The 230686-nt window shown below is 60.2% G+C and carries 209 protein-coding genes, 4 tRNA genes and 3 pseudogenes (1 of these 216 cut by a window edge); 77 read left to right on the top strand and 139 right to left on the bottom strand.

Annotated elements, in window-relative coordinates:
* Positions 1 to 293: 293 nt before the first annotated feature.
* The 3 genes from QRN36_RS00005 to QRN36_RS00015 all read right to left on the bottom strand — a co-directional run bounded on the left by QRN36_RS00005 (position 294) and on the right by QRN36_RS00015 (position 2249).
* Complete coding sequence (locus QRN36_RS00005; protein ID WP_285422305.1) at positions 294 to 818, bottom strand: DUF2937 family protein; 525 nt, start codon at positions 816 to 818, stop codon at positions 294 to 296.
* Positions 819 to 831: 13 nt separating this feature from the next.
* Positions 832 to 1605 carry a class II glutamine amidotransferase gene (locus QRN36_RS00010; RefSeq protein ID WP_285422306.1) on the bottom strand — a complete coding sequence of 258 codons (774 nt, stop codon included), beginning with the start codon at positions 1603 to 1605 and terminating at the stop codon, positions 832 to 834.
* A gap of 131 nt (positions 1606 to 1736) precedes the next feature.
* Positions 1737 to 2249 carry an MFS transporter gene (locus QRN36_RS00015; RefSeq protein WP_285422307.1) on the bottom strand — a complete coding sequence of 171 codons (513 nt, stop codon included), beginning with the start codon at positions 2247 to 2249 and terminating at the stop codon, positions 1737 to 1739.
* A gap of 139 nt (positions 2250 to 2388) precedes the next feature.
* On the opposite strand from QRN36_RS00015, the gene QRN36_RS00020 reads away from it, so the two are divergent.
* Positions 2389 to 4446: a S9 family peptidase gene (locus QRN36_RS00020; RefSeq protein WP_285422308.1), complete on the top strand. Its 2058-nt coding sequence runs from the start codon at positions 2389 to 2391 to the stop codon at positions 4444 to 4446.
* A 116-nt stretch (positions 4447 to 4562) separates the two neighbouring features.
* Positions 4563 to 5036, top strand: coding sequence for a Crp/Fnr family transcriptional regulator (locus QRN36_RS00025; protein ID WP_285422309.1), 474 nt, complete (start codon positions 4563 to 4565; stop codon positions 5034 to 5036).
* Between the two features lie 405 nt (positions 5037 to 5441).
* Here QRN36_RS00025 and QRN36_RS00030 read toward each other — a convergent pair whose 3' ends face one another.
* Entirely contained in the window at positions 5442 to 5729 is a 288-nt protein-coding gene (locus QRN36_RS00030) for a hypothetical protein (RefSeq protein WP_285422310.1), read from the bottom strand.
* Positions 5730 to 5836: 107 nt separating this feature from the next.
* Between QRN36_RS00030 and QRN36_RS00035 the strand changes: the two genes are divergently transcribed.
* The 4 genes from QRN36_RS00035 (at position 5837) to QRN36_RS00050 (ending at position 8051) form a co-directional block, all read left to right on the top strand.
* A complete protein-coding gene (locus QRN36_RS00035; RefSeq protein WP_285422311.1) occupies positions 5837 to 6523 on the top strand; it encodes a spermidine synthase in 687 nt (228 codons plus the stop codon).
* Positions 6524 to 6581: 58 nt separating this feature from the next.
* Entirely contained in the window at positions 6582 to 6953 is a 372-nt protein-coding gene (locus QRN36_RS00040; protein ID WP_285422312.1) for a YajD family HNH nuclease, read from the top strand.
* Positions 6954 to 7107: 154 nt separating this feature from the next.
* Positions 7108 to 7596 (top strand): RNA methyltransferase, encoded by a 489-nt coding sequence (locus QRN36_RS00045; protein ID WP_093463580.1) that lies wholly within the window; start codon positions 7108 to 7110, stop codon positions 7594 to 7596.
* A gap of 83 nt (positions 7597 to 7679) precedes the next feature.
* On the top strand, positions 7680 to 8051 hold the full coding sequence (locus QRN36_RS00050) for a DUF2892 domain-containing protein (protein WP_285422313.1): 372 nt from the start codon (positions 7680 to 7682) through the stop codon (positions 8049 to 8051).
* A gap of 132 nt (positions 8052 to 8183) precedes the next feature.
* On the opposite strand, the gene QRN36_RS00055 is transcribed toward QRN36_RS00050, so the two are convergent.
* The gene (locus tag QRN36_RS00055; RefSeq protein ID WP_285422314.1) at positions 8184 to 8633 is read right to left on the bottom strand and encodes a YcgN family cysteine cluster protein; all 450 of its coding nucleotides are present in this window, start codon (positions 8631 to 8633) and stop codon (positions 8184 to 8186) included.
* A gap of 294 nt (positions 8634 to 8927) precedes the next feature.
* Between QRN36_RS00055 and QRN36_RS00060 the strand changes: the two genes are divergently transcribed.
* The gene (locus QRN36_RS00060; RefSeq protein ID WP_285422315.1) at positions 8928 to 9521 is read left to right on the top strand and encodes a nitroreductase family protein; all 594 of its coding nucleotides are present in this window, start codon (positions 8928 to 8930) and stop codon (positions 9519 to 9521) included.
* Between the two features lie 70 nt (positions 9522 to 9591).
* Here QRN36_RS00060 and QRN36_RS00065 read toward each other — a convergent pair whose 3' ends face one another.
* The 8 genes from QRN36_RS00065 to QRN36_RS00100 all read right to left on the bottom strand — a co-directional run bounded on the left by QRN36_RS00065 (position 9592) and on the right by QRN36_RS00100 (position 18873).
* A complete protein-coding gene (locus QRN36_RS00065) occupies positions 9592 to 10524 on the bottom strand; it encodes a D-2-hydroxyacid dehydrogenase (protein WP_285422316.1) in 933 nt (310 codons plus the stop codon).
* Positions 10525 to 10656: 132 nt separating this feature from the next.
* Positions 10657 to 10950: a YcgL domain-containing protein gene (locus tag QRN36_RS00070; RefSeq protein ID WP_093463565.1), complete on the bottom strand. Its 294-nt coding sequence runs from the start codon at positions 10948 to 10950 to the stop codon at positions 10657 to 10659.
* The gene (gene rnd / locus QRN36_RS00075; protein ID WP_285422317.1) at positions 10947 to 12080 is read right to left on the bottom strand and encodes a ribonuclease D; all 1134 of its coding nucleotides are present in this window, start codon (positions 12078 to 12080) and stop codon (positions 10947 to 10949) included. Before rnd ends, QRN36_RS00070 begins: the two co-directional genes overlap by 4 nt.
* Before the next feature lie 133 nt (positions 12081 to 12213).
* Positions 12214 to 12873: a class I SAM-dependent methyltransferase gene (locus QRN36_RS00080; RefSeq protein WP_285422318.1), complete on the bottom strand. Its 660-nt coding sequence runs from the start codon at positions 12871 to 12873 to the stop codon at positions 12214 to 12216.
* Positions 12866 to 14515, bottom strand: a complete 1650-nt coding sequence (locus QRN36_RS00085) for a phosphoethanolamine transferase (RefSeq protein ID WP_285422574.1) — start codon at positions 14513 to 14515, stop codon at positions 12866 to 12868. Before QRN36_RS00085 ends, QRN36_RS00080 begins: the two co-directional genes overlap by 8 nt.
* A gap of 259 nt (positions 14516 to 14774) precedes the next feature.
* A complete protein-coding gene (locus QRN36_RS00090; RefSeq protein ID WP_285422319.1) occupies positions 14775 to 16445 on the bottom strand; it encodes a GMC family oxidoreductase in 1671 nt (556 codons plus the stop codon).
* 155 nt (positions 16446 to 16600) lie between these two features.
* A complete protein-coding gene (locus QRN36_RS00095; protein WP_285422320.1) occupies positions 16601 to 18289 on the bottom strand; it encodes an NAD-dependent malic enzyme in 1689 nt (562 codons plus the stop codon).
* 284 nt (positions 18290 to 18573) lie between these two features.
* A complete protein-coding gene (locus QRN36_RS00100; RefSeq protein ID WP_285422321.1) occupies positions 18574 to 18873 on the bottom strand; it encodes a hypothetical protein in 300 nt (99 codons plus the stop codon).
* 220 nt (positions 18874 to 19093) lie between these two features.
* Here QRN36_RS00100 and QRN36_RS00105 point away from each other — a divergent pair, with 220 nt between their 5' ends.
* Complete coding sequence (locus QRN36_RS00105) at positions 19094 to 19336, top strand: DUF6555 family protein (RefSeq protein ID WP_285422322.1); 243 nt, start codon at positions 19094 to 19096, stop codon at positions 19334 to 19336.
* Here QRN36_RS00105 and QRN36_RS00110 read toward each other — a convergent pair.
* Positions 19320 to 19445 (bottom strand): annotated as a pseudogene (locus tag QRN36_RS00110) (HepT-like ribonuclease domain-containing protein); the annotation flags it as partial. The gene QRN36_RS00105 and the pseudogene QRN36_RS00110 overlap by 17 nt on opposite strands.
* Between QRN36_RS00110 and QRN36_RS00115 the strand changes: the two are divergent.
* Positions 19444 to 19586: pseudogene (locus QRN36_RS00115) on the top strand (transposase domain-containing protein); the annotation flags it as partial. The pseudogenes QRN36_RS00110 and QRN36_RS00115 sit on opposite strands and share 2 nt — an antisense overlap.
* Before the next feature lie 27 nt (positions 19587 to 19613).
* Here the strand turns inward: QRN36_RS00115 and QRN36_RS00120 are convergent.
* Complete coding sequence (locus tag QRN36_RS00120) at positions 19614 to 20570, bottom strand: AraC family transcriptional regulator (RefSeq protein ID WP_285422323.1); 957 nt, start codon at positions 20568 to 20570, stop codon at positions 19614 to 19616.
* 113 nt (positions 20571 to 20683) lie between these two features.
* Here QRN36_RS00120 and QRN36_RS00125 point away from each other — a divergent pair, with 113 nt between their 5' ends.
* The gene (locus tag QRN36_RS00125; RefSeq protein ID WP_285422324.1) at positions 20684 to 21607 is read left to right on the top strand and encodes an alpha/beta fold hydrolase; all 924 of its coding nucleotides are present in this window, start codon (positions 20684 to 20686) and stop codon (positions 21605 to 21607) included.
* Positions 21608 to 22256: 649 nt separating this feature from the next.
* Here QRN36_RS00125 and QRN36_RS00130 read toward each other — a convergent pair.
* From QRN36_RS00130 to dapA, 5 genes are all read right to left on the bottom strand, one after another.
* A tRNA-Ser gene (locus QRN36_RS00130) sits at positions 22257 to 22346 on the bottom strand.
* Between the two features lie 92 nt (positions 22347 to 22438).
* Positions 22439 to 23152, bottom strand: a complete 714-nt coding sequence (gene purC, locus QRN36_RS00135) for a phosphoribosylaminoimidazolesuccinocarboxamide synthase (RefSeq protein ID WP_120125462.1) — start codon at positions 23150 to 23152, stop codon at positions 22439 to 22441.
* 49 nt (positions 23153 to 23201) lie between these two features.
* A complete protein-coding gene (locus QRN36_RS00140) occupies positions 23202 to 23960 on the bottom strand; it encodes an MBL fold metallo-hydrolase (RefSeq protein ID WP_093463536.1) in 759 nt (252 codons plus the stop codon).
* Positions 23961 to 25067 carry an outer membrane protein assembly factor BamC gene (gene bamC / locus QRN36_RS00145; protein WP_285422325.1) on the bottom strand — a complete coding sequence of 369 codons (1107 nt, stop codon included), beginning with the start codon at positions 25065 to 25067 and terminating at the stop codon, positions 23961 to 23963.
* Between the two features lie 17 nt (positions 25068 to 25084).
* Entirely contained in the window at positions 25085 to 25963 is an 879-nt protein-coding gene (gene dapA, locus QRN36_RS00150; protein WP_285422326.1) for a 4-hydroxy-tetrahydrodipicolinate synthase, read from the bottom strand.
* Positions 25964 to 26275: 312 nt separating this feature from the next.
* Here dapA and QRN36_RS00155 point away from each other — a divergent pair, with 312 nt between their 5' ends.
* Complete coding sequence (locus QRN36_RS00155; protein WP_093463530.1) at positions 26276 to 26839, top strand: glycine cleavage system protein R; 564 nt, start codon at positions 26276 to 26278, stop codon at positions 26837 to 26839.
* A 9-nt stretch (positions 26840 to 26848) separates the two neighbouring features.
* Positions 26849 to 27322 (top strand): peroxiredoxin, encoded by a 474-nt coding sequence (locus QRN36_RS00160; RefSeq protein ID WP_285422327.1) that lies wholly within the window; start codon positions 26849 to 26851, stop codon positions 27320 to 27322.
* A gap of 141 nt (positions 27323 to 27463) precedes the next feature.
* Here QRN36_RS00160 and QRN36_RS00165 read toward each other — a convergent pair whose 3' ends face one another.
* Both QRN36_RS00165 and QRN36_RS00170 read right to left on the bottom strand, forming a co-directional pair.
* Positions 27464 to 28534 carry an AI-2E family transporter gene (locus QRN36_RS00165; protein ID WP_093463526.1) on the bottom strand — a complete coding sequence of 357 codons (1071 nt, stop codon included), beginning with the start codon at positions 28532 to 28534 and terminating at the stop codon, positions 27464 to 27466.
* Between the two features lie 34 nt (positions 28535 to 28568).
* Positions 28569 to 28820, bottom strand: a complete 252-nt coding sequence (locus tag QRN36_RS00170; RefSeq protein ID WP_093463524.1) for a sulfurtransferase TusA family protein — start codon at positions 28818 to 28820, stop codon at positions 28569 to 28571.
* A gap of 150 nt (positions 28821 to 28970) precedes the next feature.
* Here QRN36_RS00170 and QRN36_RS00175 point away from each other — a divergent pair, with 150 nt between their 5' ends.
* Entirely contained in the window at positions 28971 to 30407 is a 1437-nt protein-coding gene (locus QRN36_RS00175) for a M48 family metalloprotease (protein ID WP_285422328.1), read from the top strand.
* Between the two features lie 73 nt (positions 30408 to 30480).
* Here the strand turns inward: QRN36_RS00175 and nadA are convergent, their stop codons facing one another.
* The 18 genes from nadA to QRN36_RS00265 all read right to left on the bottom strand — a co-directional run bounded on the left by nadA (position 30481) and on the right by QRN36_RS00265 (position 45702).
* Positions 30481 to 31539: a quinolinate synthase NadA gene (gene nadA, locus QRN36_RS00180; RefSeq protein ID WP_285422329.1), complete on the bottom strand. Its 1059-nt coding sequence runs from the start codon at positions 31537 to 31539 to the stop codon at positions 30481 to 30483.
* Positions 31540 to 31956: 417 nt separating this feature from the next.
* A tRNA-Lys gene (locus QRN36_RS00185) sits at positions 31957 to 32032 on the bottom strand.
* A gap of 63 nt (positions 32033 to 32095) precedes the next feature.
* Positions 32096 to 32770: a 7-cyano-7-deazaguanine synthase QueC gene (gene queC, locus QRN36_RS00190; RefSeq protein ID WP_285422330.1), complete on the bottom strand. Its 675-nt coding sequence runs from the start codon at positions 32768 to 32770 to the stop codon at positions 32096 to 32098.
* 16 nt (positions 32771 to 32786) lie between these two features.
* The gene (queE, locus tag QRN36_RS00195) at positions 32787 to 33434 is read right to left on the bottom strand and encodes a 7-carboxy-7-deazaguanine synthase QueE (protein ID WP_285422331.1); all 648 of its coding nucleotides are present in this window, start codon (positions 33432 to 33434) and stop codon (positions 32787 to 32789) included.
* A gap of 178 nt (positions 33435 to 33612) precedes the next feature.
* Positions 33613 to 34440: a tol-pal system protein YbgF gene (ybgF, locus tag QRN36_RS00200; RefSeq protein ID WP_285422332.1), complete on the bottom strand. Its 828-nt coding sequence runs from the start codon at positions 34438 to 34440 to the stop codon at positions 33613 to 33615.
* Positions 34441 to 34446: 6 nt separating this feature from the next.
* The gene (gene pal, locus QRN36_RS00205; protein ID WP_093463507.1) at positions 34447 to 34947 is read right to left on the bottom strand and encodes a peptidoglycan-associated lipoprotein Pal; all 501 of its coding nucleotides are present in this window, start codon (positions 34945 to 34947) and stop codon (positions 34447 to 34449) included.
* Positions 34948 to 34999: 52 nt separating this feature from the next.
* On the bottom strand, positions 35000 to 36301 hold the full coding sequence (gene tolB, locus QRN36_RS00210; RefSeq protein ID WP_093463504.1) for a Tol-Pal system beta propeller repeat protein TolB: 1302 nt from the start codon (positions 36299 to 36301) through the stop codon (positions 35000 to 35002).
* A complete protein-coding gene (tolA, locus tag QRN36_RS00215) occupies positions 36298 to 37368 on the bottom strand; it encodes a cell envelope integrity protein TolA (RefSeq protein WP_093463501.1) in 1071 nt (356 codons plus the stop codon). Before tolA ends, tolB begins: the two co-directional genes overlap by 4 nt.
* Positions 37368 to 37823 carry a protein TolR gene (tolR, locus tag QRN36_RS00220; RefSeq protein ID WP_177182142.1) on the bottom strand — a complete coding sequence of 152 codons (456 nt, stop codon included), beginning with the start codon at positions 37821 to 37823 and terminating at the stop codon, positions 37368 to 37370. The genes tolA and tolR overlap by 1 nt, the downstream gene beginning before the upstream one ends.
* A gap of 23 nt (positions 37824 to 37846) precedes the next feature.
* Positions 37847 to 38542: a protein TolQ gene (gene tolQ / locus QRN36_RS00225; RefSeq protein WP_074752669.1), complete on the bottom strand. Its 696-nt coding sequence runs from the start codon at positions 38540 to 38542 to the stop codon at positions 37847 to 37849.
* On the bottom strand, positions 38532 to 39002 hold the full coding sequence (ybgC, locus tag QRN36_RS00230; protein ID WP_093463495.1) for a tol-pal system-associated acyl-CoA thioesterase: 471 nt from the start codon (positions 39000 to 39002) through the stop codon (positions 38532 to 38534). The genes tolQ and ybgC overlap by 11 nt, the downstream gene beginning before the upstream one ends.
* A 138-nt stretch (positions 39003 to 39140) precedes the next feature.
* Positions 39141 to 40193, bottom strand: a complete 1053-nt coding sequence (gene ruvB / locus QRN36_RS00235; RefSeq protein ID WP_093463492.1) for a Holliday junction branch migration DNA helicase RuvB — start codon at positions 40191 to 40193, stop codon at positions 39141 to 39143.
* Positions 40194 to 40802 (bottom strand): Holliday junction branch migration protein RuvA, encoded by a 609-nt coding sequence (gene ruvA / locus QRN36_RS00240; RefSeq protein WP_093463489.1) that lies wholly within the window; start codon positions 40800 to 40802, stop codon positions 40194 to 40196.
* 114 nt (positions 40803 to 40916) lie between these two features.
* Positions 40917 to 41441 carry a crossover junction endodeoxyribonuclease RuvC gene (gene ruvC / locus QRN36_RS00245; protein WP_285422333.1) on the bottom strand — a complete coding sequence of 175 codons (525 nt, stop codon included), beginning with the start codon at positions 41439 to 41441 and terminating at the stop codon, positions 40917 to 40919.
* 126 nt (positions 41442 to 41567) lie between these two features.
* Complete coding sequence (locus QRN36_RS00250; protein ID WP_093463483.1) at positions 41568 to 42314, bottom strand: YebC/PmpR family DNA-binding transcriptional regulator; 747 nt, start codon at positions 42312 to 42314, stop codon at positions 41568 to 41570.
* 128 nt (positions 42315 to 42442) lie between these two features.
* Positions 42443 to 44218, bottom strand: a complete 1776-nt coding sequence (aspS, locus tag QRN36_RS00255) for an aspartate--tRNA ligase (protein WP_093463480.1) — start codon at positions 44216 to 44218, stop codon at positions 42443 to 42445.
* A 277-nt stretch (positions 44219 to 44495) separates the two neighbouring features.
* A complete protein-coding gene (locus QRN36_RS00260; RefSeq protein WP_093463478.1) occupies positions 44496 to 44837 on the bottom strand; it encodes a ribbon-helix-helix domain-containing protein in 342 nt (113 codons plus the stop codon).
* Positions 44838 to 45228: 391 nt separating this feature from the next.
* Positions 45229 to 45702 carry a Dps family protein gene (locus tag QRN36_RS00265; protein WP_093463475.1) on the bottom strand — a complete coding sequence of 158 codons (474 nt, stop codon included), beginning with the start codon at positions 45700 to 45702 and terminating at the stop codon, positions 45229 to 45231.
* A gap of 438 nt (positions 45703 to 46140) precedes the next feature.
* On the opposite strand from QRN36_RS00265, the pseudogene QRN36_RS27475 reads away from it, so the two are divergent.
* Positions 46141 to 46416: pseudogene (locus QRN36_RS27475) on the top strand (cold shock domain-containing protein membrane protein); the annotation flags it as partial.
* Between the two features lie 108 nt (positions 46417 to 46524).
* Positions 46525 to 46746: a cold shock domain-containing protein gene (locus tag QRN36_RS27480; RefSeq protein ID WP_004667445.1), complete on the top strand. Its 222-nt coding sequence runs from the start codon at positions 46525 to 46527 to the stop codon at positions 46744 to 46746.
* A gap of 60 nt (positions 46747 to 46806) precedes the next feature.
* Here QRN36_RS27480 and QRN36_RS00275 read toward each other — a convergent pair whose 3' ends face one another.
* On the bottom strand, positions 46807 to 47013 hold the full coding sequence (locus QRN36_RS00275; protein WP_093463471.1) for a SlyX family protein: 207 nt from the start codon (positions 47011 to 47013) through the stop codon (positions 46807 to 46809).
* On the bottom strand, positions 47010 to 47441 hold the full coding sequence (locus tag QRN36_RS00280) for an HIT domain-containing protein (protein ID WP_285422335.1): 432 nt from the start codon (positions 47439 to 47441) through the stop codon (positions 47010 to 47012). Before QRN36_RS00280 ends, QRN36_RS00275 begins: the two co-directional genes overlap by 4 nt.
* A gap of 997 nt (positions 47442 to 48438) precedes the next feature.
* Between QRN36_RS00280 and QRN36_RS00285 the strand changes: the two genes are divergently transcribed.
* The 3 genes from QRN36_RS00285 to QRN36_RS00295 all read left to right on the top strand — a co-directional run bounded on the left by QRN36_RS00285 (position 48439) and on the right by QRN36_RS00295 (position 52706).
* Positions 48439 to 49773, top strand: coding sequence for an OprD family porin (locus QRN36_RS00285; protein ID WP_285422336.1), 1335 nt, complete (start codon positions 48439 to 48441; stop codon positions 49771 to 49773).
* A gap of 173 nt (positions 49774 to 49946) precedes the next feature.
* On the top strand, positions 49947 to 51662 hold the full coding sequence (locus tag QRN36_RS00290) for a proline--tRNA ligase (protein ID WP_285422337.1): 1716 nt from the start codon (positions 49947 to 49949) through the stop codon (positions 51660 to 51662).
* A gap of 87 nt (positions 51663 to 51749) precedes the next feature.
* Complete coding sequence (locus QRN36_RS00295; RefSeq protein WP_285422338.1) at positions 51750 to 52706, top strand: hypothetical protein; 957 nt, start codon at positions 51750 to 51752, stop codon at positions 52704 to 52706.
* 4 nt (positions 52707 to 52710) lie between these two features.
* Here QRN36_RS00295 and dinB read toward each other — a convergent pair whose 3' ends face one another.
* Positions 52711 to 53769 carry a DNA polymerase IV gene (dinB, locus tag QRN36_RS00300; protein ID WP_285422339.1) on the bottom strand — a complete coding sequence of 353 codons (1059 nt, stop codon included), beginning with the start codon at positions 53767 to 53769 and terminating at the stop codon, positions 52711 to 52713.
* A 258-nt stretch (positions 53770 to 54027) separates the two neighbouring features.
* Between dinB and QRN36_RS00305 the strand changes: the two genes are divergently transcribed.
* The 4 genes from QRN36_RS00305 to QRN36_RS00320 all read left to right on the top strand — a co-directional run bounded on the left by QRN36_RS00305 (position 54028) and on the right by QRN36_RS00320 (position 58707).
* Positions 54028 to 54104 (top strand) — tRNA-Met (locus QRN36_RS00305).
* A gap of 256 nt (positions 54105 to 54360) precedes the next feature.
* Positions 54361 to 54437: transfer RNA gene (locus QRN36_RS00310), tRNA-Met, on the top strand.
* A 332-nt stretch (positions 54438 to 54769) separates the two neighbouring features.
* Positions 54770 to 57415, top strand: coding sequence for a bifunctional lysylphosphatidylglycerol flippase/synthetase MprF (gene mprF, locus QRN36_RS00315; RefSeq protein WP_285422340.1), 2646 nt, complete (start codon positions 54770 to 54772; stop codon positions 57413 to 57415).
* Positions 57415 to 58707 carry an AcvB/VirJ family lysyl-phosphatidylglycerol hydrolase gene (locus tag QRN36_RS00320; protein ID WP_285422341.1) on the top strand — a complete coding sequence of 431 codons (1293 nt, stop codon included), beginning with the start codon at positions 57415 to 57417 and terminating at the stop codon, positions 58705 to 58707. The genes mprF and QRN36_RS00320 overlap by 1 nt, the downstream gene beginning before the upstream one ends.
* A gap of 104 nt (positions 58708 to 58811) precedes the next feature.
* Here QRN36_RS00320 and QRN36_RS00325 read toward each other — a convergent pair whose 3' ends face one another.
* Entirely contained in the window at positions 58812 to 60710 is a 1899-nt protein-coding gene (locus tag QRN36_RS00325; RefSeq protein ID WP_285422342.1) for a potassium transporter Kup, read from the bottom strand.
* Positions 60711 to 60981: 271 nt separating this feature from the next.
* On the opposite strand from QRN36_RS00325, the gene rimO reads away from it, so the two are divergent.
* Both rimO and QRN36_RS00335 read left to right on the top strand, forming a co-directional pair.
* Entirely contained in the window at positions 60982 to 62319 is a 1338-nt protein-coding gene (gene rimO, locus QRN36_RS00330) for a 30S ribosomal protein S12 methylthiotransferase RimO (RefSeq protein WP_306470135.1), read from the top strand.
* Between the two features lie 115 nt (positions 62320 to 62434).
* Positions 62435 to 62890, top strand: coding sequence for a GNAT family N-acetyltransferase (locus QRN36_RS00335; protein ID WP_285422343.1), 456 nt, complete (start codon positions 62435 to 62437; stop codon positions 62888 to 62890).
* Positions 62891 to 63154: 264 nt separating this feature from the next.
* Here the strand turns inward: QRN36_RS00335 and QRN36_RS00340 are convergent, their stop codons facing one another.
* A complete protein-coding gene (locus QRN36_RS00340; protein WP_285422344.1) occupies positions 63155 to 64150 on the bottom strand; it encodes an alpha/beta fold hydrolase in 996 nt (331 codons plus the stop codon).
* A gap of 163 nt (positions 64151 to 64313) precedes the next feature.
* Between QRN36_RS00340 and QRN36_RS00345 the strand changes: the two genes are divergently transcribed.
* From QRN36_RS00345 to tsaA, 3 genes are all read left to right on the top strand, one after another.
* A complete protein-coding gene (locus tag QRN36_RS00345) occupies positions 64314 to 65024 on the top strand; it encodes an rRNA pseudouridine synthase (protein ID WP_285422345.1) in 711 nt (236 codons plus the stop codon).
* 67 nt (positions 65025 to 65091) lie between these two features.
* Positions 65092 to 65553, top strand: coding sequence for a DUF1456 family protein (locus QRN36_RS00350; RefSeq protein WP_093463434.1), 462 nt, complete (start codon positions 65092 to 65094; stop codon positions 65551 to 65553).
* Between the two features lie 31 nt (positions 65554 to 65584).
* A complete protein-coding gene (gene tsaA / locus QRN36_RS00355; protein WP_285422346.1) occupies positions 65585 to 66289 on the top strand; it encodes a tRNA (N6-threonylcarbamoyladenosine(37)-N6)-methyltransferase TrmO in 705 nt (234 codons plus the stop codon).
* Positions 66290 to 66586: 297 nt separating this feature from the next.
* On the opposite strand, the gene fpr is transcribed toward tsaA, so the two are convergent.
* Positions 66587 to 67366 carry a ferredoxin-NADP reductase gene (gene fpr, locus QRN36_RS00360; RefSeq protein ID WP_002554680.1) on the bottom strand — a complete coding sequence of 260 codons (780 nt, stop codon included), beginning with the start codon at positions 67364 to 67366 and terminating at the stop codon, positions 66587 to 66589.
* 122 nt (positions 67367 to 67488) lie between these two features.
* Here fpr and QRN36_RS00365 point away from each other — a divergent pair, with 122 nt between their 5' ends.
* Complete coding sequence (locus QRN36_RS00365; RefSeq protein WP_285422347.1) at positions 67489 to 68415, top strand: LysR family transcriptional regulator; 927 nt, start codon at positions 67489 to 67491, stop codon at positions 68413 to 68415.
* Positions 68416 to 68470: 55 nt separating this feature from the next.
* Here QRN36_RS00365 and QRN36_RS00370 read toward each other — a convergent pair whose 3' ends face one another.
* Entirely contained in the window at positions 68471 to 68839 is a 369-nt protein-coding gene (locus QRN36_RS00370; protein WP_285422348.1) for a diacylglycerol kinase, read from the bottom strand.
* A 101-nt stretch (positions 68840 to 68940) separates the two neighbouring features.
* A complete protein-coding gene (gene erdR, locus QRN36_RS00375) occupies positions 68941 to 69588 on the bottom strand; it encodes a response regulator transcription factor ErdR (RefSeq protein ID WP_285422349.1) in 648 nt (215 codons plus the stop codon).
* Between the two features lie 226 nt (positions 69589 to 69814).
* On the opposite strand from erdR, the gene QRN36_RS00380 reads away from it, so the two are divergent.
* Complete coding sequence (locus tag QRN36_RS00380) at positions 69815 to 70699, top strand: DMT family transporter (protein ID WP_285422350.1); 885 nt, start codon at positions 69815 to 69817, stop codon at positions 70697 to 70699.
* Positions 70700 to 70710: 11 nt separating this feature from the next.
* Here the strand turns inward: QRN36_RS00380 and QRN36_RS00385 are convergent, their stop codons facing one another.
* A complete protein-coding gene (locus tag QRN36_RS00385) occupies positions 70711 to 71421 on the bottom strand; it encodes a tRNA-uridine aminocarboxypropyltransferase (RefSeq protein WP_285422351.1) in 711 nt (236 codons plus the stop codon).
* A gap of 237 nt (positions 71422 to 71658) precedes the next feature.
* Here QRN36_RS00385 and QRN36_RS00390 point away from each other — a divergent pair, with 237 nt between their 5' ends.
* On the top strand, positions 71659 to 72084 hold the full coding sequence (locus QRN36_RS00390) for a quorum-sensing-regulated virulence factor family protein (protein ID WP_285422352.1): 426 nt from the start codon (positions 71659 to 71661) through the stop codon (positions 72082 to 72084).
* A gap of 9 nt (positions 72085 to 72093) precedes the next feature.
* Here the strand turns inward: QRN36_RS00390 and QRN36_RS00395 are convergent, their stop codons facing one another.
* Positions 72094 to 72285 carry a hypothetical protein gene (locus QRN36_RS00395; protein WP_285422353.1) on the bottom strand — a complete coding sequence of 64 codons (192 nt, stop codon included), beginning with the start codon at positions 72283 to 72285 and terminating at the stop codon, positions 72094 to 72096.
* A gap of 467 nt (positions 72286 to 72752) precedes the next feature.
* On the opposite strand from QRN36_RS00395, the gene QRN36_RS00400 reads away from it, so the two are divergent.
* Complete coding sequence (locus QRN36_RS00400) at positions 72753 to 73865, top strand: LOG family protein (protein ID WP_285422354.1); 1113 nt, start codon at positions 72753 to 72755, stop codon at positions 73863 to 73865.
* A gap of 33 nt (positions 73866 to 73898) precedes the next feature.
* On the opposite strand, the gene recX is transcribed toward QRN36_RS00400, so the two are convergent.
* From recX to QRN36_RS00420, 4 genes are all read right to left on the bottom strand, one after another.
* The gene (gene recX, locus QRN36_RS00405; protein ID WP_285422355.1) at positions 73899 to 74369 is read right to left on the bottom strand and encodes a recombination regulator RecX; all 471 of its coding nucleotides are present in this window, start codon (positions 74367 to 74369) and stop codon (positions 73899 to 73901) included.
* An 8-nt stretch (positions 74370 to 74377) separates the two neighbouring features.
* Positions 74378 to 75442 carry a recombinase RecA gene (gene recA, locus QRN36_RS00410; RefSeq protein ID WP_093463404.1) on the bottom strand — a complete coding sequence of 355 codons (1065 nt, stop codon included), beginning with the start codon at positions 75440 to 75442 and terminating at the stop codon, positions 74378 to 74380.
* 85 nt (positions 75443 to 75527) lie between these two features.
* Positions 75528 to 76028, bottom strand: coding sequence for a CinA family protein (locus QRN36_RS00415; protein WP_285422356.1), 501 nt, complete (start codon positions 76026 to 76028; stop codon positions 75528 to 75530).
* 100 nt (positions 76029 to 76128) lie between these two features.
* Positions 76129 to 76260, bottom strand: coding sequence for a hypothetical protein (locus QRN36_RS00420; protein WP_256214505.1), 132 nt, complete (start codon positions 76258 to 76260; stop codon positions 76129 to 76131).
* Positions 76261 to 76520: 260 nt separating this feature from the next.
* Between QRN36_RS00420 and mutS the strand changes: the two genes are divergently transcribed.
* Together mutS and fdxA are read left to right on the top strand one after the other, a co-directional pair.
* Positions 76521 to 79088 carry a DNA mismatch repair protein MutS gene (gene mutS, locus QRN36_RS00425; protein ID WP_285422576.1) on the top strand — a complete coding sequence of 856 codons (2568 nt, stop codon included), beginning with the start codon at positions 76521 to 76523 and terminating at the stop codon, positions 79086 to 79088.
* 241 nt (positions 79089 to 79329) lie between these two features.
* Positions 79330 to 79653: a ferredoxin FdxA gene (gene fdxA, locus QRN36_RS00430; protein ID WP_285422357.1), complete on the top strand. Its 324-nt coding sequence runs from the start codon at positions 79330 to 79332 to the stop codon at positions 79651 to 79653.
* Between the two features lie 570 nt (positions 79654 to 80223).
* Here the strand turns inward: fdxA and rpoS are convergent.
* From rpoS to QRN36_RS00470, 8 genes are all read right to left on the bottom strand, one after another.
* A complete protein-coding gene (gene rpoS, locus QRN36_RS00435) occupies positions 80224 to 81228 on the bottom strand; it encodes an RNA polymerase sigma factor RpoS (RefSeq protein WP_285422358.1) in 1005 nt (334 codons plus the stop codon).
* Positions 81229 to 81332: 104 nt separating this feature from the next.
* Positions 81333 to 82235, bottom strand: coding sequence for a peptidoglycan DD-metalloendopeptidase family protein (locus tag QRN36_RS00440; protein ID WP_093463389.1), 903 nt, complete (start codon positions 82233 to 82235; stop codon positions 81333 to 81335).
* Positions 82236 to 82425: 190 nt separating this feature from the next.
* Positions 82426 to 83061 (bottom strand): protein-L-isoaspartate(D-aspartate) O-methyltransferase, encoded by a 636-nt coding sequence (locus QRN36_RS00445; RefSeq protein ID WP_177182139.1) that lies wholly within the window; start codon positions 83059 to 83061, stop codon positions 82426 to 82428.
* Positions 83062 to 83102: 41 nt separating this feature from the next.
* Positions 83103 to 83852, bottom strand: coding sequence for a 5'/3'-nucleotidase SurE (gene surE, locus QRN36_RS00450; RefSeq protein WP_285422359.1), 750 nt, complete (start codon positions 83850 to 83852; stop codon positions 83103 to 83105).
* On the bottom strand, positions 83840 to 84898 hold the full coding sequence (truD, locus tag QRN36_RS00455) for a tRNA pseudouridine(13) synthase TruD (protein WP_285422360.1): 1059 nt from the start codon (positions 84896 to 84898) through the stop codon (positions 83840 to 83842). Before truD ends, surE begins: the two co-directional genes overlap by 13 nt.
* On the bottom strand, positions 84895 to 85368 hold the full coding sequence (ispF, locus tag QRN36_RS00460) for a 2-C-methyl-D-erythritol 2,4-cyclodiphosphate synthase (protein ID WP_285422361.1): 474 nt from the start codon (positions 85366 to 85368) through the stop codon (positions 84895 to 84897). The genes truD and ispF overlap by 4 nt, the downstream gene beginning before the upstream one ends.
* A 52-nt stretch (positions 85369 to 85420) precedes the next feature.
* The gene (gene fghA, locus QRN36_RS00465; protein WP_285422362.1) at positions 85421 to 86266 is read right to left on the bottom strand and encodes an S-formylglutathione hydrolase; all 846 of its coding nucleotides are present in this window, start codon (positions 86264 to 86266) and stop codon (positions 85421 to 85423) included.
* Between the two features lie 100 nt (positions 86267 to 86366).
* A complete protein-coding gene (locus QRN36_RS00470; protein WP_093463370.1) occupies positions 86367 to 87479 on the bottom strand; it encodes an S-(hydroxymethyl)glutathione dehydrogenase/class III alcohol dehydrogenase in 1113 nt (370 codons plus the stop codon).
* A gap of 103 nt (positions 87480 to 87582) precedes the next feature.
* On the opposite strand from QRN36_RS00470, the gene QRN36_RS00475 reads away from it, so the two are divergent.
* Entirely contained in the window at positions 87583 to 88476 is an 894-nt protein-coding gene (locus QRN36_RS00475; protein WP_285422363.1) for a LysR family transcriptional regulator, read from the top strand.
* Between the two features lie 45 nt (positions 88477 to 88521).
* On the opposite strand, the gene ispD is transcribed toward QRN36_RS00475, so the two are convergent.
* From ispD to rpsB, 23 genes are all read right to left on the bottom strand, one after another.
* Complete coding sequence (gene ispD / locus QRN36_RS00480; protein ID WP_285422364.1) at positions 88522 to 89232, bottom strand: 2-C-methyl-D-erythritol 4-phosphate cytidylyltransferase; 711 nt, start codon at positions 89230 to 89232, stop codon at positions 88522 to 88524.
* A 10-nt stretch (positions 89233 to 89242) separates the two neighbouring features.
* Complete coding sequence (gene ftsB / locus QRN36_RS00485; RefSeq protein WP_093464171.1) at positions 89243 to 89521, bottom strand: cell division protein FtsB; 279 nt, start codon at positions 89519 to 89521, stop codon at positions 89243 to 89245.
* Between the two features lie 158 nt (positions 89522 to 89679).
* Positions 89680 to 90966 carry a phosphopyruvate hydratase gene (eno, locus tag QRN36_RS00490; protein WP_093463361.1) on the bottom strand — a complete coding sequence of 429 codons (1287 nt, stop codon included), beginning with the start codon at positions 90964 to 90966 and terminating at the stop codon, positions 89680 to 89682.
* 171 nt (positions 90967 to 91137) lie between these two features.
* Positions 91138 to 91995: a 3-deoxy-8-phosphooctulonate synthase gene (gene kdsA / locus QRN36_RS00495; protein WP_093463358.1), complete on the bottom strand. Its 858-nt coding sequence runs from the start codon at positions 91993 to 91995 to the stop codon at positions 91138 to 91140.
* A gap of 15 nt (positions 91996 to 92010) precedes the next feature.
* Positions 92011 to 93642 carry a CTP synthase gene (locus QRN36_RS00500; RefSeq protein ID WP_093463355.1) on the bottom strand — a complete coding sequence of 544 codons (1632 nt, stop codon included), beginning with the start codon at positions 93640 to 93642 and terminating at the stop codon, positions 92011 to 92013.
* Between the two features lie 271 nt (positions 93643 to 93913).
* Complete coding sequence (gene tilS / locus QRN36_RS00505; protein WP_285422365.1) at positions 93914 to 95248, bottom strand: tRNA lysidine(34) synthetase TilS; 1335 nt, start codon at positions 95246 to 95248, stop codon at positions 93914 to 93916.
* Between the two features lie 46 nt (positions 95249 to 95294).
* Complete coding sequence (accA, locus tag QRN36_RS00510; RefSeq protein ID WP_093463349.1) at positions 95295 to 96242, bottom strand: acetyl-CoA carboxylase carboxyl transferase subunit alpha; 948 nt, start codon at positions 96240 to 96242, stop codon at positions 95295 to 95297.
* A gap of 115 nt (positions 96243 to 96357) precedes the next feature.
* Complete coding sequence (gene dnaE / locus QRN36_RS00515) at positions 96358 to 99879, bottom strand: DNA polymerase III subunit alpha (RefSeq protein ID WP_285422366.1); 3522 nt, start codon at positions 99877 to 99879, stop codon at positions 96358 to 96360.
* A 225-nt stretch (positions 99880 to 100104) separates the two neighbouring features.
* Positions 100105 to 100746, bottom strand: a complete 642-nt coding sequence (rnhB, locus tag QRN36_RS00520) for a ribonuclease HII (protein WP_285422367.1) — start codon at positions 100744 to 100746, stop codon at positions 100105 to 100107.
* 11 nt (positions 100747 to 100757) lie between these two features.
* On the bottom strand, positions 100758 to 101894 hold the full coding sequence (gene lpxB, locus QRN36_RS00525; RefSeq protein ID WP_306470141.1) for a lipid-A-disaccharide synthase: 1137 nt from the start codon (positions 101892 to 101894) through the stop codon (positions 100758 to 100760).
* 2 nt (positions 101895 to 101896) lie between these two features.
* Positions 101897 to 102673, bottom strand: coding sequence for an acyl-ACP--UDP-N-acetylglucosamine O-acyltransferase (gene lpxA / locus QRN36_RS00530; RefSeq protein WP_093463337.1), 777 nt, complete (start codon positions 102671 to 102673; stop codon positions 101897 to 101899).
* The gene (gene fabZ, locus QRN36_RS00535; protein ID WP_093463334.1) at positions 102670 to 103110 is read right to left on the bottom strand and encodes a 3-hydroxyacyl-ACP dehydratase FabZ; all 441 of its coding nucleotides are present in this window, start codon (positions 103108 to 103110) and stop codon (positions 102670 to 102672) included. The genes lpxA and fabZ overlap by 4 nt, the downstream gene beginning before the upstream one ends.
* Positions 103111 to 103217: 107 nt before the next feature.
* A complete protein-coding gene (gene lpxD / locus QRN36_RS00540) occupies positions 103218 to 104273 on the bottom strand; it encodes a UDP-3-O-(3-hydroxymyristoyl)glucosamine N-acyltransferase (RefSeq protein ID WP_285422368.1) in 1056 nt (351 codons plus the stop codon).
* A 4-nt stretch (positions 104274 to 104277) separates the two neighbouring features.
* Positions 104278 to 104781 carry an OmpH family outer membrane protein gene (locus QRN36_RS00545; RefSeq protein ID WP_093463328.1) on the bottom strand — a complete coding sequence of 168 codons (504 nt, stop codon included), beginning with the start codon at positions 104779 to 104781 and terminating at the stop codon, positions 104278 to 104280.
* A 46-nt stretch (positions 104782 to 104827) separates the two neighbouring features.
* Entirely contained in the window at positions 104828 to 107200 is a 2373-nt protein-coding gene (bamA, locus tag QRN36_RS00550) for an outer membrane protein assembly factor BamA (protein WP_285422369.1), read from the bottom strand.
* 75 nt (positions 107201 to 107275) lie between these two features.
* Complete coding sequence (rseP, locus tag QRN36_RS00555; RefSeq protein WP_285422370.1) at positions 107276 to 108628, bottom strand: sigma E protease regulator RseP; 1353 nt, start codon at positions 108626 to 108628, stop codon at positions 107276 to 107278.
* A gap of 93 nt (positions 108629 to 108721) precedes the next feature.
* Positions 108722 to 109912 (bottom strand): 1-deoxy-D-xylulose-5-phosphate reductoisomerase, encoded by a 1191-nt coding sequence (ispC, locus tag QRN36_RS00560; RefSeq protein ID WP_285422371.1) that lies wholly within the window; start codon positions 109910 to 109912, stop codon positions 108722 to 108724.
* Entirely contained in the window at positions 109909 to 110727 is an 819-nt protein-coding gene (locus tag QRN36_RS00565; protein ID WP_285422372.1) for a phosphatidate cytidylyltransferase, read from the bottom strand. Before QRN36_RS00565 ends, ispC begins: the two co-directional genes overlap by 4 nt.
* Positions 110727 to 111482 (bottom strand): polyprenyl diphosphate synthase, encoded by a 756-nt coding sequence (gene uppS, locus QRN36_RS00570; protein ID WP_093463314.1) that lies wholly within the window; start codon positions 111480 to 111482, stop codon positions 110727 to 110729. The genes QRN36_RS00565 and uppS overlap by 1 nt, the downstream gene beginning before the upstream one ends.
* 17 nt (positions 111483 to 111499) lie before the next feature.
* Entirely contained in the window at positions 111500 to 112057 is a 558-nt protein-coding gene (gene frr, locus QRN36_RS00575; protein ID WP_093463311.1) for a ribosome recycling factor, read from the bottom strand.
* Complete coding sequence (gene pyrH, locus QRN36_RS00580) at positions 112054 to 112797, bottom strand: UMP kinase (RefSeq protein WP_011059526.1); 744 nt, start codon at positions 112795 to 112797, stop codon at positions 112054 to 112056. Before pyrH ends, frr begins: the two co-directional genes overlap by 4 nt.
* A gap of 201 nt (positions 112798 to 112998) precedes the next feature.
* On the bottom strand, positions 112999 to 113862 hold the full coding sequence (gene tsf / locus QRN36_RS00585) for a translation elongation factor Ts (RefSeq protein WP_285422373.1): 864 nt from the start codon (positions 113860 to 113862) through the stop codon (positions 112999 to 113001).
* Positions 113863 to 114048: 186 nt separating this feature from the next.
* Positions 114049 to 114789: a 30S ribosomal protein S2 gene (gene rpsB / locus QRN36_RS00590; RefSeq protein WP_074752735.1), complete on the bottom strand. Its 741-nt coding sequence runs from the start codon at positions 114787 to 114789 to the stop codon at positions 114049 to 114051.
* 338 nt (positions 114790 to 115127) lie between these two features.
* Here rpsB and map point away from each other — a divergent pair, with 338 nt between their 5' ends.
* The 3 genes from map (at position 115128) to dapC (ending at position 119937) form a co-directional block, all read left to right on the top strand.
* Positions 115128 to 115910, top strand: coding sequence for a type I methionyl aminopeptidase (gene map, locus QRN36_RS00595; protein WP_285422374.1), 783 nt, complete (start codon positions 115128 to 115130; stop codon positions 115908 to 115910).
* A gap of 51 nt (positions 115911 to 115961) precedes the next feature.
* Positions 115962 to 118661 (top strand): [protein-PII] uridylyltransferase, encoded by a 2700-nt coding sequence (locus tag QRN36_RS00600; RefSeq protein ID WP_285422375.1) that lies wholly within the window; start codon positions 115962 to 115964, stop codon positions 118659 to 118661.
* An 82-nt stretch (positions 118662 to 118743) separates the two neighbouring features.
* The gene (gene dapC, locus QRN36_RS00605; RefSeq protein ID WP_285422376.1) at positions 118744 to 119937 is read left to right on the top strand and encodes a succinyldiaminopimelate transaminase; all 1194 of its coding nucleotides are present in this window, start codon (positions 118744 to 118746) and stop codon (positions 119935 to 119937) included.
* Between the two features lie 149 nt (positions 119938 to 120086).
* On the opposite strand, the gene QRN36_RS00610 is transcribed toward dapC, so the two are convergent.
* Positions 120087 to 121733 (bottom strand): Na+/H+ antiporter, encoded by a 1647-nt coding sequence (locus tag QRN36_RS00610; RefSeq protein ID WP_285422377.1) that lies wholly within the window; start codon positions 121731 to 121733, stop codon positions 120087 to 120089.
* Between the two features lie 230 nt (positions 121734 to 121963).
* On the opposite strand from QRN36_RS00610, the gene QRN36_RS00615 reads away from it, so the two are divergent.
* The 4 genes from QRN36_RS00615 (at position 121964) to QRN36_RS00630 (ending at position 125123) form a co-directional block, all read left to right on the top strand.
* On the top strand, positions 121964 to 122326 hold the full coding sequence (locus QRN36_RS00615) for an ArsC family reductase (RefSeq protein WP_285422378.1): 363 nt from the start codon (positions 121964 to 121966) through the stop codon (positions 122324 to 122326).
* A gap of 31 nt (positions 122327 to 122357) precedes the next feature.
* On the top strand, positions 122358 to 123392 hold the full coding sequence (dapD, locus tag QRN36_RS00620) for a 2,3,4,5-tetrahydropyridine-2,6-dicarboxylate N-succinyltransferase (RefSeq protein WP_093463290.1): 1035 nt from the start codon (positions 122358 to 122360) through the stop codon (positions 123390 to 123392).
* A gap of 124 nt (positions 123393 to 123516) precedes the next feature.
* Complete coding sequence (locus QRN36_RS00625) at positions 123517 to 124722, top strand: aminotransferase class V-fold PLP-dependent enzyme (RefSeq protein ID WP_285422379.1); 1206 nt, start codon at positions 123517 to 123519, stop codon at positions 124720 to 124722.
* Positions 124719 to 125123, top strand: a complete 405-nt coding sequence (locus QRN36_RS00630; protein WP_285422380.1) for a SufE family protein — start codon at positions 124719 to 124721, stop codon at positions 125121 to 125123. Before QRN36_RS00625 ends, QRN36_RS00630 begins: the two co-directional genes overlap by 4 nt.
* A gap of 138 nt (positions 125124 to 125261) precedes the next feature.
* Here the strand turns inward: QRN36_RS00630 and tcdA are convergent, their stop codons facing one another.
* Positions 125262 to 126092 carry a tRNA cyclic N6-threonylcarbamoyladenosine(37) synthase TcdA gene (gene tcdA, locus QRN36_RS00635; RefSeq protein ID WP_285422381.1) on the bottom strand — a complete coding sequence of 277 codons (831 nt, stop codon included), beginning with the start codon at positions 126090 to 126092 and terminating at the stop codon, positions 125262 to 125264.
* Between the two features lie 228 nt (positions 126093 to 126320).
* Here tcdA and QRN36_RS00640 point away from each other — a divergent pair, with 228 nt between their 5' ends.
* The 7 genes from QRN36_RS00640 (at position 126321) to QRN36_RS00670 (ending at position 135695) form a co-directional block, all read left to right on the top strand.
* Positions 126321 to 128909 (top strand): glycosyltransferase family 2 protein, encoded by a 2589-nt coding sequence (locus QRN36_RS00640; RefSeq protein ID WP_285422382.1) that lies wholly within the window; start codon positions 126321 to 126323, stop codon positions 128907 to 128909.
* A 285-nt stretch (positions 128910 to 129194) separates the two neighbouring features.
* Positions 129195 to 130346: a succinyl-diaminopimelate desuccinylase gene (dapE, locus tag QRN36_RS00645; protein ID WP_285422383.1), complete on the top strand. Its 1152-nt coding sequence runs from the start codon at positions 129195 to 129197 to the stop codon at positions 130344 to 130346.
* A complete protein-coding gene (locus QRN36_RS00650; protein ID WP_093463276.1) occupies positions 130346 to 131155 on the top strand; it encodes a putative RNA methyltransferase in 810 nt (269 codons plus the stop codon). Before dapE ends, QRN36_RS00650 begins: the two co-directional genes overlap by 1 nt.
* Before the next feature lie 64 nt (positions 131156 to 131219).
* Positions 131220 to 131597 (top strand): hypothetical protein, encoded by a 378-nt coding sequence (locus QRN36_RS00655; protein ID WP_285422384.1) that lies wholly within the window; start codon positions 131220 to 131222, stop codon positions 131595 to 131597.
* Between the two features lie 413 nt (positions 131598 to 132010).
* A complete protein-coding gene (gene plsB / locus QRN36_RS00660; protein WP_285422385.1) occupies positions 132011 to 134503 on the top strand; it encodes a glycerol-3-phosphate 1-O-acyltransferase PlsB in 2493 nt (830 codons plus the stop codon).
* Between the two features lie 63 nt (positions 134504 to 134566).
* Positions 134567 to 134965, top strand: a complete 399-nt coding sequence (locus QRN36_RS00665; RefSeq protein ID WP_093463266.1) for a YbaY family lipoprotein — start codon at positions 134567 to 134569, stop codon at positions 134963 to 134965.
* Positions 134966 to 135005: 40 nt separating this feature from the next.
* Positions 135006 to 135695, top strand: a complete 690-nt coding sequence (locus QRN36_RS00670; protein ID WP_285422386.1) for a DUF4197 domain-containing protein — start codon at positions 135006 to 135008, stop codon at positions 135693 to 135695.
* Positions 135696 to 135850: 155 nt separating this feature from the next.
* On the opposite strand, the gene QRN36_RS00675 is transcribed toward QRN36_RS00670, so the two are convergent.
* Entirely contained in the window at positions 135851 to 138931 is a 3081-nt protein-coding gene (locus QRN36_RS00675) for an efflux RND transporter permease subunit (protein WP_285422387.1), read from the bottom strand.
* 5 nt (positions 138932 to 138936) lie between these two features.
* The gene (locus QRN36_RS00680) at positions 138937 to 140049 is read right to left on the bottom strand and encodes an efflux RND transporter periplasmic adaptor subunit (protein WP_285422388.1); all 1113 of its coding nucleotides are present in this window, start codon (positions 140047 to 140049) and stop codon (positions 138937 to 138939) included.
* A 106-nt stretch (positions 140050 to 140155) separates the two neighbouring features.
* Between QRN36_RS00680 and QRN36_RS00685 the strand changes: the two genes are divergently transcribed.
* Positions 140156 to 140791, top strand: a complete 636-nt coding sequence (locus tag QRN36_RS00685; RefSeq protein WP_285422389.1) for a TetR/AcrR family transcriptional regulator — start codon at positions 140156 to 140158, stop codon at positions 140789 to 140791.
* Between the two features lie 116 nt (positions 140792 to 140907).
* On the opposite strand, the gene QRN36_RS00690 is transcribed toward QRN36_RS00685, so the two are convergent.
* Positions 140908 to 141690: a class I SAM-dependent methyltransferase gene (locus QRN36_RS00690; RefSeq protein ID WP_285422390.1), complete on the bottom strand. Its 783-nt coding sequence runs from the start codon at positions 141688 to 141690 to the stop codon at positions 140908 to 140910.
* A gap of 98 nt (positions 141691 to 141788) precedes the next feature.
* Between QRN36_RS00690 and QRN36_RS00695 the strand changes: the two genes are divergently transcribed.
* Positions 141789 to 142415 (top strand): energy transducer TonB, encoded by a 627-nt coding sequence (locus tag QRN36_RS00695; RefSeq protein ID WP_285422391.1) that lies wholly within the window; start codon positions 141789 to 141791, stop codon positions 142413 to 142415.
* Between the two features lie 50 nt (positions 142416 to 142465).
* Here QRN36_RS00695 and QRN36_RS00700 read toward each other — a convergent pair whose 3' ends face one another.
* From QRN36_RS00700 to ppc, 6 genes are all read right to left on the bottom strand, one after another.
* Positions 142466 to 143164 carry an extensin family protein gene (locus QRN36_RS00700; protein WP_285422392.1) on the bottom strand — a complete coding sequence of 233 codons (699 nt, stop codon included), beginning with the start codon at positions 143162 to 143164 and terminating at the stop codon, positions 142466 to 142468.
* A 42-nt stretch (positions 143165 to 143206) separates the two neighbouring features.
* On the bottom strand, positions 143207 to 144079 hold the full coding sequence (locus QRN36_RS00705; RefSeq protein WP_285422393.1) for a DUF72 domain-containing protein: 873 nt from the start codon (positions 144077 to 144079) through the stop codon (positions 143207 to 143209).
* Positions 144076 to 144366, bottom strand: a complete 291-nt coding sequence (locus QRN36_RS00710) for a hypothetical protein (protein ID WP_093464167.1) — start codon at positions 144364 to 144366, stop codon at positions 144076 to 144078. Before QRN36_RS00710 ends, QRN36_RS00705 begins: the two co-directional genes overlap by 4 nt.
* 277 nt (positions 144367 to 144643) lie before the next feature.
* Entirely contained in the window at positions 144644 to 145318 is a 675-nt protein-coding gene (gene tsaB / locus QRN36_RS00715; protein WP_285422394.1) for a tRNA (adenosine(37)-N6)-threonylcarbamoyltransferase complex dimerization subunit type 1 TsaB, read from the bottom strand.
* A gap of 104 nt (positions 145319 to 145422) precedes the next feature.
* Positions 145423 to 146070, bottom strand: a complete 648-nt coding sequence (gene adk / locus QRN36_RS00720; protein ID WP_093463235.1) for an adenylate kinase — start codon at positions 146068 to 146070, stop codon at positions 145423 to 145425.
* Positions 146071 to 146356: 286 nt separating this feature from the next.
* Complete coding sequence (gene ppc, locus QRN36_RS00725; RefSeq protein WP_285422395.1) at positions 146357 to 148993, bottom strand: phosphoenolpyruvate carboxylase; 2637 nt, start codon at positions 148991 to 148993, stop codon at positions 146357 to 146359.
* 232 nt (positions 148994 to 149225) lie between these two features.
* Here ppc and QRN36_RS00730 point away from each other — a divergent pair, with 232 nt between their 5' ends.
* The 3 genes from QRN36_RS00730 to QRN36_RS00740 all read left to right on the top strand — a co-directional run bounded on the left by QRN36_RS00730 (position 149226) and on the right by QRN36_RS00740 (position 151109).
* Complete coding sequence (locus tag QRN36_RS00730) at positions 149226 to 149570, top strand: pilin assembly protein (protein ID WP_285422396.1); 345 nt, start codon at positions 149226 to 149228, stop codon at positions 149568 to 149570.
* 282 nt (positions 149571 to 149852) lie between these two features.
* Complete coding sequence (locus tag QRN36_RS00735; protein ID WP_093463226.1) at positions 149853 to 150278, top strand: DUF4398 domain-containing protein; 426 nt, start codon at positions 149853 to 149855, stop codon at positions 150276 to 150278.
* Between the two features lie 48 nt (positions 150279 to 150326).
* On the top strand, positions 150327 to 151109 hold the full coding sequence (locus tag QRN36_RS00740) for an OmpA family protein (RefSeq protein WP_285422397.1): 783 nt from the start codon (positions 150327 to 150329) through the stop codon (positions 151107 to 151109).
* Between the two features lie 193 nt (positions 151110 to 151302).
* Here QRN36_RS00740 and QRN36_RS00745 read toward each other — a convergent pair whose 3' ends face one another.
* The 15 genes from QRN36_RS00745 to QRN36_RS00815 all read right to left on the bottom strand — a co-directional run bounded on the left by QRN36_RS00745 (position 151303) and on the right by QRN36_RS00815 (position 167986).
* Positions 151303 to 151629, bottom strand: a complete 327-nt coding sequence (locus QRN36_RS00745; protein WP_285422398.1) for a hypothetical protein — start codon at positions 151627 to 151629, stop codon at positions 151303 to 151305.
* A complete protein-coding gene (locus QRN36_RS00750; RefSeq protein WP_285422399.1) occupies positions 151626 to 152561 on the bottom strand; it encodes an alpha/beta hydrolase in 936 nt (311 codons plus the stop codon). Before QRN36_RS00750 ends, QRN36_RS00745 begins: the two co-directional genes overlap by 4 nt.
* 129 nt (positions 152562 to 152690) lie before the next feature.
* A complete protein-coding gene (locus tag QRN36_RS00755) occupies positions 152691 to 153968 on the bottom strand; it encodes a flavohemoglobin expression-modulating QEGLA motif protein (RefSeq protein ID WP_285422400.1) in 1278 nt (425 codons plus the stop codon).
* A 25-nt stretch (positions 153969 to 153993) separates the two neighbouring features.
* Positions 153994 to 154557, bottom strand: a complete 564-nt coding sequence (locus tag QRN36_RS00760; protein ID WP_285422401.1) for a hypothetical protein — start codon at positions 154555 to 154557, stop codon at positions 153994 to 153996.
* A 25-nt stretch (positions 154558 to 154582) separates the two neighbouring features.
* Positions 154583 to 155305: a TetR/AcrR family transcriptional regulator gene (locus tag QRN36_RS00765; RefSeq protein ID WP_285422578.1), complete on the bottom strand. Its 723-nt coding sequence runs from the start codon at positions 155303 to 155305 to the stop codon at positions 154583 to 154585.
* 251 nt (positions 155306 to 155556) lie between these two features.
* Positions 155557 to 157059 carry a lysine--tRNA ligase gene (gene lysS, locus QRN36_RS00770; RefSeq protein WP_285422402.1) on the bottom strand — a complete coding sequence of 501 codons (1503 nt, stop codon included), beginning with the start codon at positions 157057 to 157059 and terminating at the stop codon, positions 155557 to 155559.
* 105 nt (positions 157060 to 157164) lie between these two features.
* A protein-coding gene (prfB, locus tag QRN36_RS00775) for a peptide chain release factor 2 (RefSeq protein WP_143070291.1) occupies positions 157165 to 158260 on the bottom strand; the annotation gives its coding sequence in 2 pieces (ribosomal slippage) (positions 157165 to 158187 and positions 158189 to 158260; 1095 coding nt in all).
* A gap of 116 nt (positions 158261 to 158376) precedes the next feature.
* Positions 158377 to 159381 (bottom strand): PleD family two-component system response regulator, encoded by a 1005-nt coding sequence (locus tag QRN36_RS00780; RefSeq protein ID WP_285422403.1) that lies wholly within the window; start codon positions 159379 to 159381, stop codon positions 158377 to 158379.
* A 45-nt stretch (positions 159382 to 159426) separates the two neighbouring features.
* Complete coding sequence (locus tag QRN36_RS00785) at positions 159427 to 160437, bottom strand: chemotaxis response regulator protein-glutamate methylesterase (protein ID WP_285422404.1); 1011 nt, start codon at positions 160435 to 160437, stop codon at positions 159427 to 159429.
* A complete protein-coding gene (locus QRN36_RS00790; RefSeq protein WP_285422405.1) occupies positions 160434 to 162791 on the bottom strand; it encodes a hybrid sensor histidine kinase/response regulator in 2358 nt (785 codons plus the stop codon). The genes QRN36_RS00785 and QRN36_RS00790 overlap by 4 nt, the downstream gene beginning before the upstream one ends.
* On the bottom strand, positions 162788 to 163471 hold the full coding sequence (locus QRN36_RS00795) for a chemotaxis protein CheW (protein ID WP_285422406.1): 684 nt from the start codon (positions 163469 to 163471) through the stop codon (positions 162788 to 162790). The genes QRN36_RS00790 and QRN36_RS00795 overlap by 4 nt, the downstream gene beginning before the upstream one ends.
* Complete coding sequence (locus tag QRN36_RS00800) at positions 163468 to 164766, bottom strand: CheR family methyltransferase (RefSeq protein ID WP_285422407.1); 1299 nt, start codon at positions 164764 to 164766, stop codon at positions 163468 to 163470. Before QRN36_RS00800 ends, QRN36_RS00795 begins: the two co-directional genes overlap by 4 nt.
* A complete protein-coding gene (locus QRN36_RS00805; RefSeq protein ID WP_285422408.1) occupies positions 164763 to 165299 on the bottom strand; it encodes a chemotaxis protein CheW in 537 nt (178 codons plus the stop codon). Before QRN36_RS00805 ends, QRN36_RS00800 begins: the two co-directional genes overlap by 4 nt.
* Positions 165300 to 165308: 9 nt before the next feature.
* On the bottom strand, positions 165309 to 166931 hold the full coding sequence (locus QRN36_RS00810) for a methyl-accepting chemotaxis protein (RefSeq protein ID WP_285422409.1): 1623 nt from the start codon (positions 166929 to 166931) through the stop codon (positions 165309 to 165311).
* 338 nt (positions 166932 to 167269) lie between these two features.
* On the bottom strand, positions 167270 to 167986 hold the full coding sequence (locus QRN36_RS00815) for a tellurite resistance TerB family protein (RefSeq protein WP_285422410.1): 717 nt from the start codon (positions 167984 to 167986) through the stop codon (positions 167270 to 167272).
* Positions 167987 to 168165: 179 nt separating this feature from the next.
* Here QRN36_RS00815 and QRN36_RS00820 point away from each other — a divergent pair, with 179 nt between their 5' ends.
* The 8 genes from QRN36_RS00820 to QRN36_RS00855 all read left to right on the top strand — a co-directional run bounded on the left by QRN36_RS00820 (position 168166) and on the right by QRN36_RS00855 (position 179548).
* Complete coding sequence (locus tag QRN36_RS00820; protein WP_093463181.1) at positions 168166 to 169080, top strand: LysR substrate-binding domain-containing protein; 915 nt, start codon at positions 168166 to 168168, stop codon at positions 169078 to 169080.
* A gap of 244 nt (positions 169081 to 169324) precedes the next feature.
* A complete protein-coding gene (locus QRN36_RS00825) occupies positions 169325 to 170800 on the top strand; it encodes a gamma-aminobutyraldehyde dehydrogenase (RefSeq protein ID WP_285422411.1) in 1476 nt (491 codons plus the stop codon).
* 149 nt (positions 170801 to 170949) lie between these two features.
* Positions 170950 to 172101 (top strand): putative ABC transporter substrate-binding protein YdcS, encoded by a 1152-nt coding sequence (ydcS, locus tag QRN36_RS00830; RefSeq protein WP_285422412.1) that lies wholly within the window; start codon positions 170950 to 170952, stop codon positions 172099 to 172101.
* A gap of 241 nt (positions 172102 to 172342) precedes the next feature.
* Entirely contained in the window at positions 172343 to 173392 is a 1050-nt protein-coding gene (locus tag QRN36_RS00835) for an ABC transporter ATP-binding protein (protein ID WP_285422413.1), read from the top strand.
* A gap of 1 nt (position 173393) precedes the next feature.
* A complete protein-coding gene (locus QRN36_RS00840; RefSeq protein WP_285422414.1) occupies positions 173394 to 174344 on the top strand; it encodes an ABC transporter permease in 951 nt (316 codons plus the stop codon).
* Entirely contained in the window at positions 174334 to 175164 is an 831-nt protein-coding gene (locus tag QRN36_RS00845; protein WP_285422415.1) for an ABC transporter permease, read from the top strand. The genes QRN36_RS00840 and QRN36_RS00845 overlap by 11 nt, the downstream gene beginning before the upstream one ends.
* A gap of 213 nt (positions 175165 to 175377) precedes the next feature.
* Entirely contained in the window at positions 175378 to 176802 is a 1425-nt protein-coding gene (locus tag QRN36_RS00850; protein WP_285422416.1) for a gamma-aminobutyraldehyde dehydrogenase, read from the top strand.
* Positions 176803 to 177124: 322 nt separating this feature from the next.
* Positions 177125 to 179548: a PAS domain-containing sensor histidine kinase gene (locus QRN36_RS00855; protein WP_285422417.1), complete on the top strand. Its 2424-nt coding sequence runs from the start codon at positions 177125 to 177127 to the stop codon at positions 179546 to 179548.
* An 87-nt stretch (positions 179549 to 179635) separates the two neighbouring features.
* Here the strand turns inward: QRN36_RS00855 and QRN36_RS00860 are convergent, their stop codons facing one another.
* From QRN36_RS00860 to QRN36_RS00870, 3 genes are all read right to left on the bottom strand, one after another.
* Positions 179636 to 180742 carry an NADH:flavin oxidoreductase/NADH oxidase gene (locus QRN36_RS00860; RefSeq protein ID WP_285422418.1) on the bottom strand — a complete coding sequence of 369 codons (1107 nt, stop codon included), beginning with the start codon at positions 180740 to 180742 and terminating at the stop codon, positions 179636 to 179638.
* Between the two features lie 105 nt (positions 180743 to 180847).
* A complete protein-coding gene (gene recJ, locus QRN36_RS00865; protein WP_285422419.1) occupies positions 180848 to 182563 on the bottom strand; it encodes a single-stranded-DNA-specific exonuclease RecJ in 1716 nt (571 codons plus the stop codon).
* A 63-nt stretch (positions 182564 to 182626) separates the two neighbouring features.
* The gene (locus QRN36_RS00870; RefSeq protein WP_093463158.1) at positions 182627 to 183169 is read right to left on the bottom strand and encodes a YaeQ family protein; all 543 of its coding nucleotides are present in this window, start codon (positions 183167 to 183169) and stop codon (positions 182627 to 182629) included.
* Between the two features lie 310 nt (positions 183170 to 183479).
* On the opposite strand from QRN36_RS00870, the gene QRN36_RS00875 reads away from it, so the two are divergent.
* Positions 183480 to 184373 carry a TIGR02285 family protein gene (locus tag QRN36_RS00875; protein WP_373568681.1) on the top strand — a complete coding sequence of 298 codons (894 nt, stop codon included), beginning with the start codon at positions 183480 to 183482 and terminating at the stop codon, positions 184371 to 184373.
* A gap of 175 nt (positions 184374 to 184548) precedes the next feature.
* Here QRN36_RS00875 and QRN36_RS00880 read toward each other — a convergent pair whose 3' ends face one another.
* The 11 genes from QRN36_RS00880 to ffh all read right to left on the bottom strand — a co-directional run bounded on the left by QRN36_RS00880 (position 184549) and on the right by ffh (position 195977).
* Complete coding sequence (locus QRN36_RS00880) at positions 184549 to 184845, bottom strand: DUF3509 domain-containing protein (protein ID WP_093463152.1); 297 nt, start codon at positions 184843 to 184845, stop codon at positions 184549 to 184551.
* Positions 184846 to 185032: 187 nt separating this feature from the next.
* A complete protein-coding gene (locus tag QRN36_RS00885; protein WP_373568682.1) occupies positions 185033 to 187387 on the bottom strand; it encodes a transporter substrate-binding domain-containing protein in 2355 nt (784 codons plus the stop codon).
* Between the two features lie 99 nt (positions 187388 to 187486).
* On the bottom strand, positions 187487 to 188896 hold the full coding sequence (gene thrC, locus QRN36_RS00890; protein ID WP_285422420.1) for a threonine synthase: 1410 nt from the start codon (positions 188894 to 188896) through the stop codon (positions 187487 to 187489).
* 142 nt (positions 188897 to 189038) lie between these two features.
* The gene (locus tag QRN36_RS00895) at positions 189039 to 190343 is read right to left on the bottom strand and encodes a homoserine dehydrogenase (protein ID WP_285422421.1); all 1305 of its coding nucleotides are present in this window, start codon (positions 190341 to 190343) and stop codon (positions 189039 to 189041) included.
* Between the two features lie 134 nt (positions 190344 to 190477).
* Positions 190478 to 191218, bottom strand: coding sequence for a thioredoxin fold domain-containing protein (locus tag QRN36_RS00900; protein ID WP_285422422.1), 741 nt, complete (start codon positions 191216 to 191218; stop codon positions 190478 to 190480).
* A gap of 168 nt (positions 191219 to 191386) precedes the next feature.
* Positions 191387 to 192283, bottom strand: coding sequence for a site-specific tyrosine recombinase XerD (gene xerD, locus QRN36_RS00905; protein ID WP_093463140.1), 897 nt, complete (start codon positions 192281 to 192283; stop codon positions 191387 to 191389).
* A 126-nt stretch (positions 192284 to 192409) separates the two neighbouring features.
* On the bottom strand, positions 192410 to 192760 hold the full coding sequence (gene rplS, locus QRN36_RS00910) for a 50S ribosomal protein L19 (RefSeq protein WP_008018567.1): 351 nt from the start codon (positions 192758 to 192760) through the stop codon (positions 192410 to 192412).
* A gap of 43 nt (positions 192761 to 192803) precedes the next feature.
* Positions 192804 to 193556, bottom strand: coding sequence for a tRNA (guanosine(37)-N1)-methyltransferase TrmD (gene trmD / locus QRN36_RS00915; RefSeq protein WP_093463137.1), 753 nt, complete (start codon positions 193554 to 193556; stop codon positions 192804 to 192806).
* 3 nt (positions 193557 to 193559) lie between these two features.
* The gene (gene rimM / locus QRN36_RS00920) at positions 193560 to 194096 is read right to left on the bottom strand and encodes a ribosome maturation factor RimM (protein ID WP_093463134.1); all 537 of its coding nucleotides are present in this window, start codon (positions 194094 to 194096) and stop codon (positions 193560 to 193562) included.
* A 5-nt stretch (positions 194097 to 194101) separates the two neighbouring features.
* Positions 194102 to 194353 carry a 30S ribosomal protein S16 gene (gene rpsP, locus QRN36_RS00925; RefSeq protein ID WP_003185073.1) on the bottom strand — a complete coding sequence of 84 codons (252 nt, stop codon included), beginning with the start codon at positions 194351 to 194353 and terminating at the stop codon, positions 194102 to 194104.
* A 247-nt stretch (positions 194354 to 194600) separates the two neighbouring features.
* Entirely contained in the window at positions 194601 to 195977 is a 1377-nt protein-coding gene (gene ffh, locus QRN36_RS00930) for a signal recognition particle protein (protein WP_093463131.1), read from the bottom strand.
* A gap of 256 nt (positions 195978 to 196233) precedes the next feature.
* Between ffh and QRN36_RS00935 the strand changes: the two genes are divergently transcribed.
* The 3 genes from QRN36_RS00935 (at position 196234) to QRN36_RS00945 (ending at position 199923) form a co-directional block, all read left to right on the top strand.
* Positions 196234 to 197046, top strand: coding sequence for an inner membrane protein YpjD (locus tag QRN36_RS00935; protein ID WP_093463128.1), 813 nt, complete (start codon positions 196234 to 196236; stop codon positions 197044 to 197046).
* 12 nt (positions 197047 to 197058) lie between these two features.
* Positions 197059 to 198297 (top strand): transporter associated domain-containing protein, encoded by a 1239-nt coding sequence (locus QRN36_RS00940; protein ID WP_285422423.1) that lies wholly within the window; start codon positions 197059 to 197061, stop codon positions 198295 to 198297.
* Between the two features lie 303 nt (positions 198298 to 198600).
* On the top strand, positions 198601 to 199923 hold the full coding sequence (locus QRN36_RS00945) for an MFS transporter (RefSeq protein WP_285422424.1): 1323 nt from the start codon (positions 198601 to 198603) through the stop codon (positions 199921 to 199923).
* A 397-nt stretch (positions 199924 to 200320) separates the two neighbouring features.
* On the opposite strand, the gene purT is transcribed toward QRN36_RS00945, so the two are convergent.
* The 4 genes from purT to QRN36_RS00965 all read right to left on the bottom strand — a co-directional run bounded on the left by purT (position 200321) and on the right by QRN36_RS00965 (position 203254).
* Entirely contained in the window at positions 200321 to 201502 is a 1182-nt protein-coding gene (gene purT, locus QRN36_RS00950; protein WP_285422425.1) for a formate-dependent phosphoribosylglycinamide formyltransferase, read from the bottom strand.
* 310 nt (positions 201503 to 201812) lie between these two features.
* The gene (locus QRN36_RS00955) at positions 201813 to 202046 is read right to left on the bottom strand and encodes a DUF1289 domain-containing protein (RefSeq protein ID WP_285422426.1); all 234 of its coding nucleotides are present in this window, start codon (positions 202044 to 202046) and stop codon (positions 201813 to 201815) included.
* Positions 202046 to 202570, bottom strand: coding sequence for a gamma carbonic anhydrase family protein (locus QRN36_RS00960; protein ID WP_285422427.1), 525 nt, complete (start codon positions 202568 to 202570; stop codon positions 202046 to 202048). The genes QRN36_RS00955 and QRN36_RS00960 overlap by 1 nt, the downstream gene beginning before the upstream one ends.
* A 72-nt stretch (positions 202571 to 202642) precedes the next feature.
* Positions 202643 to 203254, bottom strand: a complete 612-nt coding sequence (locus QRN36_RS00965; RefSeq protein ID WP_285422428.1) for a CoA pyrophosphatase — start codon at positions 203252 to 203254, stop codon at positions 202643 to 202645.
* A gap of 159 nt (positions 203255 to 203413) precedes the next feature.
* Between QRN36_RS00965 and QRN36_RS00970 the strand changes: the two genes are divergently transcribed.
* The 7 genes from QRN36_RS00970 (at position 203414) to nagE (ending at position 211991) form a co-directional block, all read left to right on the top strand.
* On the top strand, positions 203414 to 203965 hold the full coding sequence (locus QRN36_RS00970; protein ID WP_285422429.1) for an NUDIX hydrolase: 552 nt from the start codon (positions 203414 to 203416) through the stop codon (positions 203963 to 203965).
* Between the two features lie 49 nt (positions 203966 to 204014).
* Positions 204015 to 204578: a murein L,D-transpeptidase family protein gene (locus tag QRN36_RS00975; RefSeq protein ID WP_093463101.1), complete on the top strand. Its 564-nt coding sequence runs from the start codon at positions 204015 to 204017 to the stop codon at positions 204576 to 204578.
* A 229-nt stretch (positions 204579 to 204807) separates the two neighbouring features.
* Positions 204808 to 205539: a GntR family transcriptional regulator gene (locus QRN36_RS00980; protein WP_285422430.1), complete on the top strand. Its 732-nt coding sequence runs from the start codon at positions 204808 to 204810 to the stop codon at positions 205537 to 205539.
* 43 nt (positions 205540 to 205582) lie between these two features.
* Positions 205583 to 206689, top strand: a complete 1107-nt coding sequence (nagA, locus tag QRN36_RS00985) for an N-acetylglucosamine-6-phosphate deacetylase (protein ID WP_285422431.1) — start codon at positions 205583 to 205585, stop codon at positions 206687 to 206689.
* Entirely contained in the window at positions 206682 to 207692 is a 1011-nt protein-coding gene (locus tag QRN36_RS00990; protein WP_285422580.1) for an SIS domain-containing protein, read from the top strand. The genes nagA and QRN36_RS00990 overlap by 8 nt, the downstream gene beginning before the upstream one ends.
* 42 nt (positions 207693 to 207734) lie before the next feature.
* A complete protein-coding gene (gene ptsP / locus QRN36_RS00995; RefSeq protein ID WP_285422432.1) occupies positions 207735 to 210269 on the top strand; it encodes a phosphoenolpyruvate--protein phosphotransferase in 2535 nt (844 codons plus the stop codon).
* An 81-nt stretch (positions 210270 to 210350) separates the two neighbouring features.
* A complete protein-coding gene (gene nagE, locus QRN36_RS01000; protein WP_373568685.1) occupies positions 210351 to 211991 on the top strand; it encodes an N-acetylglucosamine-specific PTS transporter subunit IIBC in 1641 nt (546 codons plus the stop codon).
* 200 nt (positions 211992 to 212191) lie between these two features.
* Here the strand turns inward: nagE and QRN36_RS01005 are convergent, their stop codons facing one another.
* The 6 genes from QRN36_RS01005 to QRN36_RS01030 are packed head-to-tail and all read right to left on the bottom strand — an operon-like array spanning position 212192 to position 217162.
* Positions 212192 to 213055, bottom strand: coding sequence for an alpha/beta fold hydrolase (locus QRN36_RS01005; RefSeq protein WP_285422434.1), 864 nt, complete (start codon positions 213053 to 213055; stop codon positions 212192 to 212194).
* Positions 213042 to 213950 (bottom strand): DMT family transporter, encoded by a 909-nt coding sequence (locus QRN36_RS01010; RefSeq protein ID WP_285422435.1) that lies wholly within the window; start codon positions 213948 to 213950, stop codon positions 213042 to 213044. The genes QRN36_RS01005 and QRN36_RS01010 overlap by 14 nt, the downstream gene beginning before the upstream one ends.
* A 5-nt stretch (positions 213951 to 213955) precedes the next feature.
* The gene (locus tag QRN36_RS01015; protein WP_285422581.1) at positions 213956 to 214567 is read right to left on the bottom strand and encodes a flavodoxin family protein; all 612 of its coding nucleotides are present in this window, start codon (positions 214565 to 214567) and stop codon (positions 213956 to 213958) included.
* Between the two features lie 3 nt (positions 214568 to 214570).
* Entirely contained in the window at positions 214571 to 215254 is a 684-nt protein-coding gene (locus tag QRN36_RS01020; protein ID WP_285422436.1) for an iron-containing redox enzyme family protein, read from the bottom strand.
* Positions 215235 to 215801 (bottom strand): acetyltransferase, encoded by a 567-nt coding sequence (locus tag QRN36_RS01025; RefSeq protein WP_285422437.1) that lies wholly within the window; start codon positions 215799 to 215801, stop codon positions 215235 to 215237. Before QRN36_RS01025 ends, QRN36_RS01020 begins: the two co-directional genes overlap by 20 nt.
* An 8-nt stretch (positions 215802 to 215809) precedes the next feature.
* Positions 215810 to 217162 carry a phenylacetate--CoA ligase family protein gene (locus tag QRN36_RS01030; protein WP_285422438.1) on the bottom strand — a complete coding sequence of 451 codons (1353 nt, stop codon included), beginning with the start codon at positions 217160 to 217162 and terminating at the stop codon, positions 215810 to 215812.
* Between the two features lie 625 nt (positions 217163 to 217787).
* Here QRN36_RS01030 and QRN36_RS01035 point away from each other — a divergent pair.
* The 3 genes from QRN36_RS01035 (at position 217788) to QRN36_RS01045 (ending at position 220832) form a co-directional block, all read left to right on the top strand.
* Positions 217788 to 219260 (top strand): anthranilate synthase component I family protein, encoded by a 1473-nt coding sequence (locus QRN36_RS01035; RefSeq protein ID WP_285422439.1) that lies wholly within the window; start codon positions 217788 to 217790, stop codon positions 219258 to 219260.
* Positions 219257 to 219838, top strand: a complete 582-nt coding sequence (locus QRN36_RS01040; RefSeq protein WP_285422440.1) for an aminodeoxychorismate/anthranilate synthase component II — start codon at positions 219257 to 219259, stop codon at positions 219836 to 219838. Before QRN36_RS01035 ends, QRN36_RS01040 begins: the two co-directional genes overlap by 4 nt.
* Positions 219839 to 220031: 193 nt before the next feature.
* Positions 220032 to 220832: a LuxR family transcriptional regulator gene (locus tag QRN36_RS01045; protein WP_285422441.1), complete on the top strand. Its 801-nt coding sequence runs from the start codon at positions 220032 to 220034 to the stop codon at positions 220830 to 220832.
* 322 nt (positions 220833 to 221154) lie between these two features.
* On the opposite strand, the gene cutA is transcribed toward QRN36_RS01045, so the two are convergent.
* Together cutA and purL are read right to left on the bottom strand one after the other, a co-directional pair.
* Positions 221155 to 221466 carry a YqfO family protein gene (cutA, locus tag QRN36_RS01050; protein ID WP_285422442.1) on the bottom strand — a complete coding sequence of 104 codons (312 nt, stop codon included), beginning with the start codon at positions 221464 to 221466 and terminating at the stop codon, positions 221155 to 221157.
* A 6-nt stretch (positions 221467 to 221472) separates the two neighbouring features.
* Positions 221473 to 225372 carry a phosphoribosylformylglycinamidine synthase gene (gene purL, locus QRN36_RS01055; RefSeq protein WP_285422443.1) on the bottom strand — a complete coding sequence of 1300 codons (3900 nt, stop codon included), beginning with the start codon at positions 225370 to 225372 and terminating at the stop codon, positions 221473 to 221475.
* A gap of 214 nt (positions 225373 to 225586) precedes the next feature.
* On the opposite strand from purL, the gene mltF reads away from it, so the two are divergent.
* Positions 225587 to 227047, top strand: a complete 1461-nt coding sequence (gene mltF / locus QRN36_RS01060) for a membrane-bound lytic murein transglycosylase MltF (protein ID WP_285422444.1) — start codon at positions 225587 to 225589, stop codon at positions 227045 to 227047.
* A gap of 84 nt (positions 227048 to 227131) precedes the next feature.
* Here mltF and tadA read toward each other — a convergent pair whose 3' ends face one another.
* A complete protein-coding gene (gene tadA / locus QRN36_RS01065) occupies positions 227132 to 227614 on the bottom strand; it encodes a tRNA adenosine(34) deaminase TadA (RefSeq protein ID WP_285422445.1) in 483 nt (160 codons plus the stop codon).
* Entirely contained in the window at positions 227614 to 228987 is a 1374-nt protein-coding gene (locus QRN36_RS01070) for a multicopper oxidase family protein (RefSeq protein WP_285422446.1), read from the bottom strand. Before QRN36_RS01070 ends, tadA begins: the two co-directional genes overlap by 1 nt.
* Before the next feature lie 172 nt (positions 228988 to 229159).
* Here QRN36_RS01070 and QRN36_RS01075 point away from each other — a divergent pair, with 172 nt between their 5' ends.
* A protein-coding gene (locus QRN36_RS01075) for a membrane-targeted effector domain-containing toxin (RefSeq protein ID WP_285422447.1) crosses the window boundary here: on the top strand, positions 229160 to 230686 show its 5' portion. Its footprint extends 1410 nt past the window's final position; only the first 1527 of its 2937 coding nucleotides appear in the window; it begins with the start codon at positions 229160 to 229162; its stop codon lies beyond the right edge, outside the window.

Genomic DNA, 230686 nt, shown 5'->3' on the forward strand with positions numbered 1-230686 from the left:
CGACTTCGTCGCCGATCGCGGGACAAGCCACGCTCCTACGGGCAGTGCATCAAGCCTTCGCGAGCGAGCGCGCTCCCACAGGCTTTGTACTTGACCCAATACCAGGCGACGCCGCAGAAATCGTGTGGGAGTGAGCTTGCTCGCGAAGACTGGTTTCCAGCCTCTGCATCTCGACTGGCTGTAACCGGCCCTTTCCCGGCTGAAGCCGGTCCTATAGACGCTGCGAACGGGGCGAGTGTCCAAAGCCGGCTCGCCCTGTTCATCAGCGATCAGAACGTCAACCGGCTCAGGACTCAACGCCAGTCGCGATTGACCGGGCGGACGTGGTGTCGACCAACGAAAAGCCAGTCGATGAACACCACAAAACTTTCGATCACCAAGGAGAACAGCAGCGCGCAGGCAAGGCCCCAGCCGATGACTTCCGGCGACAGCAGCACCTGCCATGTGTAGCCATTCCAGGTTTCCGCACGAATGTCAGGGTCGGCGGCGGTCAGGACGTGATAAGCGCGTGCGTACCACGGGCCCTGTAGCGCCAGCCACTCGCGGTCCAGCGTCTGAGTGCGCGTCAGCAGGTTATTGATGTTGTTGGCATCGGTGCGAAACACCGGGTCTTCGCTGCTGCGATAATGCTGAATCAGCGCCTGCACATCGCCGTTGAAGAAACGCTGCGCGGTCTCGTTGTAGCCGCGAAGGGCCTGCTGGGCTTCCATCAGATGCGCTTCTACCCGCTTGCTGTAATCACTGATGAAGCCGGGAATCTGCACGCCGATCAACAGGCCCGCCGTGAACAACACCAGTCGCAGATAGCTTCGCAGCATAGATCCCTCTCTTTCAGGTTCGCCCTTGGGCCACGCATTCGCCGCGGCGCCAGAGGCTCCAGTGACCTGGCTCGTAGCGATTCCAGGTCTCGTTTTCGGTCAGCGGCTCGGTGGCGATCACGGTGACCACGTCATTGGGCGTGGTTTCAGCCTGAAAATCGACGATCACATCGACATCCTTCAGGCGGGCCGGACCGAACGGCGCTCGACGAGTGATGTGCACCAGCTTGGTGGAACAAAAACAAAATAGCCAGTCGCCATCACTAAGCAGTCCGTTGAACACGCCCTTGCTGCGGTATTCATTGCAGGCTTCGACCAGCGTCGGCAAAAGCTGTTCGATCTCGACTGGTTCGGGGAACGCCTCGCGGATCCGGTTGAGCAGATCGCAGAATGCAGCCTCGCTGTCGGTATCGCCGACAGGCCGGTAAAACGTGGCGCGGGGATGAAAATCCGCCAGCTGGCCGTTGTGGGCAAAGCACCAGTTGCGCCCCCACAGCTCGCGCACGAAAGGATGGGTATTGGACAGACAGACCTTGCCGACATTGGCCTGGCGAATATGCCCGATGACCACTTCACTCTTGATCGGGTAACGCTGCACCAGCTGCGCCACCTCGGACTCGCTGCTGGCCGCGGGATCCTGGAACAGCCGCAACCCGCGTCCTTCGTAGAAACCGATGCCCCAGCCGTCACGATGCGGACCGGTACGCCCGCCGCGCTGCATCAGCCCGGTAAAGCTGAACACGATGTCGGTGGGTACGTTGGCACTCATGCCCAGAAGTTCACACATGGTCAGGTCTCGGTACGCTCAACGGCGCATGGCCCTACTGAAGCGCGCTGCCTGCAAAAACGGGGATCTGGCAACACAACGCGCGATTTCGACGGATGGATCGTGCAGAAGCGGCACAACGGTGCCGCGCATTACAGCTTGGGTTCGACCCGATAGCGTCCGCCATTATTGCCGACTGCAGGCTGACTGGCCGGTGCGCCCGGCTCAGGGACGTATCGCCCGTTACCTTCTGCGGCATACCGTTCATCCTGCTGCTTTTGTTCGGCAGCCGCTTGGGCAGCCGCGGCTTCGGCGTGTGCCTGACGGGCCTTTTTCTTGCGCAGAAACGGCAGGCGAATCAGTGCGAAGATGACATAGAGCCCCAGCGCGACAGCGCCGTAAGTGGCCAGATCAAGCACCGCTTGCCAGACGATGTTGCCGACCTTCAAGGCCAGGTCCAGCACGCTGATCGCCAGCGCCGGAGCGTAACGTTCCTTGACCGGATCGATGACAGTCGGGCAGAACAGCAGCACAGCGCCGATCACGCGCAAAGGTTCGCGCAGGTAGCGCCACATCCAGCCGGTCAGCTTGAACCACACCAACAGACAACCCAACGCAGCGAATGCGTAAAGGCCCCAGGCAATCAGATAGTCGTTGTCGGTCATGACGTCCGTGGTAAGGCAGGTAAAGAGGCGCTTATGATAACGACTTTTCGCACGCCTAGCTTCCCCGGCTTCAGTTATCGGGCTGCAGCGTCCTGACGCCGCGTCCCGCGCCGGCCGACCCCACTTGAGAGAGCCCCGCATGCCATCTTCCCATAACACCCCGAGCGCCCCGGTTGCCCGCAAGGCGGACGGCGCCGATCCGTATGCCTGGCTGCAGAACCGCGACACCGATGAGGTGCTCGACTACCTCAAGGCAGAAAACGACTATCAGGAGCAGCAACTGGCCGATCAGCAGGCGCTGCGTGAAACGCTGTTCCAGGAAATCAAAGGGCGCATTCTCGAAACCGACCTGTCGCTGCCTTCGCCGTGGGGGCCGTATCTGTATTACACCCGCACCACCGAAGGCGACGAGTACGCACGCCATTATCGCTGCCCGCGCCCGGCCGACGACTCGCAGACGGTCGATGAAAGCGCCGAAGAGCTGTTGCTCGACCCCAATGCACTGGCCAATGGGGGCTTCTTTTCACTGGGCACGTTCAGCATCAGTCCGGACCATCAACGTCTGGCCTACAGCTTGGACACCAGCGGCGAAGAGGTCTATCAGCTGTACGTCAAGGAACTGAGCAGCGGTGATGTCATCGGTCTGCCGTTCGAGGACTGCGATGGCAGCATGACGTGGGCCAACGACAGCCGCACGCTGTTCTTCGGCGAACTGGATGACACCCATCGTCCGCACAAGCTGTACCGCCACACGCTGGGCAATGATTTTGCCGATCTGGTGTTCAACGAGCCGGACGGGCGTTTCTTCCTGCATTGCTATCGCAGCAGTTCCGAACGTCAACTGGTGCTCGCGCTGGACAGCAAGACCACCAGCGAGGCCTGGGTGCTGGACGCGAGCAAGCCGGAGCAGGCGTTCGTCTGCATGGCCCCGCGCAGCGAAGGTCACGAATATTCGGTGGACCACGGTCTGGTCGATGGTGCGTGGAGCTGGCTGATTCGCAGTAACCAGGCGGGCATCAATTTCGCCCTGTTCCATGCGCCTGAAAGAGCGGCCGGCGTGCCGGAGCGCAACGACTGGCAGACGCTCGTGCCGCACAGCGAGTCAGTCATGCTCGACGGCTTCAGCCTCAATGCCAAAGGCCTGACCCTGAGCCTGCGCGAAGACGGTTTGCCCATCGTCGAAGTACACCCACAAGGCCTGCCGGCTTATCGCGTGCAACTGCCGGATGCGGCCTACAACCTTTATGTGCAGGACACTCTTGAATTCGAGAGCGACAAGATCCGCCTGCGCTATCAATCCCTCAATCGCCCGCCACAAGTGCGTCAACTGACCCTGGCGACCGGCGAGCAGACCGTGCTCAAACAGACGCCGGTACTGGGCGTCTTCGATGCCGATGCCTACGTCAGCCAGCGCCTGTGGGCCACCGCCGCCGATGGTACGCAAGTGCCGATCAGCCTTGTCGTCAAACGTGAACGGGTGGGTCAGACGGTTCCGCTTTACCTCTACAGTTATGGCGCCTATGGCGAGAGTCTCGATCCATGGTTCTCTCACGCACGCCTGAGCCTGCTGGATCGCGGCGTTGCGTTCGCCATTGCCCATGTGCGCGGCGGCGGCGAACTGGGCGAGGCCTGGTATCGCAACGGCAAGCAGGAGCACAAGCCCAATACCTTCAGCGACTTCATCGCCTGTGCCGAGCACTTGATCGCCGAGCAGCTGACGAGCGCCGAGCAATTGGTGATCAGCGGCGGCAGCGCGGGCGGCCTGTTGATCGGTGCAGTGGTCAATCAGCGACCTGAGCTGTTCAAGGCAGCGATCGCCGAGGTGCCGTTCGTCGACGTGCTGAACACCATGCTCGACCCCGAACTGCCGCTCACCGTCACCGAATACGACGAGTGGGGCAACCCGCAGGAGGCCGATGTCTACCAGCGCATCAAGGCTTATGCGCCATACGAGAACGTCACGGCGCAGAATTACCCGGCAATGCTGGTGATCGCCGGCTATAACGACAGTCGGGTGCAGTATTGGGAAGCGGCCAAGTGGGTGGCAAAATTGCGCGACCGCAAGACCGATGACCATCTGCTCTTGCTCAAGACCGAACTGGGCGCCGGGCACGGCGGCATGAGCGGCCGTTATCAGGGATTGCGTGACGTGGCGCTCGAATACGGGTTTATCTTCAAGGTATTGCATCTGGCCTGAGGAACTCCCTCGCGGCCCTTTGTCATATCAGACACATCCCGGACAGCGTGTGGTCCGGGAGCCGTTTTCATGTAAGCAAACGCTTTTTTCATCAAGACACTCACCAAGAACCTGCCATGCCCACACCGTCGTCACTGAACAATGAAATTCGCGAAATGCTGATGGATTGCGGTCTCTTCCTGGCATTGAGTCCCGCTGACTTTTCGGCCGCCGCGGGCTACTTCAGCATCAGCAGCATCGAAAAAGGCGAAGCCATCTTCAACGAGGGTGACGCGGGTACGTTCATGTGCATCATCCACTCGGGCACGGTGTCGGTGCAAAAGCTCAACGGCGACGGCAAGCCGGTTGAAACCGCGGTCTTGCGCAGCGGCCGGGCGTTCGGCGAAATGGCCGTCCTGGACGGCGAACGACGTTCGGCCAGTTGCGTTGCCGCCTCGCCCTGCTATCTGCTGAATCTGGGCAAGGACTCGCTCGACAAGATGCTTAACGACGCGCCCAAAGTCGCCGCGAAGATCATCCGCGCGATTGCGGTCGCCATGTCGAAGCGTCTGCGGATGATGGACGGACAGGTGTTGGCGCATCAGGAATGACGCGCCGGTCTTGAGTCTGTCAGGCCGGAGAATTCAGAAACGCCCGTAAATTCATGTAGGAGTGAGCCAGCTGTTTTTAACGGCCCCCGATCAACGACGTGACGCCCGACGCTTTCCCGGCTGAAGCCGGTCCTACGAAAAGCTCGCAGCGTCTGTAGGACCGGCTTCAGCCGGGAAGAGGCCGATGCATGCTGTGGAGTTGGAGCGGCAGGAAATCAGCCATCGCGAGCAAGCTCGCTCCCACAACTTTTGTGGCCTGGCTCGATACCCGTCGGCGCCGCATTACCTTGTAGGAGCGCGCTTGCCCGCGAAGAGGCCGGCACCTTCACAGCCCTCTGCACTGGCTGGAACACCGCCCTCACAAACACATCGCTTGCGCAAAACTTTACTAAAGCGCCACGGCATTCAAGGGCTCGGCTTGGCCGGCGGCGGCAATCCCGGCAGCGGCTCGTCCTCTTTTGGCGGTCCTGGCTGGGGAATCTTCGGCAACAACGGCGGGTTGCCCTGCCCTCCCGCGCGCGGCACCGACGGCGGCGTGACTTGCGGGTAAGGCGTCGGCGTGGCGGTTCCGGGTGAGCCGGCCGTCGCGGCAATCGGCTCAGGGGTGTTGAGGATCGGCTGCAGATTTTCGGCATAAACCTGCGATGCACCCAGCATCGTCAAGACAATCGCCGCTAGAATGGAGCGCTTCATCGTTGGCCTCCACTGCCAATGTTCGCTGTTCCGCTCAGGCTACTCCTGCGCAACGCATCATGCTCAGACAAATTGACGCGTACGCCCAGCCTTCCCATGAGTTCTCCATGAAACGTTTCGTTCTGCTCGACACCACTCCGATCCCTGATAACGGCGGCGCCCTGTGCCTGTTCGAATACGGCGAGGATTTCGTGATCAAGATTCAGGGCGGCGACGGTGGCCAGTTGATGAACACGCGCATGCACGGATCCGAGGACGCGCTGGCGCAGATACCCTGTACCAAAGTCGCTTCGCGGCCCAAACCTCGAGTGCTGATCGGCGGCCTTGGCATGGGCTTCACACTGGCCTCGGCCCTCAAACATCTGGGCAAGAACGGCGAAGTGGTTGTCGCCGAACTGGTGCCCGGCGTGGTCGAGTGGAACCGCGGTGCCTTGGGTGAGAAATCCGGTAATCCATTGCAGGACCCACGCGCGAAGGTGCTCGTCCAGGACGTCGCGCAGGTGCTGAAAAGCAAGCCTCATGGCTTCGACGCCATCATGCTCGACGTCGACAATGGTCCCGAAGGCCTGACGCAAAAGTCCAACAGTTGGCTGTACTCGGCCGGTGGCCTGGCCGCTTGCGCCAGTGCCTTGCGCCCCAAAGGCGTGCTGGCGGTGTGGTCGGCCAGCGCTGATGCCGCCTTCAGCGAGAAGCTGCGCAAGGCCGGATTCAAGGCCGAAGAGGTCAAGGTCTACGCCCACGGCAACAAAGGCACGCGCCACACGATCTGGATCGCAGAAAAAGTCAAAGGCTGAGCCCACAGCAAAGCGCTAGAATTCCTCCATTGCCAACGCACACGAAACAGGTGACACCATGAGTTCGGGAACGCCGACCAACACGTCCAAGCTGGACCGCATCCTTGCCGACGCCCAGCGCGATCGCGAAATGGGCTATCGCGACAAAGCCCTGCGCATGTACCCGCACGTCTGCGGCCGCTGCGCGCGGGAGTTTTCCGGCAAGCGCCTGAGCGAGCTGACGGTCCATCATCGCGATCATAACCATGACAACAACCCTCAGGACGGCTCCAACTGGGAATTGCTCTGCCTGTATTGCCACGATAACGAGCACTCTCGTTACACCGACCAGCAGTACTTTTCCGACAGCTCGCTGATCACGCCCAAGGCCGCCAAAGCGACACACAACCCGTTCGCCGCCCTGGCCGGTCTGATGAAGAAAGATGAATGAACCTGTCGCAGTGCGCTGGCCCGCGACGCGCTCGTTCGGCCGACACAACCTAGTCGCCTGATCCGGACAATCACCGGCGAGCGCGCTCCCACGCGTTCGCTGAGCCCCGCCTTCCCGTATAATCCCGCGCTTTCTCTCAAGAGCACCCTTCTCCGTGGCCAACAAACGCTATGCCTGCATCGGCTTGTTCAACCCTAAATCCGCGGAAAACGTCGGTTCGGTGATGCGCGCGGCAGGTTGTTACGGCGTGGCATCGGTGTTCTACACCGGCAAACGCTACGAGCGGGCGCGGGACTTCGTGACCGACACCAAGAAAATCCATCAGGACATTCCGCTGATCGGCATCGACGACCTGAAAAAGATCATCCCGCTGGGCTGCGTGCCCGTGGCGGTCGAACTGGTGGACGGCGCGCGGGCGCTGCCCGAGTACACCCACCCCGATCGCGCGCTGTACATCTTCGGCCCTGAAGACGGTTCGCTGGATAAAGAGATTCGCGACTGGTGCGAGGACGTCGTGTACATCCCGACGACCGGCTGCATGAACCTGGCTGCAACGGTCAACGTGGTGCTTTACGACCGCATGGCCAAAGGCAACAACACCCGCTCCGGTCCGAAGTTTGGCCGGGAAACCGACCGCACCTGATCGGCAGGTGATGACAACGCATTGAACAGTTCGTGTTTGTGACAGTCAGCTTTAGGGACCTTACTCTTCATGGAGAACGCATCATGAGCGACACCCCGATCATTGAACGCATCGAACGTCCTTTGCATGATTACCCACAACAGAACGTCCAGGGCTGGGAGCGCATCGGCTCGCTGGCCGGTGGTGTGCTGATGATGGGCAAAGGCCTGCGCCGGGGCGGGATTTTCGGTCTGGTGCAGTTGGCCATTGGCGGTGCGGTGCTGGCGCGAGGCATCACCGGCCATTGCTCAGCCAAAGCCCTGCTGGACAAAAGCCGCAACGAAATGGACGTGGCCCGTGCCCGGATCCATGAAGCCGGCGCCGAACTGAGCAAACTCAAGACCAAAGCCGAAGTCGCTGCAGAAGAAGCCGTGGTTCAGAGCATCGACGCCGTCAAAGGGCCGAAAGGCGTCTGAGCCAGGCTGACGAGCTGTCGACGCGGTGACTGACAGGCGCAGCGTCCGGGTCAGCCAGGCGTCAGCGGTGCGTGTCGGAGGTCTACGCTTCGGACACAACCGCTGGCGCTGCTGCCAGATGATGCGTCAGGATCAACCGGCGCGGAAAATCAGATAATCCTCCCAGTCGTCCTCGGCCACGCTCTTTTCACTGAGCATGCGCCCTGACTGGGAAATCCCTTCTTTGTGAACCTGCTCGCGGTCACCGCACACCAGATGGTGCCAATGCGGCAAATCCTTGCCTTCGCTGACCAGCCGATAACCACAGGTCGGGGGCAGCCATTTGAATTCATCGGCCTGACCCGGCGTCAACTGAATGCAGTCCGGCACCCACGTGCGGCGATTCGGGTAATCGGTGCACTGGCACGTCTGCAGATCCAGCAGTTTGCAGGCGATACGCGTGTAGTAGACGCTGCCGTCGTCCTCGTCCTCCAGCTTCTGCAGGCAGCACAATCCACAGCCGTCACATAGCGACTCCCACTCGACCGGATCGAGTTGAGCGAGGGTTTTGCGTGTCCAGAACGGTTCGACTTTTGCGGTCATGATGGCTGCGAGAACTGCTTTCGGGCGATGAAAAGGTCGCCAGTCTAGAGCTACATCGCAGCCGGGCCAACCCTTGGCGACTGTCGGTCCCGCCAGCGGCGCCGCAAACAGGGCGCAGGCTTGTCAGCTGCCCTTTGGCGCAGTAGCTTTAGGCCCTCACTGGCTCCCTGCAAAGCCGGTGATCGCGCATCACCTCGGTTTCGACGATGCCTGCCGTCAACGGCCCATCTGATTGTTCTTACCCCGGCCGTTCAGCGGCTGGCGGTTTACTCAACTCTTCAGGATCAGACATACATGAGCGCCAACCCACGCGTTGCCGATTACGCCATTCACCCGCAGTTCACCGATCGCTGGTCGCCTCGCGCCTTTACCGGCGAAAGCATCCCGCAGGAAACCCTGCTGAGCTTCTTCGAAGCCGCGCGCTGGGCGCCTTCTGCTTATAACTCGCAACCGTGGCGCTTTTTGTACGCCCGTCGCGACACCCCGAACTGGGAGCGTTTCCTTGGCCTGCTCAACGAGTTCAACCGCGGCTGGGCGCAGCACGCGTCGGCGCTGGTGATCATTATTTCCAAGACCACCTTCACAGCGCCCGGCGCCAGCGAAGAAACGCCCGCGCTCTGGCACACTTTCGACACCGGATCGGCATGGGGCCACCTGGCGCTGCAAGCAAGCCTGAGCGGCTGGCACACCCACGGCATGGCCGGTTTCGATCAGGAACTGACTCGCAAGGAGCTGAAAATCCCCGAAGGCTACGCGCTGCACGCCGCAGTGGCGATCGGCAAACTGGGGGACAAAGCGACGCTCGCCGAATACTTGCAAGCACGCGAAACCCCGAGCCCACGCCGCCCGCTGGCCGAACTGGCCGCTGAAGGGGATTTCACGCTGTAAGACGGCGTCCGGGCAGACCCAGCAGCGCGTTTGTCCGGGTCTGGCCGACCGTCGACAGTCCGTCGCCGCATCAATAGCCTTTCACGAAATCCACTTCGCCGCGCAGTGCTTCGCCTGCGCCGTATGCCTTGAGGTTCTCGACGAATAACCGGGTCATCGCCACCGGCGAGGTGGGCCCGGAGCTGTGCCCCGTGAGCAGCAGCCCCCACGCCGTCCAGAAAGGATGGCGTTGCGGCAGCGGCTCCTGACGGCACACGTCGATCACCGCGCCCGCCAGATGACCCTCTTTCAGCGCATTGACCAGATCGGCGTCGACCACCGCTACGCCTCGCCCGACGTTGATGAACAGCGCCGAGGGCTTGAATCGACTGAACAGGCTGGCGTCGTAGACGTCGTGAGTTTGCGGCGTGTTTGGCAGCAGGTTGATGACAAAGTCGACCTCCCCCACCAGGCGCGGCAGATCGCTCAGCGTACCGACTTCGACGAACGGCGCCTGGGTCCGGGCGCTGGACGCTACACCGTAGACTTCGACGCCAAAGGGCTGCAGAAAACGGGCGACGCTGACACCGACATCGCCAGTGCCGACGATCAGCGCCTTGCGCCCCGCCAGACTCTGGCTCGGACGATCGTCCCACTTGCGCTCGACCTGACTGACCAGACGCGCCAACACTTCGCGCTCGTGAATCAGCATGTAGGTCAGCACGAACTCGGCCATGACCTGCCCGAAAATGCCGACGGCGCGGGTAAGCCGATACTCGCGATTCAGGCCGGCCGCCAGCAGCGGCGTGATCCCTGCCCAGGTGGATTGCAGCCATTTGGGTTTGTGGCCCTGGCGCAGCAGATTGGCCAGCAGATCAGGCTGACCCAGCCAGATCGGCGTCTGAGCGGCCATTTTCGACAGTTCGGCGGAGTCGCCGCTGCTCAGGACTTCAATCTCGGGAGCGGCTTTGCGCAGCAGTTCGGTGTAAATAACGTAATCGTGTTCGGCGATCAGAACGCGCATGGATTAAAACTCGAATAAACAGGACATGCGACCGCACGATGCGAAACCGGCTGCCTTGATGATAAGTGGCAGCCAGTCGCGCCGCGCTGCGGTCCGGTGTACCCCTGCGATGAATTGCAGGGTCGAAATCGGTCAGACCGGGTCGTTGCGACGCAATAGCTCTTCGGGCAAATGCTCGATGTATTCGTCCTCGGCCGGCGGCATCTGCAGGTGATAACCCTGCTTCTCGAGGTTGGCCAATACGGTGTGAATGTCTTCGCGGGCCAGGGTGCGCTCAGGCGTCAGGACCAGATCGAAAGCGTGCTGCGGCTTGCCGAAAGCGCTCAGCAACTCGACCGGGACGCGCTCCAGCGCATCGCTCTTGAGCACGTAGAGGTACATTTCGTTCTTGCGCGGGCTGCGGTAGATGGAGCAAATACGTTTCAAGGCTGTTCTCCGGCGTTGGCCAGGCTGTCGAGCAGCATCTGGCCCATCAATTCGCGGCGCCAGCCACGCAGCGAATCGGGCAGTTGATAGGGACCGTCAGGGAAACCGGTCTTGAGCAATGCTTCGAGGGTCTTCTTGCGCAGCATCAGCTCCGGCGCCATGTCCAGGCGTTCGGCTTGCTGCTGGCCAATGGCGCGCAGGCTCTTGAGCACATTCGAAGCTTCGATCGGCAGCGGCTCGGGCAAAGCGGGCGGCCACAGATCGGGTGACACGCTGCCGGCTTTCTTGATCAGGTCGAGCAGAAACTCGCCATCCTGACGCACGGTCTTGGGATGCATGTCTTCAATTTTTGCCAGCGCGGCGAGATTGTCCGGCTGGGTCTTGGCCAGCGGCCAAAGCGACTGTTCGCGCAGGACCCGGTTGCGCGGCTGATTGCGCAGACGCGCCTGTTGTTCACGCCAAGCGCACAGTTCACGCAGCACTGCCAGTTGCGCCCGGGACAGCTTCCACGCCAGCTTGGCCTCGCGATAAACCTGATAAGGATCGGTTTCGCGGCGCAGATTGGCGACCAGCTCGGCGCCGTCCTCCAGCACCCAGGCATACTTTTCTTCGGACAGGCGCGGGCGCAGCAGGCTGTAGACCTCGGCCAGGTGCACGGCATCTTCGGCGGCATAGCTGATCTGAGTGTCCGAGAGCGGACGCTGCAGCCAGTCTGAACGGGTTTCGCCCTTGGGCAGCTCGATGTTCAGCACTTCCTGCACCAGACGCGAATAACCCATCGAGAACCCGAGGTTCAGATAAGCAGCGGCCAGCTGAGTATCGAACAACGGCGCCGGCAGGCTGCCGGTCAGGCGCAGAAGAACCTCCAGGTCCTCACTGCAGGCATGAACGACTTTGATGACGTCGGCATTTTCCAGCAGCTCGGCAAGCGGTTTCCACTCGTTGATCAGCAACGGGTCAATCAGAAAGGCACGCGAACCATCGCCGATCTGCAACAGGCCGGCAATGGGATAGAAGGTGTCGACGCGCATGAATTCGGTGTCGAGCGCTACGAACGGCAGCGTCTGCCACTGAGCGCAATGTTGGGCGAGGCTGTCGTCGTCGCGAATCCAGTGAATATCGATGGCCACACGGCTCTCCCTTGAAGAATGGCGCGCAGTATATATCGCTGAAAGCGTTTACCGGGCATCCGTCCTGCAAGTCTCGAACAACTTCATGTTCGATGTTTCTCGATCGAGCGCGTAATGGCGACCGTCCATCGGATCATCCACCCTGCTTGCGCAGGATGTAGACGCGTCGCAACCCGTAGCCTGGGAAGAAGTCGTGATGGTCGACTATCTGGAAACCCGCCCGCGCGAATTCTGACTCTATTTCGCTGCGGCACACGACGAACCGGTTCCGTGGGGGAACTGCCGCATCATGCTGGCTTCGCAGCTGGCGGTTGCGGCGCCACGCCTTTATGTTGCCATCGACCCATATCGATACGATGGCTGTATCACGCGTCACCCGATGGAACTCGTCGAGCACTTCGGCGCGTTTATCGCCGTCGGCCAGATGATGGAACAGCCGCATGCAAAAGATGCAGTCGACAGCGTTCGCCGAAAGATCAATGGCAAAGGCCGAACTTTGAAAGGTTCGCACGCGCCTGCGCACCTCCTCCGAAGACTGCGCTTCGGCCCTTTGCAGCGTGTCCACAGATGGGTCCGCAGCCAGAATCACGCGATTGGCATGCTCGGCCAGCACCGGCCAGAAACGCCCGGAACCGGCCGGCAGGTCAAGCACCAGCCCCGGCTCACCGGCATCGCGCAGTGCTCGACGGGCCATTTGCGCGTTGCGCCACAGACTCAGACGGCGGGCCAGTCCAGGCTCGGATGGCCGTTCGCAGTGTTGCAGCCGGGAGGGATCGCTCGCCTGATCATTCATTGGCCAGTACCCCATCCGTATAAATCCCCCGGCAGCCGGCAAACATATCCAGCGCCGGGTTATAAACGCTGGTATTCACTTTCAACAGACCCAGCATCGAGTGGAACAAGTTGTCCTGACTCAGCGGGGCGTCGCGTTCTTTCTGCAAGCAATGGGTATCAACAGCGAAGGACTGCTGATAATTATCGGAGAACCAGGCAATCATCGGCACATGTTTTTGTTGATCAGGCGCCAGCATATAAGGTGTGCCGTGCAGGAAAAGGTTGTACTCGCCCAGCGACTCGCCGTGATCGGACAGATACACCATCGCCGTGTCCACTTTATTCTGATTGCTGCGCAAGATATCGATCAGGGACGCCAATACGTGATCGGTGTACAAGAGCGTATTGTCGTAACCATTGACGATACTTTCCCGCGTGCAATTATTCAGCGCGTTACTTTCACACACCGGCGTAAACTTCTCGAACTCTTTAGGGTAGCGCTTGAAGTATTCAGGACCATGGCTGCCCATCTGGTGCAATACGAGCACCGTGTCTTTGCTCAGGTTGTCGATGAAACTCTGCAAGCCCTGCAACAGGATTTCATCGCGGCATTCATTGTTCGAGCACAACACCGGGTCTTTCAGGTTACTGACGTCCTGCAGCGTCACACGATCGCAAGTGCCTTTGCAGCCCGACTGGTTGTCGCGCCAGACAACGTCCAGACCGGCGCGTTTGAGCACATCGAGCATGCCCTCCTCATTTTTCGCAGCACTGGCATCGTAGTCCTTGCGGCCCATGTTGGAGAACATGCAAGGCACCGAGACGGCCGTTTCGGTACCGCAGGAGTGCACATCGGTGAACGTCAGCAAGCCACGTTCCTTTCTCAACTGCGGCGTCGTATCGCGGCTATACCCCAGAATACCGAAGTTCTCGGCGCGGGCACTTTCCCCGACGACCAGCACGGTCAGCGACTTGCGCGTGTGCGCCTGCCATTCGCTGGCCAGTGTCGCATCCTGACCGATACTGACAAAAGGACGCTGAGCGGACTTCACCTGCTCCCCGAGGTAACCGATGGACGCGCCGATGTAGTTGCTCGGCACGACCATCAAGCGCAGTTCATGGTGGTTGCGAAACAGCGATGAAAGCCCCTGATAGTTCATCAGCGCGACGCCACCGATCACACCGGCACACACGACGGTGACGAGGGCCTTGCTGACCAGCTCGCGGGGCCAGCGGCGGTAATTGACCGGCAGTCTGTAGATGATGATCGACGGTAACACGCCGAGAAACAGCAGGTACGCCCCAAACTTAAGCGACAACAGATCACGCACTTCGGTCGCATTGGTTTCGGCGAAGTTACGAAACATGCCCGAATCAATCAACACGCCATACTGGCTCATGAAATAAGTGACACCCGCACTGATCATGAATAAAACAATCAATACCGGTTTCAATACTCTCTTGAACGCAAACAGGGTCAGAAATATATTGAAGGCACAGAACACCATGACTGCAAAAGCGCCACGCAACAAGAGCCCCTTACCGTTCACGTCGGTAATGGAAAACAGGTGCTGCCAGAGTGTCAGGTTAAAAGCGACCAACAAAAAGACACTGGCGAGCACGGTCACGCGCTCAGGACGGACAGCTTTTACATTGAGCATGGGAATCTGCTTTAGGTGAAGTGAGAACGTCGAACGCACAAATAAAGCTCTTTCGACGTTGCAAACTTTAGGCAGCGAGCCATCAATTTTTTGTGAAAAGAATGAGAACAAATGGTGCGGTTGAACATTCTTTCTAGCGCGAAGATTCTTTTAAGGACGAACGGCTCGCACTCAGGGTCGGGCGCCTCGGCGTGTACTCATAGCTGCCCACCGAGCGCGCAGCAAACGAAGGCCGCATCGCCCGGCGACGGATCGGCGACTACAGGGTATGGGCGGACCGTTGAGGTGCCGCGACGATGCCCGCCGACACGGTCTGCTCGCCGGTCAGCGCATCCTCGATGATCATCTGCGCCGCTTTTTCAGCAATCATCACCGTGGGTGAGCAGGTGTTCCCCGATGTGATCGTCGGCATGATCGACGCATCAACCACTCGCAAGCCGGGCACGCCGTGCACGCGGAGACGTTCGTCGACGACGGCGTCACGCCCCTGCCCCATCTTGCAGGTGCCCACCGGGTGGAAGATGGTGGTGCCGATCAGGCTGGCCGCTTCACGCAACTGCTCGTCTGTCTGCAGGCTTTCGCCGGGCAGATATTCAACGGGCTCGAAGCTCGCCAGAGCGGGCGCGCGGGCGATGCGGCGAGTAAGGCGAATCGCGTCCGCAGCGACTTTCAGGTCGGTTTCGTGGCTCAGGTAACGCGGGCGGATAACAGGCGCCGCATCGGCCAGCGCGGAACGGATCTCCACGGTTCCACGGCTCTGTGGACGCAGGTCACACACAGACGCCGTGAACGCCGGAAATCCATGCAGCGGCTCGCCGAAGCGTTCCAGGGACAACGGCTGCACGTGGTATTCAAGGTTGGCCGTGGCTTGCTCCGGCCCAGAGCGGGCGAAGGCGCCCAACTGACTCGGCGCCATTGCCAGTGGTCCGCTGCGGTTGAGCGCGTAGCGCAGGCCCATGTTCATCTTGCCCCACAGACTGCCCGCCATCTGATTGAGGGTGTGGCCGTTGCTGACCTTGTAGATCAGCCGCAATTGCAGGTGGTCCTGAAGGTTCGTGCCAACGCCGGGCAACTCAAGGCGAACGTCAATGCCCAACTTTTCCAGCAAGGCGCGCGGGCCGATGCCTGAACGCTGGAGCACCATCGGCGAGCCGATTGATCCGCAGCACAAAATGATCTCTCGACGGCTTCGCAACGTGCGCAGTTGCTTGCCGATGCTGGCGACGACAGCGCTGGCGCGCCCCTTGTCGAATTCGATGCGCGACACTTCGGCGCCAGTGAGCACGGTCAGGTTGGGCCGTTGCAGGACCGGCCGCAAAAACGCCTTGGACGCATTCCAGCGCACACCGCGACGCTGATTCACCTGAAAGTAGCTGCAACCTTCGTTGTCGCCGCCATTGAAGTCCGGAATCGAGGGGATGCCGGTCTGCGCCGCCGCCTCGCGGAAGGCGTCCAGTAATGCCCAGGACAGGCGCTGCTGCTCGACGCGCCACTCGCCCTGCGCACCATGCACGTCAGAGCCGCCGGCGTAATGGTTTTCCGAACGCTTGAAAACTGGCAGCACCTCCTGCCAGCCCCACCCCTTGTTGCCCTGCGCCGCCCACTCGTCGTAATCCCGCGCCTGGCCACGCATGTAGATCATCCCGTTGATCGACGAGCAGCCGCCCAACACCTTGCCTCGCGGGTAGTTCAATGCCCGCCCGCCCAGCCCTGGTTCGGCTTCGGTCTTGAAGCACCAGTCGGTGCGCGGGTTGCCGATGCAGTAAAGGTAGCCAACCGGCACATGTATCCAGGCATAGTTGTCCTGGCCGCCTGCCTCGAGCAGCAATACACGATGGGATGGATTCTGTGACAGTCGATTGGCCAGCAGACACCCTGCCGGGCCTGCGCCAACAATGATGTAGTCGTACAGCACACTGTCCGTCTGCATGGGTCCCTCATCGATGTTTTTGTTGTTATCGAAGGGTCATCCTGAAGTCTTTCGTGACAAAACAAAAGACCGCCGCATGTTGCCATGGGCGGTCTCTCGATACGTCGCAACGCTTTCAGCGCAGGCTCAATGAGCCCGCGAGTCAGAAAGGCCGCTTACACCGCGCTGCGACGGTAGCTGCGGTAGTTCGGCATCCAGAAGTTGCGCTCGATCGCCTCCACCAGCATTTCCTCGGTGGTTTCCAGCGCCACGCCTTCAGCCTGCGCCTGCTTGGCCACGGCCAGTGCGATCTTCTTGCTGACCTGCTGGATTTCCTTGAGCGGCGGCAAGACGGCGTCACCTTTACCGGTGACCATCGGCGAGCATTCGGCCAGCGCATTGGACGCTGCCATCAGCATTTTGTCGGTGATGCGCGTGGCTTTCGCCGCGACCACACCCAGGCCGATGCCCGGGAAAATGTAGGAGTTGTTGCACTGCGCGATGTGGAACGTGCGATCGCCCACCGTCACCGGCGCAAACGGACTACCGGTTGCGACGAGGGCATCGCCGTTGGTCCAGGTCAGCACTTCCTGCGGGGTGACTTCCACCTTCGAAGTCGGGTTGGACAGTGGCATCACCAGCGGCTTGGCGCAGTGTTTGTGCATTTCGCGGATGACTTCTTCGGTGAACAGGCCGCGCTGCCCCGACACACCGATCAGCACGGTCGGCTTGCCGTGGCTGACCACTTCCAGCAGGCCCGGATAGCCCTCGCCGCTCGACCAGCCGGTTACGTCTGTGGCCTTTTGTGCCAGGTTTTTCTGGAAGTCCAGCAGGTTGTCCATGCTGTCGGTGAGCAGGCCGAAACGATCGACCATCATCACGCGTTTGCGCGCTTCGGCTTCGCTGAGGCCTTCAATCACCATCGCGGCGATGATGTGCTCCGCAATGCCACAGCCTGCCGATCCTGCGCCCAGGAACACCACGCGCTGCTGACCCAGGGTCTCGTTCTTGGCCTTGCAAGCGGCGAGCAGCGTGCCCACCGCCACCGATGCGGTGCCCTGGATGTCGTCGTTGAAGCAGCACAGCTCGTCGCGGTATTTCTCCAGCAACGGCATGGCGTTAGTCTGGGCGAAGTCTTCGAACTGCAGCAACACATCCGGCCAGCGACGCTGAACAGCCTCGATGAACAGCGCGATGAAGTCTTCATACTCCTTGCCGGTCACGCGCTGGTGGCGCCAGCCCATGTACATCGGGTCGTCCAGCAGCTCTTGGTTGTTGGTGCCTACATCCAGCACGATCGGCAGCGTGTACGCCGGGCTGATACCACCGCACGCGGTGTACAGCGACAATTTGCCGATCGGGATGCCCATGCCGCCGATGCCCTGATCGCCCAGACCGAGGATGCGCTCGCTGTCAGTCACCACGATGATCTTGATGCGATCTTTCGTGGCACTGCGCAGGATGTCGTCGATGCGATCACGCTCAGGGTAGGAAATGAACAGGCCGCGGTGGGTGCGGTAGATCTTGGAGAATTCCTGACACGCCTGACCCACGGTCGGGGTGTAGATGATCGGCAGCATCTCGTCCAGGTGCGAATCCAGCAGGCGGAAGAACAGTGTCTCGTTGTTGTCCTGGATCGAACGCAGATAAATGTGCTTGTCCAGATCACTTGCGCACTGCTGGTACTGGTTGTAGACGCGAGTCACTTGCTCTTCGATGGTCTCAACGTTCTGCGGCAAGAGGCCGACCAGATTGAAATCGATACGCTCCTGCGGCGTGAATGCGCTGCCCTTGTTGAGCAGCGGCATTTCCAGCAACGAAGGGCCTGCGTAGGAAATGTATAAAGGTCGCGAGGTCTTGGTCATTTTCAGTGATCGCCTTTTCTCTGTTTGCTCTATCAATTCGTGATCGAAAGGATGCCCCGGAGGTCGGTATTGCACGACGCTCGACGCAGGATCCGTCCGAAGAAATGGGGAGGTGAAAATCAGGGTGCCTATCTTACTCGCCTGAGGACGATTGCGACATTTTGTCACTGCCCGATTGCGAAATGATGGCCAGAGAAAGGAAGGTTGAACAGTGAAACTGTTGTCAGCTGGAAACGCACGGCACCTGGCGGTCACTCGGTAAACGCCACATGCCGCACGCGATCTTATTTGGCAAGGTAATACTGAAGGCAGTCACTCATGTAGCGTTCCTGAACGACCGAAACAGGCTGGTCAGAGTTGGCCTTGTACACGTTGTCGCCGATTGCCCTCGTCATCCGAGGCATCCACGGTTCCGGATGGGCGACGTTGTCGAAGCTCACCAGAAAATCCCGGCGAGAATGGCCCGACAACATATTCTCTTGAGCCAGCCCCGCGACACTGCGACCCCACTTACAACGAGCGACGTAACGATCGTCCAGACTCGAAAAATCATCGTCGGCCATTACACACAGCGAAAAAGACATCAGCAAACCCATCTGAAATACGCATGACTTCTGCATCACAACGCCCGCCGAATTGGTCGATTACCCCTTGTAAAACACCGCCGTTGTGCCCGAGTTCAATAGGTTTTGCAGTGCAGGCAGGCGTCATTTCTGGCGTCAGAAACTAACCTTCGAAAACGCAGCGCTCAATGGAACTGGCGATAGGCCACTGAAGTCGCATTGATATCAAACGGAGATATCAATGCGAGTCCTGCGGGTTTACCGAATTCACTACAGCATCAACGGAAGGCCGTCAGACTTTCTGCAGCCGGACCACGACCTGAGCGAGGCGGACGCCTGGCATTACGCGTGCCTGCACGCAGGCATCGGCGTGCTGCACAACGCGCCCGCCGGGCAAGACGAACTCGTGACCCTGGTCAGACACGCAAAACGATCCGGTCTGGGCGAGGTGCGTTGGGAAGAAGTGATCAGCGAAGATCCTTGAGAAGAATCGCGCGGGTGAAGCGGGTGAAATCGTCAAGGTGCTGAGTGATGATGGCGACTGTGATGGGCAGTTGGAGGGTCTGGTATTCGTGAACGGCGATGTTCCGGAAACGAGCTGCGGCGATCATGAGCTTGATCCATCTGCGCGACTGGATGGGCGTGATTCTTACGCCTATCTGAAAGACCTTCTCACGCGCCTACCTACGCGACGGGCAGGTGAAAACGAAGTGTTGTTGCCGCATAGGTGGCGTCAGGGTAATCAAGATATTCTGGCTTTTTCAATCAGTTACGGTGTTCGTGGCACGGACAGCACCTGGAGACAAACCCACCGACCGTTTGAAAGCACGGCTAAACGCGGCCAATGAGCCGTACCCCAGTTGGCTGGCGACGGTTTCGACAGGTTGACGCTCTCGGCTCAAACTTAGAAAAGCCAAACGCATTCTCAAGTCTGTCAGATATCGAAGTGGAGAAACGCCTGTCGCCAGAAGAAAACGCTGTGCAAAAACGGAGCGCGATTGATTAGCTTCGTTCGCAAGCGTTGCCACTGTCCAATTTTGACCGGGATGCTGATGCATCATGAGAATAGCCCGGCCGAGTTGGGGATCTTGTAGCGCACTCAACCAACCCGTGGCGCTACCGCATCCGTCTGCCACCCAGCTTCGTACGATGAGCGCGGCAACCACTTCGGCGAGGCGCGCCAAAATGCCCATGTGCCCAGGTTGAAGTGTCAGTGATTCCCGCTCCATTGCGTCAAGCAAGGGGCGGATCTCGGGTGATGTCTCAAGGAGCGTGCTTACTAGCAAAACCTCCGGCATCGCAGCGACAAGAGGCTGCATCCCGCCAAGCTCCAGCTCCATGCAGCAGCTGAAAATAATCACATCTTGCTGTGAGTTCTTCTCATCGACGAAGACCTGTTCGGGGCGTTTATCCTCAATTGCAGCGTCCAAGACAAGCGGCTTTACATCTGAACTAAGCGTATCTTCAGCGAACACCATCGCATGGGGCCCTCCACGGGGGATAAGAACCGCATCCCCCGTATCTAGCCGATGCAGATACGCGCTCGGACCGCGTAGCCAGACTGGCCCACGTGCGACGAAATGAAATTGTGCTCGTCCTATTTCGTTGCAGAACCCAACCCCTAAAGCGTCAGGGATTTCTATTCGGCGAAATCGAACGCCGTAGAGACGCATGCCAATCAGCAATTGGCTGATCAGCTCGTTGGAGGAGGTTTGCATAAAAAAAGCCGCGCCGCTGGACGAATGATCATTAGATCAACCTCTTTGATCATAGACCGTCCTACACCACCTATCTAGGCTTCTCGTCTCAACCCTTGAGTCTGGAAGCAATCATGAATCTCTATCCTCTTACCCTGCTGTTACGTCGCGCTTGGCTCGTCGCGTTGTTAGCAGGCCTCTCGTCAATTACGATGGCGGCAGACAAGAACTACACAGTGACGGCACCGGATGGGGTCAAACTCGCGGTGCAGGAATCAGGAAACCCCAACGGACTCACCGTTATCTTCATTCATGGCTTGCTCGGTAGTCGGCTAAATTGGGAAAGGCAGACGAGCAGTCCCGAGCTTCAACGCTTCCGGATGGTCACCTATGACCTGCGCGGCCATGGTCTCTCCGATATGCCCACAAATGTGGATGCATACACCGACGGGCGCCGGTATGCCGATGATTTGAATGCGGTGATCAAGGCAACGGGCAGCAACCGTCCGGTATTGGTCGGCTGGTCATTGGGCGGCGTGGTAATGTCTAATTACCTTGCCGCTTATGGTGACGCTGGTATCGGTGGCGTCATGTATGTCGACGGTGTAATCGAACTTAACGCTGCGCTGATTACTTCCCACCCCGATGTGTATGCCGGCCTGGCGTCTGACGATCTGAAGACCCATCTGCAAGCTGTACGTACTTTCCTTGCACTCTGCTTCCATACCCAACCAGACATAGCGACATCCGACCTGCTGTTATCGAACGCCTCCATGGCTTCCTGGACGATGACCCGCGCCACGCCTTCAATGACTGTCTCTGTCGCTGAGGGGTTGCCGAAAGCGGGCGTGCCTGTCTTTGTGCTTTATGGCGCAAAGGATGAGCTTGTCCAAGTGCAGCCCAGCATAGCCCGCGCCAAACAGCTGAATGCTCATATCCAGACGACGATATATGAGAACTCAGGTCATGCCCCATTCCTGGAAGAAGCTGCGCGTTTCAATCACGATCTGGCGAAGTTCATGGAGTTGGCTAACGCTGCGGCAAATGACCGAAGATGAACTCACGATAAAGGGTGACAAGCGCTAGAGCGCATAAGGGCGTGAAATCCTATTGGCCGCATTTTCATCTGTCAAAATGCACCCATCACAAACAAACCCAGCACAAGGCTGGGTTTGTTTGAGGGTTCATAGAGGAACAACACAGTTTTCCCGCTCTGACACCTAAGAGTTAATTTTCTACAACATCTTGATATGTAATGGCGGAGAGATAGGGACGCTCAAAATCCATTATATAGCCAGTAGGTATATAGCCTATAGGTCGTTACATGCAACTTGCTACTAAAATGGCATGCACTGGTAGCCTCTGGCCATTACAATAAGTGAGGGCTTTTTGTTCGATTTCAAGCCTGACCCGTGATGAACTCAATAGACGATTCAGCCCATAACCACGAGGTCAAGTGCCCGCAGCTTTGGCCACATTGGATTAGAATTACACACAGTCTCGACCCAGAGCCTCACCAGAAGGACCAGAACATCAGCAGAAAAGGGTAGTCTTAGTAGCCAAAGACGCTCAGGACGAGCAGCAAGAATGACAAATGACAGACGAAAAAAAAGGCGATTTGTAGGTCAGGTTTTTTGCTAAAAACCTTACTACAGATCGCCATTTTTCAACCCTTATAACTCATTGATTCATAGGGGCTTTTAATAATGGCGGAGAGATAGGGATTTGAACCCTAGGTACTGTCGCCAGTACAACGGATTTCGAATCCGTCCCGTTCGGCCACTCCGGCATCTCTCCAACGGCGCGCATCATAACAGCTCAGACGAAGAACGCGAACCCTTTTTGAGGATTTTTTCGCGTTCTTTCAGATGCTTGCGGCATTTCCCGCGTCAGAGCGGTACGCCGAGACGCTGGGCGACTTCTTCGTAGGCTTCGATGACATCGCCGAGGCCCTGACGGAAGCGGTCCTTGTCCATTTTTTTCTTGGTGTCCTTGTCCCACAGGCGGCAGCCGTCCGGGCTGAACTCATCACCCAGGACGATAGAGCCGTCGCTGAACACGCCGAACTCGAGCTTGAAATCGACCAGCAGCAGGCCAGCGTCGTCGAACAGCTTGCTCAGGACATCGTTGACCTTGAGCGACAGCTCTTTCATGCGCGCCAGTTGCTCGGCGGTGCCCCAGCCGAACGCGACAACGTGGGATTCGTTGATGAACGGGTCGCCCTTGGCGTCGTCCTTCAGGAACAGTTCAAACGTGTACGGATTGAGCTTCATGCCCTCTTCCACGCCCAGACGCTTGACCAGGCTGCCGGCGGCGTAGTTACGCACGACGCACTCGACAGGGATCATGTCGAGTTTCTTGACCAGCACTTCGTTGTCGGCCAGCAGTTTGTCGAACTGGGTCGGGATACCGGCAGCTTCGAGTTTCTGCATGATGAACGCGTTGAACTTGTTGTTCACCATGCCCTTGCGGTCGAGCTGTTCGATGCGCTTGCCGTCGAACGCCGAGGTGTCGTTACGAAACAGCAGGATCAAGCGGTCAGCGTCGTCGGTCTTGTAAACCGATTTGGCTTTGCCGCGGTAGAGTTCTTCACGTTTTTCCATGATGGGCTCCGCTTGCTAAATAGTTGGGCTAGACGCCCCTTTTGGGACGCTAGGCGATTTCGCGCCAGTCGAGCCCTGAATCTTGATCGGCCAATTGTAGCCAGTCCGGGTCGCACCCAAGGGTGTCGACGAAACATTGCCGGGCCAGATGCGGCAGGTTGTTCTTGCTGCTCAGATGGGCCAGCACCAGATGCTGCAGGTCTTGCCATCCCAGCTCGCTCACCAGACTGGCCGCCTGGTGATTGTTCAAATGTCCGTACTCCCCGCCAACGCGCTGTTTCAGGAAATAAGGATAAGCACCTCGGGCCAGCAGGTCGCGACAGTGATTGGACTCGATCATAAGGGCATCGAGCCCCCTGTAGCTGTCGAGCACCGACGGACAGTACGACCCCAGATCGGTCAGCAGACCAAAGCGGCGGCGGCCGTCATTGAAGACGAACTGCGTGGGCTCCAGCGCATCGTGAGCCACCGAAACCACATCGATGCTCAGCCCGCCGATCTCCAGCCCCTGACCGCCGGTGAGCCTGAAACCCGCCTCGACCGGCTTGCGCATGCCTCGCAGCGTGCCATCGCTCAGGTACACCGGAACGTCGTAGCGCCGAGACAGCAAACCCACGCCATGCACATGATCGGCATGTTCGTGGGTCACCAGAATGGCGCTCAGTTGATGGCCGCTGACACCCAGCCGCTCCAGTCGCCGCTCGGTTTCGCGCAAGGAGAAACCGCAGTCGACCAGCACGTAGGTGTCATGACTGGCTACCAGCGTGCCGTTACCCCGACTGCCGCTGCCCAGAACCGCGAAACGCACTTAACCGAGGTTGTCTTGAATGACGCTCAATACGCGGCGAGCGATGTCGGTCGGCGCCACGGTATTGATGTTCTTCTCGACAGTCACCTGGACGTTCTCACCGACCTTGCTCAGGCGAACCTGATAACGCTCGGCGCGGGCTTCCTTCTCTTCCTTGGTCTCTTCGCTGCCGAACATGCGGCCGAAGAAGCCAGGCTTGTTCTCGGGCTTGTCAGCCTTTTCCGCCAGGTTGATGTAGTACAGACCCAGACTGCGGTTGATGTCCTCGACGCGCCAGTCACCCTGATTCAGCGCACGACCGACGCTCGACCAGGCGCGATCAAGGTCCGCGCCCAGGTTCAGGACCGGGTTGCCACTGCCGTCTTCGCTGAGGGAAACGCGGCTTGGCGTGTCGAAATCGCGAGCGGCCAGCAACGACACCGAACCGCCTTTTTCGGCAGTCCGGGTCAGGCTCGCCAGCATGTCGTCGGTCAGGACCGAATCCAGGCCGACATTGGTGGTGCGCGACGGGAACTCGGGTTCGTCGTTGCTGCCTGCCGGGCGCTGAACGCTGACGACGTAGATTTCACTGGTGTTGCGCTGCACGCCCGGCTCGATGCGGACCCGCACGCGGGTTTCATTGCCGGCGGTGTCGCCCATGCGCTTGGCCACCGCTGCGGACAACTCGTCCGCACGCTGCCAGGTGGTGTTGAATTCACCGGTCTGCGGACGATCTTCAGCGATGCGGAAACCGTTGTCTTCAAAATACTGATGCGCGACCGGCCAGACTTCGGCGGGCGCACGCTGAGCCAGGATCCAGCGATTGTCGCCGCTCTTCTGCAGCGTGTAGTCGCCCGAATCCTGAACGGTGGACAACGGCTGCGGACGCGGCACGTTGAACTCGCCCTTCTGGGTATCGTCGGCCACGTTGCGCGGGATCGGCAGCAGCGGGTCCAGACGTTTGGCTTCCTGGACGCCTTCAGGCAGTTGCATTGGTGGTTTCTGGGTGGCTTCCAGGTAATCGCTGCTGCGATCGCGGAAGTAGCCATCCTGACCAAACAGCCAGCTGCAACCGCTGGTGCTGGAGATAATCAGGGCTAGTGCGGAAAGTCCGGCCAGTCGCTTCATTGCGTAGTGCTTCCTCATTAAACCAATACACCGGACTGGCGCAGGGCCTGACGCAGCGGCTCGTGGCAGGACTCGCTGAGCCAGGTGAGCGGCAGACGGATACCGTCCGGCATCAAACCCATCTCATGCAGGGCCCATTTCACGGGAATAGGGTTCGATTCGATGAACAGGTTCTTGTTCAGCGGCATCAGTTTTTCGTGAATCGCGCGCGCAGTGGCGGCGTCGCCAGCCATCGCGGCCTTGCACAGTTCGGCCATGTCACGCGGGGCAACGTTGGCGGTGACTGAAATATTGCCCTTGCCGCCGAGCAGGATCAGCTCGACCGCGGTGGCGTCGTCGCCGGAATAGACGAGGAAGTCGCTGCTCACGCCCGCCAGGATGTCCTTGGCGCGCTGCAGGTCACCGGTGGCTTCCTTGATGGCGATGATGTTCTTGACTTTGGACAGACGGATAACGGTCTCTGCGGACATGTCGCACGCCGTACGGCCTGGCACGTTGTAGAGGATCTGCGGCATGTCGACGGCTTCGGCGATGTGCTTGAAATGCTGGTACAAGCCTTCCTGGGTCGGCTTGTTGTAGTACGGCGTGACCAGCAGGCAGGCATCGGCACCGGCGTTCTTGGCGTTGGTGGTCAGCTCGACCGCCTCGCGGGTGGAATTGGCGCCTGTGCCGGCGATGACCGGAATGCGGCCTGCGACCTGCTGAACCACGCGGCGAATGACTTCAATGTGCTCATTGACGTCCAGCGTCGCGGATTCACCTGTGGTGCCGACGGCAACAATGGCGTTGGTGCCCTCTTTGAGGTGAAAGTCCACCAGTTTGCTCAGGCTGTCCCAGTCAAGACGACCCTGTGCATCCATAGGTGTGACCAGTGCCACCATACTGCCCGCAATCATGCAAACCGCTCCTGCCGGAAAAAGAGAGCGGTAATGGTACTGGCGCCATGATCCTTGCACAAGGCGAGCATTCCCCTGAGCGACGGTTTTCGCTACCCTTCGGTCTTTGATCGGTACTGGTCATCTGCCCGGCTCGTTCGACTGTTCGTTTTCGTCGTCGCAAACCCCGCCCCAGCGTCGTTATCGCTTGCCGTGACCGGCTCAATAAGCGATATACCGCAGTGGTCCGGATCGAAGTTGCAACGCCTTCGTTCGTCGAATCCGCCGCACAAGCCAATAATGTACCGACCGCTCATCGCTTAGGAATGCTGCATGTCGTCCATCCCCACAGTTCGCGAACAATTCCTTGTCATCAGTGCCCTTGGCGCCAACCCAATGGAGCTGACCAACGTCCTGTGCCGCGCCAGTCATGAAAGCCGTTGCTCGGTGGTCAGCTCGCGCCTCACTCGCCACGGCGAATGCAGCGCGTTGATCCTGCAGGTTTCCGGCAGCTGGGACGCCCTGGCTCGCCTGGAAGGCAGTCTGCCGAACCTGTCGAAGAAGCACGCGTTCACGGTCAACGTGGTGCGCAGCGCATCGCTCGAGAACCGGCCCGAAGCCCTGCCGTACGTGGCGTATGTCAGCTCGGCCTATCGCCCGGACATCATCAACGAGCTGTGCCAGTTCTTCATCGATCACCATGTCGAGCTGGAGAACCTGATCTGCGACACCTATCAGGCACCGCAGACCGGCGGCACCATGCTCAACGCCACGTTCACCGTCACTTTGCCGGCCGGGACCCAGATCAGCTGGTTGCGCGACCAGTTCCTGGACTTTGCCGACGCACTCAACCTCGACGCCCTGATCGAACCATGGCGCCCGCAAGCACCGATGTAAGGAATTCCAATGGCTGTAGAACTCGACCAACCCGTTGCCGACTTTCAGGTACAGGCCACCAGCGAGCAGGCAGTGACGCTGTCCGCGCTGAAGGGTCAGCAAGTGGTGATCTATTTTTACCCCAAGGACAGCACGCCAGGCTGCACCACTCAAGGCCAGGGCTTCCGTGACCATCACGCCGAGTTCAAGGCCGCCAACACCGTGGTTTTCGGCGTGTCCCGCGACAGCTTGAAGTCGCACGAAAACTTCAAGGCCAAGCAGGCATTCCCGTTCGAGCTGATTTCGGACAAGGATGAATCCCTCTGTCAGCTGTTCGACGTAATCAAGCTGAAAAAGCTGTACGGCAAGGAATACCTGGGCGTCGACCGCAGCACCTTCCTGATCGACAAGAACGGTGTGTTGCGCAAGGTATGGCGCGGCGTGAAAGTGCCCGGTCACGTGGCGGCGGTACTGGAAGCGGCCCAGGCACTCGATAAGGCCTGAGTCATCGAGTCTTGCGCATGACCTGTGGGAGTGAGCGTGCTCACGAAGGCTGACGTCCAGCCTGAGAAGAGGCTCTGACTGTACCGGCCTCTTCGTGAGCAAGCTCACTCCCACAGTATCAGCCCACAGTTACAGCCTTTGTTACAGCAACGGCGCCACGGTCGGTTCGTTTCGCGGCCAGGCGTCCAGCACGGCTTTGCACAGCGTTGCCAGCGGGATCGCGAAAAAGATGCCCCAGAACCCCCAAAGCCCTCCGAACAGCAGCACCGCACAAATGATCGCGACGGGATGCAGACTCACGGTCTGGGAAAACAGCAGCGGCACCAGCACGTTGCCATCCAGCGTCTGAATGATTCCGTAGACAGCCATCAGGTAAATGAACTGATCGCCCCATCCCCACTGAAACAGCGCAATGAAGGCCACCGGCACTGTCACCACCACCGCGCCCACATAAGGCACGACGACTGAAATGCCGACCAGCATCGCCAGCAGCGCCGAGTAATTGAGCCCCATGGTGACAAATGCGATGTAGGTCACCGCGCCGCAAATGAAAATCTCGATGACTTTTCCGCGAATGTAATTGGCGATCTGCCGGTTCATTTCCTCGGCGACCCGGGTGATCAACGTACGCTCGCGGGGCAGATACCCTCTCACCCAGCGGCCGATCATCCGACGGTCCTTGAGGAAAAAGAACACAAGAATCGGCACCAGCACCAGATAGATCATCATGTTGATCAACAGCGGCAGACTGGACAGCGAGAATGTCAGGGCCCACTGGCCGAACTTGCCGATTTCACCGCGCGCCACTTCAATGGCCTGCAACACCTGCTCATCGGACACCAGATGCGGATAACGCTCGGGCAGCAGCAACAGCAGGGACTGCCATTTGGCGAGCATGCCGGGCAGCTCGTTGAACAGGGTGATCAACTGATGCCAGAGCAAAGGCACCAGCACCAGCAGAAACAGCCCCAAAGCCCCCATGAACAGCGCAAAGACCAGCCCCACCGCGCCGCCTTCCGGCACATGCAGGCGTTCAAGCTGAGCCACCATGCCGTGCATCAGGAATGCCAGCACCAGACCGGCGAGCACCGGTGCCAGCATGCCGCCCAGGGTGAGGACGATCGTGAACGCCAAGACCAACAGCACCGCCAGCACCACGGCTTCCTCATCGGAAAAGTAGCGCTGAATCCAGTCGCGAAGCACTTTGAACATCAAAAATCCTTTGGGAGCGGTGGGATCGAAACTCTCAGGCCTTGCGCAGCCAATACCGATAGATGCCATCGACATCTTCTTCGTGCAACAGCGCATGCCCGGACAACTTGGCAAAGGTGCGGAAATCACGCTGGGATCCTGCGTCCGTTGCAGTGACTTTCAGCACTGCGCCGCTTGCCAGACGATTGAGTTCCATTTTCGCCTTGAGCAGCGGCAACGGGCAGTTCAAACCACTGGCATCCAGTTCGGCATCACAGTGTGCGGGGCGCCCTACAGCGTCAGACATCGTTTCTCTCCGGGTAGGCACATTCGTTTACAGAGAAACTGCAAACAGAGCGAGGAAGAACATTCTTACAAGTTTGCAAGAATACCCCACTCTGGTCAGCAAGCCATTGAGCCAGCTACAGTAACGACTTTCTGCCTCAGAGTTTCGTGCATGACTTTTTTGCGCCCCACGCTGCTGACGCTCGCATGCCTGCTGGCTAGCCCTGCTTTTGCAGAAGATGACCTGCCGTCCCTTGGCGACGCCAGCTCCTCTATCGTCTCGCCTCAACAGGAACATGACCTGGGCCGCGCGTGGCTCGGACTGCTTCGCGCACAAGTCGCTCAGCTGTCGGACCCGCAATTGAAGGACTTCGTCGAGACGTCTGTCTATCGTCTTGCCGAAACCAGCCAGGTGCAGGATCGCCGACTCGAGTTCATCCTGATCAACACGCCCGAGATCAACGCCTTCGCGGCGCCCGGTGGCATCATCGGTGTCAACGGCGGCCTGTTCCTGCACGCCGAAACCGAAGGTGAATACGCCGCCGTCCTCGCCCACGAACTCGCTCACTTGTCGCAACGGCACTTCGCCCGTGGGGTGCAGGCGCAGCAGCGCATGCAGGTTCCGGTAATGGCCGCGATGCTGGCGGGCATCGTCATGGCCGCTGCAGGCGCCGGCGATGCCGGGATCGCCGCCATCGCGGGAACGCAGGCCGCCGCCATTCAGGAGCAGGCGCGCTTCTCTCGCCAGAACGAAGCCGAGGCGGACCGGATCGGCATTCTCAACCTGGAGAAGGCCGGTTACGACCCACGCAACATGCCGACGATGTTCGAACGTCTGGCGCGCCAGTATCGGTACGACGCCAAGCCACCGGAATTTCTCATGAGCCACCCGGTGACCGAGTCGCGCATTGCCGACACCCGCAACCGCGCAGAACAGGCGAGCCCCGGCGGCAAGGAAGACAGCCTGGCTTACCAGCTGATGCGCGCCCGCGTGGTGTTGATCTACGAAGAAACGCCGGGCATGGCCGCCAAACGCTTTCGGGCGCAGCTGGCCGAAAACCCGAAAAACGACGCCGCCCGTTACGGCCTTGCATTGGCGCAAACCAAGGCAGGTCAGTTGAATGAGGCGCGCGAGACGCTCAAGCCACTGCTCGACAAGGCACCCGACAACATCACGTACAACCTTGCAGCGGTCAATCTCGACATCTCCAACAACCGCTTGCCCGACGCGCAGCAGCGAGTCGACCGGATGTTGAGCATCTACCCGGACGACTATCCGCTCAACCAGGCGAAGGTCGACGTTCTGCTCAAGCAGTCAAAAGCGCCTGAAGCACTGAAGTCGCTGGAAACCCTGCTCAAACGCCGCCCTGACGACCCGGACGTCTGGAATCAGGTGGCCGATACGCGCGGACTGTCGGGCAACACAATCGGCCTGCATCAGGCACGCGCCGAGTACTTCGCCCTGATGGGTGACTTCAAGCAGGCGATTCAACAGCTGGAGTTTGCCAAGCGACGTGCCAACAACAACTTCCAACTGGCCTCGCGAATCGACGCGCGACAGCAGGAAATCATCGCCCAGGAGCGAGCGGTGAAGGAAATGATGAACTAGTAACAGCTCAGAGCTTTAAGCCTCAAGCCGCAAGAAAACAGCCCCTCTTGCAGCTTGACGCTTGCGGCGGCTGTCAGGCATTCCCCGAGAGTTTCAGACGCGCCGCCTGGGTGAAATCCAGCATGCGCTGCAGCGGCCTCACGGCCTGAGGAATGACGGCCGGGTCGACGAAGATTTCATTGGTGCCCTCCCGCAGGCACTGCAGCGTACGCGCCAGCGTGTTCATCGCCATCCAGGGACAATGCGCGCAACTGCGGCAGGCGGCGCCATTTCCGGCGGTCGGTGCTTCGATGAAAATCTTGTCCGGGCACAGCTGCTGCATTTTGTAGAAGATGCCCCGATCGGTAGCGACGATGAACGTTTTGTTCGGCAGCGTCTGCGCCGCTTTGATCAGCTGGCTGGTAGAGCCCACTGCATCGGCCAGATCGATGACCGACTCCGGCGACTCGGGATGCACCAGGATCGCAGCGTCCGGATACAGCGCCTTCATGTCCTCCAGCTGCCGCGACTTGAACTCCTCGTGGACAATGCATGCGCCATCCCAGAGCAGCATGTCCGCGCCCGTTTCGCGCTGGATGTAGCGACCCAGATGCTTGTCCGGTGCCCAGATGATCTTTTCGCCGTTGTCCATCAGGCTCTCGACGATCTCCAGCGCACAACTTGACGTCACCACCCAGTCAGCACGGGCCTTTACCGCTGCGGAGGTATTGGCATACACAACCACAGTGCGCTCTGGATGTTGATCACAGAACGCGGTGAATTCGTCCACGCCGCAACCCAGATCCAGCGAGCAGGTCGCTTCCAGCGTCGGCATCAGGACGCGTTTCTCAGGGGTGAGGATTTTCGCGGTTTCGCCCATGAAGCGAACGCCTGCGACCAGTACGGTTTTCGCTGGGTGGTTCTTGCCGAAGCGGGCCATTTCCAGTGAGTCCGACACACAGCCGCCGGTTTCTTCAGCCAGCGCCTGAATGACTGGATCGCAGTAGTAATGCGCGACCAGCACGGCATCCTGCGCCTTGAGTTCGGCAGCAATCAGTCGACGGTACTCGGCTTCTTCTTCCGGGCTCAGTGGTTTGGGTTGTTTGGCGTCTAGATGCGCCTGTACCAGAAGGCGTTCAGAAATCTGTGTCATGTTCGCAGGCCCTGAATGCGCGTTAGCGCGAACGTCGAATTTACACCTGTACATCAGGCAACAATTGAGGCGGAGACTCTCACGGTCATGAAGTTTCCGGCCTTGCACACGCTTCATGGAGCGTGCGTCGCTAGGGATCCGCTGCACACTCCCCTCCCACATGACGATCGTTTGGGGATCGATGAGAAGGGTGGCGCAAAGCGGCGGCGAATGTACCATGCAACCTGTTGAGCGATCACTTACCGAGCGCTGCGTACGCCTGCGGGTGCTGCGGTAGGCCTGCGGGTGCTGCGGTGCAGTGCCGAAGTCCCGCTTCCCGGCAAGCCCCACACGAAAGGCCAATAAACGCTTCGGAAAATCGAGGGCGAAAAAAAACCCGAGAATTCACACTTTCGTGGACCTCTCGGGTTTTGAAGATGGTGGGTCGTGTAGGATTCGAACCTACGACCAATTGGTTAAAAGCCAACTGCTCTACCAACTGAGCTAACGACCCGCTTCGTGGTGGCGCGTATATTACTGATTTTTCTCAGTAATTCAACACCCGATTGCAAAAAAATTAAAAATATCTGGTTGGATCGGTCACACCGGCGGCCGCGAAGCCTTCGGCGCGCAGGCGGCAGCTGTCGCATTTGCCACATGCACGGCCTTCATCGTCAGCCTGATAGCAGGAAACGGTGAGCCCGTAATCAACGCCCAGCCGCGTACCGGCTTTGACGATGTCAGCTTTGCTGAGCATCTGCAGCGGCGCCTGAATGGTAAAGCCCTGCCCTTCCACGCCTGCTTTGGTCGCCAGGTTCGCCATCCGCTCGAACGACTCGACGAACTCGGGACGGCAATCCGGGTAGCCGGAGTAGTCCACTGCGTTCACGCCGATGAAGATGTCGCGAGCGCCCAGAACTTCAGCCCAGCCCAGCGCCAGCGAAAGAAAAACCGTATTGCGCGCCGGAACATAGGTCACCGGAATGCCTTCGCCCGGTGTTTCAGGGACCGCAATGCTGCTGTCGGTCAATGCCGAGCCACCAATGCCGTTCAGGTTGAGGCCGATCACCTTGTGCTCGACGACGCCCAGATCCTTCGCTACCCGCTCTGCCGCCTGCAACTCGGCGCGGTGGCGCTGACCGTAGTCGAAGCTCATGGTGTAGCAGCTGAAGCCCTCGGCTTTCGCCATCGCCACAACCGTGGCCGAATCGAGCCCGCCGGACAGCAGGATTACCGCTCTTTTCTCAGTCATCAGGTGTTCACTCATCTCAGCGCCCCGGCTCATCGTTCCAGAGGATTTTGTGCAGCTGCAGTTGCAGGCGCACCGGCAGATTGTCGGCGACGATCCAGTCCGCCAGATCACGCACATTCAGGTCGCGATGCACCGGCGAAAACAACACTTCACCGGCACGCCGATCCAGTCCGTACTGGATGATCTTCGAGACAGCCCAGTCGTAGTCTTCGCGAGAGCAAATGACGAATTTGACCTGATCGTTCGAGGTCAGCAGGTCGATGTTCTCGTAGCGGTTACGCGCGACCTCTTTGGAGCCCGGCGTCTTGAGATCGACCACGCGGCTGACCCGCGGATCGACCCGGGAAATGTCCAGCGCACCGCTGGTCTCCAGGGAAACTTCGTAGCCGGCATCGCACAGCCGCTTGAGCAACGGGATCGCGTTGGGTTGAGCCAGCGGCTCGCCGCCCGTGACGCAGACATAGCGCGGGCGGTATCCAGCGACCTGCTCCATGAGCGAGTCGAGTGTCTGGATTGTGCCGCCACTGAATGCGTATTCGCTGTCGCAATAACCACAGCGCAAAGGACAGCCGGTCAAACGCACGAAAACGGTAGGCAAGCCTGCCGTACGCGTTTCACCCTGCAACGAGTAAAAGACTTCGGTGATTCGTAATGTGTCTTGCATAGGGGCCACGGGCGTAACGGCTAAACAGGCCATCCGCCTCCGTCAGGCACTTTTGTGCACCCTGCGCTCGCAGAATCCACAGAAGCGTAATCAATACCGGAATTTCGGGTGCGAGATTCTAACGAAAAAAGCCGCGCAACGCGCGGCTTTCTTGAACCAGAGGTCAAATCGACAGCAGTCAGAGGCGCTGAAGGTCCCGCTGCGCCAGTTGTGCAGCCGAAGTACCGGGGTACTGGGCGACAACCTGTTGCAAGATGCCTTTGACCTTGTCGGTGTGACCCAGGCGGCGCTCGACATCGGCAAGCTTATACAGCGAGTCAGGTACCTTGGCGTGCTTTGGGTACAACTGGCTGACCTTGGCAAAAGCCTGACCGGCACCTTGAAGATCGCCTTTGGCCAGATTGACTTCACCCAGCCAGTACTGGGCGTTACCGGCGTACTGACTGTTAGGGTATTTACGCAGGAAAGCGGCGAATGCCTGGCTTGCCTTGTCGAAATCCTTGGCTTTGATCAGGTCGAAAGCAGCATCGTAGTAAAGCTTTTCTTTCGCCGGATCGCCCGGTTCGCTGCTGGCCTGGGGTGCCTGAGAGGCTCCACCAGCGGCAGGCGCCACGGAATTTCCGCCGGCATTGACTGCGCCGTCGGAAGAAGAATTGTTGGCAGCTGGTGCGGCAGCGCCGCCAGCTCCGATGCGGGAATCGAGGTCTTTGTAACGATCCAGCGCTTCCTGTTTCATCTGCTGGATATCGTTCTGCTGGACTTCGACGATTCCGCGCAAGCGCGAAATTTCATCCTGCATTTGTTGCAACTGCATGAACAGCTGACCTTGCGCCGAAGGTTGGGCCGTAGCCCCCCCTCCGGCGTAGGCGCCGGCCGTACCATAACCTGATGGCGGATAACTGCTGCCAGCAGAGCCAGAGTTGTCATCGACCACAGGAACCGCACCCATCGCTGCAAGAGGAAGGGTGAGAGCCAAAACGGTTAAAGCACGGCGGCACGTTCGCATGTCAAATTACTTACGCAGTTCGACGCGACGGTTTTGAGCCCAGGATTGCTCGTCGTTGCCGGTAGCAACTGGACGCTCTTCACCGTAGGAAACGATTTCCAGCTGAGCTGGCGAAACGCCTTGCAGAACCAGGTAGCGTTGAACGGCTTTCGCACGACGCTCGCCCAGTGCCAGGTTGTATTCGCGAGTACCGCGTTCGTCGGTGTTACCTTCCAGAACTACGCGAGCGCCGTTGGCTTTCAGGTCCTTGGCGTGAACGTCCAGAGCGCGCATGGCTTCTGGTTTCAGGTCAGAACTGTCGTATTCGAAGTAGAAAGTGGTGATTGCGCGCAGAGCAGCTTCTTCGCTCAGGGAGCCGTCAACGGCACCAGTGTTTGCGCCGTAACCAGCGTTTGGATCTACAGCAGCGCCTTCACCGGCATTGTCGCCGCCTTTGGACGAGCAACCTACAGCTACAGCCATGGCCAGAGCCAGCGCAGCAAATTTACCAAACTTCAGCATTTCCATCGTGAAACTCCTAATGAACCCCAGTGTGTTAAGTAAAACGTAAAGCGCCGCGTCAGTTCAGGTAAGGGGACCAGGAAGGTTCTCTGACTTCGCCTTGAGCGGTAGGAAGCGGGAGCCTTACGCGTCCATTAATGGACACGAGCATCAAGACTCCCCGGCCCTGCTGGCGGGTGGCGTAGATTACCATGGTGCCGTTGGGCGCAACAGTAGGCGACTCATCAAGGTTGCTGTCTGTGAGGATTTTTACGCTACCGCGCTGCAAATCCTGAGCCGCTACCTTGAAGTTGGTGAAACCATCTTGACGATGGATCATCACGAGCGTCTTTTCATCAGCCGACAACTTCGGGTTGGCGTTGTAGTTACCGATGAAAGTGACACGCTCGGCGCCGCCACCATTGATGCTGGTTTTATAGATCTGTGGCTTGCCGCCGCGATCAGAGGTGAAATAAAGCGTCGAACCGTCTTTACCGAAGAAAGGTTCGGTGTCGATGGACGAATCATTGGTCACACGCGACAACTGACGAGACGCCAGATTCATCACGTAGATTTCCGGGTTGCCGTCCTTGGACAGCACCATCGCCAGCTTGCTGCCGTCCGGAGACCAGGCCGGTGCACCGTTCAGGCCTTCGAAGTTGGTGATCTGCTCACGGCGGCCAGTATCGATGTGCTGAACGAAGATGCGCGGACGCTTCTGCTCGAACGACACATAGGCGATGCGTTTGCCGTCTGGGGCGAAGCGAGGCGACAGGATCGGCTCGCGCGATTGCAGCAGTGTCACTGCGCGGGCGCCGTCATAGTCCGACCGTTGCAGCGTGTAGCGAGTGTTGTTCGCCGCGAAGCGCTCCGCAGTGACATACAACATGCGGGTGGAGAACGCGCCCTTGATGCCGGTCAGTTTTTCGAACGACTGGTCGGCGATGTAGTGCGCCATGTCACGCAACTGATCATTGGTGCCGGTCACGTTACCGGTCAGGACCTGCTGTTCGGTGGCCACGTTGAACAGCGCGTACTGGACCTGAAGACGACCGCCAGCCGGCGTGATGCTGCCTACCATGACGTATTGAGCGCCCAGGGCTTTCCAGTCGCGGAAGATGACTTCGCTCGCCTGACTAGGCTGGCTGATCATGTTTTCCTTTGGAATCGGCGAGTAATAGCCAGAGTTCAGCAAGTCATTGCCGATGATCTGAGCCATGTCTTCCGGCAGAACGCTGCCGCCCTGCAGGCCAAATGGCACGACTGCAATAGGCGTGGCGCGGTCACTGCCGCTTGTGACCAGAATGTTCTTTTCGTCGGCAGCGGCGAAACCCGCTGCGCAACAAAGAACGACAAGCAATCCTCGAAGAAGGTTAATCACAAGGCTAGGTCCTCAGGTGTGAATGTCATCTTGAATGAACGGTAAGGCGCGAAATCCGAAGGTTTCAGCCCCTGCATCTCTGTCAAACGACCAATGTTCTTGACCGCTGCTACTGCCGAACTGTCGAACGGACCATCGCCGCTGGACTTGCTCACGCTCACCGAAGTGATCGTTCCGTCCGGCAACATTGCGATCTGCAACACGACCGTCATGCCTTTGCGCGCCGAAGGTGGACGTGCCCAACCTTCCGCAGCCCGCGAGCGAATCAAGTCATCGAAGCTGCCCGCAACCTCGTCGCCCTGCTCATCGGCCAGCGCCTGTTGGCGTTCCGGCTTGTCGGAAAGCAGATCGGCCAATGCTTGCGCCTTCTTGTCTTCCGCCGATTTACGAGCAGCATCCTGGGCTTTCTTCTTCGCGTCGTCAGCAGCCTTTTTCTTGGCATCCTCAGCCGCTTTCTTCTTCGCGTCTTCGGCGGCCTTTTTCTTGGCGTCTTCTGCAGCCTGTTTCTTCGCGTCCTCGGCAGCCTGTTTCTTGGCTTCCTCAGCGGCCGCGCGCTTGGCGTCTTCTTCGGCCTTCTTCTTCGCGTCGTCTTCGGCTTTCTTCTTGGCTATATCAGCCAGTTGTTTCTCTTCAGCGGCTTTCTTGGCGTCGTCCGCTTTTTTGGCTTCGGCCTTCTTGGCATCGTCGGCTTTTTTGGCCTCTTCCGCTTTCTTGGCTTCCTCGGCCTTTTGCTCTTCGGCTTTTTGAGCGGCATCGGCTTTCTTTTGTTCCGCCGCCTTTATCGCCTCTTGCTCAACTTTTTTCTGCTCCATCTGCTCGACTTCAGTCTGTCGTGCAGCGGATTTCTTCGCCTCGCCAGCAAGCTTCTGGTTGGTCTGGGTGGTCGCCTGACTCTTGGATTTCAACTGATAGAGCGTTGCCTGAACAATAGGCTTCGCCTCAGGCAGCTCGGGTGTCATCGCGAAGCTGACGAACAACAGGCCAAAAATCAGGACGTGCAGCGCAACAGCCCAGACAGAGGGCCAGAAGTAGCTTTCCGAGGCAGACGGCTCTCGAATCGGCTGCATCAGGGCGCCTCGGTAATCAAACCAACGTTCCCGACTCCGGCCTTCTGCAACCCGCCCATCGTGCCCATGACGGCACCATAGTCGACGGTTTTGTCGCCACGAATGAACACCTGCGTCTGCTTGCCTGCCTCACGACCGGCCGCGATGATTTTGGTCACGGCGCTGGTCAGTTGCGGCAAGGTCATGGCCTTGTCCATCTGTTTGTCGGTATCGACTTCGCTGCCAAGGTTCCAGTAGTAGGTCTTGTCAGCCTTGATCGAAATGGTCAGGACCTGATTGTTGTTGTCCTGCGGCAAAGCCTCGCTGGAGACCTTCGGCAGATCGACTTTCACGCCCTGGTTAATCATTGGAGCGGTCACCATGAAGATGACCAGCAGCACCAGCATCACGTCGATGTAAGGCACCACGTTCATTTCGGCGACCGGCTTGCGTTTGCCGCGTCGGCCGCGAGCGATTAAAGCCATTGGGAAATACCTGCTTAGTCTTCGCTGGTGTGCACTTTACGGTGCAGGATCGCCTGGAATTCGTCGGCGAATGTGTAGTAACGGCCAATCAGGTTCTCGCCGCGCGCGGCGAAACGGTTATAGGCAATTACTGCAGGAATCGCAGCGAACAGGCCGATGGCGGTAGCGATCAGCGCTTCGGCGATACCCGGCGCCACGGTGGCGAGAGTGGCTTGCTGGGCAGTGGCCAGACCACGGAAGGAGTTCATGATCCCCCATACGGTACCGAACAGGCCGACATACGGGCTGGTGGAACCGACGGTCGCCAGGAAAGGCAGACTCTGCTCGAGCTTTTCTTCCTCGCGGGAAATGGCAACGCGCATGGCGCGAGCCACACCTTCCATCACTGCATCCGGGTCTACGCCCGGTTGCTGACGCAGGCGCGAAAACTCCTTGAAACCGGCACGGAAAATCTGCTCCACGCCCGAATCAGGATCAGGATTGCTGCCTGCCTGACGATACAGTTTGGACAGGTCGATACCTGACCAGAAACGCTCTTCGAAGCTGTCCAGTGCCCGGCGCCCGGCGCGCAGCATGGCGCTGCGCTGAAAAATCATGATCCACGAGGTGACCGAGGCGGCCACCAGGATCAGCATGACCAACTGTACGACCACGCTGGCATTGCTGACCAAACTCCACATGGAGGAATGGTCGACGACGTTAGCTTCCACGCTGTATCTCCTGCTCTGAATGTGTACCCGCGCCGCCCTGACCGGCAAAGGCCGTGCGCAGAGCTTCGGGAATGGCCCGGGGTTTCAAACTATCGGCGCGCACACACGCCACCAAAAACTGCCCTTCGCAGAGCAGCACATCATCCGCAGCCCGCCTGACCTGTTGCTGAAAGCGCAGGCTGGCGCGGTTCAATTCGATCACTTCGGCGCTGATCAGCAGCTCATCGTCCAGCCGCGCCGGCTTGTGGTAACGAGCCTCGCTGGAATGGACGACGAACAACAGGTTCTCGACACCGGCCATTGCCGACTGGGCGAAACCCAGCTCGCGCAACCGCTCGGTACGAGCCCGTTCCATGAATTTCAGGTAATTGACGTAGTAAACGATGCCGCCGGCATCGGTGTCCTCGTAATAAACGCGACAACGATGTGCGAACGACTGAGCCCCGTTTTGCGCGCGCATACTCTAGTGCTTACTCCTCAGGTTGCCAATCCGGCCAGGCAACTGTTTTTCATCGTTTTTAGCGCCAGACGGCAGGCCGTAATCCAGCAACTGCCCGTCTGACCATGAAACGTACGAATAAATCGGTCAGCGTCATCTTTATTCGTCATCTTCGACCAATTCATCGGCAACCGGCCGCTCCCCCATTCGCGAAGGAATGTTCAGCCCGAAATGCAGGTAGGCGTGACGCGTGACCATGCGCCCGCGAGGTGTGCGCATCATATAGCCTTGCTGGATCAAATAGGGTTCCAGGACGTCCTCGATCGTATGCCGTTCTTCGCTGATGGCGGCCGCAAGGTTGTCGACACCCACCGGCCCGCCATCGAACTTCTCGATCATCGTCAGCAACAGTCGCCGGTCCTGATGATCGAAACCGCGCTCATCGACATCGAGCAGGTTGAGCGCCAGGTCTGCGATCGCCTTAGTGATCTGTCCTTTGGCGCGCACTTCGGCAAAATCGCGCACCCGGCGCAGCAAGCGGTTGGCGATACGCGGGGTGCCCCGTGCGCGCCGGGCAATCTCGAACGCACCCTCATCCTCGATGTGCAGACCCAGAATACCGGCCGAACGCGACACGATGGTGGCAAGGTCTGCGGTGCTGTAGAACTCCAGACGCTGAACGATGCCGAAGCGGTCGCGCAGAGGATTGGTCAGCATGCCGGCACGGGTCGTTGCGCCCACGAGCGTGAACGGCGGCAAATCCAGCTTGATGGAACGGGCCGCCGGCCCTTCACCGATCATGATGTCGAGCTGAAAATCCTCCATCGCCGGATAGAGCACTTCTTCAACGATGGGCGACAGTCGGTGGATTTCGTCGATGAACAACACGTCGTGGGGTTCGAGATTGGTCAGGATCGCCGCAAGGTCGCCGGGGCGCTCGAGCACCGGACCGGAGGTGCTCTTGATGGACACCGACATTTCCTGGGCGATGATGTTGGCCAGGGTGGTCTTGCCCAGGCCCGGCGGCCCGAAAATCAGGGTGTGATCAAGCGCTTCGTTGCGCCCGCGGGCGGCCTGGATGAACAACTCCATCTGCTCACGCACGGTCGGCTGGCCGATGTAGTCGGCCAGGCTCAGCGGCCGGATCGCACGATCCAGTTGCTCGTCACGGTCACGCCCGGTCGCGGCGATCAGACGGTCAGCTTCAATCACTTACAGCATCCCCTTGAGTGCGCGGCGAATCAGATCTTCGCTGCTCAGATTCTTGTCCTTGATGGCCGTGACCGCCTTGCTGGCTTCCTGCGGCTTGTAGCCCAGGGAAATCAGCGCGCTGACGGCATCGGATTCGGCAGTCGCCACCGGCGTCGGCGCCCCCGGCCCCTCGGACACCAGCGCGAAGGTGCCTGGCAACGCATCCCAGGCCTTGAAGCGATCTTTCAGCTCGACCAGCAAACGTTCGGCGGTCTTCTTGCCGACGCCCGGAACGCGAGTCAGCGCCGAGGTATCCTGAGCCTGCACGCAACGCACCAGTTCGTCGACTTCCAGCGTAGACATCAAGGCAAGCGCCAGCTTGGGGCCTACGCCATTGAGCCGGATCAGTTCGCGAAACATCTCGCGATCGCGCTTCTCATAGAAACCGAACAGCAGATGAGCGTCCTCGCGGACTACCAGATGCGTATGCAGCGTCACGGTTTCGCCCAGATGAGGCAGACGATAAAGCGTGGTCATGGGCACTTCTACCTCATACCCCACACCGTTGACATCAAGCACCAGATGCGGCGGCTGTTTCTCGACCAACGCACCGCGTAAACGTCCAATCACGTATCAGATCCTTTCCGTTAGCCCGTCGCTGCGCTAGCCCACGCTCAACCCAGGCCGTCATGTTTGCAGGACTCACATGAGCCGCAAGTAAAAATTTATGAGCGAATGATGCTATCAGAGACGCAGCCGACCACCACGACTGCGTGCAGTATTGAGGCCGTGCGGTATCAGGCTGGAGCGGGTATGCGCATGACACAATGCGATCGCCAGCGCATCCGATGCATCTATCTGGGGCTTGGCGGTCAGTTTGAGCAAGTGCATGACCATCATCATCACCTGATCCTTGTTCGCGCCACCCGTGCCTGCCACCGCCTGCTTGACCTGAGTCGCGGTGTACTCAGCGATCTCCAACCCCTCCTCGGCACCCGCCACGATGGCTGCGCCCCTGGCCTGACCCAGCTTGAGGGCCGAATCGGCGTTTCGCGCCATGAACACCTTTTCGATCCCCATGGTCATCGGGCCATACGCCTGAATGACCTCGCGCACGCCGCGATACACGATCTGCAGGCGCTCATGCAGCAGCCCGCTGCCGGTGCGGATGCAGCCGGAGGCCACGTATTCGCAGCCACGCCCGGTATCACGCACCACACCGTAACCGGTGATTCGCGAACCGGGGTCGATACCTAAAATAAGAGTCATAACGCCTGCAGCTTGAGAGGTGACGCGCACGTTTGAACGCAGCATAAAGGCAGAAGCCGGAGGCCGATAGCGATGATCGAATCAGCGCTTCGTGCCTCCGGCCTCAGGTCCAGACAACAGTGACGGTCAGCCAAGCTGCTCCATCACGTCATCCGGGATTTCAGCGTTGGAATAGACGTTCTGCACGTCGTCCAGGTCTTCAAGCATGTCGATCAGTTTAAGGACCTTCTCCGCCATCTCCAGATCCAGAACGGCGCTGGTGGTCGGTTGCATCACGATTTCAGCGTCAGCGGCCTTGAAGCCCGCCGCCTCCAGCGCATTGCGCACGGCATAGAATCCGGCGAACGAGGTGAAGACATCGATGGAGCCATCCTCGTGCGTCACGACGTCGTCGGCATCAGCCTCCATCGCCGCTTCCATCAGCGCGTCTTCGTCAACGCCTGGCGCGAACGAGATCTGACCCTTGCGCTCGAACAGATAGGAAACAGAACCGTCGGTGCCGAGGTTGCCGCCACATTTGCTGAACGCATGCCGAACTGCGGCCGCCGTACGGTTGCGGTTGTCAGTCATGGTTTCGACCATCACCGCCACACCACCAGGACCGTAGCCCTCGTAACCCAACTCGACCATGTCGTCGGCATCGGCGGCGCCGGCACCGCGGGCAATGGCGCGATCAATGATGTCGCGGCTCATGTTCGCGCCGAGCGCCTTGTCCTGAGCCAGACGCAAACGCGGGTTCGACGCCGGATCGCCACCACCTTGCCGGGCGGCAACCGTCAGCTCACGAATCCACTTGGTGAAGATCTTGCCTTTCTTGGCATCCTGACGCTCTTTGCGGTGCTTGATGTTCGCCCACTTGGAATGACCAGCCATAACACGCTCCAAACCTTGAAACTCGCACGCCCTCTCGTCGAACCCGACAGAGAACGCTTCACTCGAATAAGTGCCTTTTTAGGGCCTGGGTGTGAAAGCGGGCCATCGCTGGCCCGCTCTACCCGGTGTTACTCAGCCTTCGGCGTTTCGCGCAGGCGGATATGCAGCTCGCGCAATGCCTTGGCATCGACCGCGCCTGGCGCCTGAGTCATCACGTCGGCCGCGCTCTGGGTTTTCGGGAACGCGATGACTTCGCGGATCGACTGAGCGCCCGTCATCAGCATGACCAGACGATCCAGACCGAACGCGAGACCGCCATGCGGTGGCGCACCGTACTTGAGGGCGTCGAGCAGGAAGCCGAACTTCTCCTGCTGTTCGTCTTCGGCGATACCCAGCAGACGGAACACCGCCTGTTGCATTTCCTTGCGGTGGATACGGATCGAACCGCCGCCCAGTTCAGTACCGTTCAGCACCATGTCGTAAGCGCGAGACAGCGCTGTGGCCGGGTTGGCTTCCAGTTCTTCAGGCGTGCACTTGGGCGCGGTGAACGGGTGGTGCAGCGCGGTGAAGCTGCCGTCGTCGTTCTCTTCGAACATCGGGAAGTCGACGACCCACATCGGCGCCCATTCGCAGGTCAGCAGATTGAAGTCGTGACCCAGCTTGATACGCAGCGCGCCCAAAGCCTCGCTGACGATCTTGAATTTGTCGGCACCGAAGAAAACGATGTCGCCATCCACGGCACCAACGCGATCCAGAATCACGTTCAGATTGGCTTCCGGGATGTTCTTGACGATCGGCGATTGCAGACCTTCGACACCTTTGGCGCGCTCGTTGACCTTGATGTAGGCCAGGCCCTTGGCGCCATAGATGCCGACGAATTTGGTGTAATCGTCGATCTTGCTGCGCGGCATGCTCGCGCCGCCAGGCACGCGCAGGGCGGTCACGCGGCATTTCGGATCGTTGGCAGGACCGCTGAAGACCTTGAACTCGACGTCTTTCAGCTGATCCGCAACGTCTACCAGTTCCAGCGGGTTGCGCAGGTCTGGCTTGTCGGAACCGTAGCGGCGCATGGCTTCTTCGAAGGTCATGTGCGGGAAGTCACCGAATTCCAGATCCAGCACTTCCTTGAAGAGCTTGCGAATCATGCTCTCGGTAATGCCCATGATGTCGGCTTCGTTGAGGAAGCTGGTCTCGATGTCGATCTGGGTGAATTCCGGTTGACGGTCGGCACGCAGGTCTTCGTCACGGAAGCACTTGGCGATCTGGTAGTAACGGTCGAAACCGGCCACCATCAGCAGTTGCTTGAACAATTGCGGCGACTGCGGCAGCGCAAAGAAGCTGCCGGCGTGAGTACGGCTTGGCACCAGGTAGTCGCGAGCGCCCTCAGGCGTTGCGCGAGTCAGGATCGGCGTCTCCACGTCCAGGAAGCCGTTGCCGTCCAGGAAGCCACGGATGCTCGAAGTGATCCGCGAGCGCAGACGCAGCTTCTCTGCCATTTCCGGGCGACGCAGGTCGATGAAGCGATAACGCAGGCGGGTTTCTTCGCCGACGTCGGAATATTCGTTCAGCGGGAACGGAGGCGTTTCCGACTCGTTCAGCACTTCCAGCTCGTAACCCAGCACTTCGATCGCGCCGGAAGCCATGTTCGGGTTGACGGCACCGGCCGGACGGGCACGGACTTTGCCGGTCAGCTTGACGACGTATTCACTGCGAACACGGTCAGCGATGGCGAATGTATCCGCGCGATCAGGATCGAACACCACCTGCGCCAGCCCTTCACGATCGCGGATATCGAGGAAAATCACTCCCCCGTGGTCGCGACGGCGGTGGACCCATCCGCAAAGGGTAATTTCCTGACCTTCCAGGCTCTCGTTCAGTTGGCCGCAATAATGGCTGCGCATCATGATCGTGTGTTCACTTCTCGTAATTCGGAATTCGGTGGAGCTCTCGCCCGTCGCCAGTGCGCAATGGTGCAGGAGCCTTGGCATGCAGTTCAACCCGACGGTCAGTCCCTGCCTTCCAGAGTAAGGCGGGGGATTATATAGGGTTAATCAAGGCTGTGCAGCCGCGCAGGCCGATACTGATCAAGAAGTTGCCCGGCATGAGGCTGTCTCACCGCCGGGCCTACCGCGAAACCGGGCTCGCCTTGGCGAACCCGTGGAATAGGGGGTCGTGCCGGATTCAGATCGGCGAGAGCCGAAAGCCCTCGGCATTGAGCAGATGCGCTACGCACACCACACGAATCAGGCCGCTGAAGTTTTTGACGCCGCCGTAACGCAAATGGACTTCACGGTCGATGAAGGACAGGACCGCATTGATCGAACAGTTATTGAACCTCGCGATTTCCGACAGGATGTCCCAATACACCTCCTCCAGCCGCAGGCAGGTGGCCAGCCCGTTCAGCCTCACCGAACGCGAATGCGGCTGAGCCAGATCCATGTTGAAAGTTTCTATGAAAGGATCACCCCGAACGTTCAAACATCGGTTCGACTCCCGGGGATCCTGCGCAATATTTTCACTCATTTAGTTGCCCTCGAATGCAGTGGTAGACAGCGTGTTGGAAACATCTGAAATCAAATCAACACGATGCCTATCAAGCCGTATTCCTCGGGGCTTAGCCAGCAGAAGCAACACCTGAAACACGTAGGACATCACCACAGTTTGATGGTGATTTTCGACACTTAAAAGACGGGTAATTCCTGAAGCTTAAGATGGTATTAAATATATATTTTTAACAAATTAAATGCGCAGAAAATCCGGCAACCAGGCGATGCCCGGCCACTCATATTCAACAGACTAAACGTTTCATTTTGTCGGTCAGCCAAGGGGCTTGGTCGGCCGGGGGACGCAACTGCAGGAAGGGAGGTATCGATGGAATGCAGGCAGGCGACCGAAGCCGCCTGCCTGACGGGTATCACTGGTTCTCGAGCATCGCGCGCAGCATCCACGCGGTTTTCTCGTGAACCTGCATGCGCTGGGTCAGCAAGTCCGCAGTCGGTTCGTCACTGACTTTATCCAGCAGAGGGAAAATACTGCGAGCGGTACGGGTGACGGCTTCCTGACCTTGAACCAGAGAACGGATCATGTCTTCGGCAGCCGGCACGCCCTCTTCTTCCTTGATCGAGGACAGACGTGCGTAGGTCGAATAGGTGCCGGGCGCCGGAAAGCCCAGCGCGCGAATGCGCTCGGCAATCAGATCGACCGCCAGCGCCAGCTCGTTGTACTGCTCTTCGAACATCAGGTGCAAAGTGCGAAACATCGGCCCCGTGACGTTCCAGTGAAAGTTATGGGTTTTCAGATACAGCACATACGTATCTGCCAGCAGGCGGGAAAGACCGTCCACGATAGACTTGCGATCTTCTTCGCTGATGCCGATATCGATTGCCATGCTTAGTCCTCTTTATATGATGGTATTTGCCAAACAACTGCCGACCACTCTACCAAGACGCACAGGACTGCGCAGCCATCCATCCATATAACCCGCTGTCAATGTTGCCCACTGCTGGCATTCGGCACGGGTGAACGGCGGCAGACCATCGGAATTCTGCTCGATCCGCGCCTCGACGGCTCTGGAACACGGGTCGAGCTGGAAACCGCCAGATATGGACAAATAGCCACCATCTAACGCGGACGCTTGCGCTAAGCGCTTGATTTGAGTAGCTCTCGGCTTTGCTGTTAAATACAGATGTGTCGCAGCTGGACCTTATCTCGGGACAACTGTGCATAGGCTGGACCGACGCTCGTGCATCACGCCTCCCTTTTTTCAGAAGCGTACCGAAAATCACCAGCTATTTCCTTGCGATCCATCTTAATGTGAGTCATCAAAATGTTGAAAATAGTCCATCTGCTAACGGGCGCAGCTGCCCTGCTGCTGTCATTCATCCCTAGCCTGCGTAGTGAAGCGCTGTCTTCTTACCTGTCCCAACCGGATGCGCTGTACCTGGCGTTTTTCGGCCTCATCAACCTGGTGCTTGCGCCAGTGATCCCGTACTGGAACAAAGGTCCGCGTCATCAACTGCAAAATCTGGTCAGCGTCTTGCTCGTCCTGGCCGTGGTTCTTCAAATCCTCACGTTGCTCGTCCCTCTGGAAACGATCGCTGGACAACCGGCCGTTCTGGTCAGCCTGTTGGCCGTCGTGATCGCGGTTGCCGTGCATCTGGCCGTGAGCTTTTACAGGTCATCGCCTTCACCTGCGCCGCAGTCGCACGACCTGGGCAATCGCGACACAGGTACGGTGAAGTGGTTTAACACCTCCAAAGGCTTCGGCTTTATTTCTCGTGACTCCGGGGACGATATTTTCGTGCACTTTCGAGCGATTCGCGGTGAAGGCCACCGCGTCCTGGTCGAAGGCCAGCGCGTCGAATTCTCCGTGATGAATCGCGACAAAGGCCTGCAGGCCGAAGACGTGATTGCAGCATTGCCGCGCCGCTGATCGCGACGTCACAAAAAAACCGCGCTCAAGGGCGCGGTTTTTTTTGGCTTCAAGCCCACATTAATAATGAGGGGGAGGCGCTTCTTCCTCGAATGCCTCGAACTGCCCGCCCATTTCTTCCTGACGCTTGATGAGGGCGGCCATTTGCAGTTGCAGACGCTCCATGCTGCGTTGTTGGGCGATGAGTACATCGTTGAGCGCCTGAATGGTGTCGTCCTGAAACGCAAGACGACTCTCCAGCTCCATCACACGGTCTTCAAGGTTCATGGCTGCTCCTGAGCAAATACGAATTCGCTCGTCAACACGGGTTTCAACCTGGACATGATGTCGGCCACCTCGCCTGCAGAATAAGGCGAGGCCGCCATTTTACCCCAGACAGGTGCAGGCCAGGCAGCATCCCCAACGTGGCGGACAATGACATGCATGTGCAGTTGTTTGACCACATTACCCAATGCGGCAACATTCATCTTATCTGCACTAAATAGCTCGCTAAGTATTTGCGCCAGCTGCGAGGTCTCTTTCCAGAGTTGAGTCTGTTCCGATTCGGAGAGCTCGAAGACTTCGCTTATATCAGCACGCCTGGGCACCAGGATGAACCACGGATAGTTTGAGTCATTCGACAGCAACAACCGACACAGCGGGAAATCGCCCACCGGCAAAGTGTCTTGCATCAAGCGCGGATCTAGTACGAACACGCCATTACTCCTGTTCAATGATGAGCTCGGCGGCGCACGCGGAGCGTCGAAATAAACCGTCAATTGCGGGCAGGATACTCGGGAAACCCGGGGGATTCACCCCGAGCACGCGCAATCGGAGCATTTTGCACGGATGGTGTTGATTCACGGTCATCGCCACCGGAATTTGCAGGACGCACCGGTAACGTACGTTTTCGTACTGAGCGCACTGAGATGACGCAGCGAGAAACGGCGACCGCTGGAGAGCTCAATCGCCCGTAATACCGCTGTAATGCACGGTTTAGAAGGGTCCACCCATGACCGGAAATGATGAGTGCTGACTTTTCGGTCAAGAGTCTCGTTGACGAAGGCACGTCCGTACCAATTTCAGGCGATTTGTCGGCCCCATGCACCAAAACGACTCACTCTTGATGCGGCAGACCTTAGAGTTATCCGGGAATTACCCACTCGCTGTCGGTAACAGGTAACGTCAGTGACATTTTTCTCCTCTACCCTCAGCGAAACGTAACGGAAAAGCTTTTTTTCTCACATTTTTTTATCCATAAAAATCAGCGGGTTAGCCCAAACACTCAAAGTCATTGCACGGGTTTGAGGATTTTTTTTCAGGAGACTGGAACTTTGTGCACGGTTGTTGCTTTGTCACGGACAGGAACAGAAATGCTGGATCATTGAGATCGGCTTTCTGGTCAAGCAAAAATGGCGAGCATGCTTCTGGGGGCATTCGGAATGGCTTGACCTCGATCACTGCGGACAGGGATCAGGCCTTCGAAGAGTACTGCGGTAGTTGTACGTCTTTAAATATGGAGCTGTTCAGTAGCGACATGGACAGAGCTGATTTGCGACATGGCCGTAAAGAAATTGAAAGGATAGGTTCGTAACTATCGCCAATAATGTCAGCGTGCTATAAGTTTCGCCGACACCAAAAAGAAAGAGCCGTTCAGATAAAAAAACAGGTGAACGGCGGTACTCTTCTTAAAACCAAAGGAGCAAAGTCACGATGAGAGTGATGAAGTGGAGCGCAATCGCCCTGGCAGTTACTGCGGCCAGTACCCAATTGGCATCGGCTGCGGCATTCGTAAGCGATCAGTCCGAAGCAACTGGTTTTGTAGAAGGCAGCAAGCTGGACGTCAAAGCTCGCAACTACTACTACAACCGTGACAAGAAAAACACTGGTGTAGACGACAAGGACTGGACTCAGGGCTTCTGGGGTAACTACAGCTCCGGCTACACCCAGGGTTTGATCGGTGTAGGTATCGACGCCTTTGGTTACGCAGGCTTCAAACTGGACGGCCAAGACCACTACTCCGGCTCTGGCAACCTGAGCGTTGACTCCCAAGGCCGTAACAACGACAGCTTCGGCAAAGCCGGTGGCGCCGTTAAGTTCCGCGTTTCGAAAACTGAGCTGAAAATTGGCGATATGCAGCCACAGGCTCCAGTGTTCGCAGTTGGCGGCTCGCGGCTGTTGCCACAAACCGCAAGCGGCATCACTCTGCAGAGCAGCGAAATCAAAGGCCTGGATGTAGAAGGCGGTCACTTCTACTCCGGCACCTCGCAAGACAGCACCAACCGCGATGGTCGCTTGGGTACGGCATACGGCCCGGCAGACCTGGACGTAGGCAGCGCTGACTATGCTGGCGGCAAATACTCCATCACCGACAGTCTGGCTGTGCAGTTCTATGCTGCGAAACTGGAAGACGTGTTCAACCAGTACTACGGCAACGTGAACTATGCTCTGCCACTGACTGATGATCAGTCCCTGGCTTTTGACTTCAACATCTACAACACCAAGGATACCGGCAGCTCCAAGCTGGGCGACATCAGCAACACCACTTGGTCCGCATCGGCTGCTTACTCGTTCCTGGCCGCACATACCTTGACCCTGGCCTTCCAGAAAGTTAATGGCGATGTACCTTTCGACTACATCTCCCTGAACGATGCTGGTCTGGTACGCGGCGGTGACTCGATCTTCCTGGCGAACTCGATTCAGTACTCCGACTTCAACGGTCCAGGCGAGAAATCCTGGCAGGCTCGCTACGACCTGAATATGGCTCCGTACGGCGTACCTGGTCTGAGCTTCATGACCCGTTACATCAGCGGTAAGGACATTGACGGTACTCATACTCCATCTAACAGCTTGTACGCAGGTCTGTACGGTGCGGATGGTAGCCACCACGAGACCAACCTTGAAGCTAAATACGTTGTACAGACTGGCCCTGCGAAAGACCTGTCGTTCCGTATTCGTCAAGCTTGGCACCGCGCTAACGCCGATCAGGGCGAAGGCGATGTAAACGAGTTCCGTCTGATCGTCGACTACCCGATTTCGGTCCTGTAATCGCGCTTTCTGACACTCGCTACAGAAAAAGCCCGGCCTCGTGCCGGGCTTTTTCGTTTACGGAACATCAGGTATCCGACCGCCCGCGAAGCCCTCCCGCCCTGTACTCGACCGTATCACCACCGTACAATGCCAGGTCATTTCCCAGTCACAGCAACCGACAACGGCCGACCATGCGTACCAGTCAATATTTGCTCGCCACACAGAAAGAAACGCCTTCCGACGCGGTCGTGATCAGCCACCAGCTGATGCTTCGCGCCGGCATGATTCGCAAACTCGCTTCCGGCCTTTATACCTGGCTGCCCATGGGCCTGCGTGTACTGCGCAAGGTCGAGGCCGTCGTTCGCGAAGAAATGGACGCTGCTGGCGCACTGGAAGTATTGATGCCCGGCATTCAGCCGGCAGAACTGTGGCAGGAATCCGGCCGCTGGGAACAGTACGGCCCTGAACTGCTGCGCCTCAAGGACCGCCACGATCGTGACTTCTGCGCGGGTCCGACTCACGAGGAAGTGATCACCGATCTGGCGCGTAACGAGCTCAACAGCTACAAACAGCTGCCGATCAACATGTACCAGATCCAGACCAAATTCCGTGACGAGATCCGTCCACGCTTTGGCCTGATGCGCGGCCGCGAATTCATCATGAAGGACGCCTACTCTTTCCATGCCACCCAGGATTCCCTGCAGGAAACCTACGACCGCATGCATCAGGCGTACTGCAACGTCTTCACCCGCCTGGGTCTGAACTTCCGCCCTGTGGTTGCGGACAACGGCTCGATCGGTGGCGCCGGTTCTCACGAATTCCACGTACTGGCCGAATCGGGCGAAGACGATATCGTATTCAGCGACACCTCTGACTACGCCGCCAACATCGAGAAGGCAGAAGCGATTCCACGGGAAACCAGCCGCCCTGCCCCAACCGAGGAGCTGCGCCTGGTCGATACCCCAGATGCAAAAACCATCGCTGCGTTGGTCGAGCAATTCGGTCTGGCCATCGAAAAGACTGTCAAGACGCTGGTCGTCCACGCTGCGGAAGAAGGCAAGCTGATTGCCCTGATCATTCGCGGGGACCACGAGCTCAACGAAATCAAGGCCTCCAACCATCCACTGGTTGCCAGCCCGCTGGTCATGGCTTCGGAGTCCGAACTGCGCGAAGCGATTGGCGCCGGTGCCGGTTCGCTCGGCCCGCTGAACCTGCCGCTGCCTTGCATCATCGATCGCTCGGTCGAGCTGATGAGCGACTTCGGGATCGGTGCGAACATCGACGACAAGCACTACTTCGGCGTGAACTGGGAGCGTGACCTGCCCGTTCCGGAAGTGGCAGATCTGCGCGATGTCGTCGAGGGCGACCCAAGCCCTGACGGCCAGGGCACGCTGATCATCAAGCGCGGTATCGAAGTCGGCCACATCTTCCAGCTGGGCACCAAATACAGCGACGCGATGAAATGCCAGGTACTGGGCGAGAACGGCAAGCCGGTCACCCTGGCCATGGGCTGCTACGGCATCGGCGTTTCGCGCGTGGTTGCGGCGGCCATCGAGCAGAACAATGACGAGAACGGCATCATCTGGAGCGACGCACTTGCGCCTTTCCAGATTGCGCTGGTTCCATTGCGTTACGAAACCGATGCTGTTCGCGAAGCCACCGACAAGCTGTATGCGGAACTGACCGCTGCCGGTTTCGAGGTATTGCTGGATGACCGAGACAAGAAAACCAGTCCGGGCATCAAGTTCGCGGACATGGAACTGATCGGCATTCCACATCGCATCGTTGTCAGTGACCGCGGTCTGGCCGAGGGCAATCTCGAGTACAAGAGCCGCACCGAACCGCAAGCCCAGGCGCTGCCAGTGGCCGATGTGTTGTCCTTCATAAAGGGCCGCATCAACCGCTGAGTCGATGGCGCGTCCGCGTTGATGCGGGCGCGCCGTTGCGACCTGTTTTGTCCAGGCAAGTACCCCTTACCTGCAGCAAGAGATCTCATGTTCAAGCGAAAATCCTCAAGCCTGGCGGGCGCCGTTTTGTCCGCGAGCCTGTTCGTCAGCGGTTGCGCCAACCACCTGTCTCAACGCAGTGAGCATGAAGAGCGCGTCGAGCGCAAATTGCTCGACCACAGCTTTCAGGTCGACATCGGCGAGCCCAAGACACTTGAACTGCCGCAGCGTCGCATACGCATTCATGAACTCAAGACCTTCGACGTCACCGAGTTCGAAGTCACCCGCCATTACGATCGCTACACGCCGTATCAGCCGTGGCGCGAGATCTACGAAATCCCGCTGGGGGCGGTCGCAATCGTGGCAGGCGTCGGGGCAAACGTAGTGAACGTGGTCACGTTCGGCAGCCTTCCCGACAGCGTGACCAAAGACTGGCTCAGCTACGGCGTAGCCGGCATCAACCCGTTCATGAACGCCCCTTCGCACGGACGTGCGCAGCAGAACCTGGCGAGCATCGATGAAGTCCAGCTCGATCATCGGGTCGAGCATTCGAGCCTGCCATGGAGCGAAGCGCCGGTGGAAATCACGGCCGGAAAGGACATCAGCGAGCTGGATACCGATCGCAACGGGGTGTTGCGCATCAACCTGCTGGATAGCCCCTTCGCCGAGCAGAACCTGAGCCACGTCACCCAACTGACGTTCAAAGTGCAGGACGATCAGAGCAACGTGCAGGCGACAGCCAGCCTGCCGTTGAGCAAATCCCTGCGCGGCAAGCTGATAGAGGCGCACGATCTGATTTATGACGATCTGGAAGACGATGAAGTGAGCCAGTGGGTACACCGGATCAAGCGCCTTTCCGAGCTGGGGCTGGAGGAACAGGCCAGCGATCTGGAGCAGTCACTGATCGAGATGACACGCAACGATCCGCAGCTGCAGCACGAATTCCTCAGGTCACTGGCCAAGGATGCCGGCCGCCTGGTCGCGGTTCCCGTCGGCAGTGAATGAGCGTCTAGCTGAATAACTCCAACTGTTCATGGGCGCCGCGCAGATCATGCAGGCGCACCCCGATCCCCAGCAGGCGCACCGGTTTTGCGCCCCGAGCAAAGGCCTGGGTCAGCAGTTGCTCGTAGCTGTCCAGATCGCGTCCCGCACCGGCCTGCTCCAGCGTCGTCTGGGTGAAGTCATGAAACTTCACTTTCACGAACGGCTTGCCAGGTCGATAAAGCGTGTCGATGCGCGCGATGCGTCCGTTCAGGTTCTCGAGCAAGGCGGGCAACTCCAACAGGCAACTGGCCAGATCAGGCAGATCCGTGTCGAACGTGTTCTCGACGCTGACAGACTGTCGGCGGTTGTCATTCTGCACAGGGCGCTCATCCACACCGTGTGCCAGATTCCACAGCCGCTCGCCGAACGAGCCAAACTCCCTCACCAACGACAACTTGCTCCAGTCACGCAGGTCCGTGCAGTTGACGATTCCCAGGCGTGCCAGCTTATCGGCAGTGACCTTGCCGACCCCGTGCAGCTTGGACACGGGCAACTGCGCGACGAACGCTTCGATCTGATCCGGAGTGATGACGAACAGGCCATTGGGCTTTTTCCAGTCACTGGCGATCTTGGCGAGAAACTTGTTGGGCGCGACGCCCGCTGAGACCGTGATGTGAAGCTGGCTGGAAACCCGCCGGCGGATGTCCTGAGCGATGCGCGTGGCGCTGCCGGAAAAATGTTCGCTGGCAGACACGTCCAGATACGCCTCATCCAGCGACAGCGGCTCGATCAGATCGGTGTAGTCGCGGAAGATGGTGTGAATTTCCTTTGACGCTTCTTTATAGGCCTCCATGCGAGGCTTGACGATGGTCAGGTCCGGACACAGAGAAATGGCGTGCCGCGACGACATCGCCGAACGCACACCATACGCCCGCGCCTCATAGTTGCAGGTCGCAATCACCCCTCGCCGGTCAGCTGAACCGCCCACCGCCAAGGGTTTGCCTGCAAGGTTCGGGTCGTCGCGCATTTCTATGGCTGCATAAAAGCAGTCACAGTCGATATGGATGATTTTGCGCTGCGGCATGACGTCGGTCGTAGGAAAACGGTTGTGCAGTATCTCACTCGCGTAAGCGTCTGACACTCTTCAGGGCAAATGACTTGCCGAAAACCGATGCCTCCCAGCGCGTGAGAAGCGCGGCATACCGCGGCGCCGAGCCCCGCACGGCATGGCTTCAGCCGGCCTCCTGACCCAGGCAGATCGCTAACCAATTGAAGAAAAAGCAGTTTTTTCCGATGATTGCTTGACAGGCTGGCGTTCCTCTGTAGAATGCCGCCACACAGACGCGGGATGGAGCAGTCTGGTAGCTCGTCGGGCTCATAACCCGAAGGTCGTCGGTTCAAATCCGGCTCCCGCAACCAAACATCAAAAAAGGCTACTCGAAAGAGTGGCCTTTTTTGTGCGCGTCTGTTTTTCAGACGGCGCCTCGACCTTTTCATTCATACAAATGAAACATCATCGACGGATGATGGCGACCTGCCCTGCCGAGCCGTCGAGATAAAAGCCTTGTCCGATCGCCACTTAGGTGCGCCATCTGTGCAAACGCGGTTATTTTGTCGATCCTTGGCATTAAAGGTTGACACTTTATCGTTCGACTGTAGAATGCCGCCTCACAGACGCGGGATGGAGCAGCCTGGTAGCTCGTCGGGCTCATAACCCGAAGGTCGTCGGTTCAAATCCGGCTCCCGCAACCAAGCGTCTAAAAAAGGCTACTCGAAAGAGTGGCCTTTTTTTTGCCCTGACGAAAGGCCCACGAACAGCACGCGTAAATGTTTGTCACATTCCGAAGTCGAGAGCGGTCGTCCGCATCGGCTTGTTACTGTATGTTGCCGGGCGCGACAGTTTTGCTCCCCTCTGCCGATATGCTGGCCAGCAACTGAACCTAGACTGAACAGTCACCGAAACGTAACTGCCGTATTCGCTCGTTAGACGTTGAAGCGCTAACATCCTGAATTATTTTTTGCGTAGGGATTGGTAACTTGGCTGTATACCCCCATCCTGTCGCGCACGATCCAAGGAGTGATTGATGCGCGCCAACCCATCTGACACAAACGAAGCAGTCCCGGAGAGCCCGCCTGCGGCTCCCACCAACCGACTGCGCGTACGCGAGCTGGTGAGCAAGTACCGTCAACCCATCGGGCTCGCCGTCACGATCATCCTGTTCGCCCTTGCCCTGATCGCCTGCCGCCACATGCTGACAGAGCTGGACATTTATGCTCTGCAGGACTCTCTGCTCAGTGTTCCGCTGCCCTCGCTGGGCGGCGCGGTACTGGCAACCATCATTGGTTTCACCATTCTGCTGGGCTATGAATGGTCGGCCAGTCGCTACGCCAATGTCGATCTGCCTGCCAAAAGTCTGGTGATGGGCGGCTTCTGCGCGTTCGCTATCGGCAATGCTGTCGGCCTGTCGATGCTGTCTGGCGGTTCGGTCCGTTATCGTCTGTATTCGCGCTTGGGCCTGGGCGCGGGCGAAGTTGCCCACATGACCCTGTTTGCCAGCCTGTCGCTGGGCTGTGCCCTGCCGCCTCTGGCCGCGCTGGCAACATTGAGCGATCTGCCGGCGGCCTCTCTCGCATTGCACTTGTCGGTGCCGGTGCTGGCAACGGCGGCCGTCGCCGTGCTTGCGATCAGCCTGACTCTGGGCGTTGCTGTGTACCGTCGGCGCCTGCCTGAACAAACCATTCCTCACAACCTGCTGGTCCGGGCGGGTCGTCGCACCCTGCGCTTGCCAGGCCTGCGCCTGACACTGATGCAGCTGGTGATCACGGCACTGGATGTCGCGGCAGCGGCTGCGGTGCTTTATCTGCTGTTGCCGTCCGCCCCGCCGTTCGGCGCGTTCCTGCTGGTGTATCTGTTGGCACTGGCCGCAGGGGTGCTCAGCCATGTACCCGGCGGTGTCGGGGTCTTCGAAGCCATTCTGCTGACCGCCTTCGCCGACGAACTGGGCGCCGCGCCACTGGCGGCCGCACTGTTGCTGTATCGCCTGATCTACGTCGTGCTGCCACTGTTGATCGCGTGTCTGGTCTTGCTGTTCAGCGAGGCCAAGCGTTTCCTTTTTGCCCGCCAGGCCATGCGCGTGGCTTCCGGCCTGGGCGCGCCGATCCTGGCGCTGCTGGTCTTTCTATCGGGCGTGGTGCTGCTGTTTTCCGGCGCCACGCCGGAAATCGACACCCGCCTGGAAAGCCTCGGTTTTCTCATTCCCCACCGACTCATCGACGCCTCGCACTTCGGCGCCAGCCTGATCGGCGTGCTGTGCCTGTTGCTGGCTCAAGGCCTCCGTCGTCGGCTGTCTGCAGCATGGATGCTGACCACGATCCTGCTGTTCGTGGGCTCGATTCTGTCGATTCTCAAAGGCTTCGACTGGGAAGAAGCGAGTCTGCTGCTGTTGACCGCTTGCCTGCTGGCTATCTTCCGCCGTTCGTTCTACCGGCCGAGTCGTTTGCTGGAACTGCCGTTTTCGCCGCTGTATCTGGTCGCCAGCGTGTGTGTTCTGGGTGCATCGTTCTGGCTGTTGCTGTTCGCCTATCAGGACGTTCCCTACAGCCATCAGTTGTGGTGGCAGTTCACCCTGGACGCCGATGCCCCGCGCGGTCTGCGTTCGGCGCTGGGCAGTGCCGTTCTGCTGGTGATCGTCTCGCTGACCTGGCTGCTGCGCACGGCGCGTCCGCAGATCGTGCTGCCTGACGAAACCCAGTTGGCCAAGGCCGCAGAGATCATCAAAGCCTCCAGCCAGCCGGATGGCGGATTGGTGCTGACCGGCGACAAGGCCGTGCTGATGCACCCGGACGGCAACGCGTTCCTGATGTACGCCCATCGCGGCCGAAGCCTGGTGGCGCTGTACGATCCGATCGGCCCGACGCAACAACGTGCCGAGTTGATCTGGCAATTCCGCGACCTGTGCGACGTGCACCACGCGCGTCCAGTGTTCTATCAGGTGCGTGCCGAGAACCTGCCCTTCTACATGGACATCGGCCTGACCGCGATCAAGCTCGGTGAAGAGGCGCGGGTCGATCTGCACAAGTTCGACATCGACGCCAAAGGCAAGGAAATGAAGGACCTGCGTTACACCTGGAACCGGGGTGGCCGCGACGGTCTGTCACTGGAAATCTACGAAGTCGGCCAGGCGCCGATGGATGAGCTGAAAGTGATTTCCGATGCCTGGCTGACCGGCAAGAACGTGCGCGAGAAAGGCTTTTCCCTCGGCCGCTTCAGCCTGGATTACCTCAAGCATTTCCGGATCGCCATCATCCACTTCGAAGGCAAACCGGTGGCATTCGCCAACTTGCTGGAGACGTCGCGCAACGATCTGGCGAGCCTGGATCTGATGCGCTCGCACCCGGATGCGCCGAAGCTGACCATGGAATTCATGATGGTCGGCCTGATTCTGCATTACAAAAAGGAAGGCTATGCACGCTTCAGCCTCGGCATGGTGCCGTTGTCTGGCCTGCAGCCGCGCCGAGGCGCGCCGTTAACCCAGCGTCTGGGTTCGATGGTGTTCAGTCGCGGCGAGCAGCTCTACAACTTCCAGGGACTGCGTCGCTTCAAAGACAAATTCCAGCCTGACTGGGAACCCCGTTATATGGCCGTGCCCGCCGGACTCGATCCGCTGGTGGCACTGGCAGACACCGCCGCCCTGATTGCAGGCGGCCTGACTGGATTGGTGAAACGCTGATGATTCAACGCTACTGGCGCTTTTTGCTCGCTGCCCTGGTCATTCTGGTAGTGGCACTGGGTTTCTGGCTGTGGAACCGCCCCGCCGCACAACCGACACTGGAACGCCTCACGCTGGACGATGGCTCGGCGCTGCTGCGCGCAACGCCGTCTACCAAGGTCAAGACCCGCGTGGCACTGGCCGTGACCACTGAAGATGCTCTGACCGAGAAGCAAGTTCTCGCGCTGAGCTATGACGCTTCTGCGCAGGTCATTCAGGTGGTGCTGCCCAAAGACGACTGCCAGTTGCAGGAGAAATCCTTCAACGCCGCGCTGCAGAAGCTCGATGGCGCACCCGACGTCGTGGCAGGTATCAGCGCCGGGGGCTCGGTCGCCTGGGACTGGCTCGCCCAGCAGAGCAACGACAAGGCCCAGGCGATCTCGGTCAACTTCGTGCTCAATCAGCCGGATTGCAAGGTCCCGGCGCCGAAGGCCGCGGCGCATGGCAAATGGACTGTGGCGTGGAACGACGGTCCGGATGATGAAACGGCGGTGTTCGTGCGTGACACCCCCAACGCCGAAACCAAGATCAGCGACTACGACATCAAGTACCCGCAGATCCTGAACACCGAAGTCCGTCATCTGCTGATCGCCGACGACGCCAACGGCGGGCTGAATATTCCGGTAGTGGAAGTGCCTTCGAGCCAGCCTTCGGACACTGTCACTTTGTTCCTTTCCGGCGACGGCGGCTGGCGTGATCTGGACAAAGACGTGGCGGGCGACATGGCGAAATCCGGCGGTTACCCGGTGGTCGGCATCGACACCCTGCGCTACTACTGGGAACACAAATCGCCGGAACAGACCGCGACTGACCTGAGCGAGCTGATGGCGCATTACCGGCAGAAGTGGGGCGCCAAGCACTTTGTCCTCGCCGGCTACTCGTTCGGTGCCGACGTGCTGCCCGCGATCTACAACCGCCTGCCGGAAGACGACAAGGCGCGAGTCGACGGCATCATCCTGCTGGCATTTGCGCGCAGCGGCAGCTTTGAAATCGCCGTAGAAGGCTGGCTCGGCGCCTCCGGCAAAGAAGCCGCCACTGGCCCGGAAATGGCCAAACTGCCGGGCGACAAGGTGTTCTGCGTCTACGGCGTGGAAGAGAAAGACGAAAGCGGGTGCACCGAAGCCACCGCCCCTGGCCAGAAGCAGCAACTGCCCGGCGGCCATCACTTTGACGAGGACTACCCTGCCCTTGCCAAGCGTCTGATCGCGGTGATCGACAAGTGGAAAGGCAAGGAAGCAGCCACCGCCGAGTAAATCCAGGGCACAAAAAAATCCCCGCACTCGTGAGACTGCGGGGATTTTTGCTTTCTGCACACCTGCCCGCTTCAACCGCAGGAATACCGGCGCCTTCTGACGGCTTACATCTCCACCTGCGTCCCCAATTCGATCACGCGGTTGTACGGCAGCTTGAAGAAACGCAGGTTGCCATTGGCGTTTTTCAGCATGAAAGCGAACAGCCCTTCGCGCCAGCGCGCCATCCCGGCCAGTTTGGTCGAGACCACGGTTTCGCGGCTGAGGAAGTAGGTGGTGCGCATCGGGCTGAAATCCAGATCAGGCAGATGGCACAGCTTCAGCGCGGCCGGGACGTCCGGTTCATCGATGAAACCGAAGTGCAGAATCACCCGGAAGAACCCTTCGCCGTAGGACTCGACCTCGAAACGCTGGGCGGCCGGAACACGCGGGGTGTCCTCATACACCACCGTCAGCAACACCACCTGCTCGTGCAGCACCTGGTTGTGCAGCATATTGTGCAACAGCGCGTGGGGCACGGCGTCAGGGCGGGCAGTGAGGAACACCGCTGTGCCTTGCACACGATGGGGCGGCTGCACGCGAATACTGCTGATGAAGATCGGCAACGGCAGCCCGCCCTCATCGATGCGATCGACCAGCAACTGCTTGCCGCGCTTCCAGGTGGTCATGAGAATGAACAGGGCGATACCGGCGAGGAACGGGAAGGCCCCGCCCTGCACGACTTTCGGCACGTTGGCGGCGAAGAACATGCCGTCCACGAACAGGCAGCCCAGCAGAATCGGGATTGCTACCAGCGGCGGCCACTTCCACGCCAACAGCATGACCGAGGACACCAGAATCGTGGTGCAAAGCATGGTGCCGGTGACCGCCACGCCATAGGCCGATGCCAGCGCGCCGGATGACTCGAAGCCCAGCACCAGCAGAATCACACCGACCATCAAGGACCAGTTCACTGCGCCAATGTAGATCTGGCCTTGTGCATCACTGGACGTGTGCTGAATGTACATGCGCGGGATGTAGCCCAGCTGGATCGCCTGCAGGGTCATCGAAAACGCACCGGAAATCACCGCCTGAGAAGCGATAATGGTCGCCAGCGTCGACAGCCCGATCAGCGGCAGCAGCGCCCAGCCCGGCGCCAGCAGATAGAACGGGTTGCGCACCGCTTCGGGGTTCTCGATGACCAGTGCGCCCTGGCCGAAATAATTGAGCACCAGCGCCGGCAGCACCAGCCCGAACCAGGCGCGGGAAATCGGCTTGCGACCGAAGTGCCCCATGTCCGCATACAGCGCCTCGGCGCCCGTCAGCGCCAGCACCACGGCACCCAGCACAGCGACGCCGATGCCCGGATGATCAATGAAAAAGCGCAACGCCCAGACCGGATTGACCGCGTGCAGCACTTCCGGTTGTTGGATGATCCCGTGAATACCCAGCGCCCCCAGCGTGACGAACCACAGCACCATGATCGGGCCGAACATCACGCCGATACGCGCCGTGCCATGCCGCTGGATCAGAAACAGCGCCACCAACACGATCAGGGCAATCGGCACCACCCAGTGGTCCAGGCCATCAAACGCCAGTTCCATGCCCTCGACCGCCGAGAGCACCGAAATCGCCGGAGTGATCATGCTGTCGCCATAGAACAAGGCCGCGCCGAACAGGCCGAACACGATCATGGTCGCCTGTAACCTGGGAAAACGTGCCGAGGCCCGGCGTGCCAGCGCCGTCAGGGCCATGATGCCGCCCTCACCGTCGTTGTCGGCGCGCAACACCAGTGCCATGTATTTGAAGGACACGACCCAGATCAACGCCCAAAAGATCAGCGACAGGATACCCAATACCGCGTCGTGGCCGGCCTGCACCCCGTAACCGCCGACAAAGACTTCTTTGATCGTGTAGAGCGGGCTGGTGCCGATGTCGCCGTACGCCACCCCCACCGCTCCCACCAACAGACTCAATGGTTTCGCTGAATGCTGCCCGGCTTCTGCCTGACTCGTTGCGTGACCCATTTACCACTCCTGAAACCATGACTCGAGCACCGCGACACGGCGCTGTGAGATTGACCTGCGCCGTACGGGTAAATTCCGATGCACCCGGCCGACGCGGGCCGCCGGGTTCAAGGCGCGAAGCATAGCGCAGCACTCGTCGTAATTCTCGGTTTAAGACTGGTCAATCGATCGACTCATCGATAGAATTGCGCACTTTTTGATCAGAGGCGCGCCAAGCGCCCAGTCAATGCCTCGGCCAGTCGCCCAGGCATACCTACGCCGAGGTTAGTCAATGTCCACCGTCATCACGCCTGCCGCCCCCAAGGTCGGGTTCGTTTCTCTGGGTTGCCCCAAGGCGCTCGTCGATTCGGAGCGCATCCTCACTCAGCTGCGCATGGAAGGCTATCAGGTCGTGCCGACCTACGAAGATGCCGACGTCGTGGTGGTCAACACCTGCGGTTTCATCGACAGCGCAAAGGCCGAATCGCTGGACACCATCGGTGAAGCGATCGCCGAAAACGGCAAGGTCATCGTGACAGGCTGCATGGGCGTGGATGAAAGCGTCATTCGCAACGTGCACCCCAGCGTGCTGGCCGTGACCGGTCCGCAGCAGTACGAGCAAGTGGTCAACGCCGTGCACGATGCCGCGCCGCCCAAGCTCGATCACAATCCGCTGATCGATCTGGTGCCGCCGCAAGGCGTCAAGCTGACCCCGCGTCACTACGCATACCTGAAGATTTCCGAAGGCTGCAACCACAGCTGCAGCTTCTGCATCATCCCGTCCATGCGCGGCAAACTGGTCAGCCGTCCGGTGGGTGATGTGCTCGACGAAGCGCAGCGTCTGGTCAAGGCCGGCGTCAAAGAGCTGCTGGTGATTTCGCAGGACACCAGCGCCTACGGCGTCGACGTCAAATACCGCACCGGTTTCTGGAACGGCCAGCCGGTCAAGACCCGCATGACCGAGCTGTGCGTGGCCCTGAGTTCGCTGGGCGTCTGGGTGCGCATGCACTACGTCTATCCGTACCCGCACGTGGACGAGATCATCCCGCTGATGGCCGAGGGGAAAATCCTGCCGTACCTGGACATCCCGTTCCAGCACGCCAGCCCCAAGATCCTCAAGCTGATGAAGCGCCCGGCCTTCGAAGACAAGACCCTGGCGCGCATCAAGAACTGGCGCGAGCAGTGCCCGGACCTGATCATCCGCTCCACGTTCATCGTGGGCTTCCCGGGCGAGACCGAAGAGGACTTCCAATACCTGCTGGACTGGCTGACCGAGGCGCAGCTCGATCGCGTCGGCTGCTTCCAGTACTCGCCGGTCGAAGGTGCGCCAGCCAACCTGCTGGACGCTGCGATCGTGCCGGACGACATCAAACAGGATCGTTGGGATCGTTTCATGGCGCACCAGCAGGCCATCAGCGCCGCGCGCCTGCAGATGAAGATCGGCAAGGAAATCGAAGTCCTGATCGATGAAGTGGACGAACAGGGCTTCGTTGGCCGTTCGTTCTTCGACGCACCGGAAATCGATGGCAACGTCTTCGTGGAAAGCGACCGCGACCTCAAGCCGGGCGACAAGATCCTGTGCCGCGTGGTCGACGCAGACGAGTACGACCTGTGGGCCGAACCCGTCTGACACCTCCTCGGGCTGCACCCTGAACAACCCCGCCCTTTTCGAACGGCGGGGTTTGTTTTTTCTGGCTATCGTCATCACATTACCGATCGTCATCGTCAGAAGGAGACGCGGCAACATGACCCATCACTCGGTCATCTACCTGCCCAGGCAACACGATTACGAGGAACTCACCCAGGTCTGGGAAGCCTCGGTTCGCGCGACTCACGATTTCCTGCCGGATGACTACATCAAGCTGCTGCGCAATCTGCTGCTGACCCAATACCTGGGCGCCGTGAATCTGTTCTGCACGCGTGATTCGCACCTGCACATCACCGGGTTCGGCGGCACGACGCCGGGCAAACTGGAAATGCTCTTCATTGCCCCCGACTACCGCGGCATGGGGCTGGGCAAGAAACTGCTGGACTACGCGATCGAACACTTTCTGGTGACTGAGCTGGACGTGAACGAACAGAATCCGCAGGCGCTGGGCTTCTATGAGAAGCAGGGATTCGAGGTGGTCGGAAGGTCGAAAGTGGACGGGCTTGGCAGGCCGTATCCGATGCTGCGGATGCGGATCAAGTCAGTGCGTTAAGGCTTTACGCAACCCCATGTAGGCGTGAGCCAACTGTCTTTACGCCCCCGTGATCGGCTGCGCAGCAGGTGTAAACCAAAGGCGGCAATAGGCCTGACACACAGCATTCACCGATTTTGCTGCCGGTTCCCGGCAGATCGCGGGCAAGCGACGCTCCTACAGGATTCGTGTCCGGGAGGAGAGTCGGGAATGCCCGGAGATCCCTGTGGGAGTGAGCTTGCTCACTCCTACACAAAAGATGCTGCCTGCAAGATGGGCGTTGCGTTAACGCTTCAAGCTCTCCAGCAGTACCTTATTGAACTGCTGCGGGTCCTGGATCTGTGGGGCATGGCCCAGTCCGGCGAACTCGATCAACGTCGCGTTCGGGATGCGTCGGGCCACCGCCTTGCCAAGCTCCGGGTAATTGCCCAACGTCTTGCGCAACGCTTCAGGCGCAGCGTCCTTGGCGATGGCGGTGTTGTCCTTCTGCCCGATAAAGAGCACCGTCGGCATTTGCAGTTTTTCGAAATCGTAGAACACGGGCTGATTGAAGATCATCCCGTAAGTCTGCGCAGACGCCCGAGCCACCTCCTCCTTGCCCTTGCCGTTGAACATTCCGGCCTGCATATCGACCCAATGATCGAACTCCGGCCGCCATTCGTTGGCGTAATAGGTCGATTGCTGGTACTTGCGAATGCTTTCGGCACTGGTCTTCAGCTCACGGGCGTACCAATCATCAAAGCTGCGGTCCGGCACGCCTTTGGCCTTCCAGTCCTCAAGCCCGATGGGGTTGACCAGCAGCAACTGATCGACCTGTTGCGGATACATCAGGGCAAAACGCGTTGCCAGCATGCCGCCCATCGAATGGCCGACGACCGTGACGTGATCGATACCCAGATGGGTCAGCAGCGCTTTGGTGTTCTGCGCCAGCTGCTCGAAGGAATAGGTGTAATCGGCCGGCTTGCTCGAACGGCAGAAACCGATCTGATCCGGCGCCACCACGCGATAGCCCGCCGCCGTCAGCGCTTTGATGCTGCCTTCCCACGTGGCGCCGCAGAAATTCTTGCCATGCAGCAGCACCACGCTGCGACCGTTGGGCGTGCCGGTCGGCTTGACGTCCATGTACCCCATCTGCACCTGCGCGCCCTGGGAATCGAAACTGAAGTTCTGCGCCGGGAACGGGTACTCGAACCCTTCCAGCTGCGGGCCATAGGATGGCGTCGGTGCCGCCAGCAACGGCAAGCTGACACTCATCAGCAACGCGGGTAACCATTTGGTCATGAACAAGCTCCAGGCAAAGGGACGGTTCAAGAGCAGCCCTACGCCACTCTCGGAAAAATCCTTCGCATGGAGTCTGAATGAACGCGCATTTTCAATGTTGCCGCGATTAACGGTGCTTGCACGGGTACAATAGGCACCTTTCCCTTCTGTTACGGCTTTTCTCATGACTGACCCCATTCGCCTTTCCAAACGCCTTATCGAGCTGGTCGGCTGCTCTCGTCGCGAAGCCGAGCTGTTCATCGAAGGCGGCTGGGTCACGGTAGACGGCGTTGTCGTCGACGAGCCGCAGTTCAAGGTCGAGGATCAGGTCGTCGCCCTGAGCCCGGACGCGAAAGCCGTCACGCCCGAAGCGGTGACCATCCTGTTCAACGTTCCGGCGGGCATGCCCCCAGACAAAGCGCTCGCGCTGGTCCGCCCCGATACGTTGTCCGCCGAGCACAGCGTCGGTCGGCGTCCGCTCAAGGGACACTTCCTGCGCCTGGAAGCCATTTCCACGCTTCAGGCCAACGCCAGCGGGCTGATGGTGTTCAGTCAGGACTGGAAAATCCTGCGCAAACTGACCGATGACCGCAGCAAGATCGAGCAGGAATACGTGGTCGAGATTTCCGGCGAAATGGTCGCTCACGGCCTCAACCGCCTGAACCACGGGCTGATGTACAAAGGCAAGGAACTGCCGAAGGTCAAGGCGAGCTGGCAGAACGAAAACCGCCTGCGATTCGCCATGAAGAACCCGCAACCGGGCGTCATTGCCCAACTGTGCGAAGCCGTCGGCCTGAAAGTCGTGGCGATCCGCCGTATCCGGGTGGGCGGCGTGTCCATCGGCAAGGTTCCCGAAGGCCAATGGCGCTACATGACCGACAAGGAAAAGTTTTAACCCCTTCTTCTCAGCGCCGCGCGAACAGTCGCGCGCGCTCACACCGATTGATCAGGAAACACGCACCATGATGAACAACGATGTACTGCGTAGCATTCGCTACATGCTTGATATCAATGACGCCAAAGTGGTGGACATCATCAAGCTCGGCGGTTTTGAGGTCACGAAAAACCAGGTCGTGGCGTTCATGAAGAAGGACGAGGAAGAAGGCTTCGAGCCCTGCAGTGACGAGGTCATGGCCCATTTTCTCGACGGTCTGGTGTTCTTCAAGCGTGGCAAGGACGAAAGCCGTCCGCAATTGCCGATCGAGCTGCCGATGACCAACAACATCGTTCTGAAAAAGCTGCGCGTGGCCTTCGAGCTCAAGGAAGACGACATGCACGCGATCCTCAAGGCGGCAGAGTTTCCGGTGTCCAAACCCGAGCTGAGCGCCCTGTTCCGCAAGGCTGGGCACAACAACTACCGTCCGTGCGGCGACCAGTTGCTGCGTAACTTCCTGCGCGGCCTGACGCTGCGGGTCCGCGGTTGAGCCCTGGCGGACCCCCAATGAGCCTGCCGGCATGACTCAGTCCTACAACGTCTCGCCCATCGGCTTAGTGCGCTCCTGCTTCAAGGAAAAGTTCGCCATCCCACGCCAGCCGCAACTCGCGCCTGCCGCCCGTGGCGTGCTGGAACTGGTGGCGCCCTTCGATCAGGGCGATGCGGTGCAAGGACTGGAACAGGTGAGCCACGTCTGGCTGCTGTTTCTGTTTCATCAGGCGCTGGAGGACAAACCCCGGCTGAAGGTGCGGCCCCCTCGCCTGGGTGGCAATCAGTCGATGGGGGTGTTCGCGACCCGTGCGACCCATCGCCCGAACGGCATCGGCCAGTCGGTCGTCCGGCTGGAGAAAGTCGAAGCGGGCCGTCTGTGGCTTTCAGGCATTGATCTGCTGGACGGCACGCCCGTGCTGGACGTCAAGCCCTACGTGCCTTACGCCGATGTCATTGCCGACGCCCGGAACGGCATGGCGGCGGCCGCGCCGGATCTGATCCCCGTGCAGTGGGACGATAGCGCCCTGCTTCAGGCACGCGAGCATGCGTTGCGTCTCGGCGAGCCGCTGATGGAACTGATCGAACAATGCCTGGCTCAGGACCCACGCCCGGCGTATCAGACGCCTGTGCCGGAGCGTCGATACGGTGCGCAGTTCTGGGATCTGGACGTGCGCTGGCATTATCCGCAGCCGGGGCTGATTCGGGTGCTGGAGGTCGTGCCCGCGTCTGTCTGACCCTCTGCACCCGACACCCTCTGCACCCGACCTGCCTGCAACCCGACGATCGCCCACAAAAAAACCGCCTGGTCCGTGACCTCCAGGCGGTTTTTTTGTCAGACACCAACCTTCAGTGTCCGCACTGACGTCTTCGCGAGCAAACTCGCCCCCACAACAGGCTTCGAGTGAAGCCAGAATGTTCAGCCACCTGAGAACCCTGTGGGACCGAGCGTACTCGGGAAGGGGCCACGTTTAACGCTGAACATCTTCAGTCAGAACAATATTCCGCGGGCACCATGGCCGGCAGAATCAGATTCACTTCTCGACGAATGCGCGCTCGATCAAGTAGTCACCCGGCTCACGCATGCGTGGCGAAACGGTCAGACCGAAGCTGTTCAACACTTCGCTGGTTTCGTCGAGCATGCTCGGGCTGCCGCACAGCATGGCGCGGTCGTCCTGCGGGTTGATCGGCGGCAGACCGATGTCGCTGAACAGCTTGCCGCTGCGCATCAGATCGGTCAGGCGGCCTTCGTTTTCGAAAGGCTCGCGGGTGACGGTCGGGTAATAGATCAGCTTGTCTCGCAGCGCCTCGCCGAAGAATTCGTTCTGCGGCAGGTGCTCGGTGATGAATTCGCGGTAGGCGACTTCGTTCACGTAACGCACACCGTGGCACAGAATGACTTTCTCGAAACGCTCGTAGGTTTCAGGGTCCTGGATGACGCTCATGAACGGCGCCAGACCGGTACCGGTGCTGAGCAGGTACAGATGCTTGCCCGGCTTGAGGTCATCGAGGACCAGCGTGCCCGTCGGCTTTTTGCTGATGATGATTTCGTCGCCTTCCTTCAGGTGTTGCAGCTGCGAGGTCAGCGGGCCGTCGGGCACCTTGATGCTGAAGAACTCCAGATGCTCTTCCCAGTTCGGGCTGGCGATGGAATATGCGCGCATGAGCGGGCGCCCGTTTGGCTGCTGCAGACCGATCATGACGAACTGACCGTTCTCGAAGCGCAGACCTGGATCACGGGTGCACTTGAAACTGAAGAGGGTGTCGTTCCAGTGATGAACGCTGAGGACACGCTCGTGATTCATGTTGCTCATGGTACGTAGGAACTCCTGAATATTTGCTTGCGCCAGTCAAAGCGCCATTGCGCGATATTCTAGTGGCAGACACAATATCTGTTAACTGAATTATCAAGATATGGGTTATCGGTTATATAGATATGCGATTTACTCTCCGCCAGCTGCAAGTGTTCGTCGCCGTGGCCCAGCAGGAAAGCGTTTCCCGCGCCGCCGTGCAGCTGTCTTTATCGCAGTCTGCGGCCAGCACCTCCATCACCGAACTGGAACGCCAGTCCAGCTGCCAGCTGTTCGACCGGGCAGGCAAACGGCTGAGCCTGAATGCGACCGGGCGACAGTTACTGCCTCAGGCGGTGGCCCTGCTCGATCAGGCCAAGGAAATCGAAGACCTGCTCAATGGCAAATCCGGCTTCGGCTCGCTGGCCGTCGGCGCAACACTCACGATCGGCAATTATCTGGCCACGCTGCTGATCGGCAGTTTCATGCAGCGTCATCCCGAAAGCCACGTGAAACTGCATGTGCAGAACACCGCCAATATCGTGCAGCAGGTCGCCCATTACGAAATTGATCTGGGACTGATCGAGGGTGATTGCAGTCATCCCGACATCGAAGTGCAGACCTGGGTGGAGGACGAACTGGTGGTCTTCTGCGCACCGCAGCATCCACTCGCCCGCCGTGGTCAGGCGACACTCGAGGAGCTGACCCGGGAAGCCTGGATTCTGCGCGAGCAAGGATCGGGGACGCGCCTGACCTTCGATCAAGCCATGCGTCATCATTTGAACAGCCTGAACGTACGGCTGGAGCTGGAACACACCGAGGCCATCAAACGCGCGGTTGAGTCCGGTCTCGGGATCGGCTGCATTTCACGCCTGGCGCTGCGTGATGCGTTTCGTCGCGGCAGTCTGGTTGCGGTGGAAACACCGGAGCTGGACCTGGTGCGCCAGTTTTATTTCATCTGGCACAAGCAGAAATATCAGACATCGGCTATCCGCGAATTCCTCGACCTGTGCCGCTCGCTCACCGCCAATGTGCGTCGCAGCGATGAGATCGTGCTGCCCAATATCGCCTGACGCGCGCCCTGTACTGGGACGCGCTGCAACAGCCAGTGATGTTGTGAGGCGCGTGTCACCCCAGCAGAATCAAGCCCCAGACCACTGCGATCATGCTCAACGCCACGAACTGCGCGGCGCTGCCCATGTCTTTGGCATTCTTGGACAGCGGATGCCGTTCCAGGGAAATCCGGTCGATGGCCGCTTCAATGGCCGAGTTCAACAACTCGACGATCAACGCCAGCAGGCACACGGCGATCAGGATCGCGCGCTCGCCGCGACTCACGTGAAACAGGAATGAAACCGGGATCAGGACGACGTTGAGCAGAACCAGTTGACGGAACGCAGCTTCACCTTTGAAGGCCGCGGTCAGGCCGTCGAACGAATAACCGGATGCATTGAGGATACGTTTCAGGCCGGTCTGGCCTTTGAATGGCGACGTCATAAAGAAGCTACTGAGCAATGAAGAGCGTGGAGGCTAGTGCGGCGGCAGTCAAAAAAGTGTGAAGGACTGCCGCACCTGCCAGAAAATGATGGGTGAGCCGATCAGCCAGGCGCGATGGACTCGAGTTGCTGGAGCAGCAGCGCGGCCTGAGTGCGGGTACGCACGCCCAGTTTGCGGAAAATGGCCGTGACATGAGCCTTGATGGTGGCTTCGGAAACGCTCAACTCATAAGCAATCTGCTTGTTGAGCAGGCCTTCGCAGACCATCGTCAGCACCCGGAACTGCTGCGGCGTAAGGCTGGCAAGGCCTTCGCTGGCGGCCTTGGCTTCGGCTGAAACGCTGACACTTTCATTCACCTGCGGCGGCCACCAGACATCACCGTCCAGGACCATGCGCACCGCTTTCTGAATGGTTTCGAGCGAGCTGGACTTGGGGATGAAACCGCTGGCGCCGAACTCACGGGATTTGACCACGACCGCCGCTTCTTCCTGCGCCGACACCATCACCACCGGGACTTGCGGGTATTGTCCGCGCAGCAGCACCAGACCCGAGAACCCATACGCGCCAGGCATGTTCAGGTCGAGCAGAACCAGATCCCAGTCGGACTTTTCAGTCAGACGCGCTTCCAGGTCAGCAATGCTTTCAGCTTCCACCAGCCGGGCATCAGGCCCCAGGCCCAGGCTCAACGCCTGATGCAGAGCGCTACGAAACAAAGGGTGGTCATCGGCGATCAGGATTTCGTAGGTCATTTAATGATCCTGTTTATGAGTGAGCGCCGACGGATTCAGCCCCCACGATGGCATCCGAAAATGCCGGCCTGTAAACGCTGCGCCAACGCGGCGCATCAACGTCAAAACCAGACAGAACACGGCGCTCCAGCATTCGCGCGGCGCCAAGGATGCCCAGCGAATCCGGGGTGGTCAAGCTTCGCGCTTTACGGCAAAGTCTGCGCCCTTGATTCCTGCGAGTGCCACCATGCGAAAACACGCCCTGCGAGCGGACCTGCTCATGCTCCTGACCGCCATGATCTGGGGCTCCGGATTCGTCGCGCAGACGGCGGGCATGGACCACATCGGCCCCTACCTGTTTTCAGGTCTGCGCTTCGCGCTGGGCTCCATTTGCCTGGTGCCGTTGCTCCTTCGCCGTCCTGTCAGCGGCCCTGCCCCCGAGCCTCTGTTGACGCGTGGGCTGCTTCAAGGCGGCGTGATCATGGGCCTGGCGCTGGCGCTCGGGATCAACCTGCAGCAGGTCGGCCTGCTCTTCACCAGCGTCACCAATTCGGGCTTCATCACCGGGCTGTATGTGATTGTAGTTCCGCTTTTGGGACTGTTGCTGGGCCACAAAACCGGGATGGGCACATGGCTCGGCTGCCTGTTGGCGGTGGTCGGGATGTTCCTGCTGAGCGTGGGCGACAACTTTCAAGTAGCGTCGGGTGACTGGCTGCAACTGATCGGCGCGTTCGTGTGGGGCGGTCATGTGATACTGGTCGGCATCTTCGCCAGCCGCCACGATCCCATCCGCCTTGCCTTCCTGCAGTTCGCCACCTGCTCGCTGGTGAGCCTGGTTCTGGCCGTGATTTTTGAACCCGTCTCCCTACAAGCCATCATCGGTGCAGCGCCGGCGTTGCTGTATGGCGGCGTGATCGCGGTGGGTATCGGCTACACCCTGCAGGTGGTGGCGCAGAAGGACGCCATTGCGTCCCATGCTGCGATCATTCTTTCGCTCGAAGCGGTATTTGCAGCGATAGCCGGCGCCTGGGTATTGGGCGAGGCGTTGCAGATGCGCGGTTACATCGGCTGTGCCTTGATGCTGGCGGGCATGCTGCTCGCACAACTGTGGCCGAGAAAGGCCACAGCCTGAGTGCAGCCGTCCTACAGAAACGCCTTAAGGTGAGTGTGCGCAGCATCATCCGGATCAATCGGCAGTTGGAATTTCGCGCCCAGGTAGTGGGCGCTGAACACGTCCAGATAAGCATCCAGAACCGCTGCGGCCTGCTGGTCTCCCGCCAGTTCCAGGCATAAAGCGGCCACTTCCGCCGTGCAGAAATGGTCGTCACGCTTGGATCGACGCAGCCGATAGCGCGACATTTGCTCAGGTTGAAGACTCAACACGGGCAAGTGGTTCAGATACGGACTTTTGCGAAACATCTTGCGCGCTTCCGGCCACGTCGCGTCCAGCAGAATGAACAGCGGACGCTTGCCATCCGCAACCCGCACTTCGGTCACGACTCGCTCAGGCGCCACGAATTCGCCCGGAAAGACAATATAAGGCTGCCACTGCGGATCGTTCAGCAGCGCCGGCAGCTTTTCATCCACGTCAACTCGCGACCAGCCGAACGCCTCGGTGTCCTTGACCACGTCGGCGATCAACCAGCCGGTATTGGTCGGTTTGAGCGGTTCGGTGTCGTACATCAGCAGGCACACGGCCGACCGTGCCGGGACCGTCGGCTTCCAGGCGCACAGGCAATAACTTTCAATGACCCGACAGTCGCTGCATCGGGGAGCGCGGGAGCCTCGGGCGATGAACGGCCGCGTGCTTCGGGCGAGCCTTTCGGCGCGCAGACGGGAAACGGCGTGGCTCATGAATGTGACCGCGCTGGCAAAATCACAGGCGGGCAGAAAGGCAGCGGCACATTGGATATCCGGCAGGTAAAAAGTCGGCGCAGTCTATCAGAAGCGCCGTGTTCTCTGGTGCCCGCGCAGCCGACTCCCCTATACTGGCGGGCCCTGAAAGCACTCATGCCGCCAGTGAACGCCTTCGGATGTGACCGGTCCAACGGCCAGCCTTTGCACCACCCGTCCATGCACCAGGAGAATCCAATGCTGCGCTTCATCGCTCCCACTCTCACGCTTTTGCTCGTCGCTCCGCTGTGCGCCCATGCGGCGTCCAAACAGGATTACGAACTGAGCCAGATGCTTGAAAAAGTCGCGAAAGAAAGCAGCGCCGGCACTCCCCGCGCGATCAACGAAGACATTCTCGACGAGGGCTATACGGTCGATGGCAAGATGCTCATCAACCACCTGAGCGTGCAATCCGGTCAGGCTGCACAAATGCGCGAGAACCCGGATCTGGTCGGTCGCCAGCTGGGCACCAGCGTCTGCCGCAATGCCGGCTACCGCCAACTGATGGCCAAGGGCGCGACCCTGCGTTATGAGTTCAAGGAATACAAGACCGGCCGCGCGATTACCACTCAGCAAATCACCGCCGCCGACTGCGCTGCCAAGCCGCCTGTGAAGAAGAAATAACTCCGCCTTTCAGTGACAGGATGCGCGCCGCTGCTGTTCTTCGGCGCGCAACTCCGCCAGTACCGCCTGCAGATAAAACGAGCGTCTGCCACCCTGCTCCAGCCGCTTCACGCACTCTTGCTCGAGGGTGCGATGGTTATCGCGCGCCGCCTCGATCAACAAGCGATACAAGTTCTGATCGACTTCCAGCCTGATCTCCATTTCACACCCCTCCATGGCTCGTCCACACCCTCCGCTTGATGTGGGCAAACTCGATGACTGTCCGCAGACGCCACGGTGATACGAGTGGTGTCGGCGCTATCCAGGTTGCAACGACCCTTGCCTGCCATGATTTCAGTAAATCAGAGGGCAGACCGCACACCGGGCAGTCCGACGAATGGGATCCTGATGTGACCATTGCCAGCCCGGATGTTCGGGCACATCATCCATCCCATCGGGTTTGCACACCGTTACGTCTGATCACACTTGGCAAATCAACAGGGGTTGCCAGTGATTCGTGTAACTCGCACTGTGCTCTACCATCCAAGGACATCGCCAGAATCAGTGCGCCGCCCGCCGTCGCCAGGTGTTGCAGGCCATTTCGATGCGCGAGGCGCAGCGACGCACGAAGCGTCGTGCTCTTGATGTAACAGTCAGGATCGATGATTTTGCAAAAGGAGAACGTTTGAATGCCTTATGTACCCAATGACGCCCTATCTCTGCATTTTCAGGGCAATGGAATCGACCTCACCCGCAAGGTCGACGAACAGCTCGCCCAGATCGCTCCAAACAGCCCCAACCTCGCGCTCTATCGCGACATGATGCTCACGGTCCTGCGTATGGCTCAGGACGACCGCAACCGCTGGAATGCGAAAATCACACTGCAGGCTCTGCGCGAACTCGAAAACGCCTTCCGCGTGCTCGATCAGTTCAAGGGTCGTCGGAAGGTCACGGTTTTCGGCTCGGCCCGCACACCGATCGAACATCCGATGTACGCCCTGGCCCGGGAGCTGGGCATGAAGCTGGCAGCATCCGATCTGATGGTCATCACCGGTGCCGGCGGCGGAATCATGGCCGCGGCGCATGAAGGCGCGGGCCTGGATTACAGTCTGGGTTTCAATATCACCTTGCCGTTCGAACAGCATGCCAATGCGACCGTGGACGGCACTGGAAACCTGCTGCCGTTCCATTTCTTCTTTACCCGCAAGCTGTTTTTCGTCAAAGAGGCCGACGCGCTGGTGCTGTGCCCTGGCGGGTTCGGCACGCTGGACGAAGCACTGGAAGTGCTGACCCTCATTCAGACCGGCAAAAGCCCCCTCGTGCCCATCGTGCTGCTGGATGCGCCGGGCGGGACCTTCTGGGAAGGTGCCCTGACGTTCATCAGGAACGAATTGGAAGCCAATCGCTACATCCTGCCCACTGACATGAACCTGCTGAAACTGGTCTACACGGCAGACGAGGCCGTCGCCGAAATCAATCAGTTCTACAGCAACTTCCACTCGAGCCGCTGGCTGAAGAACTCATTCGTCATTCGCATGCATCACCCGCTGAGCGAACAAGCGTTGGCACACATGCAGCAGGCGTTCGCCGACCTGTGCCTGAGCGACGACTTTCATCAGCATGGGTATCAGAAAGAACACGAAGAGGAGCAGTTCAGCCATTTGACGCGCCTGGCGTTCAAATTCAATGGCCGCAACCACGGTCGCCTGCGCGAACTGGTCGATTACATCAACCTGAGCGAGAACTGGGCGAAAACGGCCCAACCTCAAGTGCGTGACCTGGAGTCCGTAAAAATCCCCTGACCGTCAACCCGCATGATGAAGGCGGAGGACCGATCAGTCGTCGCCCCCGCCTTTGCCGCTTAATAGCTTGCCAATCAATTCCGGGGGAAATCCTCGGTAGCTCAGAAATCGCATTTGTTGACCCCGCTCACGCATATCGGCCGGCAACCGCCCGGCATACTTGCGGCGCCAGCATTCTTCCAGCTTCTCCCGCCAGTCGACGCCACATTCGCGAAGCGCCTGTTCGATATCATTGCGCTGCAGACCGCGCTGGCCGAGTTCTTCGCGGATACGCAAAGGACCGTATCCGGAACGGGCACGGTAAGAAACAAAGCTTTCGAGGTAACGTGATTCGCTGAGCAAACCCTCTTCCGTCAGGCGGTCAAGAGCTGCTTCGATCAATTCAGGGGGGGCGCCGCGCTGACGCAACTTGCGCGTCAGCTCGACTCGACCATGCTCGCGACGTGCGAGCAGGTCCATTGCACTACGCCGTACTGCGACGGGCGTATCAAGCTCTACCGACATGACAGGAATCAGAGATCCGCGTCAGCTTCGATCTCAGCCACGTCGTCCTCGGCTACGCGAGAAGACTGGGCTTTGACGTCAGGAGCGGCAGTCAGCAGTTTCTCGCGAATCTGCTTCTCGAGGGTGGCGCCGATTTCCGGGTTGTCCTGCAGGAATTTCGCGGAGTTGGCTTTACCCTGGCCGATCTTGCTGCCCTGGTAGCTGTACCATGCGCCGGACTTCTCCAGCAGGCCATGCAATACACCCAGGTCAATGATTTCGCCGTTACGGTAGATACCCTTGCCGTAGAGGATCTGGAACTCGGCCTGACGGAACGGCGGAGCGACCTTGTTCTTCACGACTTTTACGCGGGTTTCGCTACCAACGACTTCGTCGCCTTCTTTCACCGCGCCGGTGCGGCGGATGTCCAGACGAACCGATGCGTAGAACTTCAGCGCGTTACCACCGGTGGTGGTTTCCGGGCTGCCGAACATCACGCCGATTTTCATACGGATCTGGTTGATGAAGATGACCAGGCAGTTGGCATTCTTGATGTTACCGGTGATCTTGCGCAGCGCCTGAGACATCAGACGGGCCTGCAGGCCGACGTGCATGTCGCCCATTTCACCTTCGATTTCAGCCTTCGGCACCAGCGCGGCGACGGAGTCGACGACGATCACGTCGATGGCGTTGGAGCGCACCAGCATGTCGGTGATTTCGAGCGCCTGCTCGCCGGTGTCCGGCTGCGATACCAGCAGGTCGTCGACGTTGACGCCCAGCTTGCCCGCGTACTCAGGGTCGAGCGCGTGTTCGGCGTCGACGAATGCGCACGTGGCACCCATTTTCTGGGCTTCGGCGATCACCGACAGGGTCATGGTGGTTTTACCCGAAGATTCCGGGCCATAGATTTCAACGATCCGGCCTTTTGGCAAACCGCCGATACCCAGTGCGATATCGAGGCCCAATGAGCCGGTGGAGATAGCAGGAATAGCCTGGCGGTCATGGTCACCCATGCGCATTACGGCACCTTTGCCGAACTGGCGCTCGATCTGACCCAAGGCCGCAGCCAAGGCTTTCTTCTTGTTGTCGTCCATTGAAGTCCTCTCGTAATCGGTTAAGCCTGACGGCCGATATAACTGTATAAGTAGCCAGTATTATTCCACAGGGTTGAGCGCGCGCCTACCCCCGATTTGGTATTTCTCCACGAGCGAGCTGGATCAGCCCCTCTAGCGCGGCCTCCACCGTTTGTCGGCGCACGGCATCGCGATCACCGGCGAACTGAAAGCGTCGAGCGATCAGCTGCTCACCGGCTCCCCAACAGATCCAGACCGTGCCGACCGGTTTCTCCGCGGAGCCGCCATCGGGACCTGCGACGCCGCTGACGGCCACCGAGAAATGCGAAGCGCTGTGGGCCTGCGCACCACGTGCCATGGCCTCGACCACTTCCCGACTGACGGCGCCAGCGCGTGCGAACAATTCTTGCGGCACGTCCAGCTGCCGGGTTTTCTGAGTGTTGGAATAGGTGACGTAACCGGCTTCGAACCAGGCCGAACTGCCGGGAATGCGAGTGATGGCCTCGGCAATCCCGCCGCCGGTGCAAGACTCGGCCGTGCTGACCTGAGCGCCGACGCTCAAGAGTTGCGAGCCAAGCGTTGCGGCCAACTGAGTGATCTCATCCACAAAGGGTTCTCCGTATCGGTCAAGGCGTCCACGCTACACGAGCATGGTTGATGTGCAAGGCAGGACGCGGCGTTGAAGGGGCCGCGCCCTGTCGAGGCATTTATGCAGGTTCCCGTTTCTCGGGACAGGGTTTTTTCACGGTTTCAATGACGGTTTCCCGCGGACGGCGCTTGGCCTCTTCCAGCGGAATGAACCGGCCGTTGGTTGAGTCTCTTCCACGCTTGCGTTGCATATAACGATCCTTGTCTGAAATCCCGCCTGATTCGAGCGGTGCCTCGACATCCTAGACAGTCATCGGCGTCGTGTGTGGGTCCGGAAACGCCCGGTGACCAATAACCCGGAACTGCGGCTGAGAGTCACGCGTGGTAACCTTGCGCCCATCGCAAAAGCAATCGGATCTGACGTCGGACCACGTAGGTGGAATTCCACGCGTCACCCTTCATTTGCCTCAATCTCCCAACGAATTTGCCTAAATAACTGATGAATAAAGCAATTTCCGACCTCTCTTCGCACACGCCCATGATGCAACAGTACTGGAAGCTGAAGAACCAGCATCCTGAGCAGTTGATGTTTTATCGCATGGGCGACTTCTACGAGATCTTCTACGAAGACGCCAAGAAGGCGGCGAAGCTGCTCGACATCACCCTGACCGCCCGTGGCCAGTCGGCGGGGCAAAGCATTCCCATGTGCGGAATTCCTTATCACGCTGCGGAAGGGTATCTGGCCAAGCTGGTGAAGCTGGGCGAATCGGTGGTGATCTGCGAACAGATCGGCGATCCGGCGACCAGCAAAGGCCCGGTGGAGCGTCAGGTCGTGCGCATCATTACCCCGGGCACGGTCAGCGACGAGGCGCTGCTCGATGAGCGCCGCGACAACCTGATCGCGGCCGTGCTGGGTGATGAGCGCCTGTTCGGGCTGGCCGTGCTGGACATCACCAGCGGCAACTTCACGGTTCAGGAGATCAAAGGCTGGGAAAACCTGCTGGCCGAGCTTGAACGCATAAACCCGGTCGAGCTGCTGATCCCCGATGACTGGCCGCAAGGATTGCCTGCGGAAAAACGCCGAGGTGCGCGCCGCCGTGCGCCGTGGGATTTCGAACGCGATTCGGCCCACAAGAGTTTGTGTCAGCAGTTTTCCACCCAGGACCTGAAAGGCTTCGGCTGCGAAAACCTGACCCTGGCGATTGGCGCCGCCGGCTGCCTGCTGGGCTACGCGAAGGAAACTCAACGCACCGCGTTGCCACATCTGCGCAGCCTGCGTCACGAGCGCATGGACGACACGGTGATTCTGGATGGCGCGAGTCGCCGCAATCTGGAGCTGGACACCAACCTTGCCGGTGGGCGCGACAACACGCTGCAGTCAGTCATGGACCGCTGCCAGACGGCAATGGCGACGCGCTTGCTGACCCGCTGGCTGAATCGCCCGTTGCGCGACCTTGCCGTACTGCAAGCCCGGCAGGAGTCGATCGGGTGCTTCCTGGAACGCTATCGCTTTGAAAACCTGCAGCCACAGCTGAAGGAAATCGGTGATATCGAGCGCATCCTCGCCCGTATCGGCCTGCGCAACGCCAGACCTCGCGACTTGGCGCGCCTGCGCGACGCCCTGGGCGCGCTGCCTGAATTGCAACGGGCACTGGCTGAGCTCGAAGCGCCTCACATTCAGCAACTGGCCACAACCACGAGCACTTACCCCGAGCTGGCCGATCTGCTGCAACGCGCGATCATCGACAACCCGCCTGCGGTCATTCGTGACGGCGGCGTGCTGAAGACCGGCTACGACGCCGAGCTCGATGAGCTGCTGTCCCTGAGCGAGAACGCCGGGCAGTTCCTGATCGACCTGGAAACCCGCGAGAAAGCGCGCACCGGTCTTGCCAATCTCAAGGTCGGTTACAACCGCGTACACGGCTATTTCATTGAACTGCCGAGCAAACAGGCCGAACAGGCACCTGCCGATTACATCCGCCGGCAGACGCTCAAGGGCGCCGAGCGCTTCATCACGCCGGAACTGAAAGAGTTCGAGGACAAGGCGCTGTCTGCCAAGAGCCGCGCGCTGGCCCGGGAAAAAATGCTCTACGAGGCGCTGCTCGAAGACCTCATCGGCCATCTCGCGCCGCTGCAGGATACCGCCGCAGCCTTGGCCGAACTGGACGTCCTGAGCAATCTGGCCGAGCGCGCCCTGAATCTGGACCTGAACCGCCCACGTTTCACCGACGAGCCGTGCATGCGCATCGAGCAAGGTCGTCATCCGGTGGTTGAGCAGGTGCTCTCCTCGCCGTTCGTGGCCAACGATCTGGACCTCAACGACAACACCCGGATGCTGGTCATTACAGGCCCGAACATGGGGGGTAAGTCGACCTACATGCGTCAGACCGCGTTGATCGTGCTGCTGGCGCACATCGGCAGCTTCGTACCGGCCGCGAGCTGCGAGCTGTCGCTGGTTGACCGCATCTTCACGCGCATCGGCTCGAGCGATGATCTGGCAGGGGGACGCTCGACCTTCATGGTGGAGATGAGCGAAACCGCGAACATCCTGCACAACGCTACCGACAAGAGCCTGGTGCTGATGGACGAAGTCGGCCGCGGTACCAGTACCTTCGACGGCCTTTCGCTGGCATGGGCTGCGGCAGAATGTCTCGCCCAGTTGCGCGCGTACACGTTGTTCGCGACGCACTATTTCGAGCTGACGGTGTTGCCTGAAAGTGAACCGTTGGTCGCCAACGTTCATCTCAACGCCACCGAGCATAACGAGCGCATTGTCTTCTTGCACCGCGTGCTGCCAGGACCGGCGAGTCAGAGCTATGGCCTGGCCGTGGCCCAGCTGGCGGGGGTTCCAGGCAAGGTCATCAGCCGCGCGAAGGAGCATCTGTTGCGCTTGGAGACCACCAGCCTTCCCCATGAGCAGCCCAGATCAAAGCCAGGCAAGCCGCCGGTACCGATGCAGAGCGACCTGTTCGCCAGCCTGCCGCACCCGGTGCTGGATGAGTTGTCGAACCTGAAAGTCGATGACCTGACACCGCGTCAGGCGCTGGAGTTGTTGTATTCGATGCAAACACGCATCTAACGGGATTGGTAACAAGCTGTTAGAATCCCGCGCGGTTTGGGACGCTGTGAGCTTTTAGCCTGGCTTCACAGCAATCCTGGCCGCGTTTGAACGCAGCGAACCAAGGTCGGACAACGCAGCGCAAGGTCGCCTTGCCTGCCGCGTTGCTCGACAAGCTGAGTTTTCACGGCCCGGGGGACTCCCGAACCTGGCAAGCCTGATTGAACGGCCTTGCTTCCGCCGCCTGAGGAGAGAATTAGAAATGACCTTCGTCGTCACCGACAACTGCATCAAGTGCAAGTACACCGACTGCGTAGAAGTCTGTCCGGTGGACTGCTTTTACGAAGGCCCGAATTTCCTGGTGATTCACCCGGATGAGTGCATCGACTGCGCGCTCTGCGAGCCTGAATGCCCGGCCAACGCGATCTTCTCCGAAGACGAGGTTCCGGCTGGCATGGAGAACTTCATCGAGCTCAACGCCGAGCTGGCTGACGTCTGGCCGAACATCACCGAGCGCAAGGATGCCCTGCCTGACGCTGAAGAGTGGGATGGCAAGACCGGCAAGATCGCAGATCTCGAACGCTGAGTGGTGCTGCTCGCGCAATGGCCCTTCGGGGCCATTTGCATTTCTGCAGGGCGACACCGCACTTTTCTGCAGACGAAAAAAGGGGCGGTATGACCCGCCCACATTTTTTCCATAATCCCTTTAATCCGTTTTCATCATCCTGATGAATCGCGTCCTGCGATGTCCTTGAGCAGTCTTCCTTGACCGCCTGTACCAATCCGTCGGTACAGTCCTGATATTAATGATTTCTGAACGGTGGGCAAGGGTGCGCACTTTTCAAAACAATTCATCCTGCGAATAAGCCAGCTGATAAAACACAGGAAAATCAGCCGGATAAGTTTTACCCGTCACGCTTTAGCGATTCAGCCCGTCGCAAAAAAAGTCGATGACTGACAAGACGTGTGAGAGAAGTCTTACAACTAAAGTAAGTACCACCCACAGTTAATAAAATATTAAAGTCGACATACATGTAGGAAAATAAACGTGAAGTCAGCGCCCGAAAAACATCAAATTGAAACATTAAAAAGCCCCGACTAGTCGGGGCTCTGGATGATGCTAACTGGCTATTAGTTATAACAGAGCATCATGGGATCATTGAAACAATGACTCACTGGACAGGCCGTTCTTCTCTAGAATTTCCCGCAGACGCTTGAGCCCTTCAACCTGGATCTGCCGGACACGTTCCCGGGTCAGACCGATCTCCAGCCCTACGTCTTCAAGGGTACTGCTCTCATGGCCACGCAGACCGAACCGCCGCACGACAACCTCGCGCTGCTTGTCGGTGAGCTCAGACAGCCATTGATCGATGCTCTGGGAAAGATCGTCGTCCTGCAGCAGCTCGCAGGGATCGGTGGGCCGATCATCGGTAAGCGTATCCAGCAGGGTTTTGTCCGAGTCCGGACCCAGCGAGACGTCGACGGAGGACACACGCTCATTCAGCCCGAGCATGCGCTTGACCTCGCAGACCGGCTTTTCGAGCAGGTTGGCAATCTCTTCAGGGGAAGGTTCGTGATCGAGCTTTTGCGTCAGCTCGCGGGCCGCACGCAGGTAGACGTTGAGCTCCTTGACCACATGAATCGGCAGGCGGATGGTCCGCGTCTGATTCATGATCGCGCGCTCGATGGTCTGACGGATCCACCAGGTGGCGTATGTGGAGAAGCGGAAGCCGCGTTCAGGATCGAATTTCTCGACCGCCCGAATCAGGCCGAGATTGCCCTCTTCGATCAGGTCCAGCAATGACAGGCCACGATTGACGTAGCGTCTGGCGATTTTCACCACCAGCCGCAGATTGCTTTCAATCATGCGTTTGCGTCCGGCCGGATCGCCACTTTGCGACAGACGCGCAAAGTGAACCTCTTCTTCCGGAGAGAGCAAAGGAGAAAAGCCGATTTCGTTGAGATACAGCTGCGTGGCATCCAGTGCCCGCGTGTAGTCGATGTACTTGTGCTGCTTGAGCGCTGCGGAGTTTTTGGTCTTTGCACGAACAGAAGGTGTAGCTGGCTTCTCATCCGTTGCAGAATCCAGGACGATCCCGTGCTCCATAAGGAGGACCTCGTCGTCTATGTCAAACTCCGGCGCTTCTTTGTTGAGAGCCATTGTTATAGTCCTTTGATGAGTTCGACCTCAAGCTCCAGTGGCGCCTTTTTCCGTGGCAGCACTTGAGCCTGTCCCCTCTACGGCAGGAACAGGCTGACAACCGATCAACGACGTGGCAAGAATTCCAGTGGATCTACAGGCTTACCCTGACGGCGAATCTCAAAATGCAGTTTCACCCGGTCAGTTCCGGTCGATCCCATCTCGGCGATTGTTTGCCCTGCCTTGACCTGCTGCCCCTCCCGAACCAACAGCCTACGGTTATGACCGTAAGCACTGACGTAGGTATCGCTGTGTTTGATGATTACTAATTCGCCGTAGCCCCTTAATCCACTTCCGGCGTATACCACTGAACCATCAGACGCGGCTAAAACAGGCTGTCCCAAATCACCAGCGATATCAATTCCTTTATTCAAACTACCGTTTGAAGAAAACTTGGCGATCAAAACGCCATTAGTTGGCCAGGCCCATCCGCTTGGAGAACGCGCCCCTGCAACCACCGGTGTATTAACCGGAGTTGTTGTTGAAGTTGAACCTGCCGGCGCTACAACAACCGGATTAGAGCCTACGGGCCGAGATATAACGGTTGTTTTCAGCGAACCTGAAGGCGACGAACTGGTGCTGCTGCTCGTGGACGTCTGCGGGACGACGACCGGCGCTGCGGCGATGGCAGTCGAGCCAGAAGTCGAGCGTCCGTCGAAGCGAATGGCCTGACCGACATGAATGGTATAGGGCTCGGGGATGTTGTTGCGGGCCGCCAGCGCTTTCCAGTCCCAGCCGTAACGAAATGCGATCGAAAACAGCGTGTCACCACGCTTGACCACGTACTGACCGGTCGTGACCGGCTGCCGAACGGGAGCGGCCGGCTTGCTGCTGTTGCGGTCCACAACGCGCACGCCGCCCGACGGCGCGCTGGAGCAGCCGACCAGAAGGACACTCAGGGCAATGCCAATCACCAGACGCTGAAAACTTGTTGAAGAACTACGCTGCCGAATGACTGTGAGACTCACCCGTCACTCCCTTTACTGGTGACTGAATTAAAGCTGCCTGATGTGTCTTGAAAATGACAGGCAGCCATGGAAAAGCTGGTGTAGAACCTTCGTTGCGACGCTGCGGCAGACACCCTTTGTCTTCATCGCAAAACGCCAGCCTGTAGACCGGCGTCGCCTGCTGGAATTCATTGCAGCTGCAAAATAGCGCCTACGCCAGCGGCCCGTTGAGCAGCGGCACGAAACGTACGGCGCCTAACACGTGCCGAGAGAAGCCATGCTCTTCGCGGATGATCAGCATCAGTTGCTGGACTTCGCCTGAACCCACCGGAATCACCAACCGGCCACCGGGCGCCAGTTGATCCAGCAGCGCCTGGGGAACATCGGTCGCAACCGCGGTCACGATGATGCCGTTGTACGGCGCGAGGGCCGGCCAGCCTTCCCAGCCATCGCCCCAGCGGAACACCATATTGCGCAGGTTCAGCTCGACCAACCGCTCCTTGGCACGATCTTGAAGCACTTTGATGCGCTCCACGGAAAACACCCGCTCGACCAGCTGCGCCAAAACGGCGGTCTGATAGCCCGAACCGGTGCCGATCTCCAACACCTTGTCCAGCGGACCGGCCGCCAGCAGCAGCTCGCTCATGCGCGCAACCATATAAGGCTGGGAGATGGTCTGGTTGTTGCCGATGGGCAGCGCGGTGTCTTCATAGGCGCGATGCGCCAGCGCTTCATCGACGAACAGGTGCCGGGGCGTCTTGCGAATGACGTCCAGCACCTGAGTGTTGGAAATGCCTTCTTCGTACAACCGCTGAATCAGACGCTCACGGGTGCGCTGGGAAGTCATTCCCACGCCACGACGTAACAGGTCATCTTGCTCACGCGACATCAGGCCATTCCCTCCAGCCATGCGTTCAGGCTGTTGAAACCGTCCTGATAGGTCCGATCCAGCTGCAACGGTGTAATCGACACGTAACCCTGCATGACAGCGTGAAAGTCCGTACCCGGGCCGCCGTCTTCGGCATCGCCGGCAGCCGCGATCCAGTAACCGGCCTTGCCGCGCGGATCGACCACGCGAACCGGCGCAGCTGCACGGGTGCGATGACCCAGGCGGGTCAGCTGAATGCCGCGAACGTGTTCAAGCGGCAGGTTTGGAATATTCACATTCAATACGGTACGCGGTGGAAGATCGAGCTGCTCATGGGCTTCGACCAAGAGCCGGGCATAGTGCGCGGCAGTTGCCAGGTTATCGGCCTGGCGCGACAAAAATGAAAACGCAAACGACGGACGTTGCAGAAACCGCCCCTCGAGGGCAGCCGCCACCGTTCCGGAATACAAAACGTCATCGCCCAGGTTGGCGCCCAGGTTGATCCCGGAAACCACCATGTCGGGTTCGTTCGCCAGCAGGCCGTTTAGACCCAGATGAACGCAATCGGTTGGCGTACCGTTGAGGCTGATGAAGCCGTTGTCCAGCGTGTGCGGGTGCAAGGGCCGATCGAGCGTCAGCGAGCTGCTGGCGCCGCTTTTGTCTTGATCGGGCGCGATGACCACACAATCGGCGTAGCCGGCGAGCGCGCCGTAGAGCGCAGCAAGGCCGGGTGCCGTGACCCCGTCGTCATTTGAAATCAGAATACGCATGAGCTGTCCGTCTGTCCTGTCGGCACCAGATCGACGAGTTCACGCACCAATGCGGTGGCGAAGCATCCGGCCGGCAGGACGAATTCCAGTTGCAGAATGTCAGGCTCGGGATAATGCCACGTCAACCGCCCGATGGGCAGTCGCAGGATGCGACGTTCGTGTTCCATTCCCGCTTTTATCAACCAGTTACAGAGCGACGACTCGCGCTGGGCGATGCTGTTTTCGAGCGCTGCCGTGGCGCCCGAGGCTGGCGATTCCCCCTCGCCCCACTGCGGCCCGGTCGGGTGCAGGTCGAGAATCGCCAGCCGAGGATCGCTGCAGTCCGCTTCGGCAGCAGGGAAAAAGCTGCGGCTGTCGGTGAACGCGAGCAAGTCGCCTGGCTGGGCCCGTTGCCAGCTTCCGTCGGCGACGCGCGCAGCCAGCACCTGATTGAACAGATAGCTGCGTGCGGTCGACAGCAGGCGCGAACGCACATTGCGCTGCTCCGGCAATGCCTGTCGCTCGGCGTAATGGCGCGCTTCACCGAGATTGCCGCCCTCGTGACCAAACCGCTGGGCGCCGAAATAATTCGGGATGCCGGCCAGCCGAATGGCCTCCAGTCGCGCGTCGAGCGCCGCTTTGTCAGCCTGAAGCTGCGTCAGACGCAAGGTGAATCCGTTGGCGGCGTGAGCGCCGCGTTGCAGCTTGCGTTTATGTCGCTTGCTGTCGAGAATTTTCAGCGTGTCGTTTTCGGCTGAGGACATGTCCGGGTCGGCCTTGCCCGGCAGTTGAATGCTGAACCACTGGCGGGTCAGCGCCTGGCGATCCTTCAAACCGGCGTAACTGACCGTGCGCAACGGCACGCCTGCGGCCCTGGCCAGTCGGCGAGCCGCCTCCTCGGTGTTCAGACCGCGCTTTTCTACCCAGAGCCACAGATGCTCGCCATCGCCGGACAACGGGATATCCAGCACTTCATCGACCTGGAAGTCTTCGGCGGTGGCTTTCAATACGGCGGTGCCCAACGCATCACCATAGGCCTTCGGGCCCAGCAGTTCGAGTTCGGTCATGCGGCGATCAACAGTGCGACCGCGTGAACCGCGATGCCTTCTTCACGTCCGGTGAAACCGAGTTTTTCGGTGGTGGTGGCTTTGACGTTGACCTGATCCAGGTCGACCTGCAGATCTTCAGCGATCAGCGCGCGCATGGTGTCGATGTGCGGGGCCATCTTCGGCGCCTGAGCCACGATGGTCGCGTCGACGTTGCCGACTTTCCAGCCCTTGGCCTGCACTTGCTTGAGCACATGACGCAGCAACACACGGCTGTCGGCGCCCTTGAACTGCGGATCGGTGTCTGGAAAATGCTTGCCGATATCACCCAGAGCGGCGGCGCCAAGCAAGGCATCGCTCAAGGCGTGCAGCAGGACATCGCCATCGGAATGCGCGAGCAGACCGGACGTGTGCGCGATCCGCACCCCACCCAAGGTAATGAAATCGCCTTCAGCGAAACGGTGCACATCATAGCCGTGGCCAATACGCATAAAAAAACGCCCTGAAAAAGTCAGGGCGTGATTCTACCTACTTTGTCCGACATTAGCCCGCCAAGGCACGCGCATGATGTCGCAGATGATCCTCGATGAAGCTGGCGATGAAGTAGTAGCTGTGGTCGTAGCCGGGCTGCATGCGCAACTCCAGCGGATGGCCGACCGCCTTAGCGGCCTGCACCAGCACTTCGGGCTTGAGCTGATTGGCGAGGAAGTCGTCGCGATCACCCTGATCCACCAGCAAAGGCAGACGTTCGGTGGCCTCGGCGATCAGCACGCTGGCATCCCACTCGCGCCAGCGCGAACGGTCTTCGCCCAGATAACGCGAGAACGCTTTCTGACCCCAGGCACAATCCATCGGGTTGCAGATCGGCGAAAAAGCCGACACCGACTGGTACCGGCCCGGGTTGCGCAAGGCACACACCAGCGCGCCGTGACCGCCCATCGAGTGACCGCTGATGCTGCGTTTGTCCGAGGCCGGAAAGTGCGCCTCGATCAGAGCGGGCAATTCGCTCACCACGTAATCGTACATGCGGTAATGCCGCGCCCAAGGCTGCTGCGTGGCATTGAGGTAGAAGCCTGCGCCCAGACCGAAATCGTAGGCATTGTCCGGATCACCTGGCACATCGGCGCCACGCGGACTGGTGTCCGGCGCCACGATGATGACCCCAAGCTCGGCCGCAATGCGCTGGGCGCCGGCCTTCTGCATGAAGTTTTCATCGGTGCAGGTCAGGCCTGACAACCAGTAAACCACCGGAAGCTTGCCGCCCTGCTCTGCCTGAGGCGGCAGATAAACGGCGAACACCATGTCGCAACCCAGCACGTCAGAGTGATGTTTGTAACGTTTATGCCAGCCGCCGAAGCTTTTCTGGCACGAGATGTTTTCCAGACTCATGGGATCGTTCCTCCCAGCCACACACTTCAAACCGCAGGCCGCAAGTCGGCACAATGGCGTGCTCTCTTGCGGCTTACAGCTTGCAGCTTGGGGCTGCTACTCAGAAGTGAATGACCGAACGGATGCTTTTGCCTTCGTGCATCAGGTCGAACGCCTCATTGATCTTGTCCAGACCCATGGTGTGGGTGATGAACGTGTCCAGCGGGATTTCGCCCGTCTGGGATTTTTCGACGTAGCTTGGCAGCTCGGTACGGCCTTTGACGCCACCGAACGCCGAACCGCGCCAGACGCGACCGGTGACCAGCTGGAACGGGCGAGTGGAGATTTCGTGGCCCGACGGTGCGACACCGATGATCACCGACTCGCCCCACCCTTTGTGGCAGCATTCCAATGCAGCCCGCATCAACTGCACGTTGCCAATGCACTCGAAGCTGTAATCCACGCCGCCATCGGTGAGTTCGACGATGACGTCCTGAATGGGCTTGCTGTGCTCTTTGGGGTTGATGAAGTCCGTGGCGCCAAGTTCGCGGGCCACATCGAATTTGGCCGGGTTGATGTCGATGGCAATGATGCGCGAGGCCTTGGCCATTTTTGCGCCGATGATCGCAGCCAGGCCGATACCGCCCAGGCCGAAGATCGCGACGGTCGCGCCTTCTTCGACTTTTGCCGTGTTCAACACGGCCCCGATGCCGGTGGTCACGCCGCAGCCGAGCAGGCAGACCTTCTCCAGCGGCGCTTCCTTGGGAATTTTTGCCAGGGAAATTTCCGGCACAACGGTGTACTCGGAGAACGTCGAGCAGCCCATGTAGTGGTAAACCGGCTCGCCGTTGTAGCTGAAACGCGTGGTGCCGTCGGGCATCAGGCCTTTGCCCTGAGTGGCGCGGACTTTCTGGCAGAGGTTGGTCTTGCCGGACTTGCAGAATTTGCACTCGCGGCATTCGGCGGTGTACAGCGGAATCACGTGATCACCCACTGCCAACGAGGTCACACCCTCGCCTACCGCTTCAACGATACCGCCACCTTCGTGCCCGAGAATGCACGGGAACACGCCCTCGGAATCGGCGCCGGACAGGGTGTAGGCATCGGTATGGCAGACGCCGGAAGCGACCGTGCGAATCAGAACCTCGCCGGCTTTCGGGGCCTCGACGTCGACCTCGACGATCTGCAGCGGTTGGTTGGGCGCGAAAGCAACGGCAGCACGTGACTTGATCATCATGATCTCCAGCGAAGTAAAAACGAACGCGGAGTGTAAAGCAGTGCCGTTTGATTAATAATCCGGCCGAAAGCAAAACATTACTGCTGTACGGGGATAATCAATGTTCGCCAATCGTTGGGAAGGTCTGGACGAATTCGTCGCCGTTGCTGAATGCGGGCAATTCACGGCGGCGGCAGAACGTCTGGGCGTGTCGTCGTCCCATGTCAGTCGGCAAATTGCCCGCCTTGAGGAACGTCTTCAAACGCGTCTGCTATACCGCAGCACCCGAAAGGTCGCGCTGACGGAAGCGGGACAAACCTTCCTTCACCACTGCCAGCGCCTGCAGGATGGCCGGGAAGAGGCATTGCGCGCCGTGAGCGACTTGACCAGCGAGCCAAAGGGCCTGTTGCGCATGACCTGCGCGGTGGCCTACGGCGAGCGCTTCATCACGCCGCTGGTGACGCGCTTCATGGATGAGCATCCTCAATTGCGCGTGGACATCGAGCTGACCAACAACACGCTCGATCTGCTGCATGAGGGCATGGACCTGGCAATCAGACTGGGTCGGCTTCAGGAATCCAGGCTGGTGGCAACGCGTCTCGCGCCGAGGCGAATGTATTTCTGCGCTTCGCCGTCGTATCTCGAACGTTATGGACGGCCGCACAGCGTGTCGGAATTGACTCGGCACAACTGCCTCATCGGCAGTTCGGACAGTTGGTTATTGCAGCAGAACGGCCGCGAATTTTCTCAACGCGTGCAGGGAAACTGGCGCTGCAACAGTGGGCAGGCGGTGTTAGACGCGGCGTTGCAAGGGGTCGGGCTGTGTCAGCTACCGGATTACTACGTGCTCGAACACCTCAAGAGCGGCGCATTGATCTCGCTGCTCGATGCTCATCAGCCGCCGAGCACTGCGGTGTGGGCGTTGTACCCGCAGCAGCGGCACCTGTCGCCGAAGGTGAGAAAACTGGTGGATTATCTGAAGACAGGACTGGCGTTGCGGCCGGAGTATCAATGAAGCGCTACGCTCCCACAGAAATCTGCGCTTACAACCGGCAGCTGATCAGCGGGAAAAATCACCCCGCCGCTGACGCAGCCATTCCAGGTCTTCCGGCCGGGTGACTTTGATGTTGTCCGCACGGCCTTCGATAAGGCGCGGCGAGTGCCCTGCCCACTCGATCGCCGAAGCTTCGTCGGTGATCGACACATTCGAGACAAGGCCGTCGGCCAGCGCGCGATGCAGCGCGCCAAGTCTGAACATCTGCGGCGTGTAGGCCTGCCATATTAAGCTGCGATCCACCGTTTCCGCCACGCGACCACTGGCGTCGGCGCGCTTGAGGGTGTCTTTGGCGGGAACGGCGAGCAACCCGCCGACCGGATCGTCCGCCAGCTCCGCCAGTAGATAGTCGAGGTCCGAGCGCGCCAGATTCGGTCGCGCAGCATCGTGCACCAAGACCCAGTCATTGTCATCGGCGCCACTGGCGTGCAGATGAAGCAGCGCGTTGAGCACCGAATCCGCACGCTCCTTGCCGCCAGCGACTTGCTGTATCCGGGAATCCAGCGCGCAAGGCAAGGTAGGCCAATAAGGATCATCCACAGCCAGACTGATCACCAGGCCCTTGAGCCGGGGATGATCGAGAAAGCAAAGCAGGCTGTGTTCAAGAATCGTGAGGCCGCCCAGTTGCAGATACTGCTTGGGACGGTCTGCCGCCATGCGTGCGCCAACGCCCGCTGCGGGAATCACTGCCCAGAAGGCAGGAAGGGATTGAGTCATTACGCCAACATCACTGTGCCAACTGATAAAGGGTCTCGCCGTCCTTGACCATGCCCAGCTCGTGGCGGGCACGTTCTTCAACGGTCTCCAGGCCTTTTTTCAGCTCCAGCACTTCCGCGTCCATGACCCGGTTGCGCTCCAGCAAAGCTTCGTTTTCGGCATGTTGATCGGCGATTTGCTGGGTCAGACTGGCCACCTGCGCAAGGCTGCCATTACCCACCCACAGGCGATATTGCAGACCAGCGAGCAGCAAAAGCAGAACGAGGAACAACCAGTTAGGACTGCGCATTGTGAATATCTGATACCCGGTGAAGAAGACAGCAAAATCGACCAATTCAAATGCCCAAGAGCCCGGCGGTCACCGGGCTCGTGGATCAGGACATCAGGACACGTCGCGATTTACGCGAAATGTCCTACAGCGCCTGCTGCCTTTTTACCATCTTGCACTTAACCGCGAAACTCGCTGCGGCCACGGTACACAGCTTTTGCGCCCAACTGCTCTTCGATACGCAGCAGTTGGTTGTACTTGGCGATACGATCGGAGCGGCTCAGCGAACCGGTCTTGATCTGGCCTGCCGAGGTGCCCACTGCCAGATCGGCGATGGTGGAATCTTCGGTTTCGCCGGAGCGGTGCGAGATCACAGCGGTGTAACCGGCAGCCTTGGCCATCTGGATGGCTTCAAGGGTTTCGGTCAGGGTGCCGATCTGGTTGAACTTGATCAGGATCGAGTTACCGATTTTCTTCTCGATGCCTTCTTTCAGGATCTTGGTGTTGGTCACGAAAAGGTCGTCGCCCACCAGCTGGATCTTGTCGCCGATCTTGTCGGTGAGAATCTTCCAGCCGTCCCAGTCGGATTCGTCCAGGCCGTCTTCGATCGAGATGATCGGGTGTTTGCTGACCAGATCGGCCAGATAGTCGGCAAAACCGGCGGAATCGTATTCGCCTTCTTCGCTCAGGGTGTACTTGCCGTTCTTGTAGAACTCGCTGGCAGCGCAGTCCAGCGCCAGGGTCACGTCGGTGCCCAGCGTGTAGCCGGCGTTCTTCACGGCCTCAGCGATGGCGTCCAGTGCGTCGGCGTTGGAGTTCAGGTTGGGCGCGAAACCACCTTCGTCACCCACGGCGGTGTTCAGACCGCGTGCCTTGAGCACGGCTTTGAGGTGGTGGAAAATCTCGGTGCCCCAGCGCAGGCCTTCGGCGAAGGTCTTGGCGCCCACTGGCTGAACCATGAATTCCTGGATGTCGATGTTGTTATCGGCATGCTCGCCACCGTTGATGATGTTCATCATCGGGACCGGCATCGAGTAGACACCTGGCGTGCCGTTGAGGTTGGCAATGTGCGCGTACAGCGGCAGATCCTGATCCTGAGCGGCAGCTTTGGCAGCGGCCAGGGAGACAGCGAGGATGGCGTTGGCGCCCAGGCTGGCTTTGTTTTCGGTGCCGTCGAGCTGGATCATCGCGTGGTCCAGTGCCTTCTGGTCAACCGGGTCCTTGCCCAGCAGCAGGTCGCGGATCGGGCCGTTGATATTGGCCACAGCCTTGAGAACGCCTTTGCCCATGTAACGGCTCTTGTCGCCATCACGCAGCTCAAGTGCTTCACGCGAGCCGGTGGAAGCACCGGACGGCGCGCATGCACTGCCGATGATGCCGTTGTCGAGGAGCACATCTGCTTCCACGGTGGGATTGCCACGGGAGTCGAGAACTTCACGACCTTTGATGTCGACGATTTTTGCCATTGTTGTTAACACTCCAAGATTGACGAAAACGACGCAGCAGGGAAAACGATTCGGCGTCTCAGGGCTCTAGGACAACGGGCAGGCCCCAAAACGACAAATTTCCCGACCCATTGGTCGGGAAAATAACGAACGGCACTCTACCGGAGGGCTCGGCGCCGGTGAAGCGGGTTTTTAAGCCGTTTCGATCGTCGGGAAGGCCTTGACCAGATCGTCCAGCGCCTTGAGCTGAGTCAGGAATGGCTCGAGCTTGTTCAGACGTAGCGCGCATGGACCATCGCATTTGGCGTTATCCGGATCCGGATGGGCCTCGAGGAACAGCCCCGCCAGGCCCTGACTGATGCCGGCCTTGGCCAGATCGGTGACTTGGGCGCGGCGACCGCCAGCGGAATCGGAACGGCCGCCCGGCATCTGCAACGCGTGCGTCACGTCGAAGAACACCGGGTATTCGAAGGCTTTCATGATGCCGAAGCCGAGCATATCGACCACGAGGTTGTTGTAGCCAAAGCTCGAACCACGCTCGCACAGGATCAACTGGTCATTACCCGCTTCTTCACACTTGTTCAGGATGTGTTTCATCTCCTGAGGCGCGAGGAACTGGGCTTTCTTGATGTTGATCACGGCGCCGGTCTTGGCCATCGCCACGACCAGATCGGTCTGGCGGGACAGGAAAGCCGGCAGCTGAATGATGTCGCAGACCTCGGCAACGGCAGCCGCCTGATCCGGCTCGTGCACGTCGGTGATCACCGGCACGCCGAACGTGCTTTTGATCTCTTCGAAAATGCGCATGCCTGCTTCCAGGCCCGGGCCGCGATAGGACGTCACCGAAGAACGGTTGGCTTTGTCGAAGCTGGCCTTGAAAACGTAAGGGATCCCGAGCTTCTCGGTCACCCGCACGTATTCCTCACAGACCTGCATGGCCATGTCACGGGATTCCAGGACGTTCATGCCGCCGAACAAGACCATTGGCTTATCGTTGGCGATGTCAATGCCCTTGTCAGCGGAACCGACTCGGATGATTTTCTGTGCCATGAAATGAATTCCCTATCAGGCGTTCTTCTGATGTTGAGCGAGCGCGGCCTTGACGAAACCACTGAACAGCGGGTGGCCATCGCGAGGCGTGGAGGTGAATTCAGGGTGAAACTGACAGGCCACGAACCACGGATGATCGGCAGACTCGACCACTTCGACCAGCGCGCCGTCGCCGGAGCGACCGGAAACTTTCAGGCCGGCTTCGATCAGTTGCGGCAGCAGCTTGTTGTTCACCTCGTAGCGGTGACGGTGACGCTCGACGATGACGTCGTTGGCGTAGCAATCGTGTACCAGGGAGCCCGGCTCAAGCTGGCATTCCTGCGCGCCCAGGCGCATGGTGCCGCCCAGATCGGAGGCTTCGGTACGGGTTTCGACTGCGCCGGTCGCGTCTTCCCACTCGGTGATCAGACCCACGACAGGGTGCCCGCTGGTGCGGTCGAACTCGGTGGAGTTGGCGTCTTTCCAGCCCAGCACGTTACGTGCGAACTCGATGACGGCCACCTGCATGCCCAGGCAGATGCCCAGGTACGGAACCTTGTTTTCGCGAGCGAACTGCACCGCAGTGATCTTGCCTTCGACGCCGCGCAGACCAAAGCCGCCCGGCACCAGGATGGCATCCACGCCTTCGAGCAGGCCAGTGCCCTGATTTTCGATGTCTTCGGAATCGATGTAGCGCAGGTTGACCTTGGTGCGATTGGTGATGCCGGCATGGCTCATCGCTTCGATCAGCGATTTGTAAGCGTCCAGCAGCTCCATGTACTTGCCGACCATGGCGATGGTGACTTCGTGCTCCGGATTAAGCTTGGCATCGACAACCTTGTCCCACTCGGACAGGTCGGCGCCGGCGCATTGCAGACCGAAACGCTCTACGACGAAATCGTCCAGGCCTTGCGAATGCAGGATGCCCGGGATCTTGTAGATGGTGTCGGCATCTTCCAGCGCGATGACCGCACGCTCTTCGACGTTGGTGAACTGAGCGATCTTGCGGCGCGACGAGACGTCGATGGCATGGTCGGAACGGCAGATCAGCACATCAGGCTGCAGGCCGATGGAGCGCAATTCCTTGACCGAGTGCTGGGTAGGCTTGGTCTTGGTTTCGCCGGCAGTGGCGATGTAGGGCACCAGCGTCAGGTGCATCAGCATCGCGCGCTTGGCACCGACTTCGAAGCGCAACTGGCGGATGGCTTCCAGGAATGGTTGTGATTCGATGTCACCCACGGTGCCACCGATTTCCACCAGGGCCACGTCGGCATCGCCGGCGCCCTTGATGATGCGACGCTTGATCTCATCGGTGATGTGCGGAATCACCTGAATGGTCGCGCCCAGATAATCACCACGGCGCTCTTTGCGCAGGACGTGTTCGTACACACGGCCAGTGGTGAAGTTGTTGTTCTGGGTCATGGTGGTGCGGATGAAACGCTCGTAGTGACCCAGGTCCAGGTCGGTCTCGGCGCCGTCGTGGGTGACGAACACTTCACCGTGCTGGAACGGGCTCATGGTGCCCGGATCGACGTTGATGTAGGGGTCCAGCTTGAGCATGGTGACCTTAAGTCCCCTCGCCTCCAGGATGGCCGCCAATGAAGCCGAGGCAATGCCTTTCCCCAATGAAGAAACAACACCGCCCGTGACGAAGATGTAGCGCGTCATGAAAAACCCTAGAAGTCTGCGTTAAAGCGGTCAGAGCCGCCGGGGAAAGCGAAGGAAGGCCGAAGCCCCCGATGACCTGCGTGTCTCACAGTGCTGTTCAGAATCTGTTGCGCCAGAAAAAGCGACTGACCACAGGAAGGTCTGTCCATTGCTCGCCACATTTTGAGAATCGCCCAGTAAAGACTGGCTGGTAATCGGCAACTTGCATCGTTCCGAAAGGATCGACATAAGCTGTATCAAGAAGGGAGCGTAGTCTACCGGAAACGCCCTTTCAGCTCAAACTTTGGTCATTCGTCGGTGGCTGCCAGTGCAATCGCCAGTCGCCACGGGGCCCGGCGTCCAGTCCGGGCAAGTTGGCCACGGCCAATAATTGCTCACCGCGATACAGCAGCGGCAATCGGCCGCGCAAAAAAACCGGCACGCCTTTTTCGTTGAGCAGCCGCTTGAGATCCCGGCGCCCGCGGTCCGGCACATCGAAGGTCTCTCCGCCTTGCCGATAGTGCACGTGCAAGCCGCCAACAGGGGCCGAGCCGACGATCTGCAACATGCCGTTGCCCGGCAGTGTCAGCGGCTGCGAAGACAGCGACCAGTGCTGCGAGCCGGCAACATCCTTGAGCCAGATCCCGGACAACCACCAGATCCGTCCCTCGGCGCGATGCACCTGACCGTCGGCGAGGCGCCAGATCGGCCGGCCGTCGGGCCCTGCATCACGCAACGAATCCCAGCCTGCCCAGTGATCGGTATCCGGTAAACGGGTCAGCGGTGTCAGCCAGTGGCGTAAGGCATTGCGCTGCCTGGCGTCGGATAACATCTCCAGCGGCGCCAGTTCCAGCGAGGGCAGATCCAGCCACGGCCACGGACACGGCGTTTCGGCCTGAGCCAGATCCTGCTGCGCCAGCTCAACCAGCAACGCCTGCGCCTCGGCCAGATGTGCAGCGCTGCGGGTCATGCTGGCCACAGCCTGCGGCCAACGCGCCGTCAGCATGGGCATCACGTGATTGCGCAGGTAATTGCGTGAAAAGCGACTGTCATGATTGCTCGGGTCCTCGATCCAGCTCAGACCCTGCTCCCGGGCATACGCTTCCAGCGTTGCTCTGGACTCCTCGATCAACGGACGAAACAGCCGGCCCTCGCCGACAATTCGTGCCTCAGGCATCGCCGCCAGACCACGCACTCCAGCGCCTCGCAATAATCGGAACAGCAGCGTTTCAGCCTGATCATCGCGGTGCTGCGCGGTCAGCAGCACTTCGCCACGCTCAAGCACGTCATTGAAAGCGTCATAACGGGCATTGCGCGCGGCTTGCTCGAGGCTCGCGCCGGGCTTCACGGTGACATCGATGACCTGCAACGGTATGCCCAGAATCTGACAGACCTGACGACAATGTCCCGGCCAGGACTTGGCGACAGCCTGCAGGCCGTGATGAACGTGAATGGCAATCAAAGGGGGAAGGCGCTGTTGCTTCGAAAGATCCGACAGCAGATGCAGCAGGACGGTGGAATCCAGACCACCGGAGAAGGCGATGCGCCAAGCCGCTGCGTCGCGCCAGGGGGACAGGCGCGACAGCAGACGCTTGGATAAGTCTTTCTTGATGTCCGGCTTGGTCATGCGGGTCAACCTTTCAAGCTGGCCGGACCTCAGAAAAAGACTCCGGTTATACGCCGTAACTCATCAGGCGCTCGTAGCGGCGAGCCAGCAGCTCATCGTTACCGAACTTTTTGAGCATTGCCAACTGACTGCTCAACTCTTCACGAATCGATGCAGCGGCGGCGGCCGGATCACGATGTGCGCCACCCAATGGCTCGTTGATCACCTTGTCAACGATACCCAACCCTTTCAGGCGCTCGGCGGTAATGCCCATCGCTTCAGCGGCATCCGGTGCCTTCTCGGCCGTTTTCCACAGGATCGAGGCGCAGCCTTCCGGCGAGATCACCGCGTAAGTGGAATATTGCAGCATGTTCAACTGGTCGCAGACACCAATCGCCAGCGCGCCGCCCGAACCACCTTCACCGATGACGGTGGCAATGATCGGAGTCTTCAGGCGGGCCATGACGCGCAGGTTCCAGGCAATCGCTTCGCTCTGGTTGCGCTCTTCGGCGTCGATGCCCGGGTAGGCGCCCGGCGTGTCGATGAAGGTCAGGATCGGCATCTTGAAGCGCTCGGCCATTTCCATCAGACGGCAGGCCTTGCGGTAGCCCTCCGGACGCGGCATGCCGAAGTTGCGGCGAACCTTCTCGCGCACTTCGCGGCCTTTCTGGTGACCGATCACCATCACAGGCTGATCGTCGAGGCGGGCAATACCGCCGACGATTGCCGCGTCGTCGGAGAAGTGGCGATCGCCATGCAACTCGTCAAACTCGGTGAAGATGTGTTCGATGTAATCCAGTGTGTACGGACGACGCGGATGACGCGCCATGCGCGCGATCTGCCAACTGGTCAGGTTGCCGAAAATGCTTTCGGTGAGCGTATTGCTCTTCTCTTGCAGTCGAGAGATTTCGTCGCCGATGTTCAGCGAGTTGTCATTGCCTACCAGACGCAGCTCTTCAATCTTGGCTTGCAGGTCAGCAATCGGCTGTTCGAAATCCAGAAAATTCGGGTTCATAGGCATCCGTCTTGGGTCGACGGCCAAGAGGCCGGCCGGTTGATCCGTAAGCGCCATACCTTAAAGGAGCAGGCGCCTTTCGGTCGAGTTTAAAAAATTCTGAGCTGATCAGCGTTCAGCGATACTGCAGGAAGACGTTCTCTCGTCCGAACTGGTCACGCAGGGCCTGAATCAGGCTGTCTGCGGGATCGATCCGCCACGCTTCGCCAAACTGCAACAACGCCTTGGCCTCCTGCCCGGTGTAATCGAGCGTGATCGGACACGCTCCCCGGTGCTTCCTGCACAGGTCGCCCAGCCAGCGTAGACGATCGCCCTTGAGCGCTTCGCTATGCACGGTCAGACGCAAACTTTCGGCCAGCCCCGTACGCGCCTCTTCCAGGCTCATCACCCGTTTGGCACGCAAACGCAGGCCGCCGGAGAAATCATCGGAGCTGACTTCCCCCTCCACCACCACCATCGCGTCGGTCTGCAACAGCGACTGGGCCGAATGAAACGCATCGGCGAACAGCGAGGCTTCGATGCGTCCGGAGCGGTCATCGAGGGTGATGAAACCCATCTTGTCGCCCTTTTTGTTCTTCATCACGCGCAGCGCGATGATCAGCCCCGCGACGGTCTGAGTGTCCCGCGCCGGTTTCAGATCGACGATACGCTGACGGGCGAACCGTCTGATCTCACCTTCGTATTCGTCGATCGGATGCCCCGTGAGGTACAGGCCCAGCGTTTCCTTTTCGCCGCGAAGACGCTCCTTGAGAGTGACCTCCTTGGCATTGCGATGGTTCGCATAAACATCGGCGTCCGCTTCGACGAACAAACCGCCAAACAGGTCGGCATGACCACTGTCGTGACTGCGCGCGGTCTGCTCGGCGGCCTGGATCGCTTCTTCCAGAGCCGCCAGCAGGACGCCGCGGTTGCGGTCGATGTTGGCTTGATACTGTTTGGGCTCCTCAAAGAAGAACGGGCCCAGACGGTCCAGCGCGCCGCTGCTGATCAGGCCGCCCAACGTGCGTTTGTTGACGCGCTTGAGGTCGATGCGCGCACAGAAGTCGAACAGATCCTTGAACGGGCCCGCCTGACGCGCTTCGGTGATCGCCTCGACCGGCCCCTCGCCCACGCCCTTGATGGCGCCGAGGCCATAGACGATGCGGCCTTCGTCGTTCACGGTGAACTTGAATTCCGAGTTGTTCACGTCCGGCGCGTCCAGGCGCAGCTTCATGGTCCGCACTTCTTCGATCAAGGTCACGACCTTGTCGGTGTTGTGCATGTCCGCCGACAACACGGCGGCCATGAACGGCGCCGGATAGTGCTTCTTCAGCCACGCGGTCTGGTACGAAACCAGTCCATATGCCGCGGAGTGGGACTTGTTGAAGCCGTAACCGGCGAATTTTTCAACCAGGTCGAAAATGTTACCGGCAAGGTCAGGGTCGATATTGTTGGTCTTGCAACCTTCAATGAAGCCGCCGCGTTGCTTGGCCATCTCCTCGGGCTTCTTCTTGCCCATGGCGCGACGCAGCATGTCCGCACCGCCCAGCGTATAGCCGGCCATGACCTGAGCGATCTGCATCACCTGTTCCTGATACAGGATGATGCCGTAGGTCGGCGCCAATACCGGCTTCAGCCCCTCGTACTGGTAGTCGACGTGCGGGTACGACAGCTCGGCGCGGCCGTGTTTGCGGTTGATGAAGTCATCCACCATGCCCGATTGCAAGGGGCCCGGACGGAACAGCGCCACCAGTGCGATGAGGTCTTCGAGGCAGTCGGGCTTGAGCTTTTTGATCAGCTCCTTCATGCCGCGGGATTCGAGCTGGAACACCGCCGTGGTTTCGGCTTTCTGCAACAGGTCGTAGGTCGGCGCGTCGTCCAGCGGGATGAACGCGATGTCCAGCGGCTCCTCGCCCACCTTGGCGCGGTCGCGGTTGATGGTTTTCATCGCCCAGTCGATGATCGTCAGGGTGCGCAGGCCGAGGAAGTCGAACTTCACCAACCCGGCAGCTTCGACGTCATCCTTGTCGAACTGGGTCACCAGACCGCTGCCCTCTTCGTCGCAGTAAATGGCCGCGAAGTCGGTGAGTTTGGTCGGCGCGATAACCACGCCACCGGCGTGCTTGCCGACGTTACGCACGACGCCTTCGAGCTTGCGCGCCATCTCCCAGATTTCAGCGCCTTCCTCGTCGGTCTTGAGGAAGTCACGCAGGATTTCTTCCTGTTCGTAGGCCTTTTCCAGGGTCATGCCGACTTCGAACGGGATCATTTTCGACAGGCGATCCGCCAGACCGAATGACTTGCCCTGCGCCCGCGCCACGTCACGCACCACCGCCTTGGCCGCCATCGAACCGAAGGTAATGATCTGGCTCACCGCATTGCGGCCGTATTTGTCGGCCACGTATTCGATCACGCGGTCGCGGCCGTCCATGCAGAAGTCGACGTCGAAGTCGGGCATCGATACCCGCTCGGGGTTCAGGAACCGTTCGAACAGCAGGTCATATTGCAGCGGGTCCAGGTCGGTGATCTTCTGCACGTAGGCAACCAGCGAACCAGCACCCGACCCACGGCCCGGCCCCACCGGCACGCCGTTGTTCTTGGCCCACTGGATGAAGTCCATAACGATCAGGAAGTAACCGGGGAATCCCATCTGGATGATGATATCCAGCTCGAAATTCAGACGGTCGACATAGACCTGTCGCTTGGCTTCATAGTCGGGTGTCGTTTCCTTGGGCCACAGCACCGCGAGGCGCTCCTCGAGGCCTTCGAACGACACTTTGCGGAAATACTCGTCGATGGTGAGGCCATCGGGGATCGGGAAGTTGGGCAGGAAGTGCTTGCCCAGCTTGACCTCGATGTTGCAGCGCTTGGCGATCTCGACCGTGTTGGCCAGCGCGTCCGGCAGATCGCTGAACAGCTCGGCCATCTCCTCGGCACTTTTGAGGTATTGCTGATCGCTGTAATTGTGCGAACGACGCGGGTCGTCCAGCGCCCGGCCTTCGCCGATGCAGACGCGTGTCTCGTGGGCTTCGAAATCTTCCTGCTTGATGAAGCGCACATCGTTGGTCGCCACCAGTGGCGCGCCGTGCCGATCGGCCAGGGCGACGGCAGCGTGCAGGTGCTCTTCATCGTTGATGCGATTGGTGCGCTGGACCTCGACATAGAATCGGTCCGGGAAAACCGTCATCCACTCTTTGAGCAGGTGGTCGGCCTCAGCCGGATTACCGCCCAGCAAGGCCATGCCGATTTCGCCTTCTTTGGCCGCCGACAAGGCAATCAACCCTTCGCTGGCTTCGGCGACCCACTCGCGCTCGATCACCACCAGGCCATTACGCTGACCATCCATGAACCCGCGCGAGATCAGCTCGGTCAGGTTCAGGTAGCCTTTCGGGTTCATCACCAGCAGGCTGAGGCGGCTGAGCGGCGCCTCGCGATCACGACCCGCGAGCCAGATGTCAGCGCCGCAGATCGGCTTGATTCCCGCGCCCATGGTCGCTTTGTAGAATTTGACCAGCGAACACAGGTTGTTCTGGTCGGTCACCGCTACCGCAGGCATGTTCATGCCGGTCAGCGCCTTGACCAGCGGCTTGACCCGGACCAGACCGTCAACCAGAGAGTATTCGGTGTGCAGGCGTAGATGAACGAAAGAAGCCGGCATGGGTGATCCTAATAGCGCGCAGAAAACGAAGGCCGGATTGTACCGGCCTCAGGAAAAACATTCGATAAGCCAACCGACCCTGTCAGCAGTACGAAGTGTGTTGCAGTGGACGTGAGAAACCTTCATCCGCCATTGGCCGGCGGTGAGACTGTCCCTGTCGCTGAAATGCCTCTGGTCGGGACGGCCCACAGATTGAGCCGCTGCTGCGAAACGTCGGTGCCGGCATCAACTCAGCGGCAGCGAGGTAAAACCCGTGGCGATCATCATGTCCCGTGCCTCGTAAGCCGCACGTACCGGGGCAAAGGATCGCCGGTGAATCGGCGTAGGCCCAAGCCGCGCCAGGGCTTCCAGGTGGACCGGGGTCGGATAGCCCTTGTGCCCGCCAATCCCGTAACCGGGATACAGCAGCTCCATCTTCGCCATCTCGCGGTCGCGGCTCACCTTCGCCAGGATCGACGCTGCGGCGATGGCCGGGACCTGGGCATCGCCCTGAATGACCGGCGCGCTGGGAACCGAAAGCTGCGGACAGCGATTGCCGTCGATCAGTGCCAGTTTAGGAACGATGAGCAACCCTTCGACGGCACGCTTCATGGCCAGCATGGTGGCGTGCAGGATATTGAGCTCGTCAATTTCTTCCACTTCTGCCCGTGCAATGTGCCAGCACAACGCCTTTTCGCAGATCTCGTCGAATAATTTTTCGCGCTTGGCTTCGGTGAGTTTTTTCGAGTCGTTGAGGCCCAGAATGGGGCGTTTCGGGTCCAGGATGACAGCAGCCGTGACAACCGCGCCACACAGTGGACCGCGACCGACTTCGTCGACACCGGCCACCAGATCCTCGACCAGGTTGAAGTCCAGACCCATTTGCATTGATTGCACACTCATTGTGAAGGTGACGCGCCGATCAGGTTCAATACCGCTTCCGCTGCCTGATTGGAGGCATCACGACGCAAGGTTCGGTGAATTTCGTCGAAGCCGGCGGTCTGCTCAGCGCCGTTGTCGAGCAATGGCAGCAGCGTCTGCGCCAGTGCCTGGGCGGTCGCAGCGTCCTGCAGCAGTTCTGGAACCAGCAAACGCCGGGCCAACAGATTCGGCAACGACACGTACGGACTTTTCACCATCCGCTTGAGTATCCAGTAAGTCAGCGGCGCCAGACGATAGGCAACCACCATCGGCCTTTTGTACAGCAGCGCCTCCAGCGTGGCGGTGCCGGAGGCAATGAGCACCGCATCGCACGCCGCCAGCGCCAGATGAGACTGACCGTCGAGCAGCGTCAGCGGAAGATCTCGCCCCTGCAGCAATTGCTCGATCTGCGCCCGGCGTTGAGGGCTTGCGCACGGCAGGACGAAACGGATGCCGGGCCGCAAGGCCAGTAATCGCTCGGCGGTGTCGAAAAACAACGCGCCCAGGCGGCCGACTTCGCCTGCACGACTGCCAGGCATCAGCGCAACCACCGACCCGTCGCCCAGCCCGAGCTGCGCTCGAGCGTCGGCACGATCGGCGTGCAGCGGAATGGTGTCAGCCAGCGGATGCCCGACGAAGCGCACCGGAACGCCTTTTTCTTCGTAGAACCGCGCCTCGAACGGCAACAGCGTGAGCATCAGATCGCAACCTTCGCGGATCTTGAAGACGCGTTTCTGCCGCCACGCCCAGACCGACGGGCTGACATAGTGAACGGTCTTGATGCCCGCCTGACGCAGTTTGAGTTCGATATTGAGCGTGAAATCCGGGGCGTCGATGCCGATGAACACATCGGGCCTGGCATCGATCAGGTTCTGGATCAGCAGTTTGCGGCGTGCCATCAACTCCTTGAGTCGGCCCAGCACTTCGACGAGGCCCATGACCGACAGGCGCTCCATGGGAAAGCTGGACTGCATGCCCTGCGCTTCCATGAGCGGGCCGCCGACGCCGATGAACTGCACATCAGGGTGGCGCGCCTTGATTGCGCGCATCAGACCCGAACCCAGGATGTCGCCAGAGGCTTCTCCGGCGACCAGCGCTATACGCAAGGCACTCATGATTAACGGGTGATGCCGCGGGTCGAGGTCTGAATGGACTCAAGGAACAACGCGACTTCGGGGAACTGCGCCGCAGGTTCGGCCAGCTCGACGATCGCCTGCTCTACCGTCAGCCCTTGACGGTACACGGTCTTGTAAGCGCGGCGCAGCGCGTGAATCGCGTCGTCCGAGAAGCCACGACGGCGCATGCCTTCGAAATTCATGCTGCGCGCTTCGGCAGGGTTGCCGAACACGGTGACGAACGCCGGAACGTCCTTGCCGATCGCGGTGCCCATACCCGAGAAGCTGTGGGCGCCGATGTGGCAATACTGATGCACCAGCGTAAAACCGGACAGGATCGCCCAGTCATCGACGTGAACGTGCCCGGCCAATGCCGTGTTGTTGACCAGGATGCAATGGTTGCCGATGACGCTGTCGTGACCGATGTGAGCGTAGGCCATGATCAGGTTGTGATCGCCAATCGTCGTTTCGGCGCGATCCTGGATGGTGCCACGGTGAATGGTCACGCCTTCACGGATCACGTTGTGATCACCGATCACCAGCCGCGTCGCCTCACCTTTGTACTTCAGATCAGGCGTGTCCTCACCCACCGAGGAGAACTGGTAGATGTGGTTGTTCTTGCCGATTTTGGTCGGGCCGCGCAGGATTACGTGCGGGCCTATCACTGTACCCTCGCCAATTTCCACACCGGGTCCGACGATCGACCACGGGCCGACCTCCACATTGTCGGCCAGCACGGCCGTCGGATCGATGATTGCGCGAGAGTCAATCAAACTCATAGCTTACGTTCCGCACAGATGATTTCGGCGGAGCAGACCGGCTTGCCGTCTACCGAAGCCTGGCACTCGAACTTCCAGATCTGACGCTTGCAGCTGATGAACTTGGCTTCAAGGATCAGTTGGTCGCCCGGCAGCACTGGCTGGCGGAAACGCAGCTTGTCGGAGCCGACGAAATAGTAAAGCGTGCCATCGGCCGGCTTCACGTCAAGCATCTTGAAACCCAGGATACCCGCCGCCTGCGCCATGGCTTCGATGATCAGCACACCCGGCATGATCGGATGCTGGGGGAAATGCCCGTTGAAGAATGGCTCGTTGATGCTGACATTCTTGTAGGCACGAATGCTTTTATTCTCAACATCCAGCTCCACCACACGGTCCACGAGCAGGAACGGGTAACGGTGAGGCAGATATTCGCGGATTTCGTTGATGTCCATCATTTCGAGAGAAAGCCTGTAGTAAAGATTGGGAGTGCGACTAACGCGGCACCCCTCTAGCAAATCAAGGAGGCAGTTATCGACTGTGCACGCTTGATAAGAAAAAGGTATCAGCCATCAGATGACGCTTTACCGCCTGAGGTCACTGCCTCGACAATCTTTTCCAGCTGTTGCAGTCGTCGCGACATGTCGTCGAGCTGACGGATCCGTGCTGCACTCTTGCGCCATTCCGCAGCCGGCTGCATCGCCGTCCCCGAAGAGTAGGAACCAGGCTCGGTGATCGAACGGGTCACCATGGTCATCCCGGTGATGAAAACGCCGTCACAGATTTCAATGTGCCCGACAAGCCCGACACCGCCTGCCAGCATGCAATGCTTGCCGATTTTGGCGCTGCCGGAAATACCGACACAGGCCGCCATGGCCGTGTGATCGCCGACCTGCACGTTGTGGGCGATCTGAATCTGGTTGTCCAGTTTCACGCCATTGCCAATACGCGTGTCGTCCATGGCCCCACGGTCGATGGCGGTATTCACGCCGATCTCCACGTCGTCACCGATGGTCACGCCACCGATCTGCGCGATCTTCTGCCAGACGCCTTTTTCGTTGGCAAAGCCGAAGCCTTCGCCGCCGAGCACGGCGCCGGATTGAATCACCACCCGCTGCCCGATACGCACGTCGTGATACAGCGTGACGCGCGGAGCCAGCCAGCCACCCTCGCCGATCACGCTACGTGCGCCGATGAAGCAGTGAGCGCCGATGGTCACGCCTGCCGCGATCCGGGCGCCGCTTTCGATGACGGCATAAGGACCGATGCTGGCGGCCGCGTCGACCACCGCATCTTCAGCGACGACCGCAGTGGGGTGGATACCTGCCGCCGCCTTGGGCTTGGGATCGAACAGGTGAGAAATGCGCGCGTAAGCCAGATAGGGGTCGGCGATCATCAACGCGTCGCCCGCATACCCCTCGGCATCCGCCGGCTTGAGCAGCACGGCAGCGGCCTGTGTGGCGGGCAGGAATTTGCGATATTGGGGATTGGCCAGGAAACTGACCTGACTTGGACCGGCCTCCTGCAAGGTGGCCAGTCCAGTGATCTGCTTGTCCGCCGGGCCACGCAACGTGGCGCCGAGGAACTCGGCCAACTGGCCGAGCGTGATGATCGCGGTCATGAATTTACTTCAGCTGGTTCATGCGCTCGATGACCTGGCGAGTGACGTCGTACTGAGGCTTGACATCAATCACGGCACCGCGCTCGAACACCAGGTCGAAACCGCCTTTCTTGATCACTTCTTCAACGGCTTGATCCAGCTTCGGCTTCAGTTGTTTCAGCATGTCACGGTCAGCAACAGCCTTGGCTTCGTTCAGTTCCTTGGACTGGAACTGGAAGTCACGGGCCTTCTGCTTGAAGTCCAGTTCCAGACGCTCACGCTCAGGCTGGGCCATCTTGTCGCCACCCGCGACCAGACGATCCTGAATGCCTTTGGCGCTGCTTTCCAGTGCCTTGAGCTTGGTCAGTTGAGGACCGAATTTCTTCTCTGCATCTACCGCGTATTTCTTGGCTGCGTCGGACTCGAGCAACGCCATCTGGTAGTTCAGGACTGCGATTTTCATGTCAGCAAATGCCGGGCCTGCTACCAGAACCGTCGCCAGCAATGCCAATTGGGTCAACTTACGCACGATGTAACTCCTACAGAATCCGTTGTCGTTTGCAGTGATCAGACCCTTAGAAGGTCTGACCGAGAGAGAATTGGAAGACCTGGGTTTCGGTGCTGTCGTCCGGCTTCTTGACCGGCATAGCCAGGGCGAAACTCAAAGGACCCAATGCGGTGATCCAGGTCACGCCAACACCGACCGAGCTGGCCAGACCGGAAAGGTCAGGGCCGTTACACTCGACCTTCTCGCCGTCGAGCGTGGTCTTCTGCGAGCCGCAGTTGGTGTTGAAAACGTTACCGACGTCCCAGAACAGCGAGGTACGCAGCGAACGCTGGTCCTTGATGAACGGAAGCGGGAAGAGAATCTCGGCACCGCCGGTGATCAAGACGTTACCACCGAACGGCAGCGGATCCTGATCCGGGTCTGCCAGGGTGCCACGGCTACCGCTACTCGGGGTACTGCGTGGACCCAGCGTGCTGTCCTTGAAGCCACGAACCGAGTTGAAGCCACCGGCGTAGTAGTTCTCGTAGAACGGCAGACCGGAAGTCGAACCGTAACCATCACCGTAACCCAGCTCCGAGTGCAGACGCAGGGTGTAATTGGTGGAGATCGGGTGGAACAACTGACCGCGATAATCAAGTTTGTAGAACGACAGGTCGCTGCCCGGAATGGTGGTTTCCAGCGTCAGGCTCTGGGAATGACCACGGGTCGGCAAGGTGCCTTTGTTCAAGGTCGATTCGGACCAGCCGACAGACGCCTTGAAGTTGGTGAAGCTGTCGCCTTCCTTGTCGATGAAGTCGAAGATCTCGTCGACGGTGTACTTACCGGTGCTCAGTTCGTCCTTCTGGACCGACAGGCCGAAGTTCAGGCGCGCCGTCTCGCTGATCGGGTAGCCCATGTTGATACCGGCACCCAGGCTGTCTACCGAGTAGCTGGCCACGTCGACGTCCAGGTCGTCGTAATCGGTCTTGCGGTAGAACGCGCTGTAACCCAGGCTCACACCGTCCGGCGTGAAGTACGGATCGACGTAGCTGAAGTTGTAGCGGGTCTGGTATTCACTTTTGGTCAGGCCGATGCTGACCTTGTTACCGGTACCCAGGAAGTTGTTCTGGCTGATCGAACCACCCAGGATCAGACCCGCACTCTGTGCGAAACCGACGCTGGCGGTGATCGAACCGGAGGCCTGCTCTTCCACTGCGTAGTTGACGTCCACCTGATCATCGGTGCCCGGCACCGCAGGAGTTTCGACGTTCACTTCCTTGAAGAAGCCCAGACGGTCCAGACGGGTTTTGGACTGGTCGATCAGGTAGGTCGAAGCCCAGCCGCCTTCCATCTGACGCATCTCGCGACGCAGTACTTCGTCCGCGGTCTTGGTGTTGCCACGGAAATTGATGCGGTTGACGTAGGCGCGCTTGCCCGGATCGACAGCGAACAGGATGTCGACGGTGTGATCTTCATCGTTCGGGGTCGGAACGCCGTTGACGTTGGCGAAGGTATAACCCTCGTTACCCAGACGACGGGTGATCAGCTCGGAGGTCGTGGTCATGACCTTACGGGAGAACACCTGACCCGGCTTGACCAGCAGCAGCGACTGGATCTGGTCTTCCGGAACCTTGAGGTCACCGCTCAGCTTGACCGACTTGACGCTGTACTTCTCGCCTTCATGAATGTTGACGGTGATGTACACGCTTTTCTTGTCAGGCGTGATGGAGACCTGAGTCGAGGCGATATCCATGTTGATATAGCCGCGGTCGAGGTAGTACGAACGCAGACGTTCCAGGTCGCCGGACAGCTTTTCGCGGGCGTACTTGTCGTCGTTCTTGAAGAAGGAAAGCCAGTTGGTGGTTTTCAGCTCGAACAGATCGACCAGATCCTGTTCGGGGAAAACGGAGTTACCCACCACGTTGATGTGCTGGATCGCCGCAACGGCGCCTTCATTGATGTTGATCTTGAGGCCAACGCGGTTGCGCGGTTGAGGGACGACTTCAGTGGCGACTTCTGCCGAATAGCGGCCTTGGGCTACGTATTGACGCTGCAGTTCGTTACGAACGCCTTCCAGGGTTGCACGCTGGAAAATCTCGCCTTCTGCCAGACCCGACTGCTTCAGACCCTTCATCAGGTCTTCAGTGGTGATCGCCTTGTTACCTTCGATCTCGATGCTGGAAACCGATGGGCGCTCGACCACGGTAATGACCAGGACGTTACCGTCGCGGCCCAGCTGGATATCCTGGAAAAACCCGGTTTTGAACAGCGCACGCGTTGCGTCGACCAGACGCGCGTCATCGGCCTGTTCACCCACGTTCAACGGCAACGCACCAAACACGCTGCCCGCGGAAACCCGCTGCAGGCCGTTGACACGGACATCGGAGATAGTGAAGGACTCGGCGTGAACTTCGGCGATCATCAGTACGGCAAGAACCGCAGTTAGCAGCAGACGTTTCATGAAGTCCTTTCTTATTCCAACTGGCAATAAACAAACTGCCGCAAAATGCGGCAGATTCACAATTCGGCGTAGCTTTTACAGTCGTCCCAGATCGTTGACCAGTGCGAGCAACATGACTCCAACCACCAGACTTATTCCGATCTGAACCCCCCAGCCCTGCACCTTTTCCGACAGTGGTCGACCACGCGCCCACTCGATCAGATAAAACAGCAAGTGCCCCCCGTCCAACACTGGAATGGGCAGCAAATTGAGAACCCCCAGGCTTATGCTCAGATAAGCAAGGAAATTCAAGAAGTCACCTACACCTGACTGGGCCGAAGCGCCCGCCACTTTAGCAATGGTTATCGGTCCGCTCAAGTTTTTTACCGACAGCTCGCCGAACAACATTTTCTTCAGCGAATCGAGGGTCAGCACACTCATGGTCCAAGTACGCCGGGCACCCTCCGCAACTGCTGCCAACGGGCCATAACTGACCTCGCGCAGCATCTCGGGTGGCCAGTCCACGCCCTTCACACCGGCGCCAAGGTAACCCGTCGCCGCCTTGCCCTCGCCATGAGCAACGAGCGTGACGGGCACATCGATCTGAGCGCCATCGCGCTCCACGCGCAAAGAAATGCTTGTATCGGGGCGGACACGAACCCAGTCCACGACCTGCTGCCATTCGTCGAAAGGCTGACCATTGGCAGCCAGCAGACGATCACCGGTTTTCAGGCCTGCTGCCTGTGCCGGGCCTTTTGGATCGAGCTCGGCAAGCACGGGTGCCAGCGCTGGACGCCATGGCCGGATGCCCAGGGAGCGAATCGGATCAGGCTCATCGGCGCCCTTGAGCCAGTTATCCAGCACCAGCGCATGTGCGGTTTCCACGTCGGAACCCTGGTCACGCACCTTCAGTGCGATGCTGCCGCTTTCACCCAGTCTGCGCACCAGCTGCAGGTTCACTGCCGCCCAACCGGAGGTGGCCTGGCCATCTACTGAAACAATTTCCTGACCGGAAGTCAGACCAGCCTTCTGCGCGATACTGCCAGTTTCGACACCACCAATGACCGGACGCACCTGCTGGCTGCCCAGCATCGCGAGTACCCAGAAAAATACAATGGCCAGCAGAAAGTTAGCGACAGGCCCCGCGATGACGATCGCGATGCGCTTGTAAACCGATTTGCGATTGAAGGACTGATCGACGAGCTCAGGCGGAACGTCGCCTTCACGCTCATCGAGCATCTTGACGTAACCGCCCAGCGGGATGGCCGCAACGACGAACTCAGTCCCCTTGCGATCGTGCCAGCGCAGCAACGGGGTGCCGAAGCCGACGGAGAATCTCAACACCTTGACGCCACAACGCCTGGCCACCCAGAAATGGCCAAACTCGTGAAAGGTCACCAGCACACCCAAGGCAACCAGGGTGCCGACTATCATATATAGCGCGCTCATCACTGTTCTCCGGGTTCCGGTTTGACGGTGCGCTCAAGCACACGCTGCATGCTCATGCGCACCCATTGACCTGCGCCTGTCGGCACTTGCCGTTTATCGCCCATTTCGACCGAGCCACTGCTCCGCCAGCGATCGAGCCCGGGCATCGACTTCGAAAACCGTATCCAGCTCATCCACTGCCACGACAGGCTCAAGATTCAACACCTCGTCGATCATACTCGCGATCTCCGGGTAACGGATGCGTCGGTCCAGGAACGCCGCAACCGCCACTTCGTTGGCCGCATTCAAGACCGCCGGAGCGCTGTTCCCGGTTTCCGCAGCTTGCCGCGCAAGGCGCAGGCAAGGGAAGCGCAATTCGTCCGGTGCCTGAAAGTCCAGCCGGGCAATGCTGAACAGATCGAGCGGCGCGACGCCCGAATCGATGCGCTCAGGCCAGGCGAGCGCATGGGCAATCGGCGTGCGCATGTCGGGGTTGCCCAGTTGCGCCAGCACCGAGCCATCCACATAGTCCACCATCGAGTGGATCACGCTCTGGGGGTGGATGACCACCTGGATCTTTTCAGGCATGGTGTCGAACAACCAGCAGGCTTCGATCAGCTCGAGGCCCTTGTTCATCATGCTCGCAGAATCCACGGAAATCTTGCGCCCCATGGACCAGTTCGGGTGCGCACAGGCCTGCTCTGGCGAAACATCTTCCAGCTCGGCCAGTGCCGTTTCGCGAAACGGACCGCCCGAAGCTGTCAGCAATATCCGCCGCACCCCCACCTGCGCAAGGCCATTGGCGTAGTTGCCAGGCAGGCACTGGAAGATCGCGTTGTGCTCGCTGTCCAGAGGCAGCAATACCGTGCCACTGCGGCGCACGGCCTGCATGAACAGCGCGCCGGACATGACCAGCGCCTCCTTGTTGGCCAGCAAAACCTTCTTGCCAGCCTCCACCGCCGCAAGCGTCGGGCGCAGACCGGCCGCCCCGACGATGGCCGCCAGTACGGTGTCGACCTGCGGGTGAGCAGACACCTCGCACAGGCCGCCCTCCCCTACCAGCACCCGCGTGTCGAGGCCGGCCGCCCGCAAGTCATCCTGCAATTGCCGCGCAGCGACCGTGGTCGGGACCACGGCGAACTGTGGTGTGTGGCGAATGCACAACGCCAGCAGCTCTGTCAGACGGCTGAAGCCGGTCAGGGCGAAAACCTGGTAGCGCGAAGGATGACGCGCGATAACGTCAAGCGTACTCAGGCCTACCGACCCGGTAGCTCCCAGAACGGTGATCAGTTGGGGCTTGCTCACATCATGCCCCAATCTTTGGCTGCCCAGAGCAGCAGGGCGAAAACCGGAATCGCGGCGGTCAGGCTGTCGATGCGGTCAAGCACGCCGCCATGACCCGGCAGCAGGTTGCTGCTGTCCTTAACGCCGGATTTCCGCTTGAACATGCTTTCGGTCAGATCGCCCACCACGGAGATCAACACGACGATCGCCGCGCACACCAGCGCGAACACGATCTCAAGAATGGACCATCCGCGGAAAATACCCACGACCGCCGTGATGAGCAGGCAGGCAGCGAGACCGCCGTAAAGGCCTTCCCAGCTTTTGCCCGGACTGACTTTCGGGGCTAGCTTGCGCTTGCCGAACGCCTTGCCGGAGAAATAGGCGCCAATGTCGGCCCCCCACACCAGAATCATCACCGAAAGAATCAGCCAGTTGCCCATCGGCGCCAGCTTGATGAGAACCAGTCCTTGCCAGGCCGGCAGCAGAATCAGCAAACCGATGGCCAGTTTGCATGCGGCGCTTGACCAGTGTTCGCTGGACTCGGGGTACGTCAGCACCAGCCAGGTCGCGGTCAACCACCAGAGCAAGGCCGCCACCAGGATCCATGGTGCGAGCCCGGGCAACAGATAAAGAAGAAACAGCAGCACCCCGACCACGGCCGAATACAGCACGCGGGCAGATTGAGCTTCAAAACCGGCCAGACGCGCCCATTCCCACGCCCCCAGCACCACTACGGCGCCGATGAACAGCGCGAAGCTGCCACCGGCGAGCAGAAAGAAGCCGCACAGGGCGAGTGGCGCAAGGATCAACGCTGTGATGATTCGTTGTTTGAGCATTAAGCACGGGCTCCTGCTTCAACCTGCTCGCTGGTCTTCCCGAAGCGGCGTTGGCGAGAAGCGAAATCGGCCAGCGCATGGCGCATGGCTTCGTGTTTGAAGTCCGGCCAGAACAGGTCGGAGAAATACAACTCGGCGTAAGCCAGCTGCCACAGCAGGAAATTGCTGATGCGGTGCTCGCCACCGGTACGAATGCACAGATCTGGCAACGGCAGATCGCCCGTTGCCAGACAGGTCTGCAGCAGCTCCGGGGTGATATCGTCAGGGCGCAGATGCCCGGCCTGAACCTCACGCGCAAGGCGCTGCGCGGCCTGAGCGATGTCCCACTGACCGCCATAATTGGCGGCGATCTGCAGGACAAAGCGGCTGTTCGCGGCAGTGCTGGCTTCCGCTTCGCGGATAGCAGCCTGCAACTCCGGGTGGAACCGGGAGCGATCACCGATGATCCGCAGGCTGATGCCGTTCTCGTTCAGGCGCCGGGTCTCTCGACGCAAGGCGGTGAAGAACAACTCCATCAGCGCACCGACCTCCTCGGCCGGACGCTGCCAGTTCTCACTGGAGAAGGCGAACAGCGTCAGCACCTCGACCTTGGCCTCGGCGCACACCTCGATCACGGCGCGAACGGCGTCCACGCCAGCCTTGTGGCCTGCCACACCTGGCAGCAGACGCTTCTTGGCCCAGCGATTGTTCCCATCCATGATGATCGCGACATGACGCGGCACCGATGACGGCACAGCCAGCTTTGTCTTATCCATGAAAGCTTCCTGACCCCTTATACGGCCATCAGGTCCTTCTCTTTATCTTCCGTGGCCTTGGTGATCTGGGCCTCGAAATCCTTGATCAGCTTGTCGATCTCAGCGGTACCACGACGTTCTTCGTCTTCGCTGATCTCTTTGTCCTTGACCAGTTTCTTCAGATCGCCCAGCGCATCGCGACGGATATTGCGAACGGCTACGCGCGCATCTTCTGCGGCACTGCGAGCCTGTTTGGTGAAGCCCTTGCGGGTCTCTTCGGTCAGCGCGGGCATGGAGATCAGCAGCATCTCGCCCAGGTTGGTCGGGTTCAGGTTCAGACCTGCGCTTTGAATCGCCTTGTCGACCGCCGCGAGCATATTGCGCTCGAACGCCACGACCTGCAGGGTGCGGGAGTCTTTGACGGTGACGCTGGCCACGCCGCTCAACGGGGTATCAGCGCCGTAGTAAGGCACCATCACGCTGCCCAGGATGCTTGGGTGGGCCTTGCCGGTACGAATCTGGCCAAACGCGTGGTGCAGCGATTCGATGGATTTCTGCATGCGCTCTTGAGCGGCTTTTTTAATGTCGTTGATCATTGTTCGCCTTCCTCGATCAAAGTTCCTTCCGCGCCGCCATGCACGATGTTCAGCAGGGCGCCGGGTTTGTTCATATTAAAGACACGCAGCGGCATCTTGTGGTCACGGCACAGGCAGATGGCCGTCAGGTCCATTACACCCAGCTTGCGATCCAGCACTTCATCGTAGGTCAGATGATCGAACTTCTCGGCATGCGGGTCCTTGAATGGATCGGCAGTGTACACACCATCCACCTTGGTTGCCTTCAACACGACGTCGGCGTCGATTTCGATTGCGCGCAGGCAGGCAGCCGAATCGGTGGTGAAGAACGGGTTGCCGGTCCCCGCAGCGAAAATGACCACTTCTTTGGAATTGAGGTGGCGCATGGCTTTGCGACGATCATAGTGATCGGTCACACCCACCATGGAGATGGCCGACATCACGATGGCCGAGATATTGGCGCGCTCCAGCGCATCACGCATTGCCAGGGCATTCATCACAGTGGCCAGCATGCCCATGTGATCGCCCGTGACACGGTCCATGCCAGCGGCACTCAACGCCGCACCACGGAACAGGTTGCCACCGCCGATCACCAGACCGACCTGAACCCCAATGCCCACCAGCTGACCCACTTCAAGCGCCATGCGATCCAGCACTTTAGGGTCGATACCGAACTCTTCCGACCCCATCAGGGCCTCGCCGCTAAGCTTGAGTAGAATGCGTTTATAGCGAGCTTGATAACCACTGCCCTGCTGAGCCATTGCGAATCTCTCCTGCGGCGTTAAAAAAAATCTGACGAGTCGACCAGCCATGTGCGGCTGCGCTAACTCTAGGCTACTACCTGAGGAAATTGCAGCCTCGTAAGCCGCAACCCCTGAAAAACAAATTCCGCGTGCCGTTTTGACAAAGAGGCTGCGCGCGTGAGCGGGCAGCCTCTTTGGGGCGACAGTTGGAGAACCGTCTTATTGCTTGGAAGCAGCTACTTGAGCAGCAACTTCTTCTGCGAAGTTGTCGACTGGCTTCTCGATGCCTTCGCCTACTTTGAAGTAGGTGAACGATACGATTTCAGCACCGGCTTTCTTGGCCAGCTCGCCGACCTTGATTTCCGGGTTCTTGACGAACGCTTGCTCGACCAGGCTGGCTTCAGCCAGGAACTTGCTGATACGACCGGCAACCATCTTCTCGGCGATATCGGCAGGCTTGCCTTTGAGCTTGTCTTCGTTCAGCTGCAGGAAGACGTTCTTCTCGCGCTCGATCGCTTCGGCCGAAACGTCGGAAGGCAGCAGGAACTCAGGGTTGCTGGCTGCAACGTGCATCGCGATGTCTTTGGCCAGTTCAGCGTCGCCGCCTTTGAGGGCTACGACCACGCCGATCTTGTTGCCGTGCAGGTAGGAACCCAGAACGTCACCTTCAACACGCGCCAGACGACGAATGTTGACGTTCTCGCCGACCTTAGCAACCAGAGCGGTACGCTCGGTTTCCTGAGCTTCGATCAGCTGCTCGACGGTGAAGTCTTGCTGTTCGAATGCTTTTGCGACGCTGGAAGCGACGAAGGTCTTGAAGTCGTCCTGCAGAGCCAGGAAGTCGGTCTGCGAGTTGACTTCGATCAGGACGGCGCGCTTGCCGTTGTCCTTGATAGCGATGGCGCCTTCAGCAGCAATGTTGCCTGCTTTTTTGGCGGCCTTGATTGCGCCCGAAGCACGCATATCGTCGATGGCTTTTTCGATGTCGCCGCCGGCCTTGGTCAAGGCCTTTTTGCAGTCCATCATGCCTTCGCCAGTACGCTCGCGCAGTTCTTTGACCAACGCTGCAGTAATCTCTGCCATTTCAAAATCCTCTTGGATAGGTCTTCAACCATTCCACCCGCTGGGCGGGCGTTCAAATTCTTGAAAAGCCATGGTGACCGCTGCACATGACATCAGGTCGATGGCAACGCCAGATGGTTTTCGAGGTGGCAAAAAGGGGGCCTAGCCCCCTTTTTGCGTACTGAGTAAACGCCAGGCGTTTGCTACTCAGCCTTCAACAGTTGCCGCTGGAGCTTCTTCAACGTAAACGTCGGTGCCGCCAGCAACGTTGTTGCGACCACGGATGACAGCATCAGCCATCGAACCCATGTACAGCTGGATGGCGCGAATGGCGTCATCGTTGCCTGGGATGATGTAGTCAACACCTTCAGGGCTGCTGTTGGTATCGACTACGCCGATGACCGGGATGCCCAGCTTGTTGGCTTCGGTGATAGCAATGCGCTCGTGATCAACGTCGATAACGAACAGAGCGTCTGGCAGACCGCCCATATCCTTGATACCGCCCAGGCTACGATCCAGCTTTTCCAGATCGCGAGTGCGCATCAGCGCCTCTTTCTTGGTCAGCTTGGCGAAGGTACCGTCTTCAGCCTGAACTTCGAGCTCGCGCAGACGCTTGATAGAAGCACGGATGGTTTTGAAGTTGGTCAGCATGCCGCCCAACCAGCGGTGATCGACGTACGGCGAACCGCAACGTGCTGCTTCTTCAGCGACGATCTTGCCAGCGGAACGCTTGGTGCCGACGAACAGGATCTTGTTTTTGCCCTGAGCCAGGCGCTCAACGAAAGTCAGTGCTTCGTTGAACATAGGCAGGGTTTTTTCAAGGTTGATGATGTGAATCTTGTTACGCGCGCCGAAAATGTACTTACCCATTTTCGGATTCCAGTAACGGGTTTGGTGACCGAAGTGCACACCGGCCTTCAGCATATCGCGCATGTTGACTTGGGACATGATAGTTCCTTGATAAGTCGGGTTAGGCCTCCACGTATCCCAATGACCAACCAACGGCTTGAGCCGAGGGCACCCAGGTCATCGTGTCGACACGTGTGTGGGTTTGAGCTTTCGGGACGTACCCCGTAAAGCGGCGCATTTTATATCACAAAAGCTCTGATAACGGAACCCGAAATAAGATCCTGTTTTTCAGACGCTTTTTCATGCTTCGCCGCGTCGATGGACACGGCCGCGGGCATGCATATAAGGAAGCGATGATAACCCGCCCGGCGACGGTCTGGTAGAATCGCGTTTTTCCGTGTTTTAGCTGCGGCCCTGCCGCGCCGAGAGAGCCTTGTATGACCGTTACCCTCAAAACCCCTGAAGACATTGAAAAGATGCGTATCGCCGGCCGTCTCGCCGCCGACGTGCTCGAGATGATCGGGGCGTACGTCAAGCCTGGCGTCACCACCGACGAGCTGGATCGTATCTGCCATGACTACATCGTCAATGAGCAGAAAGCCATTCCGGCGCCGCTGAATTACAAGGGTTTTCCGAAATCCATCTGCACCTCGATCAATCACGTGGTCTGCCACGGCATTCCGAACGAGAAGCCACTCAAGGATGGCGACGTACTGAACATCGACGTGACCGTCATCAAGGACGGTTACCACGGCGACACCAGCAAAATGTTTCATGTGGGCAAAGTGCCCGAGTGGGCCGAGCGCCTGTCGCGTGTGACTCAGGAGTGTCTGTATAAAGGCATCGAGGTCGTCAGGCCGGGTGCGCACCTTGGCGACATCGGCGAGGTGATCCAGAAGCACGCAGAGAAGAATGGCTTCTCGGTCGTCCGTGAATACTGCGGCCACGGCATCGGCAAGGTCTTCCACGAAGAACCTCAAGTGGTGCATTACGGCAAGGCCGGCACCGGCATGGAGCTCAAGGAAGGCATGACCTTTACCATCGAGCCCATGATCAACCAGGGCAAGGCTGACACGCGTCTGCTTGGCGACGGCTGGACAGCCATCACCAAGGACCGCAAGCTGTCGGCGCAGTGGGAACACACCATTCTGGTGACCGCTTCGGGCTACGAGATCTTCACCTTGCGCAGCGATGACACCATCGCCCGCGTCTCGGCCTGATCCCACGCCGCTACCCAGTACGGTCGATATAGATAGAAGGAAAGCAGTTCGATGCCGCAGGTGGACCCAGATTTGTTCGATCGCGGCCAGTTCCAGGCCGAACTGGCGCTCAAGGCCAGCCCCATCCCGGCCTTCAAGAAAGCCATACGTCAAGCCCGCGAGGTGCTGGACCAACGCTTCAAATCAGGCCGGGAGATCCGCAGACTGATCGAGGACCGCGCCTGGTTCGTCGACAATATTCTGCAGCAGGCCTGGGACCAGTTCGACTGGAGCGAAGACGCCGACATCGCCCTTTTGGCGGTGGGCGGGTATGGCCGAGGCGAACTGCACCCCTATTCCGACATCGACCTGCTGATCCTGCTGGACAGCGCCGATCATGAGGTTTTCCGCGATTCCATTGAGCGTTTCCTTACGCTGTTGTGGGACATCGGCCTGGAAGTGGGTCAGAGCGTTCGCTCGGTGGACGAATGTGCCACCGAGGCTCGCGCTGATCTGACCGTGATCACCAATCTCATGGAAAGCCGCACCATCGCAGGACCCGAGCGGCTGCGCCAGCGCATGCTGGAAGTCACCAGCACTGGCGAGATGTGGCCCAGCAAGGAATTCTTTCTGGCCAAACGCGCCGAACAGAAAACCCGCCATCACAAGTATTTTGATACCGAATACAACCTCGAACCCAATGTGAAGGGCTCGCCGGGCGGTCTGCGTGATATCCAGACGATTCTCTGGGTTGCGCGCCGCCAGTACGGCACGCTCAATCTGCACGCGCTGGCCGATCAGGGCTTTTTGCTGGAAAGCGAAAACGCGCTGCTGGCGTCGTCTCAGGAATTTCTCTGGAAGGTGCGTTACGCGCTACACATGCTGGCGGGCCGCTCCGAGGACCGGCTGCTGTTCGACTACCAGACCAACATCGCGCGCCTGCTCGGCTACCAGGACAGCGACGCAAAGCTGGCCATAGAGCGCTTCATGCAGAAGTACTACCGCGTGGTCATGAGCATCGCCCAACTCAGCGACCTGATCATTCAGCATTTCGAAGAAGTGATCCTTTCCGATGACGAGCACACCGTCACCGAATCGATCAACTCGCGCTTCCAGCTCCACGACGGGTACATCGAGGCAACCCACGCGAACGTTTTCAAACGCACGCCCTTCGCGATGCTGGAGATATTCGTGCTGATGGCGCAACGCCCGGAAATCAAAGGCGTGCGTGCCGACACCATTCGCCTGCTGCGCGAACACAGGCACCTGATCAACGATGATTTCCGCAACGATATCCGCAATACCAGCCTGTTCATCGAACTGTTCAAGTGCGAGATCGGCATTCACCGCAATCTGCGTCGCATGAACCGGTACGGCATTCTGGGCCTTTATCTGCCGGAGTTCGGCCACATCGTCGGGCAGATGCAACACGATCTGTTCCACATTTATACCGTCGACGCCCACACGCTGAATCTGATCAAACACCTGCGTAAGCTTCAATACACCCAGGTGTCGGAGAAATTCCCGCTTGCAAGCAAGCTCATGGCCAAGCTGCCCAAGCCTGAATTGATCTACCTGGCCGGCCTTTATCACGATATCGGCAAAGGTCGCGGCGGCGATCATTCAGAACTCGGTGCAGTGGACGCCGAAGCCTTCGGCATTCGCCACCACTTGCCGCAGTGGGACACGCAGTTGATCGTCTGGCTGGTGCAAAACCATCTGGTCATGTCCACCACGGCGCAACGCAAGGATCTGTCCGATCCGCAAGTCATCCACGACTTCGCTCAGTTCGTGGGCGACGAGGTGCATTTGGATTACCTTTATGTCCTGACGATCGCCGACATCAACGCGACGAATCCGACGTTGTGGAACTCCTGGCGTGCCAGCTTGCTGCGTCAGCTTTACACCGAGACCAAACGCGCGCTCAAACGCGGTCTGGAAAACCCGGTCGACCGCGAGGAGCAGATCCGTCGCACGCAGAGCGCAGCGCTGGACATATTGGTGCGCAGCGGCACAGACCCCGACGATGTCGAGCAGTTATGGTCCCAGCTTGGCGACGATTACTTCTTGCGCCACACCGCGGGCGACGTTGCATGGCACAGCGATGCAATCCTGCAGCAGCCCGTCGACGGCGGTCCTCTGGTGTTGATCAAGGAGACGACGCAGCGTGAATTCGAGGGCGGCACGCAGATATTCATCTACGCGCCGGACCAGCACGACTTTTTCGCAGTGACCGTAGCGGCGATGGACCAGTTGAACCTGAACATTCACGACGCTCGGGTCATCACGTCTACCAGCCAGTTCACCCTTGACACCTACATCGTGCTGGACAGCGACGGCGGCTCCATCGGCGATAATCCCGAGCGGATCAAGACCATCCGCGAAGGGCTGACTGAAGCGCTGCGCAACCCGGACGACTACCCGACGATCATCAAGCGTCGAGTGCCCCGTCAGCTCAAGCACTTTGCCTTCGCCCCGGTCGTCACGATTTCCAATGACGCACAGCGTCCGGTCACCGTGCTGGAGCTCAGCGCCCCGGACCGTCCCGGCCTCCTCGCCCGCGTGGGCAAGATATTCCTGGAGTTCGATCTGTCTCTGCAGAACGCCAAGATTGCCACCCTGGGCGAGCGGGTCGAAGACGTCTTCTTCCTGACCGATGAAAACAACCAGCCGCTGTCCGATCCCCAGCTGTGTCGCCGCCTGCAGGACGCGATCGTCCAGCAACTGAGCGTCAACCCGGAACCGGGCAGCGAACTGCGCATCAGCATCTGAACGCCCTGACGAACCGATTCAACAGCGCCTGAACCTTCTGATACGGGATGTCAGGCGCCCAGCTCCCTGAGACCTATTGCACATGAATAACGCTCTGCAGCAGCTTCAGCCTTACCCGTTCGAAAAACTCCGCGCCTTGCTTGGCAGCGTCACGCCCAACCCTGACAAGCGCCCGATCGCCCTGTCGATCGGCGAACCCAAGCACACATCGCCCGAGTTCGTCGCAAAGGCGCTGGCCGACAACTTGGACCAGATGGCTGTCTACCCCACCACGGCCGGGATTCCTGCACTGCGTGAAGCCATCGCCAACTGGTGCGAGCGCCGTTTCAGCGTTCCGCAGGGCTGGCTGGACGCTAACAAGCACGTGCTGCCGGTCAACGGCACGCGCGAAGCACTGTTCGCGTTCACCCAGACGGTGGTCAATCGCAGCGATGACGGTCTGGTGATCAGCCCGAACCCGTTCTATCAAATCTACGAAGGCGCCGCGTTCCTCGCCGGTGCCAGGCCGCATTACCTGCCGTGCCTTGCAGAGCATGGCTTCAATCCTGACTTCGACGCCGTGCCGGCTGACGTTTGGAAACGCTGCCAGATTCTCTTCCTGTGCTCGCCGGGTAACCCGACGGGCGCGCTTATCCCCATTGAGACGTTGAAGAAGCTCATTGCGCTGGCCGACGAATACGACTTCGTGATCGCCGCCGACGAATGCTACAGCGAGCTTTACTTCGACGAGGACGCGCCTCCACCGGGTCTGCTCAGCGCATGCGCCGAACTGGGCCGTCAGGATTTCAAGCGTTGCGTGGTGTTCCACAGCCTCTCCAAACGCTCCAACCTGCCGGGACTGCGTTCAGGATTCGTCGCCGGCGATGCCGAGATTCTCAAGGCCTTTCTGCTTTATCGGACCTATCACGGTTGCGCGATGCCGGTTCAGACGCAATTGGCGAGCATCGCGGCATGGAACGATGAAGAACACGTACGCGCCAACCGGACGCTGTACCGGGAAAAGTTCGATGCGGTGCTGGAAATCCTCTCTCCGGTAATGGACGTGCAACGCCCTGACGGTGGCTTCTATCTCTGGCCGAACGTCGGCACCGATGACGCAGCATTCTGCCGCGACCTGTTTGTCACCGAGCATGTGACTGTCGTGCCGGGTTCTTACCTGTCCCGCGATGTCGAGGGCTTCAACCCGGGTGCCGGGCGCGTCCGCATGGCACTGGTTGCACCGCTCGCCGAATGTGTCGAGGCAGCCGAGCGGATCCGCGCATTCGTTCAACGTTGACCATTGTGCCGCCCTCAGAAACTTAAGGTGCGGTACATATGTAGTGCACTCGCGTTTCTTTCACACCGGATAATCGGACCTCCTTCAATCCTGCTCGAACAGGGAGGTCCACCGATGCGCCTCATCCACTCCGTCAAGACCTGCCCGCCCTATTTGGCCGGCCCCAGATTGGCCTCGTTAAGATCGAGCTCTGCCAGAATCTGGCCCAGCACATCGTCCCCGATCTGGTGATGACGATGCAGACGGTAAAGCTCCAGTCGTTGAGCACGCAGGGCATTGATGCGCATGCGCTTCTCCACTTGATCCATCTGAAACGCCAGTGCCTGGGCTTCGGCCGTGTCGTTGAACATCTCCAGCCGATGGCGGTACTCGGACATGATGCGCGACTTCACCTCGGTCGCCAGTACCGCCTGCGCGGCATCCGGAGACGTCGTGGCATCCGCCACCTCGGGATTTTCCAGTGCGTGGATCGCCGCTTCCGCCGTGCGTTTCCAGGCATCGCGCACTTCTCGCTTCAGGCGCAGATCGGGCTCGCTGGTCAGACCGCGCACCAGCAGCGGCAAGGCAATACTGGCCACCACCAGGGAGATGAGGATGACGCCGGCAGCAATGAATATCAGCAGGTCACGCTCGGGAAACTCGATACCCGCGCTGATCAGCATCGGCACCGACAGAGTACCGGCCAGCGTCACAGCCCCGCGCACGCCACCGACCGTCAACAACAGGGACGAACGGGTCGAGAGCTCCAGCGAGCCGTCGCCGCGTCCGCGCCAACGACGTATCCGGATCATCAGACGCCAGATGCTTTGCACCCAGACATAACGCAGCACGGCCAGCACCACGAAAATGGCCAGCACATCCAGGCAACGCCACAACAGCGTCGGCCAGAGCGTGACCTCGTGGACAGTGACGGCCGAAATGATGTCCGGCAACTGGAGGCCCAACAGGAGGAAAATCAGGCCGTTGAACGCGAACTCCAGCAACGTCCATACGCTTCGGTTGAGCAGCCGGGTGCTGGTCTGGCGCGGCAGCAGGTCCACCCAGCTTTGCATCATTCCTGCGGCCACCGCGGACAGGATGCCGGAAACCTGCAGCCGTTCCGCCAGCACGTAGGCAGCAAACGGCAGCAGCAACATGAATACCACGTGGGTCGCTGGATCATCCCAGCCGCGGGTGATCATCCAGCTGCGCATCCGCCCTACCAGCCAGCTGAGCGCGATGCCGACGGCCAGGCCGCCGCACGCGACGAGGATGAAATTGAGGCTCGCATCGGCAATGGAGAACACGCCGGTGATCGCTGCGGCCAGCGCGAACTTGAAGGTCACCAGGCCAGACGCATCGTTCATCAGCGCCTCGCCCTGCAACATCCGCATGATCGGCGCTGGCAGGCGATCCTGAGCGATGGCGGACACCGCAACGGCGTCGGTCGGCGACAGAACGGCTGCCAGGGCAAAGGCTACCGGCAGAGGGACAGCGGGCAACAACCAGTGAATGAAATAACCGGCGCCTATGACCGTGAAGATAACCAGACCAACCGCCAGCGTGAGGATGGGCCCGCGATAGCGCCAGAAGTCTCGCTTGGGCATGCGCCAGCCATCGGAAAACAGCAAGGGTGGCAGAAACAGAAACAGGAACAGCTCGGGATCCAGCGCCACGTGCAGCCCCAGCGTCGGCCAGGCGAGCAATGCGCCCGCGGCGATCTGCACCAAGGGCAACGGCAGGGGAATGACACGGGCCAGTAATCGCGAGACACCCACAAGCGTCAGAAGGATAAGGACGGTATAGGCTGTCTGCATTGCGTGCTTCCCCGAGCGAGCGACTGATGACTGCCATCCAGTCGGCTGGATGCAGCGTCGAGGTGCCATATTAGCGGTTTAACATGACGCCTCGCCTTAACACTTAGGTCAGGGCCAGACCGCTGCAGGTCGGTTGCAATGCAGAAACCCTTGCCAGGCCGCGCCCAACCGGCTTGTACGTGGCATAATCCGTCACCGTTTTTTCCAACCATTGCAAAGGGGGCAAGCTCATGGCCGAAAATACCAACACATTGCACCTCTACGGAATCAAGGCGTGCGACACGATGAAGAAGGCTCGCACCTGGCTCGATGAAAAATCGGTGAACTACGATTTCCATGACTACAAGACGCTGGGCATCGACCGCGAACACCTGACCCAGTGGTGCAACGAGCACGGCTGGCAGACGGTACTGAACCGCGCAGGTACGACCTTCCGCAAACTGGACGAGTCGCAGAAAGCCGACCTGGACCAGGAAAAAGCGATTGAACTGATGCTCGCCCAACCGTCGATGATCAAGCGCCCAGTGCTCGATCTTGGCGGCAAAACCCTGATTGGTTTCAAACCCGAACTGTACGCTGCGGCTATCGCCTGATTGAGATAGCCCTAAATAACGAGGTATCTGCATGTCCACTTCTCTGTTCAGCCTGGCCTTCGGCGTTGGCACCCAAAATCGTCAAGGCACCTGGCTGGAAGTCTTCTACGCCCTGCCGCTGCTTGACCCTTCGGCTGAAATCGTCGCCGCAGTCGCCCCGATCCTCGGCTACACCGGTGGCAATCAGGCCATCAGTTTCAACACCGATCTGGCCTCGAAACTGGCTGAAGCACTGAAATCCGTCGATGCTTCGCAAGCCGCTCTGCTGACCCGTCTGGCTGAAAGCCACAAGCCGCTGGTTGCAACGCTGCTGGCCGAAGACGCTGCGCTGACGTCCACGCCTGAGGCGTACCTGAAGCTGCACCTGCTGTCCCATCGCCTGGTCAAGCCGCACGGTCTGAGCCTGGCGGGCGTGTTCCCCCTGCTGCCGAACGTGGCCTGGACCAGCCAGGGCGCAATCGATCTGGCCGAACTGGCGCAGCGTCAGCTGGAAGCGCGTCTGAAGGGCGAGCTGCTGGAAGTGTTCTCCGTCGACAAATTCCCGAAAATGACCGACTACGTGGTTCCGGCCGGCGTGCGTATCGCTGACACCGCTCGCGTGCGTCTGGGTGCCTACATCGGCGAAGGCACAACCGTCATGCACGAAGGTTTCGTGAACTTCAACGGCGGCACCGAAGGCCCGGGCATGATCGAAGGTCGCGTGTCGGCTGGAGTGTTCGTTGGCAAGGGTTCCGATCTGGGCGGCGGCTGCTCGACCATGGGCACGCTGTCCGGTGGCGGCAACATCGTGATCAAGGTCGGCGAAGGCTGCCTGATCGGCGCGAACGCCGGTATCGGCATCCCGCTGGGCGACCGCAATACCGTTGAAGCCGGTCTGTACATCACTGCGGGGACCAAAGTGGCCCTGCTGGACGAGAAAAACGAACTGGTCAAGGTTCTTAAGGCCCGCGACCTCGCCGGTCAGCCTGATCTGCTGTTCCGTCGCAACTCGCAAACCGGTGCCGTGGAATGCAAATCCCACAAGTCGGCTATCGAGCTGAACGAAGCGCTGCACGCTCACAACTGACCGACTCGGGTGAGCGGGTTCATTGTGGGCAATTGCTCGACGAGGGACGGCAGATTCTGCCCGCCCCTGTCGGCTGATGCAGCCCGTATGAATTCGCTTGCACAGTGGAGAGAGCACGATTCTCATGTCCCTCATTTCCCCCTGGCGCGCTGACTTTCCTGCCCTCGACGCCCTCCAGCGGCAAGGACAGACGTATCTGGACAGCGCCGCCACCGCGCAAAAACCTCAAGCCCTGATCGACGCCATGGCACATTACTACGCCAATGGTGCTGCTAACGTTCATCGAGCCCAGCACCTGCCCGGCGCGATGGCGACTCAGGCCTTCGAGGATACGCGTCGCAAAGCGGGCGAATGGTTGAATGCGGGCGACAGCGGCCATGTCGTTTTTACGCACGGTACGACGTCTGCGTTGAATCTGCTTGCCTACGGGCTCGAACATCTTTTTGAAGCGGGCGATGAGATCGTCATCAGCGCGCTGGAGCACCATGCCAACCTGCTGCCCTGGCAACAGCTGGCAAAACGTCGACAGGCTCGGCTGGTCGTCCTGCCTCTGACGACGCAGGGCGTGATCGACCTCGACGCCGCTGCTACGCTGATCAGCTCGCGTACCCGCTTGCTGGCGGTCGGTCAGTTGTCCAATGTGCTCGGCACCTGGCAGCCGGTTGCTCAACTGATCGCACTGGCTCGCGCCCAAGGCGCCTTGACGGTGATCGACGGCGCGCAAGGCGTGGTTCATGGACGTCACGACGTCCAGGCCATGCATTGCGACTTCTATGTGTTCTCCGGTCACAAGCTGTATGGCCCGGATGGTGTGGGCGTGCTGTTCGGTCGCCATCAGGCGCTGGCGCAGCTGCGACACTGGCAGTTCGGTGGCGAGATGGTTCTGCAGGCCGGTTATCTGGACGCAACCTTCCGTCCTGCTCCGCTGGGCTTCGAGGCGGGCACTCCGCCTATCAGCGCGGTGATTGGCCTTGGCGCCACGTTCGACTACCTGAACGATGTCAATCAAACGGCGGTGGCCGAACACGAGGCGAGGCTGCACGATCTGCTGTGTGCCGGGCTGCTGTTGCGCGAAGGCGTTCGGCTGTTGGGTGATCCGAGCGTGGCGCTGGCAAGCTTCGTGATCGAGGGCGTTCACAATGCCGATCTCGCCCACTTGCTGACTGAGCAGGGCATCGCGGTGCGCGCCGGCCATCACTGCGCAATTCCGCTGATCAGCAGCCTCGGGCTCGCTGGCGCAATCCGGGTGTCACTGGGTCTGTACAACGACTCGGAGGATTTGGCGCACTTCTTCAACGCACTGGATCAGGCGCTGGAGTTGCTGCGATGAACCTTCCGCCACTGGCGCAGACCGCGCTGGAAACCTTCGGCGCCCCGATGAGCTGGGAACAACGCGCACGTCTTCTGATGCAATGGGGGGATCGCCTGCCGCCCTTTGCCGACCAGGAAAAGTCCGACGAGCATCTGGTGGACGGTTGCGAGAGCAAGGTCTGGCTGCTCGGCGATGTGATTGACGGTCATTGGCAGTTTCGCGCGGCCAGCGACGCGCGCCTGATTCGTGGTCTGGTCGCCCTGCTGCTCGCCCGGGTCAATGGCTTGTCAGCGCAGGATCTGCAACGGGTCGATCTTGCGGACTGGTTCAATCAGCTGGGGCTCAGCCGCCAGTTGTCGCCGTCACGCAGCAACGGTTTGAATGCGGTATTGCAGAAAATGCGGCAGTTGGCGGGTTGAATCGCGCCACCCGCGCCATGTCTGCTCATTGCGGGAGCGAGCGTGCCCGAGAAAAGGCAGTACACCCGCTGTAGATTCAGTGTCCGGACCTCATTCTTCGCGAGCGCGTTTGCTCCTACAAAGATCAAGGCCAGACATTCAAGACCCGGCGGCTGCTTTCGCCTTGACCCGATCCGCTGGACGCCGCACGCCCGCCACGATCTTTTCCACCGCTTTGGTGGCCGCCACCATGCCGAACGTCGCGGTGACCATCATCACGGCGCCAAAACCACCGGCGCAGTCGAGCTTCACGCCGTCACCGACAAAGCTTTTCTGCAAGCAGATGCTGCCATCCGGTTTGGGATAACGAAGCTGCTCGGTGGAAAACACGCAGGGCACGCTGTAATGGCGGGTGACGGTGCGTGAGAACCCGTAATCGCGACGCAATGTCGACCGCACCTTGGAAGCAAGCGGGTCGTTGAACGTGCGGTTCAAATCGCAGACCTGAATCAGTGTCGGGTCAATCTGTCCGCCCGCGCCGCCCGTGGTGATGATCTGGATCTTGCGACGCTTGCACCAGGCAATCAGAGCGGCCTTGGCGTTCACGCTGTCGATGCAGTCCAGGACGCAATCGATGTTCGGCGTGATGTATTCGGCCATGGTTTCACGGGTGACGAAGTCGGCAACGGCGTGCACGACGCAGTCCGGGTTGATCTCACGCAGGCGATCGGCCATGACCTCGACCTTGGGCCGGCCGACGGTGCTGGTCAGTGCGTGCAACTGCCGGTTGCTGTTGCTGACGCAAACGTCGTCCATGTCGAACAGCGAGATTTCCCCGACGCCACAGCGAGCCATGGCTTCGGCCGCCCACGAACCGACGCCGCCGATGCCGACGACCGCCACATGGGCAGCGCGCAAACGCTCCAGCCCGTCGATGCCATACAGGCGGGCGATGCCAGCGAACCGCGGATCTTCTGTGCTCATGACCAATACCCCAAAAAACCGGCGCGCATTATAGGCCTTGCCTGAGTTTGGGACAGCTGTTTGGTGGGGGTGTTTGGTCTGAAAACCATCAGACGCTGCCTCCGCAAAACAACTCTCTGCAGAAACGGACTACATTTTCTTCAGAACAGAACTTCAACATTTGTCAGCTGCCCAAGGTCGTGCTGGCGGGCGTCCGTCAGTTTTTCCGTTCCCCGCTTGGAACCTGAAGTCCCTATGTCATCGCGTAAATTTGGTCTCAACCTGGTGGTCGTCGTGGCGATCGCCGCGCTCTTTACCGGTTTCTGGGCATTGATCAATCGCCCTGTCTCTGCCCCTGACTGGCCTGAACAAATCTCTGGGTTCTCTTATTCACCTTTCAGACTGGGACAAAACCCACAGAAAGGCGTGTATCCGTCTGACGACGAAATGCGCCAAGACCTGGAGCTGATGAGCAAACAGACTGACAACATCCGCATCTACTCCGTGGATGGCAGTCTGCAGGACATCCCTCGACTGGCCGAAGAGTTCGGCCTGCGCGTGACGCTCGGCATCTGGATCAGCCCGGACCTTGAGCGTAACGAGCGTGAAATCAATACCGCCATCGCGCTCGCCAACACGACCCGCAGCGTAGTGCGCGTGGTGGTCGGTAACGAGGCGCTGTATCGCGAGGAAATCAAGCCCAAGGACCTGATCGCGCTCCTCGACCGCGTCCGCGCAGCAGTGAAGGTGCCGGTTACCACCTCAGAGCAGTGGCACATCTGGGAGAAGTATCCCGAACTCGCGAAACATGTGGACCTGATCGCCGCGCACATCCTGCCGTACTGGGAATACATCCCCATGGACAAAGCCGGACAGTTCGTTTTTGACCGGGCACGCGAGCTCAAGCACATGTTCCCCAAGAAACCGCTGCTGCTGTCCGAAGTCGGCTGGCCGAGCAATGGGCACATGCGCGGCGGGGCCGATGCCACCCAGGCGGATCAGGCGATTTATCTGCGCACGCTGGTCAACAAACTCAACCGTCAGGGCTTTAACTACTTCGTGATCGAGGCCTTCGATCAGCCGTGGAAAGCCAGCGACGAAGGCTCGGTCGGCGCGTATTGGGGCGTTTACAACGCCGCCCGGCAACAGAAATTCAACTTTGAAGGCCCTGTGGTCGCGATTCCTCAGTGGCGGGTGCTGGCCATCGGCTCGGCGGTGCTGGCCATGCTCGCGCTGGCGCTGCTGTTGATCGACGGCTCGGCGCTGCGTCAACGCGGTCGGACCTTCCTGACCTTCATCGCGTTCCTGTGCGGATCGGTGCTGGTATGGATCGGCTATGACTACAGCCAGCAATACAGCACCTGGTTCAGCCTGCTCGTAGGATTTTTACTGGCGCTGGGCGCATTTGGTGTGTTCATCGTACTGCTCACGGAGGCCCACGAATTGGCAGAAGCGGTCTGGACGCACAAGCGTCGGCGCGAATTCCTGCCTGTTGAAGCGGATACCGCCTACAGGCCCAAGGTCTCGGTGCACGTTCCTTGTTACAACGAGCCTCCGGAGATGGTGAAGCAGACGCTCAACGCCCTGGCCGCGCTGGACTATCCGGATTTCGAGGTGCTGCTGATCGATAACAACACCAAGGACCCGGCCGTCTGGGAGCCCGTCAAAGCGCATTGTGAAATGCTCGGCGAGCGCTTCAAATTCTTCCACGTGGCGCCATTGGCAGGCTTCAAAGGGGGTGCGCTGAACTACCTGATTCCCCACACCGCGCCCGATGCAGAGGTGATTGCGGTGATCGATTCGGATTACTGCGTGGACCGCAACTGGCTCAAGCACATGGTGCCGCACTTTGCCGATCCGAAAATCGCGGTGGTGCAGTCGCCGCAGGATTATCGCGATCAACACGAAAGCGCGTTCAAAAAGCTCTGCTATTCGGAATACAAAGGGTTCTTCCACATCGGCATGGTCACCCGCAACGACCGCGACGCGATCATTCAGCATGGCACCATGACCATGACCCGCCGTTCGGTGCTTGAGGAGTTGGGCTGGGCAGACTGGTGCATCTGCGAGGATGCAGAATTGGGCCTGCGCGTGTTCGAGAAGGGCTATTCGGCGGCGTACGCTCACAACAGCTTCGGCAAAGGGCTGATGCCGGACACCTTTATCGATTTCAAGAAGCAGCGTTTCCGCTGGGCCTACGGCGCGATTCAGATCATCAAGCGCCACGCCGCCAGCCTGTTGCGCGGCAAGGGCAGCGAACTGACCCGCGGCCAGCGCTACCACTTCCTTGCAGGCTGGCTGCCCTGGGTGGCGGACGGCATGAACATCTTCTTCACCGTCGGTGCATTGCTGTGGTCCTCGGCGATGATCATCGTGCCCAATCGAGTCGACCCGCCGCTGCTGATTTTCGCGATCCCGCCGCTGGCGCTGTTCTTCTTCAAGGTCGGCAAGATCATTTTCCTCTACCGACGCGCGGTGGGCGTGAACCTGAAGGACGCGTTCTACGCCGCCCTCGCAGGGCTGGCGCTGTCGCACACCATCGCCAAAGCGGTGCTGTATGGCTTCTTCACCACCAGCATTCCGTTCTTCCGGACGCCGAAAAACGCCGACAGCCATGGCCTGCTGGTGGCCATTTCCGAGGCCCGCGAGGAGCTGTTCATCATGCTGCTGTTGTGGGGCGCGGCGCTGGGCATTTGCCTGGTGCAAGGCCTGCCCAGCAACGACATGCGCTTCTGGGTGACGATGCTGCTGGTTCAATCGCTGCCTTATCTGGCCGCGCTGATCATGGCGTTCCTGTCGTCGCTGCCCAAGCCCAAGGCAGCCACAGAACCCGCTACAGCCTGAAACAATCGAGTGCTGTACTAAACGGCGGCCTTCGGGTCGCCGTTTTGCTTTAGAATGGCGGCCTTTTTCAGCTTCGCAGTGCAGCAACGTGGCGCGCGGTTCGATCCGCAGCGTGATCCCGTGGGTGCGAGCCAGCTTGCTTAGAGGCCGGTCAGACATCGATTTGGCGTCTGGCGGTCCGGCTTCGCGAGCAGGCTTACGCCCACAGGAATATCATCGGTTCATCGACCCACGATTTACCTGCCACGTTTGCACAGCCAGACAGTCTCTTTTTACGGACCTTTCATGACAGCCCCAGCCGACCTCTCGCCTACTCTGCAACTCGCCTGCGACCTGATTCGTCGCCCATCGGTCACGCCACTCGACGCCGATTGTCAGGCCGTGATGATGAAACGCCTGGGCGATGCCGGCTTCGCGCTGGAGCCGATGCGCATCGAGGACGTCGACAATTTCTGGGCCGCCCACGGCACCGAAGAGGGTCCGGTCTTGTGCTTCGCCGGTCACACCGACGTCGTCCCGACCGGCCCCGTGACGGCCTGGCAGAACGATCCGTTCAATGCACTCATCGACGAAGACGGGATGTTGTGCGGGCGCGGCGCGGCGGACATGAAAGGCAGCCTGGCGTCGATGATCGTCGCCACCGAGCGCTTTGTCGCCGAATACCCGAACCACAAGGGCAAGATCGCCTACCTGATCACCAGCGACGAAGAAGGCCCTGCGCATCACGGCACCAAGGCTGTCGTCGAACGACTGGCAGCGCGCAAAGAGCGTCTGGACTGGTGCATCGTCGGCGAGCCGTCGAGCACCACACTGGTGGGCGATGTGGTGAAAAACGGTCGTCGCGGCTCCCTCGGCGCCACCCTGACGGTCAAGGGCGTGCAGGGTCATGTGGCTTATCCGCACTTGGCCAGGAATCCCATTCATCAGGCCGCTCCGGCCCTCGCTGAACTCGCGGCCGAGCACTGGGACGCGGGCAATGCGTTCTTCCCACCGACCAGCTTCCAGATCTCCAATCTCAATTCCGGCACGGGCGCGACCAACGTGATTCCGGGTGATCTGACGGCCGTCTTCAACTTCCGTTTCTCCACCGAATCCACCGTCGAAGGCCTGCAGAAACGCGTGGCAGACATTCTCGACAAGCACGGCCTGGAATGGCACGTGGACTGGGCGCTTTCGGGCCTGCCCTTTCTCACCGAACCGGGCGCGCTGCTCGATGCGGTGTCGGCAAGCATCAAGAGCGTCACCGGGCGCGAGACCAAGGCGTCCACCAGCGGCGGCACGTCCGATGGTCGATTCATCGCCACTCTGGGCACTCAGGTCGTCGAGTTGGGCCCGGTGAACGCGACGATTCATCAGGTGAACGAGCGCATCCTGGCGAGCGATCTCGATGTACTGACCGAGATCTACTATCAGACGCTGGTCAAGTTGCTCGCCTGATGCTGACTTGTCCGATCTGCTCCGCACCGCTGGACTCAGCGGATAACGGCGTCGTGTGTCCTGTGGGACATCGCTTCGATCGCGCGCGCCAGGGTTACCTGAACCTGCTGCCGGTGCAGCACAAGAACAGCCGCGACCCTGGCGACAACCAGGCGATGGTCGAAGCGCGCCGCGACTTTCTCAACGCCGGTCACTACGCGCCGGTCGCAAAGCGCCTTGCCGAACTGGCTGCCGAACGCGCGCCCGCGCATTGGCTGGACATCGGCTGTGGCGAGGGGTACTACACCGCACAGATCGCCGAAGCACTTCCACAAGGCGATGGCTACGCGCTGGATATTTCGCGCGAGGCAGTCAAGCGAGCGTGCAAGCGCGACCCCCGGCTGACGTGGTTGATCGCCAGCATGGCCCGCGTACCGCTGCCAGACGCCAGCATTCAATTCATCGCCAGTGTGTTCAGCCCGCTGGACTGGGCCGAAGCCAGGCGCCTGCTTTCCCCTGGCGGCGGGCTCATGCGTGTAGGGCCGACCAACGAACACTTGATGGAACTGCGCCAACGCCTGTACGACGAAGTCCGTGACTACGCCGATGACAAACACCTGGCGCTGGTGCCCGACGGCATGAGCCTGCAGCACAGCGAAACCCTGCGCTTCACGCTGACGCTGCCCGACGGCCAGTCTCGGGCCAACTTGCTGGCCATGACGCCGCACGGCTGGCGCGCGAGTGCCGAACGCCGGGCGAACGTGATCGAGCAGGCCGCGCCCTTCGAGGTCACGGTGTCGATGCGCTACGATTATTTCGTGCTGCAATGATCCGCCTGCAACGTACACAGACTGAATCCGCGAATGGATTTTCCAGAACACTCACGAGGCATCCATGCGCCAACCCGATATTGAAATCTACCTGAAAGATGCCGACGTCGATCACAAAGCCATCACCACCTGGCTGACTGCTGACATCGGCCCGTGCAGCGAATGGGTCCAGAAAGGCCAGACCTGGAAGTGCAAGGCGGGCGACATTCCCGTGACCTGGATTCCCAAGGCTGTCGGCAAGTGGAACAGCTTGTGCCTGGACAGCGACAGGACGCCGTGGGAAGACGACATTGCCTGCGCCCGCGCCGCCTTCGCCGCGCTGAACGTCGAAGTTCGCTGCGCGCCGGGAACGTGGGTCGAGGAAGAAAACGAAGAGGACGCCGACCGCTGGATTCGCATCAGTGCCGACGGCGAAGAAGAGATCACTTGGCGCACGTCATAGACCTTGGCAACCCTTACAGCGCACCCTCTTCATATGTAGGTGCCTGTGACCTGTGGCAGCGAGCCAACTGTCTTTAACGCCCCTTCGATCAGCGACATGACGCTGGACGCCTTCCCGGCTAAAGCCGGTCCAACGAAAAGCTCGTAGCGTCCGTGAGACCGGCTAGACCCGGTCCTACGAAATGTTTGCAGCGTCTGTAGGACCGGCTTTAGCCGGGAATGGGTCGGTGCATGTTGTGTAGATGCAGTGGCTTTCCAACCGCCGACTTGGTGGCGGATGCACCCGCGTCTTGGTGAGCGAGCTCATTCCCACTGCAGGCCCTGCAATCTCACCTTGTGCCCAACTTTGCCCATCCCCGCCATATGCGGCAAACTGGCCGCCTCGTGGGCCCGGCCCCTTTCAGCAGAATTCGTATGACCCGCTCCCCGTTTCGTCGCCTTGTGTTTGGCACCCTGCGCCGCCTGCTGTACCTGTGGGTACGGTCGGAGACAATCAATCAGTCGTCGTTCACCCTCAATCTGGATCGCAGCCGCCCTGTGTTTTACGCGCTGCAAAACCCGTCGTTGAGCGATCTGGCGGTCCTTGATCGCGAATGCCGCAAAGCCGGTCTTCCGCGGCCTGTGCTGTCGGTGGTGGTGGGCAATCTCTCGGAACTTGCGGCGTTCTTTTACCTGACCCCGGAGCCTGACTGGCTCGGGCGTCAGGACAAACGCGGCGCACCGCCGACGCTTGAACGACTCGTCGGTGCGGTCAGCCAGAATGCCGCCGAAGACGCGCAGATCATTCCGGTAAGCGTGTTCTGGGGGCAATCTCCGGACAAGGAAGACAGCCCGTGGAAACTGCTGTTCGCCGACAGTTGGGCCGTGACCGGGCGCCTGCGCAAGTTCATCACCATTCTGATTCTGGGGCGCAAGACCCGCGTGCAGTTCTCCGCGCCCATTCACCTGCGCGAGCTGGTCGACGAAAACAAAGGTTACGAGCGCACCGTGCGCATGGCACAGCGTCTGCTGCGGGTGCATTTCCGGAATCTGAAAACCGCCGTCATCGGACCGGATCTGTCCCATCGGCGCAATCTGGTCAAAGGGCTGGTGGCGGACCCGCTGGTCAGGCAGGCCATTCTCGATGAGGCGGCGCGGGAGAAAATCCCTGAGGCCAAGGCCCGCGAAAAGGCGCTGCACTACGGCAACGAAATCGCCTCGGACTACACCTACACCGCCATCCGTTTCCTGGAAGTGGTGCTCAGCTGGTTCTGGAACAAGATCTACGACGGCATCAAGGTCAGTCATCTGGAAGGCGTGCAGAACGTCGCCCAAGGCAACGAGATCATTTATGTGCCGTGCCACCGCAGCCATATCGACTATCTGTTGCTGTCGTATCTGCTGTTTCGCAACGGCCTGACGCCACCGCACATCGCCGCCGGCATCAACCTCAACATGCCGGTGATCGGCAGCCTGCTGCGTCGTGGCGGCGCGTTTTTCATGCGTCGCACGTTCAAGGGCAATCCGTTGTACACCGCAGTGTTCAACGAGTACCTGCACACCCTGTTCACCAAGGGTTTTCCGGTGGAGTACTTCGTCGAAGGCGGACGCTCGCGCACCGGACGCATGCTGCAACCGAAGACCGGCATGCTGGCCATCACGCTGCGCAGCTTTCTGCGCAATTCGCGGATGCCGATCGTCTTCGTGCCGGTCTACATCGGTTACGAGCGCGTGCTCGAAGGGCGTACCTACCTCGGCGAACTGCGTGGCGCTGCGAAGAAAAAAGAGTCGATTTTTGACATTTTCAAAGTCATCGGCGCGCTCAAACAGCGTTTTGGCCAGGTGTCGGTGAACTTCGGCGAGCCGATCCGGCTGACCGACTTCCTCGATCACGAACAACCGGACTGGCGCAGTCAGAGCCTTGGGCCACTGTTCAAACCCGCGTGGCTGAACGAGACCACTCATCGCCTCGGGGAGCGCGTCGCGCAGCATCTGAATGAAGCAGCAGCGGTCAACCCGGTCAATCTGGTGGCGCTGGCCTTGCTCTCCACCCACAAGCACGCGCTGGACGATCAGGCGCTGGCCCGTGTGCTGGATCTGTATCTGACGCTGCTGCGCCAGGTGCCCTACTCGCCGCATACCACCTTGCCCGAGGGCGACGGTCGGGCGCTGATCGAGCACGTCAAAGGCATGGACCTGTTGTCCGAGCAAAAGGACGCGCTGGGCAAGATTCTGTATCTGGATGAGCAGAATGCGGTCCTGATGACGTACTACCGCAACAACGTCCTGCACATCTTCGCGCTGCCCTCGCTGCTGGCCAGCTTCTTCCAGAGCTCGTCACGGATGAGCCGCGAGCAGATCCTGCGCTTCGCCCGTGCGTTGTATCCGTATCTGCAATCGGAGTTGTTCATTCGCTGGTCGCTCGACGATCTGGACGCCGTGATCGACCAATGGCTGGCGGCTTTCGTCGAGCAAGGGCTGCTGCGCTTCGAGAAGGACGTGTACCTGCGGCCGGCACCGAGTTCGCGGCACTTCGTGCTGCTGACCTTGCTGTCGCGCGCCATCGCGCAGACCCTGCAGCGTTTCTATATGGCGATTTCGCTGCTGCTCAACAGTGGCCAACACACCCTGACCGCCGAAGAACTCGAAGACCTGTGCACGATCATGGCCCAGCGCCTGTCGATCCTGCATGGCCTGAATGCCCCGGAATTCTTCGACAAGAGCCTGTTCCGCCACTTCATTCAAACGCTGCTGGATCAGGACGTCCTGCGCAAGGACGAGGCCGGCAAACTGGGCTATCACGAACTGCTCGGCGAACTGGCTGAAGGTGCAGCCAAACGGGTATTGCCAGCTGAAATCCGTTTGTCGATTCGTCAAGTGGCACTGCATCGCAATGACGAGGTCGTAGAAACAGGCCCGAGCGCCTAGACCCTGTTCAATGCCCGCGTGGCGGCGGCCGATCCGACGCTGCGCGATAAGGAGTTGCATCCCATGAAACACGTACTGCTGACCCTGATGGCTACCGTACTGGCAGCCTGCGCCAATGCCCCGGACAACCTGCCCGGCTCTGTCGACGGCGAGGTGTTTTACCTGCAACGCATGGCCCTGCCGCCCACCGCAACGCTGAAAGTCACCTTGCAGGATGTGTCCCGCGCCGATGCACCGGCCCAGACGCTCGCCAGCCAGAGCGGCCCGATCAAAGGCCAGGTGCCGCTGCCGTTCCACCTGACCTACGACCAGAAACTGGTTCAGCCGGGCCACACCTACGCCGTCAGTGCGCGCATCGAAGTCGATGGTCAGCCGCTGCTGGTCAGCACCGAACGCTACACTGTGGACCTGACCCTGGAAGAAAAGCCGCCGGTGAAGATCCGCGTGAATCCGGCGCACTAGTCGATCCCGATTTACCCAACATTTGAAAAGGACACGCCCCATGCTGCTTCGCTCTCTCTCGTTCACTGGCCTGTGCGCCGGACTGTTGCTGTCGGCCAGCGCCTTCGCGCTGTCGCTGGGTGACCTGTCGCAATCGGACGCGACCGGCGGCCTGAAAGACGCCTTGACCCAAGGCGCGCAGATCGCAGTGAAACAGCTGGGCGTGCCGGGCGGCTTCAGCAACAACAAGGATGTGCGCATCGAGCTGCCGGGCAATCTGGGCAAGGTCGCCAAGAAGATGAAGCAGTTCGGCATGGGCGCGCAGGTCGACCAGCTGGAAACCAGCATGAACCAGGCCGCCGAGGCCGCCGTACCGCAGGCTCAGGCGCTGCTGGTCGATGCCGTGAAAAAGATGAGCGTGTCCGACGCCAAAGGCATTCTGAGCGGCGGCAAGGATTCGGCGACCCAGTACCTGAACAAATCCAGCCGCGAGCAGATCCGCGCCAAGTTCCTGCCAATCGTCAAACAAGCCACGGACAAGGTCGGCCTGGCGCAGCAGTACAACTCGTTCGCCGGTCAAGCCGCGACCCTCGGCGTGCTGGACGCGAAGAACTCGAACATCGAAGGCTATGTCACCGAAAAGGCGCTGGATGGCCTGTTCGAGATGATCGCCAAACAGGAAGAAGGCATCCGCGCCAATCCGGCCGCGGCAGCGACGGGCCTGGCGAAAAAGGTGTTCGGCGCTTTGTAATGCGGGGCCAGGTGCGGTCGGCGCGTTCGACCGACCCCACCTGCAGAAGCGCTTGTTCGCTGAAAGTGATGTCGATGCCAGTCATCGCACAGCCCACCGCAATGGCGGGCAAGCGCGCTTTCACTCCTCAGAAAGAAGCCTGAGCCGCTTTGCGCTCACGGCGATTCCCCCTCCTCTTTCCTGACCCTGAACCACGCAGCGTAAAGCGCAGGCAGGAACAGCAGCGTCAGCGCGGTCGCCACGATCAGGCCGCCCATGATGGCCACGGCCATGGGCCCGAAGAACACGCTGCGTGACAGCGGAATCATTGCCAGCACCGCAGCGAGCGCCGTCAGCACGATCGGACGGAAGCGCCGGACGGTGGCCTCGATGATTGCCTGCCAGCGCTGCAGACCGGCCGCGATGTCCTGCTCGATCTGATCGACCAGAATGACCGAGTTGCGCATGATCATGCCGGACAGTGCGATGGTGCCCAGCATGGCGACGAACCCGAAGGGCTGGCGGAAGATCAGCAGGAACAGCGTCACACCGATCAGGCCCAGCGGCGCCGTCAGAAAGACCATGAACGTCCGTGAGAAACTGCGCAGCTGGATCATCAGCAGGGTCAGCACCACAACGATGAACAGCGGCACACCGGCGTTCACCGAATTCTGCCCACGGGTCGAGTCCTCCACCGTGCCGCCCACTTCCAGCAGATAGCCGTCGGGCAATTGAGCGCGCACCGCCTCAAGCGTCGGCAGTATCTGATTGACCAGCGTCGCAGGTTGCTCCTTGCCATAGATATCCGCCCGGATCGTCACGTTCGGCAGCCGGTTGCGGTGCCAGATGATGCCCTCTTCGAAGCCGTATTCCAGTGTCGCGACCTGCGACAGCGCAACGCTGCTGCCGTTGGCGGTGGGCACTGAAAGACTCGACAGACCGCCGAGTTCGTGGCGTTCCTGCTCGGTGCCGCGCAGCAGGATCTCGATCAGTTCGTCGTCCTCTCGATACTGGCTGACCGCCGAGCCCGTCAGCTGACTTTGCAGGAAGCGCGACAGGTCGGCGGTGGTGACGCCAAGCGCCCTGGCACGATCCTGATCGACATTGAGGTAGACGACCTTGCTCGGCTCCTCCCAGTCCAGATGGACGTTGACCACGTGAGGGTTTTCCCGAACCTTGAGGGCGACCTTGCGGGCCAGCGCGCGCACGTCATCGATGTGCTCGCCGGTGATTCGGAACTGCACCGGATAGCCGACCGGCGGGCCGTTTTCCAGCCGCGTCACGCGGGGCCGAAGCATCGGAAACTGCTCGTCCAGGGTCTGGATCAGCCAAGTGCGCAGAGCTTCGCGGTCCTCGATGGTTTTCGCCAGCACAACGAACTGGGCGAAGCTGGCGGCAGGCAGTTGCTGGTCCAGCGGCAGATAAAAGCGCGGCGAGCCGGTACCGACGTAGGCCACGTAATTATCGACGCCTGCATGTGCCTTGATCATCGCCTCAAGACGCTTCACCTGCTCGGTGGTGTTGCTCAGCGACGCGCCTTCGGCAAGCTTCAGGTCGACCATCAGTTCCAGTCGGCCAGAAGCAGGAAAGAACTGCTGCGGCACGAAACGGAACATGAAGATCGACAGCGCGAACAGCGCGATGGTCAGCACAATGACCGTCTTGCGTCGCCGCACGCACCAGCCCACCAATGACCGCACTCGTTGATAAAACGGTGTCGCATAAGGATCAGGCATGCCCGGTCCCGAGCCGTGCCTGGCAGCGTGCAGCCTGGCCAGATCCGGCAGCAGCCGCTCACCCAGGTACGGGACGAAGACCACCGCCGCCACCCAGGAAGCCAGCAGCGCGATGGTGACCACCTGAAAGATCGAACGGGTGTATTCGCCGGTACTGGACTGCGCCGTGGCAATCGGCAAAAAACCCGCTGCCGTGATCAACGTGCCCGTCAGCATCGGAAACGCAGTGCTGGTCCAGGCGAAACTGGCGGCCTTGAGCCGGTCGTAGCCCTGCTCCATTTTGATCGCCATCATCTCAACGGCGATGATTGCGTCGTCCACCAGCAACCCCAGCGCCAGCACCAGCGCGCCGAGGGAAATCTTGTGCAGGCCGATGCCCAGGTAATACATGGTGGCAAAAGTCATCGCCAGCACCACCGGAATGGCCAGCGCGACGACCATTCCGGTGCGCACGCCCAAGGAGAAAAAGCTTACCAGCAGCACGATGCCCAGCGCTTCGGCCAGCACCTGCACGAACTCTCCGACACTGGTTTTGACCGCGGCGGGCTGGTCCGACACCTTGCGCAGCTGCATGCCGGCGGGCAGGTTTTGTTGCAAACGAGCGAACTCGCCTTCCAGTGCGCGGCCCAGCACCAGAATGTCGCCGCCGTCCTTCATGGCAACGGCAAGGCCAATGGCGTCTTCGCCCATGAAGCGCATGCGCGGTGCGGGAGGATCGTTGAAACCACGATGAACATCGGCCAGATCGCTGATGCGCAAGGTGCGATCGCCCACCCGGATCGGGAAGTCACGTATCTCGTCCACCGTCTGAAAACGGCCGGTCACGCGCAGTTGAACCCGCTCGGCCGGCGTCTCGAAGAAGCTCGTGGCGACGACTGCGTTCTGCGCTTCAAGCGCCTGCTGCACCGCCTGCAACGGCAGGCCAAGCGTCGCGAGCTTGACGTTGGAAAGCTCGACCCAGATCTTCTCGTCCTGCAAGCCGAGCAATTCGACCTTGCCCACATCCTTGACCCGCTGCAGCTGGATCTGGATGCGATCGGCGTAATCCTTGAGCACGGCGTAGTCGAAACCGTCGCCAGTCAGTGCGTAGATATTGCCGAAGGTGGTGCCGAATTCGTCGTTGAAGAAAGGGCCCTGCACGCCGGCAGGAAGCGTCTGACGTATGTCGCCGATCTTTTTGCGGATCTGATACCAGAGCTCCGGCAACCTGGCGGACACCAGCGAGTCGCGAGCCATGAACGTCACCTGCGACTCACCAGGGCGAGAGAACGAGACGATGCGTTCGTAATCACCGGTTTCCATCAGCTTCTTTTCGATACGATCCGTGACCTGACGCGACACTTCCTCAGCGCTCGCGCCCGGCCACAGAGTACGAATGACCATGGCTTTGAAGGTGAAAGGCGGATCTTCGCTCTGACCCAGCTTGGTGTAGGACAACGCCCCCACCACCGCCAGCAGAATCATGAGATACAGGACCATCTGCCGATTGCGCAGCGCCCACTCGGAAAGGTTGAAACGCATCCGTGCTACTCCTCGCCCGCCAGTTTGCCGGCCAGCTTCACCGGGCGATTGCTGCGATCGACCGGACGGACCTGCTCGCCGTCGTGCAGTACATGCACGCCAGCGGCCACGACCCAGTCGCTGGCCTGCAACCCACTCAACACCGGCACGGACTCCTGTCCATAAGGACCGGTCTGCACCGGCACGCGCTTGAGGGTGTTATCGCTTTGCAGGCGCAAGACGTAGGTCACGCCCTTTTCTGCGGTCAACGCCGAGAGCGGCACCGACAAGGGCACGCTGCGCTCGGACAGAATGAACACGCGCGCGCTCTGGCCCAGCTCAGCCGGGACTTTTCCGCCTGCAAAGGCGATCCGCGCGGCGAACGTGCGAGACCGGGGATCGGCGGCTGGGGAAAGTTCGCGAATGCGGCCGGCGAAGCGTTGCTCCTTCTGAGTCCACAACTCCACCGAAACCGGGTCGCCGATCTTGAAACGACCGTAATTCTGCTCAGGCAGACTGATCGACACCTCGCGCTCACCGTCCGCGGCCAGGGTGAATACGGTCTGCCCGGCGGCCACCACCTGACCGACTTCCACCAGACGCTTGGCGATCACGCCGTCCTGTGAGGCACGAAGCACCGCGTAGCGGGTCTGATTGTCGGCGACGTTGAGTTCGGCTTTGAGCTGCCTGAGACGGGCATCGCCTGCGCGATAAAGATTTTCGGCGTTGTCGTATTGCGACTTGCTGACCATCTGCCGGTCCATCAGCGTCTTGTAACGGTCACGCTCGGAACGGACCATTTGCAGATTGGCTTCGGCGGCTGCGACTTGCGCGCGAATGGCATCAAGCTGCAAGCGCACGTCTTGGGCGTCGAGCTCGGCCAGTGGCTGGTCAGCCCTGACTCGCTCGCCCTCCTCGACCAGGCGCTTGCTGACTTTTCCGGGAATGCGAAAGGCCAGTTCAGGCTCGAACCGGGCGCGCACTTCACCAGGGTAACTGTCCATGGATTGGGACGACGGCAGCGGTTGCACTACCATGGCCGGACGCACGGTGGCCGGGGCTGACACGTCCTGACCGCATCCCGCCAGCACCGACACCAGGCTGACTGACACGACAAGGAACAAGGCATCGCGAATCATGGTGAGGCACCTTGGCAAGAGAGCTTGGAATAATTGTACTGGCGAGTATATTAAAAATTACCAAACTGAACAGTCTACTAACCCGAAGAATATGCCCGAAGAACGAATGACCGACCCGACATCCTCCGCAGGCCCCGGCCGCCCCAAGGATCTGGCCAAGCGCCAGGCAATTCTGGAAGCCGCGAAAAACCTGTTTGTACGCAATGGATACGCAAGTACCAGCATGGATGCGGTCGCCGCTGAGGCCGGGGTTTCCAAGCTCACGGTCTACAGCCATTTCAACGACAAAGAGACGCTGTTTTCAGCCGCCGTGGTGGCCCGCTGCGAGGAGCAGTTGCCTGAACTCTTCGTGGAAGTCGGGTCTCAGGAACCGGTGGAAAAAGTGTTGCTGGGTATTGCGCGAGGGTTTCAGACGCTGATCAACAGCCCTGAATCCATCGAACTGCATCGGCTGATGATCGCGCTGGGCACACAGGACACGACGCTCTCACAGGTGTTTTTCGAGGCGGGACCGCAACGCATCCTTCACGAGATGGAGCGCTTTCTGACGCGGGTGAACGACACCGACGGCTTGCACTTCGACTCACCGGCAAGTGCCGCCGGGCATTTCCTGAGCCTGATCAAAGGCGTGTGCAATTTCCGCCTGCTCATCGGGAATGGCGGCATCCCGGATGAGCAGACAGGTGAGCAGCACGTGCGGGAAGTGGTGGCGTTGTTTGTGAAGGCCTATCGCGCCGAATAGACACCGGCCGTTGCTGGCGCGCGCTTGCCCGCCAGGCCGCGTGTCAGCCAGCTCCCATGGTTCTGACATCGCGCAATCGAGGGCAAGCGCGCTCTTATACAGACTGGATGGGCCAATCAGGCCTTCAAAGCCTTCTTCGGATAAATGTCATACCGGCTGGATTTGCCGTCCAGCGCATAGCTCGGCTTGACGCCCTCGATGCAAGGCGCCTTGCGCGGGCGCTTGACCACCACCCGGTGGGTAGCCAGCGCCAAGGCCGCCTCCAGCAGGGCCGGCGCGTCCATGTCATCGCCTACCAGTGGCCGGAACAGCCGCATTTCCTTCTTCACCAGCGCGGTTTTCTCACGGTGGGGAAACATCGGATCGACATAAATCACCTGCGGTGGCTCGCCCTGCCAGTTGCGCATCAGCTCGATGGAATTGCCGGTGAGCAGGCGCATCTGGCCGATGATGCTGCCCACTTCAAGGTCTTGCGCTCCGCGCGCCAGACCGTCTTCCAGCAACGCGGCGATGATGGGTTGGCGTTCGATCAGGCTCATCTCGCAGCCAAGGCTCGCCAGCACGAATGCGTCTTTGCCCAGGCCTGCCGTCGCATCCAGCACCGTTGGCCGCACGCCCGGTTGAATCCCGACCGCCTTGGCAATCATCTGCCCGCTGCCGCCGCCGAATAGCCTTCGATGAGCCGCCTTGCCTTCGATGAAATCCACTCGCACCGGGCCCGGAACGTCGTCGCCCAGTTGCTGCAATTGCAGCCCGTCGTCACTCACTTGCAGGGCAAAATCGGCTTCGGCATCCTCCATCGGCAGACCCAGGCGATCGGCCCACTGCGCAGCTTGCTGCTGCCCCTCGACGGTCAGGGATTCCACCCGGATGCGGCTGCCCGCTTGCTGCTCAGTCATTTTTTCCACACGCTCGAATTTTCTAAATGATCGGCAACCTCTGCCGATAACGAAAGTATCCGGCATTTTGCCAGACCCACGGCATGTACTGAGCGCTTATGTCAGACATTCAGCAAACATCCTCGATAGGCTATTTGACGTACGCAGGCGACTACAGCGTACGCAATACCGAAACCCTGAGCGGCGTCACGCAGCTCTGGCAGGATGCGTTTGCCCGTGCAATGGCCCAGCAGGTCGATGACAACGCGGGCACTTTGCCCGAGCACAGCCCGGTCGTCGCGACGGATGCCATGACTGGCGAGCCGATTGCGGGCGCCAAGACATTGAGCAAGATTGTCGAGCAGCGTGAGTGCCCGGTGGCAGACAAGGAAATCGCGCCGCCTGAGCCGCTGTTTCTGCCCATCGCCGAATTCGAATGGGAACTGGCCAAGCCCGCCGAGCCGTTCAGCGCCAACGAAATGATCGAGCAACAGCGCAACCTGGAAATCGACAGCAACTGGGTGCGCCCGACCGTGCTCAACCCTTACGACGACAGCGTCGATCCCGGCCCCGGACCTCAGCCACGACCGCTGTTCCTGCCGATCGCCGAGTTCGAGTGGGACCTGGCCGACAAGCCTGCCACGCCCTACAGCGCCGAAGAAATGACCGAACAGCAACGCCATCTGGCATTCGACAACGGTTGGGCACGACCGATTGTTCTGCAGAACCTGCGCATTGCCGCGTGACGAAGCGCCGCTCTTCATCGCAGGAGCGCAGTTACAGCATCACCTGGCACTCACCGACACACCCGCCAGCGTCCCATGTCCACGTGAAAATGATTGCGGTGGGCCGCGTTATAGTCCGGACCGAGGACCGTACTGAACTGCCGACAGGCGCCATCCCGGATCAGCCTCAGAAACTTCCCGTTATCGCCTTCATCTTTCCAGTCCCTGAGTACAGAAATGCGTCGCCCGTCCGCCAGACGAAAACCTGCGATGTCCAGCGCGTTCGCAGAAGCATGCTGACTGAGCCTGCCCTCGCTGCGGTTGTAGACATTGCGGCAGGCGAAGCTGCCCAGATGATCGACCTGACTCACCCGTTGCCCGAACACCCTTTCAGCGGCAGGTTGCAGCGTGTGGAGATCGAACAGCGCGTAGGCCAGGGCCAGACGACAGCTGGACAGAAAACTGCTGCTTAATGCCACGTCACCGCCCTGGATACGCACAACATTGTTCAATGGACATTTGGCCTGCGGGCCACTGTCAGCCTGAAGTGCGTAGCGCAGCGTCGACGTTTGTAACGCCTGTTCGCACAACGCCGGATCATCTTGCAGGCGCCAGAGTTTGAAAGAGGTCATCAGGTTGGGCTCGTTGCGCACGTTCAGCGGCGCCCAAGGGTTCCAGCGATCCGGCAGCGGGAGCCAGCCGCGCCAGACCGACACGAGCAGCGTTGCGCAGAGCAGCAAGAGGAGCAGCAACAGGGTCGATCCGCGCATGCAGTGTGATATCCCGGTCAGGAAAGCGTCACTGTATCGACCTCAAAGCAGGCCGAGTTGCTCCACCTCAGGACCGCGATCCAGTTCAGGCAGGGCCGGCAGGCCAGGCAGCAATGTCGTCAACTGCTGATGAAAACGCCGGGCCAGTTCCGGGGCCCGAATGTTGTCGGGCGTGTGCAGAAACACATACGGGGTGCGCCCTTCTTCAATCCAGCCCGCGACTTTCAGCGCCCATTGCCGAACGAAGCCATCGTTGGCCTCAAGCTGCGGATGACCGATGAAGCGAACCTGCGGGAACAGGGTGAACGCGGCAGGACGTGCCGGGACTTTTGGCTTTTTCGACTGCGCGAGCAGCACCGCCGGATCGCTGGAAATGCAGCTGAACAACGGCCGCGAGTCCAGACAGATGCGCTCGACACCGGCATCCAGAAGCAGCCGATTGAGCAGGCGCTCCTCCTCGCCCTTATTGAAGAACGCCATGTGGCGAACTTCCACCGCCAGCGGCCTGCCTTGGAAGGTGTCGATGAAGGCGGCGAGTTCGCCCAGGCGGTCGGGCGTGAAGGTTGCTGGCAGCTGCAGCCAAAGCGGCTGGACACGCGGCCCCATCGGCGCGAGGAGTTGCAGGAAATCTTCGGCAGCGCCCAAGTGTTCACGCAGGTCGCCGCCATGGCTTATTTCACGGGGAAATTTGGCGGTAAAGCGAAAATGCTCAGGCTGCGCCTGTACCCAGCGCTCGACGGTCGCAGGCGCGGGGCGTGCGTAAAACGTGGTGTTGCCCTCAACGGCGTTGAAGACCTGCGCATAGAGATGGAGGAATTCAGTGCTGCGGGCATCTTCGGGATACAACGATCGGCGCCAGGCGTTTTCACTCCAGGACGGACAACCGATGTAGTAAGGCGGATTGACGACGTTCAAACGTGAAGGTCAAGCCCCGAGACTTCAAGATCCCAGTCGACGAAGGTGGAAGTCGTCAGGTAGCTGCTCAGCGCGTGGGCGACACGGGTGCTCATGGCGCGCGGGAAGATGATGTCCTGCTGACGAGCTGGCACATTGGCCGTGTTGCCGGTCTGACGCCGAGCCGATTGCGGGATCACTTCAACGTCGTCTATCACTTCCTCGAAAGTGCTGTCGACCGTTGCAGAGCCTTTCCGAGGCTTGCGCTTTATCGTGTACGAACGTTGTGACGGACCGGTGATTCGCATCATGCTTACTCGGCGTTATATAGTGGCAATTTAATCTCACGAAGCGCCCTGAAGCAAACTCGCGAACGATAACTAGACCACAGTTATTACAAAACGTTTAAAGCCACCGGGCAGAAAATGCCGTTTTGTCGCCGAACGGTAGTGATTGTTGTGACTTGAGTCGCAGATCCTGCGTGTTTACCGATTGAACAACGCAGGTTATCGCACTCGATCCGAGGCGTGTGCGGAGCCTGCCTCCAGCCGCAGAAGATCCCCCATTTCCCGAATGCGCGCGGCTTCAGCGCGCCTTCGGGGTCGCAACTTTGTCGCGCAGATAAACAGGTTGTGCATCATCGGCAACGATGGCCTCGCCGCGCTGCCAGGCGAACGCCGCCAGCGTCAGCAGATCTTCGGCATGCGGGAGCATGCTGGCGTCCTGTCCCGACAAACTCACGGGAATTCGTGATGCGTAGCCCCAGCCTGTGCCCGCGCCAAACCACTGGCCCGAAGCATCGAGCGGCAGCGCCGCCTGCTCGGGCGGCATGACCGCTTCCTCGCCTGCCAGACGCATCTCGCCGGCTGATTCGCGATAGCAGCCCCAATACACTTCGTCCATGCGCGCATCGATAGCCGCCGCAACCTGCGTTGCACCGTGTTCGCGGTAGGCGCGTTGCGCCAGCACCGCCAGATTGGAGACCGGCAAGACCGGACGATCAAGGCCGAACGCGAGCCCCTGCACCACGCCGATGGCGATGCGGACGCCGGTGAAGGCACCCGGCCCACGGCCGAATGCAATGGCGTCAAGCGCCGACAACCCGATACCGGCCTGCGCCAGCAGTTCCTTGATCATCGGCAACAGTTTTTGCGCATGCAGGCGCGGGATCACCTCGTAGTGGCTCAACACTTTGCCGTCGTGCAGCAAAGCGACAGAGCAGGCTTCAGTGGCGGTGTCCAGGGCCAGCAAGGTCGTCATCGGGGTTTCCACGGTTATGCGAAGGAGGGTTTCAGGAAAAGGTGCCGCATTATAAACAACAACGGCCCGCAAGCGGGCCGTCGTTCACTGTGTCGATCGAGGGATCAGCCCAGTGCTTCGTTCACCTTGGCGGTGATTGCTTCCACCGAACCGACGCCTTCGATACTGCTGAACTTCGGCGTGCCATCGGTGGCTTGCAGCTTCTTGTAGAACTCAACCAGCGGCTCGGTCTGCGCGTGATAGACCGACAGACGATGGCGAACGGTTTCTTCGACGTCATCCTTGCGCTGAACCAGCGGCTCGCCAGTGACATCATCCACGCCGGCTACTTTCGGCGGGTTGAATGTCGTGTGGTAAACGCGACCCGAACCTTCGTGCACACGACGGCCGGAAATGCGCTGGACGATTTCTTCGTCGTCGACTTTGATTTCGACCACGTGATCGATCGCCAAGCCAGCATTCTTCAGGGCTTCTGCCTGAGGGATGGTGCGTGGAAAACCGTCGAACAGGCAGCCATTGGCGCAGTCGGGTTGAGACAGGCGATCCTTGATCAGACCAATGATCAGGTCATCGGAAACCAGACCGCCGCTGTCCATGACGCTTTTGGCCTTCAGACCCAGTTCGGTGCCCGCCTTGACCGCTGCACGCAGCATGTCCCCGGTCGAGATTTGCGGGATGCCGAATTTCTTGGTGATGAACGTAGCCTGAGTACCTTTACCGGCCCCGGGAGCTCCCAGCAGAATCACGCGCATTGTTGTGCTCCTCAATTTTTATAGAGATTTCGTCGGATTCGCCTAAATGGGGCCAATCACTTAAAAAAGATTTACTGACCCAACGGCCAAAGGCTGATCAAGATACACAGCCGATTCATGCCGCACAAGACGCCGAAAGTCGCAGCAACCCGCGAGAAACCAGTAGCTTGGCAACGATCGCTGCGTTGGTAAGACCCGGTGCAACTTCGCCGATGCGCAGCGTTTCCGATCTGACAGGCGCCGCGAGATGAAGGCCGTCGCCCTCACCCGCGTACGAAAAGTCGCGTCAGCCCGTATTGCGCAATCCGGCGGCAATACCCGCGACAGACACCAGCAGCGCCTGTACCAGAGGACTGTCCAGAGTCGCCTCCTGGCTGCGGGAACGCGCCAGCAATTCGGCCTGCAATAGATGAAGGGGATCGAGGTAAGTATTGCGCAGGCTGATGAACTCCAGCGTCTCGGGGCTGTGGGCCAGCAACTGCGACTGACCGGTCAGGCCGAGCACCACTTGGCAAGCCTGCGACAATAGGTCGCGTAAATGCGCACCCAAATGCTGCAGGCCTGGCTCGACCAGACGCTCGTCATAGAGCTGCGCAATGTCGCTGTCCGCTTTGGCCAGCACCATTTCCAGCATGTCGATACGCGTGCGGAAGAACGGCCACTGCTCACGCATCTGTGCGAGCAATTCGCCCTGACCACGGTCGAGCGCCTTGCGCAGCGCATCTTCCCAGCCCAGCCAGGCGGGCAGCATCAGGCGAGTCTGAGTCCAGGCGAAGATCCACGGAATTGCGCGCAGGCTTTCAACACCGCCTTCGCGACGCTTGGCCGGGCGACTGCCGAGCGGCAGACGTCCGAGCTCCTGCTCAGGTGTGGCCTGGCGGAAATATTCGACGAACTCCGGATGTTCGCGCACCACGGCGCGGTAGGCAGCGACGCCGTCCGCCGCCAGTTCATCCATCACCTGCCGCCAGGCGGGCTCCGGCAAAGGCGGCGGCTGCAATGTCGCCTCGAGCACCGCGGCCAGATAGAGGTTGAGGTTCTGCTCGGCGATGTCGGGCAGGCCGAACTTGAAGCGAATCATCTCGCCCTGTTCCGTGGTGCGGAAACGACCGGCGACCGAGCCCGGTGGCTGCGACAGGATCGCCGCGTGAGCCGGGCCGCCGCCACGTCCAACCGTGCCGCCACGACCATGGAACAGCAGCAGTTCGACTTCCTGCGCGCGACAGATCTCCACCAGTTTTTCCTGCGCCCGATACTGTGCCCACGCCGCAGCAGTGGTGCCTGCGTCCTTGGCGGAATCGGAATAGCCGATCATGACTTCCTGCGGGCCATGCAGCCGCAGGCGATAGCCTGGCAGGCTAAGCAGATGCTCGATCACCGGGCCGGCGTTGTCGAGGTCAGCGAGGGTTTCGAACAAAGGCACAACGCGCATTGGCCGCTGCAACCCGGCCTCTTTGAGCAGCAGTTGAACGGCGAGCACGTCGGAAGCCGCGCCTGCCATGGAAATCACGTACGACCCCAGCGACGCCGCGGGCGCAGCAGCCACTTCACGGCAGGTGGCGAGCACTTCTGCGGTGTCATCGGCCGGTTTGAAATGCCCCGGAAGCAGCGGCCGCTTGTTGCTCAGTTCACGCAGGAGAAAGTCGATGCGCGTCTCTTCGTCCCACTCGTTGTAACGCCCCAGGCCCAGATAGCTGGTGATCTCGGTCATGGCTGCGCTGTGACGCGTCGAATCCTGACGCACGTCGAGCTTGACCAGAAACAGCCCGAAGGTGACTGCGCGACGAAGGCAATCGAGCAACGGACCGTCCGCAATCACGCCCATTCCGCACTCATGCAGCGACTGAAAGCACAGCTGCAACGGCTCGAGTAATTCGCGATTGTCGTGCAGCACGCCCTCAGGCGCTGGCTGCGTCACGCTCAATGATGCATGGGCCCAGTTACGTGTGGCGCGAAGACGTTCGCGCAGTTTTTTCAACACGCTGCGATAGGGTTCTGCGCTGTCTCCGGCGACCGCCATCAATGCAGGGCTGGCCTGCTGCATCGACAGCTCTGCGGCCAGTTGGTCGACATCGCGCAGGTAAAGATCCGCCGCCATCCAGCGTGCCAGCAGCAGGACTTCGCGGGTTACCGCCGCGGTGACGTTGGGGTTGCCGTCGCGGTCGCCACCCATCCAGGACGCGAAACGGATGGGCGCGGCTTCAAGTGGAAGATGCAGCCCCGTGGCGGCATACAGCGCATGGTCGGCCTTGCGCAGGTAATTGGGGATGGCCTGCCAGAGCGAGTTCTCGATGACCGCAAATCCCCACTTCGCCTCATCCACCGGCGTTGGGCGCACGCGCCGGATTTCCTCGGTGTGCCACGCTTCGGCGATCAATCGTTGCAGGCGCTCGGTGATCTGCTCGCGCTCCAGCCGGTTCAGATCGCGATGGTCGAGCGCTGCGAGCTGAGCGGCAATGGCGTCGTACTTCTGAATGAGGGTCCGGCGCGCGACTTCGGTCGGATGAGCCGTGAGGACCAGTTCGATCTCCAGCTTGCCCAACTGCCGCGCCAGCGCTTCCTGCCCGTGCCCGGATTGCTTCAGACGCTCCAGCAGCTCAGGCAATACCCGAGACTCGAAGGGTTGCGGCTTGCTGTCGTCGCGACGATGAATGAGTTGATACTGCTCGGCGATGTTGGCGAGGTTGAGAAACTGGTTGAACGCCCGCGCCACGGGCAGCAACTCATCTTCGCTCAGGCTCTCCAGATTGGAGCTCAGCTGCTCGGTGCTTTGAGTGGAGCCATGCCGCCCGGCCTTGGCGCTCTTGCGAATACGCTCGATCTTCTCGAGAAAATTAGCTCCGTGCTGATCACGAATGGTGTTGCCCAACAGCTCACCCAACAGGTGAACGTCCTCGCGCAATCGTGCGTCGATGTCTGCCATCCAGCCTTCTCCTTCAGCGTTTTTTATTCTGTCGCGACTCGATCCGGACGCCCCGAACTGAACGCCCTCGCCTGTTTTGTCTCTATCTTTGTGTATAGAGCGACAATTTCGTGCACAGAAGCAACCCTTTGCCTGATTTCTGCCCGCAGCAAGCTAGTCTCATCAGCGAGCCTCACGAAGGCTCGATCACTCGCCTGAGCCCGCCACCACGCGGGTCTACGAAGAGGTCTTTATGAAAATCCGCGAGCTCGCAAAACACTGGGAACAGACCGCCAAGGGTCGCCTGACCAAAACCGGCTATGCGATTCACCTGGACGTCGAAGCGGCGGCACGCCTGGCGGCGATTGCCGAAATGTACCCCAAGCGCACACCTGAAGAATTGCTCGGCGAGCTGATCGGCGCCGCGCTGGAAGAGCTGGAAGAAAGCTTTCCGTATGTCCAGGGTCAACACGTCGTCGCGACCGACGAGGAAGGCGATCCGTTGTATGAGGACGTCGGCCCGACACCTCGTTTTCTTGCCTTGTCGCGTCGTCATCTCGAAGATTTGTCCGAACAGCAGGACACTCCGCAGCACTGATCACGACGTCGTTTTCAGACACCTTTCAAAGCGCACGCCGACCAGCAATGCCGGGCGTGACGTGCGTTTTTGTGCGCCAATTTTTCAGCGTCAAACTTACACCGAGTAACAAAGCTACCGGGTTTGAGAAGCAAATTGTCTGAACTATTCAAAAATCGCACAGGTCGGAGCAGTTAGCCATTACAGAAAAAGCCGACAGATGGCAGCGGATTTCAGGCCCTGCCATCCATCCGCACAGGCTCACCGCTGAATGGAAATAACCTAGTTTTCAGGAGTTACACAATGGAGTTGATCACCATGAATACCAGCACTGCCAAAACCACGTTCAACGGCCTGCGCGGGCTGAAACTGGCCGCGCTGGCACTGGGTACCAGCTTCCTTCTGGCCGGTTGCGCAGGCAATCCTCCAAGCGAGCAGTACGCAGTGACCCAATCTGCAGTGAATGCTGCAGTCAGCGCAGGCGGCACCGAATACGCAGCAGTCGAAATGAAATCGGCACAAGACAAATTCAAACAGGCCGAGCTGTTCATGCAGGAAAAGAAATACGACGAAGCTCGTAAATATGCCGAGCAAGCTGAGTGGGATGCCCGTGTAGCCGAGCGTAAGGCCCAGGCCGCCAAGGCTCAGAAAGCAGTGCAGGATGCTCGTCAGGGCGTCAACGAATTGCGTGAAGAAGGTCTGCGCCAGGCTCAGCCGGTCAGCCAGTAATCCCACGCACTTCAAGCATTGGCCATTGATTTAAAGGACGAAAATATTATGCGTAAACAAGTACTTATTCCTGCCCTGCTGGCTCTGAGCGTTGGTCTGGCTGCGTGCTCCTCGCAACCTAACGTGAACCTGGAACAAGCCCGCACCAACTACTCCGCGCTGCAAAGCAATCCTAAATCCACCGAGCTGGCGGCGCTGGAAACCAAAGATGCCAGCGAATGGCTCGACAAGGCCGACTCCGCGTATCGCAACCACGATGACGAGAAAAAAGTCGACCAACTGGCCTATCTGACCAACCAGCGCGTTGAGCTGGCCAAGCAGACCATCAACCTGAAGACTGCTGAAAACGATCTGAAAAACGCCGCCGCCCAACGCGCTCAAGCTCGTCTGGACGCCCGCGATGCGCAGATCAAGCAACTGCAGAACAGCCTGAACGCCAAGCAGACTGAACGCGGCACGCTGGTAACCTTCGGCGACGTACTGTTTGACCTGAACAAGGCTGAACTGAAATCCGCAGGTCTGGTGAACGTTAACAAGCTGGCGCAGTTCCTCCAGGAAAACCCTGATCGCAAAGTGATCGTCGAGGGTTACACCGACAGCACCGGCTCCGCCACTTACAACCAGTCGCTGTCCGAGCGCCGCGCTGATTCGGTGCGCATGGCGCTGATCAAGATGGGCGTGAGCATGGACCGCGTTGTGGCTCAGGGCTACGGCAAGGAATACCCGGTTGCCGATAACGCCAGCGCGTCGGGTCGCGCCATGAACCGTCGCGTGGAAGTGACCATTTCCAACGACAACCAGCCAGTAGCACCGCGTTCTTCGATGCAGTGATACGCTGGGCGCGGTGATGGATTAGCCGCTGTAAGTCAGAAGGCCCCGTTTGCGAATGCAGACGGGGCCTTTTTTTGTGTGCGTGATTTGCGGTGCCGGTTCTGCTGCCGCTGTGCGCCAGATCGCGGGCAAGCGCGCGCCTACAGACGGGGCGTCGACCACATATCACGCCGGAGGATTGGCCAATGATGCGTCACTGCAGCTTCTGCGGCGTCTCCTGCCCCATGCATCTCACGGCTTGTTTGCGTTCGTTCACCAGCACGCCCGTCAGCCCTTTCTGCTCGGTATCGAACAACACCATCACCCCGTCGATGCACTGGGCGACCTGGGGCGCTGGTTCCAGGGCGACTTTGTAGTCCTGCCCTGGAAGGGTCTTGAGCATGGTGAATTCGCTCAGCCGCAACGCGTCCTCAGGCCGGGCGAAGTGCAGATAGCCGTAGTACCAGAGCGTTCCTACTGTCAGAAAGATGCAGCCGATTCCTGTCAGGATCTGCGGGATCGCGTTGCGCTCCTCAGTCATCGCGCAGACTCTGCCGACGGCGTTGGCGATGCCGCAGAAGGCTTGAGATTTGCCTGCGGGTCAGGGTAATCGGGGACTTCGGCCAGACGACGCAGGCCGTTGAAGTGCTGTGGGTCATCCAGGTAGCGCACCATAACTTCGCGCCAGGTCGGATCGGCGAAGGTCTGTACATGCGGCCCGCGCGTGAGTTGCAGGACCCGCGGCGGCGGTGCGGCCTGATACAGACTGATGCCGTTGTGCAGCGGAATCTGGGCGTCGTCCAGGCTCTGGAACAGCAACATCGGCGTACCCTTGAGCTGGCTGATGCCATTGATGGCGCTGTCGCCATCGGGGATCACCCACGACAGCGGCCGCTTGAACGGCCAGGTCAGCCACGACGTGCCAAGCGTGTAGCGAGCGACTTCGCGGTAACTGGCAGGCACCCCATCGAGCACCAGCGCCTTGACCCGCGCCCGTTGCTGAGGATGCTCGGCCAGATAATGCACGCCCAGCGCCCCACCGATACTCTGCCCCAACACCACCAGCGGCTTGCCCTGCACCTGCGGCGCCGTGTTCAACCAGTCGAATGCGGCATCGATATCCTGATAGATCGCAGGCAGGCTGGGGTCGCCTTCCGAATGGCCGTAACCCCGATAATCGAGCAGCAACACTTGGTAGCCCTGCTCGGGCAGCCACCAACTGCCGCCCAGATGCCACGACATATTGCCGCCGTTGCCGTGCAGATGAAGCACCGTGCCTTTCACGGCGACGCCCTCTTTGACCGGCAAGAACCAGGCATTGAGCTTCTTGCCGTCCGCAGTGGTGAGAGTGAGATCACGGTAAGCCAGGTGCGCCTTGTCCGGGGTCAGCGGGACGTCGCGCTCCGGGTAGAACAGCAGTTCGCTGCAACCGGTGAGCCAGACGAACGTGATCAGAGCGACGAGGGTCTTCAAACGGATTTTATCCTTGATCTTTCAGCTGTGAATGAACGTCTTCGCGCAAGCTGGCTGCCCACTGTGTGACACGCTCAAGGGCGGGAACTGGCTCGCGAAGGCGTCAGTGACATCACTGCACCGCTCGCGTTACAGGATATTCGAGTAATCCGCTTCGATCCGGTCCAGGCTCAAATGGTTCAGGAAGTTGGAGAAGCACATCCAGGCCGACAACGCATTCATGTCGCGGAACTGATCGGGCAGGTATTTGGGCGGCACCACCAGGCCCTCGTCCACCAACTGGCGCAGCGTGCGCATGTCCTCAAGCGTGGTTTTGCCACAGAACAGCAGCGGCACCTGCTCCAGCTTGCCCTTCCTCACGGCCAACTGAATGTAGTTGTAAACCATGATGAAGCCCTTCAGGTAGGACAAGTCCTTGGTGAATGGCAGACCATTAGGAACAGAGCCACGGAAAACGCGGCTGGCATTGCCATAACTTTCCGACATGCCGAAGCCCTGTTCGCGATAGAACTCGAACACCTGGAGGAAATCCGCACCTTCCTCGGCCATATGAATCGCCCGGGTGCGGTTAGTGAGCTTGCGCAGGCGGCTGGGGTAGGACGCGAACCCGATGACTTCCATGAGAATCGCCAGCCCTTCCTGAGTGACCGTCGACGAGGGCGGGCCCTTGGCCAGGAAGGTGCAGATGGGCTGATTCAGGCCGTTCAGCGTCGTGCCCACGTGAACCAGCCCTTCATGCACCTCCAGCGCGCGCACGTCTCGCTCGTTGAACATCGCATCGCTGCGGATCTTGATGTAATCGGCGCCCGCCGCCGCATCGGCAACGATGCCGTCGGACTTGAACACACGAATGGTTTCCTCGGCCTCGCCAAACGTGCGATTGAGCCGACTCTGCAGCATCGCCACGGCGTCCTTGGCGGTCAGGATCTTGGGCTCATCCTTGAGATCGCCTCGCCCGGCGATGTTGTTCAGGTAATCGGACAGCATCAGGCCGAGGTCGGCCAGGGTCGGGTCACCGGCGTGAAAGGCATCGGAGGCCGCGCCGTACAACTCCTGAGAAATCAGCCCGAAGTCCGGGGTGCCGCGCGCCTCCAGCATGCGGACCACCATGCGGTATTCCTTGCACATGCGCCGCATGATCTGCCCGACCGGGTTGAACTGCCCCAGCTGCCGGGTGATGTCGCGCTCGATATTCTGAAATTCCAGCTTCAACGCGCCGGAGTCGAATCCCAGCGGGCGGTTCTCGTAATAGGCACGATCGATTTCAGGGAGTTGCTTGCCTTTGGCAGCGAGGAAATTCTTGCGGATGCTCTCGTCCCACTTCACCGCATCGAGTACGCGAATCGGCGTCTGCGCCAACACGATACGATCGGACAACGTGCGAATCGTCTGCTGGTATTCGTCCACCCACTACCCCTTTTTTACCGGTGCGCTATTTGGTCATGCGCTGATATTGCGCGGCCTTGAGGAAGACATCGGAGTTGGCGGTGTCATCCAGATAGGCAAATACTTTGTCCATGGACGTGCTGATCAGCACGCCGTCACCTTTCTCGGTTTCAATGGCCTGGCCCTCGAAAACCTTCTGCTCGACCAGTTGCTGCATGCGCTCCAGGTCCAGGTCATACACCACCAGTTCGTCGGCGGCATTATCGTTGTCGTTGTCGACCAGGTCGAAACCACCGATCACGTAGTTGGAGCCGTACTTTTCAGGCAACCGGCCGCAGATGTACCAGCGACCGCCGTGACGCGACACGGTGAAGGTGTACTCGTCCCGATTCTTGCGGTCGCCCTTGCGATAACTGACCGCCCTGTACTGATTGACGCCCGCGCGGCTGATCTCCAGCTCCAGCGGCTCGCCCCAGGCATTTTTGCTGGTCCAGGTGCCGAGCAGCTTGGGCGGCGCGGCTTCGCTGGATGGAACCGGATCCTTGAAAGTCACCAGGCATCCGCTCAACAGCGCGAACGACAAGGCGAGCAACACGCTCCAGACTTTCATCGGGTTCTCCTTGAATGAAGCGTTTTCAGGCGGCCGACGGCTTCGCGGTGCCCAGAACCAGATGCATCTGGCGAGTAAGAATAGCGAGCATTTCTTCATCTGCGTCGGGCTGAGGCCCGTTAAGCAAACCCTGATATTCCATCCGCCCGATAAGCCCCGTCAACACTTGGGCATCCAGTTGCGGTTGAGTCGAGCCCATGACCTCGAGAAACTGGGCGCTGCCTTGCAACAGAATCTGCTGATGCGCGCCCACCAGCGGCGCCAGACGCGGGTTGATGAGGGCTTCGAGACGGAACGCATGCTCAGCGATCAATTGATCGCGACGGGTCAGCAGTTGATGACGCACGTACTCCATGGTCATGCGGGCGATCTCATCCGCCAGCCGGGCGCGGGCCTCGGCGCTGCCGTCATTGCGCGCGACCATTTCGCGCAACAGGGTTTCGGTGTTGGTCCACAGCTTGGCCATGTAGGCGGCGCTGCGCTCGACGTATTGGGCGAAGGCATCGGTGAGCAAGTCATCGATGTCCTTGAAATAGTAGGTGGTGGCCGAGAGCGGCACTTGCGCCTCGGCCGCCACGGCGCGATGGCGTACCGCGCGCACGCCTTCGCGAATGAGGATGCGCATGGCGGCATCGAGGATCTGCTGCCGGCGCTGTTCGCTGCCCTGTCGACTTGCCTTACGGCCCTGATACTGAACACTCTGCGCGACTGCCGTGGCAAGACCAGCGGCTCCCTTGTGAGCGATCATACGATTCACAACAGGTTTTCCTCTTTGAATGACTAGCAGGCGCGGAGCCTGTAGGAGCTTGGCTTGTCCCGCGATCGGCGGGGAACCCGTCGTAAACCCTGAGCACACGGTTTTCCTGATACACCGCATTCGCCGGTTTTGCGACGACTGCGTCGCCGATCGCGAGACAAGCCACGCTCCTACCGTTGGCCTGCGTGACTGTAATAGACAAAAAAAAAGCCGCCCTGCTCAGGCGGCTTGTTTTACAACGCTCAGGCTTGCGGCCGCATGTGCGGGAACAGGATGACGTCGCGGATCGATGGCGAGTTGGTCAGCAGCATGACCAGACGGTCGATACCGATGCCCTCGCCCGCTGTCGGCGGCATGCCGTACTCCAGCGCACGGACGAAGTCAGCGTCGTAATGCATGGCTTCGTCGTCGCCCGCGTCCTTGTCGGCCACCTGCGCCATGAAACGCTCGGCCTGGTCTTCCGCGTCGTTGAGCTCGGAGTAGGCGTTGGCGATTTCACGACCACCGATGAACAGCTCGAAGCGGTCGGTGACGCTCGGGTTTTCATCGTTGCGGCGCGCCAGCGGCGACACTTCGAACGGGTACTGAGTGATGAAGTGCGGCTGCTCCAGCTTGTGCTCGACCAGTTCTTCGAAAATCATCACCTGCAATTTGCCCAGGCCTTCGAAACCCAGCACCTTGGCGCCGGCTTTCTTGGCGATCGCGCGGGCCTTGTCGATGTCGTTCAGGTCGTCAGCGGTCAGGTCCGGGTTGTACTTGAGGATCGAATCGAACACCGACAGACGCGCAAACGGCTCGCCGAAGTGGAACACCTTGTCGCCATAAGGAACGTCGGTGGTGCCCAGCACCAGCTGCGCCAGTTCGCGGAACAGCTCCTCGGTCAGGTCCATGTTGTCTTCGTAATCGGCGTAGGCCTGATAGAACTCCAACATGGTGAATTCCGGGTTGTGCCGGGTCGAGACGCCTTCGTTACGGAAGTTGCGGTTGATCTCGAAAACCTTTTCGAACCCGCCGACGACCAGACGCTTGAGGTACAGCTCAGGGGCGATCCGCAGGAACATGGCCATGTCCAGCGCGTTGTGGTGAGTTTCGAACGGCTTGGCCGCCGCACCGCCAGGAATGGTCTGCAGCATCGGCGTTTCGACTTCCAGGAAGTCGCGCTTCATCAGGAAGCTGCGGATGTGAGCGATGACCTGCGAGCGCACGCGAAAGGTCTCGCGCACTTCTTCGTTGACCATCAGGTCGACGTAGCGCTGACGGTAGCGCTGCTCGGTGTCAGTCAGGCCGTGGTGCTTGTCGGGCAATGGACGCAGCGATTTGGTCAGCAGACGAACGCTGGTCATCTCGACGTAAAGATCGCCTTTGCCGGAACGTGCCAGCGTACCTTCGGCGGCGATGATGTCGCCCAGGTCCCAGGTCTTGACGGCTGCCAGGGTTTCCTCGGGCAGCGTCTTGCGGTTGACGTAGACCTGAATGCGACCGGTCATGTCCTGGATCACCATGAACGAGCCACGGTTGAGCATGATGCGACCGGCAACCTTGACCGGGATCGCCGCCTCAGCCAGCTCTTCCTTGGTCTTGTCCGCGTATTGCTTCTGCAGGTCGTTGCAGTAGCTGTCGCGGCGGAAGTCGTTCGGGAAGGCCTGACCCTTGGCGCGCTCGGCAGCAAGCTTTTCCTTGCGCAGGGCGATCAGGGTGTTTTCTTCCTGTTGCTGGGCTTGCGGGTCGAGTTGTTGGTCGCTCATGTCTTTAGATTTTCCATCACAGGTTCGTTGCTTCTTGCCACGGGCAAGGGATCGCGGGGCGGTCACGTGTAGAAACGCGCCGCGCCCGCAACAGTGGTGTCGCGATTACAGCCCCTGCTTGAGGCTCGCTTCCAGGTAACCGTCGAGGTCGCCGTCGAGCACCTTATTGCAGTCGCTGCGCTCAACGCCGGTACGCAGGTCCTTGATGCGCGAGTCATCGAGGACGTACGAGCGGATCTGGTGACCCCAGCCGATGTCCGACTTGGTGTCTTCCAGCGCCTGGGACGCCGCGTTGCGCTTCTGCATTTCCAGCTCGTACAACTTGGCCCGCAGCATTTTCATGGCGGTGTCCTTGTTCGCGTGCTGGGAGCGCTCGTTCTGGCAGCTGACCACGGTGTTGGTCGGCACGTGGGTGATACGCACCGCCGAGTCGGTGGTGTTGACGTGCTGACCACCGGCACCGGACGAACGATAGGTATCGATGCGCAGGTCCGACGGGTTGATGTCGATCTCGATGCGGTCATCGATCTCGGGGGAAACGAACACCGCCGAGAACGAGGTATGACGACGGGCGCCGGAGTCGAACGGGCTCTTGCGCACCAGACGGTGCACGCCGATCTCGGTGCGCAGCCAGCCGAAGGCGTACTCGCCCTTGATGTGCACGGTGGCGCCTTTGATGCCGGCGACTTCGCCTTCGGACAGCTCCATGATGGTGGCATCGAAGCCACGCTTGTCGGCCCAGCGCAGGTACATGCGCAGCAGGATGTTGGCCCAGTCCTGCGCTTCGGTGCCGCCGGAACCGGCCTGGATGTCCAGGTAGGCGTTGTTGGGGTCCATCTCGCCGCTGAACATGCGGCGGAATTCGAGCTTGGCGAGGGATTCTTCGAGACCTTCGAGCAGCTCGACAACGTCATTGACAGTGCCTTCGTCGTTCTCTTCGACGGCCATGTCCAGCAGTTCTTTGGCGTCAGCCAGACCGGAACTCATTTCGTCCAGGGTTTCGACGATCTGCGCCAGCGTCGAACGCTCGCGGCCCAGCGCCTGAGCGTATTCGGGTTTGTTCCAGACGTTGGGGTCTTCCAGCTCGCGGTTGACTTCGGTCAGGCGATCACTTTTGTGATCGTAGTCAAAGATACCCCCGAATGGACTGGGAGCGCTCGGACAGGTCCTTGATGGTGTTCAGGATCGGATTGATTTCCATGGTCGACAGGACTCGCAGGCGAAATTTTCAAAGCCGACGAGTATACCCCAGCCGCCCTTGGGATGGCAGTCCGTTGGGCAGGGGTTGCAGGGGTAGTCTGGCACTCGACGCGTCTTTTACCCCACCGCCACCTGATTACGCCCGTTGTGTTTGGCCGCATACAGTCCCTGGTCGGCGCTCTGGATCAACTGGCGGCTGTGGCTGCCGACCTGCGGAACGACGGTGGACAGGCCGATGCTCACGGTCAGGGTCGAGCCCTGAGTGGGTGCGTTGTGCGGGATGTTCATGGCGGCGACGGTCTGGCGCAGCTTTTCGGCCAGCAGTCGCGCGCCGCCCGGCGAGGTGTTCGGCAAGACCAGCGCGAACTCTTCGCCACCGTAGCGTGCAGGCAGGTCCGAGGGCCGGCTGCAACTGGCGCGGATGGCCTTGGCGACCTGACGCAGCGCTTCGTCGCCTTCCAGGTGACCGAAGCTGTCGTTGTACATTTTGAAGTAGTCGACATCGATCATCATCAGCGACAGCTGCGTCTGCTCACGCGTTGCCCGGCGCCATTCCAGCTCAAGGTATTCATCGAAGTGGCGACGGTTCGACAGGCCGGTCAGGCCATCGGAGTTCATCAGCCGTTGCAGGACGAGGTTGGTGTCCAGCAGCTGCTGCTGACTGACGCGCAACGCGCGATAGGCTTCGTCTCGCTGCAACAGGGTCATGTAGGAGCGCGAGTGATAGCGGATACGCGCCACCAGCTCGATGTTGTCCGGCAGCTTGACCAGGTAATCGTTGGCCCCGGCAGCAAAGGCCGCGCTCTTGATCAGCGGGTCTTCCTTGGTCGACAGGACGATGATCGGGATGTCGCGGGTGGCAGGATTGTTGCGGTATTCGCGCACCAGCGTCAGGCCGTCGAGACCGGGCATGACCAGGTCCTGCAGAATGACCGTCGGCTTGATCTGGATCGCCTGGGCGATGGCCTGATGCGGATCGGCGCAAAAATGGAAGTCGATGTTTTCTTCGTGCGCCAGCCCACGCCGGACTGCCTCGCCGATCATTGCCTGATCGTCGACCAGCAACACCATGGCAGCGTTTTCGTCCGTGGCGTTTATCTCGTCCAGCTGCAAATCATGCATTCAGGGTCTCCTGGTCACAGGCGGGCTGTGAAATCACCTGGAAATTCATTGGGTGAAAACCTCTTTCAAGCGAGGCGCAATCGTGTCCAGCGAGCGAATCTCCATGGCTGCATCGATGGCCGCTGCCGCTTTGGGCATGCCGTACACCGCGCAACTTTGCTGGTTCTGGGCGATGGTCAGAAAACCCCGCTGACGCATCAGCTTGAGCCCCTGGGCACCATCACGTCCCATGCCAGTCAACAGAACGCCCACTGCGTCACCGTTCCAATAGCTGGCCACACTCTCGAAGAACACATCGATCGAGGGCCTGTAAATCTCGTTCACCGGCTCGGCGGTATAGGCCAGCGTGCCGTTCTTCAACAGACGAATATGGTGGTTGGTACCGGCCAGCAGTACGGTTCCACCTTGCGGCGGCTCGCCATCGCGAGCCAGCCTGACGGCAAGCCCCGAAGAGCTGCTCAACCACTGCGCCATGCCGGCCGCGAACACCTGATCCACATGCTGCACCAGCACGATGGCCGCCGGAAAGTCTTTCGGCAGGCCCTTGAGCAGCACTTCCAGCGCCGCCGGCCCGCCCGCCGACGATCCGATCGCGATCAGGCCCTGACGCTGCGCGGATGCACTCAACGGGGGCGGCGCCTGACGCACGCGACTGTCACGCTGGCCAATGAGCCAGCCTATATTAAGTATCTTGCGTAACAAAGGTGCGGCCGCATCCTTCGGGTTACCGGCACCGATCGCGGGCGTGTCCACCACGTCCAGCGCGCCATGCCCCATGGCCTCGAAAACCCGGTGAACATTCTGCTCGCGGTCCACGGTCACGATCACGATCGCGCACGGCGTTGCCGCCATGATACGTCGAGTTGCCTCTACGCCGTCCATGACCGGCATGATCAGATCCATCAGGATCAGGTCCGGGGTCAGTTCGGCGCAACGCTCGACCGCCTCTGCCCCGTTACTGGCGACCCACACAATCTGATGCGCCGGCTCGAAAGCCAGCGCCCGACGCAACGCCTCGACGGCCATGGGCATGTCGTTGACGATGGCGATTTTCATCCCTGCGCATCTCCTATCAACTCAACGACGGCGTCGAGCAGCGCATCGTCGTGGAAACTGGCCTTGGCCAGATAATAGTCGGCGCCGGCATCCAGTCCTCGGCGTCGATCTTCTTCTCGATCCTTGTACGACACCACCATCACGGGCAATGACTGCAACCGGCTGTCACGCCGCAGCAAAGTGACCAATTCGATACCGTCCATGCGCGGCATGTCGATGTCAGTGATCAGCAGGTCGAAATCTTCGGCACGCAGCGCGTTCCAGCCGTCCATCCCATCCACGGCGACGGCGACTTCATAGCCGCGCCCCAGCAGCAGCTTGCGCTCCAACTCACGCACGGTGAGCGAATCGTCGACCACCAGCACACGCTTGCGCGCCTGGCTGTCGGCCTGACGATTGCGCCGGTCGATGCGCTCGAGACGTCCGGTATTGAGCAGTTTTTCCACGGAGCGCAGCATGTCTTCGACATCGATGATGAGCACCGCCGACCCGTCGTCCAGCAGCGCGCCGGCGGAGATATCCTGCACCTTGCCCAGGCGAGGATCCAGCGGCAACACCACCAGCGTGCGCTCACCGATGAAGCGCTCCACGGCCACGCCATAGACCGCGTCGCGTTCGCGGATCACCACCACTTTAAGCACGTCTTCGCTGTGCTGGGCGGCTGGCCGGTTGAGCAACTGACTGGCCGCGACCAGCCCCACATGGCGCTCTTCATGCCAGAAATGCTGACGGCCTTCCAGTTGCACGATCTCGTCGGCCTGCACGTCACGCATGCGCTCGATGTGTGCCAGCGGAAAGGCGTAGGCTTCGCCGCCCACTTCAACCACCAGACTGCGCACCACCGACAGCGTCAGCGGCACTTCAAGATGGAAGCGGCTGCCTTCCCCTGCCCGCTGATCGAGCTCCACGCCGCCGCGCAACTGACGAACCATATGTTGCACGGCGTCCAGACCGACGCCGCGTCCCGAAACTTCGGTCACCTTGTCGCGCATGCTGAAGCCGGGCAGGAACAGGAAGCTCAGCAGTTCTTCCTCGCTCAACTGCGCTGCGGTTTCGGCCGGCGACAACTTGCGCTCGATGATGCTGCGACGCAGGCGCTCTAGATCGACACCGGCGCCATCGTCGATCAGCTCGACGACAAGCAGACCGGCCTGATGCGAGGCCTTGAGCTGGATCAGGCCCTCGGCGGGCTTGCCGCTGGCAATACGCTGTTCGGGCAATTCGATGCCGTGATCCACGGCGTTGCGCAGCAAATGGGTGAGTGGCGCTTCGAGCTTTTCCAGGACATCGCGATCGACCTGAGTCTTCTCGCCTTCGATCTGCAGCCGCACCTGCTTGCCCAGCGAGCGGCCCAGATCACGGACCATCCGCGCTTGCCCGGTCAGCACGTCGGCAAACGGACGCATGCGGCACGCCAGCGCGGTGTCGTAGAGCAATTGCGCGCGCTGTGACGCCTGCCAGCCAAATTCGTCGAGGTCGGCGGTTTGCTGAATGAGCAGATGCTGCGCTTCGCTGAGCATGCGCCGCGCTTCGTCCAGCGCCTTCTGCGCGTCCGGATCGACGTTGGCGTCGAGCAGCGCTTCGAGATTGTCCAGCGCCCGGCTCGCCCCGCTCTGCGACCGTTTGACCCGCTGCATGGCGGTCAGATAAGGCTTGAGCCGCTGGGTCTCGACCAGCGACTTGCTCGACAGGTCCAGCAGGTTATTCAAGCGTTCCGCAGTCACTCGCAGGACGCGCTCCCCACCTTCGGCGACGCGGCGCTCGTTGCGCCGCTCCGCCTTCGGTGATGATTCGACTTCGGCTTCAGCCGGGGTCATCGGTGCAACGGGCGCGGCGGGCGGCTCGACCGGTGCCGGCCCATGCGCGGACTGCACCGAGGACACCAGCGACTGGGCATTGGCCAGCAGCAGGTCTTCCATCGACGGCGCAGGCGCCGGGGCAATGGCGGGCTTGCTGACCGCGCCGGGATCGACCAGCGCGTTCATCAGCGCCACATAGCCCTCGACATCGGCCTGGCCGACGCTGCTTTCGCCCGGCGTGGCGATGCGCATGAGCATATCGGTGCCCATCAGCAAGGCGTCGATGTGTTCGGCCTGCAGATGCAGACGGCCTTCCTGGGCGCCGACCAGGCAATCTTCCATGACGTGGGAAACGCTGACGCCCGCATCGACCCCGACAATACGTGCCGCGCCTTTGAGCGAGTGGGCAGCGCGCATGCAGGCTTCCAGCTGATCGGCCTGAGTCGGGTTGCGTTCGAGTGCCAGCAGGCCTGCGCTGAGCACTTGGGTCTGCGCCTCGGCTTCCAGCGTGAACAGTTCGAACAACGAGGCATCGCGCATCTGATCGGGCGTCATGTCAGGCTCCGGTTCACTGCCGACAACAGTTGTTCTTCGTCCAGCAGGCGCAGGCTGCGGTTTTTCCACTGCACCACGCCACGGGTGAATCGTGCATTGCCGTTGTGCGCCGGCGCCGATGCCGAATCCAGAAGACGGGCCTCGATCGCATGAATGCCATCGACCTCATCGACCGGCACCACCACGGGCCCGCCCTCGGCGGAGACGATCAACATGCGCGGCATGATCCGCGCGTTGACGGCGGGCGCGATAGACGCATCCAGCCCCAGCAGTTCGACGAACGACAGGCACGCCACCAGCGCGCCACGCACATTGGCAACGCCGAGCAAGGCGCGCGAGCGTTGATGCGGCAGCGAGTGGATCGCTTGCACCGGAGACACTTCGACCAGGCAGCGCGTCGGCAGGCCGAGCCACTCCTCGCCCAGCCGGAAGACCACGATGGAGCGGGTCTTGACGTCGCTTGCCAGCTCCTCGCTGTGCATCGACACCCGTTGTTCCTGCGCCAGCGCGTAGCGGTCCAGCAGGCGTGTGGCGGCCGCCGAATACACCGAGCAGTTGCGGCAGTGAATATGCTCCACCAGCAGCGGGCAGGACCGGTCGCCATGAATGCCGATACGGTTCCAGCAGTCGTCGATGGCCTGTGCGTCGTCGCTGACCAGCTCTGTGTGTACGCCGCTCATCGATTGTGTCCTTCTTTATTCACGCCCCGCGCGGCGCGTTCCTGCAAGCGACGCGCCCCGGCGCTGTCACCCTGAGCGGCCAGCAACGCGGCCAGTTGCGCCAGTGCTTCGGGGTGCTGCGGCTGCAGGTACAGCGCTTTGCGGTAGAAACGCTGGGCTGCGGCCGCCTCGCCGGTCACCTCACTGAGCAGGCCTTGCCAGTAAAACACCGCCGCGATGGGCTCATGACGCCTGAGGTACTGCTCGCAAGCGGCTTTGGCTTCGGCCGTGCGGCCTTCATTGGCCAGCGCCGCAATGCTGCCCAGCAAGGCTGCGGCCTCGCTGTTCCCGGGCGACTGAACGTCAGCGGGTCGGGCGGGCGACAACGGCGCGAATGGCTTGAGGGTGCTCTGACTGCGCGCGGCAGGCATGACAGGTCTGGCAACGCGCGCAGGCGGTTCCGCCGGCAGCGGCGGTCGTGCAGGCGCGGCAACGATGGCCAGCGGTTCGGGGCTCGCGTCATCGCGGCGTCGGAACGCAAAGGACTGCGCGATACCGATCGACACCATGCCCATGCGCCCCAACAGGCTGCCCTCGGCAGGACCGATAAACAGCACGCCGTCGTCGCGGGTCATGCGCTTGAGCGCTTCAAAACCCTGGCGCTGGGTGTCGACATCGAAGTAGATCAGCAGGTTGCGGCAGAACACGAAATCGTATGCCGACTGTGCCACCAGCAAGGTCGGATCCAGCAGATTGCCGGGCTGAAACACCACTTGCTCGCGCACCCGGTCCTGCAGACGGAAGCCGTCCTCGACCGGATCGAAATAGCGCTCGCGGAAGGTCAGCCGCTCACCACGAAATGAATTTTTGCCATACACGCCTCGACGCGCGCGCTGGATCGAAAGCGGGCTGATGTCGATGGCTTCGACCTTGAACTGCGCCGCCTGCAAACCGGCGTCGAACAAGGCCATGGCGATGGAATAAGGCTCCTCGCCCGTCGAACACGGCAGGCTCAGGATGCGCAGCGGCCGGACGCCGCCGAGCTGTTCCAGACGCGCACTGGCGAGTTTGCCCAGGGTGGCGAAGGATTCCGGATACCGGAAAAACCAGGTCTCCGGGACAATCACCGCTTCGATCAGCGCCTGTTGTTCGTCGGGCGAGCGCTGCAACAGTTGCCAGTAAGCGTCATGGCCGTCGAGCCGGGAAGTGGTGCACCGCTGGCGCACGGCGCGCTCGATGATCGCCTCGCCCACCGACGCGACGTCCAGCCCGATACGATCCTTGAGGAACGCGAAGAAGCGTGCGTCGCTGCTCATGGCGCGTCCTCAAATGGTTCGAGGCTCAGGGGCGTTTCCGGAAACAGCAATTCGCGCACCGCATCGCTGAGCAGATCCTCCACGCGAATCCACTGCAGCAAGCCGAGCTCATCTTCGCGAACCGGCCCAAGATACGGCGCCTGACGATTGTCCAGGCCGTAGTGCTTGAACTCGTCCGGGGCGCAACGCAAGGTATCGGTCGCCTGTTCGAGAATCAGCCCGAGCCACTGCGGTGCACGTTCGGCATGCGCTCGGTAGTGCACCAGCACCAGTCGGGTACTGGTGCGCGACTGCGCCGCGTGCCCGAACGTCAGTGCACTCAGGTCAATCACCGGCACCACCGCGCCACGGTGGGCGAACACGCCGGCCACCCAGTGCGGCGCATGAGCGATGGGCTTGAGCACCAGACGCGGCAGCACTTCGGCGACGGCCGTGGCCTCCAGCGCGTAGCGTTCCGCGCCGATGCGAAACAGCAGGAACAGCTTGTTTTTCGGCACGACCACGGCGCTGCGTTTGGCTGAATGCTCGATCATGGCCCGGACTCAGACCTTGAAACGCGACACGCCGCTGCGCAGCCCGACCGCCACCTGGCTCAGCTCGTCGATGGCAAAGCTGGCCTGACGCAGCGACTCGACGGTCTGGCTGCTGGCATCGCCCAGCTGCACCAGCGCCTGATTGATCTGTTCGGCGCCAGTGGCCTGCGCCTGCATGCCTTCATTGACCATCAGCACGCGCGGCGCCAGGGCCTGGACCTGATGAATGATCTGCGAGAGCTGTTCGCCCACCTGCGTCACTTCGAACATGCCGCGACGCACTTCTTCGGAAAACTTGTCCATGCCCATCACACCTGCCGACACCGCCGACTGGATCTCGCGAACCATCTGTTCGATGTCGTAGGTGGCAACGGCCGTCTGGTCAGCCAGACGCCGCACTTCGGTAGCGACCACGGCAAAACCACGGCCGTATTCGCCGGCTTTTTCAGCCTCGATCGCAGCGTTGAGCGACAGCAGGTTAGTCTGATCAGCCACCTTGACGATGGTCACCACCACCTGATTGATGTTGCCGGCTTTCTCGTTGAGGATCGCCAGCTTGGAATTCACCAGATCGGCCGCGCCCATGACCGAATGCATGGTTTCTTCCATGCGCGCCAGGCCTTGCTGGCCGGAGCCGGCGAGAATGGATGCCTGATCGGCAGCCGATGTCACCTCGGTCATGGTGCGCACCAGATCACGCGAGGTCGCGGCAATCTCACGGGAGGTCGCGCCGATTTCCGTGGTGGTCGCCGCGGTTTCGGTGGCGGTCGCCTGCTGCTGCTTTGACGTGGCGGCGATTTCAGTGACCGAGGTCGTGACCTGCACCGACGAACGCTGCGCCTGCGAAACCAGCGCGGCCAGTTCGGTGACCATGTCGTTGAATCCGGTCTGCACCGAGCCGAATTCGTCATTGCGATCCAGCGTCAGACGGCTGCTGAGATCGCCGGTGCGCATGGTTTCGAGAATCCGCACGATGCGGTTCATCGGCGCCAGAATCGTGCGCATCAGCAGCAGGCCACAGGCAACAGCGGCCAGAATGGCGACCACCAGGGAGATGCCCATGCTGATTTTCGCGGTCAGAACGGCAGACGAGATATTGGCGGTCGCCTGATCGGCCACGGCCTTGTTGGCAACGATGAGGTCATTGAGTTGCTTGCGGCCCTGAAGCCAGATCGGATTGACCTGTCCATAGAATACGGTGCGGGCGGTGGCGTAATCGCCGGACTGATACGACTTGAGCACGTCGCTCAACAGCCGCGCATACGTTTCTCGCTGTTTCTCGAAGACCCCGAAGTTGTTGCGATCGGTGTCGTCGAAGATGGTCTTCTTGTAGCCGTCGATCTGGCTTTGCAGGCGGTTTTCGAAGTCGATGTACTGATCTTGCTCGGCGCGGGTCAACTCACGCGCTTTGCCTTCACCGATCAATTCGAGCGTGCGAATATAACTTTCACCCCAGGCGCTGCGCACCAACGTACTGAAATACACCCCCGGCAATGCATCTTCGCCAACCGCCTCTTCACTGTTCTGGATCGAGAGCAGCCGGGTGTACGACACGACCACCATCAGCAGCATGATGGCGATGATTACAGCGAAGCTCGCCAAGATACGTTGACGCAATGTCCAGTTCTTCACAGTCAGCCCTCAAGAGTTCAACACCGGCAAAACCGGGTTCAAGAAGCGGACCGACGAACGGCCCAAAGCGAGCGGAGTATAGCCTAGTGACCTACCAATTAACTGGGCTGTTTCCGACATAGATAACGCAAAAACGCACAGATATTAGGGAAATATCTGACAGGCTATCGGCGTGTGGGGAAATTGCTTGATGGCAATGAGAAAGGCATTACCCGAAGTGCTTGCACATGTTGCGATCGCGCTGGGCCAGCCGGTCTCCGGAAGGACAACCGGCATTTGTCCGGAATCCGGCTGCGACCCCGCGCGCGCCTGCAACAACGGCGCTTGATAGATGCGGATTACTGCGCCTGGCGCACCTGAACCTCCAGCTCGGTCTTCAGCTCAGGTGGGAGTTTCAATTGTTTGGCCAACTCATCCAGATAAGCGCGCTCCATGAAGTGCTCTTCGTCGACCATCATGACGCTGGCCAAATACATCTCGGCAGCGATCTCTGGCGTGCGCGCGGACCGGGCGACGTCGACCGGATCCAGAGGCTTGTTCAACTCGGCGTGCAGCCAGTGCTGCAATTCGCTGTCACCGGTGATGCGGGTGAACTCGCCTTCGATGAGCTCGCGTTCGCGCTCGTCCACATGCCCGTCGGCCTTGGCCGCCGCGACGAGGGCTCGCAGAATCGCCTCACTGTGCTGCTCGACCTGCGCGGGCGGAACGCGGTCGACTGTCTGCGGCGCAGCAGACTGGGCCATGCCCTGACTGGCCTGCCAGTTGCCATACGCCTTGTAGGCCAGTAAGCCCAACGCCGCCAGACCACCGTAAGTCAACGCCTTGCCGCCGATTTTGCGAGCGCTTTTGTTGCCCAGCAACAAACCCATCGCACCGGCTGCCAGCGCGCCGCCACCGGCCCCGGAAAGCAATCCGCCCAGATTGCCGCCGCCCACTTTACCCAACAGGTCGCCAACACCCCCTTGCGTGCCTTTGCCCTGCACACCGGACGCCTTGTTCTGCAGCAGGTCCTGACCGGATTTCAACAATTGATCGAGCAAGCCTCGCGTGTTCATGAATCCACCTCGGTAGATGAGACAAAAAGGAATCAGCTCGCAGAGTAAGAGGAAGTCGGCTACGCCCGAGCAGCCGCTGTGCTTCTGAATGTTGCAACGAGTTCCTCAGCCGCTAGGCGACCATCGGGAAAAACGATATACAGTGCCGAACGCCTGAAAAAACGAATGAGCTGATCGCCATGATGACGCTGCGCCAGATTCGCCACTTCATCGCCGTTGCGGAAACCGGCTCGATCTCGGCCGCAGCGCAGGCGGTGTTCATTTCTCAATCGACGCTGACCCTGGCGATCCAGCAACTGGAAGAAGACATCGGCGTCAGCCTCTTCAGCCGACACGCAAAAGGCATGACCCTGACCCATCAGGGGCATCAGTTTCTGCGTCAGGCGCATCTGATCCTCGCGACGGTGGAGAACGCCAAACGCAGCCTGCAACACAGCGCCGATCAAGTGGCCGGGCAATTGGTCATCGGCGTCACCAGCCTGGTCGCCGGCTACTATCTGGCGGACCTGCTGACGCGCTTTCAGCGGGCGTACCCCAACGTCGACCTGCGCGTGATGGAAGACGAACGGCCCTACATCGAGCATCTGCTGGTCAGTGGTGAAATCGACGTCGGCGTGCTGATTCTGTCCAATCTGGAAGACCGCCACGCGTTGCAGACCGAGGTGCTGACCCATTCGCCTCATCGTCTGTGGCTGCCCGCTCAACATCCGCTGCTGGAGCACGACAACATCAATCTTGCCGACGTCGCCCGCGAGCCGCTCATTCAGCTGAACGTGGATGAAATGGGCGTGAACGCACAGCGAATATGGTCCCGCGCCGGACTTCAGCCCAATGTGAGTCTGCGCACGGCTTCCACCGAGGCCGTTCGCAGTCTTGTGGCCGCCGGCCTCGGCGTCTCGATTCAGCCGGACATGACCTATCGTCCGTGGTCGCTGGAGGGCGACATTATCGAAGCCCGACCGATCGCCGACCTGACGCAGACGCTGGACGTGGGCCTGGCATGGCGGCGTGGCACGGCGCGCCCCTCACTGGTCGACCCATTCCTCAGCGTGGCACGTGAACAGCCGCATCCGGGACGCAGGCCATCTATTTAATCGAACGCTGCATTCAGTATTTAGAATTTGTCGCGCTCTCGATGCGGCACTAGTCTCTGAGGCTTGGGAACGGAGTTGTTTCCGGGTTTTGCGGCGCGCCACGGCGGGTGATCATCAGCTGATAGAGACAGCGCGGCAGATACAGCTTTTTTGAATTCGCTCCACAAGGCTCAGCGTTGCGCCCGACATCAACAGTCTGGTTCAGGCCATCAATGACAAGCATCGATACAAGGAAGCTCGAACCATGGCCGGCGCACCGACCCCGCACTCCGCAACGCCACAAGTGCTCACCTCGTTGCTCATCGACGGAGAGCTGGTGGCGGGTCAGGGGTTCGTCGAGCCGATCCTCAATCCCGCCACTGGCGAAGTGCTGACTCACATTGCGGAGGCCAGCACCGAGCAGGTCGAACAGGCGATTCTTGCCGCTCACCGCGCCTTTGCCGGTTGGTCACGCACGACGCCCCAGCAACGTGCGAATCTGCTGCTCGGCATTGCCGACGCCATCGAACGCAACGCCGACGCGCTTGCGGCACTCGAATCGCTCAATTGCGGCAAACCGTTGCACCTGGCGCGCCAGGACGACCTGAGCGCCACGGTCGATGTGTTCCGCTTCTTCGCCGGCGCTGTACGTTGTCAGACCGGCCAGTTGTCCGGCGAATACCTGCCGGGCTATACCAGCATGGTGAGGCGCGATCCGATTGGCGTGGTCGCCTCGATCGCGCCCTGGAACTACCCGATCATGATGGCTGCCTGGAAGATCGCGCCAGCGCTGGCGGCAGGCAATACGCTGGTGTTCAAGCCGTCGGAACACACGCCGTTATCGATTCTCGCGCTGGCGCCGATGCTCGCGCAGTTATTACCCGCCGGGGTCATCAACATCGTCTGTGGCGGTGGCGAAGGGGTCGGCAGCCATCTGGTCAGCCACCCGAAAGTGCGCATGGTCTCGCTGACCGGCGATATCGTCACCGGCCAGAAAATCCTTCAGGCCGCCGCCCGGACGCTCAAACGCACTCATCTGGAGTTGGGCGGCAAGGCTCCGGTGATCGTCTGCAACGATGCCGATATCGCCGCCGTGATCGAGGGCGTGCGCACGTATGGCTATTACAACGCCGGCCAGGACTGCACGGCCGCGTGCCGCATCTACGCGCAGGCCGGCATCCACGACACACTCGTCGCTGAGCTCGGCGCTGCGGTCAGCAGCCTGCGCTTCGCCAGCAAACGCGACGCCGATAATGAAATCGGGCCACTGATCAGCACCCGTCAGCGCGACCGGGTGGCCAGTTTCGTGGAACGAGCGCTGAGCCAGCCACACATCGAACGGATCACGGGCGCGGCCGTGCATTCGGGCCCGGGCTTCTTCTACCAGCCAACCCTGCTCGCCGGTTGCAAACAGGGCGACGAAATCGTTCAGCGCGAGGTGTTCGGCCCGGTCGTGACGGTGACCCGCTTCGACGAGCTTTCCCAGGCCGTGGACTGGGCCAACGATTCCGAATACGGCCTGGCGTCGTCGATCTGGACGCAGAATCTGGACAAGGCCATGCAGGTGGCCGCGCGCTTGCAGTACGGCTGCACATGGATCAACAGTCATTTCATGCTGGTGAGTGAAATGCCTCACGGCGGCTTGAAGCGCTCGGGCTACGGCAAGGACCTGTCCAGTGATTCGCTGCAAGACTACAGCGTCGTGCGCCACATCATGGCCAGGAGCAGCTACGAGCTGTAAGCGGCAAGCTTCAAGCAAAGCAATAAGAACAGCTGTACCTGCGATCTTCCGGCGACAAGTGAAAGGGCATGAGTGACGACCTCTCACCGCTTGAAGCTCGCAACTGATGTCTCTCTGCCCAAGAACATAAATAAACGAGGGGAAGCACCATGTCCGTACACAAGACCGCGCTCTTGAGCGCCATTATCACCGCGCTGTTCGCCAGTGGCACCGTACAGGCGGCCGAAACGCTCAAGGCGGTGGGCGACGGCGAAGGCCAGCTGGATATCGTGGCCTGGCCGGGTTATATCGAACGAGGCGAAAGCGACAAGGCCTACGACTGGGTCACCGGCTTCGAGAAGGAAACAGGCTGCAAGGTCAACGTCAAGACAGCGGCGACCTCCGATGAGATGGTCAGCCTGATGACCAAAGGCGGCTACGACCTGGTGACCGCGTCCGGCGATGCCTCGCTCAGGCTGGTCGCCGGCAAGCGCGTGCAGCCGATCAACACTGACCTGATCCCGAACTGGAAAACCCTCGATCCGCGCCTCAAGGACGGGCCTTGGTACACGGTCAACAAGCAGACCTTTGGCACGCCGTATCAGTGGGGTCCGAACGTGCTGATGTACAACACCAACGTGTTCAAGACCCCGCCGGTGAGCTGGAGCGTGGTGTTCGAGGCGCAGGACCTGCCCGATGGCAAACCGAACAAAGGCCGCGTGCAGGCCTATAACGGCCCGATCTACATCGCGGACGCGGCGCTGTACCTCAAGACCGCGAAACCGGAACTGAAAATCGAAGATCCCTACCAACTGACCGAAACCCAGTACAAGGCCGTGCTCGACCTGCTGCGGGCGCAACACCCGCTGGTGCATCGCTACTGGCATGACGCGACCGTGCAGATGAGCGACGTGAAGAACGAAGGCGTCGCGGCCTCGAGCTCCTGGGGCTACATGGTCAACGGCCTGGTCGCCGACAAACAGCCCGTTGCCTCGACGATCCCGCAGGAAGGCGCCACCGGCTGGGCCGACACCACGATGCTGCACGCCGAGGCCAAGCACCCGAACTGCGCGTACAAATGGATGGACTGGTCGCTGCAACCGAAAGTCCAGGGTGACGTCGCGGCCTGGTTCGGGTCGTTGCCGGTCGTCCCCGAAGCGTGCAAATCCAGCGATCTGCTGGGCGCCGAAGGTTGCGCGACAAACGGGTTCGACCTGTTCGACAAGATCGCCTTCTGGAAAACCCCGCAGGCCGAGGGCGGCAAATACGTGCCGTACAGCCGCTGGACGCAGGACTACATCGCGATCATGGGTGGGCGTTAACGCCTGACGCGCCCCTCCTGTAGGAGCTGGCTTGTCCTGCGAACGGCGACGCAGTCGTCGTAAAACCGTTGAACGCGGTTTGCCAGAACGTCCGCGCGAGCCGGTTTTACGACCGGTTCCCGGCCGTTCGCAGGACAAGCCAGCTCCTACAGAGACCGGGTATTTCCCGCCGCACATTTGTCGCTTTTACCGGCCCTTGGCGGATAAACCGCTCCCACAGCGGCCAACTGGAGTTTCACCCATGACCCTTGCAGTCCAGTTCACCAACGTTTCCCGGCAGTTCGGCGATGTGAAGGCCGTCGACCGGGTATCCATCGACATCAAGGACGGCGAGTTCTTTTCCATGCTGGGCCCGTCGGGTTCGGGCAAAACCACGTGCCTGCGCCTGATCGCAGGTTTCGAGCAACCCAGCGCGGGATCGATCCGCATTCACGGCGAAGAAGCAGCGGGCCTGCCGCCCTATCAGCGCGACGTCAACACCGTGTTTCAGGACTACGCCCTGTTCCCGCACATGAACGTGCGTGACAACGTCGCCTATGGCCTGAAGGTCAAAGGGGTCGGTAAAAGCGAGCGCCTGTCGCGTGCCGAAGAAGCCCTGAACATGGTCGCTCTGGGTGGCTACGGTGAACGCAAGCCGGTGCAGCTCTCCGGCGGCCAACGCCAGCGTGTCGCGTTGGCGCGTGCGCTGGTCAACCGCCCTCGCGTGCTGCTGCTCGACGAACCGCTCGGCGCGCTGGACCTCAAGCTGCGCGAACAGATGCAGAGCGAACTGAAAAAGCTGCAACGCCAACTCGGCATCACCTTCATCTTCGTCACCCACGATCAGACCGAAGCGCTGTCGATGTCGGATCGGGTGGCGGTGTTCAACAAGGGTCGAATCGAGCAGGTCGACACGCCCCGCAACCTGTACATGAAACCGGCCACCACCTTCGTTGCCGAGTTCGTCGGCACCTCCAACGTGCTGCGCGGCGAACTGGCGCAACAGTTGAGCGGCCAGCCCAGCGCGTTTTCGATTCGTCCGGAGCACATCCGCTTCGCCGAAGGCCCGGCTGCAGCACACGAGATCGAAATCAGCGGGCTGCTCCACGATATCCAGTATCAGGGCAGCGCCACGCGTTACGAGCTGAAACTGGACAATGGCCAGACCCTCTGCGTCAGCCAGGCCAACAGCCAATGGCTGGACCTGAGCGCGCAACACCAGCCGGGCCAGCGCATGACGGCACGCTGGGCGCGCGAGGCGATGATTCCACTGGCCGACGCGGCCGGCGAACCGCTGGCCGGGGTGCATTGAGATGAGCCAGACACTCGCCCATTCGGCGTCCGCGGCAGGACAATCGCCGTCGCGGCGCTTTTCCAGCCTGCTCTATCGGCGGCCCAATCTGTACCTGTCGCTGCTGCTGATTCCGCCGCTGCTTTGGTTCGGCGCAATCTACCTTGGCTCCCTGCTGACGCTGTTGTGGCAAGGTTTCTACACCTTCGACGACTTCAGCATGACGGTCACTCCGGACCTGACGTTCGCCAACTTTGCCGCGCTGTTGAGCCCCGCCAATTTCGACGTGATCCAGCGAACGCTGAGCATGGCGATCGCGGTGTCCATTGCCAGCGCCATCGTCGCCTTCCCGATCGCCTATTACATGGCCCGCTACACCACCGGCAAGACGAAGGCGTTCTTCTACATCGCAGTGATGATGCCGATGTGGGCCAGTTACATCGTCAAGGCCTATGCCTGGACGCTGCTGCTGGCCAAGGGCGGCGTCGCGCAATGGTTCGTTCAGCACTTGGGGCTCGAGCCGGTGTTGCAGGCCGTTCTGGGCATTCCGGGTATCGGCGGCAGCACCTTGTCGACCTCGAATCTGGGGCGCTTCATGGTCTTCGTGTACATCTGGCTGCCGTTCATGATCCTGCCGATCCAGGCGTCGCTGGAACGTCTGCCGCCGTCGTTGCTGCAGGCATCCGCCGACCTGGGCGCCAAGCCGCGCCAGACCTTCCTGCAAGTGATTCTGCCGCTGTCGGTGCCGGGCATTGCCGCCGGTTCGATCTTCACGTTTTCACTGACGCTGGGCGACTTCATCGTGCCACAACTGGTCGGCCCGCCAGGCTACTTCATCGGCAGCATGGTCTACGCCCAGCAAGGCGCCATCGGCAACATGCCCATGGCGGCGGCCTTCACACTGGTGCCGATCGTGCTGATCGCCATTTACCTGTCCATCGTCAAACGACTGGGGGCTTTCGATGCGCTCTGAGCCTGTGATCAAACAAGGCGATCAGGCCTCCTGGGGCCTGAAAATCGCCGCTTGGGGCGGGCTGGTGTTTCTGCACTTCCCGATCCTCATCATCTTCGTCTACGCGTTCAATACCGAAGACGCCGCCTTCAGCTTCCCGCCGCAAGGGTTCACCTTGAAGTGGTTCAGCGTCGCCTTCGGCCGGCCTGATGTGCTCGAATCGATCAAGCTGTCGCTGCAGATCGCCTGCGTCGCCACCTTGATCGCACTGGTGCTTGGCACGCTGGCTTCGGCGGCCCTGTATCGCCGCGACTTCTTCGGCAAGGACGGCATCTCGCTGATGCTGATCCTGCCCATCGCCCTGCCCGGCATCATCACCGGGCTTGCACTGCTGTCGGCGTTCAAGACGCTGGGGATCGAACCGGGCATGTTCACCATCATCGTCGGTCACGCGACCTTCTGCGTGGTGATCGTCTACAACAACGTCATCGCGCGTCTGCGTCGCACGTCTCACAGCCTGATCGAAGCGTCGATGGATCTGGGTGCGGATGGCTGGCAGACCTTTCGCTACATCATCCTGCCCAACCTTGGCTCGGCGTTGCTGGCCGGGGGCATGCTGGCGTTCGCGTTGTCGTTCGACGAAATCATTGTCACCACATTCACCGCCGGGCATGAGCGCACCTTGCCGCTCTGGCTGCTCAACCAACTCAGCCGCCCCCGCGATGTGCCAGTGACCAACGTGGTCGCGATGCTGGTGATGATCGTCACCATGCTGCCGATTCTGGGCGCCTACTACCTGACCCGCGGCGGTGAAAGCGTGGCGGGGAGTGGCGGGAAGTGACCAACGTAAGGCCGCGTGACAGATCCCGCTCCCGGCCTGGAATACATACAACTGTAGGAGCGTGGCTTGTCCCGCGATCGGCCGGGAACCGGTCGTAAAACCTGCTAATGCGGTGTGTCAGTAAAACCGCGGCGCCTGATTTTGCGACTGCTGCACAGCCGATCGCGGGACAAGCCACGCTCCTACATAGACTGAGTCATTCAGGAGAAACTCATGCAAACCAAACTGCTGATCAATGGCCAACTGGTCGCCGGTGAAGGTCCCGCGCAACCTGTGTTCAATCCGGCGCTGGGTCGGGTGCTGGTGGAGATCAATGAGGCGACTGAAGGTCAGGTCGACACGGCCGTGCGCGCTGCCGATGCCGCCTTCGAAAGCTGGTCGCAGACCGCTCCCAAGGATCGTGCGCTGCTGCTGTTGAAGCTGGCCGACGCCATCGACGCCAATGCCGAGGAACTGGCCAAGCTGGAGTCGGACAACTGCGGCAAGCCCTACCACGCCGCACTGAATGACGAGATGCCCGCCATCGCCGATGTGTTCCGCTTCTTCGCGGGCGCCAGTCGTTGCATGGGTGGCTCGGCCGCTGGCGAATACCTGCCCGGCCACACGTCGATGATCCGCCGCGATCCGGTGGGCGTGATTGCGTCAATTGCGCCCTGGAATTACCCGCTGATGATGGTCGCCTGGAAAATCGCCCCCGCGCTGGCCGCAGGCAATACCGTGGTGCTCAAGCCCTCGGAGCAAACCCCGCTGACCGCCTTGCGCCTGGTGGAACTGGCCAACGGCATCTTCCCCGCCGGCGTGCTGAACCTGGTATTCGGTCGCGGCCAGACCGTGGGCAATCCGCTGGTGACGCACCCGAAGGTGCGCATGGTTTCGCTGACCGGCTCCATTGCCACCGGCTCGCACATCATTTCCAGCACCGCCGACAGCGTCAAACGCATGCACATGGAACTGGGCGGCAAAGCGCCGGTGATCATCTTCGACGACGCCGACATCGACGCTGCCGTCGAGGGCATCCGCACCTTCGGTTTCTATAACGCCGGGCAGGACTGCACCGCCGCTTGCCGCATCTACGCGCAAAAAGGCATCTATGAAACGTTCGTGCAGAAGCTCGGTGAAGCGGTCAGCACGATCAAGGTCGGTCAACAGGACGACCCCGAAACGGAACTCGGCCCGCTGATCACCGCGCAACATCGCGACCGCGTGACCGGCTTCGTCGAACGTGCCGTCGCTCAGTCCCACACGCGCCTGATCACTGGCGGCAAGGCCATCGAAGGCAACGGTTACTTCTTCCAGCCCACAGTGATCGCCGACGCCCAGCAGGATGACGAGATCGTCCGCCGCGAAGTGTTCGGGCCAGTGGTCTCGGTGACGGCATTCGAGGATGAAGCGCAGGTGCTGAGCTGGGCCAACGATTCGGACTACGGCCTGGCATCGTCGGTATGGACCCAGGACGTTGGTCGCGCCCATCGCCTGTCAGCCCGGTTGCAATACGGCTGCACCTGGGTGAACACGCACTTCATGCTGGTCAGCGAAATGCCCCACGGCGGGCAGAAGCTGTCCGGCTATGGCAAGGACATGTCGATGTACGGGCTGGAGGATTACACCACCGTGCGCCACGTGATGTTCAAGCACTGATGCCCCGCCGCTGACTCGGCCGGCTGGTCGGCAAGCCCGTACTCACAGGAAACCTTCCTCTGGAGGCGGGCTTGCCGTTCAACGGCCCAAGGCATTGGATACACCACGCCGCACTGATTATAATTTGATATCAACGCAACCCCGATGGATCCCCACGGTCAATCCAAATGAGCTGGAACGGATTTACCCGCGTGTTCTGATATTCGTCTGAATGCCGGATCGCTCTTCATACGCCCACTCGCCCATTCAGGCGGATATAAAAGGGTAGGCAAGTTTACAGCCAGCTTCGTACACTGTTCTCCCCTGACTGGAGCTTGCCTCATTGACCCTACATCCCGGCTTTCCCGCAGGCGACAGTGAGGCAGGCCGCGTTATTTCGCAGACCGACTGGACCACGACGCCCCTGGGGCCGATCGCGCAGTGGCCGGCAGCGCTGAAAATCCACCTCAATCTGATCCTCAATTCGCCAGAGTCGATGTACCTGCTTTGGGGACCCGAGATGCTGTTCTTCCACAACGATGCATACGCACCGGTGCTCGGGCCTCGGGGCGAAAACGCCATCGGCGCGCACATCAACGAGTTGTGGGCCGATGTCTGGGAACAGGTGCGGCCCTATGCCGAGAACGCACTGCGGGGTGTGCCCTATCAGTGCGAAGATCTGCCGCTGACCATGGCGCGGTACGGCGAAGTCGAGCAGACGTGGTGGTCGTTCACCTTCTCGCCCGTGATGGACGAAAACAACGCCATCGTCGGGCTTCTGTGCATCACCAACGAAACGACCGAGCGCGTCAAGAATCAGGAGGCGCTCAAAGCCAGCGAACGACGTCGACTGGACTTGATTGCCGACCTCGAACGGCAGGTGATTGAACGCTCCCATGACCGTGGCCTGACCTGGCAAGTCAGCCCTGACCTGCTGTCGGTGATGGACGCGCAGTTCCGCTTCGAATCCAGCAACCCGGCCTGGCATCGCGTGCTTGGCTGGAGCGAAGACGAGCTGTCGGCATTGACCTTCAGCCAACTGGTTCATCCCGACGACGGCGAACGCAGCAAAATCGCTTTCGGCGCCCTGGCCGACAATCAGCCCGTCCTGAATGTCGAAAACCGATATCGCTGCAAGGACGGCAGCTACCGCTGGTTATCCTGGGTGGCGGTGCCCGAAGGCGGCAAGATGTATTGCAGCGCCCGGGACTTCACCGCAGAGAAACAGCAGGCCGACGCACTCGCGGCCCGCACCGCCGAACTCGATTGTCTGTGGACCATCTCGCCGGACCTGCTGGCGATGCTGGATTTCGACGGCCACCTTTTGCGGGTCAATCCCGCCTGGTCGGCGGTCCTGGGCCACGAACCCCACGAACTGATCGGCAGCTCCGTGCTGGACCTGATCCACCCGGACGACTTCAGCTCCAGCCAAGCGGCGCTTGCCCACACCATCGACGACGTGCTGCCGTTGTTCGAGAACCGCTCTCGACACAAGGACGGCAGTTATCGCTGGATCGCGTGGACAGCGGCTTCTCACAATGGCGTGATTTTCGCGCTCGGCAAGCACATGACCGCCGAGAAAGAACGCGGGGAGGCACTGCGCCTTGCCGAAGAAGCGTTGCGCCAGTCACAGAAAATGGAAGCGGTCGGTCAGCTCACCGGCGGACTGGCTCACGACTTCAATAACCTGCTGATGGGCGTCAGCGGCAACATCGAACTGCTGAAATCCCGGGTCGCCAACGGTCGCACGGAAAACCTGGGCCGTTATGTGAACGCGGCGATGGACGCGGCGCGAAGAGCGGCCGCCCTGACCCACCGACTGTTGGCGTTTTCCCGCAGGCAGACCCTCGATCCGAAGCCCACCGATGTCGACCAACTGGTGGATGGCATGGCCGAACTGATCAGTCGCACTGTCGGCCCCTCCATTGCGATGGATGTCATCGCCACGCCCGGTCTGTGGGCCACGCTGGTCGATCCGCATCAGCTTGAAAATTCCCTGCTCAATCTGTGCCTGAATGCCCGTGACGCGATGCCCGATGGCGGACAACTGCTGATCGAGACCGGCAACAAAACGCTGACCGCCGACCAGGCCCGCGAGCTTGAGCTGTCCGCGGGCACGTATGTGACGCTGTGTGTCAGCGACAACGGCAGCGGGATGAGCCCCGATGTCGTGAAACGCGCTTTCGATCCGTTTTACACGACCAAGCCGATCGGCATGGGCACCGGCCTCGGCCTGTCGATGATCTATGGCTTCGCGCGGCAATCCGGAGGCGGCGTACATATCCGCTCCACGCCAGGCAAAGGCTCGCAGGTCTGTATTCACTTGCCGGCCTACGTCGAGCAGACCGTTGTCGGGGTCAGCGAGCCCGAACCGGAGGCTCCGTTCAATCACGTCGCAGGCGGTGAAACATTATTGGTGGTGGACGACGAGCCGTCGGTCCGCGCGCTCGTGGCCGAAGTGCTGACCGATCAGGGTTACCGCGTGCTGGAAGCCGACACCGGGGCAGCGGCGCTGCAGATTCTGCAGTCCAGGCAGACCGTCGACCTGCTGGTCTCCGATGTCGGTCTGCCAGGCGGGATGAACGGACGCCAGCTCGCCGACGCCGCACGCACACTTCGGCCGAAGCTCAAGGTGCTGTTCGTCACCGGTTACGCGGAAAACGCCGCGCTGGGGGAAGGTCGGCTGGAACCGGGCATGCACGTGCTGACCAAGCCGTTCTCGATTCCGGCGCTCAGCGAGCGGGTGAAAGGCTTGCTCGAAGGCTAAACGCAGCAGCGTGACGGGGCCGGCAGCAACGGACTGAGTGGGCCGCCGACCCGTCGTGACGCTGCCACGACGTGCCGGTGTTCAGCATCAGTCGCGCAGATCCGACTCATGAATCGGCTGATCCCGATGCGTCGCACGCTGATATTGCGCGGGCCACACAGCCTTGCGCCCGCCCAGGTCGTCATCGGCGTGCAGCGGCCAGTAAGGATCGCGCAGCAGCTCACGGGCCAGCAGGATCAAGTCGGCCTGCCCGGTACGCAGAATGGTATCGGCCTGATACGGCTCGGTAATCATGCCCACGGTCCCGGTGGCGATGCCCGACTCGTTGCGCACCCGCCCGGCAAACTCCGTCTGATAACCCGGCCCGACCGGAATTTCGGCGTTCGCTGCAGTGCCGCCCGATGACACATCAATCAAGTCAACGCCGAGGGTTTTCAGGCGCTTGGCCAGTTCAACCGTTTCATCCGGATTCCAGCCATCCTCGACCCAATCGGTGGCCGACACCCGCACGAACAGCGGTAACTCCTCGGGCCACACCTTGCGCACCGCTTCGGTGACCTCGAGGGTCAGACGAATGCGGTTCTCGAACGATCCGCCGTACTGGTCGCGACGCTGGTTGCTCAGCGGAGACAGAAACTGATGCAGCAGATAACCGTGGGCTGCGTGAATCTCCACGACCTTGAACCCTGCGGTCAGCGCGCGTCTGGCAGCGTCGACGAAGGCCTGGATGACGGTCTGGATCTGCGCCTCGTCCAACGGTGTCGGCGCGGTGTGCTGAGGGTCGAACGGGATTTTCGACGGTCCCCAGGGCGTCCATCCGCCCTGATCGGCCGGAATGCTGCCGTGCTTGCCGAGCCATGGACGCCAGGTGCTGGCCTTGCGACCGGCATGCGCCAGCTGAATGCCCGCCACTGCACCTTGCGCGGTAATGAAGCGGGTGATCCGTTGCAACGGTTCGATCTGCTCATCGTTCCAGATGCCGAGGTCTTCGGGCGTGATGCGACCGTCACGGGTCACCGCCGCCGCTTCGGTAAAGATCAGCCCGGCGCCGCCCACGGCACGACTGCCCAGATGAACCAGATGCCAGTCATTGGCCAGCCCGTCGACGCAGGAGTACTGACACATCGGCGAGACCGCGATGCGATTGAGAAAGGTGAGTTTGCGAAGGGTGTAGGGTTCAAGCAGCAGGCTCATGAGCACCTCTCAGGTCGATTCAAAGGATCCAGGCACTGTTCGTATTGAACCTGAAGCCTAGTCGACAACTGGAGAGAAGTTCGGGTTCCTGCCGCGTGACGGCGTTCAGCGCGGCGACAGATGCACCACCATCAACTGCACCGTTTCGTTGCCGCGAAACTCGTTCAGATCGAGCTTGTACGCCAGTTCGACCCAACGAATGGTCGGGTTCGGCCACACGTCCCGATCAACGCTGAACGCAATGCCTTCGAGCCTGACCGTGCCGCACTCGGTCTTGAGCACCATCTTCAGATGACGCTCGCCGACCACCCGCTGCTCCACCAGCTGGAACACGCCGTGAAACAACGGCTCCGGAAAGTGCTGCCCCCACGGCCCGGCGTTGCGCAACGCACGCGCCAGCTCCAGATGAAATTCCTCCACCGCCAGCGTGCCATCGGACAGCAGCCGACCGGTCAGGTCTTCCTCAGTCAGTTGGCGTCGCACCTCGGCATCGAACGCGTCGGCAAACGCCGGAAAGTTCGCTTCCGGCAACGACAGTCCGGCCGCCATGGCGTGGCCGCCGAACTTGCTGATCAGCTCCGGGTGTCGGGCGGCGACCGCATCCAGCGCGTCACGAATATGGAAGCCGGGCACCGAACGCGCAGAGCCTTTGAGCACGCCCTCGCCCGCGCTCGCAAACGCGATGGTCGGACGGTGATAGCGCTCTTTCATGCGCGAGGCAAGGATACCGATGACGCCCTGATGCCATTCCGGCTCGAACAGACACAGGCCGAACGGCATCGACTCGACCGGCAGGTCCTTGAGCTGGGCGAGCGCCTCGCGCTGCATGCCCTGCTCAATGGATTTGCGGTCCTGGTTCAGCTCATCGAGCTTCACCGCCATCTCCCGCGCCTGTGCTTCGTCGTCGCAAAGCAGGCATTCGATGCCCAGGCTCATGTCATCCAGACGTCCGGCGGCGTTCAGTCGAGGGCCGAGAATGAAACCCAGATCGGTGGAAGTGATGCGCGATGGCTCGCGCCGGGCGACTTCCAGAATGGCGCGCAATCCGGGGCGCGCACGTCCGGCGCGGATGCGCATCAGGCCCTGATGCACGAGGATACGGTTGTTGGCGTCCAGCGGCACGACGTCGGCGACGCTTCCCAGCGCCACCAGATCCAGCAATTCGCCCAGGTTGGGCTGAGCACGCCCGCCAGCCTCGAACCAGCCAAGGTCGCGCAACCGCGCACGCAGCGCCATCAGCACGTAAAAGATAACGCCTACGCCGGCCAGTGCCTTGCTGGGGAACGTGCAGCCCGGCTGATTGGGGTTGACGATGGCATCGGCGGCGGGCAGTTCGTGGCCCGGCAGGTGGTGGTCGGTGACCAGTACCTGCAAGCCAGCAGCCTTGGCGGCGGCGACCCCTTCGACGCTCGAGATGCCGTTGTCCACGGTCATCAGCAGATCGGGTTGGCGCTGCAGCGCGACCTGGACGATCTCCGGCGTGAGGCCATAGCCGTATTCGAAACGATTGGGCACCAGGTATTCGACATGGGCGGCGCCCAACAGCCGCAGACCCAACACGCCCACCGTGCTGGCCGTCGCACCGTCGGCATCGAAGTCGCCCACGATGAGAATGCGCTGACGCTGCTGCAACGCCGTCACCAACAGATCCACTGCCGCATCGATGCCCTTGAGCTGCTGATAGGGAATCAGCCGCGCCAGGCCCTTATCCAGTTCCTCCTGCGACGCCACGCCACGCGCCGCGTAGAGCCGGGTCAGCAGAGGGGGCAGATCGCCCAGAAAAGGCAGGGTTTCAGGTAACAGCCGTGGTTCGATGCGCATGCGGGTTCCGCTGGTGTTCTGGTGTTGGAGCAGGTTCGGGGTCGGCACGGTCAACGATGGCGATCAGCCCCGTTCACCCGCCAGCCACTGCAGCTGTACTTCGTGTTGGCCGCGGTCGTCGGTCACGAAGATCGTGCCTTCGCTGATCATCACGTCCCACTTGATCACGCGCGGCATGTCCTTGGCCAGCGTCTCCAGCACTTCTTGCGGCACTGCGGCAATGTTGACGTTCTTCAGGGATTTGACGGCTGGAACGACCTTGCCTTCCCAGACGCGCAGACTGCCGTAGGCCAACAGGCTGGTGCGTTCGGTACGACGCGAGCACCAGGTCAGGCGCTCTGCATCCGGCTGGCCGACTTCGATCCAGTGCAGCACGCGATCATCCAGGCTTTTTTCCCACAGGGCCGGCTCGTCGACTTCCGACAGGCCACGACCGAACGACAGTTGCTCGCTGTACCAGAAAGCGTATGCCAACAGGCGAACGGTCATGCGCTCTTCGGTTTCCGAAGGGTGGCGGGCGATGGTCTGTTTGACGTTTTCGTAAACCCCGCGATCGAGGTCGGTGAGGTTCAGTTCGAATTTGTAGGTCGTGGACGGCTGGGCCATGAACGGGCTTCTAGAGACGGGAAAGGCGGCAAGTCTAACCGATGACGCCCCTTTGAACGATGGAACTCGATAAGCGATTGCAGCAACCGTCGCAAATTGCGTGTGGCAGACACTCGGCGCAGTGCTTTACTCAAGCCATCGTCACGAGTGTTAAACAAATGATCCACAACGCCGATACCTTGATGAGAGACCCTCTAACATGAAGTACAGAGAGTATCCCGTTGTCGGTGGCTGCCAGCGATCAGCCCAGAGGCCGCGTGGTCACGCCAGCTTCGGCTCCAGTCAGTTTTTTCGGGAATTGCATCGACGGATGGTCAATCGTTTTACGCAAGCGCGTGGCGCCGGATGCGCTGCGCTGCTTTTCATTTCGGTCATGGTCGGCATGCCTGCGACTGCGCAGGCCAAGGAGACGCTGACCTGGTTGCTGCGCGATTTCCCGCCGCTGACCATTTTCTCGGGGCCGCAGACCGGTCAGGGCGCCATCGACAAGCTGATGCCCGAACTGATCGCCCACATGCCCGAATACGATCACAAGGTCATGCACGTCAACCGCGCTCGCGGCACTCAGATGCTGCAGGACCCTGATGGCTTCGCCTGCGACCCGACGCTGCTGTGGACCGCCGAGCGCGAAAAGACCATTCTGTTTTCCATCCCGACGTACGCCACCCCCGGCAATGGCGTGACCATCGAGCAGAGAAATCACGCACTGTTCGCGCCCTTTCTGGACAACGACGGTCATCTGGACCTGGCAGCCCTGCTGGCCAGCAACAAGGTCAAGGTCGGCATCGTCGCCGAGCGCAGCTATGGGCCGGTCATCGACAAAATCCTCCGCGAAACGACCCGGTCGGACAACCTGATCCTGCATTACGGCAACACCGCTGTCGGGAGCATGCTGGAGATGGAGCGGCTGGACCGGTTCCAGGCGATCATCAGCTACTGGCCGGAGGCTCGTTATCACGCGCAGCAGCAGGGGATTCCCTTGAGCGAGCTCGAATTCTTCCCGATCAAGAATGCCCCCAAATACCAGTTCGCCCACATCGGCTGCTCAAAAAACGATCAAGGGCGCGCAGCCATGCAGGTCATCAATCGGGAGATGCGCGTGCTACGGGTCACGAAGCTGATCGGGTTTTACGCTGAATGGATGGTGAAAAAGGAAGAATACCTGCGCGACGCGCAGACCTTTTTCGATGAAGGCCAGAACTGATCATTGCCCGACACAGGCAGCAGGCAAAAAGAAACCCCGAGCAGCGGGGAGACTGCTCGGGGTCAACCGTGGTCCATCTTGGACCCGTACGGCAGGCAACATAAACACCGGAGCACAATGCCTGCGCCTGCCGTAATTGATAGGAGCCTACCCAACCGATAAGGTTCCCCAGGCCTCAGACAAAAGGTCGACCGCCCGAGAACACGCCCGCTTGCGAGGCATTGCGCATTGCCGCGATGACACAAGGCTCGATGCGCCCTTCTGCCACCATCAAATCACGGTGCAAACCATCCACCACATCCGTCAACTGGCGTCGGTCGCTCAGTTGAGAGGCCGAAAAAACACGTTCGATCACGATCGCACCGGCTGCATTTTTCAGCGTTACGAGACGCTCGCCGTTCACACCGGCAGCGCCAAGACTCGCCTGATAAGGGGCCAGTGCGTCGCTTAGCAACAAGCTGATATTTTCCATCCGGATCACCACTCAACAGTTTGAATGCAAAGGTGCTTATCAATGACCATTGGCAGAAGCGGAAAGTTCTTTGCGCCATGAATCGGGCAATGCGGCAACCTGAAGCCTGGAGCATGCCTGCCGAATGTGACAGACAGACTTCACCCAGTCCAACGCCCGAGGCAGAGCGGTCGCGCGGGTTTGACGGTCAGTGGTCGGGCTCCGCCGCGCAATTTAGATGCTTGTCCATTCGCGTTAATAACTCGCGCGTGGACTCGCAGACTCTGTCCAGGGTTTGTGACACTGGCTGCCCCGCAAGCCGTGCCTGCTCCTTCTCCAGCAGTTCGACGATCGAGGCCATCGGCGCGTGGAATTCGTACCTCATTGTGGCAAGGAAGGTGCTGACGACCTGATCCGCCACCGCCGCGTTCTGTTGCGCCAGGAGCAATTCGCGCTCCAGACGCTTGCGCTCGGTGCAGTCGACCCAGCCACCCAGAAGCCCCTGCAACTGACCGTCCGCGCGATAGAACGGCACGCTCCACTGCATGGCTTCGATCTGCCTGCCAAACAGATTCATGCTGCGCTCGACCTGCAACGGCTTCTGCGTTTCCAGCAAGGTCATGTAATCGGCGTGCATATGGACGGCACACTCCTGCGGAACGAGGTCGACATCAATCACGCGCCGGCCATTCATCTGCTCGTGACTGATGCCGAAAAACGCTTCGTAGCCGCGGTTGCACGAAACCAGTCGCCCTTGCAGATCGCGCACGTACAGCGGGTCAGGAATCCCGTCGAACAGTGCTCGCTTGAACGCGAGCTGGTCGCTGAGCTGCTCTTCAGCGCGCCGCCGCCGATGAATCTGTACCTGCAGACGGCTGCGCCAGGCCAGCGACACCAGCCCCAGCAACAGCACGATGCTTGCGCTCCAGTAAACCCAGGCAGGAATACGCTGCCAGACCGAGGGCGGAGCGCTTACCGTGCCTAACCACTTCATGCGGATCGCACGCATCTCAGCGACCGGAAACTCCTCGAGCGCCTTGTTCAGAATGCCCAGCAACTCCGGCTCGCTCTTGATCACCGAGAAGCTGTCCGACGACCACTTTCCTTCCACGCTGCGACCCACCTTCAACCGGTCCGAGGTATAGAGCCAGGCGCCCGCCTCGTTCTGGATGGTGAAGTGCGCATCGCCGTCTTCCACCGCCTGACGCGCCTCCTCGTAGGTCGGGACCAGCCGCAGGAGGATGTCCGGATAGCTCGTTTGAACGTACTCCAGCAACGCATGCCGCGCCGGCAGCGCAAGCACCTTTCCCGACATCTGCGCCAGGCTGACAGGCGACGGGGCATTGGCTGGCACCAGAAACACCCAGTTATTGCCGCCGAATGCGTAAGTGAAATTCAGAAGGGTCTTACGCTCGGGCGTTTCGGCCAGCGTGGTGTTCATGTGCGCCGAACCGGATGTCAGCGTCTCCAGAAGCACACGCGTGGACGGCGCTTCTTCGTACACGAACATCAGACCGGTCATGCGCGAGATGCGTGACAGCAGGTCCACGTTCAACCCGACCCAGCGGCCCTTGTCGTCCTTGTAGATGTAAGGCGGATGTTGCGTGGAAGCAACGACCACCTGCGGATGCTTGCGTATCCACAGTTGTTCGGCGGCATTGAAATTCAGGCGCTGACCGATCACATCGGTGCCCAGGCCTGACGTCCAGCGCTCCAGAATCTGATGACTCACCGACTCGTCCAGGCCGGCCATGGCGCGATTGATCAGTCCGGTCAGCCTTGAGTCGCGCTCACGCAGGGCGAACGAAAAGCCGCCCGGCGGGATCAGGCTGATGAACTTGATCTGCAAGCCCAGATACGGCCGCAGCACGCTGTAGGCTCGCACGATCAGTTCGTTGCCGATGACCGCGTCGGCTTCGCCATGGGCCAACGCTTCTACCGCACTGTACAGACTGGGGGCGAGCAGAATCTCGCTGTCAGGGTAAAGGCGGTGCGCCTGCTCGGAGTCGACATAGCCCTCGAGCAACAGCACGCGCTTGCCCCTCAGCGAGGGAAGCAGGCTTGAGTCAGTGCCGCGGGCCACGACCACCGACTTGTCCGGCATGTAACTTTGGGTGAAGGTCAGGCCGGTGATGGCTCGCTCGTAACCGCTCGCGCCACTCAGCATATCGATCGCTCCGGATCGCAGCGCAGCCACTGCATCTTCGCGCTTGGCGAATGCCTGAACCTGAACGGGAATGGATAAACGGGCGCTGATCATGCTCAGGTAATCGGCGCTGATGCCCTGGTAGCGGTTGCGGTCGCTGGTGATGTCGATGGGCTCGTGGTCGGCAATCGATACCCCGACCCTGAGCACCTTGCGCTCCGCCAGCCAGCGTCGATCAGTGCCGTCGAGCACGAGTGGGCGCTGAGCCAGAAAAGGTTCGGCCAGCGCAAAAGGAAGATTCTCTATCGCATGACCGGCAGAGTTCCACGCGCATAAAAACAGCAGCAACGCGTGCCTGAGAATGGGGTGATGAATCGGCGCGCCTGGCGCCTTGAAGAATCGGTAATCGAAAGCCACTGGCTTGTCCGCGAAATGAAAAATACTTCGCAAGTGTGGCACGCACAAACAGTAAGGCCCGCCGGGTGGCGGGCCTTAAACTGTTACACGGGGATACCGTTACAGAGGCTTGCCCCGATTGCCGTGCTGACTGACGAAGGCCTGCATGGCCTTGAGGTCATTTGGCAGAACAGTGCAACGCTCGTCTCGCTCAAACAAATCAGACAAATGTGCAGGCAGCTCAAGCGCTTTTCCTACACCGGCTTTCTGCACGGCTTCCGGGAATTTGACCGGATGGGCCGTACCCAGCACCACCATCGGCGTGTCCAGGCTGCGGCGGCAGTCGCGTGCAGCCTTCACGCCAATGGCCGTGTGCGGGTCAAGCAGCTCGCCTGTGCTGGCGAACACTTCGGCGATGGTCTCGCACGTTTGCTCATCGCTGACGGCCAGGGAGTCGAACAGCTTGCGGGTTTCGCTCCAGCGATCTTCTTCGACGCTGAAGCCACCGCCCTGCTTGAAGCTGTCCATCAGGCCGGCGATCGCCGCGCCGTTACGACCGTGCATGTCGAACAGCAGACGCTCGAAGTTCGAGGAAACCATGATGTCCATGGAAGGCGACAGCGTGGCGTGCAGGGTTTCCTTGACGTACTGATTGCCGCTCATGAAGCGGTGCAGGATGTCGTTGCGGTTGGTGGCGACGATCAACTGGCTGATCGGCAGTCCCATGTTGCGCGCCAGGTAACCGGCGAAGATATCGCCGAAGTTGCCGGTCGGCACCGAGAACGCCACCGAGCGCGCAGGGCCGCCAAGCTGCAGCGCTGCGTGGAAGTAGTAAACGATCTGGGCCATGATCCGCGCCCAGTTGATCGAGTTCACCGCTACCAGACGCGTACCTTTGAGGAAGCCTTGATCAGCGAAGCTGTTCTTGACCATTTCCTGGCAGTCGTCGAAGTTGCCTTCGATGGCGATGTTGTGGATGTTGTCGCCGAAGATGGTGGTCATCTGACGGCGTTGAACATCGGAAACACGATTGTTCGGGTGCAGGATGAAGATATCGACGTTGTCGCAACGACGGCAGCCTTCGATCGCCGCCGAGCCGGTATCGCCGGACGTCGCGCCAATGATGACCACGCGCTCGCCGCGCTTCTCAAGCACATAATCCAGCAGACGACCCAGCAGTTGCAGGGCGAAGTCCTTGAACGCCAGGGTCGGGCCGTGAAACAGCTCCATGACCCATTCGTTGCCGTTCAACTGGCGCAGCGGCGCAACGGCGCTGTGGGTGAACACGCCGTAGGTCTCTTCGAGGATCTTCTTGAAATCGGCATCCGGAATGCTGCCGGTCACGAAGGGACGCATCACCCGGAAAGCGAGTTCGTGATAAGGCAGGCCAGCCCAGGAAGCGATCTCTTCCTGAGTGAAACGCGGCAGATTCTCCGGCACATAGAGGCCGCCATCACTGGCGAGCCCCGCCAGCAGCACGTCTTCGAAATTCAGGGCCGGCGCCTGGCCGCGAGTACTGATATAGCGCATAAATCAAACCTTCGGTTCGAGCCGCAAGCTTCACCTTGCAAGCTGCAAGTCAGCGCCCTGAGCGTCGACTTGCAAACTGCGGCTGAAGCTCACCGCGAAGTTGTTTTGCTTTCTTGCAGCTTAACGCGTGAGGCGAGCTGCTTCAGTTCAAATGTTCGACGCGAATCCGTACAACCGGTCCAGCGACATCCTGCAACGCTTCGAGCGCTTGAATCGCATCGTTCATGCGTTGCTCGACGACGCGATGGGTCAGCAGGATCATCGGCACCAGGCCGTCGTGTTCCTCGACTTCCTTCTGCATGATCGACTCGATATTGATGCCGCGTTCGGACAGGATGCTGGCCACTTGCGCCAGTACACCCGGATGATCCTTCGCCTGAATACGCAGATAGTAAGCGCTCTCGCAGGCCTCGATGGGCAGGATCGGATGAGCCGACAGAGAATCGGGCTGGAATGCCAGATGCGGAACACGGTTTTCCGGATCGGTGGTCAGGGCGCGAACCACGTCCACCAGATCGGCGACGACCGACGAAGCGGTAGGCTCCATGCCGGCACCGGCACCGTAGAACAGCGTGGAACCGGCGGCATCGCCGTTGACCATCACCGCGTTCATCACGCCGTTGACATTGGCGATCAGACGATCGGCAGGGATCAGCGTCGGGTGTACGCGCAGCTCGATACCGCTCGGTGTGCTGCGGGCCACGCCCAGGTGCTTGATGCGGTAACCCAGCGCTTCGGCATAATTCACGTCGGCGGTGGTCAGCCGGGTGATGCCTTCGGTGTAGGCCTTGTCGAACTGCAACGGAATGCCGAACGCAATGGACGCCAGAATGGTCAGTTTGTGCGCCGCATCGATGCCTTCGACGTCGAAGGTCGGATCGGCTTCGGCGTAACCCAGCGCCTGGGCTTCGGCCAGGACGTCCGGGAAGGCGCGACCCTTCTCGCGCATCTCGGTCAGGATGAAATTGCCGGTGCCGTTGATGATGCCCGCCACCCAGTTGATGCGGTTCGCCGACAGCCCTTCGCGAATGGCTTTAATGACCGGAATACCACCTGCAACCGCGGCTTCGAAGGCGACGATGACGCCCTTCTCGCGCGCCTTGGCGAAAATCTCGTTGCCGTGCACAGCGATCAGCGCCTTGTTGGCAGTGACAACGTGCTTGCCGTTTTCAATGGCCTTGAGGACCAATTCGCGAGCGACGGTGTAACCACCGATCAGCTCGATGACGATGTCGATTTCTGGGTTGCTCGCCACGTCGAAAACGTCGGTCGTGGTCGGGGTACCGGTAATCTGGCAATTGGGGTTTGGCGAACGCATGGCAATTTGCGCCACTTCGATTCCACGCCCGGCGCGGCGGGCAATTTCCTCGGCGTTACGCTTAAGCACATTGAAGGTACCGCCACCGACAGTACCCAGCCCACAGATGCCTACTTTGACCGGTTTCACTATGAACTCCCCATAAAACGGCCGACGCGAGGCCGGCCGTGGAAACAGCCGCAGTGAACTGCGGCTCGCTGTTGATCAGACGCCAGAATGGCTGCGCCTGAATGTCCCTCGCAGGCAGCCCGCGAGCGACAGGATTACTTGGCGCTCAGCGCCAGTTTGGCCACTTGCGGCGCTGGCTGATAGCCCGGAATCAGCTGCCCGTCCGCCAGAACGATCGCCGGCGTGCCGTTGACCCCGATGGACTGACCGATCTCGAATTGCCGGGTGACCGGGTTGTCGCACTTGGGCGCCTGAATGTTCTTGCCGTCGACCATGCGGTCCATGGCGCCGCGACGGTCCTTGGAACACCAGACGGCCTGCAGTTGTTCGTCACCCGGCGAGCCAAGGCCCTGACGCGGGAATGCGACATAACGCACTTCGATGCCGCGCTTGTTCAGCTCCGGCACTTCGCCATGCAGCTTGTGGCAGTACGGACAGGTGGTGTCGGTGAAGACGGTGATGTGGGATTTGGTCTCACCGATGGCCGGATAGACGACCATTTCAGCGGTGGGAATGCCGTTGATGGTTTTGGAGATCGCCAGACGCTCGACCTTCTCGGTGAGGTTGACCGGCTTGCCGCCCTGGATCTGATAAAGGTTGCCCTGCATCACGAACTGGCCATCGGCGCTGGCATACAGCACGCGGCCACCTTTGAGGTTGACCTCGTAAACGCCATTGAGCGGACTGCTGGAAATGCTCTCGACCGGGATTTCCAGATTGAGCGATTCCAGGGTCTTGCGAATGGCTTTGTCCGGCGCCTCGTCGGCGTGGGCGAACAGGCTGAAGAAACCGGCAAGCGCTACAACGGCAGCACCCATAAAACGAGTCACGCGCATGAAAACTCCTCGAGCGGTGGGCAGACGGGCGGGATTGAAAACGGCAAACGGCAACGCGCCGGTCGGTTTTCGAGGCTCCAGTCTGCGAAACCGGCAAAGCCTATCACATAAGGCTCACGAGGCCGACGCTGACTGATGTAAGACACGTCGTAAAGTGCGGAGGATTGATTACCCGCGCGGGTGATGCTTCGCATGCATTTCCTGTAACCGTGCCCGAGCCACGTGTGTATAGATTTGGGTGGTGGACAGGTCGCTATGACCGAGCAGCATCTGGACCACGCGCAGATCGGCGCCGTGATTGAGCAGATGGGTCGCGAACGCGTGGCGCAGGGTGTGCGGTGACAGGGATTTGCCGATCCCGGCGACCTTGGCCTGATGCTTGATGCGGTGCCAGAAGGTCTGCCGAGTCATCTGCTCGCCTCGCTGGCTGGGGAACAGCACATCGCTGGGCCGGCCGCCGAGCAGCTCCTGACGCGCGTCGCGCACATAGCGCTCGACCCAGACGATCGCTTCTTCGCCCATCGGCACCAGCCGCTCCTTGCTGCCCTTGCCCATAATTCGCAGCACGCCCTGACGCAAATTGACCTGCTCAAGCGTCAGGCTTATCAGCTCGGTCACCCGCAAGCCGCAAGCGTAGAGCACTTCCAGCATGGCGCGGTCACGTTGACCGATCGCCTCGCTCAGATCAGGAGCCGCCAGCAAGGCTTCGACATCGGCTTCGGAGAGGGATTTAGGCAAGGGTTTGCCCAATTGCGGCATGTCGACCTGCAGCGTCGGATCAACGGAAATGAGTTTTTCTCGCAGCAGATACCGATAAAACCCACGCGCTCCCGACAGGAACCGGGCACTCGAGCGAGCCTTGTAGCCGTTGTCCACTCGCCAGGCGAGATGGTCAAAAATCGCATCACGGCTAACGCTCATCAGATCGATGCCCTTGTCCTGCAGCCAGCCATTGAACAACGCCAGATCGCTGCGATAGGACGCACGGGTGTTATCGGACAGCCCTTTCTCCAGCCAAAGGGCGTCGAGAAAGCGGTCGATCATGGGGTGGTCGATGGCGGGCATGGGTTCTGACTTGAGTGGTGAAAAGCGAGGGCAAGTGTTTCATACCTGCGAAGTCGGGACAAAACCAAATGCCAGACAACAAAAAAGCAGCCCGCAGGCTGCTTTTTTTGCATCGGAAGACTGGGATTAAACCAGTTTTTCCTTGATGCGAGCTGCTTTACCGGACAGGTCACGCAGGTAGTACAGTTTGGCCTTGCGAACGTCGCCGCGACGTTTCACAGCCATGCTGTCGATCTGTGGGCTGTAGGTCTGGAAAGTACGCTCAACGCCAACACCGTTGGAGATTTTACGAACAGTGAAAGCACTGTTCACACCACGGTTACGCTTGGCAATTACAACGCCTTCGAACGCCTGCAGACGCGAACGGTCGCCTTCCTTCACTTTCACCTGAACGACAATGGTGTCGCCCGGGGCAAAGGGAGGGATCTCTTTGGTCATCTGCTCTGCTTCGAGTGCAAGAATGATTTTGTTAGTCATGCTGTGCTCCTAAGGTAAATCAGTCGGATCTACCATCGATACGTTAACTATCGTCCCGCTCGCGGAGGTATTCCGCCAGCAGCTTCTTCTCTTCTCCAGAAAGCGAGCGGCTTTCCAGAAGATCGGCGCGTCGTTCATAGGTCCGCCCAAGGGACTGCTGTAAACGCCAACGCCGGATGTGTGCGTGATTGCCGCTTAGCAACACGTCGGGAACACGCTGATCCGCATACACCTCAGGTCGGGTGTAATGCGGGCAATCCAGCAGACCATCCGTGAAGGAATCTTCCTCCGCGGAATCCACATGCCCTAAAGCTCCAGGCAGCAGTCGCGTAACCGCATCTATCAGGACCATGGCCGGCAGCTCGCCGCCAGACAACACATAGTCTCCAATCGACCACTCTTCATCGACATGAGCCTCAATAAAGCGCTCGTCAATGCCTTCATAACGACCGGCAATCAGGATAAGTGCTTCTTCCTGCGCCAGTTCGCGTACCGCAGACTGATCCAGCTTGCGGCCTTGGGGCGACAGGTAAATCACCTTCGCCGCCTCCCCCGCTGCTTGCCTGGCCTGAACCAGTGCATCTTCCAGGGGCTTGATCTTCATCACCATGCCAGGGCCACCGCCAAACGGGCGATCGTCCACAGTGTGATGCCGATCTGTGGTGTAGTCCCGCGGATTCCAACAAGTCAGCTGCAACAGCCCTTGTTTCACCGCACGGCTGGTAATGCCGTATTCGCTGATGGCGGAAAACATCTCGGGAAACAGACTGATCACTTCTATGCGCAGGCTAGCCATTGCTTAGAAATCCGCGTCCCAATCCACCTTCATCTCGCCTGCAACCAGATCGACTGCCAACACACATTGCTCCGTATAGGGCAACAGACGTTCGCGATCATCCAGGCTGCCCGCGCAGGGCTTGACCACCATTACATCGTTCGAGCCGGTTTCCAGAAGATGATCGATCTTCCCGAGCAATTGCCCAAGGTGGTCGATGACCTTCAAACCCACGAGCTGGTACCAGTAGTACTCGCCGTCGGTCAGTTCAGGGAACACGTTGCGCGGCACGCAGATCTCATAACCAGCCAGAAGACGAGCTTCTTCACGATCATCAAGACCCTTGAGCTTCGCGACCAGGAACTTGTCGCTCCCGCGTCCGCTGACCAGCTCAACCTGCTTCACATTGCCTTCGCGCTTGAGCGTCCAGGTTTTGTACTGCAACAGGTTTTCAGTCGGATCAGTAAAGGAATACACCTTCACTTCGCCGCGAACGCCATGAACAGAATAGATTTTGCCAATAACGATCAAATCATCGGCAACAACTGGCGTCGCGTTCATATTGCTCAGGCCGCAGCCTTGGCAGATTCCTTCAACAACTGAGCAACGCGCTCAGAAGGTTGTGCACCAACGCTCAGCCAGTAGGCAACGCGCTCTTGGTTCACGGACAGACGGATTTCCTGACCACGGGCAACCGGGTTGAAGAAACCTACTTGTTCCTTGTGCGAACCGTCGCGTGGGTTACGGCTGTCGGTCACAGTCAGGTGGTAAAACGGGCGCTTTTTGGAGCCGCCAAGGGCAAGACGGATTGTTAGCATTGAACAAAGTTCCTGTAGTCGGTGCTGCAAATCTAAGATGCACAGCGGGCATGGGTGCCCGAAAGGCCGCATATTCTAAGGAATATCCGGACTTTTGCAAATGACTTTTTCCGGCGCGAGCCGTCAGGCCATCAAGATTTGCCATGGAGCCGTCGTCGAGGACGGCGCGTAAGCGTCTGCCGAAGCAGACCAATGGGAGGGTCATCCCAAAGAAGGGCGCGCGGGAATGACTTCCGCGCGCTGCAAATCACATCTTGGGCATGCCGCCGCCGGGCAGCATTCCGCCCATGCCGCGCATCATTTTCGCCATGCCGCCTTTGGTCGAGAATTTCTTCATCATCTTCTGCATCTGCTTGTGCTGCTTGATCAGACGCCCTATGTCCTGCACCTGCGTACCCGAACCCATGGCGATGCGACGTTTGCGCGAGCCGCTGATCATTTCAGGGTCACGCCGTTCGGCTGGAGTCATCGAGTTGATGATGGCTTCCATCTGCTTGAACTGCTTCTCGGCCGCATTCTGGGCGTTGCCCATCTGGGACAGATTGACGCCGCCGATGCTTGGCAGCTTGTCCATGAGGCCGCCGAGGCCGCCCATGTTTTTCATCTGTTGCAGCTGATCGCGGAAGTCTTCGAGGTCGAAGCCCTTGCCCTTCTTCAGCTTCTTGGCCAGCTTGTCGGCCTTTTCCTTGTCGAGGGTCTGCTCGGCCTGCTCGATCAGGCTGAGCACGTCGCCCATGCCCAGGATGCGCGAAGCGATACGATCCGGGTGGAACGGCTCGAGTGCCTCGCTCTTTTCACCCATACCGATAAATTTGATCGGCTTGCCGGTGATCGCGCGCACCGAAAGCGCCGCGCCGCCACGGGCATCACCGTCGACCTTGGTGAGGATCACGCCGGTCAGTGGCAGTGCATCGCCGAACGCCTTGGCGGTATTGGCGGCGTCCTGGCCGGTCATGGCGTCAACCACGAACAGCGTTTCGGCCGGCTTGACCGCTGCGTGCAGCGCCTGAATCTCGCCCATCATCTCGGCATCGATGTGCAGACGACCGGCGGTGTCGAGGATCACGACATCGATGAACTTGAGCTTGGCTTCTTTAATAGCGGCTTCAGCAATCGCGACAGGCTTCTGGCTGATATCGGACGGGAAGAACGTCACGCCGATGTCGTTGGCCAGGGTTTCGAGCTGCTTGATCGCGGCAGGACGGTAAACGTCGGCCGAGACCACCATGACGGTTTTCTTTTTGCGCTCTTTGAGAAACTTCGCCAGCTTGCCTGCGGTGGTGGTCTTGCCCGCACCCTGCAGACCGGCCATGAGGATGACCGCAGGCGGCGTAACGTTGAGGGTCAGCTCTTCGTTGGCCGCCCCCATCATGTCTTCGAGCTCGGCCTGAACGATCTTCACGAACGCCTGGCCCGGCGTCAGGCTGCGCGACACCTCGGTGCCGACTGCGCGTTCCTTGATGCGGTTGACGAAGTCTTTGACAACCGGCAAGGCGACGTCGGCTTCAAGCAGCGCCATACGCACTTCGCGCAGCGTGTCCTTGATGTTGTCCTCGGTCAGCTTGGCCTTGCCAGTGACCTGGCGCAGCGTCTGCGAGAGACGATCTGTCAGATTTTCAAACATGCGCGATCCTTTGGATTCGTGATGAACCCCGGTTGATGCGGCCCGACCCGTAACGGCCCTGCCCCTGATACGTCGCGCGATGGCGGTACATATATATAGAGAGGAGCAGCGCTCGGCGAGCCTGTGGCTTGAGCAGGTCGCGGATTATAGCGAAGACTCCCGCGCACGGACACCACGGCGTCTGCTTCTGTGGTCTTTCGTGAAATGTCGGTTCTATGCCAAACTCAGCGGCTTTCGGGCACGCCCATCAGGATCTATGTTCCCCTTGTCACCGAGTTTGCTGTTCAGCCTCGCCGCCGCCGTCCTCTACGCCGCTGCGACCCTCTATCAAGGCATGCGTCTGCGCCAAGGCAAGAAGGCCGACAAATGGCTGCTTTGCCTCGTCGGCACGTTGGCCGTCGCCTGCCAGGCCAGCGCCCTGTTCGGCCAACTGGTCCGCCCGATCGGTCTGGGCCTGGACTTTTTCAGCGCCGCCAGCCTGATTGCCGTCGCCGTCATCATCGTGACGATGCTGGCCTGCATCCGCATCCCGGTTGAAATTCTGCTCATTCTGCTGTTCCCGCTCGGCCTGCTGACGGCCTTGATGGCGCAGTTCGCCCCGGCCGGCACGCTGCAGCCGATCGCCGCCGAACAAGGCCTGATCGGGCACATTCTGCTGTCGATTCTGGCGTATGGCATGTTCACCATTGCCGTTTTCCAGGCGCTGCTGCTGCTGTTGCAGAACCGTCAGCTCAAGAACAAGCACCCGTCGGGCCTGATTCGCAATTTCCCGCCGCTGCAGACCATGGAAAGCCTGCTGTTCGGCTTCCTCTGGGCCGGCTGGACCCTGTTGTCGATGTCGCTGATTTCCGGCTGGCTGTTCGTTGAAAACCTGTTCGCGCAGCATCTGGTGCACAAGACCCTTCTGTCGATTCTCGCGTGGGTGGTATTCAGCGTGCTGCTGTGGGGGCGCAATCGTCTGGGTTGGCGCGGTCACAAGGCCATTCGCTGGACGCTGGGCGGTTTCCTGCTGCTGATGCTGGCCTACTTCGGCAGCAAGCTGGTACGCGAATATATCCTGCACATCTGACAGGCGCTGATCATGGATAACCTGCCCTTAGGCACGATGCTCGCGCTGCTCGCCCTGCTCACGCTGTGGTCCGGGCTGTTCACGGCGGTGGAAGCGGCTCACCAAAACCTGCGCGCGACCGCCACCAAACCACGCTCCAGCGAACCGCCGAAGCCTGTGCTGGCGTTTAATCTGAACAGTCTGATTCTGGGCAACACGCTGCTCAAAGTGCTGATTACGGTGCTGGCGACCCTGCTGGCCATCAGTCAGTGGTATTTCCACGGCCCGCTGATCGCCTGGCTGGGCGTGGCCAGCGTGTTGGTGATCGCCACGGAGTTCATTCCTCGCAAGCTGGCAGCGCGCCGGCCCGAAGCCATTGTGTTGCTGGGCAACAACGTGCTGCGTATCCCGATTCGTCTGTTGCAGCCACTGACCTGGCTGTACAAGAACATCGCCAAGCTGCTGTTGCGCCCGTTTCTGTCCAGGCGCCGCCCGGATACCGCCGATGACGACGACGAAATGGGCGTGACGGTCTATCAGGAAAACGAGAGCCACTTCGGTCGTGCTCATGTGATTTCCGGCATCCATGCGCTGGACAGCATGACCGTCAACGACATTCTCGTGCCGCGCAGCGAGGTCGATGGCATCAACCTGGACGAGACCCTCGAGGAAATCACTGACAAGCTGATCATCTCGCGGCACACGCGTCTGCCCGTCTATCACAACGACATCAATCAGGTCGAAGGCGTGCTCAACACGCGCATGATCAGCCATCTGCTGCCGCGCGGCGAGTTGACCAAGGAAGCGCTGAAAGCCGCGTGCTATGAGCCGTACTTCGTCCCTGAAAGCACCCCGCTGCAGCTTCAATTGCTCAACTTTCACAAGCAGCAGCGACGCATGGGCGTCGTCGTCGACGAATACGGCGAAGTGCTGGGCATCGTCAGCCTGGAAGACATCCTCGAAGAAATCGTCGGCGAATTCGAAAGCGAGCAAGCCCTCGACAACCCGCACATCCATCCCCAGCCCGATGGACGACTGGTGATCGAAGGCGCAGCGTCGATCCGCGACCTGAACCGCAGCTTGAGCTGGCATCTGCCGTCGGACGGGCCAAAGACCCTCAACGGGCTGATTACCGAAGCGCTGGAAACGATTCCCGACAGCTCGGTGTGCCTGAAAATCGGTCCGTACCGACTGGAAACCCTGGAGACCGAAGACAATCGCGTCACCCGGGTGCTGATGTGGCAGAACACGCGGACCAAAGACGTCATTTAAAGGCGCGGCGCCTCGTCTGAAACACTTGTTTCCGCGCCCGCCCCCTTCCTATAATCGATTCGCTTACCCAGCCCCGCCGATCCGCGTGCTACCCGCACAGTGCGTGATCCGGCCAGTCACTCAGCCTGACGTCTCACGCGACCTCCTGGCGCCCGCTCCCATCCCGAGCATTGCCAAACGCCCTTGCCCGCACCCGGGCTAGTCTGTTCAGCGCTGTACCCAAAAATAATTAACGTTTGCCAAAGTGCGCGTACGAAGCTTCGTTGCTCGCTGACAGGCAAGATGACTGCCAGGGATTCCCGCATGACAACCACTTCCGCCTACCAACCCAGCGACGAACGCGAGGCGCGGCCTGCCAACTCCGCTGCCCGCGTGGCGACTGCAAGCTTCATCGGCACCGCGATCGAGTTCTACGACTTCTATGTCTACGCCACCGCCGCTGCGCTGGTGATCGGCCCGGTGTTTTTCCCGCAGACGTCCAGCACCGCACAAATGCTGTCTGCGTTTCTCACTTTCGGCATCGCCTTTCTCGCCCGCCCGCTGGGCTCCGCGCTGTTCGGACACTTCGGCGACCGCATCGGCCGCAAGTCCACGCTGGTGGCTTCGTTGCTGCTGATGGGCATCTGCACCACGCTGATTGGCGTGCTGCCGGGCTATGACGCGATCGGCTCATGGGCGCCGATTCTGCTCTGCGTCCTGCGCTTCGGCCAGGGACTGGGGCTTGGCGGCGAATGGGGCGGTGCTGCCTTGCTGGCGACCGAAAACGCCCCCAAGGGCAAACGTGCCTGGTTCGGCATGTTCCCGCAGCTGGGCCCCTCGATCGGATTCCTTGCCGCCAACGGCCTGTTTCTGACCCTGGCGATGACCCTGAACGACGAACAATTCCGCTCTTGGGGCTGGCGAATCCCGTTTCTGCTCAGCGCGGTGCTGGTGGTGATCGGCCTCTACGTGCGCCTGAAACTGGAAGAAACACCGGTTTTCGCCAAGGCCATCGCACGCCATGAACGCGTGAAAATGCCGATTGCCGAGCTCTTCGCTCAGTACTGGGCGCCGATGCTGCTGGGCGCGGCGTCGATGGTGGTGTGCTACGCACTGTTTTACATCTCGACGGTGTTCTCCCTCAGCTACGGCGTCAAGACACTGGGTTACAGCCGCGAAGCCTTCCTGGCGATGTTGTGTTTTGCGGTCCTGTTCATGGCCTTGGCGACGCCGCTCTCAGCGTGGGCAAGTGACCGATTCGGTCGTAAGCCGGTTCTGATCATCGGCGGCGTGCTGGCCATTCTTTCGGGCTTCCTGATGGAGCCGCTGCTCACCCACGGCACGACCTGGGGCGTGACGCTGTTCTTGTCCATCGAGTTGTTCTTGATGGGCGTGACGTTCGCGCCGATGGGTGCGCTGCTGCCTGAGCTGTTTCCTACTCGCGTGCGGTACACCGGCGCGTCTGCGGCTTACAACATCGGCGGCATTGTCGGCGCCTCGGTGGCACCGTTCTTCGCGCAACAGCTGGTTGAGATGGGCGGATTGAGCTGGGTCGGCGGATACGTGTCGGCAGCGGCTTTGATCAGCCTGATTGCCGTGCTGTGCCTGAAGGAAACCCGTCATGCGGATCTGGATACCATCAAGTAATGCTTGATGTGCAGGAGTGGGCAACTGGCTTCAACGCCCTCTTCGACCTTCGGCGTGACACCTGACGCTTTCCCGGCTAAAGCCGGTCCTACGAAAAGCCCGCGGCGTCGGCAGGACCGGCTTCAGCCGGGAAGAGGCCGGTGTGTCTGGCGGAGATCCAGCGGCTGGAAGTCAGTCTTCGCGAGCAATCTCGCTCCCACAGGTTTTGTGGACTGGCTCGATACCAGGCAGCGCCGCATCACCCTTGTAGGAGTGAGCTTGCTCGCGATTGCGGTGGATCAGGTACGTAGATGTCGACTGACACACTGATATCGCGAGCAAGCTCACTCCTACAGAATTTTGCTACACACAAAAACGGCGCCACTGAGGGCGCCGTTTTTTGTGTCCGCAGGAAACCTTACAGCTGCACTTTCACGGCCATCGACGCGCGGGTTGCCTTGCGACGGGCCGCTTCGATCGATTCGTCGCGGGCCAGTGCGACGCCCATGCGACGCTGACCGTTGACTTCCGGCTTGCCGAACAGGCGCAGCGCGGTGTCGGGTTCGCTGAGGGCCTGCTCCAGGTTAGCGAATGCCGTCTGAGTCGACTGGCCTTCTACCAAGATCACTGCCGAGGCCGATGGGCCGAACTGGCGGATCAGTGGGATCGGCAGGCCCAGAATGGCCCGCGCGTGCAGCGCGAACTGCGACAGATCCTGAGAAATCAGCGTGACCAGGCCGGTGTCGTGTGGACGCGGCGAGACTTCGCTGAACCAGACCTGATCGCCCTTGATGAACAGCTCGACGCCAAACAGACCACGGCCACCCAAGGCCTCGGTCACGGCCTTGGCGACGCGCTCGGATTCTGCCAGCGCAACCGGGCTCATCGCCTGAGGCTGCCAGGATTCCTGATAATCGCCCTTCTCCTGACGATGCCCGACCGGTGCGCAGAAGGTGGTGCCGCCGACGTGACGCACAGTGAGCAAGGTGATTTCGTAGTCGAAATCGATGAAGCCTTCGATGATCACGCGGCCTTTGCCGGCACGACCGCCTTCCTGCGCATAATCCCAGGCCTTCTGGATATCGGCTTCGGTCTTGAGCAGGCTCTGGCCCTTGCCCGACGAGCTCATGACCGGTTTCACGACGCACGGGAAGCCCAGGTCTTCGACGGCCTTCTTGTAGTCTTCGAAGGTGTCGGCGAAATGATACGGCGAGGTCGGCAGGTCCAGCTCTTCCGCGGCCAGACGACGAATGCCTTCGCGGTTCATGGTCAGTTGCGCAGCGCGCGCGGTCGGGATCACGGTGAACCCCTCGGATTCCAGCTCCACCAGCGTCGCAGTGGCGATGGCTTCGATTTCCGGGACGATGTAATGCGGCTTCTCGGCTTCGATCACGGCACGCAGCGCGGCACCATCGAGCATGTTGATCACATGACTGCGGTGCGCGACCTGCATGGCCGGAGCGTTGGCGTAACGGTCGACGGCGATCACTTCAACGCCCAGGCGTTGCAGTTCGATCACGACTTCCTTGCCAAGCTCGCCGCAACCGCAGAGCAATACGCGGGTCGCGGTCGGCGACAGTGGAGTTCCGATTTGAGTCATCTCAGGTCCTCGTGGAGCAGATATCGAGGGCAGCCCGCCATGGGCGAGCAACCGCAGGGGAGAAAGGCGCGCAATTTACCACGAAGGCCGGGAAATGGGGCGTGGCGCCGGACGGGTGATCTGATGATTGCCCCTGTTCCGGCACCTACTCTTTGGCAAGGGACCTTGCGACGGAGCATGAGCAAGCATCGTTTCATTGTGGGAGTGGGCTTGCTCACGAATGCTGACATTCAGACGCAGAACATTCAGCGCCCATACCGGCGATTCGTGAGCAAGCTCACTCCCACAGATTATGTGCAGGTCACGGGGATCAACCCGAACCGGGCACCGAGAACATCATCCCGCTCGCCCGAGCGCGCTCGCCACACAGCAACAGCACGGCGCGGCGTTCGTCGTTGCTCATGCGGCTCCAGGCGGTGATTTCGGTGACAGTGCGCTGACAGCCGACGCAAATATCCGCCTCATCGAGCGCGCAGATACTCACGCAGGGCGAGCGCACAGGCTTTTCATGAACCGGGGTTTTTACGGCATGCTCGACAGACATCAATCTTCCTGAGGCGCGAGGTCGCGCGCATAACGCTGAGCGTTGTGGACGTAATGCGCGGCACTGGCTTCGAGCATCTTCTTCTGGGCATCGGTGAGTTCGCGGACGATCTTGCCGGGCGATCCCATGACCAGCGATCCGTCCGGGATGACCTTGCCCTCGCCGATCAGCGAATTGGCGCCGATGATGCAGTACTTGCCGATCTTTGCGCCGTTGAGGATGACCGAATTGATGCCGATCAGCGTGTTGTCGTCCACCGTGCAACCGTGAAGCATGACGTTGTGGCCGATGGTCACGTTCTTGCCGATGGTCAGCGGCGATCCCATGTCGGTGTGCATGACGGTGCCGTCCTGCACGTTGCTGTTCTCGCCGATATCGATCAATTCGTTGTCGCCCCGCAGCACGGCGCCGAACCAGACGCTGGCATTGGCTTGCAGGCGCACGTTGCCGATCAGCGTGGCGGTCGGCGCGATCCAGCTTTGGGGATGAGCGTCGACGCGGGAATCCCCCAGACGGTATTTCATTTAATTTTCCTCATGGCTCGGCTCTGCGGCCGTGGGTCAGGCGCGATGCGCACACCGGGATGTCAGCATCGGTCAGGACTTCAGGGTTTGAATGATCGAGCGCTTGGGCGGCTCGTTCAGGCTGATATTGCTGTCGAACAGCACGTTCATCAGTTCCACGATCATGATCGCCGTCAGCCCCCAGATCTTGTACTCGCCAAAGCGATAGCTCGGCACGTACCAACTGCGCCCCTGATAATCGATGCGATGGGTGTGTTCACGGGCGTCCTCACGAAAGAATGCCAGCGGAACACTGAAAACAGCGGCGATCTCGCCGTCATTGGGTCGGTATTCGACAAAATCGGGAATGACGCCAACATAGGGCGTAACCTTGATGCCGTGCTTGGAAATCAGCGGGCTCAGCGGACCGACCACTTCGACCAGCCCGGGCGGCAGACCGATTTCCTCTTCGGCCTCACGCAGCGCGGTGAACACCAGATCAGGGTCTTCCGGATCGCGCCGCCCGCCTGGAAATGCCACTTCACCGCCGTGGGTCGACAGGCCGCTGGCGCGCAGTGTCAGGACCAGTTCCGGGTCGTCGCTGCGGGTGATGGGCAAGAGCACCGCTGCCTCGGGGAAGCGTGCGTCCGTTTCCAGAGTGCCCGGCGTGTGGCTGCTTATACGGCGAAGTAGCTCGTCCAGCATGGGAAGTCTCGATCTGTTGCCTTCAAGGCATGATGCACCAAAGCGGCGAGCGGCCCAACCCTTTGTCGGACAAGAAGACCACCCGCACGCATGCGCCGCTTGCCGTCCACCCGCGCGACACTTCAAGATAGCCGCTGACTTCAGGAACCCGATCCGATCATGAAATTCTGCAGCCAGTGCGGCGAAAAGGTCATCCAGCGCATTCCCGAGGGCGACAGCCGCCTGCGCTACGTGTGCGAACACTGCCACACCATTCATTACCAGAACCCGAACATCGTCGCCGGCGTATTGCCGGTGTGGGACGGCAAGGTGTTGCTGTGTCGCCGCGCCATCGAGCCGCGCCTCGGTTACTGGACGCTGCCGGCGGGTTTCATGGAGAACGGCGAAAGCGTCGAGCAGGCCGCGCGCCGGGAGACGGTCGAAGAAGCCTGCGCTGTGCTCGAAGACCTGCACCTGTACACGATGATCGATGTGCCGCACATCAGTCAGGTGCACATTTTCTATCGCGCCAACATGGCGAGCGCGGATTTCGCCGCAGGCGTCGAAAGCCTTGAAGTGCAGTTGTTCGATGAGGCCGACGTGCCGTGGTCAGAGCTGGCTTTCCACACGGTCAGACGTACCCTAGAATGCTTCTTTCGCGACCGGCGGCATCAAGAATTCCCGGTGCATACCGATTGCCTTTCTGTCTCGCCCCCTCTTAAAACCACTTGATCAGATGATGACGCGCGCTGCCTGCGCGGGCTTCAGGGATATCGTGTAAATGCGTTGGTTGCTTGCCGTTCTATGTCTGTCGTTCGTTCCGCTGTCGCAGGCTGCGTTCACCCAGACCATCGTGCCAAAAGGGAGCGAGCAGAAGTTCGTCGACGGCAAGGTCGTCGACACGCAGGACATCTCCCATCGCACCATCGACAAGATCCTCGTGCTGAAATCAGCGCACCAGTTGCAGTTGATGAGCCAGGGCGAAGCGCTGAAGACGTACCGGATCTCGCTGGGTAAATCGCCCAAAGGGCCCAAGCTTCAGGAAGGCGATCAACGCACGCCTGAAGGTTTCTACTGGCTGGACTACCGCAAGACCAGCGATGCGTACAACCTGTCGCTGCACATTTCCTACCCCAACATCTCCGATTCCGCACGCGCCCGCCGCGAAGGCGTGAACCCCGGCAGCATGATCATGATTCACGGCACGCCGGTCGATGAGAACTACCCGGAGTGGTACTTCCAGACCCTCGACTGGACCAACGGCTGCATCGCCATGAAGAACAGCGACATCCGTGAAGTCTGGGACCTGGTCAAAGACGGCACGATGATCGAGATCCGACCGTAGCCACTTCGATACCACTCGACGCCCAGCGCGTCTGCCCCCTTCTTCAGTACAGCCCCGCCGCCCATTCGCCGGAGAGTAAACGCTCTCTGGCAGTCTGAGTTCGTCCAATCGTCACCAGCCTGTGACCAAAAACGTCTGCACCTGATACCACTGCCGTTGACGTGGTATGCAAGTGGTATTACTTTCAACTGCATTCTCCGAACACAACTTCAACGCCTTCGGAACCGACATGCATTCGATTCTTACCCTGCGCCCCGACGACAGCCTGCCGACGCCGCTCTATCTGCAGCTGGCGCGCAATCTGGAAGCGGCTATTCATGCCGGACAATGGAAGGCCGAACAGGCGCTGCCCTCCGAACGCAGCCTGAGCGAGACGCTGAACATTTCGCGGGTGACCGCCCGCAAGGCGCTGGAAATCCTGCTGGAACAGGGCCTGATCCGCCGCAGCCAGGGCTCGGGGACGTTCATCACGCCGCGTCTCGAGCAACCGCTGTCGCGTCTGTCCAGCTTCAGCGAAATGCTCCGGCTCAAGGGCTTCACACCCAGCTCTCAATGGCTGGAGCGTGAAATTGCGCTGCCCACCCACGAAGAACTGATTCGGCTCAGCCTCTCTCCGACCGAAAAAGTCGCGCGGCTCAAACGTCTGCGCAAGGCCGATGGCATCGTCATGGCCGTCGAGTTCAGCGCCCTGCCCGCCGCGCTGCTGCCGGATCCCGAAGCCATCGGCGATTCGCTCTATGCGCATCTGGATGCGATCGGCCGCCCGGTCGTGCGCGCGCTTCAGCACATTCGCGCGGTCAACGCGTCTGCGGACATGGCCGCACGGGTCGGGATCGATACCGGCACGGCCATGCTGCTCATGACCCGGATCGGTTACCTGGCCGACAACACGCCCATTGAATTGACCGACACCTATTGCCGCGACGACTACTACGACTTCGTCGCCGAGCTGCGTCGGTAACCGTCGCGCCGTGCAGCGCGAACAACGTATTAACGGAGCAAGCATGTCCGACTTCAACATTCTCACATCCGACGGCTGGATCTGCGGCCAGCTGCAGCACCGCAATGGCCGGGTGTCGAGCATTCAGGGCATTCCCTGTGATCCGGCGGACAACGACCTGCCGTACCTGCTTCCCGGCTTCATCGACCTTCACGTTCATGGTGGCGGCGGCAGCGACATCATGGAGGGCGCCGAAGGATTCGCCACCATCGCGCGCACCCACTTGCGCTTTGGCACCACGTCGATGCTGGCGACAACGATGACAGCGCCTGCCGCCGAGATCAGTCAGATCCTGGGTCAGTTAGGTGAGTATTGCGAGCATCGACCGTCAGCCACTGCCCGGGTTCTGGGCGTGCATCTGGAAGGGCCTTACATCAATCCCGGAAAGCTCGGCGCACAACCTAACCATGCCCACGCGGCGTTGCTGGGCGAAGTGGAGAATTACCTGCGCCTGGCGCCCATCAAGGTGATCACCATCGCGCCGGAAATTGCCGGGCACGTCGAGTTGATCAGCGCCCTGGCGGCGCGAGGCGTGAGGCTGCAGATCGGGCATTCGCTGGGCAGCTACGAAGAAGGCGTGAAAGCCCTCGAAGCCGGCGCCACCAGTTTCACTCATCTGTACAACGCCATGAGCGCGTTGCATCACCGCGAGCCCGGCATCGTCGGTGCCGCGCTGGCTCACGCGCGCTATGCCGAACTGATCCCCGACTTGCTCCACGTGCACCCCGGCGCCATTCGTGTCGCGTTGAGGGCGATCCCGTGCCTGTACTGCGTGACCGATTCCACGGCCGCCACCGGCATGCCGGACGGTGAATACAAACTGGGCAGCCACACGGTGACCAAATGCCTGGGCGGCGTGCGTCTGGCGGACGGCACCCTTGCGGGCAGCACGCTGACGATGGATCAGGCGCTGCGCAATCTGGTGAAGATCGGCGTGCCGCTGGCAGAAGCCTCACAGCGGCTGTCGCAATTTCCTGCGGAGTATCTGGGTATCGAGGATCGCGGTCGCTTGCAGATCGGCAGCTGGGCCGACGTAGTGTGCCTGGATCGTGATCTGAAACTGACTGGCGTTATGGTTGAAGGAGAAACCATTGAACTCGAAAATGCTTGAAGAAGCGCTGGCGTCCGCGCAGGTCGTGCAGCGACAGCTGGAAGTGCTGGAACCACGCCTTGTCGAAGTCGCGAGCCGCTTGCGACAGGTCGATCCGAAAGTGATTCTCTCGGTCGCGCGGGGCAGCTCGGATCATGCCGCCAGCTATTTCGCTTATCTGACGATGCAACTGACCGGCGTGCCTGTGGCGTCGCTGCCGATGTCGGTGGTGACGCTGCATGATGCGCCGATGAAGGTCAGCGGCCAGCCGGCCATCGCGTTTTCGCAGTCAGGCCAAAGCCCGGACCTGATCGGCACGCTGCAGGGTTTGCGCGCCCGCGGGGCGCTGAGCATCGCGATGGTCAACGTCGAAGACTCGCCCCTCGAGCACGCCTGCGAATACGTGTTGCCCCTCAGCGCCGGGCCGGAAATCAGCGTGGCAGCCACCAAAAGTTTCATCGCGACCCTCAGCGCCAGTGCGCGGCTGGTTGCTCATTGGCAGCAGGACGCCTCACTGCTGCAGGCCGGTCAAAGCCTTGCACGGCGCCTGAACGACGCCGCCCGGCAGGATTGGTCTTCGGCCGTCGATGCCCTGCGGGACTGTCAGCGGCTGATGGTCATCGGTCGCGGGGTCGGGTTCTCCATCGCGCAGGAAGCGGCGCTGAAATTCAAGGAAACCTCGGGCATCCAGGCCGAGGCGTTCAGCAGCGCCGAGGTGCGCCACGGTCCGATGGCGCTGATCGACGAGCAATACCCGCTGCTGATCTTCGCCCTGCGCGGCGCCGAGCAACGTGGCCTGCTGGAGCTTGCCGATGACATGCGCAAGCGCGGCGCCCGGGTCTTGCTGGCTGCGCCCGAGGACATCCCGTCCCGCGACCTGACACTCAGCTGCGCCGACCACCCGGCCCTCGACCCGATCCTCGCCATCCAGACTTTCTACGTCATGGCCGCGCGTCTGGCCGAAGCTCGTGGGCTGGACCCCGACCAGCCCAGGCACCTGAGCAAGGTCACACGAACCCATTAAAAAATCCGAGCCGCTGTTGCGGACGCCAACCAGGACGATGTCATGCACAACAATAAACAAATGACGCTCAGTGCCCCGTTCAGTGGTGCCGTGATCACGCTGACACAGATTCCGGACCCCGTGTTCGCCAACGGCGCGATGGGCGATGGCGTGGCCATCGACCCTCTGGACGATGTGCTGCACGCCCCGTGTGCAGGCGTGATCATCCACATCGCGCGCACCCGCCATGCCATCAATCTGCGCGCCGACAACGGAAGCGAATGGCTGTTGCACGTCGGTATCGACAGCGTCGAACTGGAAGGTGAAGGCTTTGAGGCGCTGGTCAAGGAAGGTCAGCGTGTGACTGAAGGGCAGCCGCTGCTGCGCATTGATCTGGATAACGTGGCGCGCCACAGTCGCACGCTGATCAGTCCGCTGATCCTGCTCAACAGCGACCGGTTCACCTTGAGCCTGGCGCGCACGTCAGGTCCGATCAATGTCGGCGAGCCGTTGCTGAACATGACCGCAGTGGCCCGACACGAACAAGATGCCCCCTCATCCGATATTCGGGCCAGACAAGTACGGGGCAGCATTCGTGTCGCTCACACTGGCGGACTGCACGCACGCCCGGCTGCACTGGTGCGCCAGACCGCGCGGCAGTTTTCCAGCCATGTCGAACTGCACTTCGCCGGGGCCAGCGCTTCCACCGACAGCGTGACAGGGCTTATGGGACTTGGCATCGCCGAGCAGGATGAGGTGGAAGTGGTGTGCCTGGGCCACGACAGCGAAGTCGCGCTGCAAGCGCTGCTCAAAGCGCTGTCGACGCCCTCCCCCGATGAAAAACTTTCGCCACCGGTCACAGCCGATCTGCCGCGCACTGAGCATGCCGAGCGCGAGCCCGGCGTCATGATCGGCGTCACCGCGTCTCCGGGCCTGGCGAGCGGTCCGCTGTTCCGCCTCGACACGATCGAACTGGGCGACGATCCCGGTGGCCATCGTCCTGATGAGCAACGGCAAATCTTCACCGAGGCGCTGGCGCAGGTGCGCGCCGACATCAGCGGCTCCCTCGATCACCAGAATCATGAGCAGAGCGCTATCTTCGCCACTCATCTGGCGATGCTCGAAGACCCGGCTTTGCTCGGCATTGCCCACGATGCCATCGACCTCGGTCACAGCGCCGGCCATGCATGGAGCGAGGCGGTGCTCAGGCAATGCGCGGTGCAGGAAAACCTCGATAATTCGCTGCTCGCCGAGCGAGCCAACGACCTGCGAGACCTGCGTCAACGCGTGCTTCTGACCCTGCTGGGCGACGCCCGTGACGTCGAGGTGCCACCGGGCGCCATCGTCGTTGCCCGGGAACTCACACCTTCGGACTTGCTGATGCTGGCCGAATGCGGCGTCGGCGGAATTTGCCTGGCCGATGGCGGCGCGACATCGCACGTCGCCATTCTTGCCCGCGGCCAGGGCTTGCCGTGTGTGGTGGCGCTGGGCGCGACGCTGCTGGACGTGGCCATCGGGCAGGAAGTCGTGCTCGATGCTGACAATGGTCGCCTTGAACTGAGCCCCGATGAGGCGCGCCTGCGCGGAATTCAGGGCCTTCGCAGTCAGCGCTTCGAGCAGCGCCAGCTTCAGCAGCAACACGCGCACTTGCCTGCGCTGACGCAGGATGGGGTGAATATCGACGTCGCCGCGAACGTTGCCTCCCGCGCTGACGCCGAGAACGCCCAGCTCAATGGTGCCGACGGCGTGGGCTTGTTGCGCACCGAATTCCTCTTCGTCGACCGCAGCACCGCCCCTACCGAGGACGAACAACGGGCGGCCTATCAAGCCGTTCTCGATGCGATGGACACAAAGCCGGTGATCATCCGCACCATCGACGTCGGCGGCGACAAGCAGCTCGAATATCTGCCGCTGCCAGCCGAGGCCAATCCGGTGCTGGGGCTGCGCGGTATCCGCCTGGGCCAGGCCCGGCCTGAGCTGCTCGATCAACAGTTGCGTGCCTTGCTGCGGGTTACGCCGCTGGCGCGCTGCCGTATCCTGCTGCCGATGATTACCGAGGTCAGCGAGCTGCTGGCGGTGCGCGGGCGTATCGATGAACTGGCTCAGGCGCTGGGCCTGACGGAGCGCCCGCAACTGGGCGTGATGATCGAAGTGCCCTCGGCGGCGCTGATGGCCGAGCAACTGGCCGAACACGCGGATTTCCTCTCGATCGGCACCAACGACCTGTCGCAGTACACGCTGGCGATGGACCGGGATCATGCCGGCCTGGCAGCCCGGGTCGATGCACTGCACCCCGCCCTGCTGCGGCTGATCGCCATGACGTGCGACGCCGCCCACAGCAAAGGTCGCTGGGTCGGCGTATGCGGCGCATTGGCGTCGGACCCGCTGGCTACGGCCGTGCTGATTGGCCTCGGCGTGCGCGAACTGTCGGTGAGCCCGCCAAACGTCGCGCAGATCAAGGCGCAGGTGCGCGAACTCGACACTCGCCATTGCCAGACACTGGCCCACCACGTGCTGAATCTGAGCGGCGCCGAAGCAGTGCGTGAAGCCTGCCGCACCTTCCAGACCCAAGTCGTGGCGCAGAAAAACATCGCCTGAATAACAAGAACGAGAACCTCAAGGAGAGACGCCGTGTATCAACACTTCATCGAAGGTCTGCAACGGCTGGGACGCGCACTGATGCTGCCCATTGCGATCTTGCCGATTGCCGGCCTGTTGCTGCGCCTTGGCGATACCGACCTGCTGGACGTCGCGATCATCCATTCGGCCGGCAACGCGATCTTCAGCAACCTGGCGCTGATCTTCGCCATCGGCATCGCGGTCGGTTTCGCGCGGGACAACAATGGCACCGCCGGCCTGGCGGGCGCGATCGGTTATCTGGTGATGACCTCGACGCTGAAGGTGCTCGATCCGCACATCGACATGGGCATGCTTGCCGGGATCATCGCAGGGCTGCTGGGTGGCGCGATGTACAACCGCTTCAAGGACATTGCCCTGCCCGAATACCTGGCGTTTTTTGGCGGCAGGCGCTTCGTGCCGATTGTCACGGGGCTCTCGGCGGTGGTGCTGGGGCTTGTGTTCGGCCTTATCTGGCCGCCGGTGCAGGCAGGCATCAATGGTCTGGGCCAGTTGATGCTGGAGAGTGGCAGCGTCGGTGCGTTTTTCTTCGGGGTGTTCAACCGGGTTCTGATCGTCACCGGCCTGCATCACATCCTGAACAATCTGGTGTGGTTCGTGTTCGGCACTTTTACCGACCCTGAAACCGGGCGCGCGGTGACCGGCGATCTGGCGCGCTATTTTGCCGGTGATCCTCACGCCGGGCAGTTCATGACCGGCATGTTCCCGATGATGATCTTCGGCCTGCCGGCGGCGTGTCTGGCGATGTACCGCAATGCGCTGCCCGATCAACGCAAACTGATCGGCGGGATTCTGCTGTCGATGGCGCTGACATCGGCGCTGACCGGCGTCACCGAACCCATCGAATTCGCGTTCATGTTCCTGGCGCCCATGCTCTATGTGCTGCACGCCCTGCTCACCGGGCTGTCGATGGCGCTGACCAACCTGCTCGATATCCACCTGGGATTCACCTTCTCGGGCGGGGCGATCGACATGGCGCTGGGCTGGGGCAAGTCCACCAACGGCTGGCTGGTGTTCCCCGTCGGTGCGGCGTATGCGCTGATTTACTACGTCGTGTTCGACCAGTGCATCAAGCGCTTCAACCTGAAAACGCCGGGCCGTGAGCGGGTCGCCAGTGCGTCCGCCCAAGTGGCTAAAAGCGACCGGGCAGCCGCCTACATCAACGCGCTGGGAGGCGCTGAAAACCTGTTGAGCATTGGCGCCTGCACCACCCGCCTGCGGCTCGAAATGGTCGACCGCAGCCTGGCAAACGATGCTGACTTGAAAGCCCTGGGTGCGATGGCGGTGGTCCGACCTGGCCATGGCGGGAGCCTGCAGATCGTCGTCGGACCGCTGGCCGACAGCATCGCCGATGAACTGCGCGATGCCGTGCCGCTGACGAGCAAAAGCCCTCGCCCCGCCACCGTCGATGCGTCAGCCACACAACAACCTGTCGATGCCGGACAGGCGGCACAATGGTTCAAAGCGCTTGGCGCAAAAGGCATCGTCTCGGTGGAGTGCGTCGCACTGACCCGCCTGCGCGTACAGTTGAAGGACGGACAATCCCTGGCGGCGAATCAGCTCGACGCACTCGGGTGCCAAGGCCTGAGAAACCTGGGCAATGGCGTGTGGCATGTTCTGGTGGGGAATGGCGCTCAAGGGTTGAGCGAGGCGTTGCGGGGGATGGTGGTTAGCGATAGATGAAAACGCTTCTGTAGCAGCATGGCTTGTCGGCGGCAGCGATTTTAAATTCTTCACCGCCGGCAAGTCGGACTGCTAAAGGGAATGCAGGCAGCCTAGCCAAGATTGCAGTGAGGTTGCGTGACCCTGACCATCAACTCATGGACGCCTCTGCGCCACAAAAATGTCCAGCCTTCTTGATGCTTTGGGCAATGGAACAGCCGTCAAATGCGAGCGAAACGCGTTATCGCTGCAACGACCTCGTCGCCATGCTCCAGATAAGGTACATGCCCGGAGCCCTCGATAATCTGACTGCAGGCATCGGGTAGCGCACTCAGCAGGAGCCCTAGCCCAGTGATGGAAAACACCTGATCCTCACGGCCCCACACAGCCAAGGTCCTGCATGTGATATTCGGCAGACGCTCGACCAGCACATTCAGACCTTCGCCTTGAGTGTCGGCAACGACTTTTTGCACGGTTGCATACCTGGCACGACCGCTCGACGCCAGTGCATGAGCAAGTCGGGCAGCAACCTGGGGCGGATGTACGAATAACAAGCTCCAGAAGCGCTGCATCTCTTCAACCGTACGATAGCCGAAGTTAACGTACCGGCCTGTTCGCAAGCCAGCCTGAAACACGGGCCCCAATGCTGCGTCACCCAACCCCGCCGGCGCCAGTAGTATCAGTCGATGAACCCTTTGCGGTTTTTTGGCGGCATAAAGTGCTGCTACACAACCACCTAAAGAACTGCCAATGAGCACGATAGGGTTGGTGGAAACTCGATCAAGCAACGGCTCCACTTCGTTCAGCATTGCTTGCGGACCGAGGCCTTGTCCCGCCAGGTATGAGGACTGGCCATGGCCTGGCAGATCAATAAGCAAGCAGTGGTGCTCGCGAGCGAGTTTGCACACCTCAGGTCCCCACTGATCTTTGCTAGCACCAAGGCCATGCAGCAGGACAAGAGTCGCGCCTTCCTGCCGAGGACTTTCCAGATAAGCCAGGCGGCCATGGCGCCGTAGTTTCAGAGCAAAACGCCAGCGGTTCAGCGTGCGCAAGGATGTCAGCAACAGACGATCAAGGACGTTCATCGACTGTCTCCTGTTCCTTGTCACCTGTGGCTACAAAAATTTTGCGCCCTGGCAGACGCAGTTGGCAAAGCGCGACGCCCAGAAGCGATAAACCGGCCCCTATAAACAGGCGTTGGCCCAAGTGCTCGGCAAGCAGGGCTTGGCTCACGACGATGGCAAAAACCGGTACCAGCAGTAGATAAGGAGCTAGCTGTTGCATGCTGTTGCGTCGCAGCAACCAAAACCAGAGGCCGAACCCCAACAGACCACCACTGATCGCGGTGTAAATCATGGCCCACCATGCCAAGGCACTCGCATTGGCCAGCATGGACCACTGCCCTTCTTCCTGAACCAGTGACCAGATGAGTAATTGCGGCGCCGCCACGATCGCTGTCCAGGCACTGAGGGCCAGCGGGTCCAACGGGCCCATGCGTTTGGTCAGCACCGACCCGATGGAAAAAGCCAGCGCTGCCAGCGCGACCAGCAACATGCCGGTCAGGGTAGCCTTGGGAGCATCACTTGCGAGCAATACCAACACCCCGCTGAACGCCAAAGCGATGCCGGCAACAACATTCAGTTTCAGCGCCTCGCCAAGCATTAGGAACGCAAGGATCAACGTGAATGGCGTGACCAATTGATAAATGATCACGGAGGTCGAAGCATCTACGCGAGCGATGCCGCAGTACAAAAGCCCAAAGTGCAGCGTGCCCGTCACCGTCGCAATCACTGTCATCGGCACAATTTGGTCCTTTCGACAACGTCGTAGAAACGGAAGAAGGAAAAGGGACATGATCGCGTAACGCATCGCGACCATCAGGATCGGCGGCAACTCGGCACCGCCAACCTTCACCGCAGTGACCTGCGCGCCCCACAGAAAAGCCACCAGTAATGCGAGCAGGGAGTCTTTCAATGACATAGCGATCACCCTTTCGATATTTGAATCGGGCGCACAACGCTTGAGGCATTGCCTTGCGAGTCCCAGGTGTTGTTGAGCCTGCGGTAGTGTTCGGCAAGTCGGTCAAGGGTTTCGCGTAACGCTTGTTCAGCTTCTGGGTCATGTGCGAGCTGGCTCTGGAAACAAGGCGGGAAACCCGAGCCGATCAAGATCATCTTGTTCAGCAGCACATTCAGCACAACTTGCGAAAACACTGCCGTATGGCCATAGCGACGCCCGACCACGGCGATTGCGGCGAGCTTGTCACGTAAAGGGCGTTGGCGATGTCGCATAAAGCCATACCCCACTCGCTCAAGAAATGCCTGGAATCGGCTGTTGAGTCCATAGGCATGCATGACGGGTACGTAGAGCAAGGCATCCGCATTGCTCAAACGTGCCACCAATTGCCCGACGTCATCCGCTATGGCGCAATCCTGCGTGGAGCAGGCGTTGTCGGCATCGCAGTAATCGATGCGGTAATCCTTGAGCCAGACTTCCTCGACTGTAGCCTTTTCACCCAGGTGGCGGTGCACAAGCGCCACCACCCGAGCACTGACGCCACAAGGCCGGCTTGACCCTACTATGACGGCCAGCTTCATCACTCAGGAAGCCTCCCTCATGTTCTGCTGGCTCGCCAGATAGGCACGCAACGCCTCCTCCAGCAACTGTCCGGTGAGCCATAAGGTGACGCGAGCGACTTCCCTTACCAGCTGACGGTCCTCCTCCGTCTTCACGGCGCGCTCCATGGCGAGGCGAACCTCCTCGGAGTGTTTTTCATCGATAGTCGAATGCGCGACAAAAAAGGTCATGACCTCATCCCTGAGGTTCAAGTCATTGCGAAAACGGTCGAGTATGGGCTGGATGTGGTCATACACGTCCTCGGCCCAGTAGCTGTAGCCCAACCGGGCGATCGGGCCCTTGCGAATCGCTACATCGTTAAGGAAAGCAATGAGCGCCTGAGTGGGCGCTAACGGCGCGGGCATCTCTTCAGGCAATAAGCCAACAGCCTCCAGATCGCGCAATACCATGCGCTCGTGACCAAGCTCTTCTAGCGCGTGCTTGTATATGAAGCGCAATAACGTAGTTTGCTCGGGATCAGCGCTGAACGCACAGGCGGCCTGATTAACCGAGTTGTAGCGGGTGTAGTGGTAAACCTGCAACATCACCTGCTGGTAGAGCGCTGCCGGCGTGGTATTGGCCACACTGAATTTCCAGTACTCACCCTGTTTGATCCGGGCCCAGCCCGCCTCGACGATAGCGTCAAGTTCATTGAAAAACGATTGCATTTCGTTTGCCTCCTTGGACGGTGTGGTAAACATTTTCAAGTTCCAGATACACCCAGCTGTAACGACGCTCAGCCTGACCTGTCGCCCAGGTAACCTCATCTGAGAGCACTCTCCCACCAAGGCCGATATAGAGTGCAGCCAGCTGCTGGCGACAGATGGCCGAAATGAATCGCAAATGGGTGTTGGTCCTCAGCCAGATCGCCGCGTGGAGCAAAAACGTGCGCAGATGACGGCCTCCGCGATAACGCGCGTCCAGTACCAGGCGATTAGCATCGAAGGCGTCGGTCGGCACTGCGAAATGCGCATACACATCGACCGCTCGCTCGACGAAACTCAGGCCGTGCCCCAACGGGGTGACCCGCAGCGTGCCGACAACATCGGCGCCATCCAGGTAAATGAGGTGATAGGAAAACGCATCGCGAAGCGCCTCGCGACGCTCATATTCGTCTTCTTGCGCAGGGTTTTCCCCCAAGTGAAGCGCCCTGAGATTCAAAACCGCTTCGAAGAGTTCGTTTGTCGAATCAATCACACGTACTGAAAGGCTCATGGCTGCAATCACCTGCCTTTACGCTGATCAACAATGCGAGCTTCTTTCCAACTGAACCAACTGCCCAGGTTGACATGCTCGGCCAGGTCATCGACAACCATCACCGTGGCATCTACACCAAGGCGCTCGTGCAGCCGCTCTTTGATCAACAATACCAGGCGCGCCTTGTCGCCCTCGAAGAAGCGAGACATTTCCAGTTTCGCGATGACGGTATCGCGATCATTGGCACGGCTGAGGATTATCTGATAGCCCAAGCACCGCTCGACCCCTTCAAGCAGTGCCTGCTCGATCTGTGCTGCGGAAAACGCGCGGTCATTCAGTTGCACGGCATCCTTGACGCGACCAACTACCTTGATGACCTGACGCATGGACTGCGGGTAGCCCGGGCGCGATTGGATCGATACCAAGTCGCCGGTGCGGTAGCGAATGAGGGGCTTGGTGCCCGGTATTAACAGCGTCACGCATAACTCACCCTCACCCGTTGAACCCAGACTGTGACCGGTCACCGGATCCAGCACTTCAATAAGGTAATTGAGGCGATGAGGCATCAACTGGTCATTGGCATTGCAAGCAGCGATGATCATCGCCTCCTGCGACCCATACAGGCTGTTGTAGGCTTGCGCTCCCCACAGACTGAACAGGTTGTTCTTCAGTGCCGGTGTACACAGCTCGCCACTCATCATGAAGGCCTGCAAGGTGAAGTCTTCGCGAGGGTTGAAGCCTTGCAGCTCAGCCTCTTTGGCCATAGCGAGCAATAGGCCAGGCGCTGAAGCGAGCACTCCGATGTTCAGATCTTTCAGTAATTGCAGCGCCTTGGGCCAACCGATGACTGGGGAGTGGGGCCACAGCTTGGCATTGCACAAATCGAGCTGGGTACAGACATCTCCCAAGGTATCGCCAAAGGAGTGGACTTCGGTCGGCCCCATGATACCGACCACTGTTTTCTGGCTGGGGAAATGCTTATCGACCACTGCGCGATAGGCCATCGCCAGTTGACGGTTGCTGGCGTAGCTTTCTTTACGATCCCGAGGGCACGGGGTTGCCGGACCGGTGGTGCCGGTGGTCTCGTAGTAGAAAATCGCTTCTTCCAGCGGGCCGGACAGAATATCGAAACCTGCTTCGCGCAAATCATCCTTTGTGGTGAATGGCAAGGCCGTCAGCTCGCCCAGAGTAAGGCTATTGGCATCAATATGAGCCAGGCGTCGAGCGTAGAAAGGCGAATGACATTTGACGTGGTCGACTACATCACGCAGCTGTTGCTGATGCCAATCGGCAAGGGCTTGGTCGCTGAGGGCATCTGCCCAGTAGGCAACATGGATCGGATCGTATCGTTTCTTGAATGTGTCCAACTGCTCATTCATGCCAGGCGCTCCGGTTGAGGGGACTGCAACTGACAGACACATTAAATTCAGAACTTCCTGTTACACAGCTGCGGCATTCCACAGTTGCGCGCGAACTGGAATCTTGTTATGTCACGACGCAGTGCATAACAAAGAATTATTCATTACGTTTATTGGCAGCTTCATTGATGATTGACGTGATTGCGGTTGACACTCTATAGGCACGCTGATACTTTCAGCCACTGCGGTCTTCAACCGCAGGGATTAACCAAGACTGGGAAGTCTAAAAATGAATTACTACCTCTCTGCTATACGCTCATCGCACAACAACTCTTCTCGTTGCTCTCGCGCCGTCCTGGCCGTCTTCAAAAGCACTACCTGGCGTCGCTAATCCTCGAAAGAGAAGGTGTCGCTGTCTAATCGCCGCGCTTGATCTTGTTCCGAACTGGGCACTTCTGTCCTAGGTACTGTTGCGACTCGTCTGCATGCCGATGTCGGCTGCATTACGAACTGGTATCAACAGTATTCTGCCGGAATCGAAATCATCAGTGTCGATACAAACTAACGCGCCTTTTTCTTAATACTTATCTATTTATCGCCTCCCTATCACCTATTGCATCAACACATATTAAAACTGGAATAATCTATGGAAAGTAATATTCTTAGGGTCGATGTTATTCAACAGGAAGAGCGTCAAACAAACGATGCTCTTGGTGTTTATACGCATGCACTGGCGCACTTAGATCGTCATTCGGTTTTCATTCTTGAGTCCCTCTCAGGACCCAGCCGCGATCGACGGGCGACGATCATCGGCATGGAACCACTTTTTGAAGTGTGCATCGACGATGAAAGACATGCCCGTTTGCGCGGCCGGCCTGAACTCTGCCAACACCTTTACAGCTGCCTGCGCCAACAAGGCATGAGGATCGGGCCCGAGCAGCAGATCGAACTACCCGACAGCGAATCCGCCTGGCACCTGCTCCGATACATCCAGAACCTATTCCAGGGGGCTCCTGACAAGCCACAGAGCCTTGCGTACTTTGGCTATTTCTCATACGACAGCGTGCGATTGATCGAACGCCTGCCCGATTTGGCGGAACAGACTCACGACTACCCGCTCATTGCTTTGTCGGTTTACCAGACATTGGTCTACTTCCACAGTAACGGCACTGTCGAAACCTTGATCAATAACCACGCCTTGTGGGGGACGCGCGACCTAGAGCACTACCCGTTCCTGCGAGCCTCAAATCCGGTGAGCCTGCAGGAACAGCCTCATTATCCGCAGGTCTTCGAAGAAGTCCGCACGGTCACTCCGGAACAGTTCGCGCAGCGGGTAGAAGTGGCAATGGAGCATATACGAGCTGGAGACGTGTACCAGATCCAGCTCGGTCATGAGATCCGTATTCGCTCGCGGATCACGCCGCTCGACGTTTACAAGAGCCTGCGCATGCGCAATCCGTCACCCTACATGTATCTGGCCCACGTCGGCGGGATCGATCTGGTGGGTGCAAGCCCCGAACTGTTCGTCAGAATCAAGGACAACCTGATCGAAATGCGCCCGATCGCCGGGACAGTAGGTAAAAGGCCCGGCGTCGATCCCACCGAGCTGGTGTTGGAGCTGACACGTTCGGAGAAGGAACGCGCGGAACATCTCATGCTCATTGACCTATGTCGCAATGACATAGGCCGAGTCTGCCAGCCCGGATCTCTAGAGGTCGATGAATTCATGCTGGTAGAGGAGTATTCCCACCTTTACCACATGGTTTCGAATGTTCGTGGGTTGCTACGCCCAGGCATGGATGCCTACGACGTGATCAAGGCGTCATTTCCAGCCGGGACGATGTCAGGCGCCCCCAAGGTCAGAGCGATGGAGCTTATCGAAGCCATGGAAAGCAACCGACGAGGCATCTATGCAGGCGCCCTTGGACTGATCGGGTTCGACGGCAGCGTCAACACGGCTCTGTGCATTCGTTCAACCGTGCATGACCAGGGCACCTACTACCTGCGCGCCTCCGCAGGCGTGGTAGCCGACTCGTCACCCCAAATGGAGTGGAAAGAAACGTTGTACAAAATGGGTTCCGTTTACCGCGCAGTGACCGGAATGGAGATCGCACTGTGAAAGTATTCTTGATCGATGCCTACGACAGCTTTGTCTTCATCATCAGCCAGTACCTTGAGCAGATCGGGCTGGAAACTCGTGTCGAGCGCCATGACCAGCCTGACCTCATTGAGCGGATCGAAGCTTTCGCGCCAGACTTTTGTGTATTGGGCCCTGGGCCGGGCCACCCAGGGGATGTCGGCTATATCGAACTCATCCGGCATTTTCAACACCGCCTGCCACTGCTGGGTGTTTGCCTCGGCCATCAAGCAGTGGGGCTGGCATTCGGGGCTCAAGTCTGCCGCGCTCCTCACGTCATGCATGGCAAGGTGAGCCAGATAGAAAACGATGGCAAGGGGGTCTATGCCCACACCGAGGGTCGATCTTTCAACGCGACCCGCTATCACTCCCTCATGCTCACCGACGCAGGTTTTCCTGACTGTCTGGAGGTGACCTCGAGGTCAGCCGACGATGGCTACATCATGGGCGTCAGGCATCGCACGTTGCCCATTGAGGGCGTTCAGTACCACCCCGAAAGTATCCTCACGGAAAACGGCCTGGACCTGTTCCGCAGCTTCATCCGGCATTACGTCGACTGACCTGCATGGCGGCGGGATGGGCCTCACTTGGAAGGCTTCCCCGTACCAGCGGACGCGCAAATGCCTGGGTTTGCGTATTGGCTGACACGGATGTGCCAAATCAGCGCTTCCCACATGTGTGGGCACACCTTGGAACGGGTGCAGACAATGCAGGCGCCAAGCCAAGTCCGGTATTAACAGGAGCGAATTGTTTATGGACAAATACAACGCGTCGGCCTCTGCGAGCAAGCAAGCCGAGAGTGCTGAGACATTGACCACTTTCATGAGCCTTGCCAAAGACATCCACCGGTGCGACTGGGAGCGCTTGCTGAAAAAAACTTTGCGTGAACTAGGCTTCGCTAGGTTTCTGATAAGTCTTGGCCCCGCCAGACCAGACGAGAAGGACCCTTTGAGCGGCGTCCTCACAACGTTCCCCAAGCAGTGGCTGGAACATTACTGCCGCAATGGGCTAGTAGAAATTGACCCTATCCTCAAACATTGCCGCCAAGAACTCGTACCGTATTTCTGGTCTGCCGAACGCCGTCGGGCACGCGGCCGGTCGCGCAGATTCTGGGAGCTGCGCGAACAATATGGACTGCGAAACGGCCTGAGCATCCCCCTACGCTACGAATTGCTAAGAGGCACCCTTAGCGTGGCCTTTGACGACGTTCAGGCTGCTGAGCAAACAGCTGTGTTCGATCCTGCCGTAAGCCAGCTATTTATGCTCGTACCCTACCTACTGGCCGGCATTGGCCATCAGTTTCAAAACTCAACGCCGGAGCGACAAGGCCTGACGCCCAGGGAGATGGAGTGCCTGTATTGGGCAAGCGCTGGCAAGACGAGTTGGGAGATCAGCCACATCCTCACACGCTCCGAACGCACCATCGACTTCCACCTGCTCAATGCCCGTCGCAAGCTGGGCTCGGTCAGCCGGCAACAGGCAGTTGGCACTGCCGCTGCTTATAGGCTGATTGCTCCCGCTGGCGGCAGGCCGTGTTACAGCCGTCAAAGGTGAGATTTTTCCTTCGGAACCGGGCGACGGCTAGCGATTCAACAGGTGATGAAACGAAGCGTCAGGCAAGAACGACGTGGTGGGTGAGCTTTGACAGGAGCGTTCTCTTGATGCTCGCGAAAACCACGGCAGCCGATTGTTGCGGGGATGGAGCGCGGGGGTCAGTGAGGCGTTGCGGGGGATGGTGAAAGCCGGTTGATACATCGATCACCTAACTGCATGTGATCTTTACGGAGCGAGCTTATTTGCGGGCGTCGGGTCAAGCACAGGTCAGTGTTGTCGCGAATAGATTCGCGGTGGCAGCCGTTTGCGCTGACAGACAATCTCAGAAATCTTCCAACCTCCACACTTCATAAGCCGGGGTTTCGTAGGGGTGGCTGCTTTTCAGGGCAGCCACGACCTGCTGGATCAGCTGATCGGCGACGACAAGCTCGACCTTCCACTCCTGAACCTGCTCGATCTTGCCGGCCTGCCCAATGAACGGCTGGCTGCCGTCCAACGGGCGAAACTGGCCTTGACCGAGCACCTGCCATGAGCAGCTGTCATAGGCACCGATTCGCCCCGCCCCGGCGGCGAACAACGCACGCTTGACCTCTTCCACGTGGCTCGGCGGTACGAAGAAGGCGAGCTTATACATCCCTTATCAGTTAACCCAGACGCGAGCGTTGCGGAACATGCGCATCCACGCGCCGTCTTCAGCCCACTCATCCGGACGCCACGAGTTGTTCACCGCACGGAACACGCGCTCAGGGTGCGGCATCATGATGGTGACGCGACCGTCGCGGGTGGTCAGGCCGGTGATACCGCGCGGCGAGCCGTTCGGGTTGGCCGGATAGGTTTCAGTGACCTTGCCGTGGTTGTCGACAAAACGCATCGCCACGGTGCCGGACAAATCGCTTTCGAGCAGCGCTTCGGACGACTTGAACTCCGCATGGCCTTCGCCGTGGGCGATGGCGATCGGCATGCGCGAACCGGCCATGCCTTGCAGGAAGATCGACGCCGATTTCTGGATTTCGACCATGGCCACCCGCGCCTCGAACTGCTCGGAGCGGTTACGCACGAAGTGAGGCCAGAATTCGCTGCCCGGAATCAGTTCGCTCAGGTTGGACATCATCTGGCAACCGTTGCACACGCCGAGGGCGAAGCTGTCGCTGCGCTCGAAGAAGCCCTGGAAGGCATCGCGGGCACGGCTGTTGAACAGTGCGGATTTCGCCCAGCCTTCGCCTGCACCCAGAACGTCGCCATAGGAGAACCCGCCACAAGCGACCAGGCCCTTGAAGTCGTTCAGGTCGACACGACCGGCGAGGATGTCGCTCATGTGCACGTCGACGGAAGCGAAGCCTGCGCGGTCGAAGGCGGCTGCCATTTCGACCTGACCATTGACGCCCTGCTCGCGCAGCACGGCCACTTGTGGGCGAATGCCTTTCTTGATGTAAGGCGCGGCGATGTCTTCGTTGACGTCATAGCCCAGCTTCACGCTCAGGCCAGGATTGTCTTCTTCGAGCAACGCATCGAATTCCTGATCGGCGCAGTCGGCGTTATCACGCAGACGCTGGATCTGATAGCTGGTTTCAGTCCACTGGCGTTGCAGCAGACGACGATCGCCTTTGAACAATTGCTCGCCATTGAGGCTGACGATCACTTCACTGTTGTTGACCGGCTTGCCGATCACGGCAACGCAATCTTCGCCCAGTCCGGCAGCGCTGAACTGCGCCAGCACCAGCGGTGTTGCGTCCTGACGTACCTGAATCACCGCACCCAGCTCCTCGTTGAAGAGGATCGCGGCAGCTTTTTCACGCTTGCCGGTGAGGGTGTCCAGTTCTAGGTCCAGACCGCAGTGGCCGGCGAACGCCATTTCCAGAGCGGTCGCCATCAGGCCGCCGTCAGAACGGTCGTGGTAGGCCAGCAAATGGCCGTCAGCGTTGAGGCCCTGAATGACGGCAAAGAATGCTTTCAGGTCTTCGGCATCATCGACGTCCGGCGCAGCGTTGCCGAGCTTGCCGTGGGTCTGGGCGAGAATCGACGCGCCCATGCGGTTCTGGCCACGACCCAGGTCGATCAGGATCAGGTCGGTCACGCCCTTGTCCATGCGCAACTGCGGGGTCAGGGTCTTGCGAATGTCAGTGACCGGTGCGAAACCGGTGACGATCAGCGACAGCGGCGAGGTGACGGTCTTCTCGGTGCCTTCATCGCTCCAGCGGGTCTTCATGGACATCGAGTCCTTGCCCACGGGGATGGTGATGCCCAGCTCAGGGCACAGCTCCATGCCGACCGCTTTCACGGTGTCGTACAGACGCGCGTCTTCGCCCGGATGGCCAGCGGCGGACATCCAGTTGGCCGACAGTTTGATGTCGGAAATCTTGCCGATGCTCGACGCTGCGATGTTGGTCAGCGTCTCGCCGATCGCCATGCGGCCGGAAGCCGGCGCGTCCAGCAGCGCCAGCGGCGTGCGTTCACCCATCGCCATCGCTTCGCCGGTGTACACGTCGAAACTGGTGGCGGTGACCGCGACGTCAGCCACAGGCACTTGCCACGGGCCCACCATCTGATCGCGATTGACCAGACCGGTGATGCTGCGGTCGCCGATGGTGATCAGGAAGCTCTTGCTCGCCACGGCCGGGTGATGCAGCACGCGCTGAACGCTTTCTTCGATGTCCAGAGCACTCGGGTCGAAGTCGTCGCCCAGCTCGGACTCGCGATTGGCCGAACGGTGCATGCGCGGCGCTTTGCCGAGCAGGACTTCCAGTGGCATGTCCACCGGGCTGTTGCCGAAATGGCTGTCGGTGACGGTCAGTTGTGGCTCTTCGGTTGCCTCGCCGACGACGGCAAACGGGCAACGCTCACGTTCGCAGATGGCTTTGAAACGCTCGAAGTCCGGGGCGCTGACGGCCAGCACGTAACGTTCCTGGGATTCGTTGCTCCAGATTTCCAGCGGCGCCATGCCCGGTTCGTCGTTCGGCACGTTGCGCAGTTCGAAACGACCGCCACGGCCACCGTCGTTGACCAGTTCAGGGAACGCGTTGGACAGACCGCCCGCGCCGACGTCATGGATGAAGGCGATCGGGTTGGCATCGCCCAGCTGCCAGCAGCGGTCGATGACCTCTTGGCAACGACGCTCCATTTCAGGGTTTTCACGCTGAACAGAAGCAAAATCCAGATCCGCCGAGCTGGTGCCGGTCGCCATGGAAGAAGCGGCGCCGCCGCCCAGGCCGATCAGCATCGCCGGGCCACCCAGCACGATCAGCTTGGCGCCAACGGTGATTTCGCCCTTCTTGACGTGCTCTTCGCGGATGTTACCCATGCCGCCCGCCAGCATGATCGGTTTGTGGTAGCCACGAACCTCTTCGCCGCGCGGAGTGGTGATCGATTGCTCGAACGTGCGGAAATAGCCAGTCAAGGCCGGACGACCGAATTCGTTGTTGAACGCAGCGCCGCCCAGCGGCCCTTCGATCATGATGTCCAGCGGCGTGACGATGCGCTCGGGTTTGCCGTACGGCTTTTCCCAAGGCTGTTCGAAACCCGGGATATTCAGGTTGGAAACGGTGAAACCGGTCAGGCCGGCCTTCGGCTTGGCACCGCGACCCGTCGCGCCTTCGTCGCGGATCTCGCCACCGGAACCGGTCGATGCGCCCGGGAACGGGGCAATCGCCGTCGGGTGGTTGTGGGTTTCGACCTTCATCAGGATGTGCACCGGCTCCTGCACCGCGCCGTACTGGCGGGTTTCAGGGTTCGGGAAGAACCGACCGGCGACGTTACCGACGATGACCGACGCGTTGTCCTTATAAGCAGAAAGAACACCTTCGTTGTGCATCTGGTAGGTGTTCTTGATCATGCCAAACAGGCTTTTTTCCTGGCTCTGGCCGTCGATGTCCCAACTGGCGTTGAAGATTTTGTGACGGCAGTGCTCGGAGTTCGCCTGCGCGAACATCATCAGTTCGATGTCGTGCGGGTTACGCGCCAGGCCGGTGAATGCGTTCACCAGATAATCGATTTCGTCTTCAGCCAGGGCCAGGCCCAGTTCGACGTTGGCCTTTTCCAGCGCAGCGCGACCGCCGCCCAGCACGTCGACAGCCGTCAGCGGCTTGGGCTCGGCATGGCTGAACAGACCGGCAGCGTCTTCCAGCGCGCCCAGCACCAGTTGGGTCATGCGGTCGTGCAGGCTGTCGGCGATCAGTTGCGCCTGAGCGTCGCTGAACTGGCCTTCTACATAAAAGGCAATGCCGCGCTCAAGGCGCTGGATCTTGGTCAGGCTGCAGTTGCGCGCGATGTCGGTGGCCTTGCTCGACCACGGCGAGATGGTGCCAAAACGCGGCAGCACCAGGAACAGACGACCGCGAGGCTCTTGAACCGGCACGCTCGGGCCGTATTTCAACAGGCGGGCAAGCACTTGCTGCTCGTCTTCGGTCAGGACGCCGTTGACCTCAGCGAAGTGGGCGAATTCAGCGTACAGGCCACTGACAGCGGGAACTTTATCGTTCAGCTGCTCAAGTAATTTCTTGTGGCGGAAGGCGGAAAGGGCGGGAGCACCACGCAGGATCAACATCGTCGGGACAGCCTCGGGGAAGGGGGTGTGCTTTGAGGCCGTGCATTCTAGCCTAAACCGGCCCTTTCGGCACCCGAAACGACGGCATCGAACGCAGCCGAATGTCGGTGCGAGGCTGTCGCCTACACAAACGGGTAAAAAAACTGCTCGCCTATCAGACGCAGCTCTCGCTGTCGAGATATGGCGGTATGGCTCCTTTGCGTATACTGCACCGATGTTTTCCCAATCAGATTTCCGCCCACGCTGTGCCAAGTGGCTCATCGCAACCGGAATCTTCCTGCTGCTCGGCGCGTGTGTGGAGAAACCCAACACGCTTGAACGAGTCAAGGAGGATGGCGTTCTGCGCGTCGTCACCCGCAACAGCCCGGCGACCTACTTCCAGGATCGCAACGGTGAAACCGGTTTCGAGTACGAACTGGTAAAGCGTTTCGCCGAAGATCTGGGAGTGGAGCTGAAGATCGAGACAGCTGACAACCTCGACGACCTGTTCGACCAGATGAGTAAACCCGGCGGCCCGGTGCTGGCTGCTGCGGGCCTGGTCAGCACTGAAAACCGCGCCAGACAGGTGCGTTTCTCGCACTCTTATCTTGAAGTCACCCCTCAGGTCATTTACCGCAACGGCCAGTCTCGCCCCACTGATCCGGGCGATCTCGTGGGAAAGCGCATTCTGGTGGCCAAGGGCAGTAGCCACGCCGAGCAACTGGCGGCGCTGAAGCTCAAGTATCCGGGCATCAATTACGAGGAGTCCGATCAGGACGAAGTCGTCGACCTGCTGCGCATGGTGGACGAAGGCCAGATCGACCTGACGCTGGTGGATTCCAACGAGCTGGCGATGAACCAGGTGTACTTCCCTAACGTGCGCGTGGCCTTCGACCTGGGCGACGGTCGCGATCAGCGCTGGGCGGTGGCGTTGGGCGAGGACAACAGCCTGCTCAACGAGATCAACAGCTTCCTCGACAAAATGCAGAAGAACGGCATGCTGCAGCGGCTCAAGGACCGTTATTACGGGCATGTCGACGTGCTGGGTTATGTCGGTGCGTACACCTTCGCTCAGCATTTGCAGGAGCGCCTGCCCAAGTACGAGAAGCATTTCCAGTCAGCGGCCAAGGAAGAACAGGTCGACTGGCGCCTGCTGGCGGCCATCGGTTATCAGGAATCGCTGTGGCAGCCGAGCGTGACTTCGAAGACCGGCGTGCGCGGCCTGATGATGTTGACCCAGAGCACCGCGCAGGCAATGGGTGTTTCGAACCGGCTCGACGCCCGGCAGAGCATTCAGGGTGGCGCGAAGTACTTTGCCTACGTGAAGGATCAGCTGGATGATTCCATTCAGGAGCCTGATCGCACGTGGTTGGCGCTTGCTTCCTACAACATCGGCACCGGCCACCTGGACGATGCGCGCAAGCTGGCCGAAAACGAAGGCCTGAACCCGAACAAGTGGCTGGACGTGAAGAAGATGCTGCCGCGTCTCTCGCAGAAGAAGTGGTACAGCAAGACCCGCTACGGCTATGCCCGCGGCGGCGAGCCGGTCAGTTTCGTCGCCAACATCCGTCGTTATTACGACATCCTCACCTGGGTGACTCAGCCGCAGATGGAAGGCGGCCAGGTGGCGGAAGGCAGCCTGCATGTGCCCGGCGTCGACAAGACCAAACCGCCTGAAGAAAAGGCCCCGATGTAAGCTTGGCCGCCATGCTCACTGTCGGCGCACGCGGCTCCTCAGGTTATTCGGCAATTGTCAGAGCCGAATCAGACGCGCCCTTGATTATCCCTTCGCCCTTCTCATCCTGAAAAACTCGCTCAGCATCGTCCCGCACTCCTCGCCTAACACGCCGCCCTCGAACAGCACGCGATGGTTGAGAAACGGTTGAGTGAAAAACTGCCCCTGACTCTGCACAACGCCGGCTTTCGGCTCCGTTGCGCCGTAGACCACTCGGCTGACCCGCGAATGCACGATCAGACCCGCGCACATGCTGCACGGCTCAAGCGTCACGTAGAGTGTGCTGCCCGGCAGACGATAGTTGCTGACAGCCTGTGCGGCTGCGCGAATGGCGATCATTTCGGCGTGGGCGCTGGGGTCGCTGCCACTGATCGGGCAGTTGAAGCCACGACCGATGATCACCCCGTCATGCACCAGCACCGCGCCCACTGGCACCTCGCCCAACAACGCCCCTTCTGCCGCCAGGGCCAGCGCTTCTCGCATGAAATGCTGATCGCGGCTGCGATCGATAATTTGCGGCTGCCGCATTAAGAAACCTCGATAGCTGCCATAAGACCGGTCTCCATGTGATCGATCACATGGCAGTGGAACATCCACACGCCGGGATTATCCGCTACCAGCGCCACGCGTGCGCGCTCGTTTCGCCCCAACAGGTAGGTGTCGGTGAAATAGGGGATCACCGTCTTGCGGTTGGACGCAATGACTTTGAAGCTCATGCCGTGCAGGTGAATGGGATGCTGGTACTGCGTCATGTTTCTGAGCTCGAAGATGTAGCTCTTGCCCTTCTGCAGTTTGGCGATTGGCCGGTCGGCACAGGTTTTATCCGTGATGTCCCACGCCTTGCCGTTGATCTGCCACAGGCTTGGGGGCTTGCCGTTTTCAACGTTGACCGACATCGAGCCGGCCCACTCGAAATTGAAGTTGAGCTTTTCGGCATTCGCCAGATCAGGTTCAGGAAGCGGGTTGGCCGGCAGCTCAGGAGGCCATTCGCCCGGACTGTCGGCGTTGACGACCGATCGGAACGTGCCCAGTCGCACAGGACCATTGCGCAGGGCAAGCGTCTGGCCGGCAGGCGGCGCCTTGATTGCCAGGCAAATGCGCATGCCCGGACCGAGCCAGTAATCCTTGCCCAACGGCCGCGGTTTCACCGGATTGCCGTCCAGCGCATAGATCATCGCTTCGGCGCCCGGCAGGTTGAGGCGATAGGTGACGGTGTTGTCCAGATTGAGAATCCGCACACGCGTGATCTGTCCGGCCGGCAGATCGATCACGCCCTGAGGCACACCGTTGAGGGTCGAAAGCCTGCCTGCGGTGCCTTCCCGAGCGGCCTCACGGGTCACGCTGAAGTCCGTGAAAGCCCCCTGCTCGTCCACGTGCCAGCTTTTGAGGCTGACCACGCGTTCATGCGCAAACCCGGTGGGTTCGCGCTCCTCGACGATCAACGGCCCGATCAGTCCCCGGCCCAGTTGTTCACTGCTGCTGACATGAGGGTGATACCAATAGCTGCCTGCGTCGGGGACGCGGAACCGGTAGTCGAAATATTCGCCCGGTTTGACCGGCAGCTGCGACACATAGGGTACGCCGTCCATTTCCAGCGGCAGGCGGATGCCGTGCCAGTGGATGGTGGTCTCGACCGGCAGCCGATTGATGAAACGCACCCGTAGCCACTCGCCCTGCCGGATGCGCAGCTCCGTGCCGGGCGCCGAACTGCCGAACGCCCACGCCGGGGTCTTGTAACCGGGGACCAGCTCAACGTCCAGCGGCGCGGCGATCAGCTCGTAATCATGCCCTTCGCCCGGCCCGGCGCGACCGAGCCAGTACCTCGACACGCCACCCGCGCCCAACCCGACGACGGCAAGACCGGCCAGACCTCCGAGAATTTGTCGACGGGTAAAAGACATGTGCGCGCGAGCCTCAGAACCACAGATGACGCACCGGGCAGCCGATGCGGGGCGAACACGATACACCTGCGTTTACACAAAATTAAGGCTGAGGGGGGTGTAGTACATATTTAGTGCCAATTGAGTTCGGATTCGCGAGAAGCTTGCCCCTCATTCATCAAGGACGACGGATATGAACACCCTCAATGGACAGCCTCGCGACCTGAACACTCGCGATCGATCAATACTCATCAGCATGAGCCAGCGCCTCGTCGCGGCGTGCCCCGACATGCGCGAAATGGCGCGCGAGATTGCCCGGGAAATCCTGGCCAGGCATGGCAACCCAGATCTGGAGCCCGACCGTGTCTTCTGGCATCGATTCAACAGCGCCTCCAGCAGCGCCCGGACCTTTACCGGCTGGCAGCACGTTGACCCGCCCTGCGAGTCGATGACCCTGCCGCAGCTGGTGATGCGTCGGTTCAACCCCCACGATCAGGACAACGCCGACACCTTGCAGATGCTCAGCGGTTTTTACTCGGAAGGCCCGCAAGCGCAGGCGTTCGATGAGCACAACGAGATCAGGATGCTGCCCTCCGACGCCCTCAACGACTTCTGGCAGGTGGATTTCAAGCGCCGCTTTCTGGCGAAGCTGCAGACCTATCAGACGCAAGAAGGCGACGACTTCCGCACGCTGAGCAAATCCACTTTCTTGGGCAAGGCCCTGCAAGACCATGCCGCAGGCTGGCTGACGGGTGATGAGCTCGAGCTGATTTTCCACACCGCCGGGCTTGAGACCGCCGGACCGGTGACCGTCAGCGCGCTGCAGTCAACCTTCGTTCCTGCCGGGAAAACGCGCGTCTGCACGTTCGATGTGCTGGGTTACGAGGCCAGCGACATCCTGCGTATCGTGTGTGAGGACGGTCGGCAAATCCTGTACACGCCCGGCGAAGTGCAGGCCTTTCATGTCCTCGACACCCCGAAAGATCTGCACTGGTGGTTGCTGATGCAGAACAACCGGACTGAGCGTCGGGCGCGGTTCATGAGCCACTTTCCGCTCTCGGCGCATGGTCAGGCGAACGAAGCGGCTGGCCTGCTCAACGGCCTGGATCTGCTCTACAGCACCTGGGGCAGCGACCATCCTTCGGTGATCAACCAGAGCAGCCGTGAGCTGGGCATCGATCCCTTCACCTGGCTGCGCGACTCTCACCAGGCTCGCATGCGCGCCGACGCCGCCCTCTCACTGCGTTCCAACGCCGAACTGCGCAGCCAGATGTGGCTGGGCTATCTCAAGGAGGTGGGTCGAATCGCCGGTCCGCTCGCGGCTCTCGACTGGCCTATCGCGCTGGCCGCCGTGGGTGCCGGTATTGCTGACATGGGCCTCAATATCGATCAGGCGGTCAACGGCCACACAACCGCGGAGCGTCAGGCGGGGGTAATCGGCGCCGCCACCGCAGCCATCGAGGCCCTGTTCGACAGCCTGTTCCTGCTCGACGCCAACGCAGCGGATTTTGAAGCGCCAGGTCATGACGGCAGCCTCATCGACCCAACGCCAGAATTTGAACAGGCCACGCCATTGGCCCCTGTTGCAGACCTGACGGAGCTCGCGCCGGGGCCGGTCTATCCAGTTGAGTCAGATGGGCTGCTGGCACCTTTCGAAACGAACATGCTGCTGGATGGCTATGAACCAGCTCGGGCAGAAGGCCGAATGAAAGGAATTTGT

It is taken from the genome of Pseudomonas sp. efr-133-TYG-103a (assembly GCF_030209235.1).
In the GTDB taxonomy this organism is placed as follows: Bacteria; Pseudomonadota; Gammaproteobacteria; order Pseudomonadales; family Pseudomonadaceae; genus Aquipseudomonas.

What these genes read in the sequence shown, in the direction of transcription:
- QRN36_RS00260 (WP_093463478.1), bottom strand. Translation starts at nt 44,837, where the DNA reads ATGAGTGAAAATATTGCGCAGGATCCCCGGGAGTCGAACCGATGTTTG.
- QRN36_RS00080 (WP_285422318.1), bottom strand. Translation starts at nt 12,873, where the DNA reads ATGAATGATCAGGCGAGCGATCCCTCCCGGCTGCAACACTGCGAACGG.
- QRN36_RS00035 (WP_285422311.1), top strand. Translation starts at nt 5,837, where the DNA reads ATGAAACGTTTCGTTCTGCTCGACACCACTCCGATCCCTGATAACGGC.
- QRN36_RS00165 (WP_093463526.1), bottom strand. Translation starts at nt 28,534, where the DNA reads ATGTTCAAAGTGCTTCGCGACTGGATTCAGCGCTACTTTTCCGATGAG.
- QRN36_RS00085 (WP_285422574.1), bottom strand. Translation starts at nt 14,515, where the DNA reads ATGCTCAATGTAAAAGCTGTCCGTCCTGAGCGCGTGACCGTGCTCGCC.
- pal (WP_093463507.1), bottom strand. Translation starts at nt 34,947, where the DNA reads ATGGAAATGCTGAAGTTTGGTAAATTTGCTGCGCTGGCTCTGGCCATG.
- QRN36_RS00055 (WP_285422314.1), bottom strand. Translation starts at nt 8,633, where the DNA reads ATGACCGCAAAAGTCGAACCGTTCTGGACACGCAAAACCCTCGCTCAA.
- QRN36_RS00600 (WP_285422375.1), top strand. Translation starts at nt 115,962, where the DNA reads ATGCCGCAGGTGGACCCAGATTTGTTCGATCGCGGCCAGTTCCAGGCC.
- lpxB (WP_306470141.1), bottom strand. Translation starts at nt 101,894, where the DNA reads ATGAGTGCCTTGCGTATAGCGCTGGTCGCCGGAGAAGCCTCTGGCGAC.
- QRN36_RS01015 (WP_285422581.1), bottom strand. Translation starts at nt 214,567, where the DNA reads ATGAAGCTGGCCGTCATAGTAGGGTCAAGCCGGCCTTGTGGCGTCAGT.
- QRN36_RS00675 (WP_285422387.1), bottom strand. Translation starts at nt 138,931, where the DNA reads ATGCGTTTCAACCTTTCCGAGTGGGCGCTGCGCAATCGGCAGATGGTC.
- QRN36_RS00160 (WP_285422327.1), top strand. Translation starts at nt 26,849, where the DNA reads ATGGCTGTAGAACTCGACCAACCCGTTGCCGACTTTCAGGTACAGGCC.
- QRN36_RS00785 (WP_285422404.1), bottom strand. Translation starts at nt 160,437, where the DNA reads ATGAAAATCGCCATCGTCAACGACATGCCCATGGCCGTCGAGGCGTTG.
- QRN36_RS00100 (WP_285422321.1), bottom strand. Translation starts at nt 18,873, where the DNA reads ATGTCTTTTTCGCTGTGTGTAATGGCCGACGATGATTTTTCGAGTCTG.
- erdR (WP_285422349.1), bottom strand. Translation starts at nt 69,588, where the DNA reads ATGACCTACGAAATCCTGATCGCCGATGACCACCCTTTGTTTCGTAGC.
- trmD (WP_093463137.1), bottom strand. Translation starts at nt 193,556, where the DNA reads ATGGCTAGCCTGCGCATAGAAGTGATCAGTCTGTTTCCCGAGATGTTT.
- surE (WP_285422359.1), bottom strand. Translation starts at nt 83,852, where the DNA reads ATGCGTATTCTGATTTCAAATGACGACGGGGTCACGGCACCCGGCCTT.
- QRN36_RS00320 (WP_285422341.1), top strand. Translation starts at nt 57,415, where the DNA reads ATGATTCAACGCTACTGGCGCTTTTTGCTCGCTGCCCTGGTCATTCTG.
- ispF (WP_285422361.1), bottom strand. Translation starts at nt 85,368, where the DNA reads ATGCGTATTGGCCACGGCTATGATGTGCACCGTTTCGCTGAAGGCGAT.
- lysS (WP_285422402.1), bottom strand. Translation starts at nt 157,059, where the DNA reads ATGAGCGACCAACAACTCGACCCGCAAGCCCAGCAACAGGAAGAAAAC.
- recX (WP_285422355.1), bottom strand. Translation starts at nt 74,369, where the DNA reads ATGTCGGTAGAGCTTGATACGCCCGTCGCAGTACGGCGTAGTGCAATG.
- recA (WP_093463404.1), bottom strand. Translation starts at nt 75,442, where the DNA reads ATGGACGACAACAAGAAGAAAGCCTTGGCTGCGGCCTTGGGTCAGATC.
- QRN36_RS00005 (WP_285422305.1), bottom strand. Translation starts at nt 818, where the DNA reads ATGCTGCGAAGCTATCTGCGACTGGTGTTGTTCACGGCGGGCCTGTTG.
- QRN36_RS00880 (WP_093463152.1), bottom strand. Translation starts at nt 184,845, where the DNA reads ATGGAAAATATCAGCTTGTTGCTAAGCGACGCACTGGCCCCTTATCAG.
- QRN36_RS00945 (WP_285422424.1), top strand. Translation starts at nt 198,601, where the DNA reads ATGACAACCACTTCCGCCTACCAACCCAGCGACGAACGCGAGGCGCGG.
- dapC (WP_285422376.1), top strand. Translation starts at nt 118,744, where the DNA reads ATGAATAACGCTCTGCAGCAGCTTCAGCCTTACCCGTTCGAAAAACTC.
- dapD (WP_093463290.1), top strand. Translation starts at nt 122,358, where the DNA reads ATGTCCACTTCTCTGTTCAGCCTGGCCTTCGGCGTTGGCACCCAAAAT.
- accA (WP_093463349.1), bottom strand. Translation starts at nt 96,242, where the DNA reads ATGAACCCGAATTTTCTGGATTTCGAACAGCCGATTGCTGACCTGCAA.
- QRN36_RS00395 (WP_285422353.1), bottom strand. Translation starts at nt 72,285, where the DNA reads ATGGAGATCAGGCTGGAAGTCGATCAGAACTTGTATCGCTTGTTGATC.
- QRN36_RS00795 (WP_285422406.1), bottom strand. Translation starts at nt 163,471, where the DNA reads ATGAGCGGCGTACACACAGAGCTGGTCAGCGACGACGCACAGGCCATC.
- kdsA (WP_093463358.1), bottom strand. Translation starts at nt 91,995, where the DNA reads ATGGCACAGAAAATCATCCGAGTCGGTTCCGCTGACAAGGGCATTGAC.
- ispD (WP_285422364.1), bottom strand. Translation starts at nt 89,232, where the DNA reads ATGACTCAATCCCTTCCTGCCTTCTGGGCAGTGATTCCCGCAGCGGGC.
- QRN36_RS00090 (WP_285422319.1), bottom strand. Translation starts at nt 16,445, where the DNA reads ATGCAGACGGACAGTGTGCTGTACGACTACATCATTGTTGGCGCAGGC.
- QRN36_RS00285 (WP_285422336.1), top strand. Translation starts at nt 48,439, where the DNA reads ATGAGAGTGATGAAGTGGAGCGCAATCGCCCTGGCAGTTACTGCGGCC.
- QRN36_RS00730 (WP_285422396.1), top strand. Translation starts at nt 149,226, where the DNA reads ATGAAAATCCGCGAGCTCGCAAAACACTGGGAACAGACCGCCAAGGGT.
- QRN36_RS00935 (WP_093463128.1), top strand. Translation starts at nt 196,234, where the DNA reads ATGTTCCCCTTGTCACCGAGTTTGCTGTTCAGCCTCGCCGCCGCCGTC.
- QRN36_RS00445 (WP_177182139.1), bottom strand. Translation starts at nt 83,061, where the DNA reads ATGACTTCCCAGCGCACCCGTGAGCGTCTGATTCAGCGGTTGTACGAA.
- QRN36_RS00325 (WP_285422342.1), bottom strand. Translation starts at nt 60,710, where the DNA reads ATGGGTCACGCAACGAGTCAGGCAGAAGCCGGGCAGCATTCAGCGAAA.
- plsB (WP_285422385.1), top strand. Translation starts at nt 132,011, where the DNA reads ATGACCCGCTCCCCGTTTCGTCGCCTTGTGTTTGGCACCCTGCGCCGC.
- QRN36_RS00900 (WP_285422422.1), bottom strand. Translation starts at nt 191,218, where the DNA reads ATGCGCGTGACTCGTTTTATGGGTGCTGCCGTTGTAGCGCTTGCCGGT.
- QRN36_RS00860 (WP_285422418.1), bottom strand. Translation starts at nt 180,742, where the DNA reads ATGAGCCTGCTGCTTGAACCCTACACCCTTCGCAAACTCACCTTTCTC.
- rseP (WP_285422370.1), bottom strand. Translation starts at nt 108,628, where the DNA reads ATGAGCGCGCTATATATGATAGTCGGCACCCTGGTTGCCTTGGGTGTG.
- QRN36_RS01020 (WP_285422436.1), bottom strand. Translation starts at nt 215,254, where the DNA reads ATGCAATCGTTTTTCAATGAACTTGACGCTATCGTCGAGGCGGGCTGG.
- rnhB (WP_285422367.1), bottom strand. Translation starts at nt 100,746, where the DNA reads ATGCAAATGGGTCTGGACTTCAACCTGGTCGAGGATCTGGTGGCCGGT.
- bamA (WP_285422369.1), bottom strand. Translation starts at nt 107,200, where the DNA reads ATGAAACGTCTGCTGCTAACTGCGGTTCTTGCCGTACTGATGATCGCC.
- QRN36_RS00650 (WP_093463276.1), top strand. Translation starts at nt 130,346, where the DNA reads ATGCTGACTTGTCCGATCTGCTCCGCACCGCTGGACTCAGCGGATAAC.
- thrC (WP_285422420.1), bottom strand. Translation starts at nt 188,896, where the DNA reads ATGCGCTATATCAGTACTCGCGGCCAGGCGCCGGCCCTGAATTTCGAA.
- ffh (WP_093463131.1), bottom strand. Translation starts at nt 195,977, where the DNA reads ATGTTTGAAAATCTGACAGATCGTCTCTCGCAGACGCTGCGCCAGGTC.
- QRN36_RS00385 (WP_285422351.1), bottom strand. Translation starts at nt 71,421, where the DNA reads ATGAGCCACGCCGTTTCCCGTCTGCGCGCCGAAAGGCTCGCCCGAAGC.
- purT (WP_285422425.1), bottom strand. Translation starts at nt 201,502, where the DNA reads ATGACTCAAATCGGAACTCCACTGTCGCCGACCGCGACCCGCGTATTG.
- QRN36_RS00365 (WP_285422347.1), top strand. Translation starts at nt 67,489, where the DNA reads ATGCGATTTACTCTCCGCCAGCTGCAAGTGTTCGTCGCCGTGGCCCAG.
- QRN36_RS00025 (WP_285422309.1), top strand. Translation starts at nt 4,563, where the DNA reads ATGCCCACACCGTCGTCACTGAACAATGAAATTCGCGAAATGCTGATG.
- QRN36_RS00390 (WP_285422352.1), top strand. Translation starts at nt 71,659, where the DNA reads ATGCTGCGCTTCATCGCTCCCACTCTCACGCTTTTGCTCGTCGCTCCG.
- QRN36_RS00700 (WP_285422392.1), bottom strand. Translation starts at nt 143,164, where the DNA reads ATGCGCGGATCGACCCTGTTGCTGCTCCTCTTGCTGCTCTGCGCAACG.
- QRN36_RS00290 (WP_285422337.1), top strand. Translation starts at nt 49,947, where the DNA reads ATGCGTACCAGTCAATATTTGCTCGCCACACAGAAAGAAACGCCTTCC.
- QRN36_RS00625 (WP_285422379.1), top strand. Translation starts at nt 123,517, where the DNA reads ATGTCCCTCATTTCCCCCTGGCGCGCTGACTTTCCTGCCCTCGACGCC.
- purL (WP_285422443.1), bottom strand. Translation starts at nt 225,372, where the DNA reads ATGTTGATCCTGCGTGGTGCTCCCGCCCTTTCCGCCTTCCGCCACAAG.
- rpoS (WP_285422358.1), bottom strand. Translation starts at nt 81,228, where the DNA reads ATGGCTCTCAACAAAGAAGCGCCGGAGTTTGACATAGACGACGAGGTC.
- tilS (WP_285422365.1), bottom strand. Translation starts at nt 95,248, where the DNA reads ATGACCAAGCCGGACATCAAGAAAGACTTATCCAAGCGTCTGCTGTCG.
- tsf (WP_285422373.1), bottom strand. Translation starts at nt 113,862, where the DNA reads ATGGCAGAGATTACTGCAGCGTTGGTCAAAGAACTGCGCGAGCGTACT.
- QRN36_RS00065 (WP_285422316.1), bottom strand. Translation starts at nt 10,524, where the DNA reads ATGCGCGTTCTGATCGCCGAACACGATTACGTTATTTACACCGAACTG.
- QRN36_RS00295 (WP_285422338.1), top strand. Translation starts at nt 51,750, where the DNA reads ATGTTCAAGCGAAAATCCTCAAGCCTGGCGGGCGCCGTTTTGTCCGCG.
- QRN36_RS00695 (WP_285422391.1), top strand. Translation starts at nt 141,789, where the DNA reads ATGTCAGACATTCAGCAAACATCCTCGATAGGCTATTTGACGTACGCA.
- lpxD (WP_285422368.1), bottom strand. Translation starts at nt 104,273, where the DNA reads ATGACCGCGATCATCACGCTCGGCCAGTTGGCCGAGTTCCTCGGCGCC.
- QRN36_RS00745 (WP_285422398.1), bottom strand. Translation starts at nt 151,629, where the DNA reads ATGACTGAGGAGCGCAACGCGATCCCGCAGATCCTGACAGGAATCGGC.
- QRN36_RS00350 (WP_093463434.1), top strand. Translation starts at nt 65,092, where the DNA reads ATGATGAACAACGATGTACTGCGTAGCATTCGCTACATGCTTGATATC.
- QRN36_RS00050 (WP_285422313.1), top strand. Translation starts at nt 7,680, where the DNA reads ATGAGCGACACCCCGATCATTGAACGCATCGAACGTCCTTTGCATGAT.
- QRN36_RS00020 (WP_285422308.1), top strand. Translation starts at nt 2,389, where the DNA reads ATGCCATCTTCCCATAACACCCCGAGCGCCCCGGTTGCCCGCAAGGCG.
- QRN36_RS00010 (WP_285422306.1), bottom strand. Translation starts at nt 1,605, where the DNA reads ATGTGTGAACTTCTGGGCATGAGTGCCAACGTACCCACCGACATCGTG.
- mltF (WP_285422444.1), top strand. Translation starts at nt 225,587, where the DNA reads ATGTTTTCCCAATCAGATTTCCGCCCACGCTGTGCCAAGTGGCTCATC.
- QRN36_RS00400 (WP_285422354.1), top strand. Translation starts at nt 72,753, where the DNA reads ATGCCTTATGTACCCAATGACGCCCTATCTCTGCATTTTCAGGGCAAT.
- QRN36_RS00680 (WP_285422388.1), bottom strand. Translation starts at nt 140,049, where the DNA reads ATGATTCGCGATGCCTTGTTCCTTGTCGTGTCAGTCAGCCTGGTGTCG.
- nagA (WP_285422431.1), top strand. Translation starts at nt 205,583, where the DNA reads ATGTCCGACTTCAACATTCTCACATCCGACGGCTGGATCTGCGGCCAG.
- QRN36_RS00790 (WP_285422405.1), bottom strand. Translation starts at nt 162,791, where the DNA reads ATGACGCCCGATCAGATGCGCGATGCCTCGTTGTTCGAACTGTTCACG.
- mprF (WP_285422340.1), top strand. Translation starts at nt 54,770, where the DNA reads ATGCGCGCCAACCCATCTGACACAAACGAAGCAGTCCCGGAGAGCCCG.
- QRN36_RS00780 (WP_285422403.1), bottom strand. Translation starts at nt 159,381, where the DNA reads ATGCATGATTTGCAGCTGGACGAGATAAACGCCACGGACGAAAACGCT.
- QRN36_RS00030 (WP_285422310.1), bottom strand. Translation starts at nt 5,729, where the DNA reads ATGAAGCGCTCCATTCTAGCGGCGATTGTCTTGACGATGCTGGGTGCA.
- QRN36_RS00870 (WP_093463158.1), bottom strand. Translation starts at nt 183,169, where the DNA reads ATGGCCCAGCCGTCCACGACCTACAAATTCGAACTGAACCTCACCGAC.
- QRN36_RS00380 (WP_285422350.1), top strand. Translation starts at nt 69,815, where the DNA reads ATGCGAAAACACGCCCTGCGAGCGGACCTGCTCATGCTCCTGACCGCC.
- dapA (WP_285422326.1), bottom strand. Translation starts at nt 25,963, where the DNA reads ATGATTGCGGGCAGTATGGTGGCACTGGTCACACCTATGGATGCACAG.
- queE (WP_285422331.1), bottom strand. Translation starts at nt 33,434, where the DNA reads ATGCAAGACACATTACGAATCACCGAAGTCTTTTACTCGTTGCAGGGT.
- QRN36_RS00345 (WP_285422345.1), top strand. Translation starts at nt 64,314, where the DNA reads ATGACTGACCCCATTCGCCTTTCCAAACGCCTTATCGAGCTGGTCGGC.
- QRN36_RS00690 (WP_285422390.1), bottom strand. Translation starts at nt 141,690, where the DNA reads ATGACTGAGCAGCAAGCGGGCAGCCGCATCCGGGTGGAATCCCTGACC.
- QRN36_RS00125 (WP_285422324.1), top strand. Translation starts at nt 20,684, where the DNA reads ATGAATCTCTATCCTCTTACCCTGCTGTTACGTCGCGCTTGGCTCGTC.
- QRN36_RS01025 (WP_285422437.1), bottom strand. Translation starts at nt 215,801, where the DNA reads ATGAGCCTTTCAGTACGTGTGATTGATTCGACAAACGAACTCTTCGAA.
- QRN36_RS00095 (WP_285422320.1), bottom strand. Translation starts at nt 18,289, where the DNA reads ATGACCAAGACCTCGCGACCTTTATACATTTCCTACGCAGGCCCTTCG.
- bamC (WP_285422325.1), bottom strand. Translation starts at nt 25,067, where the DNA reads ATGAAGCGACTGGCCGGACTTTCCGCACTAGCCCTGATTATCTCCAGC.
- tadA (WP_285422445.1), bottom strand. Translation starts at nt 227,614, where the DNA reads ATGCGGCAGCCGCAAATTATCGATCGCAGCCGCGATCAGCATTTCATG.
- QRN36_RS00740 (WP_285422397.1), top strand. Translation starts at nt 150,327, where the DNA reads ATGCGTAAACAAGTACTTATTCCTGCCCTGCTGGCTCTGAGCGTTGGT.
- ybgC (WP_093463495.1), bottom strand. Translation starts at nt 39,002, where the DNA reads ATGCGCGCGCAAAACGGGGCTCAGTCGTTCGCACATCGTTGTCGCGTT.
- ftsB (WP_093464171.1), bottom strand. Translation starts at nt 89,521, where the DNA reads ATGCGCAGTCCTAACTGGTTGTTCCTCGTTCTGCTTTTGCTGCTCGCT.
- QRN36_RS00615 (WP_285422378.1), top strand. Translation starts at nt 121,964, where the DNA reads ATGGCCGAAAATACCAACACATTGCACCTCTACGGAATCAAGGCGTGC.
- fpr (WP_002554680.1), bottom strand. Translation starts at nt 67,366, where the DNA reads ATGAGCAACATGAATCACGAGCGTGTCCTCAGCGTTCATCACTGGAAC.
- QRN36_RS00640 (WP_285422382.1), top strand. Translation starts at nt 126,321, where the DNA reads ATGTCATCGCGTAAATTTGGTCTCAACCTGGTGGTCGTCGTGGCGATC.
- QRN36_RS00630 (WP_285422380.1), top strand. Translation starts at nt 124,719, where the DNA reads ATGAACCTTCCGCCACTGGCGCAGACCGCGCTGGAAACCTTCGGCGCC.
- QRN36_RS00710 (WP_093464167.1), bottom strand. Translation starts at nt 144,366, where the DNA reads ATGCGAATCACCGGTCCGTCACAACGTTCGTACACGATAAAGCGCAAG.
- ruvC (WP_285422333.1), bottom strand. Translation starts at nt 41,441, where the DNA reads ATGACTCTTATTTTAGGTATCGACCCCGGTTCGCGAATCACCGGTTAC.
- rimM (WP_093463134.1), bottom strand. Translation starts at nt 194,096, where the DNA reads ATGAACGCGACGCCAGTTGTTGCCGATGATTTGATCGTTATTGGCAAA.
- QRN36_RS00845 (WP_285422415.1), top strand. Translation starts at nt 174,334, where the DNA reads ATGCGCTCTGAGCCTGTGATCAAACAAGGCGATCAGGCCTCCTGGGGC.
- QRN36_RS00275 (WP_093463471.1), bottom strand. Translation starts at nt 47,013, where the DNA reads ATGAACCTTGAAGACCGTGTGATGGAGCTGGAGAGTCGTCTTGCGTTT.
- QRN36_RS00610 (WP_285422377.1), bottom strand. Translation starts at nt 121,733, where the DNA reads ATGCAGACAGCCTATACCGTCCTTATCCTTCTGACGCTTGTGGGTGTC.
- QRN36_RS00340 (WP_285422344.1), bottom strand. Translation starts at nt 64,150, where the DNA reads ATGACCAAATGGTTACCCGCGTTGCTGATGAGTGTCAGCTTGCCGTTG.
- QRN36_RS00105 (WP_285422322.1), top strand. Translation starts at nt 19,094, where the DNA reads ATGCGAGTCCTGCGGGTTTACCGAATTCACTACAGCATCAACGGAAGG.
- truD (WP_285422360.1), bottom strand. Translation starts at nt 84,898, where the DNA reads ATGACCGAACTCGAACTGCTGGGCCCGAAGGCCTATGGTGATGCGTTG.
- eno (WP_093463361.1), bottom strand. Translation starts at nt 90,966, where the DNA reads ATGGCAAAAATCGTCGACATCAAAGGTCGTGAAGTTCTCGACTCCCGT.
- rimO (WP_306470135.1), top strand. Translation starts at nt 60,982, where the DNA reads ATGTCCACCGTCATCACGCCTGCCGCCCCCAAGGTCGGGTTCGTTTCT.
- QRN36_RS00850 (WP_285422416.1), top strand. Translation starts at nt 175,378, where the DNA reads ATGCAAACCAAACTGCTGATCAATGGCCAACTGGTCGCCGGTGAAGGT.
- fabZ (WP_093463334.1), bottom strand. Translation starts at nt 103,110, where the DNA reads ATGATGGACATCAACGAAATCCGCGAATATCTGCCTCACCGTTACCCG.
- QRN36_RS00335 (WP_285422343.1), top strand. Translation starts at nt 62,435, where the DNA reads ATGACCCATCACTCGGTCATCTACCTGCCCAGGCAACACGATTACGAG.
- QRN36_RS00955 (WP_285422426.1), bottom strand. Translation starts at nt 202,046, where the DNA reads ATGTCTGTCGAGCATGCCGTAAAAACCCCGGTTCATGAAAAGCCTGTG.
- QRN36_RS00980 (WP_285422430.1), top strand. Translation starts at nt 204,808, where the DNA reads ATGCATTCGATTCTTACCCTGCGCCCCGACGACAGCCTGCCGACGCCG.
- QRN36_RS01010 (WP_285422435.1), bottom strand. Translation starts at nt 213,950, where the DNA reads ATGTCATTGAAAGACTCCCTGCTCGCATTACTGGTGGCTTTTCTGTGG.
- QRN36_RS00815 (WP_285422410.1), bottom strand. Translation starts at nt 167,986, where the DNA reads ATGAACACGCGAGGCTTGCTCGATCAATTGTTGAAATCCGGTCAGGAC.
- rpsB (WP_074752735.1), bottom strand. Translation starts at nt 114,789, where the DNA reads ATGTCCCAAGTCAACATGCGCGATATGCTGAAGGCCGGTGTGCACTTC.
- QRN36_RS00825 (WP_285422411.1), top strand. Translation starts at nt 169,325, where the DNA reads ATGGCCGGCGCACCGACCCCGCACTCCGCAACGCCACAAGTGCTCACC.
- QRN36_RS01045 (WP_285422441.1), top strand. Translation starts at nt 220,032, where the DNA reads ATGGACAAATACAACGCGTCGGCCTCTGCGAGCAAGCAAGCCGAGAGT.
- QRN36_RS00370 (WP_285422348.1), bottom strand. Translation starts at nt 68,839, where the DNA reads ATGACGTCGCCATTCAAAGGCCAGACCGGCCTGAAACGTATCCTCAAT.
- QRN36_RS00990 (WP_285422580.1), top strand. Translation starts at nt 206,682, where the DNA reads ATGCTTGAAGAAGCGCTGGCGTCCGCGCAGGTCGTGCAGCGACAGCTG.
- dapE (WP_285422383.1), top strand. Translation starts at nt 129,195, where the DNA reads ATGACAGCCCCAGCCGACCTCTCGCCTACTCTGCAACTCGCCTGCGAC.
- QRN36_RS00040 (WP_285422312.1), top strand. Translation starts at nt 6,582, where the DNA reads ATGAGTTCGGGAACGCCGACCAACACGTCCAAGCTGGACCGCATCCTT.
- QRN36_RS01035 (WP_285422439.1), top strand. Translation starts at nt 217,788, where the DNA reads ATGGAAAGTAATATTCTTAGGGTCGATGTTATTCAACAGGAAGAGCGT.
- QRN36_RS00470 (WP_093463370.1), bottom strand. Translation starts at nt 87,479, where the DNA reads ATGATCAAGTCACGTGCTGCCGTTGCTTTCGCGCCCAACCAACCGCTG.
- nagE (WP_373568685.1), top strand. Translation starts at nt 210,351, where the DNA reads ATGCTGCCCATTGCGATCTTGCCGATTGCCGGCCTGTTGCTGCGCCTT.
- QRN36_RS00960 (WP_285422427.1), bottom strand. Translation starts at nt 202,570, where the DNA reads ATGAAATACCGTCTGGGGGATTCCCGCGTCGACGCTCATCCCCAAAGC.
- QRN36_RS00975 (WP_093463101.1), top strand. Translation starts at nt 204,015, where the DNA reads ATGCGTTGGTTGCTTGCCGTTCTATGTCTGTCGTTCGTTCCGCTGTCG.
- QRN36_RS00265 (WP_093463475.1), bottom strand. Translation starts at nt 45,702, where the DNA reads ATGGCAATCGATATCGGCATCAGCGAAGAAGATCGCAAGTCTATCGTG.
- frr (WP_093463311.1), bottom strand. Translation starts at nt 112,057, where the DNA reads ATGATCAACGACATTAAAAAAGCCGCTCAAGAGCGCATGCAGAAATCC.
- QRN36_RS00840 (WP_285422414.1), top strand. Translation starts at nt 173,394, where the DNA reads ATGAGCCAGACACTCGCCCATTCGGCGTCCGCGGCAGGACAATCGCCG.
- cutA (WP_285422442.1), bottom strand. Translation starts at nt 221,466, where the DNA reads ATGTATAAGCTCGCCTTCTTCGTACCGCCGAGCCACGTGGAAGAGGTC.
- QRN36_RS01030 (WP_285422438.1), bottom strand. Translation starts at nt 217,162, where the DNA reads ATGAATGAGCAGTTGGACACATTCAAGAAACGATACGATCCGATCCAT.
- QRN36_RS00250 (WP_093463483.1), bottom strand. Translation starts at nt 42,314, where the DNA reads ATGGCTGGTCATTCCAAGTGGGCGAACATCAAGCACCGCAAAGAGCGT.
- QRN36_RS00500 (WP_093463355.1), bottom strand. Translation starts at nt 93,642, where the DNA reads ATGACGCGCTACATCTTCGTCACGGGCGGTGTTGTTTCTTCATTGGGG.
- QRN36_RS00420 (WP_256214505.1), bottom strand. Translation starts at nt 76,260, where the DNA reads ATGCAACGCAAGCGTGGAAGAGACTCAACCAACGGCCGGTTCATTCCG.
- tsaA (WP_285422346.1), top strand. Translation starts at nt 65,585, where the DNA reads ATGACTCAGTCCTACAACGTCTCGCCCATCGGCTTAGTGCGCTCCTGC.
- QRN36_RS00170 (WP_093463524.1), bottom strand. Translation starts at nt 28,820, where the DNA reads ATGTCTGACGCTGTAGGGCGCCCCGCACACTGTGATGCCGAACTGGAT.
- nadA (WP_285422329.1), bottom strand. Translation starts at nt 31,539, where the DNA reads ATGACACAGATTTCTGAACGCCTTCTGGTACAGGCGCATCTAGACGCC.
- QRN36_RS01070 (WP_285422446.1), bottom strand. Translation starts at nt 228,987, where the DNA reads ATGTCTTTTACCCGTCGACAAATTCTCGGAGGTCTGGCCGGTCTTGCC.
- QRN36_RS00965 (WP_285422428.1), bottom strand. Translation starts at nt 203,254, where the DNA reads ATGCTGGACGAGCTACTTCGCCGTATAAGCAGCCACACGCCGGGCACT.
- ybgF (WP_285422332.1), bottom strand. Translation starts at nt 34,440, where the DNA reads ATGCGAACGTGCCGCCGTGCTTTAACCGTTTTGGCTCTCACCCTTCCT.
- QRN36_RS00175 (WP_285422328.1), top strand. Translation starts at nt 28,971, where the DNA reads ATGACTTTTTTGCGCCCCACGCTGCTGACGCTCGCATGCCTGCTGGCT.
- dinB (WP_285422339.1), bottom strand. Translation starts at nt 53,769, where the DNA reads ATGCCGCAGCGCAAAATCATCCATATCGACTGTGACTGCTTTTATGCA.
- pyrH (WP_011059526.1), bottom strand. Translation starts at nt 112,797, where the DNA reads ATGGCTCAGCAGGGCAGTGGTTATCAAGCTCGCTATAAACGCATTCTA.
- lpxA (WP_093463337.1), bottom strand. Translation starts at nt 102,673, where the DNA reads ATGAGTTTGATTGACTCTCGCGCAATCATCGATCCGACGGCCGTGCTG.
- QRN36_RS00765 (WP_285422578.1), bottom strand. Translation starts at nt 155,305, where the DNA reads ATGATCGCTCACAAGGGAGCCGCTGGTCTTGCCACGGCAGTCGCGCAG.
- tolA (WP_093463501.1), bottom strand. Translation starts at nt 37,368, where the DNA reads ATGCAGCCGATTCGAGAGCCGTCTGCCTCGGAAAGCTACTTCTGGCCC.
- purC (WP_120125462.1), bottom strand. Translation starts at nt 23,152, where the DNA reads ATGGAAAAACGTGAAGAACTCTACCGCGGCAAAGCCAAATCGGTTTAC.
- adk (WP_093463235.1), bottom strand. Translation starts at nt 146,070, where the DNA reads ATGCGCGTGATTCTGCTGGGAGCTCCCGGGGCCGGTAAAGGTACTCAG.
- ydcS (WP_285422412.1), top strand. Translation starts at nt 170,950, where the DNA reads ATGTCCGTACACAAGACCGCGCTCTTGAGCGCCATTATCACCGCGCTG.
- QRN36_RS00665 (WP_093463266.1), top strand. Translation starts at nt 134,567, where the DNA reads ATGAAACACGTACTGCTGACCCTGATGGCTACCGTACTGGCAGCCTGC.
- QRN36_RS00655 (WP_285422384.1), top strand. Translation starts at nt 131,220, where the DNA reads ATGCGCCAACCCGATATTGAAATCTACCTGAAAGATGCCGACGTCGAT.
- rpsP (WP_003185073.1), bottom strand. Translation starts at nt 194,353, where the DNA reads ATGCTAACAATCCGTCTTGCCCTTGGCGGCTCCAAAAAGCGCCCGTTT.
- QRN36_RS00060 (WP_285422315.1), top strand. Translation starts at nt 8,928, where the DNA reads ATGAGCGCCAACCCACGCGTTGCCGATTACGCCATTCACCCGCAGTTC.
- QRN36_RS00670 (WP_285422386.1), top strand. Translation starts at nt 135,006, where the DNA reads ATGCTGCTTCGCTCTCTCTCGTTCACTGGCCTGTGCGCCGGACTGTTG.
- QRN36_RS00760 (WP_285422401.1), bottom strand. Translation starts at nt 154,557, where the DNA reads ATGAAAGTCTGGAGCGTGTTGCTCGCCTTGTCGTTCGCGCTGTTGAGC.
- ptsP (WP_285422432.1), top strand. Translation starts at nt 207,735, where the DNA reads ATGCACAACAATAAACAAATGACGCTCAGTGCCCCGTTCAGTGGTGCC.
- map (WP_285422374.1), top strand. Translation starts at nt 115,128, where the DNA reads ATGACCGTTACCCTCAAAACCCCTGAAGACATTGAAAAGATGCGTATC.
- QRN36_RS00685 (WP_285422389.1), top strand. Translation starts at nt 140,156, where the DNA reads ATGACCGACCCGACATCCTCCGCAGGCCCCGGCCGCCCCAAGGATCTG.
- QRN36_RS00875 (WP_373568681.1), top strand. Translation starts at nt 183,480, where the DNA reads ATGGTCAATCGTTTTACGCAAGCGCGTGGCGCCGGATGCGCTGCGCTG.
- recJ (WP_285422419.1), bottom strand. Translation starts at nt 182,563, where the DNA reads ATGCGCATCGAACCACGGCTGTTACCTGAAACCCTGCCTTTTCTGGGC.
- QRN36_RS00820 (WP_093463181.1), top strand. Translation starts at nt 168,166, where the DNA reads ATGATGACGCTGCGCCAGATTCGCCACTTCATCGCCGTTGCGGAAACC.
- uppS (WP_093463314.1), bottom strand. Translation starts at nt 111,482, where the DNA reads ATGGATAAGACAAAGCTGGCTGTGCCGTCATCGGTGCCGCGTCATGTC.
- aspS (WP_093463480.1), bottom strand. Translation starts at nt 44,218, where the DNA reads ATGATGCGCAGCCATTATTGCGGCCAACTGAACGAGAGCCTGGAAGGT.
- QRN36_RS00800 (WP_285422407.1), bottom strand. Translation starts at nt 164,766, where the DNA reads ATGAGCAGCGACGCACGCTTCTTCGCGTTCCTCAAGGATCGTATCGGG.
- QRN36_RS00120 (WP_285422323.1), bottom strand. Translation starts at nt 20,570, where the DNA reads ATGCAAACCTCCTCCAACGAGCTGATCAGCCAATTGCTGATTGGCATG.
- ppc (WP_285422395.1), bottom strand. Translation starts at nt 148,993, where the DNA reads ATGGCAGACATCGACGCACGATTGCGCGAGGACGTTCACCTGTTGGGT.
- QRN36_RS00475 (WP_285422363.1), top strand. Translation starts at nt 87,583, where the DNA reads ATGTTCGCCAATCGTTGGGAAGGTCTGGACGAATTCGTCGCCGTTGCT.
- QRN36_RS00155 (WP_093463530.1), top strand. Translation starts at nt 26,276, where the DNA reads ATGTCGTCCATCCCCACAGTTCGCGAACAATTCCTTGTCATCAGTGCC.
- QRN36_RS00940 (WP_285422423.1), top strand. Translation starts at nt 197,059, where the DNA reads ATGGATAACCTGCCCTTAGGCACGATGCTCGCGCTGCTCGCCCTGCTC.
- QRN36_RS00565 (WP_285422372.1), bottom strand. Translation starts at nt 110,727, where the DNA reads ATGCTCAAACAACGAATCATCACAGCGTTGATCCTTGCGCCACTCGCC.
- QRN36_RS00805 (WP_285422408.1), bottom strand. Translation starts at nt 165,299, where the DNA reads ATGATCGAGCATTCAGCCAAACGCAGCGCCGTGGTCGTGCCGAAAAAC.
- xerD (WP_093463140.1), bottom strand. Translation starts at nt 192,283, where the DNA reads ATGCCCGCCATCGACCACCCCATGATCGACCGCTTTCTCGACGCCCTT.
- rplS (WP_008018567.1), bottom strand. Translation starts at nt 192,760, where the DNA reads ATGACTAACAAAATCATTCTTGCACTCGAAGCAGAGCAGATGACCAAA.
- queC (WP_285422330.1), bottom strand. Translation starts at nt 32,770, where the DNA reads ATGACTGAGAAAAGAGCGGTAATCCTGCTGTCCGGCGGGCTCGATTCG.
- dnaE (WP_285422366.1), bottom strand. Translation starts at nt 99,879, where the DNA reads ATGCCGGCTTCTTTCGTTCATCTACGCCTGCACACCGAATACTCTCTG.
- tsaB (WP_285422394.1), bottom strand. Translation starts at nt 145,318, where the DNA reads ATGACGACCTTGCTGGCCCTGGACACCGCCACTGAAGCCTGCTCTGTC.
- QRN36_RS00015 (WP_285422307.1), bottom strand. Translation starts at nt 2,249, where the DNA reads ATGACCGACAACGACTATCTGATTGCCTGGGGCCTTTACGCATTCGCT.
- fghA (WP_285422362.1), bottom strand. Translation starts at nt 86,266, where the DNA reads ATGAGTCTGGAAAACATCTCGTGCCAGAAAAGCTTCGGCGGCTGGCAT.
- QRN36_RS01005 (WP_285422434.1), bottom strand. Translation starts at nt 213,055, where the DNA reads ATGAACGTCCTTGATCGTCTGTTGCTGACATCCTTGCGCACGCTGAAC.
- QRN36_RS00735 (WP_093463226.1), top strand. Translation starts at nt 149,853, where the DNA reads ATGGAGTTGATCACCATGAATACCAGCACTGCCAAAACCACGTTCAAC.
- fdxA (WP_285422357.1), top strand. Translation starts at nt 79,330, where the DNA reads ATGACCTTCGTCGTCACCGACAACTGCATCAAGTGCAAGTACACCGAC.
- QRN36_RS00835 (WP_285422413.1), top strand. Translation starts at nt 172,343, where the DNA reads ATGACCCTTGCAGTCCAGTTCACCAACGTTTCCCGGCAGTTCGGCGAT.
- QRN36_RS00970 (WP_285422429.1), top strand. Translation starts at nt 203,414, where the DNA reads ATGAAATTCTGCAGCCAGTGCGGCGAAAAGGTCATCCAGCGCATTCCC.